Raw genomic sequence first — 230,686 nt, 5'->3', positions numbered from 1 at the left:
GAGTCGTCGATATATTCCCCCGGCTCTTTAACAACATCGGTAATGACGCCGGAAAAAGGGCTGCGAACTTCCCGCTGGCGCAGTCGGACAAGTGCTTCCTCGGCCTGCAGTCTGGCAAGCCTTTTTTCGGTCAACAGTTCATCCTGCTCGTGGTCAGAGATCAGCTTATCTTTGTAAAGAGCTTCATTACGTTGCAGTTTACGCTCAGCAAAATCCAGTCGAGCTCTCGCCGTTTTCAGGGTTGCCTGTTCGATATCTGAATTCAAAACCATAAGCACCTGACCTTTTTTGACGGTGTCGCCCCGTTGCACCTTCAGGTCACGAATGATACCGGGCACTTCGCTGCTCAAATCTGAACTTTTACCGGGCTCCAGAAGGCAGCTAAGCTGACCGAAATCGGTTGTGCTGTTCTGTGCGAATATGACCTGAGCGCAGGAGGATAAAAGCAGTGCAGAAATAATGGTGGAGATTTGACGTTTAGTGCTGGTCATGGAATTCATACCCGAGAATTGGCAAATGAAAGAAGTTCCCGTTGATGCTCGTCACTGCGTAGTAAGTGTTTACGGGCTCGTTCATGTTTGTGTTCAAACTGGCTCTGGCAATAACGGAAAGTCATTAATGCACACCAGTTTTTCAGAAATATTGGGAGTGGAAGATTGAACAGTTGTTGCAGTATCCCAGACCATTTTGAACTCAAAAGAGAGTCTTCAAGGGATAACAGGAGTTCATAACTTCCCCGGTCACCCCGGCGTGCACAACGGCCAATCAGCTGCCGGTCGATACGTGATGATTCGTGCAAGCCGGTAATAATGACATGAAGACCTCCGTTGTCGTTTGTGGCATCGTCGATCTTAATATCAGTGCCCCGCCCAGCCATGCTGGTGGCAATAGTGATCGTGCCGGGCGCACCGGCTTTGGCAACGATATCCGCTTCAAACTTATCCTGTCGGGCATTGAGAACCTGATGATCAATGTCCGCTTCGTCCATGTACTGGCTCAGCTGCTCAGAGTCGGCCAGAGATAAGGTGCCAATCAATACGGGGCGATTTTTTGCTCTCAAGGTTCTAACCCGGGATAGCACAGCCTGCCATTTTTGCTGCTCTTTCTGAAAGATTCTATAGTGGAGAAATTGTCTCCGACTGGTTTTGTGGGTGGGAATATTGACTACTGGCAGATTGTAAACCCGCCATAGTTCACTGCGTACATGACTGGTGGTTCCAGTCATACCCGACAGGTGATGAAAGTGACGGAAAAAGTTTTGAAAGCTGATGCTCGCCAAGGTTTCTCTGGGGGCTGATAAAGGGCAGTTTTCTTTTATTTCGATCAGCTGATGCAGTCCTTGCTCCCAGGTGCGATCCGGCATCATCCTGCCTGTGTGCTCATCGATAATAACGACCTTTCGTTGTTCCATTGAGTCGTCAATCAAATACTGTTTATCGCGTTCGAAGAGATGCCAGGCCGTTAAGGCCTGTCTGATAAGTTCTAACCGGCGTACCCGTCCTTTCCAGAGCGCCCCGAGGTTTTTAGTGAGATGGGCTATTTGCTCTTCACCGGAAGGAGTGAGTTCGATATGGCGTCGATCTTTCCAGATGTTGTAGTCTTTACCTTCACACAGTTCAGTAACGATCGTCATGGCTTGAGCATAGACTTCCTGCTGGGCAGCGATGGGAGCTTCTTCTCCTGAGATAATCAGTGGTGTGCGGGCTTCATCCAGTAAAACGCTGTCTGCTTCATCCACGACGGCAAAGTGGAGGCCGCGCAGCATTAGTCCGTCTATATCAGTGGTTTTATGTTTACTGGAAGGGTTAAGCAGTTTCTGCGCATGAAGATTAAGCGAGCTGTTTTTGCCTTTCAGAATGATGCTGTCTTTCAAATAATCAAAAGCCAGTTCATTGTTAGTGCAATAAACAATATCGCAGGCATATTGCGACTGTCGTTCACTGGTTTGCAGCCCCTGAATAATAACACCAACACTAAGCCCCAGCCGTTGATACACCGGCATCATCAGTTCAGCATCGCGCTGTGTTAAGTAGTCGTTAACCGTTACAAGATAGGATGGAATGCCTGCAAGAGCTGAGGCAGCAACGGGTAATGTGGCAGTCAGTGTTTTGCCTTCACCTGTCTGCATCTGGCCAATGTTGCCATAGATAATGGCAAGCCCCCCCAGCAACTGGGAATCAAAATGATACATACCCAACTCACGACCAGAAACTTCTCGTATAACTGCAAATGCTTTGGTTACTGAAGTGTGAGTGAGTCCTTTCTTCTGCAATGCTGATTTAAGGATATGGATTTCGTTGTTCAGTTCTGAATCAGAAAGCGCAGATAAACCAGACTGATAGCTTTTTATTTTCCAGAGGAGAGGGTTGTACATCCAAACCTGAGCCTGAACAGGGCGCAGAACCATTGACATTATCCAGCGCCAGATTCGTGCTGACATCTGCTGCCCGGGAATGGATTTCTGAGGGCGGTCCAGTGTTGAAGCCGGTCGTCGTTGTGGAAGCTTAAACATCAAATTGCCTCAGGAATAGCCGTCTTATATCTCGATACCACCGCCAGAATAGTGGCTCAGGGTCATGTTCAAAAAGCACATGCAGGCGCTCATCAAAGCGCTGGCGGGGGGCATTTTCAGCTTCAATATCGACCCGGAAGTAACCCTGATAACTTTGCAGTTCATATTCTCGATCTGGAGCAAGAGCGATGAGGCCACCACCTTCCGTTGATAATGTATGACTTGGAAGAATGTGGGTTGATGAAGGATGTTGCCTGATAATCTCGGCGTGGTATTCCTGATTTGGAGAAGAGCTAAACTTCAGGGAAACCTGTTTGGTTTGATTTCTGACCTGATCGATATCACTCTCAGAAATCACCGTAGTTAAAGGTAAGTGGTCGTAATTGACAATGTAACCCAGTACATCACCACGTTGAAAGTACTTGCCATCAATGCCTGAACGATCAATAACCACTAACTCACCATCGGTCACTCCGTTAATAGTCAGTGCGCGGATACGCTCTCTGGCTTCCAGGAGTTCATTATTAATAAATTGCACTTCCTGGGAGAGGATGTCGGACTGAGTCCGGTCATCAATCGCGGCCTGGTATCTCAACCTGGCTTCACTGGCCTGGGCGGTTAACACTTTCTCCCGGGCCATAAGTTCAGGGGCGTCCATAGTGAAAATGGAATCACCGGCAGATACTTCAGAACCCGTTTCTGCCCACTGCTTTTCAATAAATCCATTAGCCGGAGCCCGGATGATGGCTTCTTGCGGGATATAAACGACACCTTGGCTATAGGTTTGATAGGGCATCGGGATCATCAGCAATAGTGATAAAACAAGGCCAGCGCAGATGCAGGAATATAGGTAAATGGCTTTTCTTTTATGCCAGAGCTGAGGGTCAGAGACTGGTTTGGCAATCATTTTGGTAATGGGTGCTAACAAGCTGCTCCAGATAGACCAGCAGGCCAGTAAAACACCAATAAAAAGATATTTGGAAGCAACCAGTAGCGAAATAGCCACCATCACGAACAGTCGGTATATGTAGGATAAAACAGCATAACCAACTAGCCAGATGGATTCTGAACGGCTTTGGGTGACGGATTTTAAGCCCTGAACCTTCAACAGGTATTGCTTCACCAGATAACCCAGCTGAGCATTCCCTCTGGCGGCAAGGTTGGGTATTTCAAGGTAATCAGCCAGAACATAATAGGCATCGAAGCGCAGCAATGGGTTGCCATTGAAGAGCAGGGTAGAGAAACCGCCAATCAACATCACATTGAAAGCCAGAGCACGCACGACACCCGGTTCAACACTGGCCCAGATTATCATGGCAATAGCTGACATCAGCAGTTCGCCAAGAATACCAACGGCACCCACGATCATTCGTTGATATTTGTTATGAAAAGAACACGCTGCGGATGCATCAACATAAGGCACTGGAAACATGACCAGTAGCATAACCCCCATCTCGTGTACTTCACCGCCCCAGCGCTTAACGGCGTAGGCATGCCCTAACTCATGAATGAGTTTTACAAAGGGGTAGACAAGAGCCATCAGCAACAGGTTTTCTGTAGCCAGTAAGCGGTCGCTGAGATTTTCTGTCAGGGGTTCCCAGTGAGTGATGGCCAGTACTCCACCCAGTAAAATAATGAATAAAAAGAAAATGGCACCTAAACGGCTGAAGATGGCTGTGGCAATAGGTGATGTTGCAGAAAGAAATGCTTCCGGGTCTACCAGTGGTATTCGTATGCTCAGGGGAGATTTAATCTGTTGCAGCCACTGGTTACGGATAACTTTTGATCGTTGTTTTTGTAATTGATCAATATCGGGCAGTTTGTCCGTTTGAATGACGTTAGCTTTGTTGAGCTGGCCCACCAGCTGGATAACCTCATCCTGAGTGGGTAGATTGTCTCCCAGCTCTTCGCAGGCTATTTCCCAAATCTGTTGAAGAGTACGAGTGCCATCCATCAGGGCAATCATCTGATAGGCTGCAGGCTTGAAGCGATGGAACTGGCCTGTCACATGATCCTGAAGAACATACCAGACGTTGTCCCGATACACATGGCGGTGGATATGGGCATGCTTTCTGAGCCGGACTTTAAGGTCTGCCACCTTATACCATGAGCTGCTGAACAGTGATCCTGACATCCGTTACCTCAACCCCACCAGGCCCATAGTTTAAGCTGAAGCCACTCCCGGGATTCCCTTAGCCAGATGCCCAGAAGATTCCGCTCATCAACAGTAATTTTGCCAATGCCTTCCATTCCAGGCTGTATCAGACTGGTGTCGGATAAGAACTCACCCTCAACGATAAAGTAGGTAGAACCATCCAATGCTTCGGTTAACGGTGTGACTTTGCTAAGGGTAAAATCAAAAGGTGTTTCCGGCAGGGCTGAAAGATGAGCAGTGCCTTCTTGTCCAGGCTGAATATCAGCAATTCTATTTTCCGGTACCAACATTTTTATGCGGTATTCATCCAGTTCAGATACCGATAATAAAACCTCTCCTTTGGTGACTGAGCTGCCAAGTCGCTGATCAAGGTCGCCGCTGATGACCAGACCATCAAAGGGGGCGGTCAGGTTGGCTCTCATTAACTGGCTATTGACCAGCTCCAGTTGCGCTTCAGCCTGTTGAAGCTGTGCCGTGATGATATTGATTTTTGCCCGGTCCCTGAATGCCAGGGCTTCCTGATACTGGCGATTAAGCTTTGCCTGTTCTGATAGCCATTTCAGTTTTTCCAGCCGCAGATCCCGCTCATCAAGGCTGATGAGCGTATCTCCCGAATTGACTGTATCACCAGCGCGGGCATGGGTGCTCTCTATATAGCCATCATAAGGTGCCACAATAGCTCGCTGAGCTGAGCTTTCAATTCTGGCCTGGGTTGATAAGCGATAGGTGCCGGTTGCAAAGGTAAAGAATAGAGAAAGGACGACTAACAACAGAGCGGCCAGTTTTCTTCCCGGGTAATTTGGCCCTGTAAGTCGTTTAAACTGAGTTTTCCAGGAGTCAACCGCTTTTTGCCACAGTGAAAGATCATTCTGACGTTTGTCGTTCAGAGAAGGGCTGATGAGACTGATAATACTCTGGCAAAGCGTTACCTGTTCATCGGTAAAAGGGCAGGCAGGACTGGTTTCAAGAACAATGGCACCAGTCACTTTATGGTCGGAATATACAGGTATTGATAATATGCAGGCATCGCCCTGTAGCCCGGACAGTGCTTTATGGGCAAGCGTCAGTGCTGACTTATTGTTTTCTGTTTGGGGGAATCGAATAGGGCGATCCTGATCGATAGATTCATTCATGACCTGTTCAATGGCACGAACCAGGTTCATTTTTTTGCCAAACTGTGTGTTGTGGGACAGGTACTTCAACGTCGTGTGATGGTTATGGTATTCACCCAGACTGACTCGATCACAATTAAAAAGAGTGGCCAGCTCTGTGACCAGCCCTATGGCTGCTGCAGAATAACTTGGTTCCGATAGCACTCTGGCGAGAATGTTGACCCGGTCAGAAGTGCATTTCTGTTCAAAATTCAGCGCGTCAAAGCGGTGCTGATAATCAATAATCTCAAGCCCCGCGGTACTCCATTGAAGTGATGCCATCGCTTTTTGCAATGCTTCCTGAGAGTTGGCTTGCAGTGCAATGGCGACCAACGCTACAGGGCGCTGGTTAGGAAGAGATAGATCATTGGATTGTACCGGGTAGAGGAGAGCAAATGTTTCGCTACTGCTCCCATCACTGTGCAGTGTACTGATTTGTGGTTGATCCCAATGGGAGAGTTGGCTGGCCAGTGCTTCCAGCCTTGGGAAATAAGTTGAGCTCTTTTGGCAGGAGGCCACGTTGAAGAGCACGTTATCAGCTTGAACCAGGATCAGGCTGCAATGCAGTCCGTCAATAATATAGTTCTGACCAAGCAGCCACTTCTTATAATAGTCAGCCGATGTCTGGTGACTGAGCTGGCTATTGTCTTGTCGTATTTTTTCGGAGTCAGAAACTGCTTGTTCATCCATTGGCATTCGCTTCTATACGGCTGATTTTTTTTTAGAAACCCATGGTTAAACTAAGGGTATTCTTTTGTTAACCGTTGCACATTTCTTCTTGAAAGTGCTTGCCATTTATTTTTTAATCAACGGAAAAGTAAAATATCAGTAAAAAGCAAGTACGTATATACCCTATAAGGGTGTTCGTCGAAATGTCACCGCTCAAGGAGGGGGTCGTGAACATGTCACCCAGTATCAAGCCTGCGTTTCTGAAAAGGTTTTTCCTTACAGTGTCATGGTTAATTATAGTGCCTTTATATTCTCAGGCTGCTGATTTGCTTGATGTGTATAAACAGGCGCTTGATCATGACCCGGTGTATCGGGCAGGGATGTTTGAGCACGAAGCTTCCAAAGAAATATACACACAGGCTCGTGCGGTTTTATTACCAAGCCTCCAGTTTGAGTACAGCAAAACAAAATCAAAACAGGATATTGTCAGTTCAGACAATACGGTTTACGCAAAAGGCAGTACTTCGTTTCCCACCGATGAGCAAAACCTTTCACTGACCCAATCTATCTACAGCTACAGCAATTGGGCCTACTTCAAACAGGCAAAGGCCGAAGTGAGGAAGGTTGCTGCTGACCTGGAGAATGTGCGCCAGGATCTGGTGATGAGAGTAGCTGCCGCTTATTTTACGGTATTACGAGAAAGCGACAGTTATCAGGCAATTGAAGCTGAAGTAAAGGCGCTTGAGAGACATTTCCGCCTGGTGGATCGGGAATTTGCCAATGGCCTTGCTAATAGCACCGATTTACTGGATGCCGAAGCACGTTACATGCAGGCTCAGGCCCGTCAGATTGAAATAGCGAACAATCTCCATGATGCGCTGCAGGGCTTAAAGGAGATTTCTGGCAAGTTGCCAGATAACTTGAATGCTCTTGGCCAGAATCTGGCTTTGCAACGCCCTGACCCTTCTACGATGAAAAGCTGGGTGGATAATGCTCAGGCAAATAACCCGGCGGTTTTGTCCAGACAGAGTTCTGTCGACGTAGCCTGGCAGGAAGTGCGCCGCCAGAAAGGCGGTCATTATCCAACTTTTGATCTTGTAGTCACCCAGAGCACCAAGGAAACCGGCGGTTCACTGTTTGGTGGCGGGAGTGAAGTGGATTCCCGGGATCTCCTCTTGCAAATGACCTTGCCAATTTATTCTGGTGGTGCGGTTTCATCAAAAGTGCGTGAGTCCATTAATCGTCATTACCAAGCTCAGGATGAATTAGAGCTGGCTCTTCGCCAGGTGGCCCGAGAAGCTCAGGCAGCCTATATGGGGATTGTCAGTTCCATCAGTAAGGTCAATGCATTACAAAAATCCGTGGAAACTTATGAGAAGGCGGCAGAGGGTAAACGCACGGCATTTGAATCTGGCGTGATCTCCAGTGGCAGCGTGCTGGATAGTGAACGGGAGTTGTTTATTGCCAGAAGTGACTTCTCTGCTGCCCGTTATGATTATCTGATGAATCATCTGCGCCTCAAACGTGCGGCGGGTAGCCTCTCTGAAGCGGATATTGAGGCTATAAACCGGTTGTTGAATGGTGTTAGTTTACCAACGGACACAAATGCGTTGCTGGCCTTTGGTGGCTGAATTCTAATGTAAGGGAATGAGGTAATAATAAATGAGTGTTCAACTGTTGATTTATGGACAGGTAGAAGCCGTCAATAAAAAACGTCATTCTGACTGGTCTATCAAGGCTGAAAACAATTATGACTTTGCCAAAGAGGTTAACTCAGTACCTTTGATGGCGGTCGAGTTTCCAAAAGCGTCTCAGGACTACGCGATTGTCTTTGCAGGCAAAGGCGACGATGTTGTTCCAGTGGTTGTGATGGGCGTTCGTGCAGGTGAAAACGCCTATGTTGACCAAGAGGGGCAATGGAAAGCCCCCTATGTGCCTGCGTTTATTCGTCGCTATCCGTTTGTTTTTGCGACCTCTGATGGTGGAAAAACGCTGACGCTGTGTTTGGATGAAGCTTATGCCGGTTGTAATCAGGACGGGCGAGGAGAACGCCTGTTTGATGCAGAGGGTGAGCAAACCCAGTACCTTGAGAAAGTTTTGAGCTTTCTGCAGGACTATCAGGCTCAGTATCAACGTACCCAGTTGTTTTGCAAAAAATTGAACGAGCTGGGTCTGTTGGAAGAAATGGGGGCGAAATTCACCCTGCCAGGCCAGGAAGAGCGGACCCTGACCGGATTTAAAACCATTAATCGTGAAAAGCTCAAAGGTATTCCTGCTGAAGAACTGTCAGCCCTGATGGCCAATGATGGTCTGGAGCTGATTTACCTGCACCTCCAGTCACTTAATAACCTGAACAAAGTCATTGAGCGACTGCCAAAGCAGGTTATCTCATCCTCTGAGATAGCTGATGCTGAAAGCGCAGAAGCAGCAGGCATTCACTAAGGCTAATGTGGCTTTAGTGTTGATGTTGATAGGGCTCTATTAATAGCACGGCTTATGTCGTGCGTTTTGCTGTAAGGGTGTTGTTGATGTCTTTAATCGAAAAAGGTCTCCAGTCTTTGACCTGACCACCTGAGACTGGAAACCATTGGATTCAGAACAATAACAAGCGGACCGGCTAATGGATAAGCAAACCCATAACAGCAAATCATACCCGTCAGATATTGCTGCATCGGCTCGTAAGGGCTTATTTCCTAAATTAAACCGGTTGTTTGAGAAAATGTTCCGGCAGGAACGGCTGCAGGAGCGTCGTAAAAGGCTGGAAGACTTCTTCACTCTAGAGCAGTTGGAGCCCCGACTGCTGCTTTCAGCCGACCCTATTGCTGCACTGCAGGATAACGCACTCCAATTAGAGCAGGATGCCAAGGTTACACTTCAGGTCGTTATTAATGAAACTGATCAGCAACAATATCTTCGTTTGGTCGACGAAAATAAAACAGTGTTGGGTCAAAAGAAAATCAGTGATATTGCGGCGGGGAGCACTATCACTGTGACAGGGTCAGAAGGTGCGGACAGTTTCACGATTGATCAATCGTTCCTTGATCTGGGTGAGCAGTCTTTTGTGGTTCAGTTTGATGGGCGGGGCGGTAATGATACTGTCGCTGCAGGTGATAATGTCACAGACAGTGCCTGGCAGATTAACGGCGCAAATGAAGGCTCCATGGGCGCTAATGGCATTGTGGAATTTCTGGATGTCGAAGCGCTACAGACAAATCAGGCCGATGAATCCAGACACGTACTGGCCGCCATTAATGATGATTATCACTGGCTGATTGATAAAGACGAAGATGGTAAAGGGATTCTGTCGACCCTTGAAGGTGTTGAAGGCAGCATTACACAGACACCGTCGAATACAAAGATCACCTTTTCCGGTTTTGATATTCTGGGTGGCAGTGGTTCAGATTATCTGGATTACAGTCAGAGAGTGACCGGTGTGGACGTTAACCTGGATCTGGAAACAGCCGCTGGTTTTGATCGCATTACCGGGTTTAATACCGTTATTGGCTCCAAAGCCAGTGATACGTTGACAGGCGATGGCAACGACAACCTGTTCATTGTCGGGGCTGGCGATAAGGTCGAGGGTAATGGTGGTTTTGATACGGTGCTCTTTGATCAGGTCGATGGTGACCTGAAGCTTAATGCATCCACAAAGGTGGATGCGGGAGATGCAGTCAACGTTTTTGAATACGAAACAGGAACCTGGGCGAATGATGGTAGTGCCTGGTCGTTTACATCCAGTGGCAAGCTGGAAGCAAAGGATGTAGATCTGCTGGCGGCAAGAGGCGATAACAGCAATAACCGCTTTGATTTTTCCGCAGCGACGGTTGATGTCTATCTCGATGGTGGCAGTGGTGATGATACGCTGATTGGTGGCAGCAAAAATGACCTGTTGATCGGTGGAGCAGGTGCTGATCAGATTACAGGTGGTGATGGTTACGATCAGCTGATTGAAGTCCGGGCTGCTGACTTCACGCTGGAAAATAACACGGTGACGATTGGTAATGACGGTTTAGATACTCTGGAGGGTATTGAATCCGTTTACCTAAAAGCGATCGCCAAAGCGGGAGATGTTTCAGGTTATAGACTGGATGCAAGGAATGCGAAGCACGAAGCAGACCTGGATCCTGCCCATGCAGATTATGATGCAGCCGCACATCGAGAGTACGACATTACCCTGGTTGGTACCGAGCTGGATGATGAACTTTATGCATCCTCCTATGGCGATACTCTGAGCAGCCTTGGTGGTGCAGATACCATTACCGGTGGTTCTGGTCAGGATACCCTCGAAGAAGATTTTGCCGGACGAGCTTCGATATCAGATGCATCCGGGAGTTATGAACTTGATCTGGCTCAGGGGGCTTCCGAGGTTTGGGTATTTGATATTCCTACCGGCAAAACCAGTACTGGTTTTACGTTATCGATTTCAACACCTGATGGTACTTTTAACACTGACACCATCGCCTGGGATGCAGACGGTTGGGATATTGTTCGATCTATTGAAAAAGCACTGAACATACCGTTTGGCCAGATTGCTGTCAGTAAGACCGTTGATGGCAAGTGGCAGCTTGAATTCACCGGTTTGTATGCGGGAACTGGAATAGCCTCATCAATCTCTGACAGTGAAAGTGCCAATATCGTTTCGATTACAACGAACGGTAATAAATCGGTTGATACCCTGAATAGCTTTGACAGTAATGACACATTGAAGCTGTCAGGCAGTGAATTAGTAGACCATGTCGATCTATCTGCTTTTGCAGGGAAGTCAGAAATCACCACGTTTGGTGGCAACGATATTATTACCGGTGCCCAGGGCATAAACATCATCAATGCCGGTAAAGGCAATGACTCTATTTTTGTTACCTCAATCAGCGCCGACTCCATTGATGGTGGCGAAGGTTACGACACGATTGTCGCTGATGTGAGTAATGTGGCTGATGCGGCCAGTGGCTATACCCTTGATCTTGACAATAGTCAGTTAATGTTGGGGGCAACGATTCTTTCGCATCAGGGCTTTGAATCGTCGGCCCTGATTGGTGGTGCTGGAAATGATGTGCTGGATGCAGATGGCTTTCATGGAGTATCCGCCAGTACCAGCCTTGACAGTATTGCCGGATGGAATGCGCTTTCTGAACATACTCTGAGGCTGACTCTGGAAGATGGCAGCACAATTCTTGATATCGATGTCAGCTCCTCCTCAACCTTGCAGGAATTAATTGATCTTATCAATGCTGCAGACGACAGAGGTAGTGATAATCCCTTAATCAGTTTTGATCAGGCTTCTGCAGAACTGACATTTAATGGGCTGTCAACGCTGGGCGTGGCTGGTACTGACAACAGTATCCTTACGGTTTTAGGCTTTACTTCTGGCACTTCTGGTACGGTTATTAAAGGCGTGAGTTTAAGCCTGCTGGCATCTATTCAACTGACCAGTCAGAAAGGGAATGGAGGTCAGGATAAATATACCGGCTCTAAGGGGACGGATTTCTTTATTATTGATTCCGAAGATCTTGAAGTGGATGGGAAGGACGGCCGGGATATTCTGTCTGCTGAAACAACCAGCTTATATACAACACTGGTGATAGAAGACGATAAACTGACCTGGTCAGGTCAGGATGTTGACCCAGCCGATTCCGCTCAAACCATTGATGTTTCATCCTCCGTTACCATCGGTAATCTGGAAGCTGCTGAACTGCTTGCTATCGACGGAGCAGAGTTGCTGGATGGCAGCAGTGCGACACTGGATCTGGTTCTGGATGCTGCCACTTCAACGGCCACCTTGAAAGGCAGCTCGGGTGATAATGAAATTCGCCTCAGTGTGGATGGGCGATCTGATGAAGCGACTGACAAAGTCACCGTTGAACTTATTGATAATACCAATACGAATGAGGTTGTCTTTTACGGCAGCAGTGCTGACTTTACGGTCAGTGATTTTGGCTGGGCAACCATTACCGGTGGCAACTACGCTGCGGTTAAAGAGAGCAGCGGTGATCTCACCATTAATAGCGATCTGATCTGGACGGGAGGGGATCTTAAATTCCGTGCATTGAATGGCAAGATTACTGTTAATGGCAGCATTCAAACTGATAACAGTAGTCTGACAGATCGCGCCGGTAATATTAGCTTTGCTGCCCGCATTGTTGAGATAAGCAACAATGTCACAGCGGTTGGCCAAAACACGGCAAGCAGCGGTGATATCACCATTGAAGCCATTGATGGTCGCAACCTGATATACGGTAGCCTTGAACAGGGTGCTGCATCGATCTTGGCGGCACTGCCCGTGTACTATAACGTCGACCTGCAATCAGCCACGGTAACCATTGGTGATGTGACGATTCAGGGTAAAGATATCAATATTCTTGCCCGCGCGGAGTCGAACCCTGACAGGGATATGAATAACGATGATGGGGTTTTTGGTAAAAATATTCCCATCATCGATGATCTGGCAAACGAAGTGGAAGACTTCAAGCTGATTGCTGGCGTCAGTCGCTCCGATGTGACCAGCAAAATTACCATCTCCAGTGGTGCCACCCTCAAGGGTGATAACATCACCATCCATGCCAACTCCATCGCCAGAGTCAATGCTTCACCCATTTCCATCGGTCTTGCGGTGGCTGTCGGGGTGCTGGATACCGACGCCGTGATTGATATTCAGGGAACACTGGACGCGGAAGGTAATATCAGTATTACCGGTCAGACAGATAATTACCTGAATATTGACGCTGAGCCATTGTTTGGCCTGAAGGGCTTTGCCGGCAGTGTTGCTGTGGGTGTGCTGAATTCAAACTCCCAGGTGATAGTGAACAGCGGCAGTAGCATTACCGCAGGTGGAAACCTGACAGTTAAGGCGGCAACGGTGGATTACAGCCTGGTGTCTGCTGCCAGTGAGGCGGGTAATTCAGGCAAGGTCGCAGCAAGTGTCGCGGTCCAGGTTGAAAGTGGTCATACCGAAGCTGTGCTTGCCGGTGATGTTCTGGTTAATGGGGATGTGATTGTAGAAGCGGCCCAGCGACAGGCGGAGCTGAATCCGACCAGTTCTGAAGCCATTGTTGATCGAGTGCCCAGTGTTCTCGATAAGTATGAAGATGCCGCCAAACAGAAGGTTGCCTTTAATAAAAAAGCGCCCTTAGGCAAGTGGCTGCAGAAAAAGGTTAAGCCCAGCGATCGTCTCAAGCCGACAAAAGCCACCGTCGGTATTGCTTTTGTGTATGCAGAAGACAGTAACCAGGTGCATGCTTATCTTGGTCAGGAGAGTGCTGACAGTGATATTAATGCAGGTGGCAGCCTTGACTTACTGGCAACCGCCGAGAGTCGTCTGTTAACTGCAACATCTTCTACGTCCAGTACACCATCTCAATTAAGTCAGGTAGAAGGTACGGCAGGAACTGATACCAGCAGTGGCGAGTTTAAGCAGGTTCCGTTTGGTGCTGCTGTCTCGGTTACCATTGCGTCATTAGATAACAATGCCCAGGCACAGGTTCGGGGCAATACTGAGCTTGATGCACTGGGTGCCATTAATGTCAATGCAACGGCTCAAAACTTAACCGGCCTGATTGCGCCGGATACCACTATAAAATACGTAAAACCCAAGTTGGTTGATAAGTCTGAAATCGGTGGAAACTATGGCATTGATAATGGTGATCTGATTCGATTTGATAATTCGGATTATCAGTGGGGAGCTACAGGTACACCACCAGATATTGGTTATTTTGGTGCTGTTTACAAGTTTAAGGGGCTTGATGGCAGCTCTCTCACTCTGGCTACAGAGAATTTCAGTGATGGAACCCGCTGGGAACTATTAGGTAATCAATACAGTAGTCTTCCCTATCAATTCTTTGACGGTGATTCAGACCTGTATTTGCTGGATAACGATATCAAATCGGAAGCCGCCGGAGCGAAAACGTCTCTTGCACTGAATTTCTCATATCTGGATTCAAAACAAACAGCGAATGCCCTGGTTAAATGGCCAGTGAAGATTAATCAGAAAGCTGACTTTATCACTGCTTTTGATTCATTCAGTGATGCGCCCGATGCTTCTGCTTCACGTAATCTCTCTATTACCTCAAATACCAATAATCAATCAGTAGACTGGGTGGGTAATAAAACTGCTACAACGTCGTCTATTGAAAAAATCAATAAGCTCTACAAACTGCTTGGCGCTTCAGAGAGTGGTAACGGTGTCGGTGCCAGTGTCTTCCTGAATAATATTACTAATACCAGCACGGCTCTGATAGAGACGGGTGCTGACATTTATGCAGATAAGGTCTCCGTTAAAGCGGATAGCGATGTTTTTGCCGTGAATCTCGGGTACGCCGGAGGTTCAGGTACAGCCAGTCTGGGTATCGCAGGCCTCTATATGCAGAACACCATTGATAGCACAACCATTGCCCTGATTCAGTCTGGAGTCACTTTGGTTGCTGGCGCAGATGATGGGGATGTCAGCGTTGAACGGCTGTCGGTTGTTGCTGATAACCGGGTTGATCTGATTGTTGCAGCAGGTGCGATGGGCAGTGCAGGAAAGCTGGGTGTGGGGGCGTCAGCAGCGGTCAGTGATATCACCAAAGTAACTAAGGCTTTGGTGGGTTCTGAAGACAATACGACTGAAGCGGGCTCAGTGATCGTTAATGGTGACGCGCGCATTGCAGCGGACAGTGGTGGCCTGATTATTGGGACAGCGCTCAGTGCTTCCTGGGCAACCGGTAAGGTGACACCATCAGGTGGAGAAACGCCTAAGACAGAAAACACACCTTATGGTATCAGTGCAGCAGGTGCGTTTATTTTTAACACGATAAATAGCACTACTGCTGCCGGTATTCTGAATCTCTCCAGTTTCAATGCTCAGAATCTTTCCCTGAAAGCCACGGAAAGCAGCGGTGTGTTTGCCTTCCCAATTACCTATGCCAGCGCCAGCGCTAACAAGGTTGCCCTGGCTGCTGCTGGCATTGGCTTAATGAACGATGCGACATTTACCGTGAGCTCCGGTATTAGCAATGTTGGATCGGTGAATCTGACAACGCTGGATGTGCTGGCGAAAAACGACAGTATTGTAATTACCAGTTCAGTGGCTGCTTCCATCGCCGGTATCGCTAAGTCTTCAGTGGAAAGCAACTCCAGCAGTATAGCCCTGACAGGAAACGTGTCGGTCAACAATGTGACGGCGGATATCGATGCCTATCTTATTGATGTCGATGATCTAACGGTCACCGGTAAAAACGGTAGCGATGTTGCTGTCAGTATAGAGGCAAAAGATGAATCAGAGGTTTATGCCGTTGCCCTGGGTGTCGCCTATGCCGGTAACGGTGCTGTCAGTGCGACGATTGCTGAAAATAACATTAATAGCGACATAGATGCCCTGATCAGCGGTACCGACCTAACCGTTGAAACCGGAAAGATTAAGCATCAGGCAAAAAGTGAGGCAGATATGGTATCTGTCGCACTGGGTGCATCGTTTGCAGAAGACTCCAAACCGGACTTTGACACCAAAGTAGGGATTGCCGTTGGTGCGGCCATCAGCAATAACATGGTGCGCATGAACACACGTGCCCGCGTTATGAACGACAGTGTAATTACACTGCCTGCCAGGCACCTTGATGACGCTCGTCTGGACATTGTCGCTGATAATGAAACCGATATTACTGCCGTTGTGGTTGGTGCCGCTATTGGGTCTCAAACCGGTGCAGATACAACCGTTACGTTAACCGGCTCCGGTGCTGAGGCGAACAACCAAGTCTATGGAGACACCGAGGCGCTGGTTGATGGTTCAATCATTAAACAGGCTACTTCCAATCAGGACGCTTCAGACGAAGCGATCGGTGTGTTTCTGGATGCGGATGTCGATGGTTCGGTTACGGGTGTGGTTGTCGCTGCTAACCTGGCTTATGCCAATGCCACGACCGGTGCTGGTGTAGTGGGAGGTATCGGCGTCAGCCTTGCTGAGAACACCATTGGTGGTGATCCGGACAATGGCGACAAAGCCAACAGTTTACGAGCAGTCATTAATAACTCGGATATAGACGTCACTGGCGAAGTCAGTACGAATGCAGAAAGTACTCAGAATATTGCATCGGTGATTACCGCTGCTTCTGTGGCTGTCGCCAAATCGGAGTCTGGTATTGGGGCTGGGCTTAGTGGCGTAGGTGCTGATGCCAAAAACACGGTGAAGGTTGATATTGAATCGGCTGTTAAGGCCAACGCAGATGGGCACACACTGTTGGCCGATAAACTCACTATTGACGCTAAAGATGACTCAGACATTCTCAGTACCGTTGTTGGTGCAACCATTGCCGGTGCCTATTCCGGAACATCCAGTACTGGCACATTGAGCATTGGTGTCTCTCTTGCAAAAAATGAGGTGAATACCAATACCAAAGCGATTATCGATAACGTTGATGCAGGTTCCTCAAGTCGTAAAACTGGTTCTGTTTCATTGAGTGCGTCATCTAACGCTGAGATCATCGCCACTTCAGTATCGGCCTCACTGTCAGCCAGCTACTCCTCTGCATCGGGCGGTTCTGTAGCATTAAGTGGTGGCGGTGCTTCCTCAAATAATACGATTCTTGGGAATACGTCCGCTGTTGTCCGTAGCAGCAGCCTCAAGAGCAATTCTGATCTTTCCGTTATTGCTGCCAATACATCAACCATTGATGCTTCAGTTGTGGCGGCTTCCGTTGCCGCTGCTGCAGATACCAGTAGTGGAAGTCTGGGTGTTTCCATTGGTGCCGCAGTCACCAGTAACCAGATTGGTGCTGAAAATGACCCACTGGGAGTGAAGGCGTATCTGGAAAATACCCGGGTTGATACCACGGGTAAGCTGACCCTTTCTGCGACCGGTGATATGACCATTAATGCCAACAGTGGTGCTGGTTCTGCAGCGGTAACCGGCAGTAGTCAGGCTGCCATTGCCGGCAGTGGTTCTGGTGCCAGTGCTGAAAATACCATCTTTGGCCAGGTTGCTTCGTTTATCGATAATGTGCCAACCGGCCAGGCCACTGTCAGCAGTGATCGGATTATGGTGGGCGACCTGAGCCTGACAGCCACCAATACCTCAAAAATCACCAGTACTGCAGTAGGTGCTTCGCTTGCTGGCAGTTATGCCGCGGGTTCAGGTTCTGCCGGGCTTACAGTTGGAGTTTCTCTGGCTGAAAACAAGGTTGATATTGATACAGTGGCCAGGCTTGACCATGTGAATGGAGGTACGGAAGATCAATTAAACGGTAGTGTGACTTTGTCTGCTACATCCGATAACACCATCAAGGCACATTCCGTTGCTGCTTCTCTGGCTGCTACGTTTGGCTCTTCTGGCACAATCTCTTTGAGTGGCGGTGGAGCCTATGCTGGCAGTACCATTGGTGGCTCAACCGAAGCCCTGGTTGAAAGCAGTGACCTGTTCAGCAATGGCGACGTTTCCATTAAAGCGACCAATAAGTCGGATATAGATTCAACGACAGTAGCTGTTTCTGTGGCTGTTGCGGCAGACTCCGGCAGTGGCAGTGCCGGTATTTCCATTGGTGCAGCCATCACCGAAAACACTATTGGTACAAGTGATGATCGCCTCAGAGTCAAAGCTCTTCTGGAGGATAGCGCTCTGACCATTGATGGTGATCTGAATATTGATGCGACGAATGACATGACCGTCGATGCTGAAGTGGGAGCGGGTTCGGCGGCTGTTGTGGTTAGCACTAATGGCTCGGGTCTGGCTGGTAGTGGCTCCGGAGTTGGTGCGACCAATAAGATTTATGGTGAAACGCTGGCCTGGATTGATAACAGCAGAGATGTCAATGCAGGCAAAATTACAGTTAATGCCATTAACAGTGCGTCCATCACATCTGTAGCGGCTTCTGCGAGCCTTGCCTTTGGTCTTGCACCCAGTGGTGGCAGCGTATCGCTTGCTGTAGCGGCTTCAGTTGCAGAGAACACTATTGATTCAATCGCAGGCGCCAAGGCTACAGGTCAAAATACTGGCAGGCCCAAATTCCTCTCTGAGTCCCTGGCTGTTAATGCAACCGATACGTCTACTATTGATGCCCAGGTCGTCGGCGTTTCTTTAGGGGCAGCGGTTGGTGAGTCATTTGGTGGTACGCTGACCGTTGGTGCGGTAGAAGCCACTAACACCGTTGCTAATCAAATTTACGCAAATGTTGAATATCTGGATATTCAAGCCAGAAATGGCGGTGTGACCGTTGGTTCCCATGAAGGTACAACGGTTAACTTAAAGGCTGAAGCGGCTTCTGTTGCCATTGCTGCTGGTAAAGTTGGTGTCTCACTCGCCGGTGCTGGTGTAAAAGGTACCAATACCATAAACAACAGCAGTCAGGCATTGATCAGTGATTCAAACATTACACTGGTTCCCCGTTCTGATTATGCGGGTTCAAGCCTGACTGATGAGCTGTTGAAAAGTGACCTGGTTGAATTTGCCGATGGCGTCTATCGCTATATTGGCAGTGATCTTGATCTTTCTCCTGATTTCGAGTCAGACGGCTACAAGTACGATGAAAATGGCAGTCGTGTGGGCGTGGCAGAAACATCGGTAGAGAGTGGTGAGCAGTTCTACTTTATTGATGGTACTTATCGCAATAATGGCGCAACAGAGCTTTCGCTGGAGAAAGCTATTGCTGTAGCCGCTGCGCTGCGTGCTGAAGCGTTAGCAGCAGAAGCGGGTAGATATGAAAGTCTTGCCAGCACAGCTCAGAGTAATGCGGATGCTGCCCAGAAATTGGCAGATAAGGCCCAGACTGATGCAGATCGACTGGCTGGCCTTGCTGATACTGCGGTAGAGGCATCATTAAATGCCAGTACATCAAACGCGGTAGCAAAAGCCGAAGCGGCAGAGCTAGCCGTTGCTGCATGGCAGGCCGAGCTTGAGAACGTAGTGAAGCTTCAGGAAACCGCTGACCAACTTCAGGAAGAGGCCGATGTCTGGAATGCCATCTCTACATCAGCCAGATCGGCAGCAGATGATGCCGCGTTACTGGCAGAGAGTGCCGCTGCTGAGGCGGGGCTGGATGCTGCGGGTGTGTCAGCACTCAAACCGGATTGGGCGCTGTTAGATCTTGACGAAGTTAAACGTACAACACCTGCAGACTGGGAGTTGGTTTATGCCAATGCAGATTATGGCGATCAGGATGTTTCTGTTACCGCGGTTAATCATGCTGCTATTACCTCAGTCGTTGGAGCTGCCAGTGGCTCTGTGGGAGCCGGAAAGGGTGGTGCTGCAGCAGCCATCGGTGTAACGCTGTCCGAAAATACTATCGGATCCAATCATATTACCTCCGCCTACATTGAAGATTCGCAGATAACTTCACTCAACGACATTGTTGTTGATGCCCAGTCACTGTCGACTATTGACAGCACCGTTTATGGTGCGGGTGTTGCCGTTGCCGCCGGTAAGTTTGCGATCGCTGGTGCTGGCGTTGGCATTGATCTTGACAATACCATCGGTGGCAGCACCTCTGCTTATGTCAATAACTCCGCCATGGTGGCTGGTAATGATATTGCCATCACTGCTGATGCTGATGGTCAGGTGGTTAAAGCGGATGCCATTGCTGCTGCCATATCCGCAGCTGTTGGACTGGGTGGCTCCTTTTCCATCTCCGCAACGGATATTGATAACACCATGGCTATGGCCGTGAGTGCCTGGCTGAATGTAGACGACAGCCAAAGTATTGCTAATCAGGATTACCGGGTATTTGCCGGCAATGATATTGAGGTTGCCAGCCATGCCAATGCCCTGATGACAAATGTTGATGCGACAGCGGTGACCTTCAGTGCCGGTCTGGCCGGTGCCAGCGGTGGTGGTGTGGATATCACTAATCTGGTCAATAATCAGGTGAATGCAACCCTCAGTGGCAGTGATAATAGCAGCGCTGTGATTGGCTCTATGGGGGATATCAATCTTAAAGCCAGTGAAGCGACCGATTTAAGCATCAATGTGACCAATGTGGCACTTAGTGCCAGCATTGGTGGCGCGCTTGGTATTGCCCTGGTTCGTAATGATGTCCGCAGCTCGATTTCCAGCAAGGTCAAAGATACTTCGCTGGAAGCCCGGAATATTTATATCGATGCCCTGGCGGATAATAACATTCATAAGACACAAGCCTTTGGTTTTGCTGCGGCGCTTGCGGCTGCCAGCGCTAACCGTGCCGATGTCGATATCACCACCACGGTGTCAGCCGTAACAGAGTCAGCCAAACTGACTGCGGTTGATGACATTGTTATTAATGCCAATGCCACCAATTATGCCCGTGCCGATGCCAGTGGTGGTGCTGCCGGTGCGGTTGCTGCCGGTGCCATGATCGCAGATATTGAGCAGGGTAATGATGGCTCTGACGATGTGCTGGTGGAAATTGGTGATGGCTCACAACTGAGTGGTGCCAGTATTACGGTAAAAGCGTCCGGTAATGATGACCTTCTGCCAGAAACCATTGCGGCCTCCGGTGGCTATGTTGCTGGTGCTGGAGCAGAGAGTAATGTCACCAGTTACCAGGCTGTCGTTGCCAATATTGGTAAGGGTGTTGTGATTGAGGCAGATCAGTTTGACCTGAGCAGTACGCTAGATCAAACCGTCGATGCCAGTGCCGATGCCTTCACGGTGGCGTTAGCCTCTGGTGCCGGTGCCGGACTGAATATCATTATTAATAGTTACGCGGATGTGAATATTGGTGCCAGCACCGGCCTGCCGAGTTCTGGTAATCCTTCATCCATTACCGCTCATGATATCAATATTAATGCCCTGAATCGCTTTGATAAATCACGGTTCAGTAACGGTAAATCCCTGAGAACCGGTTCTGGTAATATTGTGGGTGTCAATGTGATGGTGAGCCAGACCATCCTGAACAATCATGCGCGTATAAACCTGACCGATGATGTGCAACTGGTTGCAGAAGGCAGCTATGACGATAAAGCTTCCCTGCGTATTGAAGCCCGGAATGACATCACTACTGTTGATAGTATTACGCTGGAAACCGTCAGTGCAGTGGGTGGCATCAATGCTGCGACCAGCAAGGTAGAAGCCAATTCTGATGCCAGGGTGAATATCGATGGTGCGGTGATAGAAAACGTCACGGGCAAAGTATTTGTGACCGCGAAAACGGATTCCGAGAACCGGGCCAGTGCCGATATTCTTGCGGTTTCCGGACTGTCCAGTGCGGCTACCGGTGTTGCGATTGCTACAACGAATGCTCGAAATAATGTCAGCATTGCCAACGCCACTATGAAGGCTGGAGACGTCTATCTCTACGCTGGTAAGAGTAGCCAGGGAGTGCTGAATATTCTTGAGAGCAGTGCCAATGTGGAACTGACATCAGTCTCCACCTCTGCCAATGTAGCAGTGCCGACTCCAGATGCCGACATCACCGAAACCAATACCATCACTTTGGGTAACAATGCTGATATCAAGTCCATGACGGATATCACCATTGAAGCTCGTGAAGGCATTGGTGGCAGTGAACGAGCGAAAGAGTCGGGGCTGACACTGTCTATATCCGGTGTGCCTTATGGTGTGGATATTGACCGTGAGGGTTCTGTCACTTCCAACAATCAGTTCTCGGTTGCAGATTCTGCCAAGGTGACAGCCGGCGTTAATAATAAAACCTTCCTGCAGATTCGTCCGGTGGCTGAGATACAAAGTATCCTTAGCGACAGTAGCAAAGTGAGTGCGGATGGTGTCATTAATATCGATGCGCTGACCGACGACGATAAAAAACTATTGTTTGGTGTAGATAATGCGCAAGGTGAAGTGGTTATTCCAGAACTGCCAGAAGATGTGGTGTATGTGATGGAAGAGCTTGCGCTCAGCACCATCAACTTCCTGGTCACTCAGGATACGGTGATTGAGCACAACGGCAGTTATTACCAGTACACCCCTCAGAACAGCGCTGAAATCGACTTGCAGCAGGAAAATTACAGTAACAAAAATCGCTGGACCAGGTTGAATCTGACATTGGCGCAGATTGAATCTCTGGGCTATCCGATTTACGAAAGCTCTATCACCGACGCTCTTGCCAGCGCCATGACCGGTGAGTTCTTTGTGGTTAAACCCAGAGAGCTGGATTCACCTACCCTGACGTTTACCAATTTAAGTACGGTGCTGTTTGAGCAAAAGGCTCAGGTAGAGAGTTGGATTCGTGATCACAGTACGAACACTGAAGCCATTGCCCGCTATCAGGTTCAACTGGAAGAGATCAATCAAAAGATTGATGAGCTTGGGCTGTCTGATTATGTCCATACTGTGAATGTCGGCCAGATCGTGAAGGCACCGGATGGCAATTACTATCAGAGCAAAATCAAACAGGAAAGCATTCTTGAGCTAGCGGACTATTCCGACACTACGTTATGGCAGAAAACCAACTCAACGTCGGGTGCCTGGGATTATACCAATACGGTCAATGCCACCAGTAAAGTCTACAATCAGGCGCTTGATATCCTGATGGTCGATTTGCCAGATGTTTATGCCGCACCTGGCTCTGTTTATCTGCAGATTGATGGCAAAAGTGCTGAATTCCTGGCTGGCCAGGACAATATGGACAACCTCCATGCCCGGGAAGGTGCAACGATTCAGATCGTTAACAGTACACCGTTTGCCTTACGGGTTAATGATGCCATTGTTCGGGACTCCCAGCGGGTTGAAATGGTGGGAGGCTCCCTCAAAACCTATACGCCGGGCGCCGTTCAGATTAATTATAAGGATGTTAATTCCATTGCCATCCGTGGTGGTACTCAGTCCACCGATGACCAGGGCGGCAATTCTGACTCACTGAATGAAATTATTATTTATCAGGACAGTGACCCGCAGTTTATTAAAGATACTTACGGTAGTTTCACACTGCCTGAAATCCCTCAAGGGATGTACATTCAGGGTAATGTGGTGAATGAAAACGGTGGGGCCTATATCAATAACCGGGAAGGCTCCATTGAAGTCTCTACCCAGATTCGTGCTGAGACCGTCAATATCTTTGCCGCTGGTGATTTCTCTCTGAATTCGGATGCCTGGTTTCATACCAATAAAGATCCACGCCAGTATATTAATTACCAGTTGATGCGTAACTTTGTTTACAACAAAGAAGGCAACTCGCGTTCTTATCAGACGGGTTTAAGTAATACCTCGCTGATCTACACACTGTTTAAGGCTAACTACAACGTACTGACCACCAATATCAATGTCGATAACTCCCAGATTGTCTCCATGGGCAAAATCACTCTGACCGCCCGTTACCTGAATATCAATGGGCTGATTCAGAGTGGGGTGAATACGGTTTATCTGGAGATTGATGAGAATTTCCGTGGTGGATCTAAAAATGTCGACCTGACCAATAAGAAAGGTCAGGCCATAGCGGGTGTCAGCTTTGCCAATCCGAATGACAGCAGTAATGTCAAAGTACCCGTGGATGGTTACTGGGATGCTGTACGAAAGGCAATCATTATTGAAGACATTGTGCCTGCCGGTGGCGAAGTCGTGATTTCCGGTCAGATTATCAGCACTGGTAATGGACGTATTGTGGCGGCCAGTGGTTATGCATCTGTCAATATCAACAATAACAGCGGTCATGAGCTGGTTATGAACGATATCGATAACCGTCAATATCGCGAAGGCAAGATCACCATCATTGACAGTAAGCAGCTGACCAGGGATGAGTACCAATACAATGGTTCTGGCGCAACTCACACGAAGTACACTGGCACATTGATTCCTGCCACCGGCAATGACATCGCCAGAATTGAATACGCGCAACAGAGCACCAGCAGTGGTGCTGCGGATTCTTTTGCTTATAAAGTTGCCACCGGTTCCCGCTATGTCTGGACAGAAGGGCAGAGCAAAACCAAAACAACGGTTCGCAAGTACGAGAAGAAGAGCTTTAACCTGTTTGGTGATAACTCGTTTGGCGACTGGCTGGTTAAGGATAAGAGCTATAAGTGGGAAACCATTGAGTTCACTGATAAGAAACCACTGCTTGAATCCGAGTCGGTGCTGCTACCAATTGAAGGGGCTGAGTCTGCAGATTATAAGGTGACTTATATTCAGACTGAGGGTGATCCGAATATTTATGACTTTGATCGTGAATCATGGACGACAGGTGGTGGATGGCTCCGTAAAAAAACCGTTCATACCAAGATTACTGTGGTTGAGGGGCTGAAAGATTATTACACCCACTCCCTGAAAGCAGACTACGACATTGCCATAGATTTCCTCAGTGGTAATAGCCAGCCCGATGTGAATATCACCAGTAAAGGGGATATTACCCTGGCCGGCAAGATCAAAATGGCTGACGAGGGTACCTTAAGTATTCTGTCTACCCATGGTGCTATTACCATGAGTGATGGTGTTTATGCTCTGACTTCTCAGGCAGACATTGAAGCGAAAGGCACTGTCCGTGTGATTCTGGAGGGCAATACTGCTGATCAAGGTCACCGCGTGGTGTCTAATACTGACAGTGTCTATCTCGGTGTTGTGCTGGATGATAATCCCGGAGAAGGGAAGACCAGTTCCAACAAGCTGTACATCGACGAAATCTCTGCTCGCCACACTATTGAAATCAATGCCGGTGGTGGCATCTTCAAAGCTAATGGCGATAAAGAGGTCTCTATTTCTGCCAATGTCATTGAGCTTCTGGCGCTTGGTGGTGATATTGGGCACCTGATCATTGATTCGGCCACACGAAATGATGCGGGTTATATCACCGTTGAGGCACAGGGCAATGTTGCATTGACTGAGCACGCTGGTGATATGAATGTGAACCAGATTATTGCCGCAAAAGTCGATGGCGGTGGCAGTTCACCTTATGGTGTACAGCTGACCACCAACAGAGGTGATATTCTGGATGCCAATGATGATGAAGTACGTGCCTCCAGCCTCGATACCTCTGCTGCCCAGCAGTTTTATGCGGAATCACAGGTGACCAATGAAGCGGATGCCGTGACTGAACTGTATCACCAGTACTGGAATATCCTCCGAGATAATGGCTCGGTGGACTATCTGTCCGATGTTACTGCGTACGACAAATACAATGATTTGTTTGAACAGCTTTCCGGCGATGAACTGGCAGATGCTCAGAGTCGTATTGCGGCACTGAATAGCAGCCTGACGGTTGCCTCTGAATACGATATGGCCTTTGATCAGCTGGCGGTCTGGATAGCGACGGATGTCAGTTCTGCAGCTGGCACTATCAGCGAATTCGAAAGCCGTATTCAGGCGAAGGTAAACACCAATCGTCCTGTATTTGAAAGTATTCTTTCTCCGGGTATTGTTGCGAAGCTCTACCCGGATACCCCGATTATTGGTGGCGCAGGAAATACCGGTTCAGCAGAAGCCGCCAATATCCAGGCACTGGTCAGTGGCAGTGCAATTATCCTTAACGCTTATGGAGGTTTAGGCCAGACCGGTGACCGTATCACCATTGATATGAGCGGTGGTGTTGTTGCCCTGGAGGAGAGTGAGAAAGAGGTCCTCGCCCAGGCGACAGGCAGTGATGTCGTCGCCACGGATTATGTCTTCTATGTATACACTGGTACGGCAGGTGATATCTCCCAGCTAGATATCAATTACAAAGATGGCAACTGGACAGAAATCAGCAGCCTGGATGCATCCGCTAATGGTTTCACCTCAGTAACCTATGGTGACTATGTTCAGGTAGACCAGGATGGAGTACCCGTTCTTTATCAATACACGGGCACCAGTGACTCGATTGATCTTACCCAAGAAAACTTTGACGACGCTGGTTCTCCATGGCAGCTCGTCAGTGTGACCAGTGTTGCGCCTGCCAGTGTGTTTAACCTGAACTCTGGCGATCTGGTAATGCAGCTGAACTCAGTCACTATTCAGCTGTGGGATGACTTGAACCTTCAAGGCGATGTTAACCTGACGGCACAAGCCACAGAGGGCATTGCCATCGAACATAGTGGTGCACTGTCCGTTGATCACATTGTAGGTGGAAGCTGGGTGCGACTGAACGTTGCCGGAGCATTGATTGACAGCGGTGAGCACAATAGCGCTGCCCTGGTCAGTGCTGGCGACCTTGTTCTGATCACTGGTGGAAATATTTATTCCCAGGGTGATGGAGGGTTCCGCGTTCAGGTAGCGGAGTCTGCAAAACTGAGCGTCGATACCGTGGGTTCTGTTGATATCTGGCAGGTTGAAGGCAATGTCAGTATTGCGGGTAAGAATACGACGATTGGCGATCTGTATCTGGATGATGTGGCCGCTACCGGTGATCTTACCTTTACTGCTGGATTACTATCTTCCTTCACTCCAACCACTTTCGGTGCCGGGCAGGCAGATATTGTTGTTGAGAAAATCAGCACGACGGCAGGCAAGGTGACTCTGCAGGCAGCAGGCGATATTCTAGATGCTTATGACGATGCCAACAGTGCGATCATCAATATCCGTGCTCAGGATTTGATGCTGGTTGCTGGTGGCGGTATTGGCAGCCGACAGAACCAGATTGATAACTATCTGGATTTGAAACTTACCGGAGATGTTTCTGCTAATACACGCAGCGACGTATATCTGAATGAAATAGAAAGCTCTCTGAGCGTTGGTCAGATTACTTCCGATGCTAATGTCATGTTGAAGTCAGCCCAATCCATTCTGGATGGCGATCAGGACAATAATAATGAGCTGATCAGTCTGACCGGTGATAGTGATATTACAGCGTCTTCTATTTTCCTTAATGCCACCAATGGCACCATTGGCCAGCTGGGTAATCAGTTGGAAATTGATACCACCGGCGGACAGCTGACCAGCCTCAGCGGCAAGAGCACGTACCTGAGAGAAGTGCGTGGCGATTTGTCTATCGCCAGTCTGGTTGCGGACAGCGATAGCAGTGGTCGTGGTGATGCCAATATCTACCTTACCGCTGATGGCCGTGTTCTGAATGGTACCGCCTTCGGTGACACGATTACGGCCAGTGGCTTACGCATTGTTGCTGGCCAGGGTATTGGCGCGGCTGATGATGCTCTCAGAACGCTGATTGACCATCTGGAAGCAGAAGTACTGGTCGGTAGTCTTATTCTTAATAATACCGGAGCCCTGATGGTGGGTGGCGTCAGTAATGAAATGGAAGGTCTGCTGGTGCAAGGCTCCATCGAACTGGTTGCACAAAGCCCGCTCACCATTAATGAAGATGTTATCGCCAGTGCTGGCGATATCACGTTGACCGCAATGGATTCACTGGCTACAGGTGATGATCTGACGGTGAATGCTGTTGAAATCGATGCTGAGTTGGGCAATCTGATTCTGAATGCTGGTGATAAATTTGTACTGAATCTGGATGGTCTGCTCAACGCCGCTCAAACGCTGACCCTTAATACTGACCTTGGCAGTGTGGACAGTGAATCTGGTGATATCAATCTCTACGGCAGCCTGAATGCTGCCACTATTCAGGTGAGCACTGGATTGGGTGATGATGCAGTCCTGTTTGATGTGCAGGATATTGATGGCGATGTTGATGTCAATACTGGTGCCGGTAATGACCTACTGACCATTAACCAATTGGTCAGCCGTTCGGTAGAAGATGCCTTTGTGCTGGATGGTGAAGGCGGCACGGATACTTACACGATCTATCGCACTGGTAACAACGCGGACTATGTTGTTAATGTCCGTGATTCCGGTTCTGAAGCCGATGGAGCAGACACTCTGACCATCAATGGTACTTCTGAAGCTGACACCTTCCTGCTGCGAGCAAACTTTGTGGCAGCCACGCATACTGATAGTCAGGGTGAATACACATCGACTGTCGAACGAATCAACTACGACCGGAATATCAATGCCCGCCTGACGCTGAATGGCCTTGATGGTAATGACAGTTTCTTCAGTGATGATAACAGCACTATTACGACGCTGGATGGCGGTGCTGGCAACGACCGTTTCCAGATTGGCCAGCTGTTTGGGTTGGATCGTAATACCGCGGAAGGCACCGTTGCTGCAGGTGATGAAATTGAAACCACCGAAACGACCCTGGGCTTCCTTAGTAAAGGTAATAGCCTGCCCATGGTTGTTTATGGGGGGGATGGTAAAGACGAAATCAAAGTTTACTCCAATAAAGGCATTACCAAACTTTATGGTGAGGACGGCGACGACAGTTTTGTGGTGCGCGCTTTCCTGAAAAAGAACACACTGCAAACCGCGGGTGGTGGTGATGTGGAGTTGTTCGGCGGTGATGGTGCCGACGATATTCAATACAGTATTAATTCACCGCTGAAAATTGACGGTGGTAACGGCACGGACTCTGTTGTGGTTCTGGGTACCGAAGGTGATGACAACTTCATGATCACCGAAAAAGGTATCTTCGGTGCCGGTTTGAATATCAGTTTTGATGGTGTGGAACAGGCGGAAGTGGATGGGCTGGAGGGCGATGATACCTTCTATGTACTCAGCACCAGTGATGATGTTGAAACCACCATTATTGGTGGTTTGGGTGCAGATACCTTCAATATCGCCAGTGATGTGACTAAGCCCATTGTTTCCTACTCAGTAGAAGGCCGCAGTAGCTTTGTTAACCACAGTGTGTTCAGTGATGACCTGTCCTACAACGATATTTTTGTGGAAGGCATCTCCCTGAACGTAGCCAGTAAAGAAAACGGTGCCATTGGTGTTGACCGTGATGATGGTGAGGTTGTGGTCAGCGAAGGCGGTGTTACTGACTTCTATGAGCTGCAGCTGAATGCACCAAAACCGTCGGATGCGACCATTGCTTATGTCACCGTTTCTGCTGCCAGAGCCTCTGGCAGCGATAAAGATAAAACCAATGGGTTGGCAGACAGTGTTCTGATTTCTCTGGATGGTCAGGCGTTCTATGAGTCTCTGGTCATTGCCTACGACTCAGAAACCAACTGGGAGGACGCCACCAGAATCTTCATCAAGGCGGTGGATGATCAAGCTGCCGAAGGTCAACGGGATTATGTGATCGGTCACAGTGTTCGCAGTGATAACCCGGACTTCGATCAGCTGGATATCGATAATGTTGAAGTAGTCGTTAATGACAATGATATCGGTGGCATTATTGTCAGCCCCGTCAGCAACCTGTCGGTGGTTGAAGGTGGTAGTGAAATCACCTTTGATGTACGCCTGGCAACAACCCCTGAAATTGGGCAGGTTGTTACTGTATCCCTGGCTGAGATTATTCCTTCTGACTGGAGCAGTCAGCTAACCCTGAGTACCGATACACTGACGTTTGATCACACCAACTGGTCTGGCCAGTTTACGGTGACCGCAACAGACGATGGCACGGTTGAAAATCTCTATCGTGCAGGTATCAAGCTCTCTGCATCCAATAACTATGCGGCAGAGATTGTGTCACTGGATATTGACGTCGTGGATAACGACAGTGGTTCGGTCATTATTACTCAGACCAATGGCTCGACACTGGTGAGTTCGACAAAACAGGATGCTTACCAGATTGCACTGAGTAAACAGCCAACAGCACCCGTAACGGTTAACCTGCTGAATGATGGGCAGGTACTGTTCAGTAGTACTGATCCACGATTTGATGCCAGTACCAATAGTGTGATCTTCGGTATCGATGACTGGGGTACACCGATTGAGCTGACTTTAGCTGCTAACACCAGCTTCCAGCCTGAAACGGATTCTCAGCCGGTTCAGAACCCACCATTGCAGCCTCATATGCTCTCAGATATTCGCGGCAAACTGATTATCGAAGGTGGCACGCCAGACGGTAAAAAGCGTGAACTGACACAGGCCGTCATGTTGCCAACAGAGATTGACGGGCCATTGCCACTGGTTAACATTGAACTGAATGAAGATGAGCAGACCGATACACTGAATGTCTTTAACGATGGCAGCATCCAGAATGACTCCGGTATGTTGACTGAGGATACGATTACCGGACTCGGTATGACGTCAGGTAAAGGTATTGAATATCACGATATAGAAGTGCTCGAAGTTCTGCTGGGGAGTGGTGATGATAGCTTCACCATTGAAAATACCGCTTCCAATGTGATCACCGTCGTACATGGCGGTGGTGGTAATGACACCTTGACCGTTAATGATAGCGCCAGTGATGGAGCACTTATCCTCCTGGGTGATTCTGTTCAGAACGGTTCTACTTACAATGCAACATCGGACCAGAAGACCGAAAAGGCCAGAGAGTTTACTACCCCCGGCAACGATGTGATTAATGCTTCAGGTGCCGGCGCTTCCGTTGTGATCTACGGTGGACAGGGCAATGATACGCTGACTGGCAGCCAATACAGTGACCATATTGCCGGAGGCTCTGGTAATGACAAGATCTATGGTCTTGATGGCGATGACCATATCTATGGTGATTCCGGTTTCAATCTGGATGTTTCAACTCGCCTGGATCTTTCCACACAAATTTTGACCGTGGTAAACAATGCCGATTTGCTCAACGACAACCTGGATACTGCAGACCAGCTCACGGTGGGTAGTGACACTATTGATGGTGGTGAGGGCAATGACATTATTCTGAGTGACAAGGGTGAAATCGTACAACAGCTGGATACCAATCGGATTCTGACCACTGGTCTGGTAATCAGTATTCACAGTTCCCAGCGTGATCAGGGCGGAGATGACATTGTTGATGGCAGTGACGGTGATGATGTGATGATTGCCGGGTTTGGTGACGACACTATCCGTGGCGGCACAGGCAATGACATTCTACTGGGTGACAGTGGTCAATTAAATTATGTCGATGGTGATACTGACCTGACGACACTGGACAGTGTTATGACTATCGACGCGGACCTGGGCGGTGACGATCACATTTCCGGGCAGTCCGGTGATGACATTATCTTTGGTGGTGCCGGCAGTGATTCACTCTATGGTGATGGCTCAGTCAATCGTCTGGCGATAATCGATGAGTCTGATAATGACATTATCATTGGTGATCTTGGTGCCATTGCTCTCGTTAGTAACCGAGCCGTTCGTATATACAGTACAGACACCAACGTGGGTGATAGCGATACCATCCAGGGGAATGAAGACAATGATATTATTATTGCCGGTGCAGGTGGTGATGATGTTAAAGGCAATCAGGGGAATGATTGGATTCTGGCCGACTTTGGTGCAATAGATCTTCGTAATGGTCAGCAGGTGCTGAGTACCGCCTCTGGTGACAGCCACAGCTCTGGCGATGATATTGTCGATGTTGGTGCAGGTGATAACCGGATTTTGGGCGGCCTTGGTGACGATCAGATTACCGCCGGCTCAGGCTCTGATGATGTGCTGGGCGACAATGGGTCATTGACGTATACAGAGACAGGCGTTGCTATAACGATTATCAGTACGGATACAACTCTGGGTGGTCGTGACACTATTCAGGCAGGCGATGGTGACAATCGCATTTTGGCAGGTGTTGGGGATGACGATATTACAACTGGTTCAGGCAGCGATATCGTTGTTGGCGATAACGGTGCTTTGACCTATGACAACGGTATTCTGGTTAAGTTAACCAGCCTTGATACAGAAACCGGTGGTGATGACACCATCAGAGCTGGTAACGGTAATAATCGTATCCTTGGTGGGCAGGGAGATGATGAGATCACCACTGGCAGCGGTAATGATCATATTGCTGGCGATAATGCCATTCTTGCCTATGATGACAGCGGGATTATTACCCGTGCAGAATCCACAGCCCTTGCCTTTGGTGGTGACGATCTGATTGAGTCCGGTTCAGGCAATGACCTGATTCTGGGTGGCTTTGGTAATGATGAACTGACGGCAGGGGACGGTAATGACACTGTTATCGGTGATAACGGACAAGTTAACTTTGTTGATGGTATTCGCAACGAAGTCTTCAGCACCGATATCAGCAACAGTACAGGTGGGAATGACGTTATCAATCTGGGCAATGGCAGTGATCAGGCCATTGGCGGTGTTGGCAATGACCAGATGAACAATACATCGGGTGAGACCGTCATAATTGGCGACGATGGCAGCATTGTTAATGACTCAGCAGGGCGTTACCTCACAGTTCGGACCGGAAGCACAACCATTGGTGGTAATGATCGTATTGTAGGAGGTCTGAACCGTGACATCATGATGGGTGGCTTTGGTGATGACTTCCTGGATGGTCAGGCTGGTGATGATCTGATGGGGGGGGGGATGGCACCCAGGTGACTCGCAGCCCATCAACCATTGTTATTGAAGCGGTGGACCTGTTCACTGGTGGTGTTGATACTTTGATTGGTGGCTCTGGCCTGGATCGTATGCAGGGACATTTTGGTGGTGACTTCTTTGATGGCGACTTCAGTGAGGATGTCATGATCGGGGATTATGGTCGCTTCACCTTTAATGCCAGTACCGAAGCGCAACAGGCAACATTTGTTGTTTCTCTGGCACAGAATGGCCTTGATTTGATCAGGGGACAGCAGACTAACCTGTTCAGTAATTTTGCCCAGCAGTTCTTTGCTGAATCGGGACTGGGGCAGGTAGCACGAGCCAGGGCTCTGGAAACACCACTGTTTACGGAAGATGCTCAAGAAGCCTTCGCACGATTAACACCGGCTTCCCAGCAGAGAACTCTGGCTTCCAGTGAAGTAACCGTTACAGAGTTTGAAGCGGAGCAGCAGGAAGTTCCGGTCGAAGAGGTGCCCGTCAATGAGCAACAAGTGCCTGAAGAAGAATTGGTACCGGTTGAAGGTGAGCCAACTGTTGAGCCAAGTTGTGAAGTTACTGATGATAACCCTGAAGGCTTCTGTAAACCAATGGGAGTGACTCAAGTGCCTGAAAATCATCCAAGTGATGTGTCTGAGACAACACTGGAGCATCAAAGCTCAGGCATTGATTTAAAGGCGGTACTGGCTGGGTTTTCTGCCTGGGCAATTGTGCGGCCTGTTAGCAAACAACGGATTCGGTGAACTTCTGATTCGGAAATTGTGTAGTGCGTGTATTTTCAAAAAACTCCGCATTCGGTTTCCGCCCCACCGCCACACACTTTGACCCTTACGATTCCTGTCGTGAGGGTTTTGTCGTTTATATAGCCTGTAAACAATGAGTTAAATGAATGATGCTGTGGTTTGAGCCGTTCCGTTTTTTAAGCTATTTCCAGAACACTCTTTAAAGAGCTGGAAGCACTCCAGCAAACACTTGGCACCAAGGGTTCAGCAACTCCCAAACACATCATTTAGAGCATCCTTGCATTGTGTGCTTTAAATTTCTGAGCAGTCCGTGGCCATGCCAGCTCAGAAATCAGACCAGATTACATGGGAACGTCCAAGTGGAAGTTTCAGGTGACTGATCCTGCTTGCCCTCGTGTTTTTTCTCCATATAAAACTTTTGCCAGGGACCATCAGGATAGCCGAGGTCCTCAAAATATTTTTGTGTATAACTATCATTTCTATCCAATTGACTCTTATAGTCTTCCAATGCTTTGGCCTGATCATCTTCTAGCTGCTTTGCATAGATTAACCTCTTGACATTACCATCCGATTCCAGGGCAACTCTGCGAATATCAAGCAACACCTCCTTAATCAGGTCAGCTGGCGTCTTCCCGTCATTATTCAGCTGCAACAGTGTTGACCCACCAGTGGCGTTCAGCTGATTTTCCAGCAGATACTCAAAGACCTTCGGATTTTGTTGCTGTGTAGCGAGATGCAGCAGACTGCTCTGGCTGTCTGTGCTGTGCATCAGATAGTCGTCAAAGTAAACCAGGCTAAACTCTCGCCTGAGACAGTTACAAAGCTCGGACACCACATCCAGGCTGCCATACGCAGCGGCCAGGCTTAGTAAACTACTGCCGGTATTATTTACCGTATTATTGATTTTTCCAGCAGCTGACAGTTCGTGAATTAATTTTAAAGCACCCTCATTCCAGCTGTTTAACAGGGCAAAATGCAAAGGAGTGTCACCGTTCATGGCAGGCATTTTCTTATCATCCTTGGTAATTGCCAGTTCGTCCACATCAATTGCGGAGGTGCATTGATCGATGATCTTCCAACATTGAGGGTCAGCAAGTGCTGCCTTAAACAGCACCCTATCCTTTGCCAGGCAGGCAATGTGGAGCGGAGTAAGCTGATGGGGAAGGTTCCAGCTATCCACCAGACGATCATCGGGGGTAAGCAGCTCGGCGGCAACGGCCCTGGCGTTGTCAAGAAACGCCCCTACCTCTGCAGACTTCAGAAACTTGCTCGCCGACTCAGTGAACTCAGGCACCGCTGATGCCTTATCAGATTCATACATGGGACCCGGGCTGATATTCTCCGGGGGCAGATTAATTACACCACCAGTACCATTCATAATGTGCTCCAGTGTTAACTTATCTGTTGGAGCAGGTTTCCGGTAGAAAGTTCCCTTCAGTCGTTTTTTTCGTTTTTCTTGCTTTTCTCTCCTCTGTGAATGAGTCTTTGGCTGCTGATGGCTTTCTCAAACTGGTGGAGATGATCAACCATCGACTTTGGGTTGATCCCGATATTCAGGCCATAGAAAACACAGACGTTTAGGGTGCTTAAAATTTTGACTGGGTACTATTGAAAATCAGCATTTACGCAAAATTGCAATGTTACTCGCGGATAAGTCGGCTGTGCTTAGCATACAAAGCTACCAGTTTGGTAGTTATAGACTGACCGTAATGAAATTCTCGATGGCAGTTAGGGCATAAGGCTATGGCGTTAGTTACCCTATCGGACCCTCCATCTGCCAAGTGTCTCAAATGATGTACTTCCAAAAAAGGTTCACCATCAGCATTGAGAAACGGAGCTTCACTGTCACAGCACTCACAGTAGCCATTTGCTTCTTTAAGAACCCAGGCTTTTACTTTTGGGTCTCGCTGGTACTGGGTTACTTGAGTAGTAACAATTTGAGGCTTAAACTCTCCAAGTGGTTTTGAAAGTGTTTTTTTCTTTTTAACTCAGAAACCTGGCTTTCAAACGTCGCTTGACCAACATAACTTTTGCTTTCTGCTTTTGATATCAGTCTTTCGATAAGTTCTATGTGGTTGGAGCCAACATTCTTTGCAGGTTTTAGTCCTTTAACCCATTTTCTGCCCATAAGAGACATAACATAAGAGATATTCTGCATTCGATACTCGAATGCTTTTTCGGTTCTGTCGAACCGTTTTGATAGGTCGGAGTAGTAATTTTTTTTAATATAATGTTCGTTTTGTGTGTCTTTTCTATGCATGTCCATATAGGCAAGCACAGCAGCTTCAAGTTCTTCTTCAGTCCATATTGTTGTCACAGTTATTTCCCTGAAACTTAATTTGGTAAAAATGATGTAATCTGAATTTGGTTAAAGTTGTAAGTTTCTATAATTTTACGATTTTAATTGATCTTGTTACAAGCTGCTAATGATACTTACTGGTTTTCGTTAAGGGATAGTTATAGAAGGTCAAAATATGAGCAAACTAATTGATGGGCATAAAGTTTCTAAAGAAGTAGTAAAGGGTGAGTTTTCAGAATTTTATAACGATGGTACATACGGTTCTGGAGATCAGGGAATTCTCAAATATGCTGATGAATATGCTTACCAGAGGTATGGTATTAGTGCTGTTGATATAATTTGTGGCGGAGATATGAAAGAGTTTTTTGCGAAGTGGTATGATGAAAAAATTGGTGTTGAGGCTATACGGCAGTTAATTGATGAGCAGGCAGAGAAATATGATTTAACTATATTTCCGATACTTTCAAGTACTCAGACTTAGATGATAAACGTCGTACAAAAAGATTAACTCATGTAGCCGCTGAATTGGCTGCCCACACGGGTTCCTCTTTAGCCTCCTCTGCTTTTTGAAGTTTTGCCTTAAAAGGTATCAACCTTCCTTTCTCTCAACCAGGTTGGTTCCATTATGTATAAATTCATACGTCACCTCGCCCGGAGTTTTTCAAGACAGTAGCGCCAACGTCACTCTTCATGCTTTCAACTGGAACTAACGGCTGAGCTGTGTGGTCGTGTCTTCTACAGCAACCTGCATATATTTGCCAGTGACATCTTGGCAGTGGTGCCCGTTGTCTTATCACCATACTGTGGCGGCAGCAGCAAAGAGTTCCTTGCAAGCCCGGAATTGGGCACCATTTGGTAAAAAATTCTCCCTTCATGTGCACGTGACTTCACGATATAACCGCGCTCATTGAGTAGACGGGCACCCGGAGAGCCGGGCTGCCGGAGCATTTGCTCCAGTTCAGATTGTGTCGGGGTACCAACAGCGGGCAGGATAGCCTCCTGCTGGAGCCGCAACGCCTCAGTTTCCAGAGCATCACGGATGCCAGTGGGAATCCGATCTTCCAACCCGGGTTGATCAGCCGCCACGATGATCTTATCTGCCAGGGTCATGGCTTCGGGTAACTTGATTTGTCGAAGTTCCTCTTCATTGTGCAGACTTCGATAAGCGCCACCAGAGCCGATACCCGGATCCCAGCAGTCAGGCAGCCGGGAATCTTCGGGCCCTGGGTGTTCTGCGAAGCAGGCTGAGATACCGGCTTTCTCAGCGATAACGAACCGGACCAGATCGTCCAGAGACTCACGCAAACACTGGTAGGGATTCGGTGCCTGTTCAATCAGTAATCGTCGTTTATGGTTATCAACCGGGAGATGGTATTTTCGGGTGAACGGATTGGTCATCTGGTGATGCCAGCCACCGGTAATGCTGGCCAGATCCCGAAAACTCAACAATGCTGACTGGATCAGCAGGGTGAATTGCGGGTTATTGACCACGGCCAACAGCTCGATCATTTCCGGATGAAAATGGCCATCATGGATCATTTCCAGGGTGTCCATTGCGGCTGAGTCAGTTGACCGTCTGATTGTCGGAAAGTCCTCCCGGGGCGGTTTGACCCGAAGGATATCCACTATATCCCCAAAGCGCAGCACCTGGCGTAGCAGTAACTCATCCTCCGGGCATTGGTGGTCAGGAGTAAACGACGGGTTACCCACATCCATCATTTTACAATTTTTGTTTCTCAGGGCGCTGGCCACCAGAGTAACCAGTTCCTCGGGGTACTGTTGCAGCCCGCTCATGTCACGCTGGAACAGTTCCGCTGCCCGAAGCTCTTCAACCTCTTTATGCTCATCTTCAGCGACAGCATCGTGGTAGAGTTCGGCAATGGGCAGCAACTCCAGAAACTGGGGATGCTTAAGCAGTAACTCCCGGAATGGCTTATGAAAGTACGGCAACACCGTTTGATCCATAAGGAATTCTGTAGCCAGCTGGGTGCGCAGGGCGTGATCCAGTCCGTGCCATTTGCGGTAAAAGGGTTGTATGCCCTCCGCCAGGATGGTTTGCGCCCTGTAGGGATGGGGAAACTGGTAATAATGCTGACCGACCAATTGGGTAATTGACCCATAGCGGCTATCAGGCAGGTTTTCCCTGAACTCAAAGGTTGGCGGGGATGCCAGAAATGTCTCCAGCCAGGCAAGCGGGTTCGGACCGTACTCTATTGACCGGACCACAGCAGGAAAAGGAAAGCGATAGGCCTTCCCCAGGAACATAATAAAATTATCGCTAACAGATGATTTGCGCGTCGCTATGTTCTCTAAATGCTCACGTAACTTTTCATCACTGTAGCACTGGGGTGATAATCGCTGTTCCAGAAATTCCCTGACTGCACCCCCGTTATCAGATCGGTTCACAACAAAGCGATAATAAAACTCTATGCCAAACAGTTCATCGACCATCTGATGAAGATGGATACTACCGAACTTCCTACTGTAGTTGTCATGATACCTGAGCAATATCTTCTTCAAGGCCGACAAGCGACTGATAATCTCGTCAGGATCAGTAACGGGGCCGTCGTCACTTTGGCAAAGAAGTGACCACAGCATCTCGTGTCGTATGATATCGGCTTCATCTGCTGTCAGCAGATTCGCCCTGCGAAAATGTGCGGCAGATATTAACAAGGTACAGTCAGGCAAGTTCCAGGATGAAGTGAGATGGACTCTTGTACCGTGTGCGGTCAGAAGACAGCACACCAACGGATTATTGTGGGAGACTCCTGAACACTCTGGTGACCCTGATAATAATGGTACAAACAATTTGTGTTTTAATAGCTCCCGACAAATAACAGCTTGTGCCGCAAAGTGGGATTTGGTTTGCTGCAGGAGGTAATCCCAGCTGAGTTTGACGCGCCGATGTTCATAAGTATTATCTGCCCCGTCGTACAGGATTCCGGGAAACTGTTCTTTTATCGGGCATTGCCTGATCAACGCCTCCATCAATAGATTTGGTAAACCGACCGGACTTTTAACCTTGTCGTCCAGGGCTGAAAGTGCGGTCATGAATTTTGCTGAATCGTAGTGCTCAATGGCTGTCAGGAGGGCGTTGATATCAATATTTTCTTCTCCAAACTCCACTGCTACCGTGCTGACCTGCGGTGGGATATTTTCCAACAGCTTCAGGAATCGCTCACAGCCGGACTGGCTCAATAACTGGTAAAGGTTATGCTCATAACCAATGACGCTCCCATATCGGGAAAAAGCATGGGTGTGGTATTGCAGCTGTTGCACCTGTGCACGGCTGAGTGTCACCGGGGAGTGAACCACGCCCTGAAAGCTGTTGAACAGGCACAGTTTAACCGGTTCACGGAATTCACCACCGGACAGGTTACCTTTCTTTTGCTCAAGCGTCAGAATATTGCCCATAACTTCTTCAATACGACGAAAAGAGAGCTCCCTGCCAAAGTCAAGAAGATAGCCATAGTGCATGCGGTCAAAATTAATTTGACAGATAATCTCGGGATATTTGCCAGTTTTCGTATTGAATGTGGGATGCGCTTTGTGGAGTAAATAGCCATTCTTGCCAATATGACCTGAGGATAATCTAAAAGGTGATCCGTCAAATAACGAATGCCACCTGTGTTCCCACTCATCCATTTTCGTTGTTAACACATCCCAACTGGTAATTTTCTTGATACGATTCGAGTGCAAATGTTGGGGTTCTCCATTGGCATCTGAAGCAACATCTTGTTTAAAAGCCCAACGCATATCGCAGCCGCGTGCAGGTTTCAGAATAGTAAGGATCCGGTCTGATCCCATCAGAAACTCATCAAAGCGCTTATGGCGAGTGGTTAGGGCATATCGGGAACCCCGGCGCAATAAACTTATCGGTCTGTATTGATTTCCGGAACCCGCTTCTTTTGATGCATTGACAACACGGACCATCATTCCGGCAAACTGACCGTTTAATGCAGTAATAGGGTGATAATTGTCACCTGCAGATTGTGATTCATTAAATACCGGTGAACCTGCGCCCGTTCCCTGCTGAGGTATGGACATATCAATGATCTCCTTGCATTTAAAATCGTATACGATTTACATTTTGTTGTTGTTTCAGAGTGTCTATTGATGTTTTAGCGTGTTGTGCTGATCAAACCTGAAAGACCCTTGCCCGGTTCAATGCACTGCCTTTTGCATGGGGGCACCATAACGTAATCTGAATTCAAGCGAATTTACTTAGGGTGGACATTAAGCTTACCCTCCATTTTCAATGGCTTTTGAATGGAACCATGAAGGACACAAAGAGCACGAAGGAAAAGAAAATCTCTTCTTTGTGCTCTTCGTGTCCTTCGTGGTTCCATCTTTAACTTCCCGAAGAGGGGAGTAGACGCTTAATGTCTACCCTAAGAGCGAACATAAGTATCAGACAAAAAAAATACCGAAAAGTTCTTTAAAATCCGGAGCCAGGCAAGTCAGGCGGACGAACCCGGATATCTAATTCCCTGATTTTTTGCGACGCTGTATTCTTTGCTCCCTGGAACGTTTCTTTTCTCGCTCTGCGAAAGCGGGATCATTCTGGTAACGCGCCTTTTGGCGCTCACTTCTGAGCTTGTTTTGGCGCTTGGCGTAAGCGGGGTTTTTGCGCCGCTCCCTCAAGCGCTCCTGTTGGCGCATGAGATAACCAGGACTTTTGATACGCTCCCTCATGCGTTGTCGTTGGCGCTCTGCAAACTCTGGATCATTCTGGTAACGTTCCCTTTTTTGCTCCCTCTGGCGTTTCCTTTTTTTCTCCAGTGAAGTGGGATCGCTTTGGCGCTTCATTATTGAAGGGGGAGCATCAACCATTTTTTTTGCCTGGATGTTATCACTTGACGTCTGGTTCAGGTTTAGAGGGGTTATTACAGTCGCTGGTGGTGACATTTGTGGTTCAGAGACGTCGTCAGGAGGGTTGATTAATAGATAAACCGGATTCAAATGGTACGCTTGTGTTGCTTCACTGGTCTCAGGCTGACACATGGGTAAGAAGATCTGCTGAGTAAAAGGAATGTCTGGTGTTGACGGTAGCGTATACTTAATGGATTTATCACCGGAGTTCGCCAATGTATATTGATCAGAAACGGGTTTTGACCTGTCAGGAGTATCTGTGCCGAAACTTTCTTCTGTATCGGAAGGTGCCAGAGGCTTAATACCATATTCACTTAATAAAATAATAGGATCAGGGGAGAGGTTGGGTATATCTGATTGGTTATGGTAAGCAGGAAAAGGAGTGTCCACTATCTGAACAGACATGCAATGATACGTCAGTGGTTTTTCGCTGCCATCAGATTTACACGTTTGTTCTGATAAGTCTGATGGCCCTGAATAAGGATCAGAGAAGACGGGATCAAGTAACGGTGACTTATTTGAGCAATTCATGGAATTACTGAATTATTAAATTACAGCTTAAGACCTATCTTTCTTATCAAAGTTCCTCCTCAACATGATCCATTCAATATTTAACTACAAAATAAATGCAGGTTAAGATGACGCCAACAACATCAGGATCATTGGGCTGTTTTGCCAGCCCGGCTCCTCCGGTTCTGCCGGAAATAAAGGTTCAGACTGTTACCGAAAAGCACTTGATCAGTGTTGATGATGAGAGATTCAGGCCTCTGAAAGCGCTCATGGACAGCAAAAATATAAAGTCTCTGTTCATCCATGAGCTGAAACAATTGTCAGACAGGGTGATCAGGGTCTTTCCTCCAAAGGAGTTTCTGTACATCGGGATAGGCCGAAGCCCGGCAACGGTCATTGCAGAGCTTCAGGGGCGGTTAGGCAAAGACGCGGCATGCAATATGCCGCTTTCCGATTTTCAGTTTCTGGAAACCTGTAACAAGGGCAGGGTTCGATTTAAACAAAAGATGACGCCTGAACAACAGAAGGCTCTTTTTCACCATTTTGATAAGGTTCTTGGGTCGCTAGCCAGCAACCGAAAAGTGCTGATTCTTGATTATGTCTGGTCAGGATGCACACTCTTGTCAGCCACCTATTTTTTTCATCAGTATTTTCGAGAAAAAGACTCAGCCATGGTCGTGAGTCCGGCGACGGGCAACAGCGAGAGAAAGGTGCATGCCCTGGCACTGGGCGACTGTCTTATATTACCAAAAGATATTACTTCCTTTGGTGCGAATCTGATGCAGGCAATCCAGCCGGTAGTTCCCGATGGGTGCTATGACCAGTGGGAATACGGCGATGGTTTTGAACACACCCTGCATTGTTCCCATGCCAAACTGCTTGCCGAGTACACCCAGCGGGTCACAGTAGCTGACCTGGCCAGGGGTAAGGCGGACAATTTATGCCGCAATCCGCTCTACGATCTGCTGGTTGACTACTTGCGGGCAGAAGATCATGAGGTGGTACCAGCAGCACTGTTTACTGAGTGGGTTCTGTATCATGAATTTGCACCTTGAACTGAATGTTCATGCTGGTCAGATGTCTCGATAGCATGGTCTGCCCGGGTAATCTGAGCCATCAGTTGTTCATGCACCCCGGCAGGACCGTGCACTCTGAATATACGCATCAGTTTTCTCAGGAAGATTTCAGTGGCTTGTCGTTTTTCCGGAGATAGTCCTTCGAGGTTATCAATACCTTTCATAAAGCATTCAATGGACTTGCCGGACTGCTCAACACTGAGAGTCTCCGACACGGTTATCCATAGGCTTTTGGCCTCATTGATCAGAAAATCATTACTAAAGCTGGCGAGTGCCTGAACATTATCTTCTGGCCATTCCCGGATTCTTTTAGCAACATTGAACAGCAACAGGTCGGTGGGGTAGAGCCCTTCATAATCGGCCTTGGTCAAGAGTGTTTTTAACAAGTGTTCCCGATCCAGGGCGATCCGGTTTTGCAGGCAATCGGAAGGATAGTCTGCATCGAGATCCTGCCTGTTACTGACATTATTGAGCAGTTGCAGCAGGGATTTAAGCAGGGCTGGCTTTGCCAGTTGCGCTATCAGGTGCAGAAGGTTTCTGTTATCACCGGAAGGGTTGGCTGTCAGCAACCGATTAAAGGAACCCAGGTCGAGGTACCGGGTTTCTTCAAGGCATTTGATCATTGTTTCGCAAGCCCTGTTGCGCTCTTTTGCTGCTGCGAAAATCAGCGCGCTGGATGGCTTGCCCTCATCATCCTGCCCAAGCAGTTTCCATGATAAGATTCTGCCGTTTTTATACAGTGACTCCAGTAAGGGGAATGCCCCCGAGACATTAATAATCTGGAACGGCAGGTTGTCCGTTGACCGCCACTGGCAGTGGCGCTCATCGATACCAGGCCAGGGAGGCTCAATGATATCCGTGTATTTGCAGGGAACGTGCTTTTCCTGAGCTTTACAGTCCTCAATAATTTCTTCAATAACGCTGGAAGTATCTTTGTTTTCACGGAGATATTGACACAACACCCGCTGCATAGCGCGCTCTTTTGTCAAGTGATGTCCATTTTCAAAGGCTCTGCTGAACAGTGCCAGCTCGGCGGCTTTTGTGGTTTTTTTCTGAGCCTCAAGCTCTGGCTTCAGGCTGGCTTCCAGTTGTGCAACCGCTGCCCTGACCCGCGCTGAATTTTTAGCAATGGTGTTTCGCGTTGCCTGAATTTGTTGTTGTAATTCCGCCATTTTGTTTTCTATATCATCAATGGATACCAGACTTTCCAGCTCCATTAAATCGAGGACATCCGGAAGGATTTCCGGGTCGATATGGCGAGACTGACATTCCCCTGCAAACTCCAGCCATTGCATATCTTCTTGATATCTTTCATGGTTTCTTCTGTTTTGCAATTCCTTTGAATACAGCGTTGCAGTTGCCTGGCACTGGGCACTGCTGGCATCGCTCAAGCCGTGACAATCATTTCTGTTATCATAGGCAATAAGTGCATCAGCGTAGGAATACGCCCGGTCTTCAATCATTATCTCGCAATGCATTCGGTTTTCTAACAGATGAAACAGTTCTTCCTTACCTTCTTGTAACTTCCTGACCATTTTGTTGTAGACCTTTCCCATTGCGACCAGGATTGTGTTTTCTCTCTCAATCTGTTTTCTTAGATGGTTAATCTTTACGGTATTCTTTTCCTTGAGTAGATCCATATTCTCAAACACGCCAAAGCCGAAGTTTTGGTGTCTGCTAAAAAATTTGCGGGAGCGGTTGCTCGCGGCCGTTTTCAGCGGCTGGCTGTTTGCTCCCATACCGATCAAGTCGAACAGACTGGCACCGGCAGGTAATGCCGACTCCAAAGGAGCTGACTCAATGACTTCCTGCAATTGCTGTTGTTGTTGTTTGCTCAGTGGCTCCGTATCAATACCGGAATATTGTGCAGTATGAGCCTGTGCCATCGACTCCAATGTTGATAGCAGAGTTTGGTCATGCTGGTAAGCAATCCCATGCAACGGGTGTAACTCACACCTTTCCTGCTCGCTCCGCAAGCTGGACATGCTGTGGTTATGCCTTTCAAGGGTCAGGGACAGAGCTTTTTGTTGCTCAAGATCAGGTGTGCTGTACATGGGGTCTTTGTGTTGCAGAAAGTTCAGTGTGTCCTGTAAAGATCGATATCTATTAAGCTGAGCCCGAGCACTGTCACTCCATGTCTGGCCCACCTCGACAATACGTTGGGCCAGTAGCTCAGGCTGTTGACTGAACTCACGGATGTCTCGATGAAACAGAGCCCTGCTGACTGGCCCTGATGTAATGTATCGGGTTCGCAATGCAGAAACAGTGTCCAGCAGTTTCCGGTCCTCCGGGGAGAGTTCAGGGTTTTCAGGCCCACAAATGATCGCGTTTATCTGTTCCTGTAGCGCCTGTGGGGGAGTGAGCTGGGGTATTTTCGTGAGATGTTTCAGCGTATTTCTGGTTTCAATCCACTGGTTATGGGTGGACGCTATCTCATGGGTTGATTGCCACTGGCTGTGCTCCTGTTGTACCTGGTGGAACTGATCACACAACGCAATAATCTGCTGTAAGGTTTCGTCCTCATTTTGAATGGGGCGATCGGCCCTGATCGTGCTGTTGGCAAACTGTTCCAGGCGATCTATTCCGGCTTTAGTAGCCTCTTTCTCGGTAATCAGACCGTCGTCATTGATTTGATTGAGCCAGGTGCCAATCAGTGGGATAAGTGCCTTGAGTTGGTCATACAGGTAACGTCTGGACAGCTGGGCTCTATCCTCATGGGGGATCTGGTCAGACATTGCCATGTCAGTATCAATACGGGAAGCGTCGCAGGCTTTCGGTGTTGTTCTACTGACGTGCTCTTCAGGAAGAAACTGCTGACAAAGTCCGGAAGCGACTTTAATCAGGTCTTTGATGGCCAGGCTAAGGTCTTCCTGGTAGGCAGGCTGGTGATGAGCCGTTAATATCTGTTGCTGCTGCTTCAGGCTGTTTAACTCCCACCGTTGCTCCATTCTTCTTTCTACTTCATTGATCATCTGGTCAATTATGTGTGGGTAGTCATCAGAGGGCTGCTTCGATGGACGGATGGATTCAAAGACTGAATCCATTATTTGCTGATAGCTGCAACTGCGATCACTTTGCCAGAAAGCGGCTTTCACCGACTGCCGGATCCTGTTCCCCAGTAAACCGTCAGGTTGGCACCACTCGTTTCTGAAAAGCTCACTCATTTGCAGCTTTAGTTTATTGGATTCACAGTTTGAGTAGCGACCGTAATAGTCATTGGCAAACCGGAGAGAACGGCTTCTGGATTGAATGATATACAGCGTTTTGATGAAACCCCTGAATGGGTTGTCTGTTGGGTGTAAATCGGCAAATAACTGAAAGGCCGTCAGCTCCAGCAGCTGTTTGCCCATGTTAGTGTCAGGCAGCCCGGGGAGCAGGGCTTCTATATGCTGTAACAGAGAGCATAATGTCTGGCTTGATGCCCGGCCCTGAAAATGGGTGATGATGGCCCTGAGGTTAAGGCCTGGCTCTGCGGTTTCTGCCACTGCCAACAGTTCCCTGATAACGTCCATAGTCTCCCGTTCTGCAGGGGGGAGTTCGGTGATGCTGGCAGAAGAGTCTTCTGTTTTTCGCGCTTTTCGGGGGACAGACTCGGTGGAGGAGCTGATACTGAGCGGCCTTTTCAGTGACGTTGGTACATTGTCACTGCCTGGGAAAACAGCGCTGTCGTTTTCTCTGCTCGCCTGCTGAATAACCGGCAGCACTTCGGTGTTGAAAACCTGGTAGACATAGGAAATTTGACTTTTATCCTGAGCGCTCCCGGTAAACAAGAAGGTGATGGGTACCTCCATTTTTAGCCAGTCAACCGGTTGTGTCAGATCGGTTGATCGGGTCGATAGCAGAAAATCCTCCCGTAGTTTTTGTTCGTCGCGCCCCATTCGTTCAATCCTCCGCTGACGTGAATCGTCTTCAAGTTTTACTGAAGGAATACGAAAGTGTTTGTCCCTGGGCAGAAGCAGATGTTGTGGATCAAGTGTAACAGCATGGTCACTGGTCAGCAGATAGTCGGGAACGCTAAGATAGTTCTCTGCTGAAATGTTGTTATTGCCATAAGGTGTTATGTCGTAAATACTTTCCCGGTACCCTATGTCGGGCAGTTTTACCCAGCGTTCACCGTCGTCGCTGTCTTTTGCATAGGGCCGGTAACGTCCACAGGTGCGCTGTATGGCTTGAAACCCTTCCACGTCGATATCGTCGTCGTAGCTGTCGTCTGAATCTTGCGAGTCATGTTTATGGGCGCGCAGCGCGTCTCGCAACTCTCCAAGGTCGCTATCGTAGCCGTAGATGTCATCTGAATCTGGCAGGTAAGGCTTATGACCGGGTATTACGGCTTGCGACCTTTCCGGGTCGCTATCGTAGCTGTAGCTATCATCTGAATCTGGCAGGTAAGGAATATCGTCGGATTCGGCCTGCGACCTTTCCTGGTCGCTATCATCTGAATCTTCCAGGTAAGGATTATAGGCGGGTATTACGGGTTGCGACCATTCCTGGTCGCTATCGTCGTTGTATCTCTTATCTTGCGGGTCGCTATTATCGTCGTAGCTATGATTGTCGTAGCTATTATCATCGCAGCTATTGTCGTCGCAGCTATTATCGTCGCAGCTATTATCGTCGCGGCTGGTATCTGAATCTTGCTGGTCAGGATTATGGGCGGGTGTTGCGCCCTGTGACCTTTCCTGATCGCTAACATAGCCGTAGTAATCATCTGTATCTTGCTGCTCAAGTTCATTGGTGGGCAGTACGGCCTGCAACCCCTCATTATGATGGTCAATAAGGGTTTGGGCCTTATTCACGGCCTCCAAAGGCACTGATAACCCATCCGTTGATGCCATCATTACGATGCACTGCGCCATTCTCAGCTGGAGGGTTTTAATCAGGCAATTAACCGATTGTTCTTTGGACTTCTTTACGGGTTCAGTAACACGCTGGTCAATGGAATAGGTCAGGATCAGTTGGGTTTTGTACATTTTTATTAGAATATCCTTACCAATGCTCTCTGTTTCCAGTAGATTTTTCAGCATGGACTGGTCTCTGAATTTAAGCAATGTGTAGATAATGCCCAGGCGGTTTTCTGCACTGACTGACGGGGTGAGGTCACAGAGCAATGTGGCAAAGAGCTCAACGACTTCAGACAGTTGTTGTGGGCTGACATCATTAATGGCTTTATCCATTCCCTTTTTTAGCCACTGCACACGAGGGTTGTCCGTTTCATGGCCACTGAGCAGACGCTCTTTATAGATGCAGAGTTTATCCAGCCCGGTCCTTCTCAGGTCTGGTAATTTTGTGTAAAGCTTGCTGGTAACCATACTTTGCAGCCAGGTCAGTCGCTGGCTGCTGAGTTTGCTGCCTTTCAGATGGTGTTGTGATAGCCAGCAAAAAAGGGGTTTCAGCAGGGTAAAGCCGGGATGGACGGTTAATTTCAGCGTTGGAATCAGGGCGGTCAGTGCCGTACACTCTTTTCCGGTGGCAGGTGACAAACCGGGCTCTGTGTTGAGAGCCCGGGCAATGTGCTGGCTGATGGCTGAGTCCTGAATTTTCAGAACCTTCAACACTACCCTCTGCCAGTGAGCCATGGCTACAGCTTTTCTTTTTTGCACATGATCCAGAATAACCCCCGGGTCTTTACCTGCGGTTTTTCCGCAAGGGGTTAGACGATCACGCAGCTCGCGGAATGTCTCATCACCGAGATCCTCCCGGGTAAAGTGATGCAGGCCAATACTTATGGTCTGTGGCTGACCATTGATTTTTATCTGCGCTGAGCCGGGTTGCTCACCTGCCAGGCGATGCAGCTCCTGTAGTTTATACCCCTGTTTGATCCGGCTTATCAGTTCCAGTAACAATCCGGTCTGAAGATGTGACGGGTGATCTGAGGCTCTGAACATCTCCTCCCGGTTCATTTTTCTTAAATAGGGGGTGAACTCAAGGGCTGGTAACAAATGGGTCAGGACAGACGTTTGCGACATCCCGGTTGTTGACATTAACGACGGAATGAGTTGTGCAAAAAGACGGTTTTTTTCAGATGCCTGTTTGTAATCAATCTTGGTCAGTTGGTGAAGATGTAGCCGGTCGGCAATGGTTTTTTCGGGAACCCTTCTTGTGACATAGCCTGATACATGGTCTGTGGAAATAACAGGAATCTGTTTTTTGGTTGTCTGAGTGCTGCAGTGCGGGGTACCCGGGCTCAGCTTGTCTGAGTGTGATGAAATCGTTAAATCAAGAAACTGTGGACTTAATGTGGTGTTGAGTGGATCCATACTGCTGCTCTTAATGCTAATTGTCTGTTTTGATCACAAGGACCGGCGAAGTACCATGTGGTTGATCAGATGTAGTAATAGCTTTCGTACAAACCCGCGTAATCAGGAGCAGCCCCGGAGGACAACTGTACGACAAATTACGGAAAACTGACTCAGCAAGTATCCCGTTAGTTCATCCAGTTACGTAAAAGTTCCCGCTTTATATTTTTTCCTGTAAAGGTTAGCCATAAAGGACAAGAGTCCCTTGCGGTTAAGTTTCTTTTTGAGAGCCACATGACCTTTGGCATCAATACCATGTAACTGGAAAATCTTTTTGCTCAGATCGATTCAGAGCAAAACAACCTGATCTTTCTGGTTTGCTCCTGATTTGTTAATCTTGCCCCAGCTTTTTCTTAGTACGGATGAGCAGGTCGCGTTTATGGAACAGCTGCTGGCCGCGCACAAAACGCTGATCCAGGCGGAGGCGGGCATTACCACGGTTCGGTTAGGCAGGCAGTGTTTGGATGATAAACGGCCACTGCTCAATGCCTGGCTGAAACAAGTCGCGGCGTTGCCGGTACTGGCCCCCAAACCACTCCTGAAAAGGATATTCCCAGTGAACCCCTCAGCAGCAGCGACACAGGCCATTGAGCGCTACCTGGCGGACAACCCCGACAATGAACCGCTGAACGCTCTTGGCATGACGGCGGACGGGCGGATTGTGCGCCTGGCAGAGCAGGAGGCGGGCCAGCGGCCGGCACTGCGCCAGGTGTTTGAGCACCAGCTTGGGGCTTTGATGCCTCAGGAGGTCAGCCTGACGGACAGGTACTGGATGATCAAGAACACGATAGGCACTGCACAAACCCTGGGGGATTGCCAGAAGATGATCTGGCGGGACCGGCAGATCCGGGACCGGCTCGCCACTTTGAAGACTGATTATGCCGATAAATTTGCCGTCATAAACAAACAGACCAGGACGGTATACGACATCCTTGGCAGGATCACGACCAAGGGGAGCGGGGTGCTTGAGGATGGTACCGATTGGGATGGCGATTTTGAGAATAAATTAACCGGGACGCACTGGGAATTCTATCGCAATTTTAAAACAGGCAAGGCCGCCAAACATGTTTTTTACATGAGCAACGTGATTGTTCACCAGTTTGAACAGACTGCTCGCCATGAGAGCTGGCTATTGGAACTGCCGACCATCATAGAACGATGTGGGATCATAAATAAACAAACCGTCGAGTGCCTGGTTGAGCATAAAGACAAGTTTGATTCCGACACCTTCGTGCAAGCCTTCCTGGAAACGACTGTGAATGGCAAGAGCACAGTCAGGGTGGCGCAAGACCTGGGACTAATGATTTGTGGCCTGGATGTTTTTTTTGACACCAGGCCAGTTGAGCGGATTGATTGGGATATTGATCCCGATGAGGCTTCAGGAGATTTTAGTGTGCAAGTCCACGTCATCCCGGACCCGAAGGTGTACGGCGCACCATGAAGTGGGTGAACCATGTACTGATTGCCGGGTCGGTCACGGCAAGAAATAAAAAATAAAAAGGACACCCATTTTAAATAAAAAGAAATAAAAAAGACACCCATTTTTAAAAAAGTGAAGAGAGTAGGACATTTGTTCATTTTTTAAATGATAGTATTGATCATTGTATGAATTTCTCATTCATACCAAACAGGAAGCGTATAAAAAGCACTCAGTAACAGGCAGATAGAAGACACTATCAAGCCAATATAAGAAAGAGCATTCAGAAAATTCTGGCCACATTAAAGTCAATGAAAATACGTTGATCAGGCAGGATAGAGAGCACTACTCACAGACATCCCATGAACCCAGCATTTTCCGGTGCTTTCTGCATAAGCCTTCAGTGAAGCCAGCTTGCCGACTGCGCGGTGAAAACGATTATTCCAGCGCATAGTCTCCAACCATTCTTTTGGGTCAATACCCAGGCGCTCCAGGATAGGTGGTACATCGTCAGTTATACGACCACGTTTGCCTTTGCGGATAATTCGGCCAGACCAGTCAACCAGTTCAAAATAGCTACTGAGTGGGTATGGAATCGCCTGTTCCGGGTTTTGACCCTGAGCTTTTAACGGTTTCAAGTGTGCCTTTTGTTTTTTTCCGTTTGTGCTGTCGTATGACTCAATGCGCTCTTTAATAGAGGTATGTTCTGAGGTTTCCAGCGTTGCAGCAATTTTTGCCCGGATGGGGTTTAAGTCGACATAGGCCATACAAGTCAGCAATGCTGGCTCATCTAAGAGGGCCTGACTTTTGTAACGACCTTCCCAAAAGCGTCCTTTGCACTCATCCTCTTTATTGGCCAGCCGTGCTAAATATTCGTTGAGACAGCGCATGAACCAGCTGATATCCATTAAACGACTGCGGTACTCCTGGGCATATCCTTCGACACGCAGCAGCTCTGCTCTGCCCAGCTGATCGCCGACAAGATAACGCTGAACCAGGTGTGGGCCAGAAAACAGCTGCGTCCATCGTTTTAAGACTGCTTTGGTGTCCCATTTTTTGGCTTGCTGACTATTGATATGTAGCACCACATGATAATGATTCGACATCACCGCATAAGCACAGACTTCCAGAGCAAAAATACCAGAAAGAGCTTTCAACCGATCAACCACCCACTGCCTGCGGTGCTCATAGTTTTTGCCTGAGAAATTGTCTTTGCCGCATAGGAAGGCCCTGCGAACGCAGCGTGCCATGCAGTGGTAGTAGGGCGTACTGGCTGGATCTATGAGGTTTTTTCGGGCGGTCGTCATGTCTTTTTTTGGTTACTGGGTAGATTTCCTTAATGCCCTTAAGTAATGCCCTTAAGAGGCTCCAGAATAAAAATAGACGGTGTGGCCGATTAGTCAAAATTTTGGGTGTCCTTTTAATCTCCGCCATTGTTTCTGGCAGTTCGACGGCTCTCCTGTTTTCTTGAAGGAGGCATTCCAGACGGCGTTCCGTCACTAAATGGCCGCTCTTGCCTGCAGCCTTCAAAGGCGACCTGGCGAAGCACCATTTAAAGACCCGGTATTTCCCGAGAAAGCAAGTAACCCATGGCTGTTCCGGGTCAGCGCCTTGTTCAAGCAAAAAATTCAGAACCGCGCCGTGCCCGTTCTGGGCAGCGACGAAGAGGGCGGTCGCTCCGTCCTGGCAAGCGGCTGACAGGAACGCCCTGACGGCGGTGGACTTGTCCGCCTCCGGCAGGGTTTTCACGGCCTCGTTGAGCGCCTCGACCAGGTATTTCACGACGCCGAGATGCCCGTCCTGGGCAGCGATGTAGAGTGCGGTCGCTCCGTCCTGGCAAGCGGCTGACAGGAACGCCCTGATCGCCGTGGACTTGTCTGCCTCCGGCAGGGTTTTCACGGCCTCGTTGAGCGCCTCGACCAGGTATTTCACGACGCCGAGATGCCCGTTCTGGGCAGCGATGTAGAGTGCGGTCGCTCCGTTCTGGCTGGCGACTGACAGGAACGCCCTGATCGCCGTGGACTTGTCCGCCTCCGGCAGGGTTTCCACAGCCTTGCTGTAAGCCTCGTCCAGGAACCCCACGATGCCGATATAGCCACTCTTGGCAGCGATGAGCAACGCAGTAGCGCCGCTTTCGGCAGGGGCCGACAGGAACGCCGTGATGGCGGAGCGTTTTTCCTCTTCCACCAGGGGGGCCACCGCCTTGCTGAAAGCCCAGGTCAGGCACATTACGACGTCTAAATACCCATACTGGGCAGCGATAAGCAACGCAGTAGCGCCCTCTTTGACAGGGGCCGACAGGAACGCCCTGATGGCGGAGAGTTTTTCCTCTTCCGCCAGGGGTTCCACCGCCTTGCTGAAAGCGTCAATCAGACACTTAACGACGTCTAAATGCCCATTCTGGGCAGCGATGTAGAGCGCAGTAGCGCCGCTTTCGGCAGGGGCCGACAGGAACGCCGTGATGGCGGAGAGTTTTTCCTCTTCCGGTAGGGGTTCCACCGTCTTGCTGAAAGCGTCGGTCAGGCGCTTCACGTCGTCTGAATGCCCATTCTGGGCAGCGATGTAGAGTGCATTAATGGCACTTTCGAGAGGGGGCGACAGGAACGCCCTGATGGCGGAGAGTTTTCCCTCTTCGGGCAGGGGTACCACCTTCTTTCTTTCTTGAAGGCGGCATTTCAGGCGGCGTTCCGTAAATAAATGGCCGCTCTTGCCTGCGGCCTTCAAAGGCGACCAGGCAAAGCACCATTTAAAGACCCGGTATTTCCCGAGAAAGCAAGTAACCCATGGCTGTTCCGGGTCAGCGCCTTGTTCAAGCAAAAAATTCAGAACCGCGCCGTGCCCGTTCTGGGCAGCGATGTAGAGGGCAGTCGCTCCGCCCTGGCAAGCGGCCGACAGGAACGCCCTGACGGCGGTGGACTTGTCCGCCTCCGGCAGGGTTTTCACGGCCTCGTTGAGCGCCTCGACCAGGTATTTCACGACGCCGAGATGCCCGTTCTGGGCAGCGACGAAAAGTGCAGTAACGCCGTCTTTGCGAGGGGCCGACAGGAACGCCGTGATGGCAGAGCGTTTTTCCTCTTGCGGCAGGGGTTCCACCGCCTTGCTGAAAGCGTCGGTCAGGTACATCACGACGTCTAAATGCCCATACTGGGCAGCGATGTAGAGCGCAGTAGCGCCGTCTTCGACAGGGGGCGACAGGAATGCCGTGATGGCGGAGAGTTTTTCCTTTTCCGGCAGGGATTCCACCGCCTTGCTGAAAGCCTCGATCAGGTGCTTCACGACGTCTAAATGCCCTTTCTGGGCAGCGATGAGCAACGCAGTAACGCCGTCTTTGCGAGGGGCCGACAGGAACGCCGTGATGGCGGAGCGTTTTTCCTCTTCCGCCAGGGGTTCTACCGCCTTGCTGTAAGCCCCGTTCAGGTGCTTCACGACGTCTAACTGCCCATTCTGGGCAGCGATGTAGAGCGCAGTAGCGCCGCTTTCGGCAGGGGCCGACAGGAACGCCGTGATGGCAGAGCGTTTTTCCTCTTCCGCCAGGGGTTCCACCGCCTTGCTGAAAGCGTCGATCAGGCGCTTCACGACGTCTAAATGCCCATTCTGGGCAGCGATGTAGAGCGCAGTAGCGCCGACTTTGCGAGGGGGCGACAGGAACGCCGTGATGGCGGAGCGTTTTGCCTCTTCCGCCAGGGGTTCCACCGCCTTGCTGAAAGCCCCGATCAGGCGCTCCACGATGTCTAAATGCCCATTCTGGGCAGCGATGAGCAACGCAGTAGAGCCGTCTTCGACAGGGGGCGACAGGAACGCCGTGATGGCGGATAGTTTTTCCTCTTCCACCAGGGGTTCCACCGCCTTGCTGAAAGCGTCGGTCAGGCACTTCACGACGCCGGAATGCCCATTCTGGGCAGCGATGAGCAACGCAGTAGAGCCGTCTTCGACAGGGGCCGACAGGAACGCCGTAATGGCGGAGCGTTTTTCCTCTTCCGCCAGGGGTTCCACCGCCTTGCTGAAAGCGTCGGTCAGGTACATCACGACGTCTAAATGCCCATACCGGGCAGCGGTGTAGAGCAGAGACACCGGTGAACCCGTTTTCCCCGACAGGAATAGCTGGTTCACCTGATTTGAGTCATATTTCAGCAACTCCTGCAACCAGGCAAGATTGCCGGTTCGGCATGCCGCCAGCATCGGAGCCTCATTATAGGGGTTTGAACGGTCATCACCGTCAGCGGAACTCTCCATCACCATTTCCGGTGACGAGGTATTATGAGGAAGCCTGCGATATCCAAGCACAGGGAGAAGGTTTCTGAGACAGTTCATAAACAGCCACACAATGAAATACAGCAAGACTATAGATGATCCGCTTGATTTTTTCCTTGCCTTGAGCTTTCTCACCTTGCAGTAGTCATACAAGGTGGTCGCCGGACAACCAACGATGGTTTGATGAACCTGATGCCCAGTGGTAGCTGGGCGCCGTTTTTTATGACGCTCTTTCCGGTCAGAAATCAAGGAATACCGACTGAAAGATAAGGATAAGAAGAAGGCGATTTCTGTACGTTCTCAAGATAAAATCCGGAAATAACCGAACAGACATGCTCATGAGATGATACCAACGGAGTGAATCACAGCCTCGTTTCCTCAATGCCCGGCATTAAGGCGACAGTCTCATTCACCGCTATTGTTTCTGGCAGTTTGACGGCCCTCCTTTTTTCTTGAAGGAGGCATTCCAGACGGCGTTCCGTAACTAGATGGCCGCTCTTGCCTGCAGCCTTCAAAGGCGACCTGGCGAAGCACCATTTAAAGACCCGGTATTTCCCGAGAAAGCAAGTAACCCATTTCTGTTCCGGGTCAGCGCCTTGTTCAAGCAAAAAATTCAGAACCGCGCCGTGCCCGTTCTGGGCAGCGATGTAGAGTGCGGTCGCTCCGCCCTGGCAAGCGGCTGACAGGAACGCCCTGACGGCCGTGGATTTGTCCGCCTCCGGCAGGGTTTTCACGGCTTCGTTGAGCGCCTCGACCAGGCATTTCACGACGCCGAGATGCCCGTTCTGGGCAGCGACGAAGAGGGCGGTCGCTCCGTCCTGGCAAGCGGCTGACAGGAACGCGCTGACGGCGGTGGACTTGTCCGCCTCCGGCAGGGTTTTCGCGGCCTCGTTGAGCGCCTCGACCAGTGATTTCGCGATGCCGATATACCCATTCTTGGCAGCGATAAGCAACGCAGTAACGCCGTCTTTGCGAGGGGCCGACAGGAACGCCGTGATGGCGGAGAGTTTTTCCTCTTCCGCCAGGGGTTCCACCGCCCTGAAAGCCTCGATCAGGTATATCACGACGTTTAAATGCTCATACTGGGCAGCGATGTAGAGCAGAGACACCGGTGAACCCGTTTTTCCCGACAGGAATAACTGGTTCACCTGATTTGAGTCATCTTTCAGCAACTCCCGCAACCAGACAAGATTGCCGGTTCGGCATGCCGCCAGCAGCGGAGCCTCATTATATGGGTTTGAACGGTCATCACAGTCAGCGGAACTCTCCATTACCATTTCCGGTGACGAGGTATTTTGAGGAACCCCGCGACAGCCAGGCACAGGGAGAAGGTTTCTGAGACAGTTCATAAACAGCCATACAATGAAATACAGTAAGACTATAGCTCGACTTTAGAGTTCCCAAAGCACAATAGTTCAGCAAAAAATTTAATTAATTGTTAATAGCAACCATCCCCAACGATGAAATTTGAGATGGTTGCCATGCTCACATCAGATCATCGAGTAATCCTTCAGGAGCTCGCTTTATATACAACCTTTCTTGCCGGAGCGCTATCACCAACCGCAGTACCAACGTTTTGTGAACTACTGTTCGGCTGTATGCTTTCAAAAAATCATCAGGTCTTTCATTTTGCATAACACTTGTCGTTTATGGTGATAAACAAGATATTTGCACAATGAAAGACCCGACCCCAGCTTTCGCGCGTGTAAAAACCTGGGTAATCAGAGGCAGCCCCGGAGGACTGCTGTACGACAAATTACGGAAAACTGGCTCAGCAAGTACCCCGTTAGTTCATCCAGTTAAGTAAAAGTTCCCGCTTTATATTTTTTCCTGTAAAGGTTGGTCTAATGAAAATGGCGGGATGATGATGGAGTTCAACGGTCGGGAGATAAAATCAGGGTGTTATATGGTCCGCCCCGCATTGTAAGGAAAAGTTTTCCATCATGACTAAAGAGTAATGCTTCCACTCTTATAATAAAGAGTCCGGCCTTTGGGATGAGGTCTCAATGCCTCTGGCCCTGATGGAATCCGCTCACTCCCACCTCATCAGGTCTTCGGCCTCTTCGGGCCCTGACCCCGGTCAGGTTCAAGGGAGTGCAGGTCTTACCTTTTATGCCATCATTTGAACTTTATCTTCGCAATTCGTTGCAGGCTTCTTACACTGATTAACCGCTTTTGCTTTTCTTGTCTATCGACAAATGTTTAATAGTTTGATGCCAATGCTCATGCCTTGTAGGGTTCTTTCTTGGTTAACACAGTACGGGTTGGCCAGGAGAACAAGTCGATGTTGCTGGTGAATGCAAAATCAGGGAGTGAGAGCAATCAGGGGAAGTGAATCACAGCGCCGTTTCCGTGGTTTCCGGCGTTAGCCTCTCTTCCTCTTTCATCATTTCTGTCGTTTTCCTTTCTTGTATAGCGCGTTTCAATATGGCTTGCGCAGATGAATGGCCGCTCTCCCTGGCGACCTTCAAAGGCGATTCGACGAACAACCATTTAAAGACCCGGTATTTCCCGAGAGAGCACTTCACCAATTCCTGTTCCGGGTCAATACCTCGTTCAAGCAAAAACTTCAGAATCGCGCAGTTCCCATTCCGGGCAGCGATGTAGAGCGCAGTAATGCCGTCTTTTTGAGGGGCCGACAGGAACGCCCTGATGGCGAAGAGTTTTTCCTCTTTCGCCAGGGGTTCCACCGCCTTGCTGTAAGCCTCGTCCAGAAACTCCATGATGCCGATATACCCATTCTGGGCAGCGATAAGCAACGCAGTAACACCGTCTTTGCGAGGGGCCGACAGGAACGTCGTGATGGCGGAGAGTTTTTCCTCTTCCACCAGGGGTTCCACCGCCTTGCTGTAAGCCCCGTTCAGGTGCTTCATGACGTCTAAATGCCCATTCTGGGCAGCGATAAGCAACGCGGTAACGCCGTCTTTACGAGGGGCCGACAGAAACGCCCTGATGGCGGAAAGTTTTTCCTCTTCCACCAGGGGTTCCACCGCCTTGCTGAAAGCGTCGGTCAGGCGCTTCACGACGCCGGAATGCCCATTCTGGGCAGCGATGTAGAGCGCAGTAGCACCGTCTTCGACAGGGGCCGACAGGAACGCCCTGATGGCGGAGAGTTTTTCCTCTTCCGCCCGGGGTTCCACCGCCTTGCTGAAAGCGTCGGTCAGGCGCTTCACGACGTCGGAATGCCCATTCTGGGCAGCGATGTAGAGCGCAGTAGCGCCGTCTTCTACAGGGGCCGACAGGAACGTCCTGATGGCGGAGAGTTTTTCCTCTTCCACCAGGGGTTCCACCGCCTTGCTGAAAGCGTCGGTCAGGCGCTTCACGACGTCGGAATGCCCATGCTGGGCAGCGATGTAGAGTGCAGTAACGCCGTCTTTGCGAGGGGCCGACAGGAACGCCCTGATGGCGGAGATTTTTTCCTCTTCCACCAGGGGTTCCACCGCCTTGCTGAAAGCGTCGGTCAGGCGCTTCACGACGTCGGAATGCCCATTCTGGGCAGCGATGTAGAGCGCAGTAGCGCCGTCTTCGACAGGGGCCGACAGGAACGCCCTGATGGCGGAGAGTTTTTCCTCTTCCGCCCGGGGTTCCACCGCCTTGCTGAAAGCGTCGATCAGGTACATCACGACGTCTAAATACCCATACCGGGCAGCGATGTAGAGCAGAGACACCGGTGAACCCGTTTTCCCCGACAGGAATAACTGGTTCACCTGATTTGAGTCATCTTTCAGCAACTCCTGCAACCAGACAAGATTGCCCGTTCGGCATGCCGCCAGCATCGGAGCCTCATTATAGGGGTTTGAACGGTCATCACAGTCAGCGGAACTCTCCATCACCATTTCCATTTCCATTTCCATTTCCGGTGACGAGGTATTTTGAGGAACCCCGCGACAGCCAAATACAGGGAGAAGGTTTCTGAGACAGTTCATAAACAGCCACACAATGAAATACAGTAAGACTATAGCTGGGCTTTAGAGTTCTCAAAGCACAATAGTTCAGCAAAAAATTTAATTAACTGTTAACAGCAACCATCCCCAACGATGAAATTTGAGATGGTTGCCATGCTCACATCAGAGAGTAATCCTTCAGGAGCTCTCTTGATTAAAACCGCGGGTAGAGAGTCACAGCCTGGTTTCCTCAATGCCCGGCATTAAGGCGACAGTCTCATTCAGCGCTATTGTTCTTGGCAGTTTGACGGCTCTCCTTTTTTCCTGAAGGAGGCATTCCAGACGGCGTTCCGTAACTAGATGGCCGCTCTTGCCTGCAGCCTTCAAAGGCGACCTGGCGAAGCACCATTTAAAGACCCGGTATTTCCCGAGAAAGCAAAGAGCCCATTTCTGTTCCGGATCAGCGCCCTGTTCAAGCAAAAAATTCAGAACCGCGCCGTACCCGTTCTGGGCAGCGACGAAGAGGGCGGTCGCTCCATCCTTGCAAGCGGCCGACAGGAACGCCCTGACCGCCGTGGACTTGTCCGCCTCTGGCAGGCTTGCCACGGCCTCGTTGAGCGCCCCGAACAGGTATTTTACGACGCCGAGATGCCCGTTCTGGCCAGCGATGTAGAGTGCGGTCGCTCCGTCCTGGCAAGCGGCCGACAGGAACGCCCTGACCGCCCTGGACTTGTCCGCCTCCGGCAGGGTATTTACGGCCTCGTTGAACGACTCGACCAGGTATTTCACGACGCCGAGATGCCCGTTCCCGGCAGCGGTGTAGAGGGCAGTCGCTCCGTCCTGGCAAGCACTCGACAGGAACGCCCTGACCGCCCTGGACTTGTCCGCCTCCGGCAAGGTTTCCACGGCCTCGTTGAACGACTTGACCAGGCATTTCACGACGCCGAGATGCCCGCACTGGGCAGCGATGTAGAGGGCGGTCATTCCGCCTTTGCAAGCGCTCGACAGGAACGCCCTGACGGCCGTGGATTTGTCCACCTCCGGCAGGGTTTTCACGGCCTCGTTGAGCGCCTCGACCAGGTATTTCACCACGCCGAGATGCCCGTTCTGGGCAGCGATGTAGAGGGCAGTCGTTCCACCTTTGCAAGCGGCCGACAGGAACCTCCTGACGGCCGTGGACTTGTCCGCCTCCGGCAGGGTTACCAAGGCCTCGTTAAGCGCCTCGCTCAGGTATTTTACGACGTCAAGATGCCCGTTCTGGGTAGCGATTAAGAAGGCGGTCGCTCCGTTTTCGCAAGCACTCGACAGGAACACCCTGAGCGCCGTGGACTTGTCCGCCTCTGGCAGGTTTCCCACGGCCTCGTTGAGCGCCTTGATCAGGCATTTTGCGACGTTGAGATGCCCGTTCTGGGCAGCGATGAAGAGGGCGGTCGCTCCGTCCTGGCAAGCGGCCGACAGGAACCTCCTGGCGGCCATGGACTTGTCTGCCTCTGGCAGGGTTTCCATGGCCTCGTTGATAGCCTTGATCAGGCATTTCGCGACGTCGAGATGCCCGTTCCGGGCAGCGATGAAGAGCGGATACACATGACGGGCAGGATTAGTAATTTTCGACAGGAATGATCTGTTCACCAGAGCTGGATCGTTCGCCAGCAACTCTTGAACCCAGGGAAGATTATTGCCGCGACAGGCCGCCAGTATCGGAGCCTCACCGTTTGGATTTGATCTGTCGTCATCGTCAGCACTGGAAAAGGAAGGCGCAGCACTCGGCCCCGATAATAGGGCATGTTGAGCGGTTAACCGGCAGGTAGAAAATCGACTCCTGATAGCATCCATAAACTGACAACTCGATAAGATACGAGAATGGAATTATAGGTGTTCAATCGTTTTTGTCTTTTTTTTCTCGCGTGAAGAAAGGGTCAGGGCAAGCCGTCTGTCCGCCGGTACGATGGCAGGGATCGGGGAAAGACAAAAATCAGGGCCATCATTTTGCATAACACGTGTCGTTTATGGTGATAAACAATATATTTGCACAATGAAAGACCTGCCCCCAGCTTTTCTGACCCCAGCTTTTCAGGAACGTATTGAGCTGCCCCCGGAAGAGAAGCAGGGTGCCCTTGAGACCTTCTTCACCAAAGTCCGGGAAGAGCTGGATATCATTCCCAAATCCGCAGTGACCGTTAGCATGCTGGCTTGGATCATCATTGCCAAATATTGCGATGCCCTGCCATTGTTCCGGCAGGAAAAAATACTGGCACGCTATGGCGGCTCCATTACCCGGACGACCATGGCCAACTGGCTGATCCGGTTGTCCCTGCAACTGCAGTCCCTGATCAACCTGATGGCAGACCATCAGCGGGTCGGCCACATCATGAATGCTGATGAAACCCGGATCCAGGTACTCAAGGAACTCAGCAAGGCCATCCACTCGGATAAGTACATGTGGGTGACCCTGGGTGGCCCACCAAGGCAACCGGCGGGGTTGGCTATTACGCTGGTTAAATTAGCGTTTACCTTCTATTGTTGTCATCCCCAGACGATTCTCCAACTGGAAACAGGTAATCCCCGAAGAAACCATGCAGTCACCTTCCTCCTCAGTAACCGCAGACGCGGCATCCCCGTTAACAGCCACTGAAGCCGGAAGGCACCGGCCAGCACACAGCCGAAAACAAAAAAGAAAGCGATCCATGTCAGGTTACCGGGTGGAACAGACAACAACGGTCACTGGAACATTTCCACCGCATCAACTGCAATCTGAATCCGGGCCCATCCCATCCATAAAGCGCAGGCGTGTTACTGACAACAACAGGAGTATTGTGTGTTCTGCAACTTCGCTACCTGTTAATCCGGAGCCAATGGAGACCGAACCGGCCATGCCTGCTGACGCAACTTCCAGGCTTCCGGGAGTGATCAGTTTCCTATCAAGAAATCTACCAACAGTGAGCGACAACAGGCTATTAACTGGCAATGAACATACCTCAGCGATGGTGCAGGTCATACCTGAACCAATGAAGGATGTACCGCTCACTACAGAAATTAACAGTGAAACATCAATTTCAGAATTTTCTGTAAGCCAGCAAAATGAACTGCGAACACATTTAAATAATCAAGAAATTCAAGCAATATTAACGAATGCCCGGACTCTTCTGAAAAACCTCAAAGACAGGAAAATCCAGTTAGCGCGAGACAGGGGAAAGCCGCCCGCACATTCCCTCTTTTCCAAGTTAAAAACCTTCAGCATTGTTAAAGATTCTCAGACTTTCAAAGGCTATTTTGCCAGGGCCAACACATTCTTTTTAGCTGTAAATCCCCAGCAGATTACCAATACCAGCTGCCTTACCAGCATGCTCAATTCGAAGACTCAGATAAAAAAGTTTGCAGAAGAAAGCGAGGAAAACATTCAGGCGGTTGCTGCTAACCCATGCTTGAAACAGATTGCCTCCATGTGTAATGGCAAAGGCTTGCCCGACAAAGCGAAGGTGGAAGCGCTCAAAGCGTGGGAGTGCTGGAAGGTGAACGGCGAATTCAGCCCGGAACTGCTGCGGGCCTTTTCCTCCATGTGTCATGGCAAAGGCTTGCCCGACAAAGCGAAGGTGGAAGCGCTCAAAGCGTGGGAGTGCTGGAAGGTGAACGGCGAATTCAGCCTGGAACTGCTGCGCGCCTTTTCCTCCATGTGTAATGGCAAAGGCTTGCCCGACAAAGCGAAGGTGGAAGCGTTCCTTGCGTGGGAGTGCTGGAAGGTGAACAGCGAATTCAGCCTGGAACTGCTGCGGGCCTTTTCCTCCATGTGTCATGGCAAAGGCTTGCCCGACAAAGCGAAGGTGGAAGCGCTCAAAGCGTGGGAGTGCTGGAAGGTGAACGGCGAATTCAGCCTGGAACTGCTGCGGGCCTTTTCCTCCATGTGTCATGCCAAAGGCTTGCCCGACAAAGCGAAGGTGGAAGCGCTGAAAGCGTGGGAGTGCTGGAAGGTGAACGGCGAATTCAGCCTGGGACTGCTGCGGGCCTTTTCCTCCATGTGTAATGGCAAAGGCTTGCCCGACAAAGCGAAGGTGGAAGCGTTCCTGGCGTGGGAGTGCTGGAAGGTGAACGGCGAATTCAGCCTGGAACTGCTGCGGGCCTTTTCCTCCATGTGTAATGGCAAAGGCTTGCCCGAAAAAGCGAAGGTGGAAGCGCTCAAAGCGTGGGAGTGCTGGAAGGTGAACGGCGAATTCAGCCTGGCACTGCTGCGGGCCTTTTCCTCCATGATGAGCACTAGGGGCTTGCCCGACAAAGCGAAGGTGGAAGCGCTCAAAGCGTGGGAGTGCTGGAAGGTGAACGGCGAATTCAGCCTGGCACTGCTGCGGGCCTTTTCCTCCATGATGAGCCGTAGGGGCTTGCCCGACAAAGCGAAGGTGGAAGCGCTCAAAGCGTCGGAGTGCTGGAAGGTGAACGGCGAATTCAGCCTGGAACTGCTGCGAGCCTTTTCCACCATGTGTAATGGCAAAGGCTTGCCCGACAAAGCGAAGGTGGAAGCGCTCAAAGCGTGGGAGTGCTGGAAGGTGAACGGCGAATTCAGCCTGGAACTGCTGCGGGCCCTTTCCTCCATGTGTAATGGCAAAGGCTTGCCCGACAAAGCGAAGGTGGAAGCGCTCAAAGCGTGGGAGTGCTGGAAGGTGAACGGCGAATTCAGCCTGGAACTGCTGCGGGCCTTTTCCTCCATGTGTCATGGCAAAGGCTTGCCCGACCAAGCGAAGGTGGAAGCGCTCAAAGCGTCGGAGTGCTGGAAGGTGAACGGCGAATTCAGCCTGGAACTGCTGCGGGCCTTTTCCTCCATGTGTCATGGCAAAGGCTTGCCCGACAAAGCGAAGGTGAAAGCGTTCCTGGCGTGGGAGTGCTGGAAGGTGAACGGCGAATTCAGCCTGGAACTGCTGCGGGCCTTTTCCTCCATGTGTAATGGCAAAGGCTTGCCCGACAAAGCGAAGGTGGAAGTGCTCAAAGCGTGGGAGTGCTGGAAGGTGAACGGCGAATTCAGCCTGGAACTGCTGCGGGCCTTTTCCTCCATGTATAATGGCAAAGGCCTGCCCGACAAAGCGACGGTGGAAGCGTTCGTTCAATGGCTACCCTCGGATGAAAATAAGAATATTCTGAAACTTTCTTGCCGAATATTTGCCAGTTTTGGTTTGCCCTCAGGAGAAAAACTGACTGAAAATGAGAAAACACTTCGCCAATGTCTTAATCAGTATGTTTGTACCACTGAACATGGAGATGACAATAGTGATGAAGATCTTTTAGAATCGAGTCAAATGAAAGCACTGGCTCTGTTCTTCTCCGGGCCTGCAAAATGGCGCATGAAAATTGCCGAATTCCAACAATATCTGGCTGCCCACAAGAGTCCTCGACATGACAGAGTGGCTGTTCGTGCTGCACTGCAATCATTGCTACCGATATTGGCTATCCATGGAGGAACTGGTATCCAGTTCTGGATGGAAAAATATCGTGAAAATCCACGCTGCAAAGGAGTACTCACTAAGGCATTAGCCATTCCTGCACCACTGGCTTTAACAAAATTTGCACTAACGCAACTCCCTGAATCTGAGAGGCAGGAATACCTTGAACTGTGCAGAAACCTGAAGCCAGCCCCGACTCAGGAACAGTGGTATGCATTAAAACCACTTTGCCAACAGCTTGGCCAGCAATTTGACTTCACGCAACCCAAACGCACGATGCTGGAGATTCTCTGGCAACAATCAGAAGATAACCGCGCAAAATACGCGGATAAGATGGATGAGCTATTCAAAACCTTGCCCACCATCTCACAGTGGTGCGGGTTACATCGGGTGCTTGGACAACTCAAAATGCAGCAATTCATGGATGCCTGTCTTGACTATCAGGCTGCACCTGAAACTGCTCCTGATGTCACGATTCAGCAACGGTTGCTGGAAGGAATGCTGCTCACCAACCACGCTCTACCTGAACCAGAGAAAATACCGGATCTCTGCTTTTCAAAGCGAGTGGCAACAGATGATAAAAGAGGGGTGATGGTCGGTGGTGATCCCGCCATGTCGGGCCAGGAACGCCTGTGGCGCTTTATCACGGCCATGTTAATTGAGCTTGAACAAACAGAATATCAATTCAAGAATCAAAGACTAACCGTTTTGCCAGACGATGGCGATCCGGTGGTACTCCAAAATCCAGAGTTTACCCTGAGAGATACCGGCTTTGTTATCAAGAACTGGACATTGCAACAGTTAACCGCCTTTTTCAAGGCAACCGAGTTCACAGAACAATGGTATAAAAAGCCTCAGGACAAGCGCGATCTCTATGCAATCAGGCTTGAGGCAAAATTAGCCCAAATAAAATCGAGAACCAAAGAGCCCAAGAAAGCCAAGCCTAAAAAAATACCACACCTGGTGGCACCCTCTCTGATTATCAGTCTAATCAATTGCCATAAACCATTAAAGCCTGCGGTCTGGTCATCTCTTGAACACTATGCCAGCAGCGGCCAGCTAAACGCCCGTTTATGCACGGCACTCAGCCCGGTTATCAAAGATGATAAAGACGGCATTGTTCCAGACCTCGTTAAGAAAGCGGTGGTTGCAAAGTTGGAACAGATTGAGGCAGCAAAAACGCCAGTAGTAACATCAATCCCTCAGCAAGGACTTCCAGCAAGGGCAAGCATACCGACTCAAGGGAACCAGGTTGCCAACAGTCGCATTCAAGGGCCGCTATCTGACTTTGACGCGGCAATGGAAGCGCTGGATCGTTTTCACGAACTGGGAAATGCAGAACTTGAACTGCTGGAACCCCACCGAAGCCGAATGGCTTCTGTTGAATTAAGCACGGCTATCTGCAAAATGAGCTACGCAGTGGATTCAGAAACACGGAAAGAATGGCATGAAGCCAGCGAGAAAAGGAGAAGAGACCCATTTGGGCTTGATGAAATAGTGGCATGGGATTTGGATTCGTTGGCGACATTGGATTCATTGGCGACAGAGTCAGAACTGGTCAACAACGATGACTGGATGGAAGAGTTCCTGCAAGGGCTGTGATATGCATTCACACGTTGCCGGTGAAAAACACCTTCTATAACCCGTATTCCAGAGGATGACACCTGTTCTTTAAAGGTGAACCCCAAGGTTCTCGCAAGCTTCTCATGTGTAATACCAATTCCACCTTCTAAATATGATAACGAGCAAGTCATTTTGGGCCGCTGGGCAAGGCGGAATGACGAGTAATAGCAGGGCTATTGCGAGGAATTCCAACGAAGATCCAGCGGTTCAAAATGGCTGCGCAGTTCATATTTAGAAGGTGGAGTTGGTATAAACACATCTCACAGCCAGAGTGCCTGACAAAACAGGTCAGCCTTGTTTGATACCGGCTGCCTGGAACTTTACCGGGCTGACCAGGTCAGTTCTATTGTTGTCATTGCCAGACGATTCTCCAACTGGAAACAGGTAATCCCCGGAGAAACCATGCAGTCACCTTCCTCCTCAGTAACCGCAGACACGGCATCCCCGTTAACATCCACTGAAGCCGGAAGGCACCGGCCAGCAAACAGCCGAAAACAAGAAAGAAAGCGATCCATGTCAGGTTACCAGGTGGAACAGACAACAACGGGCACTGGAACATTGCCACCGCATCAACTGCAATCTGAATCCGGGCCCATCCCACCCATAAAGCGCAGGCGTGTTACTGACAACAGCAGGCGTATAGTCTGTTCTGCAACTTCGCTACCTGCTAATCCGGAGCCAATGGAGACAGAACCGGCCATGCCTGCTGACGCAGCTTCAGGGCTTCCGGGAGTGATCAGCTCCCTATTAAGAAATCTACCAACAGTCAGCGACAACAGGCTATTAGCTGGCAATGAACATACCTCAGCGATGGTGCAGGTCATGCCTGAACCAATAAAGGATGTGCCGCTCACTACAGAAAATAACAGTGAAACATCAATTTCAGAATTTTCTGTAAGCCAACAAAATGAACTGCGAACACATTTAAATAATCAAGAAATTCAAGCAGTATTAACGAATGCCGGGACTCTTCTGAAAAACCTCAAAGACAGGAACATCCAGTTAGCGCGAGACAGGGGAAAACCGCCCGCACATTCCCTCTTTTCCAAGTTAAAAAACTTCAGCATTGTTAAAGATTCTCAGACTTTCAAAGGCTATTTTGCCAGGGCCAACACGTTCTTTTTAGCTGTCAATCCCCAGCAGATTACCAATACCAGCTGCCTTACCAGCATGCTCTACTCGAAGACTCAGATAAAAAAGTTTGCAGAAGAAAGCGAGGAAAACATTCAGGCGGTTGCTGCTAACCCATGCTTGAAACAGATTGCCTCCATGTGTAATGGCAAAGGCTTGCCCGACAAAGCGAAGGTGGAAGCGTTCGTGGCGTGGGAGTGCTGGAAGGTGAACGGCGAATTCAGCCTGGAACTGCTGCGGGCCTTTTCCTCCATGTGTAATGGCAAAGGCTTGCCCGGCAAAGCGAAGGTGGAAGCGTTCGTAGCATGGGAGTGCTGGAAGGTGAACGGCGAATTCAGCCTGGAACTGCTGCGGGCCTTTTCCTCCATGATGAGCAGAAGGGGCTTACCCGACAAAGCGAAGGTGGAAGCGCTCAAAGCGTGGGAGTGCTGGAAGGTGAACGGCGAATTCAGCCTGGAACTGCTGCGGGCCTTTTCCTCCATGTGTCATGGCAAAGGCTTGCCCGACAAAGCGAAGGTGGAAGCGTTCATAACGTGGGAGTGCTGGAAGGTGAACGGCGAATTCAGCCTGGACCTGCTGCGGGCCTTTTCCTCCATGATGAGCACTAGGGGCTTGCCCGACAAAGCGAAGGTGAAAGCGTTCGTGGCGTGGGAGTGCTGGAAGGTGAACGGCGAATTCAGCCTGGACCTGCTGCGGGCCTTTTCCTCCATGTGTCATGGCAAAGGCTTGCCCGACAAAGCGAAGGTGAAAGCGTTCGTGGCGTGGGAGTGCTGGAAGGTGAACGGCGAATTCAGCCTGGAACTGCTGCGGGCCTTTTCCTCCATGATGAGCAGTAGGGGCTTGCCCGACAAAGCGAAGGTGGAAGCGTTCGTGGCGTGGGAGTGCTGGAAGGTGAACGGCAAATTCAGCCTGGACCTGCTGCGGGCCTTTTCCTCCATGATGAGCAGTAGGGGCTTGCCCGACAAAGCGAAGGTGGAAGCGCTCAAAGCGTGGGAGTGCTGGAAGGTGAACGGCGAATTCAGCCTGGAACTGCTGCGGGCCTTTTCCTCCATGTGTAATGGCAAAGGCTTGCCCGACAAAGCGAAGGTGGAAGCGCTCAAAGCGTGGGAGTGCTGGAAGGTGAACGGCGAATTCAGCCTGGAACTGCTGCGGGCCATTTCCTCCATGTTTAATGGCAACGGCTTGCCCGACAAAGCGAAGGTGGAAGCGTTCTTGGCGTGGGAGTGCTGGAAGGTGAACGGCGAATTCAGCCTGGAACTGCTGCGGGCCTTTTCCTCCATGTGTCATAGCAAAGGCTTGCCCGACAAAGCGAAGGTGGAAGCGCTCAAAGCGTGGCAGTGCTGGAAGGTGAACGGCGAGTTCAGCCTGGAACTGCTGCGGGCCTTTTCCTCCATGTGTCATGGCAAAGGCTTGCCCGACAAAGCGAAGGTGGAAGCGTTCGTGGCGTGGGAGTGCTGGAAGGTGAACGGCGAATTCAGCCTGGAACTGCTGCGGGCCTTTTCCTCCATGATGAGCAGTAGGGGCTTGCCCGACAAAGCGAAGGTGGAAGCGTTCGTTCAATGGCTACCCTCGGATGAAAATAAGAATATTCTGAAACTTTCTTGCCGAATATTTGCCAGTTTTGGTTTGCCCTCAGGAAAAAAACTGACTGAAAATGAGAAAACACTTCGCCAATGTCTTAATCAGCATGGTTGTACCACTGAACATGGAGACGACAATAGTGATGAAGATCTTTTAGAATCAAGTCAAATGAAAGCACTGGCTCTGTTCTTCTCTGGGCCAGCAAAATGGCGCATGAAATTTGCCGAATTCCAACAATATCTGGCTGCCCACAAGAGTCCTCGAAATGACAGAGTGGCTGTTCGTGCTGCGCTGAAATCATTGCTACCGATATTGGCTATCCATGGAGGAACTGGTATCCAGTTCTGGATGGAAAAATATCGTGAAAATCCACGCTGCAAAGGAGTACTCACTCAGGCATTAGCCATTCCTGCACCACTGGCTTTAACAAAATTTGCACTAACGCAACTCCCTGAATCTGAGAGGCAGGAATACCTTGAACTGTGCAGAAACCTGAAGCCAGCCCCAACTCAGGAACAGTGGTATGCATTAAAACCACTTTGCCAACAGCTTGGCCAGCGATTTGACTTCATGCAATCCAAACGCACGATGCTGGAGATTCTCTGGCAACAATCAGAAGATAACCGCTCAAAATACGCGGATAGGATGGATGAGCTATTCAAAACCTTGCCCACCATCTCACAGTGGCGCGGGTTACATCGGGTGCTTGGACAACACCAAATGCAGCAATTCATGGATGCCTGTCTTGACTATCAGGCTACCCCTGAAACCGCTCCTGATGTCACGACTCAGCAACGGTTGCTGGCAGGAATGCTGCTCACCAACCACGCTCTACCTGAACCAGAGAAAATACCGGATCTCTGCTTTTCAAACCGAGTGGCAACAGATGATAAAAGAGGGGTGATGGTCGGTGGTGATCCCGCCATGTCGGGCCAGGAACGCCTGTGGCACTTTATCACGGCCATGTTAGTTGAGCTTGAACAAACAGAATATCAATTCAAGAATCAAAGGCTAACCGTTTTGCCAGACGATGGCGATCCGGTGGTACTCCAAAATCCAGAGTTTACCCTGAGAGATACCGGCTTTGTTATCAAGAACTGGACATTGCAACAGTTAACCGCCTTTTTCAAGGCAACCGAGTTCACAGAACAATGGTATAAAAAGCCTCAGGACAAGCGCGATCTCTATGCGATCAGGCTTGAGGCAAAATTAGCCCAAATAAAATCGAGAACCAAAGAGCCCAAGAAAGCCAAGCCTAAAAAAATACCACACCTGGTGGCACCCTCTCTGATTATCAGTCTAATCAATTGCCATAAACCATTAAAGCCTGCGGTCTGGTCATCTCTTGAACACTATGCCAGCAGCGGCCAGCTAAACGCCCGTTTATGCACGGCACTTAGCCCGGTTATCAAAGATGATAAAGACGGCATGGTTCCAGACCTCGTTAGGAAAGCGGTGGTTGCAAAGTTGGAACAGATTGAGGCAGCAAAAACGCCAGTAGTAACATCAATCCCGCAGCAAGGACTTCCAGCAAGGGCAAGCATACCGACTCAAGGGAACCCGGTTGCCAACAGTCGCATTCAAGGGCCGCTATCTGACTTTGACGCGGCAATGGAAACTCTGGATCGTTTTCACGAACTGGGAAATGCAGAACTTGAACTGCTGGAACCCCACCGAAGCCGAATGACTTATGTTGAATTAAGCACTGCTATCTGCAAAATGAGCTACGCAGTGGACTCAGAAACACGGAAAGAATGGCATGAAGCCAGCGAGAAAAAGAGAAGAGACCCACTTGGGCTTGATGAAATAGTGGCATGGGATTTGGATTCATTGGCGACATTGGATTCATTGGCGACAGAGTCAGAACTGGTCAACAACGATGACTGGATGGAAGAGTTCCTGCAAGGGCTGTGATATGCAAGGCTTGCATCGGTGCATACGACTGCTTCAATATTTATTCGACCGTTCAAATGACGACAAAGCTCGTCTGCACCCTGATTCTCCAGACTGCCTGACAAAACAGGTCAGCCTTCCCTGATACCGGCTACCCGGAACTTTACCGGGCTGACCAGGTCAGTTCTATTGTTGTCATCCCAAGACGATTCTCCAACTGGAAACAGGTAATCCCCGAAGAAACCATGCAGTCACCTTCCTCCTCAGTAACCGCAGGCACGGCATCCCCGTTAACAGCCACTAAAGCCAGAAGGCACCGGCCAGCAAACAGCCGAAAACAAGATAGAAAGCGATCCATGTCAGGTTACCGGGTGGAACAGACAACAACGGTCACTGGAATATTTCCACCGCATCAACTGCAATCTGAATCCGGGCCCATCCCATCCATAAAGCGCAGGCGTGTTACTGACAACAGCAGGCGTATTGTGTGTTCTGCAACTTCGCTACCTGCTAATCCGGAGCCAATGGAGACCGAACCGGCCATGCCTGCTGACCCAGCTGCCAGGCTTCCGGGAGTGATCAGTTTCCTATCAAGAAATCTACCAATAGTCAGCGACAACAGGCTATTAACTGGCAATGAACATACCTCAGCGATGGTGCAGGTCATGCCTGAATCAATGAAGGATGTACCGCTCACTACAGAAATTAACAGTGGAACATCAATTTCAGAATTTTCTGTAAGCCAGCAAAATGAACTGCGAACACATTTAAATAATCAAGAAATTCAAGCAATATTAAAGAATGCCGGGACTCTTCTGAAAAACCTCAAAGACAGGAAAATCCAGTTAGCGCGAGACAGGGGAAAGCCGCCCGCACATTCCCTCTTTTCCAAGTTAAAAAAATTCAGCATTGTTAAAGATTCTCAGACTTTCAAAGGCTATTTTGCCAGGGCCAACACGTTCTTTTTAGCTGTAAATCCCCAGCAGATTACCAATACCAGCTGCCTTACCAGCATGCTCAAGTCGAAGACTCAGATAAAAAAGTTTGCAGAAGAAAGCGAGGAAAATATTCAGGCGGTTGCTGCTAACCCATGCTTGAAACAGATTGCCTCCATGTGTAATGGCAAAGGCTTGCCCGACAAAGCGAAGGTGGAAGCGCTCAAAGCGTGGGAGTGCTGGAAGGTGAACGGCGAATTCAGCCTGGAACTGCTGCGGGCCTTTTCCTCCATGTGTCATGGAAAAGGCTTGCCCGACAAAGCGAAGGTGGAAGCGCTCAAAGCGTGGGAGTGCTGGAAGGTGAACGGCGAATTCAGCCTGGAACTGCTGCGGGCCTTTTCCTCCATGTGTCATTGCAAAGGCTTGCCTGACAAAGCGAAGGTGGAAGCGTTCGTGGTGTGGGAGTGCTGGAAGGTGAACGGCGAATTCAGCCTGGAACTGCTGCGGGCCTTTTCCTCCATGTGTAATGGCAAAGGCTTGCCCGACAAAGCGAAGGTGGAAGCGTTCGTGGTGTGGGAGTGCTGGAAGGTGAACGGCGAATTCAGCCTGGAACTGCTGCGGGCCTTTTCCTCCATGATGAGCACTAGGGGCTTGCCCGACAAAGCGAAGGTGGAAGCGTTCGTGGCGTGGGAGTGCTGGAAGGTGAACGGCGAATTCAGCCTGGAACTGCTGCGGGCCTTTTCCTCCATGTGTCATGGCAAAGGCTTGCCCGACAAAGCGAAGGTGGAAGCGTTCGTGGCGTGGGAGTGCTGGAAGGTGAACGGCGAATTCAGCCTGGAACTGCTGCGGGCCTTTTCCTCCATGTGTCATGGCAAAGGCTTGCCCGACAAAGCGAAGGTGGAAGCGCTCAAAGCGTGGGAGTGCTGGAAGATGAACGGCAAATTCAGCCTGGAACTGCTGCGAGCCTTTTCCTCCATGATGAGCAGTAGGGGCTTGCCCGACAAAGCGAAGGTGGAAGCGCTCAAAGCGTGGGAGTGCTGGAAGGTGAACGGCGAATTCAGCCTGGAACTGCTGCGGGCCTTTTCCTCCATGTGTCATGGCAAAGGCTTGCCCGACAAAGCGAAGGTGGAAGCGCTCAAAGCGTGGGAGTGCTGGAAGGTGAACGGCGAATTCAGCCTGGAACTGCTGCGGGCCTTTTCCTCCATGATGAGCAGTAGGGGCTTGCCCGACAAAGCAAAGGTGGAAGCGTTCGTGGTGTGGGAGTGCTGGAAGGTGAACGGCGAATTCAGCCTGGAACTGCTGCGGGCCTTTTCCTCCATGTGTAATGGCAAAGGCTTGCCCGACAAAGCGAAGGTGGAAGCGCTCAAAGCGTGGGAGTGCTGGAAGGTGAACGGCGAATTCAGCCTGGAACTGCTGCGGGCCTTTTCCTCCATGATGTGCAGTAGGGGCTTGCCCGACAAAGCGAAAGTGGAAGCGCTCAAAGCGTGGGAGTGCTGGAAGGTGAACGGCGAATTCAGCCTGGAACTGCTGCGGGCCTTTTCCTCCATGTGTCATGGCAAAGGCTTGCCCGACAAAGCGAAGGTGGAAGCGTTCGTTCAATGGCTACCCTCGGATGAAAATAAGAATATTCTGAAACTTTCTTGTCGAATATTTGCCAGTTTTGGTTTGCCCTCAAGAGAAAAACTGACTGAAAATGAGAAAACACTGCGCCAATGTCTTAATCAGCATGGCTGTACCACTGAACATGGAGACGACAATAGTGATGAAGATCTTTTAGAATCGAGTCATATGAAAGCACTGGCTCTGTTCTTCTCCGGGCCCGCAACATGGCGCATGAAAATTGCCGAATTCCAACAATATCTGGCTGCCCACAAGAGTCCTCGACATGACAGAGTGGCTGTTCGTGCTGCGCTGAAATCATTGCTACCGATATTGGCTATCCATGGAGGAACTGGTATCCAGTTCTGGATGGAAAAATATCGTGAAAATCCACGCTGCAAAGGAGTACTCACTCAGGCATTAGCCATTCCTGCACCACTGGCTTTAACAAAATTTGCACTAACGCAACTCCCTGAATCTGAGATGCAGGAATACCTTGAACTGTGCAGAAACCTGAAGCCAGCCCCAACTCAGGAACAGTGGTATGCATTAAAACCACTTTGCCAACAGCTTGGCCAGCGATTTGACTTCATGCAATCCAAACGCACGATGCTGGAGATTCTCTGGCAACAATCAGAAGATAACCGCTCAAAATACGCGGATAGGATGGATGAGCTATTCAAAACCTTGCCCACCATCTCACAGTGGCGCGGGTTACATCGGGTGCTTGGACAACACCAAATGCAGCAATTCATGGATGCCTGTCTTGACTATCAGGCTACCCCTGAAACCGCTCCTGATGTCACGACTCAGCAACGGTTGCTGGCAGGAATGCTGCTCACCAACCACGCTCTACCTGAACCAGAGAAAATACCGGATCTCTGCTTTTCAAACCGAGTGGCAACAGATGATAAAAGAGGGGTGATGGTCGGTGGTGATCCCGCCATGTCGGGCCAGGAACGCCTGTGGCACTTTATCACGGCCATGTTAGTTGAGCTTGAACAAACAGAATATCAATTCAAGAATCAAAGGCTAACCGTTTTGCCAGACGATGGCGATCCGGTGGTACTCCAAAATCCAAAGTTTACCCTGAGAGATACCGGCTTTGTTATCAAGAACTGGACATTGCAACAGTTAACCGCCTTTTTCAAGGCAACCGAGTTCACAGAACAATGGTATAAAAAGCCTCAGGACAAGCGCGATCTCTATGCGATCAGGCTTGAGGCAAAATTAGCCCAAATAAAATCGAGAACCAAAGAGCCCAAGAAAGCCAAGCCTAAAAAAATACCACACCTGGTGGCACCCTCTCTGATTATCAGTCTAATCAATTGCCATAAACCATTAAAGCCTGCGGTCTGGTCATCTCTTGAACACTATGCCAGCAGCGGCCAGCTAAACGCCCGTTTATGCACGGCACTTAGCCCGGTTATCAAAGATGATAAAGACGGCATGGTTCCAGACCTCGTTAGGAAAGCGGTGGTTGCAAAGTTGGAACAGATTGAGGCAGCAAAAACGCCAGTAGTAACATCAATCCCGCAGCAAGGACTTCCAGCAAGGGCAAGCATACCGACTCAAGGGAACCCGGTTGCCAACAGTCGCATTCAAGGGCCGCTATCTGACTTTGACGCGGCAATGGAAACTCTGGATCGTTTTCACGAACTGGGAAATGCAGAACTTGAACTGCTGGAACCCCACCGAAGCCGAATGACTTATGTTGAATTAAGCACTGCTATCTGCAAAATGAGCTACGCAGTGGACTCAGAAACACGGAAAGAATGGCATGAAGCCAGCGAGAAAAAGAGAAGAGACCCACTTGGGCTTGATGAAATAGTGGAATGGGGTTTTGATTCATTGGCGACATTGGATTCATTGGCGACAGAGTCAGAACTGGTCAACAACGATGACTGGATGGAAGAGTTCCTGCAAGGGCTGTGATATGCAAGGCTTGCATCGGTGCATACGACTGCTTCAATATTTATTCGACCGTTCAAATGACGACAAAGCTCGTCTGCACCCTGATTCTCCAGACTGCCTGACAAAACAGGTCAGCCTTCCCTGATACCGGCTACCCGGAACTTTACCGGGCTGACCAGGTCAGTTCTATTGTTGTCATCCCAAGACGATTCTCCAACTGGAAACAGGTAATCCCCGAAGAAACCATGCAGTCACCTTCCTCCTCAGTAACCGCAGGCACGGCATCCCCGTTAACAGCCACTAAAGCCAGAAGGCACCGGCCAGCAAACAGCCGAAAACAAGATAGAAAGCGATCCATGTCAGGTTACCGGGTGGAACAGACAACAACGGTCACTGGAATATTTCCACCGCATCAACTGCAATCTGAATCCGGGCCCATCCCATCCATAAAGCGCAGGCGTGTTACTGACAACAGCAGGCGTATTGTGTGTTCTGCAACTTCGCTACCTGCTAATCCGGAGCCAATGGAGACCGAACCGGCCATGCCTGCTGACCCAGCTGCCAGGCTTCCGGGAGTGATCAGTTTCCTATCAAGAAATCTACCAATAGTCAGCGACAACAGGCTATTAACTGGCAATGAACATACCTCAGCGATGGTGCAGGTCATGCCTGAACCAATGAAGGATGTACCGCTCACTACAGAAAATAACAGTGAAACATCAATTTCAGAATTTTCTGTAAGCCAGCAAAATGAACTGCGAACACATTTCAATAATCAAGAAATTCAAGCAATATTAACGAATGCCGGGACTCTTCTGAAAAACCTCAAAGACAGGAAAATCCAGTTAGCGCGAGACAGGGGAAAGCCGCCTGCACATTCCCTCTTTTCCAGGTTAAAAAACTTCAGCATTGTTAAAGATTCTCAGACTTTCAAAGGCTATTTTGCCAAGGCCAACACCTTCTTTTTAGCGGTCAATCCCCAGCAGGTTACCAATACCAGCTGCCTTACCAGCATGCTCAAGTTGAAGACTCAGATAAAAAAGTTTGCAGAAGAAAGCGAGGAAAACATTCAGGCGGTTGCTGCTAACCCATGCTTGAAACAGATTGCCTCCATGTGTAATGGCAAAGGCTTGCCCGACAAAGCGGAGGTGGAAGCGCTCAAAGCGTGGGAGTGCTGGAAGGTGAACGGCGAATTCAGCCTGGAACTGCTGCGGGCCTTTTCCTCCATGTGTAATGGCAAAGGCTTGCCCGACAAAGCGAAGGTGGAAGCGCTCAAAGCGTGGGAGTGCTGGAAGGTGAACGGCGAATTCAGCCTGGAACTGCTGCGGGCCTTTTCCTCCATGATGAGCAGTAGGGGCTTGCCCGACAAAGCGATGGTGGAAGCGCTCAAAGCGTGGGAGTGCTGGAAGGTGAACGGCGAATTCAGCCTGGAACTGCTGCGGGCCTTTTCTTCCATGTGTAATAGCAAAGGCTTACCCGACAAAGCGAAGGTGGAAGCGTTCGTGGCGTGGGAGTGTTGGAAGGTGAACGGCGAATTCAGCCTGGAACTGCTGCGGGCCTTTTCCTCCATGTGTAATGGCAAAGGCTTGCCCGACAAAGCGAAGGTGGAAACGTTCGTGGCGTGGGAGTGCTGGAAGGTGAACGGCGAATTCAGCCTGCAACTGCTGCGGGCCTTTTCCTCCATGATGAGCAGTAGGGGCTTGCCCGACCAAGCGAAGGTGGAAGCGCTCAAAGCGTGGGAGTGCTGGAAGGTGAACGGCGAATTCAGCCTGGAACTGCTGCGGGCCTTTTCCTCCATGATGAGCAGTAGGGGCTTGCCCGACAAAGCGAAGGTGGAAGCGCTCAAAGCGTGGGAGTGCTGGAAGGTGAACGGCGAATTCAGTCTGGAACTGCTGCGGGCCTTTTCCTCCATGATGAGCACCAGGGGCCTGCCCGACAAAGCGAAGGTGGAAGCGCTCAAAGCGTGGGAGTGCTGGAAGGTGAACGGCGAATTCAGCCTGGAACTGCTGCGGGCCTTTTCCCCCATGTGTAATGGCAAAGGCTTGCCCGACAAAACGAAGGTGGAAGCGCTCAAAGCGTGGGAGTGCTGGAAGGTGAACGGCAAATTCAGCCTGGAACTGCTGCGGGCCTTTTCCTCCATGTGTCATGGCAAAGGCTTGCCCGACAAAGCGAAGGTGGAAGCGTTCGTGCAATGGCTATCCTCGGATGAAAATAAGAATATTCTGAAACTTTCTTGCCGAATATTTGCAAGTTTTGGTTTGCCCTCAGCAGAAAAACTGACTGAAAATGAGAAAACACTGCGCCAATGTCTTAATCAGCATGGTTGTACCACTGAACATGGAGACGACAATAGCGATGAAGATCTTTTAGAATCGAGTCAAATGAAAGCACTGGCTCTGTTCTTCTCTGGGCCCGCAAAATGGCGCATGAAATTTGCCGAATTCCAACAATATCTGGCGGCCCACAAGAGTCCTCGAAATGACAGAGTGGCCGTTCGTGCTGCGCTGAAATCATTGCTACCGATATTGGCTATCCATGGCGGAACTGGCATCCAGTTCTGGATGGAAAAATATCGTGAAAATCCACGCTGCAAAGGAGTACTCACTAAGGCATTAGCCATTCCTGCACCACTGGCTTTAACAAAATTTGCACTAACGCAACTCCCTGAATCTGAGAGGCAGGAATACCTTGAACTGTGCAGAAACCTGAAGCCAGCCCCAACTCAGGAACAGTGGTATGCATTAAAACCACTTTGCCAACAGCTTGGCCAGCGATTTGACTTCACGCAATCCAAACGCACGATGCTGGAGATTCTCTGGCAACAATCAGAAGATAACCGCTCAAAATACGCGGATAAGATGGATGGGTTATTCAAAACCTTGCCCACCACCTCACAATGGCGCGGGTTACATCGGGTGCTTGGACCACACAAAATGCAGCAATTCATGGATGCCTGTCTTGACTATCAGGCTACCCCTGAAACCGCTCCTGATGTCACGATTCAGCAACGGTTGCTGGAAGGAATGCTGCTCACCAACCACTCTCTACCTGAACAAGGGAAAATACCGGATCTCTGCTTTTCAAACCGAGTGGCAACAGATGATAAAAGAGGGGTGATGGTCGGTGGTGATCCCGCCATGTCGGGCCAGGAACGCCTGTGGCGTTTTATTACGGCCATGTTAATTGAGCTTGAACAAACAGAGTATCAATTCAAGAATCAAAGACTAACCGTTTTGCCAGACGATGGCGATCCGGTGGTACTCCAAAATCCAGAGTTTACCCCGAGAGATACCGGCTTTGTTATAAAGAACTGGACATTGCAACAGTTAACCGCCTTTTTCAAGGCAACCGAGTTCACAGAACAATGGTATAAAAAGCCTCAGGACAAGCGCGATCCCTATGCGATCAGGCTTGAGGCAAAATTAGCCCAAATGAAAGCGAGAACCAAAGAGCCCAAGAAAGCCAAGCCTAAAAAAATACCACACCTGGTGGCACCCTCTCTGATTATTAGACTAATCAATTGCCATAAACCATTAAAGCCTGCGGTCTGGTCATCTCTTGAGCACTATGCCAGCAGCGGCCAGCTAAACGCCCGTTTATGCACGGCACTCAGCCCGGTTATCAAAGATGATAAAGACGGCATGGTTCCAGACCTCGTTAAGAAAGCGGTGGTTGCAAAGTTGGAACAGATTGAGGCAGCAAAAACGCCAGTAGTAACATCAATCCCTCAGCAAGGACTTCCAGCAAGGGCAAGCATACCAACTCAAGGGAACCAGGTTGCCAACAGTCGCATTCAATGGCCGCTATCTGACTTTGACGTGGCAATGGAAGCTCTGGGTCGTTTTCGCGAATTGGGAAATGCAGAACTTGAACTGCTGGAACCCCACCGAAGCCGAATGACTTCTGTTGAATTAAGCACTGCTATCTGCAAAATGAGCTACGCAGTGGATTCAGAAACACGGAAAGAATGGCATGAAGCCAGCGAGAAAAAGAGAAGAGACCCACTTGGGCTTGATGAAATAGTGGAATGGGGTTTTGATTCATTGGCGACATTGGATTCATTGGCGACAGAGTCAGAACTGGTCAACAACGATGACTGGATGGAAGAGTTCCTGCAAGGGCTGTGATATGCATTCACACGTTGCCGGTGAAAAACACCTTCTATAACCCGTATTCCAGAGGATGACACCCGTTCTTTAAAGGTGAACGGTTCTCGCAAGCTTCTCATGTGCAAACACATCTCACTGCCAGACTGCCTGACAAAACAGGTCAGCCTTGCCTGATACCGGCTGCCTGGAACTTTACCGGGCTGACCAGGTCAATAGTTCGATTGTTGTCATCCCCAGACGATTCTCCAACTGGAAACAGGTAATCTCCGAAGAAACCATGCAGTCACCTTCCTCCTCAGTAACCGCAGACACGGCATCCCCGTTAACAGCCACTGAAGCCGGAAGGCACCGGCCAGCAAACAGCCGAAAACAAGAAAGAAAGCGATCCATGTCAGGTTACCAGGTGAAACAGACAACAACGGGCACCGGAACATTTCCACCGCATCAACTGCAATCTGAATCCGGGCCCATCCCATCCATAAAGCGCAGGCGTGTTACTGACAAAAGCAGGCGTATTGTCTGTTCTGCAACTTCGCTACCTGCTAATCCGGAGCCAATGGAGACCGAACCGGCCATGCCTGCTGACACAGCTTCCAGGCTTCCGGGAGTGATCAGTTCCCTATCAAGAAATCTACCAACAGTCAGCGACAGCAGGCTATTAACTGACAATGAACATACCTCAGCGATGGTGCAGGTCATGCCTGAACCAATGAAGGATGTACCGCTCACTACAGAAATTAACAGTGGAACATCAATTGCAGAATTTTCTGTAAGCCAGCAAAATGAACTGCGAACACATTTAAATAATCAAGAAATTCAAGCAATATTAACGAATGCTGGGACTCTTCTGAAAAACCTCAAAGACAGGAAAATCCAGTTAGCGCGAGACAGGGGTAAGCCGCCCGCACACTCGCTCTTTTCCAAGTTAAAAAACTTCAGCATTGTTAAAGATTCTCAGACTTTCAAAGGCTATTTTGCCAGGGCCAACACCTTCTTTTTAGCTGTCAATCCCCAGCAGATTACCAATACCAGCTGCCTTACCAGCATGCTCATGTCGAAAACTCAGATAAAGAAGTTTGCAGAAGAAAGCGAGGAAAACATTCAGGCGGTTGCTGCTAACCCATGCTTGAAACAGATTGCCTCCATGTGTCATGGCAAAGGATTGCCCGACAAAGCCAAGGTGGAAGCGTTCATGGCGTGGGAGTGCTGGAAGGTGAACGGCGAATTCAGCCCGGAACTGCTGCGGGCCTTTTCCTCCATGTGTAATGGCAACGGTTTGCCCGACAAAGCGAAGGTGGAAGCGCTCAAAGCGTGGGAGTGCTGGAAGGTGAACGGCAAATTCAGCCTGGAACTGCTGCGGGCCTTTTCCTCCATGTGTAATGGCAAAGGCATGCCCGACAAAGCGAAGGTGGAAGCGCTCAAAGCGTGGGAGTGCTGGAAGGTGAACGGCGAATTCAGCCTGGAACTGCTGCGGGCCTTTTCCTCCATGTGTCATGGCAAAGGCTTGCCCGACAAAGCGAAGGTGGAAGCGCTCAAAGCGTGGGATTGCTGGAAGGTGAACGGCGAATTCAGCCTGGAACTGCTGCGGGCCTTTTCCTCCATGATGAGCAGTAGGGGCTTGCCCGACAAAGCGAAGGTGGAAGCGCTCAAAGCGTGGGAGTGCTGGAAGGTGAACGGCGAATTCAGCCTGGAACTGCTGCGGGCCTTTTCCTCCATGTGTCATGGCAAAGGCTTGCCCGACAAAGCGAAGGTGGAAGCGCTCAAAGCGTGGGAGTGCTGGAAGGTGAACGGCGAATTCAGCCTGGAACTGCTGCGGGCCTTTTCCTCCATGATGAGCAGTAGGGGCTTGCCCGACAAAGCGAAGGTGGAAGCGCTCAAAGCGTGGGAGTGCTGGAAGGTGAACGGCGAATTCAGCCTGGAACTGCTGCGGGCCTTTTCCTCCATGTGTCATTGCAAAGGCTTGCCCGACAAAGCGAAGGTGGAAGCGCTCAAAGCGTGGGATTGCTGGAAGGTGAACGGCGAATTCAGCCTGGAACTGCTGCGGGCCTTTTCCTCCATGTGTCATGGCAAAGGCTTGCCCGACAAAGCGAAGGTGGAAGTGCTCAAAGCGTGGGAGTGCTGGAAGGTGAACGGCGAATTCAGCCTGGAACTGCTGCGGGCCTTTTCCTCCATGTGTCATGGCAAAGGCTTGCCCGACAAAGCGAAGGTGGAAACGTTCGTGGCGTGGGAGTGCTGGAAGGTGAACGGCGAATTCAGCCTGGAACTGCTGCGAGCCTTTTCCTCCATGTGTAATGGCAAAGGCTTGCCCGACAAAGCGAAGGTGGAAGCGCTTAAAGCGTGGGAGTGCTGGAAGGTGAACGGCGAATTCAGCCTGGAACTGCTGCGGGCCTTTTCCTCCATGTGTAATGGCAAAGGCTTGCCCGACAAAGCGAAGGTGGAAGCGCTCAAAGCGTGGGAGTGCTGGAAGGTGAACGGCGAATTCAGCCTGGAACTGCTGCGGGCCTTTTCCTCCATGTGTAATGGCAAAGGCATGCCCGACAAAGCGACGGTGGAAGCGCTCAAAGCGTGGGAGTGCTGGAAGGTGAACGGCGAATTCAGCCTGGAACTGCTGCGGGCCTTTTCCTCCATGTATAATGGCAAAGGTTTGCCCGACAAAGCGAAGGTGGAAGCGCTCAAAGCGTGGGAGTGCTGGAAGGTGAACGGCGAATTCAGCCTGGAACTGCTGCGGGCCTTTTCCTCCATGTGTAATGGCAAAGGCTTGCCCGACAAAGCGAAGGTGGAAGCGTTCGTTCAATGGCTACCCTCGGATGAAAATAAGAATATTCTGAAACTTTCTTGCCGAATATTTACAAGTTTTGGTTTGCCCTCAGGAGAAAAACTGACTGAAAATGAGAAAACACTGCGCCAATGTCTTAATCAGCATGGTTGTACCACTGAACATGGCGACGACAATAGTGATGAAGATCTTTTAGAATCGAGTCAAATGAAAGCACTGGCTCTGTTCTTCTCCGGGCCCGCAAAATGGCGCATGAAAATTACCGAATTCCAACAATATCTGGCTGCCCTCAAGAGTCCTCGAAACGACAGAGTGGCTGTTCGTGCTGCGCTGAAATCATTGCTACCGATATTGGCGATCCATGGCGGAACTGGCATCCAGTTCTGGATGGAAAAATATCGTGAAAATCCACGCTGCAAAGGAGTACTCACTAAGGCATTAGCCATTCCTGCACCACTGGCTTTAACAAAATTTGCACTAACGCAGCTCCCTGAATCTGAGATGCAGGAATACCTTGAACTGTGCAGAAACCTGAAGCCAGCCCCAACTCAGGAACAGTGGTATGCATTAAAACCACTTTGCCAACAGCTTGGCCAGCGATTTGACTTCACGCAATCCAAACGCACGATGCTGGAGATTCTCTGGCAACAATCAGAAGATAACCGCTCAAAATACGCGGATAAGATGGGTGAGCTATTCAAAACCTTGCCCACCATCTCACAGTGGCGCAGGTTACATCGGGTGCTTGGACCACACAAAATGCAGCAATTCATGGATGCCTGTCTTGACTATCAGGCTACCCCTGAAACCGCTCCTGATGTCACGATTCAGCAACGGTTGCTGGCAGGAATGCTGCTCACCAACCACGCTCTACCTGAACAAGGGAAAATACCGGATCTCTGCTTTTCAAACCGAGTGGCAACAGATGACAAAAGAGGGGTGATGGTCGGTGGTGATCCCGCCATGTCGGGCCAGGAACGCCTGTGGCGCTTTATCACGGCCATGTTAATTGAGCTTGAACAAACAGAATATCAATTCAAGAATCAAAGACTAACCGTTTTGCCAGACGATGGCGATCCGGTTGTACTCCAAAATCCAGAGTTTACCCCGAGAGATACCGGCTTTGTTATAAAGAACTGGACATTGCAACAGTTAACCGCCTTTTTCAAGGCAACCGAGTTCACAGAACAATGGTATAAAAAGCCTCAGGACAAGCGCGATCCCTATGCGATCAGGCTTGAGGCAAAATTAGCCCAAATGCAAGCGAGAACCAAAGAGCCCAAGAAAGCCAAGCCTAAAAAAATACCACACCTGGTGGCACCCTCTCTGATTATTAGACTAATCAATTGCCATAAACCATTAAAGGCTGCGGTCTGGTCATCTCTTGAACACTATGCCAGCAGCGGCCAGCTAAACGCCCGTTTATGCACGGCACTCAGCCCGGTTATCAAAGATGATAAAGACGGCATGGTTCCAGACCTCGTTAAGAAAGCGGTGGTTGCAAAGTTGGAACAGATTGAGGCAGCAAAAACGCCAGCAGTAACATCAAGCCCTCAGCAAGGACTTCCAGCAAGGGCAAGCACATCAATTCAAGGGAACCACGTTTCCAACCGTCGCATTCAAGGGCCGCTATCTGACTTTGACGCGGCAATGGAGGCTCTCGATCGTTTTCGTGAATTGGGAAATGCAGAACTTGAACTGCTGGAACCCCACCGAAGCCGAATGACTTATGTTGAATTAAGCACGGCTATCTGCAAAATGAGCTACGCAGTGGATTCAGAAACACGGAAAGAATGGCATGAAGCCAGCGAGAAAAGGAGAAGAGACCCACTTGGGCTTGATGAAATAGTGGCATGGGATTTGGATTCATTGGCGACATTGGATTCATTGGTGACCGAGTCAGAACTGGTCAACAACGATGACTGGATGGAAGAGTTCCTACAAGGGCTATGTTGTGTTTAAGGATTGAAAGTGATTAAAGGCAGTTCCTCAGCTTGCCGGTTTAGCCGTATCTTCGCTTTCCAGGAACTCCTCGGCATCAGAACGTGGGTCAATCTGCGCAACAATGGGTGTTGTTCGGGGTACTGGAATAAAGTGCTGCTCTTCGCTGGTGTAGATCGCAGGACGGTAAGCCATCCGAATCAGGAAGAAAAGACCGGTAACGCCCATCACCGTGATGAAATACAGCATCAGGCCTTCAGGAATATGGCTCATAAACAGTGAAGCGAAGATCGGGCCGATACACGCACCAAGGCTGTAGGCCAGCAGAAGTCCCTGGGTGCCGGCAACAATATCATCCGGGTGCATATGATCACAGCCGTGGCTGATGGCCAGTGGATAGAGCGTGAAGGTAGCGCCGCCAAACAGAAACAGTGCTGGATAATACAGCCAGCTCTCGTGGGAACTGAGGATCAGGGCAAAGCAAATAGCACAGCCAGCCAGGGCAACCAGAATCAACATTTTACGCCGATCGATAATATCGGACAGGTAGCCCACTGGAAACTGCAGTGCCATGCCGCCAATCATGGTGATGGCCAGAAAGAGCGCTACGGTGTGATCATCACTGCCGCTGAGATCGGCCAGGTAGATGGGCAGCATTGAATACAAACCACCCAGTACCAGGCCACCGGCAAAACAGCCGAGTACTCCGGAGGGTGTCAGTTCAAACAGCTTTCTGAATCCCAGGGTAGAAGCCTCTTCAATTTCCGGTGTCGGGATTCGGGTCATGGCTGGTGGGAAGATCGATAATGACAGCAGAATCCCGATCAGGATAAACGGCATCAGACTACTGCTATCCAGGAAGCCGACAAACAGCTGTCCGATAGCGTTGGCACCATAGAGTGACACCATGTAGAAAGACAGTACTCTGCCCCTGTTGGCGCTGTCGCTTTCACAGAGCAGCCATGACTCAACCACAACAAATATGCCCGCCACCGCCATGCCATTAAGGAAGCGCAATACCAGCCAGCTGGTGGTATTCTCCGACAGTGCCAGGCTCAGTACGGTGGCACAGAGCAACGCCATAAAGCAGGCAAACGAGCGAATATGACCTACCCGGCAAACAATACTTTCTGAGCGAAATGACCCGGCCAGTAATCCCAGATAGTAGGCGGTACCCATAAGGCCGGCCAGAAAGTCATTGCCATCTGTCGCATTGATTCTCAGGGGAATCAGAGTCGTCAGGTATCCGCTGGCCAAAGCGAAAATAAACATGCCTGACAGTGGCGCAACAAAACGTATCATAGTTTGTAGCCCGATAACGGTGATAGTAAATAGTTAACCAAATGAGCGATCTATTCCGGGTTTTATCGGCCTGACAGGAAAGCGGAATAGAACGGCTCGACGGGATTGCAGATGTTCTCAGAAACGAACGGGTCAAGATAATATTATGGTTCAGAATCCGTTATTTTGAGGAACTCTGCAACTGATCAAAGCATTGTACATGCCCACCCCGCTGGAGCATTCTCATGGGCACCAGGCTTCAATATCTTCTTTGGCACCAGCATTGGCCATTCTTTCAGGCGGCCATTGTCGGTGAAGTAGGGGCGCTTCTCGCTGACCACGGTGATACCACGTTTCTTCAGTACTTTCCGGGCTTCCTCCGAAGCCAGCGTTTCCTGCGTCAAGGTGCCCGGATTCATCCGTATACCTTCACTCTTCAGCCGCTGCACCTCTTGCGCCAGTGCCTGTTGCGTTGCCGGGCTCAGCAGTGATGGGTCATGTTCGTACTGCATCTTTTCCAGCAGCGTCATTCCCGTCGGAATTGCCACCTGCCGCAGATCATACCAGCTGTTATGAATACCATAAGTGACCCCTTTGTTCTGATCAGCCTTGCAGGCCCGGTGGCTGGGGTCTGAACAGACAATAATGCCAGCCTCGCGGGCTATTTTGCGCCGAACATTGTCATTAATAATCTGGTTCATTCTCTGCATTGGCTCAGTTGTCCATTCAAAGTTTTCAGAGATCCCGGAGCCGCCATGGTCATTCAGACCATAGACTTTGGTGTAGTCTTTTTTGCGATAATCCTGAAGTCGCGTGGTTATCCGCGCCAGATCAGCCGCACCGTGCATGGCGGCCTCCAGGTGACGTTGGAACTCACTCTTGTTGTCAGGCCCGGAGCTAAATTCTTCAGTCAGCTTCGCTGGTAAATCAAGACGTGCAGCATCAAAGCCCGGGGGCTCAGTCACCGAGAATCCGGGAAAATCAGCCCGACCCCAAAACAACGGATAATGTCCAGTCGATCTGCAAAGCGTAATATACGCAGATACCAGCGCACAGGGGCAGGCAGGTTCTGCTCGTCTTTACCCCTGGTATCGTTTTCCTTGCTGACCATCGCCTGGGCCATATTCCCCAGCAGCGGTTCAGGGTAGTGCCCGGTCAGGTCCCGTATGAAATAGCCCGCAGACCTTGTTTCTTCTGCTGATTTGTCGACATCTTCGGCAGCGGCATCATGGTAGATAATCGCCAGTGCCAGAAGTTCTTTTTCTATTTTTTCCAGGCGACGCAGCTGAAATTTTTCCAGCAATTCCATATACCAGAGCCCATTATTCCTGGCCCGCAGAACATGACTGCAGCTGTGCAGCGGTTTCCACACGGTTGGCATGGTCTGTCTGCCAAGGCTCTTGATCACTCGTTCCGGTCCCGGGCGGCGGTAATAATGCTGCAACACCGTCAGGATGGTTTTTTCATTATCACCGACATGATCAGGCAGGACCGGCGGTTCGCTGAAAGCGTTCACCACAAACTGTAACGCTGTGGGTGTCTCAGCTGCCAATGATGTTGGCGATGCGCCGGAATCGTTCTGATGGAGCGATTGTTTCAGGCGTGCATTTTCACGCCGAGCCCTCTGGACATACGTTGGCCAATTCCGGTACAGAGGATATGTTTCCCGTTGCTCCCATAGATTATCAAGCCATTTGATAAAATCATTTGGAGAAAAATCATCAACAAGCATCCTGCCTTCACGATACTGCCTCTGCATATTGGATGTTAAAGATTTCATGAAGTTTTTGTTCAGGGAAGCTCCTGAGTAAAACAGGGCCAGTAAGTGAGACCGGATGGTGTCGAGAGCCGGGAAGCTGCAATCTCTCACATATTGTTGCACTGTTTTTTCCAGAGCGTCCTGCCGTTGCTGTTGACTAAGCCCCTGGCAAATGCGGTCAAATTCAACAACGGCACCCGGACAGAAGGTCAAAGGTATCTGTCTGAGATGGAGCAGAGTCAGGAAGTCAAATGGACTAAAGGCAGCCAGCATGCAATTCATTATGTCCAGAGGCATTGTGTTACTGTCAAAACGGTCCATCCAGTAAATGAATGACACGCACCACTCTTTCGGCAGACTTGCCCCACTGTGCAAAAGCAGCTGAAACATCCGGTAAGCTTCTTCCTCCTGTTTCTTGATGTGCTTCTGCTTGGGATGTGAGTATCTGCACATTTCGGAATCCAGGAGCATTTCGAGCAAAGATTCAAAACTTCCTTTATGAAAAAAAGGCTGGTGGATTGGCAAACCACTCTGTTTTAGTCCCAGAAGTTTCTCGTAACTGTAAACACGGGGATCCCTCACCAGCTGGATGGCCTGTTGCAATTTGTGCTCAACATCTGGTGAGACGGTTAATTCCGAGCTCAGTGCCTGTGTCCGCAGAGACATTGGCAGCAGATTTAACATGGCTCTGAAATTTTCTGGGGGTATGCCCTGTGAAATCGCAAAATAATCCAGAGAATCCTCATTCGTGGCCAGGTGTTTACTGTCCAGCTCACCATCAAAAAAGACCTGAACAGAACCTGTTCGGTGGCAATAAACAACCAGCGGCAATGATTCAAGCTCCAATGCCTCCTCACACTGACGCTTGTGCCGCAGGGTCTCGGCAATATTTATCTGTGCATCAAGGTATACAACGAAGCATTTGATGTCTTCTTTGCCATATCTGGTGAGCACCAGTTCCGGGTAATCCAGTTCAGGGGTGTCATTGCCGGGTTTTAATTTTGGTAAACTGAACGTTCCATCCTTTTGCAGATGTCCCGAGGTGAAACGATGAGGATACGCTCTCCAGGTGACTTGTTCGCCATGCTCTCGACGTCTATGAAACATTGTTGGCAGATCAGGCAGTAGCTTTGCTCGCAGTTGTGCCGGAGTCAAGCCAGGCTCCAGCAGCAGACGTTGAGTAAAAGCATCACATTTATAGACATACAGGCATTGTGGATCAACAATGCCTACCATCCATTGGCGATACCTCTTTGGTATGGGCTTGGTGGGCATCATTCCCCCTGGCAGGACGAGGGAGAAGGGTCTTGGTGACCCCTTACCTGAAAAGTACTGTTTTTCTGTATTTAAATAAATTCGCCGAAACGCCAGACGCCCACTCCTGGCGGCCCACTGTAGCACTTCTCGCTCAGGCTCCCTGGGATGAGGGGTTCGCTGCTTGCAGTTCGATTTGCTGGCACTCCATTGGCCAGAGGCTGTTACGGACTGGGTGTCAAACTTTGGTTGAGGGTACAGGCTCTCGGAAGTCCCTGTTCCGTTGGCAACATTCATGACATTCTCCCATTAAGAATTCTTATCTACCCACTTCTGTATGGTTGAATCATGGTGCTTTTGGAGTAACTTGCTGGTAAAAAGTTCCATCAAGGTACTACAATCAAGGCACTACAGTCAGTCCGTAGCTGCATGTTCACAGCGAGATCAAACGACACTGTTGAGGTTTTTGGGAGATGGTCGTCAGGAAGATTTAGCGATAATGGCGCAGTCCTCTTTTCCGTCCTGCGCATTGTTACTTTGGCCGTAAAAATTCACCAGTCTTTTTATCCGGCTGCGTCCCCGGGCCATTCGGAAGTGGTTGGTGTCCCTCAGGCTGTATACGCAGCCGCAGTATTCCTGTTGATAGAACGCTTCCCGTTTGGACAGCTCAATCATTCTCTGGCTGCCTCCTTGTTTACGCCAGTTGTAAGTCCAGTAGGAAACACCGGGGTAGTGCCCGGCAGAGCGGATGCCGCAGTCATTGATCTGTTCCATGTTCTTCCAGCGTGAAATACCCAGTGTGCTGGAGATCACCGTAAAGTGGTGTTCATAAGCATAAAGGGCGGTTCGTTCAAAGCGCATATCAAAACAGACGGTGCAGCGTTTGCCCCGTTCCGGCTCATTTTCCAGGCCCCGGGTGCGGGCAAACCAGTTGTCGGTATCGTAATCAGCATCAATAAACGGAATATTGAGTTTGTCACAGAACCGTTTGTTTTCATCCTTGCGCAGCCGGTACTCTTCAGCCGGGTGGATGTTCGGGTTGTAAAAGAATACGGTCTGCTCAATACCCGATGCCTGAATCGCTTCCATTACTTCACCGGCGCAGGGGGCACAGCAGGAATGCAGCAGGATTTTTCAGCACCATCAGGCATATTCAGAACAGGACGTTGATAATTTTCCAGGGAGAGAGGGGTGTTTTTCATGGCAGCCATACCGGTCTGACAGGTAGAGTGTTTACACAACCGGTAAGCATAGCAAAATATTGTCGTAAACCTTCTATCCAGCAGAAGAACTGATGGTTGAATCGCCCCTATTGGTAAACAGCATTTGTAATGTCTCCTGATGAGCCTCAAATAATTGATGGTAGTTTTGACAAAAGGCGTCTTCATTCGGTTCCACCAGTACCTCAAAGGAAGGCGCTATACCTTTTGCCCAACCGGGTAGGTAGTACCCATTGGCAGCACACAGTGCATGAATGATCATTTCTACAGTACCACCGGGTCCTCTGAACGTTGGTGCCAAGTGCACATACCACCAGTGAATGCGAGGGATTACCGAAAGGTCGCCAGCCATCGCCTGATCAATTAAACCCTGAACATGCTGTAACCCCGGATTCAGTTGATCAGGATCCGTATGGATAATTAAAGCAGAGCGCTTATTCTTGCCAACATAATGCAAATAACAGTCACCAAAAAAATATTCAATTCCAAAATTCTTGATTCTGGGGCTGGTCACTATTTGGGTTAGATAAACCTTATTCTCTCCTGCATTACCCACAACCACGCCATAATGTATATGATCCATTTCAAGGGGGGGGAGTTTATATTTGTCAGAGATGTGATTAATAAACCTTTCTCCTGCCCTGGTTTTGTGATTGATAAAGAATTTATTATAGGTCAGTGCAACCGCACGTTGTTTAGCAAAGGAATAAGTAGAGTCTAGTGGGGTGTGGGTACAAATGGGATGATTACTCACTGATTGCAGATTATTACGAAGAAGGCCAAATTCTTCAGCACAGTCATTATTTCTGGTAATCTCAATGTGTTTACGAGTATTAATTGCTTTCTTAATTAACTCTTCAGCAGTGATTGTCCTTTTAATAATACTGTCTTTTACCCGATCAACAAATAATCTGAATTCTGAGTTAAAAACATCTGGATCACCATATGGAAGCCAATTATCTCTTTTAACCAGATGATTGGAATTTTCCGGCCGAATCATCAAAGGTGACAGCAACAAAGGTGACAGCAACTGTTCATTTTTTACTGGCAAAGCCTCATTTTCTGGCGTTTTTTCAGGCATCTTGCTGGACTGCAGAGGATGGTCCAGGGGATTTTGCAGCATTTTGTCAGCAGTTACTGCTACTTTCCTAAGTGTGCCATCATCGGCTTGGGTGCATTGTTCAGGGGAATTACCGGTGGCATGCTGGATATTGACCATTAAATTTCGATTCGATAACTGTTTTACCGGTATTTTCTGATGTTCAACCGATGATGGCTGAGGGGGCAATGAAGATGAATTTGTCTGACCTGCAATAGTGGGGGGATGATTAATTGTGTTCACAACTTTGAATCCTCTGAAGACATTCAAACATTTTCTCTTTGTCGTCTTCGGACAGGTGCGTTGCATTTACCAACCTGACAAAGTCTTTCAGCATGTTATTATCAAATGTTCCTCCATTTTTAAGATATGCGCTGATTTGTCCCACGATCTGTTCACCAAGCTCTATAAGCCTGGGCCTGACCTCAGAATCCAGGTCACGGTATTTTTTATTTGCTGGCTTGGCAGAGGACCATTGATTAAAATATCCATATTGAATAGCCTTGGCCGCATTCATCTGTGCCTGAAAAAAAATGAGTGATGGAATCCCGGTCTAAACCAGCCTTCTCAGCATCACGCTGTGCCTTCTCAAGCACCAGTTTTTCTCTGGTCAAATCTTCAACAGCACGATCATTCGTGCCCTTGAAAAAGGCTACATCTTCCATGAAAGTCAGCCGCTGGTTGATTAACTCAAAGATTCCATGTAATTGCTGATTTTTGACTGGCAAAACCTCAGTTACTGGTGTTGTTTCAGGGGGGGGGGACCGGGCTGTAAAGTAAAGCTTGTAGAATTTACCAGCCTGGTTTGCGCAGTTGCATTTATTGCAACTTGTCGAAACGTGCAATCACTGGCTTGGGCACATTGTTCCGGGGAATGCGCGATATTTACCTTTAAATCTTTGTTCGATAGCTGTTTTACCGGTATTTCTTTATCTTCAACCGATGATTTATCTTCAACCGATGATGGCTGAGGATATTTGGAAGATGAACTTGTCGGATGTATCGTAGTGGATGCTTGATTAACTGGGTTCACTGATTCGAATCCTTTGTTAAAGAGGAGTAATAATTTTCCTCGATGCCAAACCATTTTCAGGCTAAAAAATCACCCTAACATGGGCTATCAAGCAACAAACTAACTATGTTGTCAGTAACTCTTACGGACAGTCATTTATGAGGCAGGTTCCGGCGCACATTCAGAGTGAGATAAGAAGAATGAGCAAGCAGCAGTAGTGCTGCGGGTAGAATGTTTTTCATGGCAGCCATACCAGTCTGACAGGTAGAGTGTTTACACAAGCGATAAGTCTAGGAGGCTGTCCGAGAATAGACTGCCCTACTGCGGTGGCAGCAAATTGGTCTAAAAAGTCGGAAATTTTTAGCAAATAGAACCACTATTCACTAAAAATTTCCGACTTTTTATCCTCAATTTTCTGTCGTCCTCGCTACGGGCGCTATTCTCGGACAGCCTCCTAGCAAAGTCGTCGTAAACCCTCTATCCATCAGCAGAACCGATGGTTCAAGCGCTCCTTTTGGTAAACAGCATTCGCAACCCCCCCTGATGAGCCTCAAATAATGTAGGGTAGTTTCGACAAAAGGCCTCTTCATTTGGCTCCACAAGTACCTCAATGGAAGGCGCTATGCCTGTTGCCCAACCGGGTAGATAGTACCCTTTGGCGGCACACAGTGCATGAATGATCATTTCTACAGTACCACCAGGTCCTCTGACCGTTGGTGCCAAGTGCACATACCACCAGTGAATGCGGGGGATTACCGAAAGGTCACCCGCCATCGCCTGATCAATCAAACCCTGAACATTTTTTAACCCCGGAATCAGTTTATCAGGATCCGTATGGAGAACTAAAGCAGAGCGCTTATTCTTACCAACATAATCCTCATCACTTCGACCAAAAAAATATTCTATATGATCATAAATCGCGTCAAACCCAGTACTTTCAGTGCTGGGAAGGATGGGGCCGCCTAGGTAGCGACCAGTTCGCTAGAACTGGCAAAATCACCGGAGTGCCGGACCATCGGAATGCCAAATTACAGTAAAAACAGGAACTTTTTGTAGTTTTTCAGGACGAAAAAATATGGCAAAAACGAAAACACTAAAAGTTCGGGTAAAAGACAAACACGCCAAATTACTCAGTAAAATGGCACGTTCGGTCAACTTTGTCTGGAACTATATCAACGAACTGAGCTTCCGTTCGATCAAAGAACGGGGTATGTTTTTGTCTGCCTATGACATACACCCTTACACCAAAGGCGCAGGGAGAGAACTCGGATTGCATAGCCATACTTTGCAGTGCATTGCTGCCGAATATGTGACTCGCAGGAAACAGTTCAAAAAAGCAAGGCTTAACTGGCGAAAATCCCGTGGTGTGCGACGATCTCTTGGCTGGATTCCGGTGAATACGAATGCTGCCCAATGGAAAAACGGTCAGGTCTTCCACAACGGCCACTATTTTTCAGTGCGGGACTCTTTTGGTCTTAGTGACTACAAATTCCGTTCTGCCAGTTTTAGCGAAGACTCAAGAGGCCGTTGGTATTTCAATGTTGTTGTTGATGTAGAGCCTGAAACATCGGAAGGAACACAGTCCGTCGGTATAGACCTTGGCTGCAAAGAGTCGGCCACCGATTCCAACGGTGATGGTGTTACAGGCCGTGAATACCGAATGCTGGAGCAAAAATTAGGTATCGCCCAAAGAGCCAATAACAAGCAAAGAGCCAAGGCGATTCACGCCAAAATCAAAAACAGGCGGCAAGACGCCTTACACAAATACAGCAGCAAACTGGTAAATGAGAATGCGGCCATCTTCGTTGGCAACGTATCCAGTCAGGCTATGTTGAAAACCAAAAAAGCCAAATCGGCTTTGGATGCCGGATGGGGATTACTGAAAACCATGCTGTCTTATAAGTGCGATCACGCAGGCGTGGTTTTTGAAATCGTCAACGAAGCCTACTCCACCCAGACTTGTTCGTGTTGTGGGGTAATTCCCGACAGCAGTCCGAAAGGTAGGGCAAGTCTTGGAATAAGAGAATGGGTCTGTTCAGAGTGCGGAGCTGAACATCAGCGTGACGTTAACGCTGCCAGAAACATTCTTGCGCTCGGGCATGAGCGTCTCGCTGGAGGAATCCCACTGCTTTAGCTGTGGGAGGATGTCAAGCAAAGAATAAGCAAGCGCGGTAGTGCTGCAAGAGTGCAAGAGCCAGCAGTGATGCGGGTAGGAGATGGCGGGATTTTCATCGGTAGAGCAGGAATTATGGAATTCGAATCTATTGAGCTATTGGCTAAGCCGGTTCCTGTTCAATCGGTGAATGCCGCGTGGCTATATGAAATGGGGGTATCCCTTGATATTTTGCGCCTGGATCAACTTGACCCCGAGATCAGCGGTAACAAGTGGTACAAGCTGAAACACAATCTTATTGCCGCGCAGCAGGAGGGCAAATCGGCCATTCTCAGCTTTGGTGGTGCCTGGTCCAACCATATTCATGCACTGGCTGCGGCGGGTCATCGGTTTGGCATGCCAACCATTGGCGTTATCAGGGGAGAACCGGGGGAATCTCTGTCAGCGACCTTGACCGATGCGGTTAACTGGGGAATGCAATTACACTACCTGTCCAGAAGTGATTATCGTCGAAAGAATGAAGCCGTCTTTGTTAACCATCTTTTGCATCAATCAGGTTTGTCAGCCCAGGGTGTGCTTGTTGTGCCGGAAGGCGGGAGTAATTTGTCCGGTGTGCAGGGTTGCCGCGAAATTCTGGCAGCCGGGGGCATCACTGCGGGGAGCTATGATGAGATCTGGCTGGCCTGTGGCACGGGGGCCACGCTGTCAGGGGTGGCGCTGGCTGCGGCAAAAGAGATGCCACAGACGCAGGTGACCGGTGTCGCCGTCCTTAAAGGAGGCGATTTTCTGCGCGGTGATATTCATCACTACACCAGGCAGGCATTGGCTAACTGGACACTGTTGACGGACTATCATCATGGCGGTTACGCTCGCACTACCGAGGCGTTGCTGTCGTTTATCAAATCCTTTGAGCAGGAGACGGCAATCCCTTTGGATCCGGTATACACCGGCAAAGTCATGTTTGCCATTCGGCATTCACTGGCGGAAAACCTGAAGCAAGGCCTTCCCTGCCGGGGTAGACGGCTGTTAATGGTTCATACCGGAGGGCTTCAGGGGCGGCGCGGAATTGGTATAAAAATATAAGAGCGGTGCAGTAATGAAAACTTCAATAGCCCGACAGATTGCCAGAATTGTTCTTGAAGGGTTCAGCGACTACCGAACACGCTTTACTGACATCACCCTGGGTGCCCGGGACCGTTTTCTGAAGGCGGACTGGAGTGCTGCGCAAAATGCTGCCTCTGACCGGATTAACCTTTACCAGGTTGCCGTCACCGATGTGATGACAACACTGGCATCACAGGTTGAAGCGTCCTATCTCAGCGACAGTAGCTGCTGGCAGGATGTGCATGGTGCATATCTGGATTTGATCTCTTACCGGACCGACCCGGAACTGGCGGAAACCTTTTATAACTCCATCTACCGCAAGGTGTTCAGGGGCGAAGCGGTGAACCCCCGTCACTGTTTTATTCAGTCGGAATTTGATGGTTTTAAAGTGCACAGCGCCAGGGGCATTTACCGATCCTACTGGTTTAATGACCAAAGCCAGCAGCAGGGGCTGGTCAGCCAGGTTGGCCAGATACTGGATGATTTTCAGTTTGAACTGCCCTGGGAGTACCGGCGCAGGGATATTCGCAATATTATCCATGCGTTGCAGAAAGCTCAGCCATCATGGGTTCGGCGCAGTAATGTTCGGGTGGATGTGCTGAAGTGGGTCTTTTATCGGAATAAAGCCGCTTACCTGGTGGGAAGGCTGGTGGCCGGTGACGACCTGCAACCGTTTGTTCTGGCGGTTCTGAATAATGAACAGGGTGCGCTCTACGTTGACGCCCTGCTCTGTGAAAACGACAGCGTCAGTGTGCTGTTCAGCTTTACCCGCTCTTATTTCCTGGTTGATGCCCGGATTCCCTCCGAGTGTATTGAGTTTTTGCACACGCTGGTGCCTGAAAAAAACGTGCTGAGCTTTATAACTCCATCGGTTTCTTCAAGCATGGTAAAAGTGTCTTCTATCGGGATTTTCTCCAGCATTTGCACCACTCTGCTGATCAGTTTGTCATCGCACCGGGTGTCAAGGGCATGGTGATGTCGGTGTTTATGCTGCCTTCCCTGGATATGGTGTTTAAAGTCATCAAAGATCATTTCGCTCCGCCCAAAGATATCAGCAAGGCCATGGTTAAAGACCGGTACTATCTGGTGAAAACCCATGACCGGGTCGGGCGGATGGCCGATACTCAGGAGTACTCCAATCTGATATTGCCCCGTTCCCGGTTCAGTGACGAGTTGTTGCAGGAGTTGCGGCTGGTAGCGCCCTCTACCGTTCTTGTCTATGACGATAAGGTGCTGATTCGCCATCTATATACTGAGCGGCGAATGATGCCTATGAATATCTATGTTGAACAGCTGGTTGACCATGGCAACGAGCAGGCACTGGAAGCGGTGCTTGATGAGTATGGCCGGGCGATCAAGCAATTGGCCGCTGCCAATATCTTCCCAGGCGATATGCTGCTGAAAAATTTCGGGGTCACTCGCCATGGTCGTGTGGTTTTCTACGATTACGATGAAATTATCTATCTGACCGAGTGCAATTTTCGCGAGATACCCGAGGCGCTCTATCCAGAGCAGGAAATGTCCGCTGAGCCCTGGTATTCCGTTTCACCGGGGGATATTTTTCCGGAAGAGTTTCCGGTGTTTCTGTTTCCTGATCTGGCCATCCGCAAACGTTTTACCCGTCTTCATGGTGATCTTTTTACCGCCAGTTACTGGCGCAGTGTTCAGCAGCAGATTACCCAGGGGCAGGTGATGGATGTATTGCCATACACGCCATCACTGCAACTGAAAAAACACCATGTTGACCGGGCTGCGTCCCGGCAAAAAACAGCGCCTGTGGTTTAACAGGCGCTACTTCTTATGGTGTTCACGCTTTTTTCAGGTACTTGGTCAACAGAACAATTCGGACACCATTGACACGGCCTTCGATCTGTTCAGGATTACCGGTCAAAGAGATATTGCGCACAGCAGTACCGCGCTTGGCAGTAAAGCCAGCACCTTTGACCGGCAGATCCTTGATCAGCGTGACGGTATCGCCCGCATTCAATACACTGCCGTTGCTATCCAGTGTGGGGGCTGCTGATTCTTCACTGCTTAATCCGGACTCTGCCCACTCACGGGTCTCATCATCCAGGTACATCATATCCACCAGGTCCCGGGCCCAGCCTTCCGATGACAGACGGTTGAGCAGACGAAATGCCATGACCTGAACGGCGGGCACCTGACTCCACATACTGTCATTCAGACAGCGCCAGTGATGAGTATCCATGGTATTTGACTGGTTGATCTGCCCAAGGCAGTTATCACAAACCAGAAGGCAGTGGTCCGGATGGGATGCATCGCTCTTTGGCGGCACAGGGTAAACGCTCAGATCATTTTTTGAACTGCACAGTTCACATTGAGCGCCGCTGCGCTCCATCAGAGTTTGTTCGATAGTCATAGGAGGGAATACTTGACCAAATGGAGGGGGGGGGGGGGTAGTATGCCTGTAATTTCAGAAATCTCCAATCAGGGACTTATCAAGTACTGCTGTAGAAATTTGCAGTTTTACTTTGAGGTATGAGTAATACATTGGGTCAGTTTGCCATTGATTGTCACCCATCGGTTTTTGCCACTTTCATCGCTCTCTCAGGCCAGTCATCAGGCACAATAAACAAATGCCTCTGCTGTTGCAGCACCTGATGGATTGCCCTGATATACACCGGTCGTTTTTGCGGTTGCAGTTGGCGTATCAGCGCATCATGATCGAGCCACTCTGCAACAGGGTTCTGATTCAACCACTGCAATTTCTGAGGTATCTGGAAGCGGACATCCCTGGTGATGGACCGGGTACCCAGAAGGAAATGGCTTTGGGTTAACCAATAACCTTTCAGGTGATTCTGGTTGCAATACTTGGGTGGCGGGCATTGCGCTGTTATATGCTGTTCTGCCTGAGTTATCAGTTGGATGTCGTTCAGTTGCGGTATGGCTGTTTTATCTGTGCGGTACAGGGGATAAAAAAGCCTTCCCTGTATCAGGATCTCTTTAGCAACCGGCTGGTCAATACCCAGCGTTAATAATGTTTCCTGTCCTTCATGGCGATCACTCAACAGGGCTTGATGATGCAGCAGGCGATCCATCTTGCGATCCAGGCGGTCCCTGAGCCCGGGGCCGACCCAATGTTGCCATGAAGACCCCACGGCATTGTCAGCTTCACCAAGCATACCCAGATAAAATTTAACGGCCAGTTCCCGATGGATAAACCGGTTTTTCCGCTGGTAGATAAGGTCATATTCACCCAGTGTGGCAGGCTGACCATTTTTCTCGCCATTCACCTGCAGGTTAGCGACGATGGTCTGGCTATCAGGCAGCTGGCTCAGCAGGAATTGCCATAAGGTTTCGTTGAAAATGCCGAGCAGGGGATTGCCTTTTTGGTTAACCAGACTTTCCAGAAGGGCCAGCTGCTGTTGATCAGGCATCACCGGGGCTGTTCCGGGCGGTAAGGGGGAGTCAAGCAATAGAGGGCTGGCCGTACGATTAAATAATGGCGGGCTGTTTTGTACCCACTCTACGGCCTGTTGTAGAGTATGATGTATGCTTTGATGTAAAAATCTGTTCATGACTAACGTATGCTAACTCATAGTCCAATGCGACATCACTGAGTTTCAAAACAATTTGACGATTGATTTCAGTCAGGAATATTTCCAGATATCCTTGTCCTTGTGATATCCAAGCCATTCGCCCACCATTTCAATGGTAATAACCTCGCTATCGCTGAGCTTGGGCTCATAGCCACGAGTACGTAAAGGTGTGGGAAAAAGCTTTTGGAATAAATCATCAATCAGACAAAAGACATTAATGATAAACTCTTCTTCAGGCATGACTGTCACCGGCTATTAAGCAATCTGTTTAGTGCACCGTGAAAACCCACGTCCTATGGACGTGGTCATGAATGGTTGGCTTCGCCTGCCATGAACTACCCATGCTACTCCTTATCTCTGAGTTGTCCCCACAACTACTAGAGATAGGAATTAGCATGAGTAGATTTGAAAAGTTAACGCATGTCATCTGGCATTGCCAATACCATATAGTTTGGGTGCCGAAGTATAGGTTTCGAGTTCTTACTGGTGTAGTAAAGGCGGAGGTGCATAACTGTATCCAGGTCTTTTGCAGCCAGCTTCAATGCAGGGTTGTAGAACTGAATATTCAGAATGATCATGTGCATTTACTGGTGAAAGTGCCCCCAAAAGTTTCGATCTCGCAACTTGTCGGAACGGTGAAAGGGCGGACGGCTCTGAGGTTGTTCACAAAATTCCCTTATCTTAAGAAGAAGCCTTATTGGGGTAATCACTTCTGGGCAAAAGGGTATTGTGTTGACACTGTTGGAGTTGATGCAGAAATGATTCGCAAGTATGTAAAGTATCAAGAGAAGAAAGAACGTCTCCAGCAGGAGATAGACTTTAGGAAATAACCTTCAATTTTGGGGCAACTCGCACCAGCCTTCTCAGAAGGCTGGCGGTTTCAGCCCCCTTTTAGGGGGCCCAAAGCAAAACCACGTTCTAAGAACGTGGATCATTTACTAGCGCAGATTAAGGTGTAGTCATGCCTTATGTGATGTCAAAAGTCGGCCTTCGCGTAACTCATTAGCCTATGTATAATATAAGTCAGAATCCACCTCGCTCATCTGCTGAAACACCCAAGAAGGATTTTCAATCTGTAAATGAAAAGACAATCCTCCCTGGATTTTTGCAGGCCATTAAGTCTGTTGTCCCAAAAAAAATTCTTGAGGAAAAGAAAAGTAAGCCCGCAAATGTTTTCCAACATACGTCTCTGATTAGCCGGAAAATCGAACAACTTAACCATCAGGGACGCACTTACCTGTTGCAGGTGGATAAGCCCTTGAGTGGCAATACACCCAAAGAATCCCTGACGGATGCCCTGCCGGTTAATACCACTGGGGTTTTGCAATACGTATCAAAAGGTGATCTGAGAAGATTCAACCGTAAAGCGAACAATCTCTTTGATCATAAACCGATTGCTTGCAGGCATTTGGCCTATGCGTTTGCTACAGGGAAGTTTGGCACGAAAGATGTTGGTAAATTCACGTCCATTGATCAGCTGGATAAAATTTCCCGTCACAGCGGTATTAAAACGGATCAGGCACTGCAAGACACCACTGTTGATGGACATAAAACTGCACAGGAAGGTTATTACTTTGACCGGGATGGCGTAGGCAAGGCAATTTATGTGGCTTGTCAACAGCAGCTGGCCGATGGCGAACAAAATAAAACCTATCTGTTTTCGTCATCGAATCATTTGATGGCTCTAAAGATAAACTGGTCGCCGGAGCGATCGGAGATAAAACTGGACTTCTATGATCCCAACGACACCCTGAGAGTCCGACGATTAATCGTCCCTGACCTGCAAACCCTGAAGGCGATTAAAATAGAGCACCTTGTCCCGGATTCTGATTTCATCAAATTATATTACCCCAAGCCTTATTTGGGTGGATGTTTAACCACAACAACAGTTGAGAGCCGGGCTGGTAGCTCATTGGTCAGGGTTCTGGCGGATATGAATCCGTCCATCCTGTTTTTAATGCTCACAAATGGACATTTTTCTTCGAAAATGGTCGTTCAATTCCTGGGGCAACTGAACCGGCTTGATCCATATCATCAAAAGATTGCCCTGATGGCGAAATCCTTCAAGGGTTTTCCCGGGCTCTACGCAGCACTGGAAAATGGCCATGGTGAGTGCGTCAAAGGCTACCTGAGTCTGGTCATGGCCAGCCCCTTGAGCGACGAGTTCAAACAGCACCTGCTGATGGCGAAATCCCCAGATGGTTTTCCCGGGCTCTTCACGGCACTGGCAAATGGCCATGGTGAGTGCGTCAAGGGTTACCTGAGTCTGGTCATGGCCAGCCCCTTGAGCGACGAGTTCAAACAGCACCTGCTGATGGCGAAATCCCCAGATGGTTTTCCCGGGCTCTTCTTGGCACTGCAAAATGGCCATTGGGAGTGCGTGAAGAGTTACGTGGATTTGGTCATGGCCAGTCCCTTCAGCGACGAGTTCAAACAGGACCTGCTGATGGCGAAATCCCCAGATGGTTTTCCCGGGCTCTTCTTGGCACTACTGGACAATGGGCTTGTTGAGTGCGTCAAAGGTTACCTGAGTCTGGTCATGGCCAGCCCCTTGAGCGACGAGGTCAAACTGAATTTGCTGATGGCGAAATCCGCGGATGGTTATCCCGGGCTCTTCGCGGCACTGGAAAATGGTAGTGATGAGTGCGTCAAGGGTTACCTGAGTCTGGTCAAGGCCAGTCCCTTTAGCGACAAGGTCAAACACCACCTGCTGATGGCGGCCCGGGGCGATAGTATTTCCGGACTCTGCGTGACACTGGAAAATGGCAAACGGGAATGCTTGAGAACGTATGTTATACAGGTTATCAATAGCAGCTTAAGTGATGTTTCAAAACAATTTGACGATTGATTTCAGTCAGGAATATTCCCCGATTGCTGAACGGGTTTTCTCTCTGAATAATTGAAACCTATGTGCACCCCAATCACGATGTAAACGCCAATCAAACCCACGTACTTCAGAATCAAACTCCAGACTGAAATGATTAGCCTCCCGGGAAAGTGGAGGCTGATATGGCAAAAAAACTACCACCGACCAGATCGATTTCCAACAATATGCTGTCCTATGATGTCCAACATATTAACGATTTTCTGTTCCAGCCAGTCACCCGATGCTTCCAGCAACGTCTGAAGGAATGACACCAGCGTTTCCTGAGCAAAGCTTGTTCCCCGGTTTCTTTCCCTTCGTAGGCAGCCACAGCAAAATCAAGCAATGCGCTACTGCCAAGACATATCAAAACAAGGATTCTGAGAATCGGGAAACCAAGCCCTTTTTTTGGGTGCCGGGCTGAGGATATTCTTTCTGATTTTTCACAGAGGGCTGGCCGTACGATTAAATAATGGCGGGCTGTTTTGTACCCACTCTACTGCCTGTTGGAGAGTGTGATGTATGCTTTGATGTGAAAATCTGTTCATACTGACGTTTATATACTATTACATGGTTTCAAGGTAATTGATGGGTTCTTTTATCAATGGCCTCCAAACTCCGTTCGTCCTGAGGAGCTGAAGGACGCTAAGAGAGAAAGGAGATTGTACACATCAAAATCATCGAAATAATGTACTATGGATAATATCAGTCAGAATACACCTTGTTCATCTGCTGACATACCTCAGAAGGATTCTCAATCTGTCAATGAAGCGACAGTCCTCACTGGATTTTCGCGAGTTGTTAAGTCTGTTGATCCAACAAACATTCCCGGGGAAAAGAAAAGTCAGTCTGCCAATGTTCCCCAACATGTATCTCTGATTCGCCGTAAAATCGAACAACTGAACCATCAGGGACGTACTTACCTGTTGCAGGTGAATAACCCCCCGAAGAGTGGCAATACACCCACAGAATCTTCGGCCCTGCCTGTTAATCCCTTCGGGATTTTGCAATACCTGTCAAAGGGCGACCTGAGAAGGTTCAACGGCAGGGCGAACAATCTCTTTGATCATAAACCGATTACTTGCAGGCATTTGGCCTATGCGTTTGCTACAGGCAAGTTTGGCACGAAAGAGGTTGGCAAATTCACGTCCATTGATCGGCTTGATAAAATTTCCCGTCACAGCGGTATTAAAATGGACCAGGCTCTGGAAGACACCACGGCTGATGGCTATAAAACGGCACAGGAAGGTTATTACTTTGACCGGGCTGGTTTAGGCCAGGCAATTCATGCAGCTTGTCAACAGCAGCTGGTCGATAGCGAACAAAATAAAACCTATCTGTTTTCGTCAATGAACCATGTGATGGCTCTAAAGATCAACTGGTCGCCTGAGCGACCGGAAATAAAACTGGCCTTTTATGATCCCAACGACACCCTGAGAGTCCGACGGCTCATCGTCCCTGACCTGCAAACCCTGACGGCGATTAACATAGAGCACCTTGTCCCGAATTCTTATTCAATCAAATCCTATTACCCCGGGCCTTCTTTGGGGGGATGTTTAACCACGACAACGGTGGAGAGCCGGGCCGGTCACTCGTTGGTCAGGATTCTGGCGGATATGAATTCGTCCATCCTGTTTTTAATGCTCAGAAATGGCCATTTTTCTGCACAAATGGTGGATCAATTCATGGGGCAACTGAACCGGCTTGATCCATATCATCAACAGATTGCCCTGATGGCTAAAAATGACCATGGTGTACCAGGACTGCATATAGCATTACAAAAGGGCCATGGGGAGTGCGTCAGGAAATACCTGGATTGGGTCCTGGCCAGCGCCTTGAGCGACGAGGTCAAACAGGATCTGTTGCTGGCGAAATCCGACAGTGGTTTTCCCGGGCTCTACATAGCACTGCAAAACGGCCAAGGGGAGTGCGTGAAGAGTTACCTGGATTGGGTCATGGCCAGCTCCCTGAGCGACGAGGTCAACAGAATCTGCTGATGGTGACGTCCCCCAGGGGTTATCCCGGGCTTTTCGCAGCACTGCGAAATGGCCATGTTGAGTGCGTCAGGAATTACCTGGATTGTGTCATGGCCAGCCCCTTCAGTGACGAGTTCAAACATAACCTGCTGATGGCGAAATCCCCCAAGGGTTTTCCCGGACTCCTTGAAGCACTGCGATATGGCCATAGTGAGTGCGTCGCGAGTTACCTGGATCGGGTTCTGGCCAGCGCCCTGAGTGACGAGATCAAACAGGACCTGATCAGGGCGAAATCCAACGATGGTTTTCCCGGGCTCTACGTAGCACTGCAAAATGGCCATGTTGAGTGCGTGAAAAGTTACGTGGATCGGGTCCTGGCCAGCTCCTTGAGCGACGAGGTCAAACAGGACCTGCTGATGGTCAAATCCCCCAGGGGTTTTCCCGGACTCTGCGTGGCGCTGCTGAAAGGCCATGGGGAGTGCGTCAAGAGTTACGTGGATCGGATCCTGGCCAGCTCCCTGAGCGACGAGGCCAAACAGAATCTGCTGAGTGCGAAGTCCGACAGTGGTTATCCCGGGCTCTTCATGGCACTGGAAAACGGCCAGGAGGAGTTTGTGCAGAGTTACCTGGATCAGGTCCTGGCCAGCTCCCTGAGCGACGAGGTCAACAGAATCTGCTGATGGCGACATCCTCCAAGGGGTTACCCGGGCTCTACGTGGCACTGCAAAATGGCTATGTTGAGTGCGTCAGGCGTTACCTGGATCGGGTCCTGGCCAGCTCCTTGAGTGACGAGATCAAACAGAACCTGCTGAGGGCGAAATCCAGCGATGGTGTTCCCGGGCTCTTCGAGGCATTGCAAAATGGCCATGGTGAGTGTGTCAAGAGTTACTGTAGGCGGGTGATGGACAGCACCTTCAGCGACGAGATCAAACTGGATCTGCTGCTGGCGAAATCCGGTAAGGGTTTTACGGGGTTGTTCAAGGCACTGCAAAATGGCCATGAGGCGTGCGTCAGGGATTACCTGATTGTGGTCATGGCCAGTCCTTTCAGCGATGAGGTCAAAAAAAACTGCTGATGGCGATCTGGGGCGATGATATTTCCGGACTCTACGTGGTACTGGAAAATGGCAAACGGGAATACTTCGAGACCTATGTTACACAGGCTATTGATAGCGTCTTAAGTAACGATTCAAAACAATCAAAGATATCGTCGCCTCAGGCTAACTGAATGACCTTGTCCCGGATTCTGATTGCATCAGGTTCTATTATCCCGAGCCTTCTTAGGGTGGATCTTCGCTCTATTGTCTTTAGTAGAACCTGTTGAAGAGTATGATGTATGCTTTGATGTAAAAATCTGTTCATGACTAACGTATACTCACTCACATTCTAAGGCGACATCACTGAGTTTATGGAACACTTCAAAATTGTCGGAGTAACCGGCCGCCAGGGGCGTATTCAGGTGGAGGATACTCTAAGACATCTGGCAGACTTTCTGCAGCAGCGGGGGGTGACCGTAGTTCTCGATGAACAGCTGGACGGTCTGTTGCCAGGTCACTCCTTTTCCATGATCAGCCGTGAGCAAATGGGGCAGCAGTGTGACCTGGTGATCGTGGTGGGTGGTGATGGCAGTATGCTGGGCGCTGCCCGCACACTGGCGCTGTACGATATTCCCGTGATCGGTATCAATCGCGGGCGGTTGGGATTTTTGACCGATATCTCCCCGGATGAGCTGGATGACCAGCTGGCAGAAGTGCTTGAGGGACGTTATCTGGCCGAGAGTCGTTTTCTTCTTGAGGCCCGGGTTCGCCGCCAGGGCAAGGTGATTGGCCAGGGGGATGCGCTGAATGATGTGGTGCTGCACCCCGGTAAGTCGACCCGAATCATTGAGTTTGAACTGTATATCGATGGGCAGTTCGTCTATAAGCAGCGGGCTGATGGACTGATTATTGCCACGCCAACCGGTTCAACCGCCTACGCGCTGTCTGGCGGTGGTCCCATTATGCACCCGAGGCTGGATGCCATTGTTCTGGTGCCCATGTACCCCCACATGTTAACCAACCGTCCCCTGGTGGTGGATGGCGATAGCGAGCTGAAACTGGTGATTCGCCATGAAAACACCATATCCCCGCAGATCAGCTGTGATGGACAGATTCATATCACCTCGGCACCGGGGGATGAAATCACGATTCATAAGAAGTCTCAGCGTTTAAAGCTGCTGCACCCTCTGAACCATAATTTTTATGAGTCCTGTCGTTCCAAGTTGCGTTGGAACTATCAGGAAGAGCGTTGTTAATTCAAGGACTTTTTTCACATTATGCATAGGGCATTGGAACTCCCCGGAGACATCGACCTGAGCGACCTATCCTACTTTCTCTATGCCCGGGGGATTCCCCATAAGGTCACAGAAGAGTCAGGCAAACAGGTGGTCTGGACTGAGAATGAGGAAAAGTCCCGTATTGTCACCAGCCTTTATCAGCAGTGGCAGTCCGGTGATTTACAAGTGCTGGCAGCGCCCCCCAGGGCCGGTGTGAATGCGGGTGCTTGGCTCAAGAGTATTCCCTGGCAGAGCATACCGGTCACCTTGCTGTTTATGGTGGCCTGCATGGTGGTCGCACTGATCACCCGGGCCGGTGCCAACTGGCAGGCAATAGCCTGGTTCGCCTTTATTCCCTTCGAGGTTGCTAATGGTTATCTCTACTTTGGCAGTTTTGGCATGGGGCTTGAGCAGGGGGAATACTGGCGGTTGATCAGTCCGATCTTTCTGCATTTTGGCCTGAGCCATCTGGCGTTCAATATGCTGGCTCTGTATATTTTTGGCAGTCGGCTGGAGACTCGTCAGGGGGGCATTCATCTACTGGCCATCATCGTCTTTACTGCGGTGATTTCCAATATTACCCAGTACTTCTGGGCTGGGGATGATACTATTTTTGGCGGCTTTTCCGGTGTGGTGTATGGCCTGATGGGGTATTGCATGACCCGGGAAAAGGTAGACCGGAACTGGCAGTTTGGACTCCCGCCGTTTTACTACGGCTTTATGCTGACCTGGCTGGTGGTGGGTTATACCGGCGTTCTGGGTACTATTGGTTTTGGTAATATGGCCAATGCCGCACATACCGGCGGCCTTGTGGCAGGTTGTCTGCTGGGTGCCATTGCCGGTTTACTGTTTAAAGAAAAGGATTGAGATTCGATACCATGCAGTTAGATGCTTTTCTGGAGAAGATGACGCCTGCTATCCATCAGGCACTGAAGTTGGCCCTGGAACTGGGTAAATGGCCTGATGGACGGGCCATGACCGAAGAAGAACGGGATGTCAGCCTGCAGGCGGTGATTGTTTATGAACACGAACACCTGCCAGAGTCACAACGGGTCGGCTATATGCCCGGCAAGTGCAAATCCGGTGGTACATCTTCGAAAGAGGACAGCTCTGCTGAAGAGGCCACCATCCTTCGTTTCAGGAACTGAAGACTCTCTATTTATGTTGATGTCGCTCTGTTGGTTAATAACAGGGCCGTTCTTACCCTACACAAGAGTACAACTGTGTCCGAAAGTACCATCACCGGATCGCTCAGCAAAATGCATTCAGACCTGTTGACCGGGACTGACAACAGCAAGAGCCAGGTTACCTACCAACTGCCCGTTGGCGAGCAGCTGCTGCCATTGAATGAGCTGCTGGGACAGAAGTTGTCCATGCAGTACCAGGGGGAAATTCATTGCTGTCACTGTGGCCGGAAAACTAAAAAGAGTTTTAACCAGGGCTTCTGCTATCCCTGTTTTAAAAAGCTGCCCCAGTGTGACAGCTGCATTATGAGTCCGGAAAAGTGCCATTATCATCAGGGTACCTGCCGTGATCCCGCCTGGGGAGAGACATTCTGTATGACAGATCATGTCGTCTATCTGGCCAACTCATCCGGTCTGAAGGTTGGCATTACCCGGGCAACCCAGGTGCCAACCCGCTGGATTGATCAGGGTGCCACGCAGGCCATGCCATTTATCCGCGTGGCGACCCGTCAGCAATCGGGGCTGCTGGAAGTGATTTTCAAGGAATTTATCAATGACCGGACCAACTGGCGGGCTATGCTGAAGGGGCCCGCTGACCCTCTGGACCTGCAGGATACCGCCCGGGAACTGTTGGACATGAACCATAGTCGGATTACCGCATTGCAGGAGCAATTTGGCATTCAGGCGATACAACCTTTGGTAGATGTAAAGTCAGTAGATATTGACTCTTCTGCCGTACTGAATATTGATTACCCGGTGATTGAATACCCCGCCAAAGTAACATCCCGATCTTTTGACAAGGAGCCGCTGATTGAAGGCACGCTATTGGGTATCAAGGGACAGTATCTGATTTTTGATAATGGTGTGGTCAATATTCGTAAACATACCGCCTATGAGGTGAGCGTGGCTGTAAATTAATCACAGTCCCTGTGCAAACGCTTATGACAAAGACAACAGGATGGACAAGATGAAAGACTCGCAACCAAAAGCGATTTACCTGAAAGATTATCAGGCACCTGACTACTGGATTGATCAGACCAACCTGACCTTTGATCTCTTTGAAGACCATGCGCTGGTTACCTCAGTGCTGAGTATTCGTCGTAATCCTGATAACCCGTCAGCCAGCGCTGCAGAAAACGTTCAGGAGAACAAGCTTCCTGAGCTGGTACTGGTGGGGGATGACCTTGAACTTCTTTCTCTTGAAATGGATGACCAGCCATTCACGGACTTCAGGGAAGAGGACGGTTTTCTCAGGATTGCCGCACCCACAGAAGCGTTCACTTTAAAAACCGTCTGCCGCATCAAGCCCCAGGAAAACACCTCCCTGGAAGGGCTCTATAAATCCAATGGCATGTTTTGTACCCAGTGCGAGGCAGAAGGTTTTCGCAAGATTACCTACTACCTGGACCGTCCTGATGTGATGTCCCGGTTTATCACCCGAATCACCGCCGACAAGGCAGCGTATCCGGTGCTGCTCTCCAATGGTAATGATATTGAGCGTGGCGAACTGGACCATGGCAGGCACTTTGTCACCTGGGAAGACCCCTTCAAAAAGCCAAGCTACCTGTTTGCTCTGGTCGCGGGTAATTTGCAGTATGTGGAAGATCACTTTACCACCATGAGTGGCCGTGAGGTGACGCTGAGGCTGTTTACCGAAGCGCACAATATTGACCAGTGCGATCATGCCATGATCTCTCTGAAGAAATCCATGCAGTGGGATGAACAGGTCTATGGTCGTGAATACGATCTGGATATTTTCATGATCGTCGCCGTTGATCATTTCAATATGGGGGCCATGGAAAACAAAGGGCTGAATATCTTTAATTCAGCCTGTGTGCTGGCCAGTCCGGAAACGGCGACAGATGCCCGCTTTCAGCGGGTTGAAGCGATTGTTGCCCACGAGTATTTCCACAACTGGTCCGGTAACCGGGTGACCTGCCGGGATTGGTTTCAGCTGAGCCTGAAAGAAGGTTTTACCGTGTTCCGGGATTCGGAATTTTCCGCGGATATGAACTCCCGGGGGGTAAAACGCATTGAGGATGTCAATATTCTCCGTACCGCCCAGTTTGCCGAAGATGCCGGGCCGATGGCGCATCCGGTAAGACCTGAGTCGTTTATTGAGATTGCCAATTTCTACACCGTCACCGTTTATGAAAAAGGGGCGGAAGTCGTACGGATGATCCATGGCATTCTCGGGCCAAAGGATTTCCGTAAAGGGTCAGATCTTTACTTTGCCCGCCATGATGGTCAGGCCGTGACCTGCGAAGATTTTGTCAAAGCCATGGAAGATGCTTCTGGTCGCGACCTGGGGCAGTTCCGTCGCTGGTACAGCCAGGCAGGTACGCCAGTACTTAAGGTCAGTGATGAATACGATGAAGAGAACAGGCAGTACCGGCTGACCATTGAGCAATCCTGTCCTGCAACACCTGGGCAGAAGGAAAAGCTGCCGTTCCATATTCCGGTGCGTATCGGCCTGCTGGACGGAGAAGGTGAGGATCTGCCGCTTAATAACGCCGGAGACACTGATCAGGTACTGGATGTCAAACAGGACAAGGAAACCTTCACCTTTGAAAATATAGAAGAGCGCCCACTGCCTTCTATATTGAGAGGGTTGTCTGCGCCGGTGCGGGTCCGGTATGACTACTCCCGCGATGACCTGCTGTTCCTGATGGAAAACGACAGCGATCACTTTAACCGCTGGGATGCCAGCCAGCGTCTGGCCAGTGGTGTGATTGATGAAATGGTGGCGGCCCTGGAACAGGGCAGGGAGTGCAGCCTGGATGAAAGCCTGATCAAGGCGTTTGGGACGATTATCACCGATGAATCGCTGGATCTGGCGGTGAAAGCGGAAATGCTCTCTTTGCCATCGGAAGCGTCCCTGGCGGAACAGGCGATTGAGGTTTACCCACAGTTTATTCATCAGGCACGCCTGACCGTCAAGAGTGCGATTGCCTATGCGCACCGTGAGTCGCTGGAAACTCTGTGGCGCTCTTTAAGCATCAATAAGCCTTACCGACCTGAAGCAGAAGATATTGCTGAACGCACGCTGAAAAATATCAGCCTGTCCTATCTGACCAGCCTGGATGATAAAGGCATGTTGGCGCTGGCGGAGCAGCAGTATCACGGTGCGTCCAATATGACCGATCGTTTTGCGGCACTGGTCAGTATCGTTAATGCTGGCTGTCAGAATCGGGAGCTGGTTGAGGAAGTGCTGGCGGATTTCCTGGAACGTTATCAGGACGATACCAATGTCATGGACCAGTGGTTGTCGGTCCAGGCCGCCAGCCCATCACTGGGAACCCTGGAACATGTTCTGGCACTGATGCAGCATGAGATTTTTGATGCCACCAGTCCGAATAAACTGCGTTCTGTGCTGGGAGGTTTTGCCGGCAATATGAAGCAGTTTCACCGTGTGGATGGCCTGGGGTATGAGTTCCTGACGGATCAGCTGCTGGATCTTGATAAGAAAAACCCGCAGATTGCTGCACGGCTGATGACGCCTTTAACCCGCTGGCGTAAATTTGAGCCTGGCTGTCGTGAACGTATGCGTAAGGCATTGGAGAGAATTAAAGCAACGCCCGGCCTTTCTTCTGATGTTTATGAAGTAGTCACCAAGAGCCTCTGATGTTTCGATTTAAGCCGGCTTCCTGAATAAGGTGCCGGCTTCCGCAAGAATTCGCCCCATTCGTCCGGCGGCACAATAGCAACGCTGGTTACATGACCCGATCTTTTGGTATGTAAATCGATGGCAATGATTAAGCCGTGCGTTTCCACACCAGCTTATCGGCGAAATCACCATCGGTGGCGCTGAGGGTGAGCAGATCACCGTCAAACTCATACTTTCTTTCCAGAACAGTACCTGTCCACTGGGGTATCAGGCTGTTTTTAATATGGTGTTGTACCATATCTCCATTCACAGTAAATGGGCCACAATAGGCTACATAACCCATGCCGGAGCGGCAGAAGAGTTCTTTCAGCCGATCAAACTTCTGTTGTTTTTCAGCGGTCAATTCTGGTGCCTGGATACCTGCCGGGGGGGCGAGTTGCATACGAGCGGCAAACAGATGGCGACGATCCTGTGGTACGGGTGGACGATCTGTTTCCATCAGGGTGGCTGATACCCAACCGTTTTCAGTGTAGATAATATGGCCTTCGGAATTACCGTCAAATGGGTAGGCAACATAGCCGGACGGTTTGTGGGTAACGGACCATTCCTCAAGAGCCCAGACGCCGACAAAGTCGTTAGTGTCAATCATTCTGTGTTCTCCTGCCGGGGGCTGTTGCCACCTTGGTGCCTTGATAGTACGAGCTGTTTGTTATTCATGACAGGTGCCTTTTTTTATTGTTTTTTGCAAATATAAAACCGTTGGCTCGGCTAAAGCAGCCGTATACTAACACAAATTGCCGTTTATTATGCTCAACAGCCGCTGACAAAAAATAGCCTCCCTGGAGCTGGTCACTACCGGCGGCGATACCCTGCAATGAACCCAACATTTCAAGCGGGCAGACGGCTTTTTTTATCCACAATCGTTGTTATTTTCAATATCTGCACCCGGATATACTTCGCTGTTCAATAATGTTTGTTTATACTCGTCTCACTAAAAACAAGAATATAAAGAGAAGGGAAGTCGTATGCCTGTTGCCATTCTGTCTTTCGTATTACTGTCTGTTGCAATCTTGTCAGCCGAATCGGTGTATGCTTTATCTTCCAAGCCTCCTGTTGACCGCCCGGCGGTCCAGTCCATAAAGGCAGCCAACAGTCTTCTACTGGATGTGACCCGTACTGATGGTGGTGTAAGGCTGGTTTCTGTCGGTGAACGTGGTCACATTGTCTACTCCGATGATCACGGGGTCAGCTGGCAGCAGGCCAGTGTGCCAACCATGCAAATGCTGACGGCGGTGCACTTTCCCTCAGAAACGATTGGCTATGCCGTCGGTCACGATGCCATAGTACTGAAGACAGAAGATGGTGGCGAAACCTGGCAACAGATGTATGTTGATCGTGAGGCAACAGTACCACTGCTGGATGTATGGTTTAGCGACAGCCTTCACGGCTTTGCCGTGGGTGCGTACGGTTACATTATTGAAACGGTAGATGGCGGCAAGAGCTGGGCATTTATCGATGACCGTATCGCCAATGACGATGAGTTTCACTACAACGCGATTAACGACGATGGTCAGGGCAACCTGTTTCTGGCCGGTGAGGCCGGCATCCTCTTTCGCTCTTCTGACGCGGGCCAGTCCTGGATAACTTTGGAGAGCCCCTATGAAGGTTCCTGGTTTGGTGTAAGTGGCGGGCATGGTCGTGTTCTGGTTCATGGTTTGCGGGGGAATATTTATCAGAGCGTGGACCTCGGGGAGACCTGGCAACCACTCAGCTCTGGTACCGATCAAACCCTGTTTGGTTCCACCAAACTGACCGATGGCAGTATTGCGCTGGTTGGCAATTCCGGGGCGGTACTGACCGGGTCTGGCGCGGAGCTGGCTTCAGGTACCAACAGTGGTTTGTCGGTTTCACACCGGCCGGACCGGATGACACTGAGTGCACTGGCACCCAGCAGCGATGGGTTTATTGTAGTTGTTGGCCAGGGTGGTGCCTACCGGATGACCCTGGAAGGCACTGTGTTGGAGTAAAAACAGCTTTATACGGTTTTATATTGCACGACTGTGAACGTATTCAAAATAAACTATAAAAAGAATAACTAAAAAATCCGGGGCAGCCAGTTATGTCGTCTTTTCATCATTCATCCCAATCCTCTCTATCCAGGGAAGGCAGCGAACCAATAGTGGAACGGATGATTTTCCATAATCGTCTGCGGGTTTGCCTGTTGTTCCTGCTGATATCACTGTTTCTCACCTGGCAGTTGGTGACCGGACTGCGGATGGACGCCAGTTTCCAGAAAATGGTGCCGCTGGAACACCCTTTTATCCAGAATATGCTTCGTCACATGGAAGAGGGGGGCAACTCCGGAAATACCATTTCGCATAGCGGTGGCTCCCCGGGATGGCGATATTTTTTCCGCTGAGTATATGGAGTTGCTCAAGCAGATTAATGATGAAGTGTTTTACCTTCCGGGGGTTGATCGAAGTAATCTGAAGTCCCTCTGGACGCCATCGGTTCGCTGGATTGAAGTAACGGAAGAAGGCTTTACCGGTGGGACGGTGATTCCTGACACCTATGATGGCAGTCGGGCCAGCCTGGACCAGCTTCGGGAAAATATTCTGAAATCCGGCCAGGTCGGAAGGATCATTGCCAACGATTTCCGGTCCAGTATCGTCAGTGCACCGTTGTTTGAGAAACATCCGGAAACCGGCGAAAGCCTGGATTACCAGCACCTTTCTGCGCAACTGGAAGTACTGCGCAGCAAATATGCGGTACAGGGTGTTGATCTGCATATTACCGGAATTGCCAAAATTTTTGGGGACCTGTTCGAGGGTGTGAAAGCCATTGTCTGGTTCTTTATTATCGCCCTTGGCGTTACCAGCCTCCTGTTATTCCTCTATTCCCGCTGTCTGAAAAGCACCTTTATTCCACTGTTGACGTCCATCATAGCAGTGGTCTGGCAGATGGGTCTGTTGGCTACCCTTGGCTATGGTCTTGATCTTTACTCGGTCCTGGTGCCTTTTCTGGTGTTTGCCATTGGCGTGAGCCACGGTGTCCAGATTATTAACAGTATCAGTGCCGAAACGGCCCGGGGGGCAAACGCCCTGACCGCTGCCCGCCGGACATTCCGAACCCTGTATATTCCCGGCATGGTGGCACTGATTTCTGATGCCATCGGTTTCCTTACCCTGCTGGTGATTGATATTCAGGTGATTCAGGATCTGGCGATTACCGCCAGTATCGGGGTTGCGACCATCATTTTAACCAACCTGGTTCTGCTGCCTGTGCTGATGTCGTTTATCACAGTCAGCAAACGCTCCGTTGACCATGCCAGAAAGAGCCAGCAGCAGGAGTCCCGGGTCTGGCAAGTGGTCGCCAAACTGGCCAGCCCGAAGGTAATGCCGGTGTCTATCCTTATTGCCCTGCTGGGCTTTGCTGCGGGCGCTTACAAGGCAACTGACCTGAAAATTGGTGATCTTGACCCCGGTGCCCCGGAGTTTCATCCGGACTCCCGCTACAACCTGGATAACCTGTTTATTAATAGCCATTACGCCACCAGTGCCGATCTGTTCGTCACCTATCTGGAAACTCAGCCCGAAGGTTGTAGCCGTTATCCGGTGATGGATGCCATCGACCGATATATGTGGCATATGGAGAATGTGCCGGGGGTTCAGTCTGCGCTCTCGCTGGTCACCGTGTCCAAGCAGGTGATTAAAGGGCTGAATGAAGGAAGTCTGAAATGGCAAAACCTCTCCCGTAACCCTTATGTGCTGAACAACTCGGTGGGGAATGCGGCGGCACTGTTTAATGCCGACTGTTCCAGTGCGCCGATTATTCTGTTCCTGGATGATCACAAGGCCGAAACACTGGAGCGGGTGGTTCAGGCGACTCAGGCGTTTGCTGCTATCAATAACACCGAAGAGTTCCAGTTTGTGATGGCCAGCGGTAATGCCGGAGTAGAAGCGGCCATCAATGAGATTATTGCCCAGGCGCAGAATAAAATGCTGTTCTGGGTGTATGCGGTGGTCAGTATTCTCTGCCTGATTACCTTCCGTTCTGTGAAAGCGGTGCTCTGCATTATTATTCCACTGGGGTTGACTTCGGTGCTCTGTCAGGCGCTGATGTCTTACCTGGGGATCGGTGTGAAAGTGGCGACCCTGCCGGTTATTGCCCTGGGTGTCGGGATTGGCGTGGATTATGGAATATATATCTACAGTCGTTTAGAGAGTTTTATGAGGCAGGGTATGTCTCTGGAAGAAGCCTATTACGCAACGCTGAAAATAACCGGTAAAGCAGTCACCTTTACCGGGGTGACACTGGCCATTGGGGTGGGTACCTGGATCTTCTCGCCGCTGAAATTTCAGGCGGATATGGGGATTTTGCTGACCTTTATGTTTGTCTGGAATATGGTTGGGGCTATTTGGTTGTTGCCTGCTTTGGCCAGGTTGTTGTTGGTGCCTCGGGTTGGGGGAGGGGTTTTGGTTGAAACATAAAAAAGTTGGCAGTGGGCAGTTGGCAGTGGGCAGTGGGTAGGTTTTTTATGGAGGGTGTTTTTGTCGGGAAGTTACTTGTTGGTGGTTCATTACTTTTCAAAGTGTAACAAATGTATTAGTATCCGATCACGAAGAGTCACACGACATTCGCACAATAATAAAAATGCACCTTGAGTTGTGCCTGAAGGGAAGTACTCATGAAAAAAATCAATCAATCCCTCTTTGCCCTGTCGACACTGACACTGGCCATGCAGGCTGGTGCTGCTGGTTTTGCCCTGAATGAATCTTCAGCGGCTGCGGCAGGTACTGCTTATGCGGGGCGGGGCTCTAATGCAGAAGATGCCTCTATTATGGCGGCAAACCCTGCGGGTATTGCGCTGTTGAAAGAGCGGCAGGTGACTGTGAGTGGGGCTGTTGCTGTTCCTAAAGGGGATTTTAAAGGAGCAAGTACTATTACTGCTAATGGAAATACTGGCGGTAATATTAGCAGTAGTAATGATGAGTTCCTGAATACTTCTGTGATCCCATTTGGTTACTTCTCAATGCCGGTAGATGATCAGCTTTCTTTCGGTTTTGGTGTATATGCTCCATTTGGTTCGTCCACAGACTACGATGATAACTGGGCCGGGCGATATCTTGCCGATGAAACTCAAGTTACTATCGTTAATTTCCAGTCAACAGTCGGCTATAAGTTTTCTGACCAGCTCTCCTTGGGTTTAGGTGTTTTCGCTACCTATGGAGAAGGAGAGCTCAGCCGCTTTGTTTACCCTCAATCACCGAATGATAATGTTGTTATTAAAGGCGATGATGTGGCTTATGGCTGGAATATTGGTGCGATTTGGCAGCCACAAGAGTCAACATCTCTGGGTGTTAGCTATAGATCAAGCATTAAGCTGAAGCTGAAAGGAGATGCCACTGGTTCGGGAGCTTTATTTGGTGGTGGGACAGTGACTGAAAAAGCCAAGCTGGATATAACCCTCCCTGAAAATGTAGATATCAGTCTGACGCATAAAATAGATGATCGCTGGACAGTAATGGCCGGAGCAACATGGACTCGATGGAGCCAGTTCGACAAGTTGGTCATTAGTTCTGATGAAGCGTCTGGGTCTGGCCCGGTCTCTAATCCCATTCCAGGAGCTTCGCCAGCCCCGGGAATTATCACCTACGTTCAGGAAAATTGGAAAAACTCTTGGGCATTTGCGCTGGGTGCAAGTTATAAGTACAGCGATCAGCTGACTCTGAAAGCAGGCTACGCCCTTGATCAGACTCCGGTTCAAGATGATTACCGTACGGCCCGTATTCCTGATGGTGATCGTAACTGGTTAACTGTGGGAGCGAAGTATGAGCTGGGTAATGACTGGACCGTTGATGCAGCCTACGGCTATATGTTCGCTGGAACGGTGAAAATCGATGAAGGAAACTATAGGGATGATGGTTCCTCTGAAACTGGCACAGGACCTTCTCCTGCTTTTAACCTGAAAGGCGAATACAACAACACCGCCCACTTGTTCAGCGCATCGGTAACCAAACGCTTCTAAACCAAAGGGTCTTGTCTGACTCTGTAAAAGTGATTGTAAAAGAAAAGCCCGGCCATCGCCGGGCATTATTTTTTCTGCGGGTGGTGAATTTGTTGACTACTTTGTTGATATGAACAAATTAACAAAAGAAATCCCATGGGGGGATATGAGTGCTAATGTATACACCTGCTTCACTTCAGCTCACCCTGGCGGCGCAGTCACTCCCTTCCGATAGTGATATTGCCAGTGGCAAACAGGTATCTTCAAAAGCTGAAAAAAATGCTGGTACGTCTTTTTCAGGTCATTTAATCAATGATTCCTCAGAGGCGTGCTCAGGTACATCGTCGTTAATGCCGGACTCAGATGGTGTTGCTGAAGCAAAGTTGGAAAACCCCAGTGACGAGCCTATAGTTTGCCGTTCTGTTACCCCTGCTGACGAGCTTTGCAGGAGAATCCGCCTGTTGACTACTTCAGCTTCCAGACCGTCTACAAGTGCAAATATTTCGCTTCCGGATATAAGAGAAGAGGGTGCTCAAGATCCTCAGCCAGATATGGTACGGAATAAGTATGTCCCGGATGTACGTGGAAAATACGATTTCCAAGCGCTGCGCATTAGCTTGATTCGGCAACATTTACACCAGGCACTGGAGCCATTGCTATCTCTGTTGGCTGAGGACAAAAATATAACAGGCGTCGTCAGGCATAAGGAGGATCCCCTTGTAGTGACCGTCGATATGGAAGCTTTTAATCAGGGAAAGATTCCTTCCTTAGGGCACCATTTTGCTTCTCTGCTCAGATACGAGGCTGATGATCCCCACTACCCCTATGTATTCTGGGATACTGAAGGTTGTATTACGGTTAAAAACTTGCTTCTGATCCGCTACAGTACGCCGGCTTTTTAATTACCTGTTGCCGTTAAAAAACCTTCTCGTTAAAAGAATAACGCCGCAAAACACCCGCAAACGGTCATTACCAGCAGCAGCTTTTTCAGTGTGTCTGGTCTGGCCTTAATGGCAAACTTTACGGAAAGGTGGGCACCAATGATATAACCGATGGACAGAACCAGTGCCGGAATCCAGGCCACCTGGTCACGGGCAATAAAGACGACCAGGGCTACTACCGTAAAAGCCAGGGTGCAGACCAGTTTCAGGGCATTGCCACGCACCAGGTCGTAACGGAGAACGCCACATACTGCCGCCAGCAAAATAAAGCCGACACCTGCCTGCACAAAGCCGCCATAGAATCCGGCTATGGTCAGCCCAATCCAGGATTTCGGTGAGTCTGCCACTTTCAATGGCACAGTGCCTTCTGGCGGAACAATCATGGCTGACCGCAGTACCATAATCAGGCTCATGGTGACCATGGCTCCCAATAGCATAGGTTTTAATGCCCACTCCGGGCTGTAAGACGCGGTCACTGCCCCCGCCAGACCTCCCGCCAGGGTAGGGATCATCATGGGCAGAATCTCTCCAGTCTCCAGGCGGTTATGTTGCCTGAAGCCCAGGGCACCGGTCAGGCTCTGCAAGAAAATGCCAACCCGGTTGCTGGCATTGGCAATATCAGCGGGCATGCCCATGACCATCAGGGCTGGCAGGGTCAGGTTGGAACCGCCTCCCGCCAGTGTGTTGATGATGCCTGCCAGTATGCCCAGTGTGATCAGTATTGCGGATGATACTACCGTGACTTCCATAAACCGTTCCTGTTGTCGCCCTTTTGTTCGGGAAACCGAGGTTTGCCAATTAAGTAAATCTATTAGAGGTATTCTTTTAATTAATTTTGATGTTCGATGGTTTGGCCGTAATCTTTATCACGTGAAAGACAAACGTTAAACCAGAAAACACTCTCCAAGAGAAGCGAAAAGGAAAATCAAATGACTCAATCTCTGATTAACACTGTGATCAAGCCATTCAAAGCCACTGCTTTCCACAAAGGCGAGTTTATCGATGTGACCGAACAGAGCCTGCTGGGCAAGTGGTCAGTGGTCTTCTTTTACCCGGCTGACTTCACCTTTGTCTGCCCGACCGAACTGGGTGATCTGGCTGACCATTACGAGAAGCTGCAATCCCTGGGCGTCGAAGTGTACTCCGTGTCAACGGATACCCACTTTACCCATAAGGCATGGCATGACAGCTCTGAAACCATCAAGAAAATCCAGTTCCCGATGATCGGCGATCCAACCGGCACCATCACCCGCAACTTCGGTGTGATGATTGAAGAAGATGGCCTGGCACTGCGTGGCACCTTTGTAATCAATCCTGAAGGTGAAATCAAGGCCATCGAAACCAACGACCTGGGCATTGGCCGCTCTGCCAAAGACCTGGTGCGTAAGGTACAGGCTGCCCAGTACGTCGCTGAGCATGACGGCGAAGTTTGCCCGGCCGCATGGCAGCCAGGTGAAGAGACTCTGGCACCGTCCCTGGACCTGGTTGGCAAGATCTAAGCAATAGATTACCGCTGATAACCTGCCCGGACAGCCTGTTCGGGCAGGGCTTAAAGGCTGACCAGGAATACTGAATAAACCGTTGTTCAATATTCCTGGTCAGCTTTACAGAGGCTTGTCTGAGAAGCCCGGTCAGAACAAGCCTGATCGAAGCAAGTAAGAAACCATTTTTATCATAAACAGGGGTGCGACCATGCTCGACACAAATATGAAAGCCCAGTTACAGAGTTACCTGCAAAATCTGAAAACAGCCGTTGAACTGATGGTATTTCTGGACGACAGCGATAAGTCAGCGGAAATGGCCTCCCTGGCCAACGATATTGCCAGCCTGTCGGACAAGGTATCTGTCACCCAATCAGACAACAGCGATGAGCGCAAACCCTCCATGCTGGTTCGTTCAGCGGCAACGGGCAGCGAAATCCGCTTTGCCGGCCTGCCCATGGGCCATGAATTCACCTCCCTGGTACTGGCGCTGCTGCACAGTGGTGGTCACCCCATTAAGGTGGATGATTCCGTGGCAGAACAGGTAAAAGCGCTGGAAGGTAACTACCGCTTTGAAACTTACGTTTCCCTGAGTTGTCAGAACTGCCCGGATGTGGTGCAGGCGCTGAATATCATGTCAGCCCTGAATCCCAACATCACCAATGTCATGATCGATGGTGCCTTGTTCCCGAACGAAGTGGACGAACGGAAAATCATGGCCGTACCCTCGGTTTACCTGAACGGTGAACTGTTTGCCCAGGGACGTATATCTGTGCAGGAAATCCTGAACAAACTGGATACCGGCGCTGCCCGGCGTCAGGCCGAAGCGATCTCGGAAAAAGCACCGTTTGATGTGCTGGTGGTTGGCGGCGGCCCTGCCGGTGCCTCTGCTGCCATCTACAGTGCCCGAAAAGGCATTCGTACCGGTATTGTGGCGGACCGTTTCGGTGGTCAGGTGATGGATACTGTTGGTATTGAAAACTTTATCTCCGTTAAGGCGACGGAAGGCCCTAAACTGGCCGCAAGCCTGGAAGAACATGTCCGCGACTATGATGTGGATATCATGACTCAACAGCGTGCCAGCCGGATTGTGGCGGCGGAGCAGGTCGGTGATCTGATTCAGGTTGAGCTGGAAAGTGGGGCAACATTGCGCAGTCGCTCACTGGTTATCGCTACCGGTGCCCGCTGGCGGGAAATGAACGTGCCCGGTGAGCAGGAATATCGGGGTAAAGGCGTCGCCTATTGCCCACACTGTGATGGCCCGTTGTTCAAGGGGAAAAAAGTCGCCGTCATTGGTGGTGGTAACTCCGGTATTGAAGCCGCAATCGATCTGGCAGGTATTGTTGAACATGTCACTGTTCTGGAATTCGACAGCAAACTGAGAGCAGATGAAGTGCTGCAACGCAAGGCTCGCTCCATGGGTAATATCGATATCATTACCGAAGCACTGACCACTGAAGTGCTGGGCGATGGTGAGAAAGTGACCGGGCTGCGTTACACCGACCGGGCAACGGATAACAGCAATACAATTGAGTTGTCGGGTATCTTTGTCCAGATCGGTCTGGTTCCCAACGCCGAGTTCCTCAAGGGCACCCTGGAGTTAAGCCCGCGTGGTGAGATTATCATCGGTGCCCAGGGTGAAACTTCCCTGCCCGGTGTGTTTGCCGCCGGTGATGTCACCACCGCGCCTTACAAACAGATCATTATTGCCATGGGCGGTGGTGCAAATGCGGCGTTGGGTGCCTTTGATTACCTGATCCGGACGCCAGAGCCACAGCAGCAGAAAGCGGCTTGATTTGTTGGTACTTTGATGAGGTGACATAAAACTTTAGTTTTTGACCAAACAGACCTCGGTAACAATACTACACGTGTTGTATAACCGGGGCCTTTTTCATGTACCGCAGAAAACTCGAAAAATCCAGGGTTAGCTACTTATGTATTTCACGGCTTTTTCACATCGTCAAATTGTTGAGCGGCCTTATCGAAGGAATATACCCCGGCAAATTCTTCATTCATTTTCTCGATGATATTTCTGGATTTGCAAGCGATCAGGGCATCAGCGAAACCGGCTTCTTTTCCTTTGACGGCTTTGGCTTTTTTGTGGGTATTGAGAGCTTTCCATACAACCGGCCCGTTTTCAAAAACAATGGACGGTTCATGGAATAGGTGCAAAATTGTTTTCACTATCTCTTTCTTTTTCAGCTGATACTTTCGGCCTGCTAACGTCCAGATGGTTTCGACCAGGACGGCATCCGATACAAGAACACGCCAATTCCCCTTGATAAGCCTTGCTGCCTGTTTGCTCTGCATCGCATCATCACTGAGCAAATACCTTAATAAAACGTTGGTATCTATGGCGATCATTGCAACCCACTCTGCAAAGATTCGTCATCAGAAATGTCTGCCTGCGACTTTATATGACTCAAAATACCCTCAGCAGACCCCTTTATCTTCTTGATGATTGTTATCTGCCCGTCTGCGACAAAGCATTCAACCTCATCGCCGGGCTGAATGCCCAGTTCTTCACACTGATTGGCGGGTAGCGTGATCTGTCGCTTTGAACTCAAAATTGGCATCGTCAACCTCTTTACTTATATTGAATTGTAAAGATAGTATCTGACTTTGCTTTATGCAAAAAGTAAAGCACGGGTGGTTCAGAGGTGTTTCAGGGTGGTTTCATGTGAAGTGCAGAAGTCACCTATCAATCCTTACCTCGTTCCCACACAGAGCGAGGGAAGGTTAGCTACTTAAATACACGACTTGAGCCTACCTTACATATCCTCCACAATAGCGACTGACGTCGTAAGCCAGGCGTTTGTACCAGCCGAACATCTCTGTACACTCGCACTCCTACTTGCAAGATCCAGAACATTCTATGTCTCAGTCCCATAACAACCTCGCTGCCTTTATCTGGTCTGTTGCTGACCTGTTGCGGGGGGATTTCAAGCAGTCCCAGTATGGTCGGATTATCCTGCCATTTACCCTGTTGCGTCGTCTGGAATGCGTGCTGGCACCGTCGAAAGCCTCGGTGCTGGCCAAGTATGAGCAGGTGAAAAGCATGAACCTGCCCAACGATGGCAAGGAGAAAATGCTGCTGCCTGCCACCCGAACGAACGAGAATCCACAGGGGCTGACGTTCTTTAACACCTCGGAGATGGATCTTTCCAAACTGGGGCAGAACGATATCAAAGACAACCTGGAAAACTACATCCAGTCCTTCTCCAAAGATGCCCGGGAGATTTTTGAGCACTTCCGATTTGAAGAATTTATCGATGCCCTGAACGCCAACAACCTGCTGTTCAAGGTGGTGAAGATGTTCGGTACCATCGACCTCAGCCCGGCTGCGGTGTCTAACCATGAAATGGGTTTGGTGTTTGAAGAGTTGATTCGTCGTTTTGCCGAATCCTCCAATGAAACCGCCGGTGAACACTTTACCCCACGGGATATTGTCAAGCTGACCACCGCCCTGGTGTTTACGGAAGACGACGATGCCCTGAACAGGGAAGGGGTTATCCGCACCATTTATGACCCCACAGCAGGTACTGGCGGCTTCCTGTCGTCCGGTATGGAGTATGTGTACGAACACAACCGGGATGCGGTGATGCGTGCCTTTGGTCAGGAGCTGAACCCGGAATCCTACGCCATCTGTAAAGCAGATATGATGATCAAGGGGCAGGATGTCAGCCGTATCAAGCTGGGCAACACCCTCTCCAACGACCAGCTGAGCAACGACACCTTTGACTACATGCTCTCCAATCCTCCGTTCGGTGTGGATTGGAAGAAGATCGAGGGTACAGTAAAAGATGAGCACGAATTCAAAGGTTTTGATGGTCGTTTTGGCCCCGGCCTGCCAAGAGTGTCCGACGGTTCGCTGCTATTTCTGATGCACCTGATCAGCAAGTTCCGCCCGATCACCTCTGATAACCAGAACCCCAGCCGTATCGGCATTATCCTCAACGGTTCGCCGCTGTTTACCGGCGGTGCGGGCAGTGGTGAGAGCGAGATTCGCCGTTATATTCTCGAAGCCGATCTGCTGGAAGCCATTGTCGCCCTGCCCACGGATATGTTCTACAACACCGGCATCGCCACCTATGTGTGGGTGCTGAGCAATAAGAAAAACAAAGATCGCAAGGGTAAGGTGCAGCTGATTAACGGTGCCAGACTGTTTGGCAAAATGCGTAAATCCCTTGGCTCCAAGCGCAACCTGATGAGTGATGACGATATTCGCACCATCACCCGCAATTTTGGTGCCTTCGAAGCAACCACAGAAGATCAATTCGCCGCCAAGATTTTTGATACCCATGAATTTGGCTACCGTCGTATTACGGTAGAACGCCCACTGCGACTCTCGGCTCGGTTTACTGAGGAGGCGGTAGCTGGGCTCTGCTTTGCTCCTAAGCCGTTTAACAATGTCATGCGCTGGATGTATGAACAGTTTGGTGATGATTGCTTCAGGGAGCTGACGGAAGAGCAGCAGGCCTCTATTCGCGAGAAGATCAAGAAGGACTTTACCGAGTTAAAAGAGAAACAGATCAAACAGCTTCTGGATATCAAACCATGGGGTTTCCAACGAGGCCTGATGGAGAAAGCGGAACTTTTGCGACAGCAGATCGGCGGTGATCAGTACGATGACTTCAATGAATTCGAAGTTCAACTGAAAAAGGCGATGAACTCCAGTGGTATCAAGCTGGATGCCAAAGAGAAAAAGCAGCTACTGGATGCCATTACCTGGACCAATCCGGAAGCGGAGCCGGTCATCAAAAAGATTCTCAAAGAGGAAGCTCAACCGCTATACGGCGCTTTTGAATATAAGAACAAAGTCGTTGAATTCCAGGCCGATGGTGATCTGCGGGACAACGAGAATATTCCCCTCGATCCATCCGTCAGCACTACCACCCTGATCGAAACCTACTTTAACCGGGAAGTGGCACCCCATGTGCCGGATGCCTGGATTAATGCCGACAAGTGCGATGAGAAAGACGGTGAGATCGGTGTTGTAGGTTATGAGATTCCCTTTAACCGGCATTTTTATGTGTACCAGCCGCCGCGGGCACTGGAAGCCATTGATGCGGATTTGGATGCGGTCAGTAAGCGGATTATGGGGTTGCTGGCGGAGGTGCATTCGTGATGGGTAGGAAGTACAAGGCTTATCCTGAGTATCAACCGTCTGGAGTCGATTGGTTGGGTCAGATTCCAAAACACTGGTCTGCTAAACGACTTGGGCAATTTTTCGAGGAACGTCGTGAAAAGGTAAGTGACAAAGACTATTCCGCTTTGTCTGTGACTATGAAAGGTGTAGTTCCACAGCTAGAAACTGCTGCAAAAACGGATGCTGGTGACAATCGAAAACTGGTTTTGAAAAACGATTTTGTCATTAATAGCCGGTCTGATAGGAAAGGTTCTTCTGGTGTATCTCAATATGATGGCTCTGTCTCACTTATCAGTATTGTGATGACTCCAAAAAGAATAGTTCCAGCATATGCACACCATCTTTTGCGTAGCCAGCCGTTTCAGGAAGAGTTCTATCGCTATGGTAAAGGAATTGTGGCAGACCTCTGGAGCACAAATTCTTCGGAGATGAAGAATATTTTGATTCCTGAAATGCCGTCCGATGAGGCTGAAAAAATAGCCAACTTCCTCGATCACGAAACCGCCAAAATTGATACCCTGATCGAAGAACAGAAAAACCTGATCCGTCTGTTGCAGGAAAAGCGTCAGGCGGTGATCAGCCATGCCGTTACCAAGGGGCTGAACCCGAATGTTCAGCTGAAGGATTCTGGTGTTGAGTGGCTTGGGAAGGTGCCGGGGCATTGGGAGGTTAAACGAGTTCGTTATTTAGGAGCTTGCCAAAACGGCATCAATATAGGGGCAGAAGCATTTGGTTCAGGTTATCCATTTGTTAGCTATGGTGATGCATACAATAACCGTGTGCTACCAGAAGTCCCCAGTGGTTTAGTTCAATCGACTTTGGAAGACCGTCAAAGATACTCTCTTCAGTATGGTGATGTTTTGTTTACCAGAACATCAGAAACTATTGATGAGATTGGTTTCGCATCCGTTTGTTTAAAAGATATTCGGGATGCATGTTTTGCAGGATTCCTTATCCGGTTTAGGCCGACTGGTGCTGAGTTAGACCCAGATTTCTCAAAATATTACTTTTCTAATGAGTTGCTGAGAGCATTTTTTATTAAAGAAATGAACTTGGTTACTCGCGCATCACTAAGTCAAGACTTGCTGAAGCTAATGCCAGTTACGCTGCCTCCATTATCAGAACAACGTGCTATAGCTGAATTTCTTGATGCAAAAACCCTATCGTTTGAGCAATTAGAGAAAGATGCAAAGCAGCAAATTGCCTTAATGCAAGAACGCCGCGCAGCCCTTATTTCCGCCGCCGTCACCGGCAAAATCGACGTCAGCGACTGGACACCTCCCGCCCCACAAAAAGAACAATCACCCAAAGCGGTACAAGCAGCATGAGCAAGGACGCATCGGTAGAACTGGTTTTCCAGAACGATATCATTGCTCAGATGCAGGCCAATGGCTGGCAGCTAGGCAAACCGGAACACTATGACCGGGCAACGGCACTCTATACCGCCGATGTTCTGGCGTTTGTTAAAGGCACCCAGCCGAAAGAGTGGCAGAAGTTCTGCAAGGTCTATCCTCAGGATTCCGAAACGCACTTTATCAAGCATCTCGAAGAGCAGCTGAAAAAAGCCAACCCCAATGCCATTGATAAAGAGCTGCGCAGCTACGGCACGCTGGGCGTGTTGCGCCACGGCCTGAAGATTCGCAATGCCCGTTTCAGCCTATGCCAGTTTATGCCGGAGCATAACCTGAACCCACAGACGCTGGCTCGTTACCAAGAGAACGTCTGTCGTATTGTGCCGGAGCTGGTTTACAGTCCTTATGCTACGGCGGAACACCTGACGGAAACCGGCAAAAAGGCAAAAGCCTGGCGCATTGACCTGGTGCTGTTTATCAATGGTTTGCCGGTGGCGACGCTGGAGCTGAAATCCGAATTCAAACAGTCGGTAGACCGGGCCATTAACCAGTATAAAACTACCCGCTTACCCAAAGACCCGGAAACCGGCAAACCCGAACCGCTGCTCACCTTCAAACGGGGCGCACTGGTGCATTTTGCTGTGAGCCAGTACGAGGTGTATATGGCGACCCGGCTGGATGGTGCCAATACTTTCTTCCTGCCGTTTAATAAAGGTACCAAAGAAGGCGGTGCGGGTAATGATATTCCTGAAGATGAAAACCAGTATGCCACCGATTACCTGTGGAACGAGGTGCTGCTGCCGGATAATCTGCTGAATATTCTGCACCGCTTTATCCATCTGGAAATCGAAGAGAAAGAACACGCCGATGGTCGTAAATTCAAGAAAGAGACGCTGATCTTCCCCCGTTATCACCAGTGGGATGTGGTGCGCAAGCTTATCGGTGCCGCAAGGGACGAAGGCACCGGCCATAAATACCTGATTCAGCACAGTGCCGGTTCCGGTAAATCCAACTCCATCGCCTGGACTGCCCATCAGCTTTCTACGCTCTATAACGAGCGGGGCGAGAAGCAGTTTGATTCGGTGATCGTGATTACTGATCGCACCGTGCTGGACAGCCAGTTGCAGGACACCATCTACCAGTTTGAACACGCCGATGGGGTGGTGGGGCGCATCAATAACAAGGAGGGTGAAGGCAGCTCCAAATCCGAAAAACTGGCGAAGGCGCTGGAAACCGCCCAGCCGATTATTATTGTCACCATCCAGACCTTTCCGTTTGTGCTGGATGCCATTGCCGATAGCATCAGCCTGCAACAGCGTCGTTATGCGGTGATTGCCGATGAAGCCCACTCGTCACAGACTGGCGATACTGCCAAGCGGTTGAAGCAGGTGTTGATGGTGGATGGGGAAGCCAAAGACCTGGAGCCTTCAGCCCATAAAGAACTGTCCTCAGAAGACAAACTGAATGCTTCGGTAGTGGCTCGTCGTCATAACAGTAATCTGAGCTATTTTGCTTTTACTGCGACACCGAAAGCGAAAACGCTGGAAACCTTTGGTCGTTTGCCGAAGCCGGAGGCACCGCCTTCCATCAAGAATATCCCGGTCGCCTTTCATGTTTACTCCATGCGCCAGGCCATTGAGGAAGGCTTTATTCTCGATGTGCTGAAGAACTACACCAACTACAAGGTGGCCTACAAACTCGCCCAGAAGCTGGAAGCAGCGGACGAGGAGGTGGACAGCAAGAAAGCCAAGGTGAAGCTGAGCCGCTGGGTGCGGTTGCACGATTACAATATCTCCCAGAAAGTGCGGGTGATTGTCGATCATTACCGAACCCATGTGATGGGGCTGCTCCACGGGCAGGCGAAAGCGATGGTGGTGACCAGTTCCCGTAAGGAAGCGGTGCGTTACAAGCTGGCGTTTGATAAGCATCTGACAGAGGAGAAGAGTTCCATTCAGGTGATGGTGGCGTTCTCCGGTGAGGTGGAGTTCTCTGAGGATGATCCAGACAGTGTTGCATTGCTGGATCAGAAGTTTACCGAAAAGAATATGAACCCGGGCCTGAAAGGCCGGGAGATGCGCAAGGCGTTTAATACCGACGATTACCAGGTGATGCTGGTTGCCAATAAGTTCCAGACCGGTTTTGACCAGCCCAAGCTGTGCGCCATGTATGTGGATAAGCCGTTGGGCGGCGTGGAGTGTGTGCAGACCCTTTCCCGTTTGAACCGGACCTATCCGGGGAAGAAAGAAGGCGGCACTTTTGTGCTGGATTTTGTCAATGAGCCGGAGGAGATTCTGGCATCGTTCCAGCCGTATTATCAGACGGCAGAGCTGTCGGATGTGTCTGATCCGGACAAAATCTTTGAGCTGTTCAACAAGCTGCGGGAGAGCGGCATCTTTACCTGGAATGAGGTGGAGAAGTTCTGCGAAGCCTTCCTCAGTAAAAACAAGAGCAATGCAGCCATCAGCAATATCTGCAAACCGGCGGTGGAGCGCTGGCAGAAACGGTACAGCTCTGCCGTGGAAGAATATCAGAAAGCCCGAAAAATCTTCGAGCGTACCAAAGCGGCAACCAATGATGCGGTGCTGTTAGCCAATGCGGAAAACAGCATGAAGGGGTGCAAGCAGGAGAAAGACCGGCTGGAGATTTTCAAGAAAGACCTGGGCAGTTTTACCCGGTTTTATGAGTTTATGTCCCAGATTGTGGATTACGACGATCTGGAATTGGAAAAGCTCAGCCTGTTCGCCCGTTTTCTGCGGCCGCTGTTGCGGGAACGTCGGGTGGATGAGGACGATATTGACCTGACCAATGTGGAGATGAGCCATTACCGGTTGTCGAAAATTCGGGAGCAGCATCTTCAGCTGAGAGAAGACAGCGAAGACGACAAGCTGGAGCCGGGGAATGATATCGGTTCTGCCAGGGCGAAGGACAAGAAAGAAGAGTTTATGTCGCAGGTTCTGGAGCGGCTGAATGATCTTTTTGTGACGGATAATCTTACCGACAAGGATATGATCAACTATGCCTACACCGTGCGGGATAAGCTGGCTGAGAACGCCACGGTGATGAAGCAGATTGCCAACAATACGGCGGAACAGGCGCTGCTGGGTGACTTCCCTCAGGCCATTGATGATGCGGTGATGGAGAGCAGTGAAGCGCATCAGGAGATGATGTTGCAGTATCTGTCGAATCCGGAGCTGGCGAGAGGGTTTGCCAGGGTGGTGTTTGATTTGTTGAAGCGGTGAGTTCTTTGGCTAGGAGCCTTTGGTCTGCTGTCGTTTGGTTTATCCAGCACGTCATTTCAACTAGGAGCCTTATGGGCTACAAAGGCATCCACTCGTTCTCTGCCTGCTTGCAGGTTTTCCTGAAGGTAGTCTAGGAGGCTGTCCGAGAGTAGCGTCCGTAGCGAGGATGGCAGAAAATTGAGGATAAAAAGTCGGAAATTTTTAGTGAATAGTGGTTCTATTTACTAAAAATTTCCGACTTTTTAGACCAATTTGCTGCCACCGCAGTAGGGCAGTCTATTCTCGGACAGCCTCCTGGGTGCTCCCTGGTTTTGCTGGCAACTGTATCCCTGATTTCACTGAGGGAAACTTCTACATCACTGGTCAGGTCATCAATATTTTCGGCAATATTAAAGGCGATTCTCTCTGGGCGCACATGTTCATCAAGATAGAGTGAGGTCACGTAGCAGGGGTAGGTGAACTTACCAATATCGTCGGATTTTGTGCCAAAGAGACCAGGTATTTTTTTACTGATGGATTCTTCTTTTACAACCCTATAGCCAGCTATGCATGGTGTGAGGCAATAGCAACTCAATATTTTCATGATTGATCAGTAATGGTCTATGTTTCATTGGATTATAAAAAAAATATTTCAATTACATATAAAGGTTATATTGATATGAACACTGTAATAATCAAACAATCCGTTCCAACAAGTCAATCTGATACAACAAGTCAACCCGTTATAACAAGTCAACCCGTTCCAACAAGCCAATACACTCTGCAAAAAGTAAGTGAAAGCCGTGTCAAAAAGGCCGGTAACTGCTTTGCCAATACCGGCGGTGGAGCATTTATTGGCTGGGTGTGTGCAATGTATTGGGGCGCTGGCTATCCTGCACCCCTACTTACCGGGGCGCTTGTCGGCTGCTTAGCTACCAGTGGCTCCGAAACAATAACAAAAATTTATAACAGAGTCATAACTTCAAAAAAACCGGCCCAGCAAGCACCTGAAACTGTTTGAACATTTGTCATGGGTTATTGCACCGGTTGGCCGGTATGCAGTTCCAGACCACCTGACACCGGCAGGTTAACGCCATTGCAGGAGCGGGAGGCATCGGAGGCGAGGAAGTACATGGCCTCGGCCACCTCTTGCGGGGTGCAGATGCGTCCCAGGGGGTTAGCCTGGTTGAACTGATTGACGACATCGGCCGGGTTGGCCAGAAACATCGGCGTTGCACAGGCAGAAGGACAGACATTATTCACCCGAATATTGTACTTGCCATAATCCAGGGCCATTGCCCTGGTCAGATTGACCACCGCTCCTTTTGCCGCATTATTGATAATACTGTCGATGCCACCGAGGGTGGCCATGGTCTGCTCATGCAGCGCCTTGACGGACGCGCTGTCTGAAACATCACAAGGGTGAAAGTGAATATTCTGTAAACCTTCCTCCAGAAGCTCAGCACAACGGGCACGACCTTCGGTATCGTTCAAGTCCGCCATCATGACGGTCCAGCCACGGTCGGCAAACAGGCGGGAGGCGCTTAATCCCATACCAGACGCTGCACCGGTAATCAGTACTCGCTTCATAGTTTGGCAGCCGCATCAATAACTTTTTGAGAATGAATCTGAGTCAGCACAGTGTCACCTTGAATTACAGAAAAAACTTTTACAGCTCATTAGATTTTTTGACGCACGCGTCTAGTATGGTTCTACCTAAAACAAATTGGCTGATGTTATGGATCCAGCAACGTTCTCTAGAAAATCATCTGACATGTTGTCTAATGTAGTTAGCTCATCCGGAACTGTTGACACTCGTACTGCCAGTGTACCAGAAGTCAGAAATACGGCAGTTTATGGCAGGTTTTCCATAGCACGAACCACTAATGCGCAGCCAGTCCATGGCTTGGATAGTGTAATTCCCATGGCACCACAGTTAAGGGAGCTTGCCACTCCATATATGTTTGGTTGCGGAGTTTCAAGTGTCGACAATATACCAAGGAATTTGCCCCTGTATACTCATTATGCCATGCCCCCGGCACTTGACCATTATCATCTGGGAGAACAGGCAGGATTTGATATGAGCTCTGTTTATCGGCCCCGGCCACCTTATCCTTATCGGGCTGCTACTTCCACCCAGGTAGTGGGTGTGGATAGGGAGCCTGGTCCGTCAGTTTCTGTTGATACGATAAAGAGCAGAGCTGCTACGATAAAGAGCAAAACTGATGCCATAGAGAGCAAAGCAGATACGATAAAGAGCAAAGCTGATACGAGCGAAATGGATGCCCAGCCATTAGAACCTGAGTTTTATGCACCTAGATTGCGGATCACGTTTGAGGAATGGCAACTTCAAAAACTTAATGATGCTTTTCAACGCAACAGGTATTTAACAACGTCTCAAAAGGGTAAATTGGCTTTAAGGTTGGGTGTAAAAGATTCACAGGTACAAACATGGTTTCAGAATAAAAGATCGGCCATCAAAAGGCAGCAGGCCTCTTTGGTCGTAGAAAGCAAAAACGCTCGATCTGTCAGGGCATCGAAAGCAGCTGCTTCCCGGGCCCTTTTGTTGCAGCAGCCAGTGTCTTTAGTATCACAGCAAGAAGTTGTTGCTCAGCATAGATATTCATTAATGCGCGAGAATAAAGTAATCAGCACAGCTATGGCTCAATCAACAGCTGAAGCGTTGCAGGTAATAACAGCGAATCTCATAGATACTCCTGAGGCACAATATCCCCTTTCGGTTGCTGACTATAGTCAATCCGGTAGTCCCGGGCCCGGACTTCCTGCAACTACGCCAAAGATTGAATTAACGGATGCTGATGATGAGTCAGGTTCTTCCACCTCAACTGAAACATGAGCTGGCAACTAAACGTCAACAGGCTTTACAGAATAGCTTCTACCTGTTGACTGGATTTTTTGATTCTTTTGTCTACTACCTATAACTAACTGGCTGATTTCATGCACCCTGCATTGCTTTTCCCCGACCAATCTGACACATCGTTGCCTGGCGCAATTGGCGCATCTGAAAATGAAAATGCTCACGATCGTTCAGCCTCTGGACCAAAACCTGGAAATGTGACTTTCTGCGGCAGGTTTGCTGCTGCCCATTCGGAGACTGTGCCAGTTTATTCCGGGCAAGAACCAGTGTGTTCTGTGGATGGATTATTACCCTGGGCGTCACAGGCAAGGGACTTTTTTCCGCCGGATAGATTTGGCATGGGGGTTGCCAGTATTGGTGATGTGTCAAGGAATATTCCCCAGTTTGACCAGCCTGCCATGTCACCAGTTCTTCCCCCTTATCACAATAGGCATCAGGGACTGGCTGGGCCTGACATGAGTTCTGGTCCCGAGCCTTTTGACCAGGCGGTTGTTTCCTCCAGAACAGAGGATGATCTGGCAGGAAGTTGCCAATCAGTTCCTTCAGGGAAGATAACAAGCAAAGCTGATACGAGTGAATCACATCCCCAGCAGGCAAGCACGGCACTTGCAGCACCCAAAAGACGATCATATGTGCCTGAATGGAAAGTTAAACAACTTGATAAGATATTTCAACGCAGTGCTTATGTCACACTCCAGGAACGAGCTTTTCTGGCTGCAGAGCTGGATATGACAGAAGAGGAGGTTCGATTATGGTTTCAAAATAAAAGAACGAGTATTAAAAGACGATGTTTGTCGGACAGTTTAAGAAACAGCGCTCAAAATATGATGTCGTCAAGATCGGTTGCACGGACCTTGGGGAATCAACAGCAAAGTGTTGCATTGCCCTGGCATGGGATTGGTGAGAATCGGGAATATAAATTACTTTGTGGGAGGTATGTAATCTCCAGTACTGTGGCTAAATCACCAGTTGCAGCGTTGCAAGAGATGTTGGTAGACATCGAAAGAAATCCCTCGGTACGATTTTCCCGTTCAGTCGCTAATTACTGCCAATCCAGGCTTCCTCAACCTGAACCCTCTGCAACGAGTTCAAATACTGCTCCGGGAGAATGAATAAGGTTGGCAATAAGCCATCTGTCGGCTTATCCATGACCGGCGACTGCAAAGGGAGCACCCGATTGCTGATAGCCATCTGACCTTTCTCACTGAATCGAGGTAAGATAGCACTATCTTCATTTTCCACAATTTTCACAATGGCATCAGGGCAAAAAGGATTTCTTTTAAGTCGGCAGAGTTCAGACCGGCGTAATCAGACGGAAATGGTCTTCTGGGTAGTGACCGATGGGCAACCGGTATGCCTGGTGATAGATAACGAGCTGGCCGTCTTTTTTCTGCCAACGTCTGCTTTTCAGCAGGCTGAAGCGTTACTGCTCCATGCTCAGATAACCTTTACCTGCCGGCATCTGGAGCTGAAGACGTTTCATCATCAGCCAGTCACCGCACTCTATTTCAAGACTATTGACAGCAGCCAGCGTGCCCGGCGGTTACTCAGTGCTGAATCTCTGCCCATCTATGAAGCGGATATCCGCCTGCATGACCGTTACCTGATGGAGCGCTTCACCTATGGGCCTCTGGAGTATACGGGGGAACCGATTCAGCGACAGGGATTTCTGGAATATCGCCATGCCCGTATCCGCTCCACCCGGTATGTGCCGTCATTTCGGGTGGTGTCTCTGGATGTTGAGTGTTCTGCCAGGGGTGAGCTTTACTCCATCGGTCTTTATGGGGAGAACATATCGACTGTCCTGATGATTGGGGAACCTCTTGCAGGTCAAGCGCCTGCGACGGATAAATCACCATCAACAAATAGAGAACGCCTGACTAATGATGAACTCACTATTCAATGGGTCGCTGACGAGCGGGCGTTGCTGGAATCTCTGGAAGCGCAGATAGCACAGTATGACCCGGATCTGTTTATTGGCTGGAATGTGATTAACTTCGATTTCCGGCTGTTATTGAAGCGTGCGACCCTGCACAGAATGTCATTAAAATTGGGCCGGGGTCGACAGTCTGCCAGTTGGCGGGAGCGCAACAGTGACGCTGGCGAAGGTTATGTTTCCATACCCGGACGCATGGTGATTGACGGTATTGATGCATTAAAATCGGCCACCTGGCACTTTGAGAGTTTCAGTCTTGAATTCGTTGCCCGGGAGCTGTTAGGCAAGGGCAAGGCCATTAATAATGTGAGTAACCGGATACACGAAATTACTCACGATTTTCATCACAATAAGCAGAAACTGGCGCAATACAATCTGGAAGACTGTCGTCTGGTAATGGAGATCTTTGCCAAAACCCGATTGCTGGACTTTCTCCGGCTGCGCAGTGAACTTACCGGGCTGGAGCTGGACCGAATCGGTGGCTCCGTGCGGGCCTTTACCAATCTCTATCTGCCGAAACTGCATCGTGCGGGCTATATTGCGCCGAATCTGCCCGAAGGTGGTGGGCTGGCGTCACCGGGTGGCTACGTGATGGACTCCGTGCCGGGCTTATACAGTAATGTACTGGTGCTGGATTTTAAAAGCCTGTACCCCTCGATTATCCGAACGTTCAGGATTGACCCCCTGGGGCTGGTGGAAGGGTTGCAGGATCCTGACAACGCCATTCCCGGTTTTAAAGGGGCACTGTTTTCCAGGGAACGGCATTTTTTACCCGGGATTATTACTCAGCTCTGGCAGCAGCGAGATCAGGCCAAGGCAGAACACGACAGTGCCCGTTCTCAGGCGATCAAAATACTGATGAACTCCTTCTACGGTGTTCTGGGCTCTGGTGGCTGTCGCTTTTACGACACCCGACTGGCCAGCTCCATCACTATGCGTGGCCATGAGATCATGCAGCAGACCTCCCGGTGGGTTGCCGGGCAGGGACATCAGGTGATCTACGGTGATACGGACTCCATCTTTGTGCTGTTGGAAGGGTCGTTTTCCTCGAATGAGGCGGATGCGGTAGGCCAGAGTCTTGCCAAAGATATTAATAAGCGCTGGCAAACCCTGTTGATGGCATCCTACGGGTTAACCTCCTGTCTTGAGATGGAATATGAAACCCACTATCGACGCTTTTTGATGCCGACCATTCGAGGCTCTGAAACGGGCAGTAAGAAACGTTATGCAGGCTTGAAAGTGACTAAAGATAAGGAAGAACTGATCTGCAAGGGGCTTGAGACCGTTCGCTCAGACTGGACACCAATGGCCCGTGAGTTTCAGGCTGAGTTGCTCAGGCTGGTTTTTGCCGACAGCAACCCTTCTGCGTACCTGTTGGCAACCGTTGAAGCCGTTCGCAATGGAAACAAAGATGATCAGCTGGTGTATAAAAAAAGGTTACGTCGTCGTTTAAATGACTATGTGAAAAACGTTCCGCCTCAGGTTCGTGCTGCGCGTATGGCCGATGATCATAACCGGGCAGCAGGTAAGCCTTTGCAGTATCAGAACAAAGGCACAGTTCAGTACCTTATGACGATTAATGGCCCTGAGCCTGTTGAATACAGGAACAGTGCGATTGATTACGATCACTATATTGATAAACAGTTGAAGCCTATTGCTGATGGTATCCTGCCGTTTGTTAATATGGATTTTGACAACATCATCACGTCACAGACCAGTCTGTTTTAAAGTGCCAGTTTGAGCTTTCACCGGTAGGTGTCTATGTTCTGGGGAGTCCATTTTATTTCCCCGGGGTGCTGGTTTCATGCCCAATCTTGCTGATTTCCTGTTCCGGAGCGCTGCTGTTTATCCCGATAAAACCGCCATTGTTGCGGGTGAACGGCGTATCAGTTATCAGGTATTAAAAGATACGGCAGCCACTATTGGTCAGGGGTTGCAGCAAACAGGTATCCGGCCCGGTGACCGGGTGGCGGTCAGTTGCCCGAATATTCCCCAATTCATGATGGTTTATTACGGTATTCTCAGTGCCGGTGCGGTTGTGGTGCCGTTGAATATTCTGCTGAAGCCAAAAGAGATCGCCTATCATCTTACCGACAGTCAGGCTGTCGCCTATCTGTGTTTTCAAGGTTCGGATGAACTGCCATTGGGGCAGTTTGGACTTGAAGCCTGTCAACGGGTGAGCAGCTGTGAGCACTTTTTTGTTATTACCGCAGACCTGAACCAGGATGAGTGGCGAGGTGAGTCCACGCTATCTGCATTGCTGTCCGGCGGCTCAATGGCCGAACCGCAGGACAGGGCCCCGGAAGATACTGCTGCCATTCTCTACACGTCCGGCACCACCGGACGGCCAAAAGGTGCTGAACTTACTCACTATAACCTGTCGATGAATGCACTTATCTGTTCGGCCTTACTGATGACCGGTGTCAATGATAGTCATCTGGTGGTTTTGCCGCTGTTCCATAGTTTTGCCCAGACGGCCCATATGCTCCATGCCGTGGCATCAGCATCCACCATGGTGTTGATGGTTCGTTTCGAGGCACTGACAACCCTGAAGCTGCTGGCGCAGGAGCAGATCAGCTATTTCGCTGGTGTACCCACCATGTATATTGCCCTGAATGGTGCGCAGGCAGAGTTGTCTGCTGGTGAACGACAGGCCATTACCGATACGTTGAGGTTGTGTGTCAGTGGTGGTGGCCCTATGCCTGTGGATGTTTTGCAGGCATTTGAGGGCAATTTCAACGTCACCCTGCTTGAAGGTTATGGTCTCTCGGAGACGTCGCCGGTCGTCTGTTTCAATACTCTGGATCAGGCGCGCATTCCTGGCTCCATTGGACGACCAATCCCTGGTGTGGCACTGAAAGTGGTTGACGATGAAGGAAACGCTCTGCCCTTTGGTCAGGATGGTGAGCTGGTCATTCGCGGCCACAACGTGATGAAAGGGTACTTTAACCAGCCGGAACAGACGGCAGCGGTGTTGCAAGATGGCTGGTTTCGCACCGGCGATATTGCCCGCTGTGATGAAGCGGGTAACTACTACATAGTAGACCGGAAGAAAGATCTGATTATACGTGGTGGTTTTAATGTTTACCCCCGTGAGGTTGAGGAGGTGTTGCTGGCTCATCCCGATATTATGCAGGCGGCGGTTATCGGGGTACCGGATGATTATTACGTTGAAGAGATTATGGCGTGCCTGATTCTGCACGAAGGTTGTGAGCTGTCGCCGGAATTGGTGAAGACCTGGGCACGGCAACAGCTTGGGGACTACAAATACCCGCGCTATGTACGAATTTTTCAGGAATTCCCGCTGAGTGCCACGGGTAAAGTATTAAAGAGAGCGTTGCGAGAGCAGGTTAAGGGAGAGCATAAAGGGCAGTAGTCTCGTTGTATTGACGGTTTTTTATGGCAACGGGCCGGTTTGTCTTATTAACCTTTCGCTATTTGGTAATTGCTGATTTAAATACCGGGGTAGGACTGACGGGCGATTTCTGTGAAAATAGCCGGTTTTTCATCACAGCACCCAAGAATCCATGCCCACACCGAAAACCGCACCGGACCTTTTCTCCTATCCCAAGTACTGGGCCGAATGCTATGGCACGTCGCCCTGGTTGCCCATGTCCCGTAAAGAGATGGATGCGCTTGGCTGGGATTCCTGCGACATTATTATTGTGACCGGCGACGCCTATGTGGACCACCCCAGCTTTGGTATGGCGGTGATTGGCCGTTTCCTGGAATCCCAGGGTTTTCGGGTTGGGATTATTGCTCAGCCGGACTGGAACAACCCGGAAGACTTCAAACGGCTGGGCAAGCCGAACCTGTTCTTTGGCGTGACTGGCGGCAACATGGACTCCATGATTAACCGCTACACCGCCGACCTGAAAGTGCGTAATGACGATGCCTATACACCGAACGCACAGCCCGGCAAGCGACCGGACCGGTCAGTGATCGTCTATAGCCAGCGCTGTAAGGAAGCATACAGTGATGTTCCGGTGGTGCTCGGTGGTATTGAAGCCAGTTTGCGTCGTATTGCCCAGTATGATTACTGGAGTGATGAAGTGCGTCGTTCCGTATTGATCGATGCCACCGCCGATATTCTGCTGTACGGTAATGCTGAGCGGGCCCTGGCCGAAGTGGCGGATCGATTGGCGAAAGGCATGACCATTCGGGAGATTGATGATATCCGGGGAACCGTGGTGATCAAACCGGCGGTGCCTTCCGGCTGGACCGAGATTGATTCATCACGGATTGACTGGCCCCGGGATATTCAGTCCCTGGAAGAAGCTTATGGCCTCAGCCCTTATGCTGAGGTTGAAGAGACGGTTTGTGATAGCAAAACCGGCAGCCCGTCGGAGTCAGCGGGTGATAATGACGTGCAGCCGGTGCGCATAATCCCCATGCCTCTGCATCGCAATCAGCCGCTGGACCCGGCATCCACCTGCATACGGTTGCCATCCTTTGACAAGGTGCGCAAAGACCCGGTGCTTTATGCCCATGCTTCCCGGGTACTGCACCAGGAATCCAACCCCCATAATGCCCGGGTGCTGGTACAGAAGCATGGCAACCGTGAACTCTGGGTGAACCCGCCACCCATCCCCCTGGCAACCCCTGAGATTGACGGTGTGTTTGGCCTGTTTTACCAGCGTCGTCCACACCCGTCTTATGGCAATGCCAATATTCCGGCCTACGAAATGATCAAAACCTCGGTTAATATCATGCGTGGCTGTTTTGGAGGGTGTTCTTTCTGCTCCATTACTGAGCATGAAGGCCGTATTATCCAGAGTCGTTCCCATGAATCGGTGATTGCCGAACTGGAAGATATTCGGGAAAAAGTACCGGGCTTTACCGGACAGATATCCGACCTGGGTGGTCCAACCGCCAATATGTACTATCTCAATTGCAAGGATGACAAGATTCAGGCCAGTTGTCGTCGACTTTCCTGTGTCTTTCCGGGGATTTGTAAAAACCTGAAAACCTCCCATAAGAAGACCACAGAGCTATATCGGAAAGCCCGAGCCCTGCCGGGTATCAGGAAAATTGCCATTGCCTCTGGCCTGCGTTATGACCTGGCGGTGGAAGACCCGGAATATGTGGAAGAGCTGGTGACGCACCATGTGGGTGGCTATTTAAAGATTGCCCCGGAACATACGGAAAAAGGCACCCTCGATCTGATGATGAAGCCGGGGATGGGTACCTATGACGCCTTTAAAAAGATGTTTGAACACTTCTCGCAAAAGGCAGGTAAAAAGCAGTATCTGATTCCTTACTTTATTGCCGCTCACCCCGGCTGTGAAGATGAAGATATGCTGAACCTTTCGTTATGGCTGAAGAAAAACAAGTTTCGTGTGGATCAGGTGCAGACATTTTATCCATCGCCCATGTCGCTGGCCACGGCGATGTATCATGCCCAAAAGAATCCGCTGAAGCGGGTCAGCTATAAAAGCCCCCGTTTGTATACGCCAAGAACATTGGATCAGCGTCGTTTGCAAAAGGCCTTTCTCCGTTACCATGATGCGAAAAACTGGCCATTCCTGCGTCAGGCCCTGCGGGATATGAATCGTTCCGACCTGATTGGTTCCGGTAAGCATCAATTGATTCCGGAAGAGGAAAACAAGGGGCAGAGAAGATCTGGCCAGCGGATACAATCGCAGGGTGATTTTCAGAAAGCCCGGGGCGGTCAGTGGGATAATCGCCATTCCAGAACATCAAAGAGTCCATCATCCCGGCAGAAAAAAGGTCGCAGATAAACTGAGTGGCCGTTTAAATATCTCCCTGGCATGGGAATGAACATTGTACCAGGCCAGCCCGATTTCCGGACTGGCCTGTCTGTTAAAATAGCGCTGATTTTTCACTCTTAATGATATGCGCTTTATCTACCTTGCATGTTCAGTAATCTATTCAGCAGATTGATCGCATAGTTGTGGGAAACGGCGCAGTTGACTGGATTGCTCAACATGATATCCCCTTGGTAATGGAACAGGTATTGTTCTGCGGGATTATTCTCGTCCGGAGTGTACTGGGGGTGAACAAACAGGCATGAATCTGCCGGATTCAGTTTTTCTGTTGCCAGGTACTGCTGATAGGTGTCGGCCGCGTAATTGATCAATGTCTTCATTGTTTCAGGTTTTCCCAGCATGATTTCCAGAACACTGGTACGCTGTATGGGTGGGTACTGGGAAGGGCTGGCATTGGAATTTTCCCGTAAAGACACAGTAAGTCCCAATTCCTCTGCTTTTGCCTGCAATACATCGTATAACTCATCAAACCGGCCGTTATCCTTGTGCTGATGGTCGAGGTGCATGTGTATTGCATCCGGTTCCCGGGGGGTAAAACCGGAAATCAATTGGTTGATTTGCTGATGGATCAGTTTGGCTTCGGCGCTGTCCACTTTTGCCATGGATTCAGCTTCAACATGGGCGTAGTAAGCAAATAGCTGGGATTCAGATGGATAATACACTTGGCGTTCAATGCCAAGCTTTGCCGCGAAGGATTCAGTTTCAGGGCTTTGTCCATGAAAGATTGGCTCTGATGCGAAACTGATCAGGGCAAAGGTACTTAGAAGGGCCAGGGCAAGAGATTTTATCTTGATATAGTTCAGCATTTTAATATTCCTTTTTGTTATCTAGTTAATTTTTATCCAAGTTATTATATTTTTTGAGATTTTAAACTGACCTTCTGGTTAGTATTGCTAACAATTAGTCCGTCAGTGGCAGTAACCGCTATAAGTATTGTCGGATCATAGTGTCCAAATCCTCAGCAGAAGAGGGAATCCCGCGCCCGTGCATGGCGACTGCCATGTTGCATAACAGGAACAGGTTCAATGTGCCATTTTCCTGCAGTTGAGGGTGATTGAGGAGTTGGTCCAGCCCTCTTGATTGGGGTAAACCCTGTTTGTGCATGATGCCCGCAATGGTGTTGAAAAGGGGCATGTTCACTGTGCCATTTTCCTGCAGGTGAGGGTGATTGAGGAGTTGCTCCAGTTCCCTCAATTGGGGTAACCCCTGACTGTGCATCATGCCTGCAATAGCGCTGAAAAGGGGCATGTTTAATGCGCCATTTTCCTGCAGACGGGGGTGGTTGAGGAGTGGCTCCAGCTCCCCCATGCGGGGTAACCCCTGCTGGTGCATCATGCCCGCAATGGCGATGAAAAGGGGCATGTTCAATGCGCCATTTTCCTGCAGGCGGGGGTGATTGACCAGTCGCTCCAACTCACGCAATCCGGGATACCCGTGCCCCTGCATCATGCCAGTAATGGCGTAGAGGATGGGCAGGTTAAATGTGCCGTTTTCCTGCAGGCAGGGGTAATCAAGGAAGCGGTCCAGCTGACTCATTCGGGGTAACCCGTGATAGTTCCTCATGTTCGCAATGGCGCTGAAAACGGGCAGGTTCAATGTGCCATTTTCCTGCAGGCGAGGGTGATTGAGCAGTGCCTCCAGTTCCACCATTTGGGGTAGCCCACGACGTGGCATCAGATCTGAAATGACTCTGAAAAGGCGCAGGTTTAATGCGCCATTTTCCAGCAGGCGGGGATGATTGAGGAGTTGCTCCAGCTGCCCCGTTCGAGGTAACCCGCGCCCGCCCATCATGCCTGCAATGGCTGTGAAAATGGAGATGTTCACTGTGCCATTTTCCTGCAGACGGGGATGATTGAAGAGTCGGTCCAGCTGCCCCATTGGGGGTAACCCACGCCTGTCCATCATGTCTGCAATGGCTGTGACAAGGGGCATGTTCAATGCGCCATTTTCCTGCAGGCGGGGGTGATTGAGGAAACGGCCCAGCTCACTTATTCGAGGTAACCCACGCTCGTACATCATTTGTCTAATGGTGCAGAAAAGTGACAGGTCCACTGTACCATTTTCCTGCAGGCGGGGGTGGTTGATGAATAGTTCCAGCGCCCTCATTTGGGGTAACCCTCGCCCTCGCATCATGCTTGCAATGATCATAAAAAGGGGTCGGTTTAATGCGCCGTTTTCCTGCAGGCAAGGGAGACTGAGGAGTTGATTTACATGCGTCATCCGAAGAGAGCTGCGCCCGTTAGTCATGCTGGCCATGGCTCTCGTAACGTCATGGTCCTGCAGGCTGGGGTGAGCGCCGGGTTGCCTCAACCAACTCATCAGGCCGGAGGGGAACCAGCGTCCGGGGCGGGCGGCAAATAACGAACGGGCGTTTCGATCTGGATAAGGGGTGTAGCGCTCGACGATAGGCCTTTGTTGGGCGCTCCTCTGGTTAAGAGTGGTCCTACATAGAGGACAGATATTTTCTTCCAGTTGCCAACGCCTCAGGCATTTTCTGTGAAACATGTGCTGACAATCGGTCACCACGACTCTTTTTCCTACAAACGGCGAAAGACAAACAGGGCAGTTGTCCAGCTCAGTTTGATAAGCAGTCGCTGGCTGGTTATTTTGGGCCGAGCCTGGTACTTGCATGTTCTTTATCTGACTTGAATCGGCTTTATCTTTTTTGGTTACCCGGAAGGCATTTTTCTGTGGCAACCAACGTTGAATGAATGCAATGCCAGTGTTAACCGGGTCCTGCTAATTTGTTAGCTGGTGTTCCGGATGCCAGACCCCGTATACAAGCAGGAGATCCATGCACCGGCTGTGGCCATGGAGGGCCGCTAAGCTAAGAGCCGACATGCCATCGTCAGTATGCTCATCGATCTGGATGCCCGGAGCGAACAGCATCGCTTCGACACACGCGGAGTGGCCGTATGTTGCCGCCAGGTGGAGAGCCGTCCTGCCATTAACCTTTTTATTGACCTGGATACCGGGAGCGGCCAGTAACGCCTTGACGGATCCTGTACTGCCGTGTTCGGCAGCGATCTGGAGAGCGGTCCAGCCCTTGTTGGTTCTCATATTGACCCGGATGTCTGGATTGGCCAGTAGTGTCACGACGGACTCTGTATTATCGTGTTTTGCAGCGATGTGGAGAGCAGCCAGGCCTTTGTAACCCTTCTTATTGATCGAGGTGCCCGGAGCGAGCAGTAATTCCCTGATGGATTCTGCACTATCGTATTTGGCAGCGATGTGGAGAGCGTACAAGCCCTTGTAACTCGGCTTATTGAGCCGGGAGCCGTGAGTGGCCAGCAACACCTTGAGGGACTCTGCGCAGTTGTTTCTGGCCGCTAAGTGGAGAGCCGTCCAGCCATAAATATCCCTCCTGCTGGATCGGATGCCGGGAACGGCCAGTAACACTTTGACGGACTCTGCACAGTTGCTTATGGTAGCGAAGTAGAGAGCCTTCCAGTGCAGGTGATCGGTGACATTGATATCTGCGCCTGCGTCGAGCAGCCATTTCAGACGCTCGGATTTGCCCCATAATGCGGCAATCATCAGGGGCGTGACGCCGCCGTTATCGATAGCATTGATATCCACTTCGCTGTTGGCAAGCAGCTCTTTCAGGCACCCAGTGTCGTTTTCTTTTTTGCTGGTATACTCTTTGAATATCCTGCCATCTTCGTAGCTTTCATCGATATTTCTGCCCATGGCAGCCCATTGTTGACGGGCCTCGACTATGTCGATTTGGGTGGCAATATGCAGGGGCGTTTCGCCTTTCTTATTGGTGGCATTGACACTCGCTCCATGGGTAACCAACCATTTCAGGCACTGGACGTTGCCATTCTCAGCCGCAATGTGCAGGGGCGTCCGACCCTCCTGATCAGCGGCATTGACATCGGCCTGGTGGTCGATCAGTGCCTGGGCGCAATCGATATGGCCGGAATCAATGGCGATAGCTAACGGGTATACAGCCCAATCGGTGACCGCCGAGAGGTACGTCTGTGTTGCCAGACTGGCATCAAGGGCCAGAAGCTTGTTCAGTGTTGTCAGATCCCCGGTACGACAGACATGAAGCACCAGGGATTCAAAATAAATTGAATCTTTTTCCAGGATGCGGCTCCCGTTCACACGAACCAGCGGCAGTGCCGGTTGTTTGCAATCACAGCATTGGCGTTGATCGAGGCTTTTTCCCTTTTGCAGGTCACCGTTAAGCCATTCGGTGATGCATCCCAGGTGGAAAAAATGAGGTTTTGGTTGGCAGGAGTTCGGACCGGTGTTTTGTGCCAGGCAGATTGCCCTGTGGTGACTTCGTTGCTACCAAGGCAGATAGAACAGGTAAATGAGGGATTTGTGTTGCTGCTGACGCTATTCATTTCTTTGGGCTGTTTTGATGCAGATAATGACTAGGACTGAAAACAGCAGGAAAAATTCCATAAAAGAGCATTATCAACAAGGTGTTTCTGGATAAACGTTTATAGTCGTATAAAAGCAGCCGCGGTAATTCAGAGCACGCTGAACAGGTGGCGAACCTCTTCAATTCTGGCAAACCGTTTGACGCCGTGTTGGCGACTGTCAAAACGGATGGAGAAATTACGGTCATTAACCTCAATCACTTCTCCGCGACCAAAGATGGCATGATCAATAATGGCCTTGAGCTGCCATGGCGCGTCGGAGGGTATACTGGCTCCTGTGTTGGCAGAGCCTGTGGATTCGTCGTTTATCGCAATGTCGGGCACTGCTTTCAGTCGTTCGGCCAGTGTCGCCCGGGCTGAGCTGACGTAACGTCTTGATACTGGCGTAAGACCAATTTTATTGATGGCTTCAGCCAGGTCGTCATCGGCATTTTCATGGAGCAGGTTGCCCAGGGATAAGACATGGGGCAGGTTCATTTCCAGTAAAAAGGGGCTGATGCTGTCCTGGCGGTCTTTTCCGGCCAGGGGTTGGTCATTAGCTGACCATAAACGTTTTCCGGAATCTTTTCTGGCGTCTTTGTTGGCGTCTTTTTTGGCGTCTTTTTTGGAAAAGCAGGTAAGCTCGCCCTGCGCGGTAAACAGGTGTAATTGCTGTCTGGCACGGGTCATGGCGACATAGAGCAGGCGACGCTCAGACTCAATAGCATTACTGGTCCTGGCCGACAGGTTAGCCATTTCATCTTCCCTGAGGAACGGCCAGTATTGGCGGGTCAGTCCCGGGATTAACACAACCGGCCATTCCAACCCCTTGGAGCGATGGCAGGAGCTGAGCTTGATGCCGTGAGTTGATCGTTGTCTCTGATCTTTCTGTTGCTTCTGCTTCTCGATTAATTCAGCAATATGCAGGCAGCAGTGGGCGGTGTCTTCGTTCAGCTGTTTGAGGAAGCGATGAAAACCTTTGATCGCCAGAATCTGTTCATCCGTTCTCTGCTCATTGAGGCTCATGGATTTAAGGCTGTCGTATAGTTCGGATTGTTGAATATACCGGGCGATCAGCGTATGGGCCTTGTGTTTGTTGCCATTGTGCTCCAGCCATGAGAACAGCTCTGCCCTTTGTGTCAGTTTTCGCACCTGAAAGTCACTGATGTCTTTGATGTTGGCTGCCAGCTTGCCAAGGGTTTTACCCAATTGGTGGCTCTGGTCCTTCAGCTGCTGGCAAAGCCAGTCAATATACTGTTGTTTAAGGCCGATATGGGGCAGGGTCAGAAGTCTGGCCAACTTATGGGAACGAACCTCTGGCAGTAGCCCGGCAAAGCCACCACTGGCCAGGGTCATGGCATCGATCACTGAGGCAATTTCCGGCCTTTGAAACAGGGAGGGGCCATCACTACTGTAGGGAAGGCCCATTTCCAGCAGGTTCAGCTCAATGGGCACGGCCTGGGCCCAGACCCGCACCAGAATGGCAATATCTTCCGGTGGTGTTCCGGATGCCAGATATTCGGTCAGCGCCTCAACCACAAAACGACTGTCGTCTGCACCCGGTTGGCTGATGCGAATCAGGGAGGGCGCGTTGTCCGGATGGGCAATACAGAGCACATTTTTGCGGGACCGGTTCTGGCTGATTAAATGGCTGGCAGCCAGGGCAATACTGTGACCATAGCGAAAGGTGTGGGGCATGGTGAGTTCTTTAACGTCACCGGTAGTGCCATAGTCCTGCTGAAAATGGTTCAGAATGTTGTCGATATTGGCACCGGCGAATTCGTAGATCGTCTGGTCGGGATCGCCAACGGCAATCATTCGGGCGCGCTGTCCGGCAATCAGCCGGGTAAACTGATGCTGAAGGGTTGAGGTATCCTGGTATTCATCAACGATGATAAAGTCCATTTTATCAGCCACTTTGGGCACCAGTTCCGGATGTGCCCGGATCAGTGTCACCGGGTCGTACAGCATATCGGTGAAGGTGATTGATCGCTGTTGATGGCGCCACTGCTCAAACTGATGAAACAGCTTGATGAAAAAGCGATAGTCATCGGTATAACCGGATTGCTCAAACCATAGCTCAGGGCTGGTTAAATGGGCTTTGACCGATTCAATAAAGCTGATGGCCGCTTCGATCAGACGGGCGGCATCCGAGCGCATCCGGTCCTTAATGGTTTCCGGTGCCAGTTTCAGGATCAGTGTCCTGACCTGTAGCTCAACGACTTTCTCCGATAACGGTTGTTTGTTGTAGGGGGGTCTGATTTGCCAGCCTTCCAGAGTTCTCAGCAGTTTCAGACCTGTGGCGTGGTAGGTTCTGATTTCCGGAAGCTGCCGCTGGTTTTCCGGCAAGTCTGCCAACGGACCACTGGCCAGGGTGCGAAGCTTTTTGGAAAAGTCGATCTGGGCCGCTTTGTTAAACATCATCACCATCAATCGACGCGGGTCAGCCCCTTTGCACAGCAGGTTGCTGACCAGTTGTGCCAGGGTTGAGGTTTTGCCCGAGCCAGCCACGGCAATACAGAGGGCATGGTCTTTATCGTGGTCGGCAACTGCTTGCTGGTGGGGCGTCAGTTTCATTCAGTCAGGTGATGTTGATAGCGTTTGGAAAGTGCAAGGCTAGCAAAATTTGCGCGACTTCCATAGATAGCGCATGCGTCATCTTCCGAAGCCGGGGTACGGAAATTTCGGTGGAGATAAAGCGACAATGACGGAATAATGAGGCCATCAACACCAAGGATCACCGTGTAATGGCTTCACTTTATTTCTATTTTTCTTCCATGGATTCGGGCAAGAGTACCTACCTTCTGCAGTCAGCTCATAATTATGAGAGTGCCGGTAAACGGGTGTTGTTGCTGGCTCCGGTGATTGATGACCGTTTTGGTGTCGGCAGAATCACCTCAAGGATTGGCCTGCAAAGTGAAGCGGTGGCCATTTCCCAGAGTGATGACCTGAAGCAGCAAATTGCCAGAGAACACAGTGAAGACTATATCGCCTGTGTTATGGTCGATGAAGCACAGTTCCTGACCCCGGAGCAGGTGTGGCAACTGTCGGATGTGGTGGATGTGCTGGGTATTCCGGTACTTTGCTTTGGCCTGCGCACCGATGCTTTTGGTAAAGCGTTTGCCGGCAGTGAAGTGCTGCTCAGTATTGCTGATGAACTTACCGAGCTGAAAAGCATCTGCAAGTGCTGTGAGAAAAAGGCCAATATGCAGCTGCGTCTTGACGGTGATGGTCAGCCGGTAAAAAGCGGCAGCCAGGTGCAGATAGGGGGCAATGACCGCTATCTTTCGGTTTGTCGAAAGCACTATAAGTCGATGATGGGGCTTGGGAGCTAAGGCATTGTCCCGGAATTTCTCGCTGCCCGCTTCCCGCTTCCCGCTTCCCGCTTCCCGCTTCCCGCAAAAGCATAAGCCGCCTGTCTTTTTCGGACAGCGGGCAGCGGGCAGCGTTTATTGACCATTCCTAACTCATCCAGCGCTGAACCCCAAGGGCGGTCATCACCAGTTCTACCGATAGTGCTGCCAGTATCATGCCCATTACCCGGATGATAATGGCCGAGCCATTGTGGCCAATCACCCGAAAGATCCGGTCGGCAAACAGCATCAGGCCACAGGTGACCAGAAGCACCAGCGTCATGGCACCGGCGGTCATGGCCTGCTGGCTGAAGGTTTTGACGTGATTGTCGGTCAGTACAATCACCGCCATAATGGCCCCGGGGCTGGCAATGGAAGGGACCGCCAGAGGGAATACGGCCAGTTGATGACCGGGTTCCCTGGACCCGGAACTGTCTTCAGGATCAGAAAAAATCATCTGCAAGCCGAACAGGAACAGGATGATTCCGCCTGCCAGCTGCAGAGAGATCAGCTGAATGTTCATCGCCTTTAAAATAATCTGACCAAGAACCAGTGCCGAAAGGAGAATAACAAAGGCGTAAATGGTCGCTTTCAGGGCGACTCGGCGTTTTTGCGTTTCTGACAGTCGTGCTGTCAGTCCAGTGAACAGCGCCAGAGTGCCGACCGGGTCAATGGTGGACCAGAGCATGATAAAGTCTTTGAAGAAAAGCTCCATAATAGTACCTGCCCAGTTGGTTATGGGTGTTATAGGATGAAGCCGGGCAGCCTTCCTATGGCATAGGAAAAGCGGTCAAACTGCGCAAATACCTGACGACATCTGTTCTTTATTTCATGGTTCCCGCACACATCTGGAAAAAGGGTAACCATGACTGAATAAAAATATTCCTTCTTCTTCAATTAAATAAGACAAACGTCAATTGTCCAGTGATTAGGTGTACAGCAGGAAAAAAAGTGCCCAGTACCTATGTTTTGGCTATCGCTAACTATATATAATTTATTCTTATTTTTTTATTCGAAAAAACAATATAACAGAGCCTGAGTTAATTTCTAAGGCTGGATGTCGTTGCATGGAACTGTCACTTCTGCAGGTTGTTGCTGCCATGGGGGTTGTTGGCCTGGGGGCTATTGTCCAGGGAACCATTGGCTTTGGCATGGCGGTTGTTGCCGCACCTTTTCTTTATCACATAGATCCTGCCCTGATACCGGGGCCGCTGATTTTTTCCGGTATGGCGATCGGGGCGCTGTCTCCCCGACGTTATGCCAGCGAGATTGATGTTTCCATTCTGGGTTATGCCCTGCTGGGTCGGGTACCCGGATCCATGATTGGGGTGTTGATTCTGACGCTGGTCAGTATCCAGCCCCTGAGCCTGGTGTTGGGCGGGGCAGTACTGCTGGCGGTGGTCGGCAGTCTTTTGCCTTATAAACTGAAAACTACGCCATTCACTCTGTTCGTTGCCGGCCTGTGCTCCGGAATGATGGGGACGGCGGCCTCCATCGGTGGTCCACCGATGGCGCTGTTGCTACAAAATGAAAGTGGCAACCGGATCAGGGCCAACCTGGCGGTGTTTTTTGTGATTGGCAGCTTTATCTCTCTGGTTATGCTGGGTCTCAATGATCTGTTATCAACCGGGCAGCTAATCTACGGGGTGTGCCTGTTTCCAGCGGTGTTAACCGGCCACTGGCTGGCCAGCAAAATCGCTGCAAAGGTTGAAAAGGAAAGGATCCGCCAGATGATGCTGGTGCTGTGCAGTATTTCAGGCATAACCGCTATTCTGTCTGCCGTTTGAAGGTATCCGGGGGTGACACCTGGAGAGTGAGAAAGTTGACAGAAATCACTATTTTGGATAGTTTGTCACGCCATGCGCTGATTTGACCTTGGCTTGCGGGCGCATTACAAATTCCGCTAAAAGAAGGGTTTCAATTAAGAATTCCTTATGAAACCACTCTGTTAGCATCAGGGTGGTTTTTTTATGCATATGATTGAATTGACTAACCTGACCAAGGTGTTTGCCGCTGGCGGCACCGAGGTCAAGGCCATTGACGGAGTAAATCTGTCGGTGCCTGAAGGTGCCATCTACGGTGTGATTGGCTCCAGTGGCGCAGGGAAAAGCACGCTGATTCGCTGCGTCAACTTACTGGAGAAACCGACTTCCGGCCAGGTGCTGGTGGATGGTCAGGACCTGACTCTGCTACCAGAGAAATTATTGCGTCAGGCCCGTCACAACATTGGGATGATTTTTCAGCATTTCAATCTGCTGTCCAGCCGCACTGTGTATGATAATGTCGCTCTTCCCCTGGAGTTGGCCGGTGCCAGCAAATCAGAAATAGAACAGGCCGTTCTGCCCCTGCTGGAACTGACCGGGCTGGACTCGAAAAGAAACAGTTATCCTGCCCAGCTGTCCGGCGGTCAGAAACAGCGGGTGGCCATTGCCCGGGCCCTGGCCAGTAAGCCGAAAGTGCTGTTGTGCGATGAAGCCACGTCCGCACTGGACCCGCAGACAACCCGGTCAATTCTTGCCCTGCTGAAAGACATCAACCGTCAGCTTAAAATTACCATTCTGATCATTACCCATGAGATGGATGTGGTGAAAACCATCTGTGATCGAGTGGCCATTATGAGTTTTGGCAAGATCATTGAAGAGAATGAGGTAGAGCAGTTCTTTCTCAACCCCCGGACGGATCTGGCCAAAGAGTTTGTGCGCAGTGCGATTCATGAAAAACCGGTGGCAGAAATTGAAGCCCGGTTCCAGTCTGAGCCTTGTGAGGGTGCCAGGCCGGTGGTACGCATTACCTTTGTCGGGCAGGGGGTTGTCCAGCCGTTGATTACCAGGGCGGCAAGACAGTTCAACACGGACTTTAATATCCTGCAGGCGGATATTGAAACGGTCAATGAAAAAGCCATGGGCTTTTTGATGGTGGAAATTATGGGTGAGCCGGAAGGCATTGAGCAGTCGCTGCAGTTTCTGCAGGGCTTGCATAACTCACCAGACAATACGGTCCAGGTAGAGGTGATTGGTTATGTCAGCTGATGCATGGTCACTGTTGTTCAAGGCGCTCTGGGAAACCCTCTATATGGTGGCCTTTTCCGGAGGCATCAGCTTTCTGCTCGGTATCCCGCTGGGAGTGCTGCTCTACGTGACCCGGGAAGGACGTATTCTGGAAAACCGGGTTGCCAACCTGGTTCTGGGCGGTATGGTCAATGCCGGACGTTCCATTCCTTTTATTATTCTGATGGTGGCTATCATCCCGTTGACGCGACTGTTGACCGGTACTTCCATTGGTACCACCGCCGCGATTGTGCCATTGACCGTGGCGGCGATCCCGTTTGTTGCCCGCATTGCCGAAGGTGCCTTGAATGAAGTGCCTTTCGGATTGGTGGAGGCTGCCCAGTCCATGGGGGCCAGCCCGTTGCAGATTGTTACCCGGGTGTTGCTGCCGGAGGCCAGGCCCGGGCTGATTAATGGCATGACCATTACGCTGGTAACGCTGGTGAGCTACTCGGCCATGGCCGGTGCCATTGGTGGTGGCGGTCTTGGTGACCTGGGCATCCGTTATGGCTACCAGCGGTTTGATGGGGTCATCATGCTGGCTACGGTGGTGGTGTTGATTGCCCTGGTGCAATTGCTGCAGATGGTGGGTGATCGCCTGCAGCACTATTATGATCGCAGTCACTGATAATTATTTGTAAGGTGGGAATCCATCAACGTCACTAATGTTGATGGCATGTTGTTAAAGTCCGGGAGTAATCAATGACTTTTAATATTCTAAAAACAGTAAAAATCCTGGCCAGTTCGGCGGTATTAGCGTCAGCAGTATTGCTGGCAGGCTGTGGTCAGTCGGATGATCCAAATGGCCCGCTGAAGGTGGGGGTGATGGCGGGGCCTGAGGCCGATGTGATGAAAGTGGCGGTAGACATCGCCAGACAGGACCATAATGTGGCTGTGGAGCTGGTGGAGTTCTCTGATTATGTGTCGCCAAACGTAGCGCTGTCGGACGGCAGTATTGATGCCAATGCATTCCAGCACCGCCCTTACCTGGACAGCATGGTGCGTGACCGGGGCTTTAAGCTGGTGGCCGTTGGTAACACCTTTGTTTATCCCATTGCCGCTTACTCAAAGACGTTGAAAGACATCAGTGAGTTGCAGGATGGAGCCAAAATCGCTATTCCCAATGACCCAAGCAATGAAGGCCGTACACTGATTCTTCTGCATCAGCGTGGCTTTATTAAGCTGAACGATGTGAATAATCTGGAAGCAACACCGGCAGATATCATTGAAAATCCCCGTGATTTCCAGTTTATTGAACTGGATGCGGCGCAGCTGCCCCGCTCACTGGATGATGTGGATATGGCCTTTATCAACAACACCTATGCGGTACCGGCGGGTTACACCCCAACCCGTGATGCCCTGCTGGTGGAAGATAAGGACTCTCCCTATGTGAACATCATTGTCACCCGTGAAGATAATCAGACAGACCTGCGCGTACTGGCCCTGGTTAAGTCGTATCAGACGGATGCGGTTGAAACCAAGGCTACGGAGCTGTTTAAAGGGAGTTCTGTGGCTGGCTGGAAGTAAATGTTCTACATGCTGGAAGCGGTTTGCTTCCGGCATTATTTATGTTTTATGACCTTGAGGCCGTTAATCAGCGTTAACCCTTCGTGTAAAGTGACCATCATCTGCCTCTTCTGGGAAACTGATACTGCTGGCCGGTTGGTTTGCGTTTGCTTTTGCTTAAGACGCTCAAGGTTCTTTATGACTTGTTGAGAGAGATGGTTGACCTTTAGAATCGTTATTTCACTTTCTTCTTCTCTTGTTTCTTTTTCTATAGAATGGCTTTGTGCAGTTTGGCTGCCAGTGTTGTCACAAGTGACCTCATCCCTATCATCAACAGTTGATTCGTCGCTGTCGTAATCAGTTGATTCATTGCTGTCGTAATCAGTTGATTCGTCGCTGTCATAAACAGTGGATTGGTCGCTGTCGCAAACCGTTGAGTCGTCGGTATTACTGCATGATGGCCCATAATCTTTGGCATTTATTTCTAAGAAGGTACTGTGATTTTCTCTGCATGAAGAAGCTTCCTGCAAAGGTTCTTTATTGTTCTGGCTGGTTGGCTGTTCAATCCCGGCATCGTGCGGTGCTGAGGTTCTCTCCAAATCTGATGGTTTCTGCGTATCGGCCGTTTTCTGTTGATGATCTGGCAAACACTGATGATTGTTACCGGAACCTGAAAGCGTAATGTTTACGGCTGAGGAGTCGATTTTTTCTTCGACCCTCAATTTTTTGCGCGGTCGTGGTATGAGTATTTCAGGCGTTGGTTTTCGTTTATGTCTTTCAGGTCGACATTTTACTACGGCAAAATCCTTCCATTTAAACAGATCTTGTCTATGGAAGTCCGGTGACATTGCATTTGATAACTCAGCCCAAAGCGCCAAAAGGTAATAGGCATTGCGATCCGCTGAAATATTTGGTCCGTCTTTCATTCCCAGGGAAATATCTTGTAGATACTTGAAGTGATCTCCGTCACTGCACGTTTTGAAAAAATCCGGGAGTTTTTCTTTCTTTGGCCTGAATTTCCAGACGCTTTCCTCAATGAAATCGTGATACTTAAACGCTTTTTCAATCATTTCATAGGCAGCTTCCACCCTGATATTATCAGACTGACATATTTTCCTCAGAATGGGTGGCGTGAAATATTTTTTGACCAGCCTGGGGGTTCTCTGATCCACGGTATTTTTTGTTAAACCAGTAAAACAGAAACGCTTGCCATCCAGAATGTAAATGGTTTGGTCATCCTCTTCACCCGGAGGAATTTTTTTGGAGCCAAAGTGGATATCAACATCCCGAAAGCCAAAGCTTCTGGCCTTTTTCAGTACGTCCTCAACACTGGAAGTAGTCTTGGTAGCAAAGTCCTCGAAAGTTTTGGGTTTGGAATATGTGTGATCAATAGCAAATGCTTTGCCAGCACTCAGATCCATAATTTTATTCTCTTTAAATACTCCGGAAAATCTAGCTCTCGACTTTGTGGTTGACAAGGAATCAGAAATGGTCGGAAAGTGGTTTCGCCGTGTGCAGGTTAATCCAGGCAATACCCTGGCGTAGCAGAAGGATTAACCTTCTACCAGGTGGGTAAATGCCGCTAAAGCCTCCGGATCTCCACGTTTGATTTTATTCGCAATGACATAATGGAAAAAGTAATGGAAGTGTTCGTGATCCTGGGCCGCAAACAGGCACTCATCACCCGGTAGTACCGGTGTGTTTTCGATCTTTTTATCATCGGCCACCATGGCCATGACCCGACCATCATTGTACAAACGCCAGCTGGTGACATGAACCAGTACAATCGTTTTAAACTGGTCTTCGGTCAGAATGGCATGGGTGCCGATGGTGTCGGGGATTTCCTGAATAATGACAGCTTCATCCGACTCTATGGGTGGGTAGTAATTGGCCGCGTTTTCCAGTTCCGCAACCTTGTGATCCGGTACGTCGAAAAATGCATGGTCGTGTATCTTGTCAAAGTAACCTTCCCAGTGGCCATTTAATGGGTCATTGAGCTCACGGGCGGGTACCACCTTATTCAGCCAGGGGATGAGGGCATCAACCGTGCCGTCTTTCATCATTGCCCAGCAGAGAATTTTCATGCTGAACAGCTTGCCCGGATTGGCATCATTGCTGTAGAGCATTTCCATACCATCCAGTTCAGGAGCAATGCGCACAATCTGATGAAGGTTAACCTCGTCCAGAGGCTTGCGGGTGAACATATCGATGACATTGCCACTGTTATCATCGGGCTGATTTTTATCTTCAGGTTCTTTGGCCATGAACAATCCCGGGTAAAGCTGAGTCTGGTAAAAATGAAGGAGTTCATAGCCCATATCGGCATGGTCGTATCATCCTGCACTATTGGTTGCAGTGATGAAGCCTCTGTAATGGAGGTGGAGCGAAAGGACTGGCTTATCCGGTTGAAGCATTGTCACTGTAGCTGTCATTTATGTTAGGGATTTATTTTTATTATTAATCCAAATTGAAAAGGGTGATGTTTTGAAAAGGTTTGGATACATTTTTTGTTATGCTCCAAGAGGATACAAATATTACAGAAGAGGACCCAGGAAAAAACATGAATGTTACAGCGCTTAATTCAGGACTTTTTAGTCAAGACCTGACAAGACTTTTAAATGAGCCTGACTCAAAAGGTAGCCCAGGCTTTAAGAACAGAACCATCAAAATTGTGGTTGCTACCCGGCAGTTCTTTGGCAATACCATTTTAAGGAGGGGGTATGGTGATATTACATCCGGGGTAAGGGCGTTAGGTTATGTCAGGAAACTCTTTCCTGAAGCAACTTGCTCATTTGTCTTTGAACACCATGCCGCTGACATTGATGAGCTGAATCGATTAAGATCCATTGCTACCTTTGATGACGTTAAAACCTTCATTCTGGATGGTCTCCATCAACAAAGATTCCGGCTACCTGAACAACAGCAGTTAGCCGCAGTGCATCAGGAAGAGGAAGTCTGTCAATTGCTGCATGAGGCCAATTTTATCTTGCATGGCCCGAGTGGTTTGATAGCACCGCTGGCAAACAGCGAAGGTGAATTTGCCAGCAAAACTGTGGGTGTTAGTGAATATGAAGTCAAAAGCGGAGAATATAGTGAAACAGGCCTTCATGGAATAGAAGAGATTGATATGGGCTTTAGCTGTCAGCGTTTATACCTGATGGAAAATACATACCCTGACACTGTATTCAAGGACGATTTACTGCGTAAGTATTGCGCTAATCCACTGAGCAAAAGCAGTGATGGGAATGACCAGAGCGTATTTTATTTTGTCTATGGTCATGCTAAAAATTTTCTTGCTCAGGCGCTGAAAATTCTGGTGCTGATGGAAGGAGACAACGACAGAGATGTGGTGTTAGTCAGCTCTCGGCAGCTTAATCCTGGCCACGTCAGGGAGTATTTCTCTGAACAGCAGCCGGACTTTTTTCCCTATAAGTCTGTTAATTTATTTAAAATCAACAGTGATGATAAAAAAGATGTGATCATGACTTTCCAAAATCCCGGTGGTCAGCAGGAAAAAAATATAAACATTATTACCCCTGATCGAATAGTAAATAGTGACTTTGATCTTTTACAACAAGGTTCTGTAATCAATTGGAGTTCCGGTGATATCAGCATCTCCGATGTTCTTGCCAAAGGAAAAATCCCAATCGTTGAGCCATATAAAAAATGGTATCTATTTGAGGCAATGGTGAGTGCAATGGAAAAATTTTGTGCAATTCCGGGAAATGAGCAATATAGTCCTTTGATCGGCCCTTGGAAAACAGCTAGTGAGAACTTACAAGATCGCGCCGTGGGTTCTATCAAGAACAACCCAGATAAGAGAGTCTCATTGCAACAACTGTCTGGCGTGCAATGGCAAGCGTTCGAACGTGACTTCACGGATTGGTTAAAAGAGAACAATCAAACCGAATCATTTATCCGGAAAAAAGCAGAAGCGATTATCCGGAAAACCCTCTTTGCTGAAAACGATGGCAATTCCAGCAGTTCAGGACTTTCGGAACAAGATAAAGTTTTACCTCTGAGTCTCCGTGCCTCCGTGGCAAATCTTTCATACCAGAGGGTAACGAACAATCGTCATGAGTATTTGTGGTTAAGACAAAATATTACCGCAGGAGTATCAAGGCACTGGCCAGGTTCCTGGCGGCCCGGATCAGGTTCTCCTCACCTTTGGCCAGGGCCTCGGACAGTGGGACTGCACCCTGAACAATCGGGAACATCGCATCAATGCCACAGTCGTAGACCGCGTCAACATCGGAACCCACAGAGCCAGCCAGAGCAATCACCGGAAGATTGAACTGTTTGGCAATCCGGGCAACCCCCACGGGTGTTTTTCCCTGTGCGGTTTGTCCATCAATCCGGCCCTCTCCGGTAATCACCAGATCAGCGCCGATCAGTTTTTCTGCCAGGCCGACGGCATCCATGACAATGTTAATACCCGGTTTCAGTTCAGCATCCAGAAACGCCAGCAGGGCAGCACCCATGCCTCCGGCAGCGCCTGCTCCTGGCTGTTGCCCAACATCTTTGCCAAGGTCCCGTTGCAGAACGCTGGCATAGTGTGTCAATGCCTGGTCCAGTTGTTCGACCATCTCAGGAGTTGCCCCTTTCTGGGGACCAAACACTGCTGAAGCACCATTGGCTCCGGTTAGCGGATTGTCCACATCGCAGGCCGCAATAAACTCGATGGTCTGGAGTCGTTTATCCATCGGGCCGGTGTCAATGCGACACAGACGTGATAGCGCTGCACCACCCCGGGGCAGATCCCGGCCTTCAGCATCCAGCAGTTTTACCCCCAGTGCCTGCATCATACCTGCGCCACCGTCGTTAGTGGCACTGCCGCCAATACCGACGATGATGCGTTTAATGCCCTGGTCCAGGGCGCTGAGAATCAACTCTCCGGTCCCCCGGGTGGTACTGACCATCGGGTTGCGTTGATCCCCGGGTACCAACTCAATCCCTGAAGCCCCGGCCATTTCAATGACAGCGGTTTCACCATCACCCAGCAGGCCGAAGCAGGCCTGAACGGTCTCTCCCATTGGGCCGGTTACCGCAACATCCACCAGTGTGCCACCGGTGGCGTCTACCAGTGATTGCAGCGTACCTTCGCCACCGTCGGCAACCGGAACCTTGATGCACTCTGCATCCGGCAGAACCTGCTGCAAACCGCTTGCAATGGCCTGTGCTACTTTGGCTGCGGTAAGACACTCCTTAAAGGAATCGGGTGCAATAACAATTTTCATGGTCTGTTCCCCCAGTATTGAAGAGTGCCGTAAATCAGTGTGGCGGCCCCGGTAAAGCAGCAAAAATAGTGCCTGCCCGGTCCATGACATTGACATTAACTACTTATGCAGGGGGATAATCATAGTCCGTTGGACGATCTGTTGAGTTACAGGCTCCGTAGAGAAGTTTTTATAGAAATAATCGGTTAAACGCAACGCCATTCAGCCTGTCTGCCTGAGGCTGTCTTTTCTACCCAGATATATGGAGTGCTGCATGACAGAATTGAAACTGGACTCATTTGCCGAGGGCTTGCATGTGGCCGTCATCGGAGCCTCCGGTGCTATCGGCAAAGCCATGGTCCATTGGCTGGAGCAGCTACCAAAAGTCACTAGAATTTATGCTTTATCACGCAGTGAGCCTGAGTTTGACCAGCTGAACAAAACCGTTTTTCACCCCATGGATCTTCTGGATGAAAACAGTATTGCCAATGGTGCGGAGCAAATTTCGGAGCCGTTGGACCTGGTCTTGGTCACCACCGGTATCCTCCATGAGGGGGAAGGCCTGAAGCCGGAAAAATCCATCAAGGATTTCCAGCCCGATCACTTTGCCAGAATCTTCGCCGTCAATACCACCGGACCCGCCATGGTTGCCAAATATTTTCTTCCCAAGCTGGCCAGAAACCGTAAGAATGTGTTTGCCGTGTTATCCGGCAGAGTGGGCAGTATTTCTGATAATCAATTAGGCGGCTGGTATGCCTACCGGGCATCAAAGGCAGCGCTGAATATGATTATCAAGAGCCTGGCCATCGAAATTGCCAGAAAAAACAAAGCATCGATTATTGCTGCATTGCATCCGGGCACAGTGGATAGTCATTTGTCCATGCCGTTTCAGTCCGGCGTGCCTGAGGGTAAACTCTTTTCGGCGGACTACTCGGCAGAACGGCTTTTGCAGGTGATTGATCAGTTGACACCAGGGGACAGTGGTCACATGTTTGCCTGGGATGGCGAAAAGCTGCCTTTTTGATGGTGCAAAACCTAAGGAGATAAAATGGTTATTATTCACTGGTTTCGTCAGGATCTCAGGTTGTCTGATAACCCCTCTCTGTTTGAGGCGTCTGGCAATGGCCAGGTGCTTCCGGTGTTTATTCTGGATGATCACTCTGCCGGTCAATGGGCTCCCGGCAGGGCCAGCCGCTGGTGGCTGCACCACTCACTGGCAGCATTAAACGACGCTCTGAAAGGCCGACTGCTGGTGCTTCAGGGGGACGCGGCAAAAGTGCTTCCGGAAGTGGCAGCGGAATATAAGGTGGATGCCGTTTATTGGAATCGCTGCTATGAACCCTGGCGGATCCAGCGGGATCAGCAAATAAAGAAAGCCCTGCGAAATGACGGGCTGGAAGTCAAAAGCTTCAATGGTTCCCTGCTCTGGGAACCATGGACCGTGCTGAAAAAGGATCGAACGCCCTACCGGGTATTTACGCCTTACTATCGCAAAGGGTGCCTGGTAGCTGAACCGCCCAGGGAGCCATTGCCGGTACCGAAAAAAATCCGGTGCGTTGCAACAACCTCGAAAAGCGACATCAATGACCTTGATCTATTGCCAGCCGGAGGTTTTGTCCCCGCCCATAATCCTGATTCTGCCGGTGAGGCAAAGCAGGTGCGCTGGGACCATAATCTGTATGTCTACTGGTGTGAGCAGGGCAGAGGGGTTGGTGAGACAGCGGCAAAAAACAAACTTCAGGATTTTCTGGGCGAGGGGCTGAATGGGTATAAAACAGGGCGTGATTTCCCTGCCAGGCGCAGCATTTCACAACTGTCAGCCCATCTTCATTTTGGCGAGGTATCCCCCAATCAGGTCTGGTACGCGTCGGCGGCTGCAGCAACCGACAGTAATGTGGAGACGGACCTTGACTGTTTTCACTCAGAACTGGGCTGGCGTGAGTTTTCTTATTATCTGCTGTACCACTTCCCAACACTGCCGGAGCAAAATTTCCAGCCAAAGTTTGACGGCTTTCCCTGGCAGGATGATCCCGAAAAACTCAGGCGATGGCAGAAGGGACTGACCGGCATCCCCATTGTCGATGCCGGGATGCGCGAACTGGGGCAAACCGGGTTTATGCACAACCGGGTGAGAATGATTGTCGGCTCATTTCTGGTCAAAAACTTATTGCAGCCATGGCGGCATGGTGAAGCCTGGTTCTGGGACTGCCTGGTGGACGCTGATCTGTCCAGCAACTCGGCAAGCTGGCAATGGGTGGCGGGTTCAGGTGCGGATGCGGCACCCTATTTCCGGGTTTTTAATCCGGTTACCCAGGGGCAGAAGTTTGATCCTGATGGCGAGTATATACGGCGATATGTGCCTGAGCTTTCCGGGTTACCGAATAAGTTTCTGTTTGCGCCCTGGGAAGCGGACGACAATGTCCTTTGCCAGTCAGGTGTTTTCCTGGGGGAAAATTACCCAGCGCCTGTGGTTGATTTGAAAAAGTCCCGGGCTACAGCGTTAGAGGCGTGGCAGGCCATTCGCACTCAATAAGCTTGCCTTGAATAGGAGCATCTTCATTTTGAATAGCTTCTAACTCAAATGGCTTCTAACTCCTATGAATGCGTTTGTGTCTTGCCAGATTTTCCTTTCTGATAAATCTTTTATTACAAATCTCACATTCATACGGCCTCTCCCCTGTATGAGTGAGTTTGTGTCTTGTCAAACTTCCCTTTCTGATAAATCCTTTATTACAAATCTCACATTCATACGGCCTCTCCCCTGTATGAGTGCGTTTGTGTCTTGTCAAACTTCCCTTTCTGATAAATCCTTTATTGCAAATCTCACATGCATGCGGCTTCTCCCCTGTATGAGTGAGTTTGTGTATTTCCAGATCACTCTTCTGGATATAGCGTTTATCGCAATGCTTACATTCAAACGGTCTCTCCCCCGTATGAATGCGTCGATGTTTTTTCAGGTCAGACTGACAATAAAATCTGCTGTCACAACCCTCAAACTCACATTTCAATGGCCTGTGACCCAGATGAGTGAGTTGGTGTCTTTTCAGATGATTATTGCGAGTAAATGTTTTACCGCAACCATCGAATAAACATCGATGAGTCTTGCGCTTTTCTGATGGCAGGGCTGCTGTATTGGGCTGCATAAACTGCTGTTCATTAGTTTGTGAATTGTGACCGTAAAACCCAGTCGGGTGATAAAATTCGACATGTTGACTTGCCTGATCTGGCCCTGAAGGCTGTTGACCCTGTCCGCCAGCAACCTGGTTTTCAGGGGTGGTTAATTTGCACATTCTCTCCCTGAGGTCTTGAGCCACAGACCTTTCCTCCCCCTGCTTTGGTTTTATGCCCAGGTCAAGAGGCTGGCCTTGAACTCTTACCTCTCTGTGAGAGGACGTTGTGCCCGATACTGGTTGCTCAGAACTGGCCCTGGTCAATAAATATGAGGCTATGGCCTCAATTTTTGCACCTGAAGCATTTAAATGTGCTGAATTCATGTGTTTATCATTTGTATGATAATCCTCCCGGGAGGCCGATCAATTTACTGTCGAGTGGGGTAGTCTATTCTCGGTCAGCAACCCGGCTTTGACATATTTGCAGGTTTATGGTTCCCGTTCACAATCGTTCATTTGATTATATTCAGATACCTGTTAGTTACAGATTATCAACGGTGTTAAATAAGGTTCTTAATTGTGCATCAAGTTCATTAAAGTGACCAATGTCCGCCTTTGGCGCTTTTCCACCGGGTTCTGGTACATATTTGAGATTGCAAATGTCCCTGAAGTAAGGGGCATCAAATTCAAAACGACTTTCCAGTTGATGACCGCAGAGTTGCCATTTGTCCTTGTCAGCAGATTTGGTAGCAATCAGCTGGTTAATTGTATGTTGTATAAGCTTAATAGCTATAACTGAGTCATGAAGCTTATATTTTTCAGGACGAGTAGTATGAATCAATGATTCAAGCGGTTGCTTAAATTCTTTTAAAATTTTGATAAACCCAGCATTGTTTGGTTGAGAATCTGGCGGAATATCAAAGAATTTATCACTAAAACCTAAATCCAGAGTGTTGTTAACTACCTTTAAAAGCTTAATAGCCTTGTCAATGTTTTTTCTTTTGATTTTTGCAGGATCAACCTGAAGATTGCTGGAAATAATATTTTTGGCAATAAAGATATAGTAGGCCTTTTGTTTTAACTCTTCTAAAAGATTCAAGTAAAGGTTCAGGCAGTTTGTAAATGAGTTATGCAAATTATCAAGCACATCATCTTCTAGCTTTTCAGCTGAAACCGTACCAGTTGAAACCGTGCGTGAGTCCAGGGTTTTGTTAGGAGCTTGACTCTGTTCGGAACTGTCTGATCTACCGGACAGGTAATTAAAGGTAGACGAAATCGACTTTACGACCCTGCCGAAGCAATAGCCGATCAGTTTAAACGGAGCTTTAATCGCCTCAATCAATATATTTCCGGCGGAAGCTGCAATTTCAGAGATACTTTTCATAGCTTGTTTTCCCTAAGTTATTTTCCATTGTCGAAGGCTGAAATTTCAATAAATTTCATACAATGCATCGATAGAGATGCGATAGTTATAACTTTTGGACATCGTTCTGATAAGAAAGTTCCATGAAAGTTGATTCATCAGAGATTATCAATGGTGTCAAATAAGTCGCTTAATCGCGCTTCGAGATAGATAAATTGACCGCTGTCCGCCTCTGGAGCTCTCTCATCGGGTTCTGGTACATATTTGAGAGCACAAAGTTCCCTGATGTAAGGTTCATCGAAGGCAAATTGCTCCTTCAGTCTTTCACCACAGCGTTGCCATTTATCCTTGTCGGCACAGGTTGTTTTCCCTTGGCTATTTTTCATCTGGTTAGATACTTAAATGGGTATCTGATGCAATAACTATCTATATAGCTTCATATTTTGAATCAGGGAACTTTTGGATAACTTTTCGACTCATAATATAAGATAAATGAATAACTAAAATAATTAACAAGTAAGGATAAACTGATGCTTTCAACCATAAGAGTAAATGTAACCGTAGAAATTGCGCATCCTTCAGCCTCTGGTTTGAAAAATGGATTGAAACTGAATCAACCCGGTCACACGGGTTATTTCTCGGGACGTGGAAAAACCAGCGTTGGCAGCTGGGGTAAAAAACTGCCAGTTATGGGAAAGTGTCCCTCTTGTGCTTATTCAGGGGGTGTTAAACTTGCTGATCGAACCACGGCTGAAAAAAGAAATATGACCTCCCTGCTCACAAATGTGATGCAGCAGACAAGTCCAGGAAAAGAAACGATCAGTAATAAAGTGCTGCTGAAAAGGATATTGCTCGCAGGAGATCCCTGCTCAGAAATTCAACTCAACACAAGTCTCGGTTTCTGGCAGAACTTCAAGCAGAATGGATTGGTAAAAAAAGCAGTGAGTGATTTCTTCAACAATTCAACCCATGATTGTTTTCCTGATGGCTCAGTTTGCGCTTCACTGACACAAGCCGAACGGCTTCTGGATACGTTTGTCAAGACGAAATCTGCTCGAAGGTTGTATAGAAAAGCCGTTGCGAATAATCTGGTGTGCCTTGAAAGTCTTTTGAGAAAGGCGGGTGTTGATATCAATTATCAAAGCCTTAAAAGTGGTAACACACCAATAATGGCCGCAGCCCGGGCAAAACACTGGGAAATGGTTAGTTTATTGCTCGTTAAAGAAACCTGCGTGGATACACACAACAAATCTGATTATCATTTATTGGAAATAATTTTTTGTGCCAGGGATAAGAAAAAGATTACCGATAAGCAGCAATATGATCTTACTTTACAAGTGCTTCGGCGTCAGCCTAATGCCAGGATTAAGGTTGCACAAGGCAAGGAGGAAATGCTACTTGCCCTTTATGCCTTTAAATATGCAATCTCGGAAAAGAATTGGGAATTATGCGATGCTTTACTGGAACAAAACGAATGTCTGGTCACCGAATTACAACAAGAACCGATAAGATCCAAGATTATCATGGATGTAGTGACGGGCTATTATGATCGGCCAAGAACAACGAAGTATCTGGCTAATTTGACAAATAGTAAAGGGCAGCCATTGTTAAATCTCAACTGTAAGACAGCTCGTGGAGAAACGCTCCTGATGCTGGCATTAAAAAAAGGCAAAACCCAAACTGTGCAATCCCTTCTTAAGACCCCGGGTGCTTTGCAAAATATTAATGATACCGTCTATTTTCAATCAAGAAATCCTAAGAGGTGGTCAGCATATACTTATGCTCATTACTACAGTAACTACTATCAAAACGGCTTTCTCCTCGATGAGCTAGAGAGTCGTGGAGCATCGCCGAGACGTGCCTATTTTTTGAAAAAAAGACCATCAGATAATAACCATGGTCATTCCAACAGTTTCGGTGTCCTTGTCCTTGATGATGGTGATTGTTATGGCGGTGGCGGCGGTGGCAGCTGTGATGGCGGTGGCGGTGGCAGCTGTGATGGCGGTGGCGATGGAGGTTGTTAGTTTTTTTTCGAAAAACTGTGATGATACTCAGGTTATTTTGGATTGGTGATTTAGACCGTGAGTCATAAAAACTAAGGTACCATATCTCTTACGGAGAGAGACCTGACGCCTGATTTCATTTGGTTAACTACTAAGGCTGGTATCACCTGCGCCTACTAATTCAGACAACTCCAGGCCTGTATCAGGGGTTGCGGTGGAAAAACGCTGACTTATGGCTTCTTTGATCCGGGTAAGCGGATAGATGGCCAACGCTTTACCTTTTAACCCTTGCTGGTAGCCATGGTACCACTGATACAGGGCATAAAGGGTTACACCGCCAGCAATCATTCCCCCTGCCACAATGCCGGTGGTCAGGACTGTTGGAAATTCAACGTTAACTTCCTCGCTGTTATTATGAAGGGCTGAAGCCGTGCTGTTGACGGTCCCGTTACCGGCCGCAACAGATAGTGACGACCCATTTTGCCGGGAGGGTATTTCGGTTGACGACGAGTGTTTAATGGTGGCTGGTATCCGGTCACTGGGGGCTACAGTAGCAATGTCGGCTCTGTCGGTTGCGGGGCAACTGGCATTATCGCAGGCAAGATTTAACGTGGTGCTGATACCATCAGCAGAACTGGTTAACTCAGTATTGCAGGCAACTGTGCCGGAAAAGTTGCGACGAGGATCACCAGCTGCTATGCCGGCGCGATACCCTTTGATGGCACTGCCGCAGGCCCGGGTATCGCTGATCCTGCCAAAGTTATCCTGGCGACCGGCAGCAACACCGACCGCCGCACTTCCTGTATAATGGTTCGTGTTTTTTTCCCAGGCGAATAGTCCACAGTCAACGGCAGTTGTTCGGTGGACTGTGGTGTTAGCATCGTTAAACGCCACAGCAATTGCAACGGAGCTTTTGTTCGTTTCAGCATCGATTATCGTTTCTCTGGCAGTTGTGTTATGAATGCTACAGCCCTCGGCAACAGCCGCAGCAACGGCCACATGGCCTCCCGCCGAATCTTTTCGAAGGCTGCTTTGGGACAAGTCCAGATCAGAGCCGATGTCCAGGGTATGCTTGATAGTACTATTGTGACAATCTGCGGTAACGATGCCAACATGTGCCGGTAAGAAAGAGTTAACGGTTGCCTGCAGGTGGTTGTCGCGGGTGGTAGTATCCAGAATTGTGCAATGACGGGCATCAGCAACCACCACTGCGATGCGTCCATCAATTATTATGGAATGATAATGAATTTTGTTTTGACTGTGGGCCTGCGTATCTTCAATACGGGCAAAATCGGCCCTGCCGGCAACACCACCGATATTGGCCGCCCAAACGTCCTGTGAGCTTTCAATGCGGTTATGAATCAACGTTGAGTTTTTAACGACTACATTGTTATGTTCGTTACCAACCATTTTCCCTGCGATCAGGCCGATGTTGATATTGGTCTCGGCCATGGTCTTAATACCGATACTCTTCTTGCTACTGCCAAATCCTGAGAGGCATACCTTGCAGTTTTCAACCTGGTTGCTGTCGATGGTGGCTCTATCCAGTGCTTGCCCGGCCAGCATGCCGACGTCAATCCCACTGCCCTGAATAATAATGTTGACGTTGTTGATCTGGTTGTCCCTGAGTACGGCGCTGTCGTTCATCTTGCCCGCCAGCATCCCCAGCTGTCTGTGTTGTTTTACCGAAGGTTGTTTAGCCGTGACCTCGATCGTTGAATTTTCTACGACGATGTTTTCCTGCCTTGAGCCCCCTGACATGGTACAGGCAACCAGTGCTGCACTGCCTGTGTCGTTTGTCCCGGGCAGCCCTGCACGGTCAATATGGCCATTAGTAATTGTGAGATTGCGGACTGCTCCATTGCCCTGAAGGCTGTTAAACAGGCAACCCTTCAGGTTGTTGATGGTATTGCCGTTACCGTTGTACTCACCGGTGAAGTGCGAGATAGTCGAGGGTTGCCAGCATCAATATTAGTGGTCTGTGTGTAGGTACCATTGGCTGGATAACAGGGCTCCTTCTCCTTCCCGACTTTGGCCAGGACTGCGGCTCTATCAACAGGAATCGGCTCGCCCCTGCAGCCTGGCGGGACGGTTGAGGTTGGCGGGGTGGGTGTTGAACTTGTGTCAGGACTGCTGGCCCGCCTTGTTGGTTTGTTACTGCCAGTAGTGTTGGCTGTGGCCGAACCATGAGTGCTGGCGCTACCCTCTGAAGAAGCCCCGTCACAACCGGGCAGGCTGGCCAGCGCCATACAGGCCATGGCCAGTTGATTAATGGTATTCAGATAGCTATTGGCCGGTATGGTTTTCTGGACCAGGCGCAGGGCCAGCTCTCTGGGTTGAATATTCAGTTGTATCCATGGGGTATCCGGCTGATCAGGCCCTTGATGGGGGTTAAAGCCCGGATGGATGGATTTAGCTATCGACTTACTGACATTCCAGTAGCGTGACCAGCCAGAAGCTTGCTCCGGACCGTGGTTGCTATCAGTGCCAGCCGAATCAGACGTTGGCGTCAGGGTTATGCAGGAAGTGAGTATAGGGGGCATTGCAGGGATTCCGGGTTGAAAAGATTCTGATTACACGTGTAGATAAAAATGAGAATAATTGTTTTTTATTTTTGTAATTCCGCGATTTTTCAGAGTTCTTGCTGCTGATGTCCCGAGACTGCCATAGAGCAGAAACGGGAAATCAGTGAAATATCCGGGTTAAGGTGCTGCTTTGACGGTGTTGTCTTTTAACAGATAATCGTCGGAAACCACTTTAAAAGAGATTCTTTCCTCCGGATCGTTACCATCGAATACATAGACCAGACCTTCTCGTTTTTTCTGATTGTTTAACTTTGATTTTCCGTTAGCATCCACCAATACCTTATCAATAGTTGCAGCCAGCTCCTTGTTATTGGAAACAACAGGGCAGGTGGGTAAACCTATTTCCTGGCATATTTTTTCCATTTCTGCCTTTTTTATATATGACTGTTTGTCAATATCATAAATATTAAACACAAAAAGCTGGAGTTCCTCGAGCTCGTATGGATTAGCTTCTATTTTGTGACCGACGACTTCAGCCTGGATCGCTATATTTTTTCCCAGGCCCCTGAGTTTTGATTCAATGTCACTTTTGCTGGCTACCTTACCCAGTGGGTGATCTCTATCTGTTTTCAGTTCGAAGTTCTTTGAGCAAATACCGAAATCGTTATTTCTCAAATAAAATGTTGAACTTGTTCCGTTCAGTTTCTCTGAGACATAGAATTTTTTATCTTTTAAGGAATCAAAAATAGAATGCAGGTTTTGTATTCTTTCTTCATCGGTCTTTGGAATAAAAAAGGGAAAGTAACCTTTGATAAAGTCACGGTCCGATAAGCTTCCTGGTCGCTCATATTTTTTAATGCCGAGTTTTGCGGTTACATCATCCCCCAAATTGACAGTTACATCATTTCCTAATGATGAAAGCGGCAGCACCAGGCCTTGTGACAGCTGACCACGGAGTTTGATGGTTTTCAGGCGAAAACCTTCACTGCCATCAGGCAAGACTGTATGGGAGGATTTCCTGAGAAACTCGAACTCATCCCTGACCGGCAAGACGCTGTCAATTTCGCAAAAAATAACCGGTTGGCCTGGTTTAAATTCGGATTTTTCAACAACCACTTTCCAGCCATCGACCGTAGCAACTTCAATTTTATCAGCATTTTTAATAGGCTGTATTTCTGAAATGGTTCTAATGGTTGCTAACTTTCTTACATCATCAGGGATGCCCGTATTGGCCAATGGCTGGGGAGCGTCAGACTGACTTGCCGCAATCGAACGATCAGTAATAGACGTTGAATCTTTTGCAATGTCTTGTGCAATACCCGGGGGCTCCGTGTTGAGCGGTGGCAATTGTGGTAAAAATTCACCTTTCTGACCAGAATCAACTACGGTCTTGCCAGAAAAAGTCGAATTGTTTGCAGAAGCAGTGTTATCAATATTCGATTGCACGGAATCACTGCCGGAAACAGTAAAGTTTGCAGCACCTCTGCTGAGGCTATCGGAGGGCAAGGACACTGGCTAATACTCCTGATAATTAATTGATTGGCATTTGCGACATAATCTGACCATTTGTTTTAATAAAAGTTTCCTTTCCATGCCGTTGGGATCAATTTCAGAAAGCCTTCTGGTTAATCTGTAGCGCCGGTGCTTTGCCACATTGATCCAGAAATTCAGCCCAGCTGGTGGTATGGTGCTTAATGCTCTCTTCCAGCTGATACCAGGGGCTGTGAATGTTTGACGCTTGCGTGATCAGGCTGAGATAGCGTTGAATGTCATCCCGGGGTGCAGCTGGCAAGAGGGAGAGCAGACGCCTGAAGTCATTCCGGATAATGATTCCTTCCTGATCAACCCTGGCAAGATAAGGCTGAATCTTTTCCCGATAAAACAGTCGAAAGACATTGTGTAGCCTTTCTGCTTCCGCAGGGTCAGCAGCGAGGCAAACAGGCCCTTTTGCCAGACGAAGCTGCAGTATATTGGCAGCATGGTTTAGGGTCTGACTTAACAGGGCAGCGGAGTAGATGAGTTCTCCCAGGTACCGGCTGGCGGTAACCTGTTGCAAGTGACGTTCCAGATCAGTGGCGGTATAGGGGGGCTCAAGTAATTGATCGGGCAGTAATCGGGTGAGGTAGTTAAGTGCTGCGCGGGTTCCCCGGAAACTCGCCTGATCGTCAATGGCGAGCAACCTGCCCTGACTGTGCAACTGTTTGCTGAATTCAGTATTGGCAAATACCAGGTTCCACTCAATGGCTGGAAATGTTGCCAGTTTTTCGCTGAGTATCTCTTGCAGTTTGGCAATGACTTCCCGGTTGTCATTGGTTTGTTGTAAAGAGCCGATGCATTGGGGAATCAATGATAACAGGGTCTTCTCATAGAAATAGTGTTGCGAGGGGAGCATCTGCTTGCCCAGGCTGCTGTTTCTGTAGGCCACAGCCTGACTGAGAGCAGGGCATTTGAGCAAATCCAGTGCTTCCAGTGCTTTTATACGGAGATCGGGTGCCGGGTAAGCGCGTTGTCTTAACGGGGGCAGCGTGGGGATAGCGATCTCTGGTTCAGGGATATCGATACCGGTAACCCGGCTGAGTCGATGGGGGTATTCCTCAAGAAAATACTCAGGCGAGGAGTGGTCTGAGCATCCGGATAGCACCAGGGCAAAGACAAATAACAGGGTTGGAAACCGGTCTACCGTTATCTTGATCACTGGACCCTCAGGCAGGGATGCTGTTTTTGCGGCTTTCATGTTGGTATAACATAGCCAGTTTATTATTTTTAGCTTTTTTTAAGGGTCAGCGCTGGCTGTTAATGACAACAATTTTATGAAACATCGTGTATGAAAATAGTGGCTGATGAAAATATTCCCTTGCTGATGGAGTGCTTTGGGGCGATGGGGGAGGTGGTTGCTCTGCCTGGCCGGAACATTTCACCCAAGGATGTGCAGGATGCGGATGCTTTGCTGGTTCGGTCCGTGACTAAAGTGAGTCGGCAGCTGGTGGAAAACAGTTCACTGAAGTTCGTCGGTACTGCCACAGCAGGTTTTGATCATATCGACCGGGAGTATCTGGCCAGCCGGGGAATTGCTTTCAGTCATGCGCCGGGTTGCAATGCCACGGCAGTGGTTGAATACGTTCTGGCGGCTTTGGATATTCTGGCAGAGCGAGACGGTTTTGAACTGCGTGATCGAACAGTCGGCATTATTGGCAAGGGGCAGGTGGGTGGTCGTCTATATCAGATGATGGAGCGGCTTGGGGTAGAAGTGTGTGCCTGCGACCCCTGGCTGGCATTGGCAGAAGGCAACAGTGGTCGCTATGTCAGTGTTGATCAACTGATTGCATGTTCGGATGTCATTTGTCTGCATACCCCACTGATAATGGATGGCCCTTATCCAACCCACTATCTGATCGGTGAGCAGCAGCTTAAGGCAATGAAGCCGGGAACGGTGTTAATCAATGCAGGGCGGGGGCCTGTGATTGATAATGCTGCTTTAAAGCAGTGTCTGGGCGAGCGAGACGATCTGACCGTTGTGCTGGATGTCTGGGAGCATGAACCCGATGCTGACCCGGAGTTGATGACTCGGGTCGATATTGCTACCCCCCATATTGCCGGATACAGCCTGGACGGAAAGATTCGCGGTACGGAAATGATTTACAAGGCACTGTGCCAGCACTTTGGGCTTCCTGCCAGGGTGCGTCTGCCTGCGATTACGCCATTGCCGGTACTGAAACAGATGAAGTTCAGTGAGGGAATGACCTTTTCAACCACCTGTTCCAGGGCGATCCGTTCTGTTTACGACATTCGTCGTGATGATGCCACGATGCGCAAGGGGCTGATAAGGGCTGAAGAATCTCAACGCAAGCTGACGTTTGATTTGCTGCGTAAGGATTACCCGGAACGTCGGGAGTTCAGTACACTGCGAGTGGAGTTGAAAGACTGTGCACCAGAATTAGTGCATATCTTTCAGGCATTGCAGTTCAGGATTGGTGATGAACTCTGAATGGAGTTCATTCTGCTCTCCTGGGAGCCTGTCGGACTTAAGCGTCCGTAGCGAGGATTGCGAGAAATTGAGGATAAAAATTTCTGTTTCTGAGGAGAATAGCGGGGCTATTTGACGAAGAAGCAGGAATTTTTAGACCAATTTATCGCAACCGCAGTAGGACAGTCTTAAGTCCGACAGGCTCTAGGAGGCTGACCGAGAATAGCGCCCGTAGCGAGGATGGCAGAAAATTGAGGATAAAAAGTCGGAAATTTTTAGTAAATAGTGGTTCTATTTGCTAAAAATTTCCGACTTTTTAGACCAATTTGCTGCCACCGCAGTAGGGCAGTCTATTCTCGGTCAGCCTCCTAGATATTCAGAAAGTCCTGCCAGCAAACCAGAAGAGTTTTAAAGTCATCCAGCCCACAGTGGCTGATGGATTCATGGTCGTAATAGTCCAGGTCTTCCATCTCTTCACAGTCCATTTCGGTATCCAGCAGGGCGGCCCGAACTTCGGCGTGATCCCGGGTCAGATGAAGGCGATAGTCTGTGCCATCATCAAAATATTCCCAGCGCTGTCCTTTCTCCAGACTTTCAACCACCAGTAACAGGTGCTCCAGTTGTTGCCTGTTACTGCCCAACTCATCGGTCAGCCAGATGCCCATTGCTTCATGGTCCATGGAGAACTGAGCTTCGGGACGACCGGAAAAGTTGCGCTGGAAATGATAGTCCATAGTGGTGTGATATCAGAGAAACCAATAAAAGCGGGAAAGCTATTTTAGAAGGCTGCGCAGGTTTGCCAATAAGTAGTTCAATCAAAATTAATCAATAATCAGGTTTCATCGACCTGAATTCCCTGAAACTTTAAAAGCCTCCTATGCGCCAGGTCAACTGGCAGGCGGGTGTGAGTACTGAAGCGTTCTTTTGCAGTGATGCCTCAAAGCAGTGTGATGCACCAGAATTATTCCCTGAATGTCGTTCACTTACATTTTTGGTCTTATTTTGGTGCATGGATTATCGATGGCCGGAAACCTGAGGGCATTTTGCCACCGGCAACAAGCTGCCGGTCTGGCAAATCCTGTTGTGACAGTGCTTTGTATGTTTTGGCATATCCCCTGCATGTGGGGAGGAAGAATTTGGTTCATCAAAAGGGGAATTAGCCGAAATGAGCGGGAAACAAACCCTGGTAGTGGTCGGTAATGGCATGGTCGGTCACAGCTTTATGGAAAAGCTGGTGGCTGCTGGTGGATTAGAGCAATACCAGGTGGTTGTTTTTGGTGAAGAGCCCCGCCCTGCATACGACCGTGTTCATCTGTCCGAATTTTTCAGTGGTCGCAGTGCAGAAGATCTGTCCATGGTGCCTGAAGGTTTTTATCAGAAACACGGCATTGACTTGATTCTGGATGAAGCAGTTATTGCCATTAACCGTGATACCCGGGAATTGACCACCAATAAAGAGAGACGTATTCATTACCACAAACTGGTGCTGGCTACTGGTTCTTATCCTTTTGTGCCGCCGGTACCGGGACATGAGCGGGACAACTGTTTTGTCTATCGCACCATTGAGGACTTGCAGGCCATTGCCAAAGCGGCTGGCAGCAGCAAGGTTGGCACCGTGGTTGGTGGCGGGCTGTTGGGGCTGGAAGCCGCCAAAGCGTTAAAGGATCTTGGCCTTGAAACCCATGTTGTTGAGTTTGCGCCCCGGTTGATGGCGGTCCAGGTGGATGCTGGCGGCGGTGCCATGCTGCGACAGAAAATTGAAGCGTTGGGTGTGCAAATCCATACCGGCAAGAATACACGGCTGATTACCGATGGTGAGGGGACAGTCCACCAAATGCAGTTTGCTGATGGTGAGGTTTTAAATACCGATATTGTGCTGTTCTCGGCGGGTATTCGCCCTCGGGATGAACTGGCAAAACAGGCCGGGCTGGTGATGGGGGAACGAGGGGGGATCGTTATCAATAACGACTGTCTGACCTCGGATGAATCGATTTACGCCATCGGTGAATGTGCATTGTGGGATAACCGGATATTTGGCCTGGTCGCTCCCGGTTACCAAATGGCCCAGGTGGCGGTTGATCATATAACCGGTAAAGGCAGCAGCCAGTTTACCGGTGCAGATATGAGTACCAAGCTCAAATTGATGGGGGTGGATGTTGCCAGTATTGGTGATGCCCATGGCAATACGAAAGGCTCCCTCAGCTATCAGTTTATTGATGAGGAAAAACAGGTTTATAAAAAACTGGTGGTTTCCAAAACCAAAAAGCGGGTCTTGGGCGCGGTGCTGGTGGGTGATGCAGACGACTATGGCACGTTATTGCAAATGATGTTGAATGGCATTGTGCCACCGGCCAATCCGGCTGAGTTGATTTTACCTCAAAGCGATGGCAGTGCCAGTGCCGGACTGGGTGTTGCAGCACTGCCGGAGACTGCCCAGATCTGTTCTTGCTTTAATGTTAGTAAGGGAGATCTGGTCGATGCAGTGGCCGCAGGTTGCCAGGATATTGCTGCACTCAAAGGGTCAACCAATGCCGGAACCGGCTGCGGTGGTTGTGCCCAGCTGGTAAAACAGGTGCTTGACCATGAACTGACGCAACTGGGAGTCGAAGTCAAAAAAGACATCTGTGAACACTTTCCCCATTCACGACAGGAGTTGTATCACCTGGTCAGGGTGGGTGAGTTGACAACGTTCTCTCAGGTGATCGAAAAGCATGGTCGCGGAATGGGTTGTGATATTTGCAAACCAACCATTGGTTCTATTCTGGCTTCCTGCTGGAACGATTACATTCTGAAGAGTGACCATGCCCCGCTGCAGGACACCAACGATTATTTCCTGGGGAATATCCAGAAAGACGGCACTTACTCCATTGTTCCAAGGGTGCCCGGTGGTGAAATTACCCCTCAGAAGCTGATTGTCATTGGCGAGGTGGCCAGAGACTTTAACCTTTACACCAAAATCACCGGCGGGCAGAGAATTGACCTGTTTGGTGCCCGGGTGAATGAGTTGCCCGCTATCTGGCAGCGGTTGGTGGACGCCGGGTTTGAAACCGGACATGCCTATGGAAAATCCCTGAGAACGGTCAAATCCTGTGTCGGCAGTACCTGGTGTCGCTATGGTGTTCTGGACAGTACCAGTATGGCCATTGCCATTGAGCACCGTTATCGCGGGGTGCGTTCACCCCATAAAGTCAAAATGGCCGTTTCGGGATGCACCCGGGAATGCGCTGAAGCCCAGAGTAAGGATGTCGGCGTTATTGCCACCGAGAAAGGCTGGAATCTTTATGTCGGCGGTAATGGCGGTATGAAACCCAGGCATGCTGACCTGTTTGCCACCGAACTCGATGATGAAACCCTGGTGAAATACATTGACCGTTTCATGATGTTTTATATTCGCACCGCTGACCGGCTCCAGAGAACCGCGGTCTGGCTGGATAATCTGGAAGGTGGTCTGGATTATCTCAAGTCGGTGATTATAGACGACACTCTTGGAATTAATCAGGCGCTGGAAGATGAAATGACCCATCTGGTGGGCACCTATCAGTGTGAGTGGAAAACGACACTGGAGAGTCCTGAAAAACTCAAGCGTTTCAGCCATTTTATTAACAGTGACCAGCCGGACAGCAATGTTGTTTTTGTCGATGAAAGGCATCAGATACGACCAGCAACAAAGCAGGAAAAAATACAGCTGAAGGAGGTTATCTAATGAGCCAGTGGACGACGATCTGCCAGGATGAACAGCTTTCTGCAAACCTGGGCATCTGCGCCCTGGTGGGTGCTTATCAGGTGGCGGTATTCCGGGTAAAGGATCAGGTGTTTGCCCTGGATAACTTTGATCCATTCAGTGGTGTCAATGTGATCTCCCGGGGCATTGTGGGTGATCTGCGGGGGCATCTTGTTGTGGCGTCGCCTATTTACAAACAGCACTTTGATTTAACCACCGGACAATGTCTGGAAGATGATACGGTCAGCCTTAATGTATTCCCGGTGCGAGTCCATGAAGGTGTCATACAGGTGCAGCCTGCACCGCTGGTAAGACCAGTTGCTGAGCAGGTTGCCTGATGAACCATTATCAACAGCCGGATGGTCGGCAAAAACTGGTGGTTATTGGCAATGGCATGGGCTCGGTCCGCTTTCTTGAACATCTATTTAACGGTGGTCAGTGCCCTTTTCATGTGACCGTACTCTCGGAAGAGGGCTGCCCGGGGTATAACCGGATTCAGCTGTCCAAATTGTTGGCGGGCAGTGTCGATCTGGACGGGATTCAGCTGAAAAGTGCCGCCTGGTATCAGCAGCAGGGTATCGAGCTACTGATGGGCGTGAACTACAAAGCGATCCGGATTGATCGCTCATTAAAACGGGTGGTCACCCACGGTGGTGATACGTTTGACTATGACCGTCTTGTTCTTGCCACTGGCTCTTTGCCCAATCAGATTCCGGTGCCCGGGGCGGACCTTCAGGGCGTTCTGGCCTTTCGCAGTCTGGCCGATGTCAACCTGATGCTGGAAGCGGGTCAGGGGCAGGCCGTGGTGATTGGCGGTGGTTTGCTGGGGCTGGAGTGTGGCAGTGGTCTGGCCAAACGGGGCATGTCGGTGACCATCGTCGATAATATGCCCATTCCCATGGCCCGGCAGCTGGATCAACATGCCGGTGGGCTATTGCGCAAGGAACTTGAGGGCAGAGGCATTACTTTTCGCAGCAGTGCTACGCTGCAATCCTACCAGGGCGTTGATGGTCGGGTTTGTGGTGTGCAGATTGACGGGGAATATCTACCCGCATCGCTGGTAGTAGTGACTGCCGGTGTCCGGCCTAATATACAACTGATGCAGGAGGCGGGCCTGACATGCGACCGTGGGGTTCTGGTCAATGAGCGGCTGCAGACGTCTGATCCGGATATCTTTACTGTGGGTGAATGTGCGCAGATGCAACTGACTGGCGGGCAGGAAGCGCAGTCATTGCTGTTTGGTCTGGTTGCTCCGGTGTATCGGCATGCGGAAATTGTTGCTGCATCGCTGCTGGGGGACCGTGGTCAAACGTTTACGCCAGTCCCCATTCCCACCAATTTGAAAGTTGATGGTATCAACCTGTTTTCCAGTGGTGAGTTCATTCCGTCTGACTCTGATCAAGTGATGACACTGGATGCTTCAGACGCTGGAATCTATCGCAAACTGGTACTTCAGAATAATCGCATCAAAGGTGTGCTCCTGTATGGTGATGTAACTGATGGCCTTTGGTACCAGGAGTTGATGGAGTCAGGCACTGACATTTCATCCATCCGGCAACAACTTATTTTCGGGCAGCGTTTTCTGGCTGCATGACGGTTCTGATTCAGGCAAACATCATGGCAGTAAATCAATTGGCAAAGGCTATCAATACAACATGTGTCTACTGTGGTGTGGGTTGCGGTATTTCCGCCAGGGTGGTTGATCCTGAGCTGCACCTGGTGGAAATTACCGGGCGGGAAGATCATACAGCCAATTATGGTCGGCTCTGTTCCAAAGGCAGCGCCCTGGGGGAAACGGTATCACTGGACGGGCGTCTTCTTTACCCAAAAGTCCATGGTCGTCAGGTAGTCTGGTCTGAAGCCCTGGATCACGTGGCCTCACGGCTACAGGAAACCATCGAACAGTATGGGCCGGACTCTGTGGCCATTTATGGGTCGGGTCAGCTGCTGACAGAAGACTACTATGTCGCCAATAAACTAATGAAAGGGTTTATCGGCAGTGCCAATATGGATACCAACTCACGGCTCTGCATGGCTTCCACCGTGGCTGGCCAGAAGCGTGCATTTGGTTCGGATACCGTACCGAATACTTATCAGGATCTGGAGCTGGCTAACCTGCTGGTGCTGGTGGGCTCCAATACGGCCTGGTGTCACCCGGTGTTATTTCAACGTATCCGGGCGATGAAAGAACAGCGGCCGGACATGAAAGTGGTGGTGATTGACCCGAGACGCACAGAAACCTGTGACATTGCTGATCTGCATCTGGCGATAAAACCGGGGGCGGATGTATTGCTGTTTAATGGTCTGCTTGCCTGGCTTGCCGATCAGGGTGCTGTGGATCAGGACTATATTGATCAACATTGTCAGGGCTTCGATCAGGCGCTGGAAGCGGCCAGGGCCAGTGTTGGTGATAGACAACAGCTGGCGGATGCCTGTGGTGTAGAGCAAAACGAACTTATCCAGTTTTATCACTGGTTTTGTACCACCGATAAAACCGTGACGGCCTGGTCGCAAGGGGTGAACCAGTCAGCAGCCGGGACGGATAAAGTGAATGCCATGATCAACTGTCATCTGGCTACCGGTCGTATCGGTCGTCCCGGCAGTGGTCCATTGTCACTCACCGGGCAGCCCAATGCCATGGGTGGCAGGGAAGTGGGTGGGCTGGCCAATCAGCTGGCTGCGCACATGGAGTTTACGCCTGATGATATCGCCAGGGTCGGGCGTTTCTGGCAGGCAGCCAATATGGCGCAGTCTCCGGGCAAGACGGCGGTTGACCTGTTCAAGTCAATGGATCGGGGTGAAATACGTTTTGTCTGGATCATGGGGACTAACCCGGTTGTCAGTTTGCCGGACAGTAACCGGGTGATAAAGGCTCTGACAAAGTGTCCGACAGTGGTCGTTTCAGACTGTATTGAACACACGGATACGGCTGCATTTGCCGATATTTTATTGCCAGCAGCGCCCTGGAGTGAAAAGGATGGCACGGTGACCAACTCTGAGCGGCGAATTTCCAGACAGCGTGCGTTATTTCCCACGGCCGGAGAAGCCAGGCCGGACTGGTGGATGATCAGTGAAGTGGCAGGCCGTCTAGGGTTTGCCGAGGCGTTTAACTATTCCGGCAGTGCCGATATTTTCCGTGAACATGCGGCACTGTCAGGCTATGAAAATAACCGGCAAGGAAAAGTCCGGGATTTTACCATTGCTCCCCTGGCCAATATCACTGACTCAGAATATGACGCTTTGGAACCGTTTCAATGGCCATTATCAGCGGTTCAGGGTGATGGTTCCGTGGCGCTGCCTGACACACAGCCGGTAATATCAACAACAGCAAGCAAGGCACGATTTTTTAAGGATGGCGGCTTCTTCACCGGGAATGGCCGGGCCAATTTTATTGCCACTGATGTTCTGCGCCCCCTGAATGCTCCCGGAAAGTCTTATCCACTGTTGCTGAATACCGGGCGGGTGCGTGATCACTGGCACACAATGACCCGAACCGGGCTTTCAGCCCGGTTGAATCAACATACCGATGAGCCGTTTCTGGCCATACATCCGAAAGATGCTGAAAGTTACCAGTTGCGTGATCAGGCGTTATGTCAGATTTCATCGGAATTTGGCAAAGCGGCGGTGCGAGTGCAGGTTTCTGAAGCTCAACGGCCTGGCGAAGTGTTTATGCCCATGCACTGGACACGCCAGCACAGTGAGACGGGCTTTTCCGGGGTGCTGGTGAATCCGGTGCTTGATCCTGTGTCCAAACAGCCGGACCTGAAGTATACGCCGGTGGCTGTTGAACCTTACCACACTGAGCGGTATGGCGTACTTATTACTCGGGAGAGAGTAGCTTTTGGCGACATGGATTATATGACTGAGGTCCGTATTGAAAATGGCTATCGCTATGAAATGGCGGGTAGCAACCTGGATCAGTTATCACTGTTCTCAAGGCTCAAGAGCTATCAAAAGGTTGAGTTTACCGACAATACCGCTGGTGAGCGTCGGGTGGCCTGGTTTAGTGATGCACAGCTTCAGGCTATTTGGGTATCAAGTCAGGCGATCTCTTCCTGTGATCGGCAGTGGTTACAGTCCTGGTTTTGTCAGACGGCCTCAATTGAGGAAGCCTGGTGGGTTCTGTCCGGCCAGCCTCCCCGGGGAGGAGATGCCGGCAGGCAGGTTTGTGCCTGCTTTGGGGTTGGTGAGAAAACCATCTGCCGGGCCATTGCTGAACATGGGTTGACCGATCCGGTGCAAGTGGGCAGTCATTTGCAGGCGGGAACCAACTGTGGGTCCTGTATTCCTGAAATCAGAGGGTTAATCAAGAGAGGTTGACATTAGCCTTTGAATTCCGGACATAGGTACAACAACAAAGCAAGTAACAGGGCAAGGAACTAAAAGAACTTTGGTTAGTCTCATAGCAATAGGGATAATCCGCAACAGGATTGCGCTATTGAGAGGACTCAAGAGGTTTATAATTATGAGTAACCCTTTAAATAACTCACCATCACTAAACATTGGGAGTGCATCGCCACGTCCACCGGGACCAGGCCGACCTGATGGCACGGCAAGAGGAGCCGGGGCATTAGGAGCAGTCCCAGGATTCCCCGATAGAGCCCAAGATGGCATTCCCCGAAATTTTCGCGGCAGAGGTATTACCATCGCCGAGCAACGCCCATCATCGGTACATCAAGGGGAATTGAAAATCGTTAATGAGGGACATAGTTACATTGGTACTCATTTACCAACCGGCCCTATGGCGTTCTTTCCATCAGATCGCGTCATCCGTGAAATTAACAACCCTTCTTGGCTGACCAATTCTCCCAATGCCGGTTATACACCAGAATCTGGAGGAATAATTGGACCTTCCCGTAACCCTGACGCCCCTGGCTTCAGTTCTGAGATTCAGGTGCCGGGTCATTGGGTGAATCCGGGGGGTATGCAACCGTTTGCGCCTCCTTCCGATGGCCCCAAATTACCAAAACCCAGAACTCTCTAGACAAGTTACAAGCCCGGCCATGCTCAACTCTAGGAGCTGTCGGTGTTTCCCGGCAATAATTAACACCAATTGCATTTTCTAAATATCTGTTGGTTTATGGCTTGTCAGACAGTGATAGAATAAATGGTACGGGCTAAAAACAAATAAAAATACGGATATTCCTGTGCCTGAATGGGCATGGAAAAACTATAAAAATGAAAATTTACTCGGAAACAATCCAGGATATAAAAGTACTTGTCGAACAGAATGAAATCAGAGACAAGCAGGATATTGCACAATATCTGGACCGCTGTTCAGAGCTTGATCCTGTGGCAGAGGGTGTTTATGCCACGATTTATAACCTGCCCGATGAACCGGATAAGGTGGTCAAGGTGTGCCCTGACAAAAAAGATGGCTATTACCTTTTTGCCCGATGGTGCATGACACCGGAAAACCAGAGCAACCCACACCTGCCTGTTATTCATCGTGAAGATGTCATTACCTTACCCTGCGGGATGGTGGTCAGGATTTACGTGGTAGAGCGTCTGTCAGACTTTATGGATGATGGATCGCGGGCAACAGAACCCCGGCACTTTCATGACTATGACTTTGGCCTTTTATGGGGTTCCTGTAAGGCAGTCATGCAGTCTTTTGGTGTGGATAACAGTGAGTTTCCTGAGGAAATCAAAACACTGGAAGTGTTTGTTGAAAAGATAAAAGTATCCAGTTCTGATTTGGTGCAACGAGCAGGCAATAATATCTCCGATGTGATTGATGACGGTATCATTGAATCCCATGAAGACTTTCTGCAAACACTCTTTGATGTATTGACCCAACTGTCAACGGTGGGCTCAATGGACCTTCATGGCGGTAACTTTATGCTTCGTGGTGATACGGTTGTGATTACTGACCCAATTGCCCACAGGTATTAAGTGCTGTTCTGAAAACTGAAGCTGAACTGAAGACGATAATATTGACATATTGAGCTGATAGCGTGTTCTGCTTTAGCCCTGATACTCTCAAACTCCTCTTTAGTTGGCAAAGTATCGTTATGGATGGTTATCTCTACATTGACCCATAACCATCTGCCGAGCCAGATCATGCTGATATTGATTTGCTGAGCGTCCCATTGTTTTGCGATGACTTTTTTTGTCGATTCTAACAGCTCAGGTGTTACCACATCTTTTAGCAGCAATTGTTTAAAGTTTTTGTGCAGTGTCTTGAGGGGGAGCCCGACCAGAAACAGCAGTAGCGCTATGGTGAGTATGGAGTCAATAAAAGGGGTAATCGGGTGACTATTTCCTAACCGGTAAGCTATGGCAAACGCTGCCGTGGCCGCTGCACTGACGGCAGAGTCAACCAGCCACTCCTGGCATTCAAAATAGATCAGCGGGGAGGGTTTGGAACGATGAAGCAGAAAAAAAAGCGTGGCTGTAGCTCCCCCGATGATCGTTGAAAAAATCTCGTAAGCCAGGGCAAGGTCAAACTCCGGTATATACCCACCGGTGATGAGTTTGCAGACAGAAAAAGACAGTAAGGCAAGGCAAAGTCCCAGTAAAATAATGCCTTCAAAAAAAAGCATTAATGGCTCAAGGGTTGGGTAACCATAAGGGCTTTCAGGGGATGGCGGCAGCTTGACGATCTGGGATATTCTGACATTTGCCATCATCGTCAAGGTACAAAGCAGGGAATAACAACCATCCAGCAAAACAGCGTTTGAGCGGCTGTAGAAGGCTACGAGAATACCTGTCACTCCAAAAAAAAGTTCCAGCACAACAGAATAGCGCAGGATGTTGAGCTCATTTAGCTGTAGCCAGTGATACATATTGTGCTCATCATACATCTTTCAGGAGCGTCAGAATTTGCTCTTTACCATCTTTGTCGATGACTAAGCTATGAGACATTGCGCAGTCTCGAATGAAGGCATTCATTCCCGGATTTTTAAATTGGTAATTATCAGGGTTCGCTTAAAGGCAATCATGGCAAATCAGGTAAGATTTATAGCAAATCACAGAGCCAAGTGTGCTTTATTCTGTGCTGAAAAAGCAGGGAGTTACATTATCCCTTCAGGTGTCTCAGCTTCAGGGATTAAGGGATAACTCTCCACGTTGGGTAGCTGGTAGTGCCACCACTCGGTTGCCAGGGGCTTAAAACCGGCAATATTCATCACGCCTGCCAGCATAAGCCGGTTGCGCTGAGCTTCTTCTGAAACCAGAGCGTTACCATGATGGGCCAGCGGACGAAAGTCATCAAATTGGCTGCCCATGTCAAGCTCTCTGCCAAAACGGTCGGTGATGGTGAGATCTACCGCAACGCCTCTGCAATGAGGGCAGGGGTCGGATTCCGGGTTGCCAACATAGTCAGGGTTCGGCATGTGATGAAACAGGATGCGCTGCGCCGACAGTGGACGAAAGGCATCCCAGATTTTGAGCCGGAGATTCAGTGGTCTGAGCAGCTCGGCCGCTTTCAGCAGGCAAGTCAGTGCGTCAGTATGCAGGAAGCATTGGCTGCTCTGGTAAATGGGCTTGCCGGTAAAGTTGTTGCTACTGGCATAGGTAATATCAAGGGTAACGGGGTGGTGCTTTTCGCTAAGTAGAGCCAGATTGCCATTACTATTTATTGTCGTCACTGGAGTCTCCATACCAGGGCAAATAGCAAGCATAGTCACTATTTCACAGGTTTCCTGTATTTTTAGCGGGATATGGGGATCTGTTCGTCCTGAGCCTGTGGATAGGCGAGAACTCCGGCCCTTCATCATTTTGCAACTACCGGATAAACCAAACATCTGAACTATCAGTAAACAAATCGGTCTTGTATGCAAAACCCTTTATTCAGGTCAGCATGTTTATGGAAAGTCTTCACCAGTCAATTCCCAGGTGTACGCCACTGACTCGTTGCGAGCAGAACTTTGATTCGCAATTGGGTCCACAGTGCAAGGTTTATGCCCTGGCCGTTGTGCACCATGTTTTATGTGCCTGCGGCCAGCTGCTGCCCTACAAAAATGGTGATGCGAGTGCATTAAGCGCACGTAAAATTGCCAAGTCCTGCGGTTCGGCCATCGGTGAGATTACCTCGCCCGAGCTGTTTCAGAAAGTGGCCTGCGGGATGGGAATGGCCACCAGTTTACGTGAATATAAAGACCCGGTTGAGATGGTGTCGCTGCTCGACCATGCCTTTCGAGCGGGACGCCATGTCATCGTTTTTGTCCAGATGGACCAGGATACCTACAGTCACCCGGCCTCGTCCGACTGCCACAGTCAGTGGCTTGAGCACGCGATTGTGGTTGTCGGTTGGAGTTCAGGCACTCTGACAACACTTAAAGCCGAGAGGAATGTCAGTAAAGTGGAGTACAAAACGCTCAGCGTGACCTGTTTTAACCGATCCGGTGGTATAGAAGACATCAGCCTGTCCGAGATCTACAACAGCTCCTGTCAGGTGGCGGAACAGAGAAAGCCTGAGCGTTTCTACAAACATTTGACTGTCAAGGATCATGTGCCAGATCGTACTATCAAGGACTCCTGGCTTGGCATCTGCGATTCATTTCGCAAAGGTAGGGGTTCTTGCTACTGGCACGATTTTGATTCCAGTTACCATCTTTACCTCAAGCTTCATCGCGAAAAGTATCCGGATTTGTACATATCCTACGACTCGGATGCCTTATTCGACAGAGCTGCATCCGGGCTTATTCCTGAAATTGTTACCCGCGAATCGTTTTCGGACAACGGCAGTTTCAGAAAGAAACTGGTCGTTGTCTCCTTGAAGACAGATGATACCAACCGTGCGTTCTGACTCCCGTGATGGGCATCGGATAACTTGGACGCTTGGCCGGGCCTGTGGTGTTAGTTGTTAAACTTTTATCGATTATCAGCTGTGCTGGTCGAAAAAAATGAAGATATACAAGATCAGCAGGTGGCTTTATGGATGGCGTATCCGGGAATGGGAGTAATCGGCCTGTGGATGTTGCCGGTCAGGATCACAAGCTACCGGGACAGCAAGTTGGGAGCGTAGGGGAGAATGCTGAAAAGGCGTTACCTGAGTCTGAGCTCCATCACCATGAAACGGGTTTACGGGCACGAAGCGTATCCGGGACGGATCTCTCTGTGGGCTGGTCTAGCGCAGATGAAGACCACTCCAGCGAGGATGAGAGCAACTCCAGCGAGGATGAGAGCAACTCCAGCGGGGATGAGGGCAACGCTGACAGTGTCAACGGTGATGAAGGTTTTGCTGATGTTGAGATTCCCGGTATCAACAGTAGTCCGGATTCTTTTTCCCGGACAGATGACGGCGACGATAACGATATCATCTTCAGAGATGACAACTCATCCGGGATTGGAAGTGCGCCAACGACTCCCGGCGAGAAACCTGAAGCCCCCTGGCCGGTGCCTGCCAGCGCCGGAGAAAAGTTACCCAGGTCGCTCTCCCTGGGGGAAAATCCAGATAAGTCCAACGCTACTGTCAGTGAAATCAGCTGCAATAATAATGCTGAACCTCCAGCCTGCGAGACGCTCGTGGTCAGGTACTCACCCCGTGCCCCGGCAAAGAAGCCATGGATAATCCGAAGTCGCAGTATTGATGCCAGTGATGAAGAGGCTAAGGCGGTTTATGAGGCCGATCATCATGAGGCTCTGTTGCTCAGGTCGCTGAGCAGTGATTTTATTATCGGTTTTATTGGCTTTAACGGAATCATTGACACGAAGGACTACACCACGGAGCTGGTTCTCCAGGATGGCGGAGTCAATATGGCCCGGGCGATCACTCAGGTACTGCCGGATGAACGCGTCCCGACCATCGTTTCCTGGCTGTATGATCTGGCTCGTGGTCTGACGGTGCTGAAGCAGAACCGCATTTTGCACCGGGATATCAAACCGGAGAATCTGCTGGTTGATATGACTGCGAACCGTCTGCGGATCGCCGATTTTGGTAATGCCCACCGGGTGGTTGAGGACCGCTTTCCCTGCGATGCCTCCGGTTCTGCCCGCTATTCTGCGCCAGAGGTGAAAGAGTGCAAGCGACAGAATTACAGTGCTGATATTTACTCCGCTGGCATCTCATTTGTTGAGATTATGATGGATGCAGACTTGTTAACCATGCATACCTGGCAGGAATTTTCCCGACAGAAGTTACCGGTAACGCTTGCTGAACCTCATTGTCAGCATCGGTCAGCTCCCGAGCTGACGACATTGGTCAACGGGATGATTAAAAAAAAAGCCAATCTGCGACCCTGGGCGGAAACGATTGTGCACACACTGCAGGGGCATGGTTTGCAACCTTAAGTCGTTAACCAAATGACATCGTATTTTCTGGCTAGGTGAGGAAGCGGTTACGTCAGTGTTGATGGTATCTGCTCCGGTTTAATAATGGGGTAGCTTGCAGCCTCCGGCAGTTGATAGTGCCACCATTCAGTATCTAAAGGATCAAAGCCAGCAAGATTCATGACGCCTGCCAGAAGCAGACGGTTGCATTGCGCCTCAGCAGAAATCTGTTTATTGCCATGGTGTGCCAGGGGGCGGAAGTCATCAAATGGGGTTCCCATCTCAAGCTCATGACCAAAATGGTCAATAATAGTGAGGTCAATTGCTACCCCTCGGCAATGGCTGCACAGGCCGCTCTCCGGGTCGGAAACATAATCAGGATCAGGAAAAAACCGGAATAATTCTGCCTGAGCCGTTATTGGCCTGAAAGCATCCCACACTTTCAATTTCAAATTCAGTAGACGTAACAGCTCTGCAGCTCGTTTGATGCCTTGTGCGGCCAGTGGGTGAAGATAACAGTCGTGGCTTTTATAAATCGGATGTCCGGTAAAATTCTTGCTGGTCGCATACGCCATGTCGATATCAATGCCAGACTGTTCTGCGGTAATGAGTTTCAGTTCTGTGGGCGCTTTCATGAAGACGATCTCACGTTTAGTAGCAGGAGCATTGGCTGTGACCAGATTGAAAGAATGTATAGAACTCAGTGTTTCAAGCGCAGGCTTTAAACTGCAGGAGTTATTATTTATCTGAGTTTAGACGATGGGCAGAAAGGGGGTATTAAGCCCGGTATCACTTTTGCGAGAGATACCGGGATAGAAAAGCAGCTAGGAGGCTGTCCGAGAATAGACTGCCCTACGCGGCAACTGCTCCTGCGTTGCTCTAGCTCCTGCATCCATGCAGTCGTGCGGTGCCAGCAAATTGGTCTAAAAATTCCGTTTTGTTCGGCAAATAGCACCGCTATTCACCTCACAAAACGAAATTTTTATCCTCAATTTTCTGCCATCCTCGCTTCGGGCGCTATTCTCGGACAGCCTCCTAGGATTAACTGCGATCAGTTACAGCTATGTAGTCACGTTTTGTCTCACCGGTGTATAGCTGACGAGGACGCCCGATACGATAATCACCGCTGATCATCTCATGCCAGTGGGCAATCCAGCCCGGAGTTCGACCGGTAGCAAAAATTACCGTGAACATCTCCGTTGGAATACCCAGGGCCTTGAGAATAATCCCGGAGTAAAAGTCCACATTGGGGTAGAGCTTCTTCTTGATAAAGTACTCATCCTCCAGGGCGATTTTCTCCAGACGTTTGGCAATCCGGAACAGAGGGTCATCTTCAAGGCCCAGTTCCGTCAGCACTTCATCGCAGGTTTGTTTCATTACTTTGGCGCGAGGGTCAAAGTTCTTGTAAACACGGTGGCCAAAGCCCATCAGGCGGAATGGGTCGTCTTTGTCTTTTGCCTTGGCAATGTACTCATCAATGTTGGCTTCATCCCCAATCTCGTTCAGCATCACCAGCACTGCTTCATTGGCACCGCCGTGAGCAGGCCCCCAGAGGGCAGCGATACCGGCAGCAATACAGGCAAATGGGTTGGCTCCCGAAGAGCCTGCAAGACGAACGGTGGAGGTGGAGGCATTCTGTTCATGGTCCGCATGGAGCAGGAAAATGCGATCCATTGCCTTGGCCAGAACAGGCTTGACTTCATACTCTTCACAGGGTGTGGCAAACATCATATGGAGGAAGTTGCCACCGTAGCTCAGGTCATTGCGTGGGTAAACAAACGGCTGGCCAATGGAGTATTTGTAGGCCATGGCAGCAAGCGTAGGCATTTTGGAGATCAGGCGATAGGCACAGATTTCGCGATGCACTTCATTGGTGATGTCCAGTGAGTCGTGATAGAACGCCGACAGGGCTCCGACAACACCACACATAACCGCCATTGGGTGAGCATCACGACGGAATCCGGAAAACAGATCGCTCATCTGTTCATGGAGCATGGTGTGACGCATGATGGTGTTTTCGAACTTTTCCTTTTCCTGGCGGTTTGGGAGGTCTCCATAAAGCAGCAGGTAACAGGTTTCCAGATAATCAGACTGCTCAGCCAGCTGTTCTATTGGATAGCCACGATGCAGGAGGATACCTTTGTCGCCATCGATGTAAGTAATTTTCGACTCACAGGATGCAGTGGAAACAAAGCCCGGATCGTAGGTGAACAGACCGTTGGAAGTCAGCCCCCTGACATCAACAACATCCGGCCCGAGAGAGCCTGAATAAATGGGTAACTCCAGTGTCTGGTCCGTGCCGTCAATGGAGAGTAGAGCTTTCTTGTCAGCCATTTATGGCCTCCTGTCATGCCGTTTGGTCTCGTTATAGTTACTTTAGATGGATACTTTTTACAAAATGAAGCCGGAAAAAATCACAAATAAAGCCGGGAGTCTGTTTAAAAAATATTCAGATTAGTTGTAAGTAGCTCCCTTTTACGGTTTGACCACTATAGAGACATAAATTTTTTTGTCAAACGAACTGATTATGAATGTAATCCGTAACAAATCTATGAAAAACGGCTTGGTCTTTTAGGGGTAATTGCCTAACGGGGTGAGCAATTGTAATTACCTGTTAGAGTGTATATACTCCGATCCCGAAGCCGTAAGGGTTGGTTCTTCGGTCCACCGGCTTTAAATTGAGGGGAAATCGTATATTTCGCATTTAGCGTTTCTCCACTTGCTTGTCGTAGGGTCCAGAGAACCTGGATGTTCTTGCTGATTCTGCTGTGTACGCCACCGAGCGTTGGGGCAAAAGAGTGAATAGCAAAAGACCTGTCAATCTCGATATAACAACAATCAAATTACCCCTGCCTGCATACACTTCGATATTGCACCGCATATCGGGTGTCATCCTGTTTATTGGTTTGGGTTTTCTTCTGTATGGACTGGAATTGTCGCTTGCTTCCGAGGAGTCATTTGACGCCCTCAAGGCCTTGCTGTCAGCTCCCCTGGCAAAATTCATAATCTGGGGTATTTTGTCTGCCCTGATTTATCATTTGATTGCCGGAGTGAAACATCTGTTGATGGATATGGATGTGGGTGATGGCAAGGAGTCTGGAAGTCTCGGATCTATTGTGACTCTGGTTCTTTCAACAGTGCTGATTATCCTTGCGGGGGTTTGGATATGGTAACCAATATCACCAATTTGTCCCGCAGTGGGCTTTATGACTGGATGCTGCAAAGGCTGACGGCAGTGGTTCTTGGTGTCTATTCAGTGTTTCTACTGGGCTACCTGGTTATCAATCCGGATCTGCAGTATGACCAGTGGGGTGAGCTCTTTGATGAAACCTGGATGCGGATTTTTACTCTGCTGGCGTTGATCTCTATTCTGGCTCATGCATGGATCGGTATGTGGACGATCACCACTGACTATTTTAATGATCGCGCTTTTGGCAGTAAGTCCGTCCTTATCCGTTTTCCTTTGCAGGTTGTGTGCTTTATTGCCCTGTTCAGTTATGTGATCTGGGGCGTGCAAATTCTTTGGGGGCTTTAACCGATGTCAGCACTTCGTACCCTGACCTATGATGCCATCGTTATAGGTGGTGGGGGAGCAGGCATGCGTGCCGCGCTCCAGCTTACCCAGGCCGGAATTAAAACGGCCTGCGTCAGTAAAGTATTTCCTACCCGTTCTCACACGGTATCTGCCCAGGGTGGTATCACCTGTGCTATTGCCAGTGCCGATCCTAAAGATGACTGGCGCTGGCATATGTTCGATACTGTGAAAGGCTCTGACTATATTGGTGACCAGGACGCTATTGAGTATATGTGTTCGGTGGGTCCACAGGCGGTTTTCGAGCTGGAGCATATGGGCTTGCCATTCTCCCGGACTGAAGAGGGACGAATTTACCAGCGTCCGTTCGGAGGTCAGTCAAAAGATTTTGGTAAGGGTGGTCAGGCCGCCAGAACCTGTGCAGCGGCAGACCGTACTGGTCACGCACTGCTGCACACCTTGTATCAGGCTAATCTGAAGGGCGGCACAACCTTCCTTAATGAGTGGTATGCCGTTGATCTGGTGAAGAATCAGAAAGGTCAGGTTGCCGGTGTTATCGCCATTGATATTGAAAGTGGCGAAACCGTTTATATCAAAGCAAAGGCCACAGTCATGGCCACCGGTGGTGCAGGTCGTATTTACGCTTCCACTACCAATGCCCTGATCAATACCGGTGATGGTATCGGTATGGCTTTGCGTGCCGGATATCCGATGCAGGATATGGAGATGTGGCAGTTCCATCCTACAGGTATTCATGGTGCAGGTGTCCTGGTAACAGAGGGTTGTCGGGGCGAAGGTGGTTACCTGATTAACAGTGAAGGCGAACGCTTTATGGAGCGTTATGCGCCAAACGCCAAAGACCTTGCTGGCCGGGATGTCGTTGCCCGTTCTATGGTTATCGAGATTCTTGAAGGGCGTGGTTGTGGTCCCAATAAGGATCACGTTCTGCTGAAGCTGGATCATCTCGGTGAAGAGACTCTGAACCTGCGTCTGCCCGGTATCTGTGAACTGTCTAAAACCTTTGCACATGCCGATCCTGTAAAAGTGCCGGTACCTGTGGTGCCCACCTGCCATTATATGATGGGTGGAATTCCCACCAATGTTGGCGGTCAGGCTCTGCGTCAGGATGGGGCCGGTAATGATGAAGTGATTGAAGGCCTTTATGCCTGTGGTGAGGCGGCCTGTGTTTCTGTTCATGGTGCCAACCGTCTGGGTGGTAACTCTCTGCTGGATCTGGTGGTCTTTGGTCGCGCTGCTGGCCTGCAGATTGAGAAAAACCTGAAAGATGGCTTTGACTCTGTGGACGCCTCAGAACAGTGATGTGGAAGCAGCCTTGTCACGACTCGATCGTCTGAACAAATCAAGCAGTGGTGAAAGCGTTGCCAAAGTGCGTGCTGACTTGCAGAACACCATGCAGCTCTATTTTGGTGTGTTCCGTGAAGGTGAGAGCATGCAGAAAGGTCTCAAGCTGCTGGATGAGCTGGGTGAGCGCCTGGCCAATCTTCATCTGGAGGACAAGAGCCAGGCATTCAACACCGCCAGGGTTGAAGCACTTGAGTTGGAAAACCTGTATCAGGTGGCTTATGCAACAGCTGTTTCCGCCGAGGTCAGAACAGAGTCCCGTGGTGCTCATGCCCGTAATGATTACCAGGAGCGGGATGATGAAAACTGGCTGGCGCACTCGCTTTACTCACCGATTGATCAATCAGTAAGTAAGCGTGCTGTTAACTTTGCTCCGGCAACCATGGAGGCATTTCCTCCCAAGGCAAGAAGCTACTGAGGGAGAGAGGCTTATGAAGGTAAGTATCTATCGCTATAACCCGGAAGCCGACAAAAAGCCCTACATGATGGACTTTGATGTCGATATCCCGGAAGGCCGGGACCTGATGGTTCTGGACGTTCTGAATCTGATTAAAGAGCAGGATCCAACGCTGGTTTACCGACGTTCCTGTCGAGAGGGTGTTTGTGGCTCCGATGGCTTGAGTATTGGCGGTACCAATGGTCTGGCTTGCATTACCCCTTTGTCAGAAGCTGTCAGGGGAAATAAGCTGGTCATTCGTCCACTGCCCGGGTTGCCAGTAATCAGAGACCTGGTGGTTGATATGAGTCTGTTCTACAAACAGTACGAAAAGATCAAGCCATACCTGATTAACGATACGCCAGCGCCAGCCATTGAACGGCTTCAGTCCCCGGAAGACAGGGAGAAGCTGGATGGGCTTTATGAGTGTATTCTTTGCGCCTGCTGCTCAACAGCCTGCCCTTCCTTCTGGTGGAACCCTGATAAATTTGTTGGTCCTTCCGGCCTGTTGCAAGCTTATCGTTTCCTTGCCGATAGCAGGGATACAGCGACAGAGGAGCGTCTGGCAGATCTTGATGACCCATTCAGTGTTTTCCGTTGCCGGGGGATCATGAACTGCGTCAATGTCTGCCCCAAAGGCTTGAACCCGACACGGGCTATTGGTCATATCAGACAGATGTTGTTTAAGAGTGCAACATAGTATAGTTGTTGGTCATTCCAGCCTGTCTTTGCTGGTTGGTGGTAAAAAGGTACCCCTGTAAACCGGGGTACTCAAGAACCATAAAGCTGAAAAGTCAGCTATGCTCTGTCAGGAGAGTGCAGGCGACCTCTGACAATACAAAGCCTGTAATTGAATATATTTTTAAACTAAATAAATTGTGCTGCTGCCATCCGGAATTATGGGGCCGCAATAGCTTGAACCAGCAGGGGCGGTCGGAAAACATCCGACCCTATCTGAGGGGGATCGTTCACTGACTGCCTATCGACATCATCAGTGACCTCTGTTTTCAGCCAGTCAGGCTTGTCAAAGCAGATTTCCCGGGATAAGCCCCAGACTCACGGGGTAATGATCATGCAAGAAGGTGTAATGCAGCGGATGTGGAGTTCTTCCCACATTGCAGGGGGAAATGCTGCATACGTCGAGGATATGTACGAACGCTATCTGCGCGATCCCAACAGCGTAGAAGTACAGTGGCGTGACTATTTTGAAAAGTTGCCCCCGGTAAGTGGTGGTGGAGCGGATGTTCCACATTCTACCATCCAGGAAAATTTCATCCTTATGGCGCGTCAGCGTCAGACTACCCGCCCGATTCAGACTTCATCGGTTTCCAGTGATCATGAACGCAAGCAGGTTCAGGTTTTGCGTTTGATCAGTGCTTTTCGGATTCGCGGTCATCAGCAGGCTGTTATCGATCCTCTTGGTGTGATGAAGCGGGAAGAGTTTCCTGATCTATCCCTGGCATACCACGGTCTCAGTGAAGCGGACCTGGATACCGAGTTTCATACTTCAACGCTGTTTATTGGCAAGGAACACGCTTCTCTGCGGGAGATATACGATGCCTTAAAAGCCACCTATTGCCAGTCAATTGGTGTTGAATATATGCACATTCCCCAGACAGAAGAACGCCGCTGGTTTCAGAGTCGTATGGAAAGTGTTCGCAGCCGCCCGGAGGTAGGAGTAGAAGCCAAGCTGCACTTGCTGGAACGATTGACTGCAGCGGAAGGTCTGGAAAAATACCTGGGGACCAAGTTTCCCGGAACCAAACGGTTTGGCCTGGAAGGTGGTGAGTCTCTGATCCCCATGCTGGATGAGATTATTCAGCGCTCCGGCTCCTATGGTTCGAAGGAGCTGGTGATCGGCATGGCTCACCGTGGCCGCTTGAACGTACTGGTCAATATTCTGGGTAAGAAACCCGGAGATCTGTTTGACGAATTTGAAGGCAAGAAGCTGGTTGAACGTGGCTCCGGTGATGTGAAATACCATCAGGGCTTTTCTTCCAATGTGATGACGCCGGGTGGTGAGGTACATCTTGCCCTGATGTTTAACCCATCGCATCTGGAAATTGTTACCCCGGTGGTTGAGGGTTCAGTCAGAGCCCGTCAGGATCGCCGAAAAGATTCAGTGGGCAACAAAGTAGTCCCAATTGCCATTCACGGTGATGCCGCTTTTGCGGGGCAGGGGGTTGTGATGGAAACCCTGCAGATGTCCCAGACCCGTGCCTATAAAACCGGTGGCACCATCCATATCATCATTAACAATCAGGTCGGCTTTACCACCAGTTTCCGCGAAGATGCCCGTTCGACAGAATACTGTACCGATGTTGCCAAGATTGTCGGGGCACCGATCCTTCATGTTAACGGTGATGACCCTGAGGCGGTTCAGTTTGCCACCAAACTGGCCCTTGATTACCGCATGGAGTTCCATAAAGACATTGTTGTAGACCTGGTCTGTTACCGTCGTCGCGGGCACAATGAGGCGGATGAGCCTTCCGCCACTCAGCCGATGATGTACAGCAAGATTAAATCCCACACGACCACCAGGGATCTTTATGCCAAGGTTCTGCTGGGCGAAGGTGTGATCAGTGAGGCGGCTGATAAAGAGCTGGTAGAGAGTTTCCGTAATGCCCTGGACAACGGTGAGCATGTGGTCAAGGCCCTGGTGAAAGAGCCTAATAAAGAGCTCTTTGTGGACTGGGCTCCCTATCTTGGTCACGAATGGACCGCCCGCCATGATACCCGTGTCGCTGTGGGAACACTGCAATCATTAGGCCAGAAGCTGTGTGAAATTCCCGAAGGTTTTGTGCTGCAGCGGCAGGTCAGCAAGATCGTTGAGGATCGTCGCAAAATGGCGGCAGGAGCCCTGCCGATTAACTGGGGGTGTGCTGAACTGCTGGCCTATGCGTCACTGCTGATGGAAGGCAGTGAGGTTCGAATTACCGGGCAGGATGTCGGTCGGGGAACTTTTTCTCACCGCCATGCGGTATTCCATAACCAGAAAGATGGCTCGACTCTGGTGAACCTGACCAAACTTTCCCCGGAGCAGCCACGGTTCCAGATCTGGGACTCATTCCTGTCCGAAGAAGCAGTTCTGGCTTTTGAGTACGGCTACGCAGCAACAACGCCCAATGCACTGGTTATCTGGGAAGCTCAGTTTGGTGATTTTGCCAACGGTGCCCAGGTGGTTATTGACCAGTTTATTTCCAGTGGCGAGCACAAGTGGGGGCGCCTGTCAGGCCTCACCATGCTGCTGCCCCATGGTTATGAAGGTCAAGGACCGGAGCACTCATCGGCAAGGCTTGAGCGTTTCTTGCAGCTGTGTGCCGAACACAATATTCAGGTTTGCGTTCCGACAACGCCAGCCCAGGTGTTCCACATGTTGAGACGGCAGATGCTGCGTCCGCTGCGTAAACCGTTGGTGGCATTTACCCCCAAGAGTCTGCTCCGTCACAAACAGGCCACCTCCTCACTGGAAGAGCTGGCAGAGGGCAGTTTCCGGACGATTATCCCTGAGGTTGACGGTCATGAGCCATCAGCGATCACCCGGATGATTATGTGCTCAGGAAAGGTCTACTATGACCTGCTGGAAAAGAAGAGAACGGAAGGGCTGACTGATACGGTGATTATCCGCATTGAACAGCTTTACCCATTCCCTCAGGACGATCTGGATGAACTCATTGTCAGTTATCCAAACCTGAAAGATGTGGTCTGGTGTCAGGAAGAGCCAATGAACCAGGGGGCGTGGTACTGTAGTCAGCATCACATGCGTCGCTCAGTTGTCGTTCATCCGAATAAAACAATGAGTCTCAAGTACGCAGGGCGCGAAGCATCAGCCGCTCCGGCATGTGGCTATATGTCAATACATGCCCAGGAACAGCAGCAATTGGTAAATGATGCTTTCAGCATTTGAATAATGATAATTTACTGCTCATGCTGAGCAGTAATATTGGTTAAACGGCCAGCAGGTACTATTTATCGATCTGGCCAGAGCGTTTAACACAGTTTCTGTGAATAACGCTCAAAGGGGCAAAGACGCAAAGGATCAATAATGGCCACAGAAATTAAAGCACCTACCTTTCCTGAATCCGTTGCTGATGGCACCGTTGCAACCTGGCACAAGCAGCCCGGTGAACAATGCCATCGGGATGAACTGTTGGTTGATATCGAAACCGATAAAGTGGTTCTTGAAGTTGTGGCACCGGCAGATGGTGTTTTGAGTGAAATTATCAAGCCTGAAGGTGAAGTTGTTCTCAGCAGTGAAGTGGTTGGAATTTTCCAGGAGGGGGCTTCTGCTGGCACCGCCCCGGCTGAAGCTTCAGCCACTCCGGCATCTGCACCGGAAGCCATTAAGGAAGAGCCCATTCTTAATCCTGCAGCACGCAGGATGGCTGATGAGAAAGGCCTTGATCCTGCAGTCATTCCCGGTACTGGTAAAGGTGGTCGTGTAACCAAGGAAGATGTGGTTCGTCATGTTGAAGGTGGTGCTCAGGGGGCACCAGCCCCGGCGGTTGCTGCCACTCCGGCAGTGTCCACGGCTGCTGCACCAGCACCTCAGGTCGAGGCAACCGCACCGGTGTTTGCCGGTGAGCGTGTAGAGAAACGGGTACCCATGACCCGCCTGCGAGCCAAGGTTGCCGAGCGTCTGGTTCAGGCCCAGCAGAATGCGGCCATGTTGACTACTTTCAACGAGATCAACATGAAACCGGTTATGGAGCTTCGTGCCCAGTACAAAGATGCCTTTGAGAAGCGTCATGGCGTACGACTTGGTTTTATGTCTTTCTTTGTCAAGGCCTGTGTTGAAGCGCTCCGCCGTCATCCAGTGGTCAACGCCTCTATTGATGGCAATGATATTGTCTACCATGGCTACCAGGATATTGGTGTTGCCGTTTCCAGTGATCGCGGGCTGGTAGTACCAGTGCTTCGTAACACCGAAGATATGAGCCTTGCTGATATTGAGGCAAAGATTCGTGAGTTCGGTAAAAAGGCAATGGATGGCAAGCTCGGCATCGATGAAATGACCGGTGGAACGTTCACCATTTCCAATGGCGGTGTATTCGGTTCACTGTTGTCAACGCCCATCCTGAATCCACCACAGTCGGCCATCCTGGGAATGCATAAAATTCAGGAACGTCCCATGGCGGTTAACGGCAAGGTTGAAATTTTACCCATGATGTACCTTGCCCTGTCCTACGACCACCGACTGCTGGATGGCAAGGACGCAGTCACCTTTCTCGTGACCATCAAGGAACTGCTGGAAGATCCGGCCAGAATGCTTCTGGACGTTTGATTCCGGATTGTACCGGGCAGCCTTATTTTTTCTATTAAGCGGTGCTGCCCATTATTGACTTGACCCGTATACCTTGTTTTATAAACCGTTTTGGAAATAACTTATGGCAAATCAGTTCGACGTGGTAGTTATTGGCGCAGGCCCTGCCGGTTACGTCTGTGCTATTCGTGCAGCCCAGCTGGGGCTGAAAACTGCCTGTATCGAGAAGTGGTCCGATGACAAGGGCAAGGCCAAACTGGGCGGCACCTGCCTGAATGTTGGCTGTATCCCTTCCAAGGCCCTTCTGGATAGCTCCCACAAATACATTGAAGCCAAGGAAGATTTTGCCAGGCATGGCATTAAGCACAGCGGTGTAGACATCGATGTCCCAGCCATGCTTGCCCGTAAGGACAATATTGTGAACCAGCTGACTACCGGTGTTACCGGTCTGTTCAAGGCAAATGGTGTGAGCTTGCTGGAAGGTGCCGGTAAAGTGCTGTCTGGCAAGCAGGTTGAATTAACCAGGGCTGACGGTTCTGTCGAAGTGGTTGATGCTGCCAACGTGGTGATTGCCACCGGCTCCCGTCCCATTGAAATTCCCCCCACACCGCTGACTGAAGGCCTTATTGTTGACTCTACCGGTGCTCTTGAGTTTCAGGAAGTCCCGAAGCGTCTCGGGGTTATTGGTGCCGGTGTTATTGGTCTGGAACTGGGGTCTGTCTGGGGAAGGCTCGGTGCTGAAGTGGTTGTCCTTGAAGCCCAGGATAAATTCCTGGCCCTGGCTGACCAGCAAATCGCCAAAGAAACCCAGAAGATTTTCAAAAAGCAGGGACTGGACATTCGCCTGGGTGCACGGGTGACCGGTTCTGAAGTCAAGGGTAGCGAAGTTGAAGTTACCTATCAGGATGCCAATGGTGATGAACAGAAGCTGACCTTTGATAAACTGATTGTTGCTGTCGGTCGTCGCCCCTATACAGAAAACCTGCTGGCTACTGACTCCGGTGTCAATCTGGATGAACGCGGTTTTATTTTCGTTGATGATAACTGTGCCACTGACGTTCCCGGCGTTTATGCGGTTGGAGACGTGGTCCGGGGCCCGATGCTCGCTCATAAGGGCAGTGAAGAAGGCATTATGGTGGCAGAAATCATTGCTGGTCAGAAAGCACAGATGAACTATGACCTGATTCCTTCGGTGATTTATACTCACCCTGAAGTGGCATGGGTTGGTAAAACCGAAGAAGAAGTTAAGGCCAGTGGTGACGAGTACAAAGTGGGTACCTTCCCGTTTGCCGCCAGTGGTCGTGCGCTGGCTGCCAATGATACCCATGGCATGGTCAAGGTGATTGCCGACAAGGTAACGGACCGTATTCTTGGCGTTCATGTTGTGGGCCCAAGTGCAGCCGAGTTGGTGCAACAGGGGGTTATTGCCATGGAGTTCGCTGCCAGCAGTGAAGATCTTGCGCTGACCATTTTCTCACACCCAACCCTGAGTGAAGCGCTGCACGAAGCAGTTCTGGCGGTTGATGGCCACGCTATCCATATTGCCAATCGCAAACGTCGTTAAACGTATCTTAAGGGGAGCGGTCAGGGTCGACTTGCTCCTTTCTTCATAGACAATATCCAGGGATATGGTTTGACGAGAAACTTAAAAACAACGCTCAAATAAGAAAGAGGGCCGCGTCAGAATGAATCTTCATGAATATCAGGGCAAACAACTCTTTGCCAAATATGGACTGCCCGTCTCTCAGGGCGTCGCCGCAGATACGCCAGAGCAGGCCGCTGCTGCTGCCGATGAAATCGGTGGTAATCAGTGGGTGGTTAAGGCTCAGGTGCACGCCGGTGGTCGTGGTAAGGCGGGTGGTGTGAAACTGGTCTCCAGCAAAGACGAAATCCGCGCGTTCGCCGAGCAGTGGTTAGGTAAAAACCTGGTCACTTATCAGACCGATGAAAATGGCCAGCCGGTCAGCAAGATACTGGTTGAAAGCTGCACTGATATTGATCAAGAGCTTTATCTTGGCGCTGTTGTTGATCGCGCAACCCGTCGCATCGTGTTTATGGCCTCCACTGAAGGTGGGGTTGAAATTGAGAAGGTGGCGGAAGAAACACCGGAAAAAATCCTCAAGGCGACCATTGATCCCCTGACCGGTGCCCAACCTTATCAGGCCCGTGAGCTGGCTTTTAAACTGGGTCTGGAAGGAAAGCAGATCAAGCAGTTTACCCAGATTTTCCTTGGTCTGGCGAAACTCTTCCAGGAGTGTGACCTTGCCCTGCTGGAGATCAACCCGCTGGTAATCACCAAAGAAGGTGACTTGCACTGCCTGGATGCGAAAATCAACATTGATAGCAACGCCCTGTACCGTCAGCCACAGTTGAAAGCCATGCATGACCCTTCCCAGGAAGATGCCCGTGAAGCCCATGCCGCTGAGTGGGAGCTTAACTACGTCGCACTGGATGGCAACATTGGCTGCATGGTGAATGGTGCAGGCCTTGCCATGGGCACCATGGATATTGTCAAGCTGCATGGCGGTGCGCCTGCCAACTTCCTGGATGTTGGTGGTGGTGCAACCAAAGAGCGTGTCACCGAAGCCTTCAAGATCATTCTTTCCGATGACAGTGTGAAAGCCGTTCTGGTCAATATCTTTGGTGGTATTGTCCGCTGTGACCTGATTGCTGAAGGTATTATCGGTGCGGTTAAAGAAGTCGGCGTTGAAGTTCCTGTCGTGGTTCGCCTGGAAGGCAACAATGCTGATCTGGGTGCACAGACCCTTGCCAACAGTGGACTTGATATCATCGCGGCCAACAGTTTGACCGAGGCTGCCCAACAGGTAGTTAAGGCAGCGGGGAACCAGTAATGAGCATTTTAATTAATAAAGACACCAAAGTTATCTGCCAGGGGTTCACCGGTGCCCAGGGGACTTTTCACTCCGAACAGGCCATTGCTTACGGCACTTGCATGGTGGGTGGCGTAACACCGGGCAAAGGTGGTCAGACTCATCTGGACCTGCCCGTCTTCAATACGGTGGCTGAAGCGGTTGATCAGACCGGTGCAGAAGCGTCGGTTATCTATGTTCCTGCGCCTTTCTGTAAGGACTCCATTCTTGAAGCTGCTTATGCTGGCATCAAGTTGATTGTCTGCATCACTGAAGGTATTCCTACGCTGGACATGCTGGAATGCAAGGTCAAGTGTGATGAGTTGGGTGTTCGTCTTATCGGTCCCAACTGTCCGGGTGTTATCACGCCGGGTGAGTGCAAGATCGGTATTATGCCGGGCCATATTCATCTGCCGGGCAAGGTGGGTATTGTTTCCCGTTCCGGTACGCTGACCTATGAAGCGGTCAAACAGACCACCGATTATGGCTTTGGCCAGTCTACCTGTGTTGGTATTGGTGGTGACCCTATTCCCGGTTCCAACTTTATCGATATTCTGGAACTGTTCCAGAATGATGATAAGACGGAAGCCATCGTGATGATTGGTGAAATCGGTGGTTCTGCTGAAGAAGAAGCGGCTGCTTATATCAAGGAGCATGTCACCAAACCTGTTGTCTCTTACATTGCCGGTGTGACAGCGCCTCCGGGCAAGCGTATGGGCCATGCCGGTGCGATTATTGCCGGTGGTAAGGGGACTGCCGATGAGAAGTTTGCAGCACTTGAATCTGCAGGTGTCAAGACGGTTCGCAGCCTGGCGGATATCGGTGAAGCTCTGAAAGAAGTGACCGGTTGGTAAAACAACCGGTTCAGGCAACACGAAAAAGGCCGGATTTATATCCGGCCTTTTTGTGATGGAAAATACTGGGTCAGAGGTCAGGCGGCGTAAGCATCTTCAAGGATTTCACGGGAAGTATTGAGATCCTGGTCACCGGTCTCTGACAGAGCCGTCATGCCATGGGCTTCCAGAGCCTTGATCACGTTCTCAATCTGGTTGTGCTCAACACCATACTGTGACAATCGTGTTTTTACACCCAGGGATTCAAAGAAATCGCGGGTTTTCTCAATAGCGAGATCAACCTTTTCATCGTCGCTACCTTCTCTGATATCCCAAACGCGTTCTGCATACTGCACCAGTTTTGCCCGCTTCTTATCTTTGCGCAGCTTCCACAGGGATGGCAGAACCACTGCCAGACTCTGGGCGTGGTCCAGGCCAAACAAGTCAGTCAGCTCGTGGCCAATCATATGGGTGCCCCAGTCCTGGGGAACGCCGACACCAATATAGCCATTCAGGGCCGAAGTGGCACTCCACATCAGGTTGGCACGGGCATCGTAGTTGTCTGGCTCAGCCAGTGTTACCGGGCCCACTTCAATCAGCGTTTGCAGAATACCTTCCGCCATACGATCCTGAATCCGGGCGTCAACAGGGTAGGTAACATACTGTTCAAGTACATGAACAAAGGCATCCACTACGCCATTGGCGATTTGCACCGGTGGCAGGGTGAAGGTCAGTGATGGGTCCAGAATGGAAAACTGAGGGTAGAGCAGTGGACTCATAACCGGCAGTTTGCCAATGTCGTGAGAAATAACGGCACCCATGTTCATCTCAGAACCTGTGGCCGGTAAGGTGGCAACCGTACCCAGTGGAATGGCGGAGGTGATCGGCGCACCGGCAAAACCAGCCTTGAGCAGATCCACTTCGTCACCTTCATAAGGTGCCGCTGCGGCAACAAACTTGGTGCCATCCATGACAGAGCCGCCACCAACCGCCAGTAGGAAGTCAATGTTTTCAGCGCGGACGATCTCAACAGCTTTCATCAGGGTGTTAAAGGTTGGGTTTGGCTCGATACCGCTGAACTCAAAAACTTCACGGTTACCTAATCCGGCCAGCACCTTTTCCAGGGTACCGAATTTCTTAACACTGCCACCGCCGTAAAGGACCAGTACTTTGGCATTAGCCGGTACCAGTTGATCCAGTTCCTGCAGACGGTCCTGGCCAAACACAATGTGGGTTGGATTCTGATAATTAAAATTCATCATTGCGATTCTTCCTCATGAAATATCCTAGCCAGCGTAGATTATCCTTTCTGTGCAGGAATAGAATAACCATAACTGGCAAAGTCATGCCTAAAACGATCAGTGGTTGTTTTTTTATGTATTGGGTGAAGCTATGCTGTGCCTAAATTACCGATCAGAAGATAAGACATGACGCCATTAGCCCAGACCCTCTCTCCTTTGGCCAAAGAAGAGGGCTATAACAAAACCCATATTCCCGGCGTTGGCGTTTTTAAAGCCAGCGAATCCAGAGAACGTGAGCCACTGTGCTATAGCCAGGGTATTTTCATTGTAGCCCAGAGTGCAAAACGGATTTACCTGGAACAGCAGGCTCATGAATATAATCCGGATAACTATCTGGTACTGACTTTGCCTATTCCTGCGGAATGCGAAACCATTGTTGCTGAAGATAAGCCATTGTTGTCCATGCTGGTCGATATCGATATCAGCCTGTTGCATCCGCTGGTGCGATTGTTCGACCACCATCAACAGGCGACAGACACCATGGAAGATCTGTTAGAGGCACAAAGCAGTTTATATGTCAGCCCGGTGACGGATGCTTTCTCAGCAACGGTGTTAAGGCTGGCTCAGTGCCTTCACTCGCCGCTGGAGAGTGAAGCCTTGGGAAAAGGGCTGGTGCAAGAGTTGCTTTTTCATGTTCTTAACGGAGATCAGGCTGCACCATTATTTGCCCTGGCCAGACACAATACGCACATTGCCCGTCTGGAGCGGGCAATGAAGTATATGCACGAGCATTATGATCAGTCCCTTGATGTTGGGCACCTGGCCTCTATGGCTAATATGAGCCCATCAACCTTTCATCGTAATTTCCGGTATATGACATCATCGTCGCCTATTCAGTACCTGAAGAAACTGCGCCTGAGTCGGGCCAGAGAGTTGTTACAGGATCACGGGGTCAGAGTAAAGCAGGCAGCTGCAGAGGTTGGCTATGAGAGCCCAACGCAATTCAGCAGGGAATTCAAACGTTACTTCGGGTTAACGCCTCAGGCATGTGCGGCAGCCTGATTTTTTCAGGCGGTGGCAGGGTTGATTAAGTAGTTAACCAAATGAAATCATATATTTCTGACTAAGTTGTCAGTCACTCTGCGGCGTTGCAACTCCGGTCACATAGCTACGGCTATGCTCCCTACGTTGCGCCTTGCATAGCAACTGCCCACTTAGCCAGAAATATACGATTCCATTTGGCCAACTACTTATTAGCCATTGTCTGAAGTTACTTTCAATTTCATTGCTGCCTTTTTCTGGTGTTCTTATAGCCATCGTCATGAAATTTCCTTATCCTCGCGCTTTTTTTCAGGAGCCTGCCAGTGGATGCCCTTGATCTGAATCCGGATAAATATCGACTTGCCAGAGCTCTACGTCCTTTCTCATATTCTGTTGCCCTGGTAACCTGCGGCCTTGGCGTGGTAATGGCTTATCAGCAGGGTGTTGGCGACTGGCGCAGAGCACTGCTGGTTATGTTGGCTGGCGTATTGCTTCAGGCTGCCAGCAATCTTGCCAATGACCATGCTGATCTGGTGTTGTGGAAAAAACGTTCTGGAGAGTTGGCAAGGCAGGTGGTTAAGCAAATTCATCGAAACTTTATCCTGGCGGGGTTTTGTGCCCTGATTGCCTGCATGATGGGACTATTGTTGGTAATCGATGTTGGCTGGCCGTTATTGTTGCTTGGTGTCTTTGGTGTCGTCGGTGGTTACTTTTATACCGGAGAACCCATTGTCTATAAACATCGCGGCTGGGGGGTGCCGGCAGTATTTCTGTTCACTGGTGTACTGATGGTCAGTGGTGCCTTTTATGCCGTTGGGGGGTACTGGAACAATGAAGTGGTCTGGATGTCGATTCCGGTGAGTTTGCTGGCTTCTGCGTTGTTGCTGTCCAATGAGATCCGGGATTACCTGGATGATATCAGTCACAATATTCGCACGTTAACCGTTCGTATGGGACTGGTTCCAGCGAAATGCCTTTATGCCGCGCTGTTGCTGGCAGGGTTTCCTCTCAGTTTTCTGTTGTATTATTTGGGCGAGTTGGATAACCCGCTGTATCTGCTGATAGCGCTGCCTTTTGCCATTGCGCCACTCAAATTGCTTGCCAACCATTCCGGTGATGCTGAGATGGTTCGTTTGCCTCCTCTGACAGGACGTTTTTTTATCGTCTTTGGCCTGGGCTTTATGCTTTCAATTGTTTTGTAAGAGAGAAGGCGTAAGGGGCTCTGAAATACAAGAAACCCGATGCCGTTTATCGGGTATCTTAAAACCCCGCTTGAGTCTTGGCACAATACAGGCCATCAGTGTCAGTCCTTGTTTCTCAGGTCATAGGTTTTTGCATCAAATAATTCCTCGGGTCGGTTTGGGAGGTTAATAGCCTGTCTGGTGTTGCCATTACCGATAAGCTTCAGTTTGGTGAATCGATCCCGGGTCGCTTTTACCAGTGTTTCCGAGTTACGCATAATGGTGGGGCGGATAAACAACATCAGGTTCTTTTTTTCATCGCCGCTCTGGTTATAACGGAAGAGGTTGCCCAAAATCGGGATGCTCCCAAGCAGTGGCACTTTTTTCCTGCTTTTGGATTTGATGTCTTCAATCAGTCCACCAATAACGACGGTTTGTCCATCATCCACCAGTACCGAGGTCTTCAGGGAGCGGGTATTGAACAGCAGGTCATTGCTATCGGAGCCAAGCAACTGTTTGGTGGTGCCCACATCCAGTGAAGAAACCTCCTGCTCCAGCATCAGTCTCAGGCTGTTGCCTTCGTTGATATGGGGGGTGATCTTGAGTTTTAGTCCCACATCCTTGCGCTCAGTGGTGGTAAAAGGGTTATTACTATTGCCACTGGATGACGTCTGGTAGGAGCCGGTTTTGATGGGAATGTTTTTGCCGATAATCAGCTCTGCCTCTTCATTATCCAGGGTCAGCATACTGGGGGTAGAGAGGATATTGTTATTGGACTTTGCGCTTAACGCACTGACCAGAACACCAAAGTTATCAGCACGCAGCGCCAGGGATCCGAGGGCAATACCGGTGTTATCCAGAATATGTCCGGTTATGCTGCTTTTAATACTGTTACCTGAATCGGAGCTGGTTGATGTACCCCGAATCGTGTTAGTACCATCAATGCCCCATTGAACACCCAGCGCATCATTAATCCCACCAGACACTTCAACAATAACGGCCTCCAATAACACCTGGGCCCTGGGCACATCAAGCTGGCGGACAATTTTCTCCATCTCCTGAAGGGTTTCCGGGTCGGCAATCATCACCAGGGCATTCTGGGTTTCATCCGCTTTGACAAACGCCGTCGTGGCTGCGGACTTGCTTTTGGCCCCAGACTTGGTGGTGGCCTGGGAAGAGGACTGGTTTGATGAGCCGGGAGAGACTGAGCTTGATGCAACCGATGACGATGGTGTTGCAGCGGTTTTCTTTCCCTGGCTGTCCTGAATAATGCCTGAGGCTTCCGAAAGAATTTCCGCAATGTTTTTGGCATCGGCAAAACTCAGGAACATGACTTTGGTGGTTGATTTTCGAATACCTTCCTTATCAAGGGTGTCAGCCAGTTTTCTGACCCGTGCCCGTTTGCTGGCATTGCCCTTAACCACCAGGCGATTGCTTCGCTCATCGGCGATCACCTGGAGCCCGCTGGGTAACTGTCCCTTGCCGGTGACCAGAGTATCCGAGATTATTTTTGAGACATCTCCCACCCAGGCGTGTTTCAGCTGGATGACTTCGTAGTCGTTATTGCCAGCATCATCCAGCTCCCGTATCAGTTTGGTGATGCGCTCTACATTATCGGCAAGGTCACTGATGATGACCGCATTACTGGAAGCAGATGCAGCAGCATGTCCATATTGGGCAATCAGGGGGCGAATAATCGGGATGACTTCGACAGCGGATACGCTGTGCAGATCGACAACCCTGGTGGTCATCACGCCATCAATGGGCTTCGGAGTGTCTCCGGGGCTGCTGGTTTTTGCCGTGGCTGTGGGGACAACATTAATAATATGGCCATCTGCCTTGGGAATGACGGTATAACCATTAGCAGACAGGACTTCCAGGAAAACATCGTATACCTCATCCCGGCTCAATGGCTTGCTGGAAATGACGGTAACGGTATTGCCTCCTTTAATCCGGGGATCGATAACAAATGTCTCTCCGGTTATTTTGGCCACCTGAGTGATAAATTCACGGATATCGGCATTCTGCTGATTCAGTGTCCAGAGCTTATCATCGGGTGCCGGTACGGTGTTATTGGTAGCAGGCTGTAAGCCGGTATTTACCTTGCTGGCAAACAGTGGGGTGACAGCCATCATCAGCACCAGAGGAATGGCTCTGATTAACGTTCTGTTATGAGAGTGTGGAAAACGTGGTAACAAGAGTAGCGCTCTGGTGTTCATGATGTGACCATTTACTCAGCAGTTTGTCATTGTTGTCATTACAGTTCCTGACTGGCGTCCTGCAGTTTCTCCCTGAGGTCCTGCATTCGCTGTTCAAGAGACATATCATCCGGATAATCATGGTTGCCCGGACGCTGCTCCATTGATTCGGGGATGTCTTCCGCCACAGGCCTGAATTCCTGAAAGGCTCTGGAATCTCTGGCTGTTTCCGGAAAGTATAGTTTTTCAAGCTGGTTACCCCGTTTAATGACAATGTGATCGGAATAAACCTGATTCAGAATGGCACCTCCGGGAAGAGCGTCACCAATTTCATATAACTTGTCTTGGTTGGCTGTTTGAATAATTGCACTTGCGTACTTTTTGTTTTCAATGCCTGAGAGTGCCCCTCTGAGAATCAGGTTCATTTTTGTTATGGGGATCTCTTTATTGTTTTGAGTTATTTCCTGATTGTCACTAAAACCAAAAATCAGCTCAAAGTCTTCATGTTTGATGGTTGTGGGGTTTTTCAAAACGATAGTTTTATTATTAACACTATTTTTCAAGCGTTCACTGCTGACGATTTGATAAAAGTGAAATGCTTGAAAACTGAGGCTAAGGATCATGACGATGAAAATAATCAGAATGATAAGGTTCCGATTATTTTTATGCCCCCATTGCAGAAATGTGGTGAAAACCACTGGTTTCATGGTCATATCTTCTGAAGTTAACGAATAGGCTATTCTTTACTCTAAATAAAAGCATAAGAGTTTTGTTTTTTAAAGAAATAAGTTTTTTCAAAAAGGAAAGGCCTAACCGCCTCCCGGGTGCTTCCTTTTTGATTTAAGGAGTTCATGATATTGGCTACACCTCTGACCGCTGACTATGACACCGAAGATGATGCTGAAAGCGAAGCCAGCGTTTTGCCAAGACTACCTTTTAGTTTTGCCAAAAGGCATGGCGTTGTGCTCATTAAGAATGATAATGGGATAGCCACACTCTATTTTCATAACACACCACCGGCTGAGCTGATTGCTGAAATCAGTCGCTTTTCCGGTGTTTTTCCTGCCTATGAGCAGGTCGATGCCGAAAAACTGTCAGAGGTGCTGGCTCACTGCTATCACAATGACAGTTCAGAAGCATTACAGGACGCCGCTGGCATCAGTGATCACCCGGACCTGACGAGTCTGGCGGATGCTGTTCCGATCACGGAAGACCTGCTTGAGCAAAGTGACGATGCCCCGGTTATCCGTCTGATTAATGCGCTGCTCACTGAGGCGATCAAGGAAGGTGCTTCCGATGTGCATATTGAAACCTTTGAGTCGGCACTCGTGGTTCGGCTGCGGGTGGATGGTGTGTTAAGGGAGGTACTGTCACTTAAAAGAACCATTGCCTCTTTGCTGGTTTCCCGCATCAAGGTGATGGCCCGGCTGGATATTGCCGAGAAACGGGTGCCCCAGGATGGCCGGATTTCACTGAGGGTGGCCGGCAAGGAGGTGGATGTCCGGGTGTCCACGCTGCCTTCCAGTAATGGCGAGCGGGTCGTTCTCCGGCTTCTGGACAAAGCAGCAGGCCGTCTTGAACTCAGGCACCTCGGTATGACCGAGCGGAACCGTGCACTGATCGAAGGACTGCTGAAAAAACCTTATGGCATTATTCTGGTGACAGGGCCAACAGGATCCGGCAAGACAACATCTCTATATGCCAGCCTTACCCTTCTGAATGACCAGACCCGAAATATTCTCACCGTTGAAGACCCCATTGAGTATCACCTGGAAGGGATTGGCCAGACCCAGGTAAACACAAAAGTCGATATGACCTTTGCCCGGGGATTGAGAGCTATTCTGCGACAGGATCCCGATGTGGTGATGGTCGGAGAGATCCGCGACCGGGAAACCGCTGAAATAGCGGTACAGGCCAGTTTGACCGGGCATCTGGTACTTTCCACGCTTCATACCAATACCGCGGTCGGGGCCCTGACCCGCCTTCAGGATATGGGCATTGAACCTTTTCTGATGTCGTCCAGTCTACTTGGGGTGATTGCCCAACGCCTGGTCAGGGTGCTCTGCAGTGACTGTAAATTGCCATACAGCCCTGATGATGCCGAATGCCAGCAGTTAGGCATTGATGCGTCTGATAAGGTAACGCTGTATCACGCGCAAGGGTGTAAGGCCTGTAATTTCAGTGGCTATCGTGGGCGTACCGGCATTTATGAAGTTTTTGTTATTAATGAGCAGGTCCGGCGAATGATCCATGGGCTCAAAGGGGAGCAGGAGATTACGGACTGTGTTCGTGAGTCCAGTCCCGGTATCCGTGAAGATGGCAGCAGAAAAGTGCTGGAAGGGGTTACAACACTTGAAGAGGTACTTCGGGTTACCCAGAAAGACTGATTATGGCTGCTGAAGAAAAGGCTCTGGATTATGGCCGCGTTTGAATATATAGCCCTGGACCATCAGGGTAAACAGCATAAAGGTACCCTGGAAGCGGACAGTGGGCGTCAGGTTCGCCAGATGCTGCGGGATAAACAGTGGACACCGCTGTCAGTTAATACACTTGCCGATCGCAAACAGCAGGGAGAAGAGGGAAGAAGCTTCTTTCTGCGCCGGGGCATTTCAGCCGTTGAGCTGGCTACAGTAACCCGGCAGCTGGCTACGCTGATCCAGGCGGCAATGCCTATTGAGGAGGCGCTCAATGGTGTGGCAGCCCAGCAGGAAAAACGACGAATAAAAAATATGTTGCTGGCTGTTCGTTCACGGGTGCTTGAAGGCTATACCCTGGCCAAAAGCCTGGAAGCCTTCCCGGAAGTCTTCCCCCAGATGTATCGGGCAACGGTTGCGGCAGGGGAGCATGCCGGTTATCTCGACCGTGTTCTCAATCGTCTGGCCGACTACACTGAGGCCAGAATGCGTTCTGGTCAGAAAATACAGCAGGCGCTGGTCTATCCGATCATACTGATGCTGGCGTCCATTGGGATTGTCAGTTTCCTGCTGGGGTTTGTGGTGCCGGATGTTATCAAGGTCTTTCTGGATTCCGGTCAGGAGCTGCCATTAATCACAGAGCTATTGATTAATGCCAGTGAGGGGTTTCAGGCATGGTGGCCGGTGATTTTTGGTGTAATTGTTGCGGCTATTGTGGTTGTCCGGCATTTACTGAAAAAGGCCTCCATACGACTTTCCTGGCACCGGGTTCAGTTAACGTTGCCGTTGGTTGGGCGATTTATCCGAACGGCCAATGCTGCCCGTTTTGCCAGCACATTGAGCATGTTAACCCGCAGCGGGGTTTCGCTGGTCGAGGCCCTGATGATTGCTGCCCAGGTGGTTAATAACGATGCCATCAAACATGCCGTTCAGGATGTTGCCCGGCGAGTCAGTGAAGGAACCAGTCTTAACCGGGCACTGGCAGAAACCGGCTACTTTCCACCCCTGATGCTCCACATGATCGCCAGTGGTGAGGCAACCGGAGAGCTGGATCAGATGCTGGAACGAACCGCACAGAATCAGCAGATGGAGTTGGAAGGGCGCATAACCGTCATGCTTGGACTGTTTGAGCCTTTGATGCTGGTCCTGATGGGGGGAGTGGTCATGATGATTGTCCTGGCTATCCTGTTGCCGATACTCAATATGAACCAGCTGTTGAATTGAGGTGACAGCCTAGGAGGCTGAAGCAGAGCTAAACCGTCCCGGATGAAAAATGCATAACGGCCTATTCACAGAAAATCGAGGTCAACCAACATGATAAAAAACCGGCTTAGAAGAAGAGGGCCTGAGGTGGCTAATTCAGTGCACGCTGCACAGGGCTTTACACTGATTGAAATTATGGTGGTGGTGGTCATTTTGGGAATTCTGGCAGCTATGGTGGTTCCCAAAATTCTTTCCCGGCCTGATCAGGCAAAGGTCACCGTTGCCCGAGCGGATATTGAAGCGATTTCTCAGGCGCTGGAGCTTTTCAGGCTTGATAATGGTTTTTATCCCACCCTGGACCAGGGGCTTGAGGCACTGACTCAGAAACCATCTTCTCCTCCAGAGCCCAGAAACTGGAATCCCGAAGGGTACCTGAAAAAAGTACCATTGGATCCGTGGGGGAATCCCTACATGTATTTACAACCCGGTAATCACGGCAAGTATGACCTTTATTCTTTCGGAGCGAATGGCCGTGAGGGTGGCGAAGGTCTCGATGCTGATATTGTGAACTGGGATAACTAGGAGCCTGTCGGACTTAAGACTGTCCTACTGCGGTTGCGATAAATTGGTCTAAAAATTCCTGCTTCTTCGTCAAATAGCCCCGCTATTCTCCTCAGAAGCAGAAATTTTTACCCTCAATTTCTCGCAATCCTCGCTACGGACGCTTAAGTCCGACAGGCTCCAAGGTTTTATTGGCAAACAGGACAAGGAAATGGCATCACCTCAACAGCAAGGATTTACCCTGATCGAAATGCTGGTGGTGGTGGTCATCATTGGGGTTCTTCTGGGTATTACCCTGCTAAGCCCGATAACCGGCAGCATTCACAAGGTGGTGCAGAAAGAAGCGACACGATTGCAGGCATTATTTACCCAGGTTCGTGACAAAGCGCTGCTGGAAAATAGTCACTATGGCTTCTCAATTGATAACGAGGGGTATTACCGCTGGTGGGTATTACTGGCAGATACTCAGGAATGGGCTGAGTTGGCGCAATCGCCTTTTCAGCCCAGGTTACTGCCAGACACATTAAGCCTGAGCCTTGAGTCCAGTGAGAATTTCATGCCTTTTGATGTGGATGAACAGTATCCATCCGTTGTTTTCTATTCAGACTACCAGGTAACCCCCTTCAGGCTCGGCATTGTTCCGGTTGCCAACAGCAAACAGTCACTCTATCTGCGCACAGACGGATTGTCAGATATTGAATGGGTCAGGGAGTAACGGGCGTTGCTATGAGTTACAGGCTAAACCGGCGATTTCTAGCCAACAGAAACCAGAATCGATGTCAGGGTTTTACCTTGCTGGAAGTTATGGTGGCTCTGGCCGTATTTGCCCTGGCCGCTTCTATGCTGATTCTTTCTGATGGCAACAGCATTCGCCAGACCCGATACCAGAAGGAAAAAATACTGGCTTCGCAGATTGCCGACCACTATCTCAATACACTTTATGCCGAGGGGCGCTGGAGTGGTTCGGCAGTGAGGCCTCAAATTGAAAGCTATGCCGGTTTTCAGTGGTATGTTCGGGAAACATCCGCATCCACCGGGTCACCCGATTTCAGACAGGTGCAGGTCGAAGTATTTATCGGTGAGTCTGAACCAGAAAAAGGTGCTGTTCCCCTGGCAAGGTTATCTACCTGGCTGAGGAGGCCCCGGCAATAATGCTCAACAACCGTTTTTGCCTGGTTATGGGAAGACACTTGAGCATTGTTCAGGTAGCGGGTGGGTTTACTCTTCTCGAGTTAATGGTCGCTATCGTACTGTTCAGTATGATCAGTACGGCAGCCTATAAGTTGTTTATGTCAGTCACCCGTGCGCAGGAAGCAACGCAGTTGGTGCTGGATGACATGGATAAATTACAACGGGCCGACATCATTCTGGAAAAAGACGTGTTCCAAATAACCCGAAGACCGGTCAGGGATGAACAAGGCCTGCAGCAGCCTGCCTTGAAAGCACCGGGTCCGGGCAGGACGTTAATGGAGTTTACCCGTTCAGGATGGCAAAACCCCCTTAAGGCAGCACGAAGTACACTTCAGCGTGTGGCTTATGCAGTGGAGGGTCATCAGTTAATCCGTTATTACTGGCCTGCTTTGGACAGGGCACCGGAATCTACTCGTATTCGTCAGGTTGTGCTGTCTGGTGTGAACAGCATGAAAGTACGATTCCGCAATGATCACAAGGAATGGATAAACAGCTGGCCTCCAAAACAGAACCTTCAGTCAGCTGCCAATGTGGGACGCGCAGATCAAGTGCCAACGGCCGTGGAGCTGACCATTGTTCATGAGGTGATGGGATCCATGGTCACCGTGGTTCCGCTGATCACCTACAAACCTGATCAGGGAAATAAAGAGGGAGACCCATCTCAGGAGAACAGGAATAACGCGCCGGGTAACATACGGCCACAGCCCAGAGGCCGCTCCGGAGATAGTGTCGATGGTTATTGAGCCTGCTGAAAACCGTCTGCCAGTCAGGGCTTCGCCCGGTAAATTTCCATCATGCCACCAATCAGGGATTGCTCTTATTTATGTGCTGTTGATTTTTTTGCTGATCACAACGGTTGCTTCTGAGATTGTTATGAATCTCTGGCTGCACACTGAAAAGAACGCCCGATATCTGGAAAGAACCCAGGCAAAACACTATGCACTGGGCGTTGAACAGTACGTCGCATGGCTGCTGGAACAAGATTTTCAACAGGATAAAAAAAATAACCGAATGGTGGATCATGAAAATGAGCTGTGGAATGTTGAAACCATCAACTATGACGTAGAACAGGGCGTTATCGAATTACAGGTTCAGGATGAGCAGAGCCGGTTTAATTTGAACTGGCTTGCTGATGACAGTAAGCCCTCAGGTGAATCGCGGGCTGAAAGAGGTGGTTCACCGGCTGTGCAAATGTTTGAGAATCTGCTGACAGCGCAATCCATGGACCCGCAACTGGCTTACAACATAGCTCGCTGGATGAACAAAGAGCAGAAAAGTGTCTCAAGGGGAACGGAAGATCAGGTCTATCTATCCCTTGTTCCCCCAAGACGAACCGGACAGACTGAAATGACATCGGTCTCGGAATTGATATTAATTGATGGTTTTAATAACGAGGAAGTTGAAAAACTGTTGCCATATATTACGGTTATACCCAGATCATCAAAAATGAATATGAACACTGCCCTGCCAGAGGTTATCCGCTCGTTAAACAAGAATATCTCCGAGGGGGATGCCTTAATGATCATTAACCGCCGGGGTGAAGCCGGGTTATCCAATGTTGAAGAATTGAATCAGCTTGTCGCTCTATCTGGAAAGGCCGGAATTTTTAATGAGAGAAATCAAAATGAACGGGTGGTATTTGACAGTCAGTATTTCAGTGCCCGGATTAAGGCAACCTATAGAGAGACCACCTTTTACTTAAAAACGATTTTTTACCGAAGCAGTGAGGGGCATGTGCAGGTAATCGGCAGAGAAATTGGGCCGAGTCAATATTGGGTTCCTGCTCACAAGGCCGATTTAACAGGGAACTCAGGGGCTAATTAATGAAAAAAATGCTATTGGTTCGAATGCCTGCTCCAGTCAGCTCTGTTGATGCCAGTACCATTGTCCAGTGGGGGAAGTTTACATCGACAGGCTCTATGACCGGAGAACTTCATCTGACAGCGATTGATCAGCTCAGAGCAGCATGGTGTGCTGATGAGCCTGAAGATCGAGAGGACGTGGACCGTCTGCCAGATGAGGTGATTCTGCTCCTGGGAGGATCGCTTTGTTTGTATAAACACCTGACGATTAATGCTGGCCAGAAAAAGCACCTGGCAACCGCACTCCCTTATCTGGTGGAGGAGCATCTGGCCCAGGATATTGAAACCATGCATATTGTTCATGGTTTTCCTGACAGGGACTTGCAGGTTTCTGTTGCCGGTATTCCCCACTCAGCTCTACAGGCCTTGCTGGCCCTCTTTGAGGAACATCAGTTACCACTGACCAGCATCCTGGCCGACATGCAGTTTCTGAAGGCTGAGCCGGGATATACCTGCCTGATAATGGACAATGATGCGGTGATGATGGCCTCACCCGGTCGTGAAGGCGTTACCCTGAATTACGAAGCGCTCCCTTTCATATTTCCAGATCATCCCGATCATCAACTCCCTGATACTCTGGCCAGCTCTCTCGATAATACGGTTGCTGCAACAGTGGATGAGCTGCCCTCAAAAGTCAGATTGATGTTCTCTGACAATACGCTGGCGGTTACCGCAACCAGAATGGATGAAACATCCGGTTTGCTTGCTGAGCGTGGCTGGCTCGTCGATAAGGTACCGCTTAAGGGCTCAGTCTTTGAGTATTTTGCCGGGCACTATTTTACTGCAAGGCGCAACAATCAGCTGCTTGATTTCCGACAGGGGGCCTATCAGTGCCCGAGAAGAACCGGGCGATTTATCCGGCGCTGGTGGCCCCTGTTGGCTGCGGCTGGCTGCTGGCTGATTCTTGAGCTTGGACTGTCAGTTACAGAAGGTGTGATTTATCAGAATAAGTCGGAATCCCTCTGGAGGGATTCCATAAAAAACTACCTCTCGGTATTCCCCAGTGACCGACAAGCCCAGCAGGCACAGGCACGACAACAGATGTCTTTTAATGTAAAGCAAATAATGGAGCACCGCTTGCGTACTCGGGATACTCAAACCACCGAAACCCCTTTTCTATCCATGCTTCAGGTTCTTTCCCGTGTTTCTGGCACCATGGGCGACAAGGTAAAACTTGAACCCAGGCATCTGGATTTCAACGAGGCTACCGGTCAACTGGTCTATGAATTTGCAACCGGTGAGTTGGACACGGTGAACCAGCTTCTGGAAAAACTCAACACTTCCGGCTTACAAGGTAAGCTGGATAACGCTAACCAGGGTAAGTCCGGTGTGATTGCCAGAGTTACGATCAGGAGATGATTGGGGGGGGAACCATGCAAAAACTGAATCGCCTGCTCATGGCTAACCCGTACTGGCAGCACTGTAAATCCTGGTATGAAATGCGGCCTTCCGGAGATCGTAAAATACTCCAACTGCTTGTTACTCTGGTGTTTGCAGCACTCATCTATCTGCTGATTTGGGAGCCCGTAAGCCAATGGTCGAAGGCTCAGAAAAGCAACTATCACTATCAGCAGGAAATGAACACCTGGTTACACAATAATTTACCCAAAGCCCGTGACCTGCAGAAAAATCAACAAAGAGCTTCACCCCGTCAGGAACTCTCCTCCATAGCTGCCAATGTTGCCCAACAGGCAGGTATCACCCTGGGAAGAGTGCAGCCAGACCGCAAGGGCCTCTCGGTTTGGGTTGAAGATGCAGCCTACCAGAAACTGCTTAAATGGCTTGTGCTGCTGCAAACAAAGCATGGTGTTGCCATCCAGCAGGTGCGTATTGATCAGCTGAAAGAAGAAGGGCGGGTAAAGAGTTATATCCATCTGGGTGGCTGAACAAAGCAGTATAAGGTTTACCCTGAGTTTGATGCTTGTTATCCGACGCCCTTGTTGTTTGAAATTGTGGTTCGAGGATTGTTCAGATAAATACCGCAAAAAGGGATTGACACACTCTCTCGATTCGATATCATACCGGCCACAAGCGCAGGGTGATTAGCTCAGCTGGGAGAGCATCTGCCTTACAAGCAGAGGGTCGGCGGTTCGATCCCGTCATCACCCACCAGCTAGAAACTGGTTTCTTGAAACCAGAAACTAGATAGCGGACCGGTAGTTCAGTTGGTTAGAATGCCGGCCTGTCACGCCGGAGGTCGCGGGTTCGAGTCCCGTCCGGTCCGCCATAAACCTTAACCCTTACGATACCTGTCGTAAGGGTTTTGTCGTTTTAGAGTTTGCAAAAGAAAAAGCGGAAGAATTGACCCTTCGAGTTCTCCACTTTTTTGTCTTTCGATATTAGTACGTTTGTATAAAAATTTGCCGAAGTTCACACCGGTGGTTAGCAGGTGCTTTTCCAATAGGGTTCGGGGCTGGATTCAAAATGATCCCTGTGCTCGCCTCTTTTGGCCAATACATAACTGTGCCCGTGTGATTCGAATACTCTGATATTGGAAGCAGGAATTCCCGACTGGTTTAATAACCTTGAAAGTCTCTGTCCTTTGGTAATATTGCCATTACCTCTATCAACTCCCGCGATAGCAATAACCAGAAGCCCTCTGAGAGGAGCCAGCAGTTCATATATTTTCTGGAAGAACTCTTTTGCCTGCTCTTCATCCTGGCGGTCAAACTTCTCAATAAAGGGAATGTATATCTGGTCAAATGTCTTTGAAGCCTCAGTTTGTTGTGATTGATTATTATCGTTGACAGGGCTGTCATCCATCAGTTCACCCGGATCAGGTGTGATTACCTGCATTGCCCTGTCATTAATCCAGTCCGTCAGAAAGTTATCAAAAACCCAGCCATAGGTTGGGTGAGTGCTTATTTGATCCGGGAATAGTTGAGATTGATCTGAGGGGAAGGGAAGATTAAAAATAGAGCGAAACACGGGCTCTTCATCGTAGATACCATTTAAGTCATTTAGCCAGTCCCTTAAATCACCATAGTTTATATGGTCATCCTTACTCAATATTCCTTGTGGCCAGGGATCGGACGGCGGACTGTTCTTGATCATTGAGTAATTGTCGTGAAGCCCTGAGTTCTGTTCAATGCTGATGCTGGTGCCGGGCGTCACTCCGGCTGACATATCGGTGGCTGTTGAGCTAATACTTCCAGTGTCTTGAGTATCTATTTCGCTACAGGATAAACAGCCTGGAGTAGTATTTTCGTCAAGCTCGACTATTTGATAGTCGTTAAGTTCTTTGCTGTTAATTGAGGAGCTGTCGTGGGTAGTACAAGACGTTGAGAAATAAAGTGCTGCTGGTGAGGGTATCGGGTAAATGGGCAACTGTTGTTTTGCGGCGGCAATGTCAGACGGTGACATGTCAAGCTGATTTATCGAGTCGATGGGGCTCAACTCACCGGTCAGTAAAGATTTGGCGCTGCCTGTAATCAGGGCTATCAGAGGAATCATTTGTAATCGGTCGCTTCAGATGTTTGTGCAGATAAAACGGTAGCATGCTTACCAGTGGTCTTCTCTTGTTCTTGATCACTGGTATGCTTGAAAGCTTCATGGGAAGCACTCTGTAAAGCCTTCATTTTCAGGGACTGTTTCCGGGCTCGATAAGTAGCTTTCCCCTTTTCGGATTGTGTGTAAGCTCGTTTGGAAGCTTTCGCTCTTTCGGACTGTGAATAAGCCTTCTTGTAAGCCTTCCTTTTCAGAGATTGTTCCCAGGCTCGTTGGGTAGCTCTCCCTTTTTCGGAATGCCTGTAAGCTCGTCTGGAAGCTCTCCCTCTCTCGGACTGTGAGTAAGCCTTCTGGTAAGCCTTCCGCTTCGGGGTCTGTGAGTAAGCCTTCTGGTAAGCCTTTCCTTTCTCGGAATGTGCGTAAGCCTTCCGGTAAGCTCTGCGGCAAATCTTCCCCTTCTCAGAATTTTCCCAGGTTCGCTTCAAAGCCTTTCCTCTCTCGGAGTGTGACCAGGTCTTATAGTAAGCCTTCCGTTTCTCAGCCTGTTCGTTTGTCTTCCTTTTCCTGGCCCCGGTACAGGGGATCTCTTTCCCGGGCTGCGCGTTAGCCTTCCGGTCAGGCTTATCATGAGAGAGGGTCAGAGATTCACCAGAGCTGGAAGCAAAAGCGTTAAAATGCAACTCATTTCTTGCGGGAGGTATATTTTGTTGAAGCTGTTCACTATTTGTTCGAGGGGTGATTATGGAAACTGGCATTGCTCGCACGAAGCGAGGATCAACAAGATGTTGATTATTGGGTAATGGATCAGCAACTTCACAAGGATTGTGATGAATATTAATAGCTGAGGAGCTTTGAGAGTAAATAACCCTGACTGGCACTTTTTTAAAGCGGGAATCACTGAATGGATTATGTAGACTTGCACTACATGGAATCAAGTTGTTGAAATAATTACTGGGTTCAGTTTGACCAACGCGCAGCCCGAACACCAAACTATTTTGCTGTGGACAGGCTTTAAAAACCAATCCACTGCCTGACATAACAGACTCATACGATTTTTGAAATTCCGTATACAGTGAGTGTGAGGTTAAAAAGGGATTAGTCATTGAATTATAGAATTAAAGGTTTACAGCGTGAGACCACTCGTTCTTATAAAAGTTCCTCTCTAATACAATCTGGTCAATATCAAATTCTTCAAAAGCCAGCGCCTCATGAATGATGAAGACGCTGGTGGTTTGGGTTTCCCTGCTGTTGGGCAAACATCGGTGTTACGGATTATGATCCGGCATCGTCAGTGAAATGATTGCAGTGAGCATGATAAAGAGTGAAGAGATCCACAGGCAGGCTGCCAGTCCTCCCCATTGAAAAGCCAATCCCGAAAGCACGGTCCCGGTTAAACGCCCCATGGCGTTGGCCATGTAATAAAAGCCAACATCCATGGATGCGCCTTCTTCCCGGGCAAAAGAGACAATCAGGTAAGAGTGCAGCGAAGAGTTGATGGCGAAAACCCCACCAAAAATCAGTAGGCCGATAATCAGACTCAACTGGGGATACCACTGGCATGTGATCGCCAGTGCCAGCAGGACCGACACCAGTAATAGCGTTGCTGACCATAATGCCAGGGCGGTGCGACTCTGGACAGGCTGACTCTCAGTCCCGGTAATTTGGGGCGCAATCCCCTGAACCAGGCCATAACCAATCACCCATATAGCCATGAAACTCCCCGTTTCCACGTGGCTCCAGCCAAAAACGGCACTCAGGGAGACAGGAAGGGCGATGACAAACCATACGTCCCGGGAGGCAAAGAGAAAAAGGCGGGTCGCAGAGAGCGTATTGATGGCCTTGCTCTTGGAGAATATCTGGGTGAATTTGGGCTTGCTGCGGGCTTTGCCCAGGTCTTTTTGCAGCCATATCAGGCTGCCTGCCAGTACCAGGGTCAATACAGACGACATGGTCAGCATGGCACTCTGAAAGCCAATCAGACTGAGCAGGGCCCCGCCCAGAAAGAAACCTGCACCTTTCAGGGCATTTTTGGACCCCGTCAAAATGGCTATCCAGCGATAGAGTTTTCCTGCCTGCTGGCTACTGACCAGGGTTTTTATGGAGGTCTTCGCGCTCATCTTGTTCAGGTCCTTGGCGATGCCTGAAATCGCCTGGGCAAACATCACCAGAGGTATAGACAGGAACTGGGCAGGGACTGACAGCATCAGCAAAGCGATGATCTGCATAAACAGGCCGATATTCATGGTTCTGTTCAGACCGATTCGGGCACCCAGCCAGCCGCCAAGCAGGTTAGTGACTACCCCGAAGAACTCATAAAAGAGAAACAGCATGGCAATTTCCAAACCGGAATAACCCAGTGCATAGAAGTGGAGAACCACAAGCATGCGCAGGGCACCATCGGTCAGGGTGAAGTTCCAGTAGTTGAAGGTGATAAGCGCATAATTTCTTATCTGCTGTTGCCGGAACTGCCTGGTGTTTTCAACGTGGGTAGTCTCAGTCATCAGGCGTTCTCTCTGCCAACCTTGAGCGCCAGTTCGGCCGTACGACAAGCGTAGCCCATTTCATTATCGTACCAGGCATAAATTTTTACCATGCGCTGGTCAACCACCATGGTGGACAGTGCATCAATAATTGAAGAGCGCTGGTCGCCACGGTAATCGATGGAAACCAGGGGCCTCTCTTCATAACCGAGGATGCCGTTCAGTGAATCCCCGGCGGCGGATTTCAACAGCTGATTAACTTCCTCCGCTGAAGTATCCCGGGATACGTCAAACACCATATCAGTGATCGATGCATTCGCCAGCGGCACCCGGATAGCATGGCCATTCAACAGCCCCTTCAGATCAGGAAAAATCTGAGTGATGGCAGTGGCAGAACCGGTTGTTGTCGGGATCAGGGACATGCCACAGGCGCGGGCTCTTCTCAGGTCCTTATGGGGGGCATCCAGAATCGTCTGGGTATTGGTCAGGTCATGAACGGTGGTGATAGCGCCACGGGTAATGCCAAGGTTTTCGTGAATAACTTTAACAACAGGCGCTATGCAGTTGGTGGTGCATGAGGCGGCGGTGACAATGCGGTGCTGGCTGGCATCATAGAGATTATCATTTACCCCCATAACCACATTCAGAACACCTTCTTCCTTGACGGGGGCGGTGACGACCACTCGTTTAACGCCCTGCTCAAGATATTGGTTAAGTTTGGCTGTTGCCTTGTGAACACCTGTGGCATCGATCACCACATCACAATCCGACCAGTTTACGGCAGTGATCTCTTTTTCCTGAAAGCACTCAATACTCTGACCATTGATGACAATATGCCGGTCGTCCGATGAAATGGTTTCCTGCCAGGTACCTTGTACAGAGTCAAATTCCAGCAGGTGGGCCAGTGTCGCACTGTTCCCGGCCACGTCATTGATTTTGACGAACTCAATGTCCGGCCAGTGCCATGCGGCTCTCAGGGCAAGTCTGCCAATACGGCCGAAGCCATTGATACCAACTTTGATCGTCATTTTCTTACTCCTTAACAGGGCGGTCAGGCATGGATTCCAGCCGGTCGGTATCCTGCTGGTACTCACTTTTCAGACAGTTTGAGTGGCGCAGGCCGTCAACGATTTTGTTCATCCAGCCGGGCAGACCTTCTGCTACGGAATAGAAAATCCATTGATCTTTACGGCGGGTTTTTAACAAACCGTGATTTCGCATTTGTGCCAGATGTCGGGATATCTTGGGCTGTGGCTCATTCAGGGCAGATACCAGTTCATAGACACACAACTCACCTTGCCGGGCTATTAGCAGCAGGCAGCGGAGGCGAATTTCATCCGCCATCATTTTGAAGAACTCAGGGGGTAGCATCAAAATTGCTCAAACATGTGGATATGCGAATATTCGCATATATAGAGTAAAATGCAATCCTTAGTTGTTGTTTTTTGTGAGTGATCAAGTGTTAGGTTTCATTCAAGAGTGTTGCTCGGCGACCTGTGCAGATAATTTTCCGGAAAAATGCTGGACTGGAGTCATGTTGAAAATCGGAACGTTAGTATGTCTAACCGTATTGTTATTTGTTGCGGTAAATGGCTTTGATAAAATCCGCTCCCTACCATCCATTGATAACATTTTGATTCTCAACGAATTGAAATCAGGTTAACCATATTTGAATAAATCTTAATTATAAATCAAATGGTTATGTCATTCTGGTGGAAGAATATTATTACAATTACTGATTAAAACGGATAACATTTACTTATGATCTCTTGTGTTGGCAAAAGTGTAATTCCTGAAGCATCTTATCAGTCACCCACTTTAACTAATAAAGAAAAGAACAAAGTCTGTAATTATATTTCCAATAAAATAAATGAGTGGGAATATCCTCCTATATTTAAGTGTTTACGCTACAGGGATATTAAGTCTCATTTGTTATCAAAGTCTGAAAAAATATCCCAAAAGCTTGGGGTATCTAGCCCTGGGTTGAAAGATCAGATTGAAGAAATTTTTAACTCCATACCTAAAGGTATGGAAAATTTTGATACTAGGGATGGATTGTTTCACGGTCTTCTTTTAGGGCCAATACTGGATTTTATGGTCAGAGATGATGTTAATCCTGAGATATTGGCAAGAGCTAAAGAGCTATTCAATGATACCGATGATTCAGCACTACTTGAAACCCGGTATGAAGAATATGTTGAAAATAAATTTAAAGCAGACCCGCCAAGTGGTCTGTATGAGAATGGTGAACTACTGAATTCAGAGAAATTTTATACAAGCTATGAAAAGGTAGCCGCAGAGGTGGTGGATAAAATCATAGCTGATCACCCTGATGAAAAAATAAATTTTGCACTGGTAAAGTCAGTGATTGATGCCGTTAAAATGCCGGATGATAAGGTAACCACGAAAGCAATTAAACAGCTCCAGAAGGGTAACTTTGACATTAAATATTTTCGTGATTTCAAGGTTTATCAAAAACAAGTCTGTCAAAATGTAGTTGATCAATTCATCTTTGAGTTTCTTGGTGGGAAAAATCCTGATCCAACTGATCAAACGACGGATTTATTCATTCAACGCGTGTACTTAATGGTAATGGGCCTGGCATCTCATGATTTTGAAAGCCTGAAAATTCTACAAACTGGTGAGGATGAAAAATTACTCGCACTATCAATTGATCAAAAATCATGGTTGCGGTTTAACCTGAAAAAAATACTATGCTCTATTCCTGAAGACATTATGAGGCAAGGAGCGGCCGATCAGATTGTGCGCACAACATTTGGTGTGGCCATCAATAGTTTGTGGAATATACCCCGGGATACCAGCAGTGAAGTCATCGTTGAGCGTTTTTTCAAGGCAGCTCAGAAAGGCCTGCTGCTGGGTATGGCTTATGCCTTAGTTGATGGCCTTTTGGATATTAAAAATAATTCTGGTGAGATGTATACCCAGGAGAAAAAAAATGAGGTATTTGATTTCATACGAAACTTATTGTCAGGCAAATCAATAGATAGAGACGCCATACCTTTGCGTAAAATGGCTTTTGGAAAAATTGCACTGGAGTTATATAAACACATTAATGCTATGCCGCCAGAGGAGCGAAGGCCCGTCCAGATAGCCCTGCTAGTGCTTTTGGAAGGCCAGATTCGAGATGAAAAACTGGGGCAGATGACCAATGTTACACTCAGGGATATTTTGATCAGTATGGCCATTAAAGGGGGGACTACCTATTTATCCGGTTATTTAATGGGAGGTCAACCTTATCGTGACGAAGATCTGCAAGCATTTATGGCGTCAGGGTTGTTCGGGCAAATGAGTGATGACTTCTTTGATTGCAGAAAAGATCAGGATGAAGGCGTTGGCACTTTATTCACCCTGGCTAGGCGGTGTGAGATTAATCCGCTGGAGATCTTTTTATTGGTGATCAGCCATCTGGCCGAGCGCTCTAAGGATAATCCTTATAAGATGGAAGCTATCGGTGAGGCTGTCTATCGTACGGTAGCTGATCGTGCAGAGACCTTAAATGTGCTTTACGATCTTTACCATTTGGAGGAGAACTGGAATCAGGATTATTTTGAGTACCTCTGCCGTATTGCCGAGAAAAGTATGGCCAGTGGTGCCTCCCGCTCTCACTATACATTTTTTGCCAACGTGCAGAGAGAGTGTGAGAAATGGCATCCTCGTAATCGGGATCTGGCCACTTTTCAAATGGATGTTATAGACCCGGTCAACGAGGAAGTGCTGTTATCCAATCTGGACAACAATCCGCTTGTGGATACTGCCAATTACAGTTTGAACGCAGGCGGCAAACGTTTACGACCAATCCTTGTAATGGTTATGGCGAGTATCTATAAGATCGAACCCGCCAGGGCTATGCCACTGGCGGCAGCGATTGAACGGTTGCACACAGCATCCTTGATTCTTGATGACCTGCCAGCCCAGGATGACGCCAATACCCGACGGGGAAAACCCACCGCCCATAAAAAATACCCGGAGTGGAATGCCCAACTGGCTGTCATTGAGCTGATTATGTCTGCGATAGAAGCCTGCACCAATGGGTTGCTTTTACAAGGGTTTGACGCTGATATTGTCAACAAAGTTGTGTATTACAGTGCAAGCAAGTCGAGACGGTTAAATCTGGGGCAGGCACATGATCTTGAATTATCCAATAATCCAAACCAGACAGTGAGCGATGCTGAATACCTTCAGCGGCTGGATGAAATTGCCGCGTTGAAAACCGGTGCCGCCATTGATCTCAGCATTGTCCCTGTGGCAATGCTGGCTCAAGCTGACGAATCAACCATTCAGGGGTTGCAAGATTTCTCTCGCAGGCTGGGAATCTTATACCAGGTGGTTGATGATATTCTTGATTATTCCAGCACCCCTGATCAGCTCGGAAAAGATACCCAGTTAGACGCAAAAAATGGTCTGAAAACCAGTGTTGATATCCTTGGTATTGATAAGGCAAAAGCCCGTATGAGTGAAATGGCCAGGGAAATTCGACAAGACCATTCTGCATTACTGAAACAGTCTAAAGCGCTCCGGGATATTGTTGATTTTATTGTAACCCGGAAAAAATAAACGTCATTCAATCGCGAAGAATCATGTGATTGTGTCTTTTTTTCAACAGCTTCTGGATGAAGGCTGGATTGGGTATTGATGCCGACAGGTCTGTATCCTGCCGGTACTCACTACAGCTTGAGTGGCAAAGCCCATCAACACTGATCGCTTTATGAGCGCCTAATAACAATGAGGCAGAGGGGGATTTGGGTTTACATAAGATAAAGCATGGCCATAAAAACAAAACCGGGTAGAAAAAAACCAACCAGGGCTCCGGATTCCCTGTCACCCCAGCGTTTCTCAGTCACCTTGCCGGAGTAGTGGATGATAGCAATCCATGACAGCAGGCAGATAGCTGCAATCATCCAGCTGGTGGGTGTCATTCCCTCGATAATTTTCATCAGATTGAACACAATCAGGAGTCCTCTCAAGCATTGTCTACTAGAAAGATAGACTCTTTTTGATGAAATAAGTTCCCTCACCAGAGAAAGGTAAAAATGATGATAAAAAAAGGGGCCAGAGCCCCTTAAAGAATGAGATGAATATTACATGGCCGGGTAAGTGTAAGAAGCCTGAATACCCAGTGGCAGACCAAGCGCCCAGTAAGCCAGCAGGAAGATAGTCCAGCCGATCAGCATGGCGATGGAGTACGGCATCATCATGGAAGCCAGGGAGCCGATACCGGAGTTCTTCACATAACGCTGGCAGTAAACCACCACCAGTGGGAAGTAAACCATCAGCGGAGAAATGATGTTGGAAACCGAGTCACCAACACGGTAAGCCGCCTGAGACAGTTCTGGGGAGATGCCCACCGCCATCAGCATAGGTACCAGGATTGGACCAATCAGGGCCCATTTGGCAGAGGAAGAGCCGATCACCAGGTTAACGGTGGCAGTCAGCAGGATCATACCAATAACGGTGGTTTCACCAGGCAGGTTCATGGCCTGCAGAACTTCCGCACCGCTCAGGGCCAATACGGTACCCAGGTTAGACTGGGAAAACGCGTACAGGAACTGCGCACAGAAGAAAGACATCACCAGGTAAGAGCCCATGGTGGACATGGTGCTGTTCATGGCAACCACAGTGTCTTTAGACGTCTTGAAGGTGCCAGAAACTTTACCGTAGACAATACCCGGAATGATAAACAGGATAAAAATCAGCGGCACGATAGACTGCATCAACGGCGCGGAGAAAGCTGTGATTTCACCGGTCGGAGCGCGCAGTGGCGAAGTCTCAGGAATCACGGCAGCAACCAGCACTGCGATACCCGCCAGCATAGCCAGGCCAGCGGCATTAAAGGCTTTGCTTTCTTCTGGCGTAAAGGAGCTAAGGTCAGGTGCTTTCTCCGCATCTTCATCCAGAGTGGTGGTTCCTCGCAGACGTGGCTCAACAATTTTGTCAGTGACATACCAGCCAATAGCGACGATAACAATACTGGACGCACCGGTGAAGAACAGGTTGGCCAGTGGGTTCATCTGGAAAGTCGGGTCCAGAATCTGTGCAGCCGACTGAGTAAAGCCCTGCAGCAGTGGATCAATACCGGATGGGATAAAGTTGGCAGAGAAACCACCGGATACTCCGGCAAAGGCCGCAGCGATACCCGCTAAAGGATGACGGCCCGCCGCATGGAAGATAATACCGCCCAGAGGAATAACCAGAACGTAACCAGCATCAGCTGCAGTATGGCTGACAATGGCAACCAGGATCAGCATTGGGGTTAACAGTTTGACCGGGGTGACGCCCAGCATTTTCTTGAGACCGGTATTGATGAAGCCGGATTTCTCCGCCACGCCGATACCCAGCATGGCAACCAGGACGATACCCATTGGGGCAAAGCCAGCAAAATTCTTAACCATACTGGCAAGAAAGGCCGCAAGAGCGGAGCCGGTCAGCAGGTTTTTTACCACCACAGTTTCACCGGTGGCCGGATGTACCATATCCAGGCTCATCTGGGACATCAAGGCAGACAGAACCCAGACGATGACCATGCCATAAAGGAATAGCAGTGTCGGGTCCGGCAGTTTGTTACCTGCCTTTTCAACGGCGTTCAGGAAGCGATTCATCAACCTGGAATCGCCCGGTTTCACCTCCGGCATTGGAGAAGCTTCAACTACACTCATGGATGACTCTTTCTCTTACTACTATTTATCGAAATGGTGATTATGTAAAGACTTTAAAAAATCAAAGATGAGATACGGAATGATCCAGATCAATTAAATATAATAAAGGGAAGTGCAGTGATAATATTTAGAGATATTTTCTGATAAGGGCGGTGAAATTCGAGAGATATCACTGGGCTATCTCATACTGCTCTTTCGTTTTTCGAGGCTAAACCCCATCCATTTGTAAAGACTGTCGTTTAATACTTTATCCGCATAACCTGATTCCCGTCGATTGACCAGTTTCTCTGAAATTTTGTTGACGGGCAGAGTGCATCCAAGCGCTTTGGATACCGCAATGTAAAGATCAAAGGGGGAAAGCTCAACGGGCATTTTTTCCAGCTTGCCTTCCAGATCCAGCAGGGAGACAAAAAGATCACCCTGGATCTGCGGGTAGATGGCGTAATCAACACGACCAACGTTCAGCATTTTCAGGCCCTGCTGTGCATGGAAGGTTTTCACAATACTCAGGTGATCGTCTGCGTACTGCTCAAATGCCTTGCTGAACCGGACATTTCGTGGCGCAACTCCTTTAAGATCCTTCATATCTGACCAGTGCCGGATATCACGCTGATCATCCCTTCGGGTTACAACCATATAGCTTTGCGTGTAAATAGGAGGGTAGATGTGGTAGACCTCATTCAGGTATTTCTGCTGATAGGTCATGGCCGGATTAATATGGATGATACCCTGGCGAAGTTTGTGGGTGACCCGATTGGCTCCGCCAAAGTAATCATTAATGACACGGATACCTTCTTCTTCAAGAATTTCAGTGAGCAAATCGGAGGCCGCGCCATGAGTGCTCTGGTAGTCGCCCCAGCTTACCGGCGGAAGGTCAGGATAACCGGTCAACACAACTTCTTTGCACATCGCGCTGTGTGCCTGCAGTTGCCCGGAAAACAGTACATAAAATACCAATACTGTAAATGTTCGCAAATGCTTGTCCTTTATAATGTCTTTCTTTTCAGCCCTTGATGACCAAGGGCTCAAGCAAATTTAATGGTAACAGAAATCCACTCTGGTGTGTTGTATGGGTATTGATATTCGTCATCTGAAGGATGGTTGTAAAATAGAAGACAGTAATCACTTTCGGTCAGCACGCATCAACAGTCAGGGGTATTGGTGCTCTTTCAGGGATGGGGCATCGTTCTATCGCCGTTGCATGGATGGCTCAATAGTGTTGGGTGCAGAGGCGAGGCGACTGCCAGCTGGTGAGATGGACAGGGTGCTTGAGACGTATCAGGGGTGGATCAAAAATATTGCTGCTGATAATAAAGTCATCCGGGCAAGCCAGCAGCTAACCGATAAAGATTATAACGATGTTGCTGATCTCTATCGTGAAGTCTATCCCGAAGAAGTCACCATTCTCCCGCCTGACCGTTATGGCGATATTGTTATTATGCCAGCAACAGGGTGTCCGAACAGACGGTGTACGTTCTGTGCCTTTTATAAAGATAAGCCCTATAAGGTTCTTAATGAACAGGCGTTTGCTCAACATCTTGCTGATGTAAAAAAGCTGTATGGTGCAAAGGTGCATTCATCTCCCGGTGTCTTTCTTGGCTCAGCGAATGCAATGGCTCTGTCCCAGAGGCGGCTGATGCGCTGTTTGACCTTAATCAAGGACAAGCTTGGCACTTTTAACAGGGAGGTTGGTACATTCGCTGATCCTGATTTCAGTGCGAAACGGACAACAGCGCAGTGGAATGAGTTGCGTGAGAGCGGTTTGCGTCATTTGGTGATTGGTCTGGAAACCGGTTGGGGTGAGTTAAGAGCCAGCCTGGGGAAATCAGGAGACCTTGATAAATGTATAGCCATGGTTAACAGTGCCAGGCGGGCTGGGATCCATATTGGTCTGACGCTGCTGACCGGAGCGGCACCAGGGGAGTTAAGAAGAGAAAATCTGAAGCAAACGTTGATTACCCTTGAAAGTCTGGAGCTTTCCGGGGGGGATCTCATATACCTGTCACCGCTGAGCAAAAATGGCTTTGTGGACGATGCTGCTTTAGAAGAGCAAAGTGAGATGATGGCGGTGATAATGACGATGACTGAGGCGAAAGTGGTGCCTTATCAAATGCAGCGTTTTCAATATTTCATGTGAACTGAAGACGACCGTCTTTTAATGTTTGCAGCAATGGTGGATTGATCGAAAGAAAAACAACCGGTTGTGTTCAGTTGAAGAGTCCAGATGATAAATGCTTACGTTTAATAAATGAGATTATGTTCCTGACTTAGTAAATCAGCTTTACAAAGCTCCCATTAACAACAATGGGAGCTTTGCTATCGTCATTAATAAATATTCAAGTACCCTTGCCTCAGGCGCTTAGGACTCATTAGTCTCTATCGAGACCCTTATGAACATAGTGTCATTCTGTACGTATTTATCCAGATTCTGTGTGGATAATTCCAGTAGACAAGGGCAGCCAGAAGCGATGTTTCGCTCCTTTTTAGGCCTTTGAAAAGATGAAGAATTCGGGTCGGGGCGAAAAGCATCATGCCTGTTTTCGCCGTGCGTCAGATCAAGAATGTTAAAATGGACTTTGTGTCGGAACGGCCAATGCAGGGTTTCATCGTAGTCACCTTTCATCACCACCAAAAATAAGCTGATATGCGTTCCTTTTGCCAAGCCGTCACCATTCAGGTAGAGCTTTGCACACAATTTATAGCCATAAGTGTTTGTAAAGAATACAGGGGAGAATAGGATATTCGTTTTACCACTTATAGCATCATTTCGTTTGGCAGTGAATTGATCAATTTTCCAAAGCAGGGTGCCGTTTGTGGGTACCGGATTTCCTTGTACGGCTTTGGCTTGGAGAAGTTGATCTATCAAATGAAATGCATTGGCCAGTTGGTTTTCAAGATCTTTAACAGTATGGCAATATTCTGTGTTGCGTTTTTCAAGGTCAGTGATACGTTGCTCGAGTTCGGATGTCAGCGAGGGACTGGGGTGCAGTCTTGGATTTTGAGGAGAGAAGTAAAAGGCCCGGGTAAGCGTTTGCAGTTGTTGGTTCAGTGAATCAATTTTTTTATCCAGTGACTCTATTTTTACATCAATCAGGGATTCTTGCTCTTTGAGCAGTAATTGCCTCATCTGTTCTACCTGTTTTTATCAGCTTTTCCACGCGTATATCAAGCGCTGAGTGGCTTTCGGTAGCCTCCGAACTCGCGTGTTGGAGCATGGTTATCCTGTCTTCCAAAGTAAAGTTATTACATACGGCAATGTGCTTAAGGAGATCTCTATAAAGCCCGTGCCATTGACAATCAGTATTTTCATTGGTGGTGTTTGAAGGGCATTGATATAGATGTGTGGATTCGATTTCACGGGAGTGAAATTTGTCCGGATAGGTCTCGGAGTTATCGATAGGGCAACGGTATACCGCTACATTATCCGGGGTGCCTGGTTGTTTGGTGCGTGGGTTTGGTTGCTCGTGCTTCAGGCAATGACGACACAGCAAGTGAATAACTTCATCAGAGCTGCAATGGTAAAGTTCTCCAGGCAGGTGATTCATTTTATTGCAACGTACTACTTTTTTTGTGAATAATTCAGGCATTTCGGCCATAACCTGAACGCCACGGTAATAAAAACTGGTTATGTTTTTTGATGGGAGTGTATACAGACTACTTGCTATTGATGTGTTAGTAGAGGTTGCCGGGCTGTGGGGCGTGTTAGGTGATAACTGACCTGTGTGCATTTGATTATCCACTCATTACTGGTTTCAATAACCATTCGATTATGAAACTGCATGAAAGTTCCGACCAATAATGCTTTGTCATGCAAAGCCCTCTCAGGTGGAAAGCAACCCGGCACTGTAGAGAGTGGTATTTTCATTGTGTAGCCAATTGAGCACTTGTTTTACCGACTCATAGTGATGCCCATAATCTATAAGTTAGTTGGCGTAGGTGATTGTACGTAAAACCATCATCGCTTATTGATTAACATCAAAACTTCTCTATTATTTGCACCACTTCCACGGACTGGCCCAAACGATCATCCACGGATCAGCAGAATGAATCATCATCGCTGACCGGGAAGTGTGGTTTGAAAATGGGTTGTTTGGATTGAATGAAAAACAACCGGTTGACAAATCAAACTGGCGCGGTAACATGCGCCTCCGCTGACAGGGCTTGAGAGCAACGTTGGCGAGTTCGAAAGCTTCTTCTTCTTCTGAAAAATGATCGCTTGACAACGAAGGTCGCCACGGTAAGATGTGCGGCCTTGCTGATCGGCACTGACTGCTGAATCAGCGATTGAATCACCACGATTTAATCAGTTCTTTAACAAGATATCAGACAATTCGTGTGGGCGCTTGTGCGATTGCATCGGTTACAAAAGGCTATCACCTTTTGTTAATAGTTAAATGCGACGCTTAAGCGAACATACTCGTTAATTTGCAGTAAGTTCTATTGAGCATATAAATTTTTCGCATGAAAAATTTAAACTGAAGAGTTTGATCATGGCTCAGATTGAACGCTGGCGGCAGGCCTAACACATGCAAGTCGAGCGGTAGCAGGAAGTGCTTGCACTTCGCTGACGAGCGGCGGACGGGTGCGTAACACGTAGGAATCTGCCTGGTAGTGGGGGATAGCCCGGAGAAATCCGGATTAATACCGCATACGCCTTACGAGGGAAAGGAGGGGACTCTTCGGAGCCTTTCGCTATCAGATGAGCCTGCGTCGGATTAGCTTGTTGGTGGGGTAAAGGCCTACCAAGGCAACGATCCGTAGCTGGTCTGAGAGGATGATCAGCCACACTGGGACTGAGACACGGCCCAGACTCCTACGGGAGGCAGCAGTGGGGAATATTGCACAATGGGCGAAAGCCTGATGCAGCCATGCCGCGTGTGTGAAGAAGGCCCTAGGGTTGTAAAGCACTTTCAGTGGGGAGGAAAGGTTAAAGGTTAATACCCTTCAGCTGTGACGTTACCCACAGAAGAAGCACCGGCTAACTCCGTGCCAGCAGCCGCGGTAATACGGAGGGTGCGAGCGTTAATCGGAATTACTGGGCGTAAAGCGTGCGTAGGCGGCCACCTAAGTTGGATGTGAAAGCCCCGGGCTCAACCTGGGAACTGCATCCAAAACTGGGTGGCTAGAGTACGGGAGAGGAGTGTGGAATTTCCTGTGTAGCGGTGAAATGCGTAGATATAGGAAGGAACACCAGTGGCGAAGGCGACACTCTGGCCTGATACTGACGCTGAGGTACGAAAGCGTGGGGAGCAAACAGGATTAGATACCCTGGTAGTCCACGCCGTAAACGATGTCTACTAGTTGTCGGTTGTCTTGTACGACGGGTAACGCAGCTAACGCGATAAGTAGACCGCCTGGGGAGTACGGCCGCAAGGTTAAAACTCAAATGAATTGACGGGGGCCCGCACAAGCGGTGGAGCATGTGGTTTAATTCGAAGCAACGCGAAGAACCTTACCTGGCCTTGACATCCTGCGAACTTTCTAGAGATAGAAGGGTGCCTTCGGGAACGCAGAGACAGGTGCTGCATGGCTGTCGTCAGCTCGTGTCGTGAGATGTTGGGTTAAGTCCCGCAACGAGCGCAACCCTTGTCCTCAGTTACCAGCACGTGATGGTGGGCACTCTGGGGAGACTGCCGGTGACAAACCGGAGGAAGGTGGGGGACGACGTCAAGTCATCATGGCCCTTACGGCCAGGGCTACACACGTGCTACAATGGTGCATACAGACGGTTGCCAAGCCGCGAGGTGGAGCTAATCTGAGAAAGTGCATCGTAGTCCGGATTGGAGTCTGCAACTCGACTCCATGAAGTCGGAATCGCTAGTAATCGTGAATCAGAATGTCACGGTGAATACGTTCCCGGGCCTTGTACACACCGCCCGTCACACCATGGGAGTGGGTTGCTCCAGAAGTAGTTAGTCTAACCGCAAGGAGGACGATTACCACGGAGTGATTCATGACTGGGGTGAAGTCGTAACAAGGTAGCCCTAGGGGAACCTGGGGCTGGATCACCTCCTTAAACGAAAACCGACGTCCATAAGCGTTCACACGAATTGTTTGATGATAAAACTGCATGCGCAGTTTTATTAGTCATTGTTCTTTAAAAATGTGGAATCCAAATTTAAGCTGAATTGATTTAAATAATTTAACTTCGGTTAAATCGTTTAAAGAAAATTCTTGCTGAGACACTCTCAAGTTAATTACCGAAAGGTAATAGCTAATGTGTATGGCGATGAATTTCGAAAGAAATTCATTTGATCGTTAAAGGTAGTTGTATTGACTGACCTCTAACGATTTACGAAGGTAAATCGTTTTGGGTTATATGGTCAAGTGACTAAGCGTACACGGTGGATGCCTTGGCAGTCAGAGGCGATGAAGGACGTGGTAATCTGCGATAAGTCTTGGGGAGCTGATAAACAAGCTGTGATCCAGGAATTTCCGAATGGGGAAACCCAACGGCATAAGCCGTTATTCCTTACCTGAATACATAGGGTCTGGAAGGCGAACCCGGGGAACTGAAACATCTAAGTACCCGGAGGAAAAGAAATCAATTGAGATTCCCCCAGTAGCGGCGAGCGAACGGGGACCAGCCCTTAAGTAATTTTTGGTTTAGTGGAAGACTCTGGAAAGTGTCGCCATAGTGGGTGATAGCCCCGTACACGAAAGGCCAATCATTGTGAAATCGAGTAGGACGGGACACGTGAAATCCTGTCTGAACTGTCTTCGGACGAGGGGGGGACCATCCTCCAAGGCTAAATACTCCTGACTGACCGATAGTGAACCAGTACCGTGAGGGAAAGGCGAAAAGAACCCCGTTGAGGGGAGTGAAATAGAACCTGAATCCGTGTACGTACAAGCAGTGGGAGCACCTTCGTGGTGTGACTGCGTACCTTTTGTATAATGGGTCAGCGACTTACTTTCAGTGGCAAGGTTAACCGTTTAGGGGAGCCGTAGGGAAACCGAGTCTTAATAGGGCGTGTTCTTAGGAACAACAGTCGCTGGGAGTAGACCCGAAACCGGGCGATCTATCCATGGGCAGGTTGAAGGTTGAGTAACATCAACTGGAGGACCGAACCGACTATCGTTGAAAAGCTAGCGGATGACCTGTGGATAGGAGTGAAAGGCTAATCAAGCCCGGAGATAGCTGGTTCTCCTCGAAAGCTATTTAGGTAGCGCCTCGTGTCTCACCATCGGGGGTAGAGCACTGTTTGGGCTAGGGGGTCATCCCGACTTACCAACCCCATGCAAACTCCGAATACCGATGAGTGCAATCACGGGAGACACACGGCGGGTGCTAACGTCCGTCGTGGAAAGGGAAACAACCCAGACCGTCAGCTAAGGTCCCAAAGTTCTAGTTAAGTGGGAAACGATGTGAGAAGGCCCAGACAGCCAGGAGGTTGGCTTAGAAGCAGCCACCCTTTAAAGAAAGCGTAATAGCTCACTGGTCGAGTCGGCTCGCGCGGAAGATTTAACGGGGCTCAAACTAGACACCGAAGCTACGGATCTAGAGACTAGTTTCTAGAAACAAGTGACAAGAAAAAGAAGTACAGAGTTAATACTCAGCTTCTGTCTTTTAACTTGATACTTGTATCTAGAAACTAGTCTCTAGGTGGTAGAGGAGCGTTCTGTAAGCCGTTGAAGGTGCATCGGGAGGTGTGCTGGAGGTATCAGAAGTGCGAATGCTGACATGAGTAACGACAAGGGGAGTGAGAAGCTCCCCCGCCGGAAGACCAAGGGTTCCTGCGCAACGCTAATCGGCGCAGGGTGAGTCGGCCCCTAAGGTGAGGTCGAAAGACGTAATCGATGGGAAACAGGTCAATATTCCTGTACCCCTTTTGACTGCGATGGAGTGACGGAGAAGGCTAGGTCAGCGCAGCGTTGGTTGTCTGCGTTTAAGATCGTAGGCCGGGGATCCAGGCAAATCCGGATCCTCAAGGCCGAGAATTGATGACGAGGTTCTACGGAACCGAAGTGATTGATGCCATGCTTCCAGGAAAAACTTCTAAGCTTCAGGTCATAAGGGACCGTACCCCAAACCGACACAGGTGGTCAGGTAGAGAATACCAAGGCGCTTGAGAGAACTCGGGTGAAGGAACTAGGCAAAATGGCACCGTAACTTCGGGAGAAGGTGCGCCGGCTTTGGTGATCGGACTTGCTCCGTAAGCTGAGGCTGGTCGAAGATACCAGGTGGCTGCGACTGTTTATTAAAAACACAGCACTGTGCAAACACGAAAGTGGACGTATACGGTGTGACGCCTGCCCGGTGCCGGAAGGTTAATTGATGGGGTTATCTCACCTCCAGATTGCTTTTGCTGCAAGGCAAATGATGGAGCGAGCGAAGGAGTTTACAAAAGAGTAAATGACTGAGCGAGCGGAATCATTTAACGCAGTCAGCAAGAGCAATGTGGTGGTGAGAGAAGCTCTTGATCGAAGCCCCGGTAAACGGCGGCCGTAACTATAACGGTCCTAAGGTAGCGAAATTCCTTGTCGGGTAAGTTCCGACCTGCACGAATGGCGTAACGATGGCCACGCTGTCTCCACCCGAGACTCAGTGAAATTGAAATCGCTGTT

At 49.6% G+C, this 230,686-nt stretch carries 146 protein-coding genes, 2 tRNA genes, 2 rRNA genes, 3 pseudogenes and 1 riboswitch (2 of these 154 cut by a window edge); of the genes and pseudogenes, 87 read left to right on the top strand and 66 right to left on the bottom strand.

All coding sequences use genetic code 11. The features are described 5' to 3' along the window. The 4 genes in view from O3276_RS06660 to O3276_RS06645 are tightly spaced (at most 8 nt apart) and all read right to left on the bottom strand, a layout consistent with a single transcriptional unit that may run on beyond the window. Positions 1-491, bottom strand: partial view of an efflux RND transporter periplasmic adaptor subunit gene (locus O3276_RS06660; protein ID WP_269674938.1) — the 5' portion only. 277 nt of this gene lie to the left of the window's left edge; 491 of the gene's 768 nt are visible here — the first part of the coding sequence; its start codon is at positions 489-491; its stop codon lies off the left edge, out of view. Between the two features lie 5 nt (positions 492-496). Next, a complete protein-coding gene (locus O3276_RS06655; protein ID WP_269674937.1) occupies positions 497-2,512 on the bottom strand; it encodes a preprotein translocase subunit SecA in 2,016 nt (671 codons plus the stop codon). After that, entirely contained in the window at positions 2,505-4,646 is a 2,142-nt protein-coding gene (locus tag O3276_RS06650; protein ID WP_269674936.1) for an efflux RND transporter periplasmic adaptor subunit, read from the bottom strand. Before O3276_RS06650 ends, O3276_RS06655 begins: the two co-directional genes overlap by 8 nt. Before the next feature lie 8 nt (positions 4,647-4,654). After that, positions 4,655-6,508 (bottom strand): GAF domain-containing protein, encoded by a 1,854-nt coding sequence (locus O3276_RS06645; RefSeq protein WP_269674935.1) that lies wholly within the window; start codon positions 6,506-6,508, stop codon positions 4,655-4,657. 278 nt (positions 6,509-6,786) lie between these two features. On the opposite strand from O3276_RS06645, the gene O3276_RS06640 reads away from it, so the two are divergent. The 4 genes from O3276_RS06640 to O3276_RS06625 all read left to right on the top strand — a co-directional run bounded on the left by O3276_RS06640 (position 6,787) and on the right by O3276_RS06625 (position 33,310). Continuing rightward, positions 6,787-8,118 carry a TolC family outer membrane protein gene (locus tag O3276_RS06640; protein WP_269674934.1) on the top strand — a complete coding sequence of 444 codons (1,332 nt, stop codon included), beginning with the start codon at positions 6,787-6,789 and terminating at the stop codon, positions 8,116-8,118. A 31-nt stretch (positions 8,119-8,149) separates the two neighbouring features. Further along, positions 8,150-8,929, top strand: a complete 780-nt coding sequence (locus O3276_RS06635) for a SapC family protein (protein WP_269674933.1) — start codon at positions 8,150-8,152, stop codon at positions 8,927-8,929. A 178-nt stretch (positions 8,930-9,107) separates the two neighbouring features. Beyond that, positions 9,108-32,570, top strand: coding sequence for an LEPR-XLL domain-containing protein (locus O3276_RS06630; RefSeq protein ID WP_269674932.1), 23,463 nt, complete (start codon positions 9,108-9,110; stop codon positions 32,568-32,570). Continuing rightward, entirely contained in the window at positions 32,567-33,310 is a 744-nt protein-coding gene (locus O3276_RS06625; protein WP_269674931.1) for a hypothetical protein, read from the top strand. The genes O3276_RS06630 and O3276_RS06625 overlap by 4 nt, the downstream gene beginning before the upstream one ends. 331 nt (positions 33,311-33,641) lie before the next feature. Here the strand turns inward: O3276_RS06625 and O3276_RS06620 are convergent, their stop codons facing one another. The 3 genes from O3276_RS06620 to O3276_RS06615 all read right to left on the bottom strand — a co-directional run bounded on the left by O3276_RS06620 (position 33,642) and on the right by O3276_RS06615 (position 35,627). Beyond that, positions 33,642-34,688 (bottom strand): ankyrin repeat domain-containing protein, encoded by a 1,047-nt coding sequence (locus tag O3276_RS06620; protein WP_269674930.1) that lies wholly within the window; start codon positions 34,686-34,688, stop codon positions 33,642-33,644. A gap of 262 nt (positions 34,689-34,950) precedes the next feature. Beyond that, the gene (locus O3276_RS25670) at positions 34,951-35,247 is read right to left on the bottom strand and encodes an HNH endonuclease (RefSeq protein WP_442876591.1); all 297 of its coding nucleotides are present in this window, start codon (positions 35,245-35,247) and stop codon (positions 34,951-34,953) included. Further along, entirely contained in the window at positions 35,229-35,627 is a 399-nt protein-coding gene (locus O3276_RS06615; protein ID WP_269674929.1) for a hypothetical protein, read from the bottom strand. The genes O3276_RS25670 and O3276_RS06615 overlap by 19 nt, the downstream gene beginning before the upstream one ends. A 157-nt stretch (positions 35,628-35,784) precedes the next feature. Here O3276_RS06615 and O3276_RS06610 point away from each other — a divergent pair, with 157 nt between their 5' ends. Continuing rightward, positions 35,785-36,090, top strand: a complete 306-nt coding sequence (locus O3276_RS06610; protein ID WP_269674928.1) for a hypothetical protein — start codon at positions 35,785-35,787, stop codon at positions 36,088-36,090. Next, entirely contained in the window at positions 36,060-36,179 is a 120-nt protein-coding gene (locus O3276_RS25665; protein ID WP_101748814.1) for an IS4/Tn5 family transposase DNA-binding protein, read from the top strand. Before O3276_RS06610 ends, O3276_RS25665 begins: the two co-directional genes overlap by 31 nt. Before the next feature lie 165 nt (positions 36,180-36,344). Here O3276_RS25665 and O3276_RS06605 read toward each other — a convergent pair whose 3' ends face one another. Both O3276_RS06605 and O3276_RS06600 read right to left on the bottom strand, forming a co-directional pair. After that, a complete protein-coding gene (locus O3276_RS06605) occupies positions 36,345-39,656 on the bottom strand; it encodes a hypothetical protein (RefSeq protein ID WP_269674927.1) in 3,312 nt (1,103 codons plus the stop codon). Positions 39,657-40,091: 435 nt separating this feature from the next. Further along, positions 40,092-40,886, bottom strand: a complete 795-nt coding sequence (locus tag O3276_RS06600) for a hypothetical protein (RefSeq protein WP_269674926.1) — start codon at positions 40,884-40,886, stop codon at positions 40,092-40,094. A gap of 233 nt (positions 40,887-41,119) precedes the next feature. Here O3276_RS06600 and O3276_RS06595 point away from each other — a divergent pair, with 233 nt between their 5' ends. Beyond that, positions 41,120-42,046, top strand: a complete 927-nt coding sequence (locus O3276_RS06595) for a hypothetical protein (RefSeq protein ID WP_269674925.1) — start codon at positions 41,120-41,122, stop codon at positions 42,044-42,046. Here O3276_RS06595 and O3276_RS06590 read toward each other — a convergent pair. Beyond that, a complete protein-coding gene (locus tag O3276_RS06590) occupies positions 42,028-48,321 on the bottom strand; it encodes a hypothetical protein (RefSeq protein ID WP_269674924.1) in 6,294 nt (2,097 codons plus the stop codon). The genes O3276_RS06595 and O3276_RS06590 overlap by 19 nt on opposite strands. Before the next feature lie 418 nt (positions 48,322-48,739). Between O3276_RS06590 and O3276_RS06585 the strand changes: the two genes are divergently transcribed. Then, a complete protein-coding gene (locus tag O3276_RS06585; RefSeq protein WP_269674923.1) occupies positions 48,740-49,801 on the top strand; it encodes a hypothetical protein in 1,062 nt (353 codons plus the stop codon). 302 nt (positions 49,802-50,103) lie between these two features. On the opposite strand, the gene O3276_RS06580 is transcribed toward O3276_RS06585, so the two are convergent. The 5 genes from O3276_RS06580 to O3276_RS06560 all read right to left on the bottom strand — a co-directional run bounded on the left by O3276_RS06580 (position 50,104) and on the right by O3276_RS06560 (position 59,745). Then, positions 50,104-50,934: a transposase gene (locus tag O3276_RS06580; RefSeq protein WP_269674922.1), complete on the bottom strand. Its 831-nt coding sequence runs from the start codon at positions 50,932-50,934 to the stop codon at positions 50,104-50,106. Between the two features lie 28 nt (positions 50,935-50,962). Beyond that, complete coding sequence (locus O3276_RS06575) at positions 50,963-54,181, bottom strand: ankyrin repeat domain-containing protein (protein WP_269674921.1); 3,219 nt, start codon at positions 54,179-54,181, stop codon at positions 50,963-50,965. Between the two features lie 209 nt (positions 54,182-54,390). Beyond that, on the bottom strand, positions 54,391-55,377 hold the full coding sequence (locus O3276_RS06570) for an ankyrin repeat domain-containing protein (protein WP_269674920.1): 987 nt from the start codon (positions 55,375-55,377) through the stop codon (positions 54,391-54,393). A gap of 987 nt (positions 55,378-56,364) precedes the next feature. Then, positions 56,365-57,954: an ankyrin repeat domain-containing protein gene (locus tag O3276_RS06565; RefSeq protein ID WP_269674919.1), complete on the bottom strand. Its 1,590-nt coding sequence runs from the start codon at positions 57,952-57,954 to the stop codon at positions 56,365-56,367. 192 nt (positions 57,955-58,146) lie between these two features. Continuing rightward, positions 58,147-59,745 carry an ankyrin repeat domain-containing protein gene (locus O3276_RS06560; RefSeq protein ID WP_332328190.1) on the bottom strand — a complete coding sequence of 533 codons (1,599 nt, stop codon included), beginning with the start codon at positions 59,743-59,745 and terminating at the stop codon, positions 58,147-58,149. Between the two features lie 199 nt (positions 59,746-59,944). On the opposite strand from O3276_RS06560, the gene O3276_RS06555 reads away from it, so the two are divergent. The 6 genes from O3276_RS06555 (at position 59,945) to O3276_RS06520 (ending at position 82,858) form a co-directional block, all read left to right on the top strand. Then, entirely contained in the window at positions 59,945-60,544 is a 600-nt protein-coding gene (locus tag O3276_RS06555; RefSeq protein ID WP_269674917.1) for an IS66 family transposase, read from the top strand. Next, positions 60,486-64,937: a hypothetical protein gene (locus O3276_RS06550; protein ID WP_269674916.1), complete on the top strand. Its 4,452-nt coding sequence runs from the start codon at positions 60,486-60,488 to the stop codon at positions 64,935-64,937. The genes O3276_RS06555 and O3276_RS06550 overlap by 59 nt, the downstream gene beginning before the upstream one ends. Positions 64,938-65,252: 315 nt before the next feature. Beyond that, complete coding sequence (locus O3276_RS06545; RefSeq protein ID WP_269674915.1) at positions 65,253-69,584, top strand: hypothetical protein; 4,332 nt, start codon at positions 65,253-65,255, stop codon at positions 69,582-69,584. Between the two features lie 224 nt (positions 69,585-69,808). After that, positions 69,809-74,032 carry a hypothetical protein gene (locus tag O3276_RS06535; protein WP_269674914.1) on the top strand — a complete coding sequence of 1,408 codons (4,224 nt, stop codon included), beginning with the start codon at positions 69,809-69,811 and terminating at the stop codon, positions 74,030-74,032. 224 nt (positions 74,033-74,256) lie between these two features. Beyond that, positions 74,257-78,138, top strand: a complete 3,882-nt coding sequence (locus tag O3276_RS06525; protein WP_269674913.1) for a hypothetical protein — start codon at positions 74,257-74,259, stop codon at positions 78,136-78,138. Positions 78,139-78,286: 148 nt separating this feature from the next. Then, complete coding sequence (locus tag O3276_RS06520; RefSeq protein WP_269674912.1) at positions 78,287-82,858, top strand: hypothetical protein; 4,572 nt, start codon at positions 78,287-78,289, stop codon at positions 82,856-82,858. Between the two features lie 27 nt (positions 82,859-82,885). Here O3276_RS06520 and O3276_RS06515 read toward each other — a convergent pair whose 3' ends face one another. The 8 genes from O3276_RS06515 to O3276_RS06480 all read right to left on the bottom strand — a co-directional run bounded on the left by O3276_RS06515 (position 82,886) and on the right by O3276_RS06480 (position 91,368). Then, entirely contained in the window at positions 82,886-84,139 is a 1,254-nt protein-coding gene (locus tag O3276_RS06515) for an MFS transporter (RefSeq protein WP_269674911.1), read from the bottom strand. Positions 84,140-84,324: 185 nt separating this feature from the next. Further along, positions 84,325-85,083, bottom strand: a complete 759-nt coding sequence (locus tag O3276_RS06510) for a hypothetical protein (RefSeq protein WP_269674910.1) — start codon at positions 85,081-85,083, stop codon at positions 84,325-84,327. After that, positions 85,080-87,428 (bottom strand): hypothetical protein, encoded by a 2,349-nt coding sequence (locus O3276_RS06505; protein ID WP_269674909.1) that lies wholly within the window; start codon positions 87,426-87,428, stop codon positions 85,080-85,082. The genes O3276_RS06510 and O3276_RS06505 overlap by 4 nt, the downstream gene beginning before the upstream one ends. 183 nt (positions 87,429-87,611) lie before the next feature. After that, positions 87,612-88,220 carry an epoxyqueuosine reductase QueH gene (locus O3276_RS06500; RefSeq protein ID WP_269674908.1) on the bottom strand — a complete coding sequence of 203 codons (609 nt, stop codon included), beginning with the start codon at positions 88,218-88,220 and terminating at the stop codon, positions 87,612-87,614. A 186-nt stretch (positions 88,221-88,406) separates the two neighbouring features. Then, positions 88,407-89,693: a hypothetical protein gene (locus tag O3276_RS06495; RefSeq protein WP_269674907.1), complete on the bottom strand. Its 1,287-nt coding sequence runs from the start codon at positions 89,691-89,693 to the stop codon at positions 88,407-88,409. Further along, positions 89,680-89,967: a chorismate mutase family protein gene (locus tag O3276_RS06490; RefSeq protein ID WP_269674906.1), complete on the bottom strand. Its 288-nt coding sequence runs from the start codon at positions 89,965-89,967 to the stop codon at positions 89,680-89,682. Before O3276_RS06490 ends, O3276_RS06495 begins: the two co-directional genes overlap by 14 nt. Further along, the gene (locus O3276_RS06485) at positions 89,930-90,178 is read right to left on the bottom strand and encodes a chorismate mutase (protein ID WP_269674905.1); all 249 of its coding nucleotides are present in this window, start codon (positions 90,176-90,178) and stop codon (positions 89,930-89,932) included. Before O3276_RS06485 ends, O3276_RS06490 begins: the two co-directional genes overlap by 38 nt. A 785-nt stretch (positions 90,179-90,963) precedes the next feature. Further along, complete coding sequence (locus tag O3276_RS06480) at positions 90,964-91,368, bottom strand: hypothetical protein (RefSeq protein WP_269675945.1); 405 nt, start codon at positions 91,366-91,368, stop codon at positions 90,964-90,966. Positions 91,369-91,537: 169 nt separating this feature from the next. Here O3276_RS06480 and O3276_RS06475 point away from each other — a divergent pair, with 169 nt between their 5' ends. The 4 genes and pseudogenes from O3276_RS06475 (at position 91,538) to O3276_RS06460 (ending at position 95,464) form a co-directional block, all read left to right on the top strand. Then, positions 91,538-92,596 carry an RNA-guided endonuclease InsQ/TnpB family protein gene (locus O3276_RS06475; RefSeq protein ID WP_269674904.1) on the top strand — a complete coding sequence of 353 codons (1,059 nt, stop codon included), beginning with the start codon at positions 91,538-91,540 and terminating at the stop codon, positions 92,594-92,596. Positions 92,597-92,710: 114 nt separating this feature from the next. Next, on the top strand, positions 92,711-93,658 hold the full coding sequence (locus tag O3276_RS06470) for a 1-aminocyclopropane-1-carboxylate deaminase/D-cysteine desulfhydrase (protein WP_269674903.1): 948 nt from the start codon (positions 92,711-92,713) through the stop codon (positions 93,656-93,658). A gap of 13 nt (positions 93,659-93,671) precedes the next feature. Next, positions 93,672-94,552, top strand: a pseudogene (locus tag O3276_RS06465) (isocitrate dehydrogenase kinase/phosphatase AceK regulatory subunit); the annotation flags it as partial. Continuing rightward, on the top strand, positions 94,547-95,464 hold the full coding sequence (locus O3276_RS06460; protein ID WP_269675944.1) for an isocitrate dehydrogenase kinase/phosphatase-domain containing protein: 918 nt from the start codon (positions 94,547-94,549) through the stop codon (positions 95,462-95,464). The pseudogene O3276_RS06465 and the gene O3276_RS06460, both read left to right, overlap by 6 nt. 22 nt (positions 95,465-95,486) lie before the next feature. On the opposite strand, the gene O3276_RS06455 is transcribed toward O3276_RS06460, so the two are convergent. The 3 genes from O3276_RS06455 to O3276_RS06445 form a co-directional block, all read right to left on the bottom strand. Further along, positions 95,487-96,059, bottom strand: a complete 573-nt coding sequence (locus O3276_RS06455; RefSeq protein WP_269674901.1) for a PhnA domain-containing protein — start codon at positions 96,057-96,059, stop codon at positions 95,487-95,489. Positions 96,060-96,213: 154 nt separating this feature from the next. Continuing rightward, positions 96,214-97,218, bottom strand: coding sequence for a DUF1853 family protein (locus O3276_RS06450; RefSeq protein WP_269674900.1), 1,005 nt, complete (start codon positions 97,216-97,218; stop codon positions 96,214-96,216). A gap of 72 nt (positions 97,219-97,290) precedes the next feature. Then, entirely contained in the window at positions 97,291-97,479 is a 189-nt protein-coding gene (locus tag O3276_RS06445) for a hypothetical protein (RefSeq protein ID WP_269674899.1), read from the bottom strand. A gap of 155 nt (positions 97,480-97,634) precedes the next feature. On the opposite strand from O3276_RS06445, the gene tnpA reads away from it, so the two are divergent. The 11 genes from tnpA (at position 97,635) to pepN (ending at position 109,200) form a co-directional block, all read left to right on the top strand. After that, entirely contained in the window at positions 97,635-98,069 is a 435-nt protein-coding gene (gene tnpA, locus O3276_RS06440; protein ID WP_269674898.1) for an IS200/IS605 family transposase, read from the top strand. Between the two features lie 179 nt (positions 98,070-98,248). Continuing rightward, positions 98,249-100,087, top strand: a complete 1,839-nt coding sequence (locus O3276_RS06435) for a ShET2/EspL2 family type III secretion system effector toxin (protein ID WP_269674897.1) — start codon at positions 98,249-98,251, stop codon at positions 100,085-100,087. A 710-nt stretch (positions 100,088-100,797) separates the two neighbouring features. After that, positions 100,798-102,099, top strand: coding sequence for a ShET2/EspL2 family type III secretion system effector toxin (locus O3276_RS06430; RefSeq protein ID WP_269674896.1), 1,302 nt, complete (start codon positions 100,798-100,800; stop codon positions 102,097-102,099). Then, positions 102,099-102,758 carry an ankyrin repeat domain-containing protein gene (locus tag O3276_RS06425; RefSeq protein WP_269674895.1) on the top strand — a complete coding sequence of 220 codons (660 nt, stop codon included), beginning with the start codon at positions 102,099-102,101 and terminating at the stop codon, positions 102,756-102,758. The genes O3276_RS06430 and O3276_RS06425 overlap by 1 nt, the downstream gene beginning before the upstream one ends. Then, entirely contained in the window at positions 102,758-103,153 is a 396-nt protein-coding gene (locus tag O3276_RS06420; protein ID WP_269674894.1) for an ankyrin repeat domain-containing protein, read from the top strand. Before O3276_RS06425 ends, O3276_RS06420 begins: the two co-directional genes overlap by 1 nt. Further along, positions 103,153-103,305: a hypothetical protein gene (locus O3276_RS06415; RefSeq protein ID WP_269674893.1), complete on the top strand. Its 153-nt coding sequence runs from the start codon at positions 103,153-103,155 to the stop codon at positions 103,303-103,305. Before O3276_RS06420 ends, O3276_RS06415 begins: the two co-directional genes overlap by 1 nt. Positions 103,306-103,485: 180 nt before the next feature. Beyond that, entirely contained in the window at positions 103,486-104,370 is an 885-nt protein-coding gene (locus O3276_RS06410) for an NAD(+) kinase (RefSeq protein ID WP_101747476.1), read from the top strand. A 21-nt stretch (positions 104,371-104,391) separates the two neighbouring features. Then, complete coding sequence (locus O3276_RS06405) at positions 104,392-105,258, top strand: rhomboid family intramembrane serine protease (RefSeq protein ID WP_269674892.1); 867 nt, start codon at positions 104,392-104,394, stop codon at positions 105,256-105,258. Between the two features lie 11 nt (positions 105,259-105,269). Beyond that, positions 105,270-105,539, top strand: coding sequence for a YeaC family protein (locus O3276_RS06400; RefSeq protein WP_101747473.1), 270 nt, complete (start codon positions 105,270-105,272; stop codon positions 105,537-105,539). 75 nt (positions 105,540-105,614) lie between these two features. Next, positions 105,615-106,493, top strand: a complete 879-nt coding sequence (locus tag O3276_RS06395) for a DUF2797 domain-containing protein (RefSeq protein ID WP_442876566.1) — start codon at positions 105,615-105,617, stop codon at positions 106,491-106,493. A gap of 40 nt (positions 106,494-106,533) precedes the next feature. Then, positions 106,534-109,200 (top strand): aminopeptidase N, encoded by a 2,667-nt coding sequence (gene pepN, locus O3276_RS06390; protein ID WP_269674891.1) that lies wholly within the window; start codon positions 106,534-106,536, stop codon positions 109,198-109,200. Between the two features lie 130 nt (positions 109,201-109,330). Here pepN and O3276_RS06385 read toward each other — a convergent pair whose 3' ends face one another. Further along, positions 109,331-109,831, bottom strand: a complete 501-nt coding sequence (locus O3276_RS06385; RefSeq protein ID WP_269674890.1) for a lipocalin-like domain-containing protein — start codon at positions 109,829-109,831, stop codon at positions 109,331-109,333. Positions 109,832-110,207: 376 nt separating this feature from the next. On the opposite strand from O3276_RS06385, the gene O3276_RS06380 reads away from it, so the two are divergent. The 5 genes from O3276_RS06380 (at position 110,208) to O3276_RS06360 (ending at position 116,091) form a co-directional block, all read left to right on the top strand. After that, positions 110,208-111,209 carry a YCF48-related protein gene (locus O3276_RS06380; protein ID WP_269674889.1) on the top strand — a complete coding sequence of 334 codons (1,002 nt, stop codon included), beginning with the start codon at positions 110,208-110,210 and terminating at the stop codon, positions 111,207-111,209. 92 nt (positions 111,210-111,301) lie between these two features. Further along, positions 111,302-111,601 carry a hypothetical protein gene (locus O3276_RS25660; RefSeq protein WP_269674888.1) on the top strand — a complete coding sequence of 100 codons (300 nt, stop codon included), beginning with the start codon at positions 111,302-111,304 and terminating at the stop codon, positions 111,599-111,601. Positions 111,602-111,605: 4 nt separating this feature from the next. Continuing rightward, positions 111,606-113,672 (top strand): efflux RND transporter permease subunit, encoded by a 2,067-nt coding sequence (locus tag O3276_RS06370; RefSeq protein WP_269674887.1) that lies wholly within the window; start codon positions 111,606-111,608, stop codon positions 113,670-113,672. A 197-nt stretch (positions 113,673-113,869) separates the two neighbouring features. Further along, positions 113,870-115,210, top strand: a complete 1,341-nt coding sequence (locus O3276_RS06365) for an OmpP1/FadL family transporter (RefSeq protein ID WP_269674886.1) — start codon at positions 113,870-113,872, stop codon at positions 115,208-115,210. 155 nt (positions 115,211-115,365) lie between these two features. After that, on the top strand, positions 115,366-116,091 hold the full coding sequence (locus O3276_RS06360) for a hypothetical protein (RefSeq protein WP_269674885.1): 726 nt from the start codon (positions 115,366-115,368) through the stop codon (positions 116,089-116,091). A 29-nt stretch (positions 116,092-116,120) separates the two neighbouring features. Here O3276_RS06360 and O3276_RS06355 read toward each other — a convergent pair whose 3' ends face one another. Next, positions 116,121-116,879, bottom strand: a complete 759-nt coding sequence (locus tag O3276_RS06355) for a sulfite exporter TauE/SafE family protein (protein WP_269674884.1) — start codon at positions 116,877-116,879, stop codon at positions 116,121-116,123. A gap of 180 nt (positions 116,880-117,059) precedes the next feature. Here O3276_RS06355 and ahpC point away from each other — a divergent pair, with 180 nt between their 5' ends. Next, positions 117,060-117,629, top strand: coding sequence for an alkyl hydroperoxide reductase subunit C (gene ahpC, locus O3276_RS06350; RefSeq protein ID WP_101747468.1), 570 nt, complete (start codon positions 117,060-117,062; stop codon positions 117,627-117,629). A gap of 193 nt (positions 117,630-117,822) precedes the next feature. Continuing rightward, positions 117,823-119,406, top strand: coding sequence for an alkyl hydroperoxide reductase subunit F (gene ahpF, locus O3276_RS06345; protein ID WP_269674883.1), 1,584 nt, complete (start codon positions 117,823-117,825; stop codon positions 119,404-119,406). A gap of 146 nt (positions 119,407-119,552) precedes the next feature. Here the strand turns inward: ahpF and O3276_RS06340 are convergent, their stop codons facing one another. Then, entirely contained in the window at positions 119,553-119,975 is a 423-nt protein-coding gene (locus O3276_RS06340; protein ID WP_269674882.1) for a type II toxin-antitoxin system VapC family toxin, read from the bottom strand. Further along, complete coding sequence (locus tag O3276_RS06335; RefSeq protein WP_269674881.1) at positions 119,972-120,187, bottom strand: AbrB/MazE/SpoVT family DNA-binding domain-containing protein; 216 nt, start codon at positions 120,185-120,187, stop codon at positions 119,972-119,974. Before O3276_RS06335 ends, O3276_RS06340 begins: the two co-directional genes overlap by 4 nt. A 299-nt stretch (positions 120,188-120,486) precedes the next feature. On the opposite strand from O3276_RS06335, the gene O3276_RS06330 reads away from it, so the two are divergent. From O3276_RS06330 to O3276_RS06320, 3 genes are read left to right on the top strand one after another with little or no spacing between them, the layout of a single operon-like run. Continuing rightward, positions 120,487-122,739: a type I restriction-modification system subunit M gene (locus O3276_RS06330; protein ID WP_269674880.1), complete on the top strand. Its 2,253-nt coding sequence runs from the start codon at positions 120,487-120,489 to the stop codon at positions 122,737-122,739. Then, the gene (locus tag O3276_RS06325; RefSeq protein ID WP_269674879.1) at positions 122,739-124,088 is read left to right on the top strand and encodes a restriction endonuclease subunit S; all 1,350 of its coding nucleotides are present in this window, start codon (positions 122,739-122,741) and stop codon (positions 124,086-124,088) included. The genes O3276_RS06330 and O3276_RS06325 overlap by 1 nt, the downstream gene beginning before the upstream one ends. After that, the gene (locus O3276_RS06320) at positions 124,085-127,351 is read left to right on the top strand and encodes a type I restriction endonuclease subunit R (protein ID WP_269674878.1); all 3,267 of its coding nucleotides are present in this window, start codon (positions 124,085-124,087) and stop codon (positions 127,349-127,351) included. Before O3276_RS06325 ends, O3276_RS06320 begins: the two co-directional genes overlap by 4 nt. A gap of 217 nt (positions 127,352-127,568) precedes the next feature. Here the strand turns inward: O3276_RS06320 and O3276_RS06315 are convergent, their stop codons facing one another. After that, the gene (locus tag O3276_RS06315; protein WP_269674877.1) at positions 127,569-127,934 is read right to left on the bottom strand and encodes a hypothetical protein; all 366 of its coding nucleotides are present in this window, start codon (positions 127,932-127,934) and stop codon (positions 127,569-127,571) included. Positions 127,935-127,946: 12 nt separating this feature from the next. On the opposite strand from O3276_RS06315, the gene O3276_RS06310 reads away from it, so the two are divergent. After that, on the top strand, positions 127,947-128,351 hold the full coding sequence (locus O3276_RS06310) for a hypothetical protein (protein ID WP_269674876.1): 405 nt from the start codon (positions 127,947-127,949) through the stop codon (positions 128,349-128,351). A gap of 14 nt (positions 128,352-128,365) precedes the next feature. Here the strand turns inward: O3276_RS06310 and O3276_RS06305 are convergent, their stop codons facing one another. Beyond that, positions 128,366-128,920 (bottom strand): SDR family NAD(P)-dependent oxidoreductase, encoded by a 555-nt coding sequence (locus O3276_RS06305; RefSeq protein ID WP_269674875.1) that lies wholly within the window; start codon positions 128,918-128,920, stop codon positions 128,366-128,368. Positions 128,921-129,254: 334 nt separating this feature from the next. On the opposite strand from O3276_RS06305, the gene O3276_RS06300 reads away from it, so the two are divergent. The 5 genes from O3276_RS06300 to O3276_RS06280 all read left to right on the top strand — a co-directional run bounded on the left by O3276_RS06300 (position 129,255) and on the right by O3276_RS06280 (position 137,885). Further along, a complete protein-coding gene (locus O3276_RS06300; RefSeq protein WP_269674874.1) occupies positions 129,255-130,187 on the top strand; it encodes a homeobox domain-containing protein in 933 nt (310 codons plus the stop codon). Positions 130,188-130,288: 101 nt separating this feature from the next. Then, positions 130,289-131,320, top strand: a complete 1,032-nt coding sequence (locus O3276_RS06295) for a homeobox domain-containing protein (RefSeq protein ID WP_269674873.1) — start codon at positions 130,289-130,291, stop codon at positions 131,318-131,320. 140 nt (positions 131,321-131,460) lie between these two features. Then, the gene (locus O3276_RS06290) at positions 131,461-133,872 is read left to right on the top strand and encodes a DNA polymerase II (RefSeq protein WP_269674872.1); all 2,412 of its coding nucleotides are present in this window, start codon (positions 131,461-131,463) and stop codon (positions 133,870-133,872) included. A 76-nt stretch (positions 133,873-133,948) separates the two neighbouring features. Beyond that, a complete protein-coding gene (locus O3276_RS06285) occupies positions 133,949-135,520 on the top strand; it encodes a long-chain-fatty-acid--CoA ligase (protein WP_269674871.1) in 1,572 nt (523 codons plus the stop codon). 151 nt (positions 135,521-135,671) lie between these two features. Beyond that, entirely contained in the window at positions 135,672-137,885 is a 2,214-nt protein-coding gene (locus tag O3276_RS06280; protein WP_269674870.1) for a YgiQ family radical SAM protein, read from the top strand. A 122-nt stretch (positions 137,886-138,007) separates the two neighbouring features. Here the strand turns inward: O3276_RS06280 and O3276_RS06275 are convergent, their stop codons facing one another. From O3276_RS06275 to O3276_RS06260, 5 genes and pseudogenes are all read right to left on the bottom strand, one after another. Further along, positions 138,008-138,739 carry a hypothetical protein gene (locus O3276_RS06275; protein ID WP_269674869.1) on the bottom strand — a complete coding sequence of 244 codons (732 nt, stop codon included), beginning with the start codon at positions 138,737-138,739 and terminating at the stop codon, positions 138,008-138,010. A 118-nt stretch (positions 138,740-138,857) separates the two neighbouring features. After that, the gene (locus tag O3276_RS06270) at positions 138,858-140,039 is read right to left on the bottom strand and encodes a hypothetical protein (protein ID WP_269674868.1); all 1,182 of its coding nucleotides are present in this window, start codon (positions 140,037-140,039) and stop codon (positions 138,858-138,860) included. Positions 140,040-140,387: 348 nt separating this feature from the next. Continuing rightward, positions 140,388-140,564: pseudogene (locus O3276_RS25655) on the bottom strand (RING finger domain-containing protein); the annotation flags it as partial. A 108-nt stretch (positions 140,565-140,672) separates the two neighbouring features. Further along, positions 140,673-142,043: an ankyrin repeat domain-containing protein gene (locus tag O3276_RS06265; protein WP_269674867.1), complete on the bottom strand. Its 1,371-nt coding sequence runs from the start codon at positions 142,041-142,043 to the stop codon at positions 140,673-140,675. A gap of 374 nt (positions 142,044-142,417) precedes the next feature. Beyond that, positions 142,418-144,883, bottom strand: a complete 2,466-nt coding sequence (locus O3276_RS06260) for an ATP-dependent helicase (protein WP_269674866.1) — start codon at positions 144,881-144,883, stop codon at positions 142,418-142,420. 170 nt (positions 144,884-145,053) lie between these two features. Between O3276_RS06260 and O3276_RS06255 the strand changes: the two genes are divergently transcribed. After that, complete coding sequence (locus O3276_RS06255; RefSeq protein WP_163370843.1) at positions 145,054-145,641, top strand: thymidine kinase; 588 nt, start codon at positions 145,054-145,056, stop codon at positions 145,639-145,641. A gap of 127 nt (positions 145,642-145,768) precedes the next feature. Here O3276_RS06255 and O3276_RS06250 read toward each other — a convergent pair whose 3' ends face one another. After that, positions 145,769-146,374, bottom strand: coding sequence for a MarC family protein (locus O3276_RS06250; RefSeq protein ID WP_269674865.1), 606 nt, complete (start codon positions 146,372-146,374; stop codon positions 145,769-145,771). Between the two features lie 352 nt (positions 146,375-146,726). Between O3276_RS06250 and O3276_RS06245 the strand changes: the two genes are divergently transcribed. The 4 genes from O3276_RS06245 (at position 146,727) to O3276_RS06230 (ending at position 150,233) form a co-directional block, all read left to right on the top strand. Next, positions 146,727-147,446 carry a sulfite exporter TauE/SafE family protein gene (locus tag O3276_RS06245; protein WP_269674864.1) on the top strand — a complete coding sequence of 240 codons (720 nt, stop codon included), beginning with the start codon at positions 146,727-146,729 and terminating at the stop codon, positions 147,444-147,446. 64 nt (positions 147,447-147,510) lie between these two features. Further along, positions 147,511-147,586: riboswitch (SAM riboswitch) on the top strand. 49 nt (positions 147,587-147,635) lie between these two features. Next, positions 147,636-148,688 (top strand): methionine ABC transporter ATP-binding protein, encoded by a 1,053-nt coding sequence (locus O3276_RS06240; protein WP_269675942.1) that lies wholly within the window; start codon positions 147,636-147,638, stop codon positions 148,686-148,688. Further along, entirely contained in the window at positions 148,678-149,334 is a 657-nt protein-coding gene (locus O3276_RS06235) for a methionine ABC transporter permease (protein WP_269674863.1), read from the top strand. Before O3276_RS06240 ends, O3276_RS06235 begins: the two co-directional genes overlap by 11 nt. 74 nt (positions 149,335-149,408) lie before the next feature. Then, positions 149,409-150,233 carry a MetQ/NlpA family ABC transporter substrate-binding protein gene (locus O3276_RS06230; protein WP_269674862.1) on the top strand — a complete coding sequence of 275 codons (825 nt, stop codon included), beginning with the start codon at positions 149,409-149,411 and terminating at the stop codon, positions 150,231-150,233. A 35-nt stretch (positions 150,234-150,268) separates the two neighbouring features. Here O3276_RS06230 and O3276_RS06225 read toward each other — a convergent pair whose 3' ends face one another. From O3276_RS06225 to O3276_RS06215, 3 genes are all read right to left on the bottom strand, one after another. Continuing rightward, the gene (locus tag O3276_RS06225; RefSeq protein WP_269674861.1) at positions 150,269-151,384 is read right to left on the bottom strand and encodes a hypothetical protein; all 1,116 of its coding nucleotides are present in this window, start codon (positions 151,382-151,384) and stop codon (positions 150,269-150,271) included. Positions 151,385-151,765: 381 nt separating this feature from the next. Then, positions 151,766-152,476 carry a hypothetical protein gene (locus O3276_RS06220; protein ID WP_269674860.1) on the bottom strand — a complete coding sequence of 237 codons (711 nt, stop codon included), beginning with the start codon at positions 152,474-152,476 and terminating at the stop codon, positions 151,766-151,768. A gap of 1,839 nt (positions 152,477-154,315) precedes the next feature. Next, positions 154,316-155,449, bottom strand: coding sequence for a glycerate kinase (locus tag O3276_RS06215; protein ID WP_269674859.1), 1,134 nt, complete (start codon positions 155,447-155,449; stop codon positions 154,316-154,318). A 253-nt stretch (positions 155,450-155,702) separates the two neighbouring features. On the opposite strand from O3276_RS06215, the gene O3276_RS06210 reads away from it, so the two are divergent. Together O3276_RS06210 and O3276_RS06205 are read left to right on the top strand one after the other, a co-directional pair. Further along, positions 155,703-156,452, top strand: coding sequence for an SDR family NAD(P)-dependent oxidoreductase (locus O3276_RS06210; RefSeq protein ID WP_269674858.1), 750 nt, complete (start codon positions 155,703-155,705; stop codon positions 156,450-156,452). Positions 156,453-156,476: 24 nt separating this feature from the next. Next, the gene (locus tag O3276_RS06205) at positions 156,477-157,961 is read left to right on the top strand and encodes a cryptochrome/photolyase family protein (RefSeq protein ID WP_269674857.1); all 1,485 of its coding nucleotides are present in this window, start codon (positions 156,477-156,479) and stop codon (positions 157,959-157,961) included. 55 nt (positions 157,962-158,016) lie between these two features. On the opposite strand, the gene O3276_RS06200 is transcribed toward O3276_RS06205, so the two are convergent. From O3276_RS06200 to O3276_RS06190, 3 genes are all read right to left on the bottom strand, one after another. Beyond that, entirely contained in the window at positions 158,017-158,922 is a 906-nt protein-coding gene (locus tag O3276_RS06200) for a C2H2-type zinc finger protein (RefSeq protein WP_269674856.1), read from the bottom strand. Positions 158,923-159,079: 157 nt separating this feature from the next. Further along, positions 159,080-159,922: a hypothetical protein gene (locus O3276_RS06195; RefSeq protein ID WP_269674855.1), complete on the bottom strand. Its 843-nt coding sequence runs from the start codon at positions 159,920-159,922 to the stop codon at positions 159,080-159,082. 137 nt (positions 159,923-160,059) lie between these two features. Continuing rightward, positions 160,060-160,287 carry a hypothetical protein gene (locus tag O3276_RS06190; protein ID WP_269674854.1) on the bottom strand — a complete coding sequence of 76 codons (228 nt, stop codon included), beginning with the start codon at positions 160,285-160,287 and terminating at the stop codon, positions 160,060-160,062. A 144-nt stretch (positions 160,288-160,431) separates the two neighbouring features. Between O3276_RS06190 and O3276_RS06185 the strand changes: the two genes are divergently transcribed. Next, complete coding sequence (locus O3276_RS06185; RefSeq protein ID WP_269674853.1) at positions 160,432-161,925, top strand: ankyrin repeat domain-containing protein; 1,494 nt, start codon at positions 160,432-160,434, stop codon at positions 161,923-161,925. Positions 161,926-162,048: 123 nt separating this feature from the next. Here O3276_RS06185 and O3276_RS06180 read toward each other — a convergent pair whose 3' ends face one another. From O3276_RS06180 to O3276_RS06165, 4 genes are all read right to left on the bottom strand, one after another. Continuing rightward, entirely contained in the window at positions 162,049-163,665 is a 1,617-nt protein-coding gene (locus tag O3276_RS06180) for a hypothetical protein (protein WP_269674852.1), read from the bottom strand. A gap of 131 nt (positions 163,666-163,796) precedes the next feature. Continuing rightward, positions 163,797-164,447 (bottom strand): hypothetical protein, encoded by a 651-nt coding sequence (locus tag O3276_RS06175; protein ID WP_269674851.1) that lies wholly within the window; start codon positions 164,445-164,447, stop codon positions 163,797-163,799. A gap of 159 nt (positions 164,448-164,606) precedes the next feature. Then, positions 164,607-165,941, bottom strand: a complete 1,335-nt coding sequence (locus O3276_RS06170; protein ID WP_269674850.1) for an RNA ligase (ATP) — start codon at positions 165,939-165,941, stop codon at positions 164,607-164,609. 97 nt (positions 165,942-166,038) lie between these two features. After that, complete coding sequence (locus O3276_RS06165) at positions 166,039-167,163, bottom strand: DUF3080 family protein (protein WP_269674849.1); 1,125 nt, start codon at positions 167,161-167,163, stop codon at positions 166,039-166,041. Positions 167,164-167,253: 90 nt separating this feature from the next. Between O3276_RS06165 and pdxB the strand changes: the two genes are divergently transcribed. Then, positions 167,254-168,414 (top strand): 4-phosphoerythronate dehydrogenase PdxB, encoded by a 1,161-nt coding sequence (pdxB, locus tag O3276_RS06160; protein ID WP_269674848.1) that lies wholly within the window; start codon positions 167,254-167,256, stop codon positions 168,412-168,414. Positions 168,415-168,761: 347 nt separating this feature from the next. Here pdxB and O3276_RS06155 read toward each other — a convergent pair whose 3' ends face one another. Beyond that, complete coding sequence (locus O3276_RS06155) at positions 168,762-169,127, bottom strand: YacL family protein (RefSeq protein WP_101746855.1); 366 nt, start codon at positions 169,125-169,127, stop codon at positions 168,762-168,764. A gap of 431 nt (positions 169,128-169,558) precedes the next feature. Between O3276_RS06155 and nirB the strand changes: the two genes are divergently transcribed. The 5 genes from nirB to O3276_RS06130 all read left to right on the top strand — a co-directional run bounded on the left by nirB (position 169,559) and on the right by O3276_RS06130 (position 178,009). After that, positions 169,559-172,096 carry a nitrite reductase large subunit NirB gene (gene nirB, locus O3276_RS06150; RefSeq protein WP_269674847.1) on the top strand — a complete coding sequence of 846 codons (2,538 nt, stop codon included), beginning with the start codon at positions 169,559-169,561 and terminating at the stop codon, positions 172,094-172,096. Next, positions 172,096-172,452 (top strand): nitrite reductase small subunit NirD, encoded by a 357-nt coding sequence (nirD, locus tag O3276_RS06145; protein ID WP_269674846.1) that lies wholly within the window; start codon positions 172,096-172,098, stop codon positions 172,450-172,452. Before nirB ends, nirD begins: the two co-directional genes overlap by 1 nt. After that, complete coding sequence (locus O3276_RS06140; RefSeq protein ID WP_269674845.1) at positions 172,452-173,708, top strand: NAD(P)/FAD-dependent oxidoreductase; 1,257 nt, start codon at positions 172,452-172,454, stop codon at positions 173,706-173,708. Before nirD ends, O3276_RS06140 begins: the two co-directional genes overlap by 1 nt. 23 nt (positions 173,709-173,731) lie before the next feature. Continuing rightward, complete coding sequence (locus O3276_RS06135) at positions 173,732-176,434, top strand: nitrate reductase (protein WP_269674844.1); 2,703 nt, start codon at positions 173,732-173,734, stop codon at positions 176,432-176,434. Between the two features lie 858 nt (positions 176,435-177,292). Beyond that, positions 177,293-178,009, top strand: a complete 717-nt coding sequence (locus tag O3276_RS06130; protein ID WP_269674843.1) for a hypothetical protein — start codon at positions 177,293-177,295, stop codon at positions 178,007-178,009. On the opposite strand, the gene O3276_RS06125 is transcribed toward O3276_RS06130, so the two are convergent. Next, on the bottom strand, positions 178,006-178,902 hold the full coding sequence (locus tag O3276_RS06125) for a cation efflux transmembrane domain-containing protein (protein WP_269674842.1): 897 nt from the start codon (positions 178,900-178,902) through the stop codon (positions 178,006-178,008). The two genes, O3276_RS06130 and O3276_RS06125, sit on opposite strands and share 4 nt — an antisense overlap. A gap of 228 nt (positions 178,903-179,130) precedes the next feature. Next, on the bottom strand, positions 179,131-179,706 hold the full coding sequence (gene ddpX, locus O3276_RS06120; RefSeq protein ID WP_269674841.1) for a D-alanyl-D-alanine dipeptidase: 576 nt from the start codon (positions 179,704-179,706) through the stop codon (positions 179,131-179,133). 290 nt (positions 179,707-179,996) lie between these two features. On the opposite strand from ddpX (O3276_RS06120), the gene O3276_RS06115 reads away from it, so the two are divergent. Then, positions 179,997-180,866, top strand: a complete 870-nt coding sequence (locus O3276_RS06115) for a hypothetical protein (RefSeq protein WP_269674840.1) — start codon at positions 179,997-179,999, stop codon at positions 180,864-180,866. A gap of 128 nt (positions 180,867-180,994) precedes the next feature. Beyond that, positions 180,995-182,350, top strand: a complete 1,356-nt coding sequence (locus O3276_RS06110) for a protein kinase domain-containing protein (RefSeq protein WP_269674839.1) — start codon at positions 180,995-180,997, stop codon at positions 182,348-182,350. 47 nt (positions 182,351-182,397) lie between these two features. Here O3276_RS06110 and ddpX (O3276_RS06105) read toward each other — a convergent pair whose 3' ends face one another. Beyond that, on the bottom strand, positions 182,398-182,964 hold the full coding sequence (gene ddpX, locus O3276_RS06105) for a D-alanyl-D-alanine dipeptidase (protein ID WP_269674838.1): 567 nt from the start codon (positions 182,962-182,964) through the stop codon (positions 182,398-182,400). Positions 182,965-183,370: 406 nt separating this feature from the next. Beyond that, positions 183,371-184,663, bottom strand: a complete 1,293-nt coding sequence (gltA, locus tag O3276_RS06100; protein WP_269674837.1) for a citrate synthase — start codon at positions 184,661-184,663, stop codon at positions 183,371-183,373. Between the two features lie 434 nt (positions 184,664-185,097). Between gltA and sdhC the strand changes: the two genes are divergently transcribed. The 9 genes and pseudogenes from sdhC to sucD all read left to right on the top strand — a co-directional run bounded on the left by sdhC (position 185,098) and on the right by sucD (position 196,646). Further along, positions 185,098-185,502 (top strand): succinate dehydrogenase, cytochrome b556 subunit, encoded by a 405-nt coding sequence (sdhC, locus tag O3276_RS06095; RefSeq protein ID WP_442876565.1) that lies wholly within the window; start codon positions 185,098-185,100, stop codon positions 185,500-185,502. Beyond that, on the top strand, positions 185,496-185,864 hold the full coding sequence (sdhD, locus tag O3276_RS06090; RefSeq protein ID WP_269674836.1) for a succinate dehydrogenase, hydrophobic membrane anchor protein: 369 nt from the start codon (positions 185,496-185,498) through the stop codon (positions 185,862-185,864). The genes sdhC and sdhD overlap by 7 nt, the downstream gene beginning before the upstream one ends. 3 nt (positions 185,865-185,867) lie before the next feature. Continuing rightward, positions 185,868-187,641, top strand: a pseudogene (gene sdhA, locus O3276_RS06085) (succinate dehydrogenase flavoprotein subunit). A gap of 13 nt (positions 187,642-187,654) precedes the next feature. Next, entirely contained in the window at positions 187,655-188,359 is a 705-nt protein-coding gene (locus O3276_RS06080) for a succinate dehydrogenase iron-sulfur subunit (protein ID WP_101746869.1), read from the top strand. 372 nt (positions 188,360-188,731) lie between these two features. Continuing rightward, positions 188,732-191,566, top strand: a complete 2,835-nt coding sequence (locus O3276_RS06075; RefSeq protein WP_269674835.1) for a 2-oxoglutarate dehydrogenase E1 component — start codon at positions 188,732-188,734, stop codon at positions 191,564-191,566. A 138-nt stretch (positions 191,567-191,704) separates the two neighbouring features. After that, the gene (odhB, locus tag O3276_RS06070; protein WP_269674834.1) at positions 191,705-192,943 is read left to right on the top strand and encodes a 2-oxoglutarate dehydrogenase complex dihydrolipoyllysine-residue succinyltransferase; all 1,239 of its coding nucleotides are present in this window, start codon (positions 191,705-191,707) and stop codon (positions 192,941-192,943) included. A 103-nt stretch (positions 192,944-193,046) separates the two neighbouring features. Further along, entirely contained in the window at positions 193,047-194,486 is a 1,440-nt protein-coding gene (gene lpdA, locus O3276_RS06065; protein ID WP_269674833.1) for a dihydrolipoyl dehydrogenase, read from the top strand. A gap of 121 nt (positions 194,487-194,607) precedes the next feature. Next, positions 194,608-195,774 carry an ADP-forming succinate--CoA ligase subunit beta gene (sucC, locus tag O3276_RS06060; protein ID WP_163370820.1) on the top strand — a complete coding sequence of 389 codons (1,167 nt, stop codon included), beginning with the start codon at positions 194,608-194,610 and terminating at the stop codon, positions 195,772-195,774. Next, the gene (gene sucD / locus O3276_RS06055; protein ID WP_269674832.1) at positions 195,774-196,646 is read left to right on the top strand and encodes a succinate--CoA ligase subunit alpha; all 873 of its coding nucleotides are present in this window, start codon (positions 195,774-195,776) and stop codon (positions 196,644-196,646) included. Before sucC ends, sucD begins: the two co-directional genes overlap by 1 nt. Positions 196,647-196,723: 77 nt before the next feature. On the opposite strand, the gene O3276_RS06050 is transcribed toward sucD, so the two are convergent. Next, positions 196,724-197,887, bottom strand: coding sequence for an iron-containing alcohol dehydrogenase (locus tag O3276_RS06050; RefSeq protein ID WP_269674831.1), 1,164 nt, complete (start codon positions 197,885-197,887; stop codon positions 196,724-196,726). Positions 197,888-198,052: 165 nt separating this feature from the next. Between O3276_RS06050 and O3276_RS06045 the strand changes: the two genes are divergently transcribed. Both O3276_RS06045 and O3276_RS06040 read left to right on the top strand, forming a co-directional pair. Continuing rightward, positions 198,053-198,928 (top strand): AraC family transcriptional regulator, encoded by an 876-nt coding sequence (locus O3276_RS06045; RefSeq protein WP_269674830.1) that lies wholly within the window; start codon positions 198,053-198,055, stop codon positions 198,926-198,928. 302 nt (positions 198,929-199,230) lie between these two features. Then, the gene (locus O3276_RS06040) at positions 199,231-200,109 is read left to right on the top strand and encodes a prenyltransferase (RefSeq protein WP_269674829.1); all 879 of its coding nucleotides are present in this window, start codon (positions 199,231-199,233) and stop codon (positions 200,107-200,109) included. A gap of 101 nt (positions 200,110-200,210) precedes the next feature. Here O3276_RS06040 and gspD read toward each other — a convergent pair whose 3' ends face one another. Together gspD and O3276_RS06030 are read right to left on the bottom strand one after the other, a co-directional pair. Next, on the bottom strand, positions 200,211-202,286 hold the full coding sequence (gene gspD / locus O3276_RS06035; protein WP_269674828.1) for a type II secretion system secretin GspD: 2,076 nt from the start codon (positions 202,284-202,286) through the stop codon (positions 200,211-200,213). Between the two features lie 59 nt (positions 202,287-202,345). After that, positions 202,346-202,993, bottom strand: coding sequence for a type II secretion system protein N (locus O3276_RS06030; protein WP_269674827.1), 648 nt, complete (start codon positions 202,991-202,993; stop codon positions 202,346-202,348). A gap of 144 nt (positions 202,994-203,137) precedes the next feature. Here O3276_RS06030 and gspE point away from each other — a divergent pair, with 144 nt between their 5' ends. The 11 genes from gspE to O3276_RS05975 all read left to right on the top strand — a co-directional run bounded on the left by gspE (position 203,138) and on the right by O3276_RS05975 (position 211,744). After that, complete coding sequence (gspE, locus tag O3276_RS06025; RefSeq protein ID WP_269676334.1) at positions 203,138-204,673, top strand: type II secretion system ATPase GspE; 1,536 nt, start codon at positions 203,138-203,140, stop codon at positions 204,671-204,673. Positions 204,674-204,703: 30 nt separating this feature from the next. After that, positions 204,704-205,924 (top strand): type II secretion system inner membrane protein GspF, encoded by a 1,221-nt coding sequence (gene gspF, locus O3276_RS06020; protein WP_269674825.1) that lies wholly within the window; start codon positions 204,704-204,706, stop codon positions 205,922-205,924. A 126-nt stretch (positions 205,925-206,050) separates the two neighbouring features. Continuing rightward, positions 206,051-206,485 (top strand): type II secretion system major pseudopilin GspG, encoded by a 435-nt coding sequence (gene gspG, locus O3276_RS06015; protein WP_442876564.1) that lies wholly within the window; start codon positions 206,051-206,053, stop codon positions 206,483-206,485. Positions 206,486-206,675: 190 nt separating this feature from the next. After that, positions 206,676-207,179: a type II secretion system minor pseudopilin GspH gene (gene gspH, locus O3276_RS06010; RefSeq protein WP_269674823.1), complete on the top strand. Its 504-nt coding sequence runs from the start codon at positions 206,676-206,678 to the stop codon at positions 207,177-207,179. An 11-nt stretch (positions 207,180-207,190) separates the two neighbouring features. Continuing rightward, the gene (gene gspI / locus O3276_RS06005) at positions 207,191-207,616 is read left to right on the top strand and encodes a type II secretion system minor pseudopilin GspI (RefSeq protein ID WP_269674822.1); all 426 of its coding nucleotides are present in this window, start codon (positions 207,191-207,193) and stop codon (positions 207,614-207,616) included. A gap of 38 nt (positions 207,617-207,654) precedes the next feature. Beyond that, on the top strand, positions 207,655-208,398 hold the full coding sequence (gspJ, locus tag O3276_RS06000) for a type II secretion system minor pseudopilin GspJ (RefSeq protein ID WP_269674821.1): 744 nt from the start codon (positions 207,655-207,657) through the stop codon (positions 208,396-208,398). Continuing rightward, positions 208,388-209,479 (top strand): type II secretion system minor pseudopilin GspK, encoded by a 1,092-nt coding sequence (gene gspK / locus O3276_RS05995; protein ID WP_269674820.1) that lies wholly within the window; start codon positions 208,388-208,390, stop codon positions 209,477-209,479. The genes gspJ and gspK overlap by 11 nt, the downstream gene beginning before the upstream one ends. Then, positions 209,479-210,876 carry a type II secretion system protein GspL gene (gene gspL, locus O3276_RS05990; protein ID WP_269674819.1) on the top strand — a complete coding sequence of 466 codons (1,398 nt, stop codon included), beginning with the start codon at positions 209,479-209,481 and terminating at the stop codon, positions 210,874-210,876. The genes gspK and gspL overlap by 1 nt, the downstream gene beginning before the upstream one ends. A gap of 14 nt (positions 210,877-210,890) precedes the next feature. Continuing rightward, positions 210,891-211,403 carry a type II secretion system protein M gene (locus O3276_RS05985; RefSeq protein ID WP_269674818.1) on the top strand — a complete coding sequence of 171 codons (513 nt, stop codon included), beginning with the start codon at positions 210,891-210,893 and terminating at the stop codon, positions 211,401-211,403. Between the two features lie 150 nt (positions 211,404-211,553). After that, positions 211,554-211,629, top strand: a tRNA-Val gene (locus O3276_RS05980). Between the two features lie 38 nt (positions 211,630-211,667). Continuing rightward, a tRNA-Asp gene (locus O3276_RS05975) sits at positions 211,668-211,744 on the top strand. A gap of 155 nt (positions 211,745-211,899) precedes the next feature. Here the strand turns inward: O3276_RS05975 and O3276_RS05970 are convergent. From O3276_RS05970 to O3276_RS05955, 4 genes are all read right to left on the bottom strand, one after another. After that, positions 211,900-212,970 (bottom strand): hypothetical protein, encoded by a 1,071-nt coding sequence (locus tag O3276_RS05970; protein WP_269674817.1) that lies wholly within the window; start codon positions 212,968-212,970, stop codon positions 211,900-211,902. 1,259 nt (positions 212,971-214,229) lie between these two features. Next, a complete protein-coding gene (gene arsJ / locus O3276_RS05965) occupies positions 214,230-215,465 on the bottom strand; it encodes an organoarsenical effux MFS transporter ArsJ (protein WP_269674816.1) in 1,236 nt (411 codons plus the stop codon). After that, positions 215,465-216,472: an ArsJ-associated glyceraldehyde-3-phosphate dehydrogenase gene (locus tag O3276_RS05960; RefSeq protein ID WP_269674815.1), complete on the bottom strand. Its 1,008-nt coding sequence runs from the start codon at positions 216,470-216,472 to the stop codon at positions 215,465-215,467. The genes arsJ and O3276_RS05960 overlap by 1 nt, the downstream gene beginning before the upstream one ends. Before the next feature lie 4 nt (positions 216,473-216,476). Continuing rightward, positions 216,477-216,815 carry a metalloregulator ArsR/SmtB family transcription factor gene (locus O3276_RS05955; RefSeq protein ID WP_269674814.1) on the bottom strand — a complete coding sequence of 113 codons (339 nt, stop codon included), beginning with the start codon at positions 216,813-216,815 and terminating at the stop codon, positions 216,477-216,479. A 390-nt stretch (positions 216,816-217,205) separates the two neighbouring features. Between O3276_RS05955 and O3276_RS05950 the strand changes: the two genes are divergently transcribed. After that, complete coding sequence (locus tag O3276_RS05950; protein WP_269674813.1) at positions 217,206-220,019, top strand: polyprenyl synthetase family protein; 2,814 nt, start codon at positions 217,206-217,208, stop codon at positions 220,017-220,019. Between the two features lie 191 nt (positions 220,020-220,210). Here O3276_RS05950 and O3276_RS05945 read toward each other — a convergent pair whose 3' ends face one another. The 3 genes from O3276_RS05945 to O3276_RS05935 all read right to left on the bottom strand — a co-directional run bounded on the left by O3276_RS05945 (position 220,211) and on the right by O3276_RS05935 (position 223,093). Continuing rightward, positions 220,211-220,399: a hypothetical protein gene (locus O3276_RS05945; protein ID WP_269674812.1), complete on the bottom strand. Its 189-nt coding sequence runs from the start codon at positions 220,397-220,399 to the stop codon at positions 220,211-220,213. A gap of 144 nt (positions 220,400-220,543) precedes the next feature. Beyond that, positions 220,544-222,118, bottom strand: coding sequence for an AbgT family transporter (locus O3276_RS05940; RefSeq protein ID WP_269674811.1), 1,575 nt, complete (start codon positions 222,116-222,118; stop codon positions 220,544-220,546). 177 nt (positions 222,119-222,295) lie between these two features. Further along, a complete protein-coding gene (locus O3276_RS05935) occupies positions 222,296-223,093 on the bottom strand; it encodes a substrate-binding periplasmic protein (protein WP_269674810.1) in 798 nt (265 codons plus the stop codon). A 94-nt stretch (positions 223,094-223,187) separates the two neighbouring features. Here O3276_RS05935 and O3276_RS05930 point away from each other — a divergent pair, with 94 nt between their 5' ends. Then, positions 223,188-224,255, top strand: a complete 1,068-nt coding sequence (locus O3276_RS05930) for a radical SAM protein (RefSeq protein WP_269674809.1) — start codon at positions 223,188-223,190, stop codon at positions 224,253-224,255. Between the two features lie 222 nt (positions 224,256-224,477). On the opposite strand, the gene O3276_RS05925 is transcribed toward O3276_RS05930, so the two are convergent. The 3 genes from O3276_RS05925 to O3276_RS05915 form a co-directional block, all read right to left on the bottom strand. Then, positions 224,478-225,245, bottom strand: a complete 768-nt coding sequence (locus O3276_RS05925) for an MATH domain-containing protein (RefSeq protein ID WP_269674808.1) — start codon at positions 225,243-225,245, stop codon at positions 224,478-224,480. Continuing rightward, the gene (locus O3276_RS05920; RefSeq protein ID WP_269674807.1) at positions 225,205-225,858 is read right to left on the bottom strand and encodes a hypothetical protein; all 654 of its coding nucleotides are present in this window, start codon (positions 225,856-225,858) and stop codon (positions 225,205-225,207) included. The genes O3276_RS05925 and O3276_RS05920 overlap by 41 nt, the downstream gene beginning before the upstream one ends. 249 nt (positions 225,859-226,107) lie before the next feature. Continuing rightward, positions 226,108-226,341, bottom strand: coding sequence for a hypothetical protein (locus O3276_RS05915; RefSeq protein WP_269674806.1), 234 nt, complete (start codon positions 226,339-226,341; stop codon positions 226,108-226,110). Positions 226,342-226,590: 249 nt separating this feature from the next. Here O3276_RS05915 and O3276_RS05910 point away from each other — a divergent pair. Together O3276_RS05910 and O3276_RS05905 are read left to right on the top strand one after the other, a co-directional pair. Beyond that, a 16S ribosomal RNA gene (locus O3276_RS05910) occupies positions 226,591-228,134 on the top strand. A gap of 305 nt (positions 228,135-228,439) precedes the next feature. Further along, positions 228,440-230,686, top strand: a 23S ribosomal RNA gene (locus O3276_RS05905); it runs 875 nt beyond the window's last position. Together the 16S and 23S rRNA genes form the textbook arrangement of a ribosomal RNA operon.

The organism is Endozoicomonas sp. GU-1 (assembly GCF_027366395.1).
Lineage (GTDB): Bacteria > Pseudomonadota > Gammaproteobacteria > Pseudomonadales > Endozoicomonadaceae > Endozoicomonas.
The sequence above is the reverse complement of the archived record's forward strand: the minus strand, read 5'-3'. Positions and strand labels throughout refer to the sequence as shown.

Bases quoted from the DNA above. Each gene is read 5' to 3' on its own strand.
- gspI (WP_269674822.1), top strand. From the start codon at position 207,191: ATGAGTTACAGGCTAAACCGGCGATTTCTAGCCAACAGAAACCAGAAT.
- O3276_RS06125 (WP_269674842.1), bottom strand. From the start codon at position 178,902: ATGTATCACTGGCTACAGCTAAATGAGCTCAACATCCTGCGCTATTCT.
- O3276_RS06370 (WP_269674887.1), top strand. From the start codon at position 111,606: ATGGAGTTGCTCAAGCAGATTAATGATGAAGTGTTTTACCTTCCGGGG.
- O3276_RS06235 (WP_269674863.1), top strand. From the start codon at position 148,678: ATGTCAGCTGATGCATGGTCACTGTTGTTCAAGGCGCTCTGGGAAACC.
- O3276_RS06430 (WP_269674896.1), top strand. From the start codon at position 100,798: ATGGATAATATCAGTCAGAATACACCTTGTTCATCTGCTGACATACCT.
- O3276_RS06140 (WP_269674845.1), top strand. From the start codon at position 172,452: ATGAACCATTATCAACAGCCGGATGGTCGGCAAAAACTGGTGGTTATT.
- O3276_RS06285 (WP_269674871.1), top strand. From the start codon at position 133,949: ATGCCCAATCTTGCTGATTTCCTGTTCCGGAGCGCTGCTGTTTATCCC.
- O3276_RS06450 (WP_269674900.1), bottom strand. From the start codon at position 97,218: ATGAACAGATTTTTACATCAAAGCATACATCATACTCTACAACAGGCC.
- O3276_RS05945 (WP_269674812.1), bottom strand. From the start codon at position 220,399: ATGAAAATTATCGAGGGAATGACACCCACCAGCTGGATGATTGCAGCT.
- O3276_RS06360 (WP_269674885.1), top strand. From the start codon at position 115,366: ATGTATACACCTGCTTCACTTCAGCTCACCCTGGCGGCGCAGTCACTC.
- O3276_RS06365 (WP_269674886.1), top strand. From the start codon at position 113,870: ATGAAAAAAATCAATCAATCCCTCTTTGCCCTGTCGACACTGACACTG.
- O3276_RS06550 (WP_269674916.1), top strand. From the start codon at position 60,486: ATGCAGTCACCTTCCTCCTCAGTAACCGCAGACGCGGCATCCCCGTTA.
- O3276_RS06385 (WP_269674890.1), bottom strand. From the start codon at position 109,831: ATGATTGACACTAACGACTTTGTCGGCGTCTGGGCTCTTGAGGAATGG.
- sucD (WP_269674832.1), top strand. From the start codon at position 195,774: ATGAGCATTTTAATTAATAAAGACACCAAAGTTATCTGCCAGGGGTTC.
- gspH (WP_269674823.1), top strand. From the start codon at position 206,676: ATGGCATCACCTCAACAGCAAGGATTTACCCTGATCGAAATGCTGGTG.
- lpdA (WP_269674833.1), top strand. From the start codon at position 193,047: ATGGCAAATCAGTTCGACGTGGTAGTTATTGGCGCAGGCCCTGCCGGT.
- ahpF (WP_269674883.1), top strand. From the start codon at position 117,823: ATGCTCGACACAAATATGAAAGCCCAGTTACAGAGTTACCTGCAAAAT.
- O3276_RS06535 (WP_269674914.1), top strand. From the start codon at position 69,809: ATGCAGTCACCTTCCTCCTCAGTAACCGCAGGCACGGCATCCCCGTTA.
- odhB (WP_269674834.1), top strand. From the start codon at position 191,705: ATGGCCACAGAAATTAAAGCACCTACCTTTCCTGAATCCGTTGCTGAT.
- O3276_RS05970 (WP_269674817.1), bottom strand. From the start codon at position 212,970: ATGATTCCTCTGATAGCCCTGATTACAGGCAGCGCCAAATCTTTACTG.
- O3276_RS06500 (WP_269674908.1), bottom strand. From the start codon at position 88,220: ATGGAAGCGATTCAGGCATCGGGTATTGAGCAGACCGTATTCTTTTAC.
- O3276_RS05985 (WP_269674818.1), top strand. From the start codon at position 210,891: ATGCAAAAACTGAATCGCCTGCTCATGGCTAACCCGTACTGGCAGCAC.
- O3276_RS06335 (WP_269674881.1), bottom strand. From the start codon at position 120,187: ATGCCAATTTTGAGTTCAAAGCGACAGATCACGCTACCCGCCAATCAG.
- O3276_RS06405 (WP_269674892.1), top strand. From the start codon at position 104,392: ATGCATAGGGCATTGGAACTCCCCGGAGACATCGACCTGAGCGACCTA.
- O3276_RS06475 (WP_269674904.1), top strand. From the start codon at position 91,538: ATGGCAAAAACGAAAACACTAAAAGTTCGGGTAAAAGACAAACACGCC.
- O3276_RS06045 (WP_269674830.1), top strand. From the start codon at position 198,053: ATGACGCCATTAGCCCAGACCCTCTCTCCTTTGGCCAAAGAAGAGGGC.
- O3276_RS06280 (WP_269674870.1), top strand. From the start codon at position 135,672: ATGCCCACACCGAAAACCGCACCGGACCTTTTCTCCTATCCCAAGTAC.
- O3276_RS06330 (WP_269674880.1), top strand. From the start codon at position 120,487: ATGTCTCAGTCCCATAACAACCTCGCTGCCTTTATCTGGTCTGTTGCT.
- O3276_RS06455 (WP_269674901.1), bottom strand. From the start codon at position 96,059: ATGACTATCGAACAAACTCTGATGGAGCGCAGCGGCGCTCAATGTGAA.
- O3276_RS06635 (WP_269674933.1), top strand. From the start codon at position 8,150: ATGAGTGTTCAACTGTTGATTTATGGACAGGTAGAAGCCGTCAATAAA.
- O3276_RS06435 (WP_269674897.1), top strand. From the start codon at position 98,249: ATGTATAATATAAGTCAGAATCCACCTCGCTCATCTGCTGAAACACCC.
- O3276_RS06325 (WP_269674879.1), top strand. From the start codon at position 122,739: ATGGGTAGGAAGTACAAGGCTTATCCTGAGTATCAACCGTCTGGAGTC.
- gltA (WP_269674837.1), bottom strand. From the start codon at position 184,663: ATGGCTGACAAGAAAGCTCTACTCTCCATTGACGGCACGGACCAGACA.
- gspL (WP_269674819.1), top strand. From the start codon at position 209,479: ATGAAAAAAATGCTATTGGTTCGAATGCCTGCTCCAGTCAGCTCTGTT.
- O3276_RS06190 (WP_269674854.1), bottom strand. From the start codon at position 160,287: ATGAAAAATAGCCAAGGGAAAACAACCTGTGCCGACAAGGATAAATGG.
- O3276_RS06645 (WP_269674935.1), bottom strand. From the start codon at position 6,508: ATGGATGAACAAGCAGTTTCTGACTCCGAAAAAATACGACAAGACAAT.
- O3276_RS06445 (WP_269674899.1), bottom strand. From the start codon at position 97,479: ATGCCTGAAGAAGAGTTTATCATTAATGTCTTTTGTCTGATTGATGAT.
- O3276_RS06275 (WP_269674869.1), bottom strand. From the start codon at position 138,739: ATGCTGAACTATATCAAGATAAAATCTCTTGCCCTGGCCCTTCTAAGT.
- O3276_RS05960 (WP_269674815.1), bottom strand. From the start codon at position 216,472: ATGACGATCAAAGTTGGTATCAATGGCTTCGGCCGTATTGGCAGACTT.
- O3276_RS06650 (WP_269674936.1), bottom strand. From the start codon at position 4,646: ATGTCAGGATCACTGTTCAGCAGCTCATGGTATAAGGTGGCAGACCTT.
- O3276_RS06355 (WP_269674884.1), bottom strand. From the start codon at position 116,879: ATGGAAGTCACGGTAGTATCATCCGCAATACTGATCACACTGGGCATA.
- gspK (WP_269674820.1), top strand. From the start codon at position 208,388: ATGGTTATTGAGCCTGCTGAAAACCGTCTGCCAGTCAGGGCTTCGCCC.
- O3276_RS06560 (WP_332328190.1), bottom strand. From the start codon at position 59,745: ATGGATGCTATCAGGAGTCGATTTTCTACCTGCCGGTTAACCGCTCAA.
- O3276_RS06050 (WP_269674831.1), bottom strand. From the start codon at position 197,887: ATGATGAATTTTAATTATCAGAATCCAACCCACATTGTGTTTGGCCAG.
- O3276_RS06315 (WP_269674877.1), bottom strand. From the start codon at position 127,934: ATGAAAATATTGAGTTGCTATTGCCTCACACCATGCATAGCTGGCTAT.
- O3276_RS06380 (WP_269674889.1), top strand. From the start codon at position 110,208: ATGCCTGTTGCCATTCTGTCTTTCGTATTACTGTCTGTTGCAATCTTG.
- O3276_RS25660 (WP_269674888.1), top strand. From the start codon at position 111,302: ATGTCGTCTTTTCATCATTCATCCCAATCCTCTCTATCCAGGGAAGGC.
- O3276_RS05940 (WP_269674811.1), bottom strand. From the start codon at position 222,118: ATGAGTGTAGTTGAAGCTTCTCCAATGCCGGAGGTGAAACCGGGCGAT.
- O3276_RS06410 (WP_101747476.1), top strand. From the start codon at position 103,486: ATGGAACACTTCAAAATTGTCGGAGTAACCGGCCGCCAGGGGCGTATT.
- O3276_RS06515 (WP_269674911.1), bottom strand. From the start codon at position 84,139: ATGATACGTTTTGTTGCGCCACTGTCAGGCATGTTTATTTTCGCTTTG.
- O3276_RS06155 (WP_101746855.1), bottom strand. From the start codon at position 169,127: ATGGACTATCATTTCCAGCGCAACTTTTCCGGTCGTCCCGAAGCTCAG.
- O3276_RS06185 (WP_269674853.1), top strand. From the start codon at position 160,432: ATGCTTTCAACCATAAGAGTAAATGTAACCGTAGAAATTGCGCATCCT.
- O3276_RS06290 (WP_269674872.1), top strand. From the start codon at position 131,461: ATGGCATCAGGGCAAAAAGGATTTCTTTTAAGTCGGCAGAGTTCAGAC.
- O3276_RS06400 (WP_101747473.1), top strand. From the start codon at position 105,270: ATGCAGTTAGATGCTTTTCTGGAGAAGATGACGCCTGCTATCCATCAG.
- O3276_RS06655 (WP_269674937.1), bottom strand. From the start codon at position 2,512: ATGTTTAAGCTTCCACAACGACGACCGGCTTCAACACTGGACCGCCCT.
- gspF (WP_269674825.1), top strand. From the start codon at position 204,704: ATGGCCGCGTTTGAATATATAGCCCTGGACCATCAGGGTAAACAGCAT.
- O3276_RS05925 (WP_269674808.1), bottom strand. From the start codon at position 225,245: ATGAGGCAATTACTGCTCAAAGAGCAAGAATCCCTGATTGATGTAAAA.
- O3276_RS06250 (WP_269674865.1), bottom strand. From the start codon at position 146,374: ATGGAGCTTTTCTTCAAAGACTTTATCATGCTCTGGTCCACCATTGAC.
- O3276_RS06600 (WP_269674926.1), bottom strand. From the start codon at position 40,886: ATGTCTGTTCAGATAGTGGACACTCCTTTTCCTGCTTACCATAACCAA.
- O3276_RS06110 (WP_269674839.1), top strand. From the start codon at position 180,995: ATGGATGGCGTATCCGGGAATGGGAGTAATCGGCCTGTGGATGTTGCC.
- O3276_RS06305 (WP_269674875.1), bottom strand. From the start codon at position 128,920: ATGAAGCGAGTACTGATTACCGGTGCAGCGTCTGGTATGGGATTAAGC.
- gspE (WP_269676334.1), top strand. From the start codon at position 203,138: ATGATATTGGCTACACCTCTGACCGCTGACTATGACACCGAAGATGAT.
- O3276_RS06595 (WP_269674925.1), top strand. From the start codon at position 41,120: ATGACGCCAACAACATCAGGATCATTGGGCTGTTTTGCCAGCCCGGCT.
- O3276_RS06180 (WP_269674852.1), bottom strand. From the start codon at position 163,665: ATGTCAGGGGGCTCAAGGCAGGAAAACATCGTCGTAGAAAATTCAACG.
- O3276_RS06240 (WP_269675942.1), top strand. From the start codon at position 147,636: ATGATTGAATTGACTAACCTGACCAAGGTGTTTGCCGCTGGCGGCACC.
- O3276_RS06490 (WP_269674906.1), bottom strand. From the start codon at position 89,967: ATGAATGCGGCCAAGGCTATTCAATATGGATATTTTAATCAATGGTCC.
- O3276_RS06245 (WP_269674864.1), top strand. From the start codon at position 146,727: ATGGAACTGTCACTTCTGCAGGTTGTTGCTGCCATGGGGGTTGTTGGC.
- O3276_RS06420 (WP_269674894.1), top strand. From the start codon at position 102,758: ATGGCGACATCCTCCAAGGGGTTACCCGGGCTCTACGTGGCACTGCAA.
- O3276_RS05950 (WP_269674813.1), top strand. From the start codon at position 217,206: ATGATCTCTTGTGTTGGCAAAAGTGTAATTCCTGAAGCATCTTATCAG.
- O3276_RS06590 (WP_269674924.1), bottom strand. From the start codon at position 48,321: ATGGATCCACTCAACACCACATTAAGTCCACAGTTTCTTGATTTAACG.
- O3276_RS06075 (WP_269674835.1), top strand. From the start codon at position 188,732: ATGCAAGAAGGTGTAATGCAGCGGATGTGGAGTTCTTCCCACATTGCA.
- ddpX (WP_269674838.1), bottom strand. From the start codon at position 182,964: ATGAAAGCGCCCACAGAACTGAAACTCATTACCGCAGAACAGTCTGGC.
- O3276_RS06165 (WP_269674849.1), bottom strand. From the start codon at position 167,163: ATGAAAGCCGCAAAAACAGCATCCCTGCCTGAGGGTCCAGTGATCAAG.
- O3276_RS06605 (WP_269674927.1), bottom strand. From the start codon at position 39,656: ATGTCCATACCTCAGCAGGGAACGGGCGCAGGTTCACCGGTATTTAAT.
- O3276_RS06320 (WP_269674878.1), top strand. From the start codon at position 124,085: ATGAGCAAGGACGCATCGGTAGAACTGGTTTTCCAGAACGATATCATT.
- sucC (WP_163370820.1), top strand. From the start codon at position 194,608: ATGAATCTTCATGAATATCAGGGCAAACAACTCTTTGCCAAATATGGA.
- O3276_RS06135 (WP_269674844.1), top strand. From the start codon at position 173,732: ATGGCAGTAAATCAATTGGCAAAGGCTATCAATACAACATGTGTCTAC.
- O3276_RS06205 (WP_269674857.1), top strand. From the start codon at position 156,477: ATGGTTATTATTCACTGGTTTCGTCAGGATCTCAGGTTGTCTGATAAC.
- ahpC (WP_101747468.1), top strand. From the start codon at position 117,060: ATGACTCAATCTCTGATTAACACTGTGATCAAGCCATTCAAAGCCACT.
- O3276_RS06555 (WP_269674917.1), top strand. From the start codon at position 59,945: ATGAAAGACCTGCCCCCAGCTTTTCTGACCCCAGCTTTTCAGGAACGT.
- O3276_RS06220 (WP_269674860.1), bottom strand. From the start codon at position 152,476: ATGGCCAAAGAACCTGAAGATAAAAATCAGCCCGATGATAACAGTGGC.
- O3276_RS06585 (WP_269674923.1), top strand. From the start codon at position 48,740: ATGGAACAGCTGCTGGCCGCGCACAAAACGCTGATCCAGGCGGAGGCG.
- O3276_RS06525 (WP_269674913.1), top strand. From the start codon at position 74,257: ATGCAGTCACCTTCCTCCTCAGTAACCGCAGGCACGGCATCCCCGTTA.
- pdxB (WP_269674848.1), top strand. From the start codon at position 167,254: ATGAAAATAGTGGCTGATGAAAATATTCCCTTGCTGATGGAGTGCTTT.
- O3276_RS06425 (WP_269674895.1), top strand. From the start codon at position 102,099: ATGGTGACGTCCCCCAGGGGTTATCCCGGGCTTTTCGCAGCACTGCGA.
- O3276_RS06565 (WP_269674919.1), bottom strand. From the start codon at position 57,954: ATGAACTGTCTCAGAAACCTTCTCCCTGTATTTGGCTGTCGCGGGGTT.
- O3276_RS06630 (WP_269674932.1), top strand. From the start codon at position 9,108: ATGGATAAGCAAACCCATAACAGCAAATCATACCCGTCAGATATTGCT.
- O3276_RS06175 (WP_269674851.1), bottom strand. From the start codon at position 164,447: ATGCCCCCTATACTCACTTCCTGCATAACCCTGACGCCAACGTCTGAT.
- O3276_RS06415 (WP_269674893.1), top strand. From the start codon at position 103,153: ATGGCGATCTGGGGCGATGATATTTCCGGACTCTACGTGGTACTGGAA.
- O3276_RS06030 (WP_269674827.1), bottom strand. From the start codon at position 202,993: ATGAAACCAGTGGTTTTCACCACATTTCTGCAATGGGGGCATAAAAAT.
- nirB (WP_269674847.1), top strand. From the start codon at position 169,559: ATGAGCGGGAAACAAACCCTGGTAGTGGTCGGTAATGGCATGGTCGGT.
- O3276_RS05955 (WP_269674814.1), bottom strand. From the start codon at position 216,815: ATGCTACCCCCTGAGTTCTTCAAAATGATGGCGGATGAAATTCGCCTC.
- O3276_RS06255 (WP_163370843.1), top strand. From the start codon at position 145,054: ATGGCTTCACTTTATTTCTATTTTTCTTCCATGGATTCGGGCAAGAGT.
- O3276_RS06470 (WP_269674903.1), top strand. From the start codon at position 92,711: ATGGAATTCGAATCTATTGAGCTATTGGCTAAGCCGGTTCCTGTTCAA.
- O3276_RS06295 (WP_269674873.1), top strand. From the start codon at position 130,289: ATGCACCCTGCATTGCTTTTCCCCGACCAATCTGACACATCGTTGCCT.
- nirD (WP_269674846.1), top strand. From the start codon at position 172,096: ATGAGCCAGTGGACGACGATCTGCCAGGATGAACAGCTTTCTGCAAAC.
- O3276_RS06195 (WP_269674855.1), bottom strand. From the start codon at position 159,922: ATGAAAAGTATCTCTGAAATTGCAGCTTCCGCCGGAAATATATTGATT.
- sdhD (WP_269674836.1), top strand. From the start codon at position 185,496: ATGGTAACCAATATCACCAATTTGTCCCGCAGTGGGCTTTATGACTGG.
- O3276_RS06080 (WP_101746869.1), top strand. From the start codon at position 187,655: ATGAAGGTAAGTATCTATCGCTATAACCCGGAAGCCGACAAAAAGCCC.
- O3276_RS05930 (WP_269674809.1), top strand. From the start codon at position 223,188: ATGGGTATTGATATTCGTCATCTGAAGGATGGTTGTAAAATAGAAGAC.
- O3276_RS06570 (WP_269674920.1), bottom strand. From the start codon at position 55,377: ATGAACTGTCTCAGAAACCTTCTCCCTGTGCCTGGCTGTCGCGGGGTT.
- O3276_RS06130 (WP_269674843.1), top strand. From the start codon at position 177,293: ATGAAAATTTACTCGGAAACAATCCAGGATATAAAAGTACTTGTCGAA.
- O3276_RS06610 (WP_269674928.1), top strand. From the start codon at position 35,785: ATGAGCAAACTAATTGATGGGCATAAAGTTTCTAAAGAAGTAGTAAAG.
- O3276_RS06260 (WP_269674866.1), bottom strand. From the start codon at position 144,883: ATGAAACTGACGCCCCACCAGCAAGCAGTTGCCGACCACGATAAAGAC.
- O3276_RS06210 (WP_269674858.1), top strand. From the start codon at position 155,703: ATGACAGAATTGAAACTGGACTCATTTGCCGAGGGCTTGCATGTGGCC.
- O3276_RS06620 (WP_269674930.1), bottom strand. From the start codon at position 34,688: ATGAATGGTACTGGTGGTGTAATTAATCTGCCCCCGGAGAATATCAGC.
- tnpA (WP_269674898.1), top strand. From the start codon at position 97,635: ATGAGTAGATTTGAAAAGTTAACGCATGTCATCTGGCATTGCCAATAC.
- arsJ (WP_269674816.1), bottom strand. From the start codon at position 215,465: ATGACTGAGACTACCCACGTTGAAAACACCAGGCAGTTCCGGCAACAG.
- O3276_RS06270 (WP_269674868.1), bottom strand. From the start codon at position 140,039: ATGAGGGCGCTGGAACTATTCATCAACCACCCCCGCCTGCAGGAAAAT.
- O3276_RS06505 (WP_269674909.1), bottom strand. From the start codon at position 87,428: ATGAATGTTGCCAACGGAACAGGGACTTCCGAGAGCCTGTACCCTCAA.
- O3276_RS06200 (WP_269674856.1), bottom strand. From the start codon at position 158,922: ATGAATTCAGCACATTTAAATGCTTCAGGTGCAAAAATTGAGGCCATA.
- O3276_RS06215 (WP_269674859.1), bottom strand. From the start codon at position 155,449: ATGAAAATTGTTATTGCACCCGATTCCTTTAAGGAGTGTCTTACCGCA.
- pepN (WP_269674891.1), top strand. From the start codon at position 106,534: ATGGACAAGATGAAAGACTCGCAACCAAAAGCGATTTACCTGAAAGAT.
- O3276_RS06310 (WP_269674876.1), top strand. From the start codon at position 127,947: ATGGTCTATGTTTCATTGGATTATAAAAAAAATATTTCAATTACATAT.
- O3276_RS06300 (WP_269674874.1), top strand. From the start codon at position 129,255: ATGGCACCACAGTTAAGGGAGCTTGCCACTCCATATATGTTTGGTTGC.
- O3276_RS06340 (WP_269674882.1), bottom strand. From the start codon at position 119,975: ATGATCGCCATAGATACCAACGTTTTATTAAGGTATTTGCTCAGTGAT.
- O3276_RS06230 (WP_269674862.1), top strand. From the start codon at position 149,409: ATGACTTTTAATATTCTAAAAACAGTAAAAATCCTGGCCAGTTCGGCG.